This is a genomic window from Bacteriovorax sp. As-1 (assembly GCF_058446905.1).
The window spans coordinates 1,593,288-1,823,973 of record NZ_CP184341.1; the positions used below are offsets into that span (position 1 = coordinate 1,593,288).

The window sequence follows — 230,686 nt, forward strand, 5'->3', positions numbered from 1 at the left end:
CAACGTTTAACTGGTCTTGAGCGCGATAAGATCATCAAAGACTACAACGACATCATGAAAGAGATCGCTCGCTTAGAAGGAATTCTTGGAAGTGAAGCTCAAATTACGGATATCATCCGCACAGAATTCAGAGAAGTTCTTGAAAACTACGGTGATAAGAGAAGAACTGAAATCATCGCGAAAGCTGATGAAATTCAGATGGAAGACCTGGTTAAAAACGAAGACGTTATCGTAACAATTACTCACAAAGGTTACGTGAAACGTATGGCGATGGACACTTACCGCACACAAAAACGTGGAGGTACAGGAGTAAAAGGTGCTGATGGAGCGGACGACGACTTCTACACATCTATCTTCATCGCTAACACTCACTCGACTCTATTTGTCTTCACAGATAAAGGACAAGTGTTCTCGATTAAGGTTTACAACATCCCAGAAGGAAACCGTACAACGAAAGGACGCAACATTGTTAACTTAATTCAATTACCACCAGGTGAGACAGTTAAGAACATCATGATTGCTCCAAGTGACGTTGAAGGAAAATTCCTAATGATCGCTACAGAGCGCGGTATTGTTAAGAAGTCAGAGCTTTCTGAGTACAAAAACATCCGTCAGTCTGGATTAACGGCAATTAAGATCGTAGACGGCGACAACCTTCTATCTGTAAAAATCACAGATGGGAAAAAAGACGTTCTTCTATGTTCTTCTTCAGGAAAAATCATTCGTTTTGCTGAAACAGACGCTCGTCCACTAGGGCGCGTTTCTCAAGGGGTAAAAGGGATTGAACTTAACGATGACGAGAAAATCATCGGTATGGAAATCATCGATGACTCTGTAGAAATCCTATCTGTTACATCTCAAGGTTACGGAAAACGTACTTCAGTATCTGAGTACAGAAAACAATCTCGCGGTGGTAAAGGTATCCTGGCGATGAGACTCAACGAAAAGAACGGTGACATCATCGACATTAAACCAGTTACAGATAAAGACGATCTAATGATCATCTCTGATAAAGGACAGGTAATCAGAACGAAAATTTCTGGTATCTCTCTAATGGGTAGAACAACTCAAGGTGTGCGTCTGATTAAACTTAAAGAAGGTGAATCAGTTGTAGCTGTAGAGAAAATCGTTGATCCAGATGATGATATCGAAGTAGTTGAAGGAGCAGCATCATCTGAAGCTCCAGCGGCAGCTTCTACACCTGCTGAAACTCCAGATTCTAACGAGTCTGGCGAAGAGTAAGATGTTTATTATTGAACTGACTTATAAAAAAGACATGAGCTTCGTGGAAAAACACCTCGAAGCTCATCGTGCTTTCTTAGATGAGTATTATGCCAAAGGTGTTCTTGTGGCCTCTGGCCCAAAGAATCCAAGAGATGGCGGCGTAATTATGGCCCGTGAAATGGATAGAAGCGAGCTAGAAAAAATCCTGGCCCTCGATCCATTCTGGAAAGAAGAAATCGCCAGTTTCAGAATTACTGAATTCGCCGTGACTAAAAGATCAGCAAACTTTAATTACTAGGAGTTCTTCATGAAGAAGATCTTTCCAAGTTTCTTATTCAAAGTTGTTACTGTCGCCACATTTGTGGTTTTCACCTCGTGCGACTTCACTCCCCCAATTAACCGCAAAATTATCGATGCCCAAAACTATATTACTGAGCAAGAGTACGCCAAAGCAGCTTATCTCTACGAAGACATTCTAAAGAGCAACCCTGCTCAGGATTTAAGGCTAAAAATCTGTTATCAGCTGGGTGAACTCTACTCTATTTACTTGGGCCAGTATAAAAAGTCGGTTTATTACTACAATGAAGTTAAAGAGCTGACAGAAGATCCACTTTGGTTGATTAAAACTGAAGAAAAACTGGCTGACGTAAACTTCAATTACTTAAAGAACTATAAAGATGCGATTAAAAACTACACTCGCCTTTCACAGTTTACCCCGAAACTAAAAAACTTCGATTTCTTTCAGCTGCAAATCGCTCTTTCATATTTTTATCTTAACGATAAAGAAGCCGCTCTTTCTCAGCTGACAAAAATTCAGTCTGACCCGAACCATGAGTACTTTATTCGTTCTTTTTATTACGTCGGACTCATCTACTTTGAGCAGAAAGATTTCAATAAGGCCCTCTATGTGTGGCTTGAGTACTTAAAGCGTGAAACGAAAAAAGAATATATTGTTCAGGCGAAGTTCATGGTCGCCAATGCTTATGAATCGACTGAAAACTTAAAGATGGCCTACGATATTTATTATTCTATCGCCAACGATTACCCGAATCCGGATGTTATTCAGAATAGATTGAACTCGCTTTATCAAAGAAGAGTTTCTAGAAGGCGCTAATACTTTATAAGTATTTTAAAAAACCGTAAGAAAGAATAAGAATTAATTATAGTTAAAACAGCATTTAAGTTCTTAATTTTGAAACAGAGATTGAATAAAACACAAAGGTATATAAGGGCGAGTAATGAATAAAAAGTGGATCCAAATCATGGGCTTGGCCATGAGTCTTCCATCGACAATTTTTATTGCGGCCTGGGGGGCTTTCCAACTCGTCAAACTCGGGATAATAAGCAAAGTCGTAGCAGTTTTAATCTTCCTGGCGATTGTAGGAAACATTTTGTTCCTCATGGTTTATTATGCATATAAGCGCAAAAATTGATTTCAAAAAATATGTACTCTTTTCAAGCATTTTGCTAATTATTTCCTATTTTTTATCCAGAAATTTCGAAGAACTTAAAGTCATGCTGACCATCTTTTTAGCGGCGTGCCTAAATCAATATATGTTGGTTAAAGGCGTTGAGAAGGTCACGAATCAGGCCGCAGGTAATGGAGAGGCGGACAAATCAGGGCTTATTGGACTTTTCATTGGAAAAGCAATTGTGCTCATCGTCGCGCTAACTTTAGGTGTACAAATCATGGGGAAAAGGATAATAATTCCAGTGCTAATTTATGTATTACAAATAGTTGTCCTCTACCTCAGTATGAAAAAACCTGAGGCAGAACAAGGGTCTAATAAATGAGAAAAATTTCACTCGTATCACTTCTTGCACTTCTTTCATCGAATGCACATGCATCTGGTGGTTTCACTTGGGTAACTCAGTTTGGTCACGCGACTGGATTAGATCATTTCTTTGAGCACCTGACTGGTGTTCATCACTACGATCACATTTTAACTTTCATTCTAGTTCTTCTAGCTCTAGTTCTAACTGGTGTTTACTACCGTGCTAAAACTAAAAACCTAGATGCAGCAGTTGTTCCTGATAAAGGAATCACATACAGAAACATCGTTGAACTTTACGGTTCATTTATCTACACACAAGCTCGCGCAGTTCTTGGAGAAAAAGATGCTCCTAAGTACTACTCATTTGTTGCGACAATGTTCCTTGTTATCTTCGTTTCAAACATGGTTGGATTAATCCCAGGATTCCTTCCACCAACAGAATCAATCAACACAACTCTTGCAGTTGGTGTCTTCTCGTTCATCTACTTCAACTTCAAAGGTTGTAAAGAATTAGGAACAATCAATTACCTTAAGCACTTTGCTGGACCACTATGGTACATGGCGATCTTAATCTTCCCGATCGAGATCATCTCAACATGTATTCGTCCAATCTCTCTGGCTCTTCGTCTTTACGGAAACATGTACGGGGACCACATGGTTCTTGGAACATTCTCAAATCTAGCACCACTATTAGTACCAATCGTATTCATGGTTCTAGGAATCCTGGTTTCATTCATCCAGGCTTATGTATTTACAATGCTATCAATGGTTTATATTAGTTTAGCGACTGCTCACCACGATCATGGTGATCACCACGCTCATCACTAAGAAAAAACCGAACTATTAACTTTTTTGTCTAAGGAGACAAACAAATGAAAAAGCTACCTTTAATTTTCTCTTTCCTAGTTCTAGTTGGTCTTGTTGCTCAACAAGCATACGCTCAAGGTGCAGAAGGCGCAGCAGCTGCTGGTCTTAACACTGTAGCAATCAAGTACATCGCTTACTTCTTCGCTCTAGGGATCGCTGTTTTCGGTGGTACACAAGCTCAATCTAAAGCTGCTTCAGTAGCTCTAGAAGGAATCGCTCGTAACCCAGCTGCAGCTGACAAAATCCAAACTCCAATGATTCTTGGTCTAGCACTTATGGAATCACTTGTAATTTTCGCTCTTATCTCTACTTTCCTTGTGTAATTTTTTTATTCGCAAGAATTCAAGATAAAAAAAGAGGGAGCTTTCGGGCTCCCTTTTTTTATGCCTAAAAGTGTTTCCATAGTATTAGAAATTTTTGTTGAAGTACAAAGGTGCACTTCTCTCCACGATGGTGGATTCATAAGGCGAATGCCTTTTGTATAAAGACGGGCCAACAAAAAAAAGATGGCCTAAAGAACGTATACAAAACTCACTCAGGCATAACAACATCCAGTTCAATTTCAAAAAACTCTTTAAAGCTTTCGTGAAATAGAAACTGAATTCTTTAAATTCTAAAAAACAGGCAAAACAATTCCTGTGAAACAAATGTTCCATATAAAGCTCCAATAAAATTAAAAATACTAAAAATTAAAACAACAAAACTAAAAACTACATTTGAGTTGATCCAAATTAATGACAATGAATGTGCTGAGAATAGTAGTGTGCTTTAGAGCTGGACGGGTTGAGACACACGACGATCAGTACAAATCATTTTGTTAATTGAAATCATAAATGTACCTCCTTCGTGTAAAAGTAATAACCTTTGTCAGAATAAACGTAGTTTAAATTTTTGTCAACATGGGGAAATAAATAAAAAAAGGGGCGCAAAGCCCCCGTATTTAATTACCACATGACTTAAGAACGTTGATGAGTTCGTCGCGAGAGTCGCATTGATACGATGAAAGTTTATCACAAGTGAAGACTGCACAGTCGACAACATCATAAGAAGCATTTTTACATTGGCCTAAAACTTCGAAGACTTCATCTCTATTGTCTAGTTGATACGCAGGAAGTTTGCTAGCAAAAAAATCAAAACATCTTGAACCAACAACACCACTACATTGATTAGCGATATCTTTCATTTCATCTAATGAATCACTTTGATATGAAGGAAGTTGCTTGATCACTCTCGCTACACAATCACCGCCATAATTTCCTCTACACATAGTTGTGACTTGTTTGATTTCATTAGGGCTATCACACATGTAGGAAGGAAGTTTTTCGCAAATAACTTTTGCACACGAGCTTGAATCAGGACGCGGGTAACATTGGTCTTCACCTTCGATAGATTTTTCAAAATCACTTAGCTTATTTTTATAATAAAGAAAAGAAAGTTGATCGACTTCAGAAGAAGCAAAGAGAGCTTGCGATGAAAGGACCAGGGATAAAATTAACCACTTCATAAAAACTCCTATTTAAAAAAACAATGAAGTTAGGTTAATGAATGAGATAATAAACAGCAAGGCGCTGACAGAGCATGAAAGCATTAAGAAATAAGTAGTGTCAGAAAGACTCTAGAATTTTGATTCACCAGAGAAGATCTTTTCTCCATTGAGAAGAACGTCATATGTGATTGGACAGACTTTGCTTAGCATGAGACTCACGCCGCAATACTTTGTCATAGAAGCTTCGCACGCTTTGATTGCCATATCTTTGTTAACTTCCCCACCGATCTTATAGATCAAGTGAATGTCGGAAAAGTATGAAGGCGTTGTTTTGGTCATGTTGGCCTTAGCATTAATGTCGAGAGTAAGAAGAGGCTCTTTTTTATTTTCTAAGATTGAAGCGATATCCATTCCGGCACAGGCACTGATGGCATTAAGAAGCATTTCTTTTGGACTCGGCCCGCGGTTTAAGCTTCCATTGGCAAGAGTTGTATCGAGTTGAGTTTCATGACCTCTAACATTTCCAGTAAAACTTAGTTTGGTATTCCATTTAACGTTAGCTTCCATGAAAACTCCTTCTTATAATGTGCTCATCTTGGATAAAAAGATGGCAGCGGCATTAGCAGCATTTAGGTGTGCTACTTGCGGATCAATTTTGATTTTTAATACAGTGTCTGAAAGATTGAGAATGTCTTGGTCAATTCCATGGCCTTCACTGCCAATGATAAGAATGCACTTCTCAGGGAATTTATAATCAGCAACATCAACTGAGCCTGGGATATTGGCCGTTGATAAAATAGTGTACCCCAGCTCTTTAAGTTTTTTTAGATCGCCTCTGAAATTAACAGCATGGTGTGTTTTCATGGCGAAGATATTTCCCATAGAAACACGGATACAGCGTCTTAGATAAGGAGAGCAGGTTTTTTCATCCATCAGTATGGATTTAATTCCAAAGGCAGCACTTGAGCGGACAATGCTCCCTACATTTTCAGGAGAAGTGAGTCCATTAAGGGCAATGATTCTGTTATCGAGTTGATCGAGGGCAAAATCTTTTGGTTTTTCGGCCAAGGTTAGAACTTCAAACTCAATTTTAAATCCGGCGACAGACTCGAGTACCTTTTTTTCGGCGGAAAAGATGTTTTCACCAGAAAGCTTATGCTTTTCGATAAAGGCCGGCGTTGCCAGGACTTTATGAATCGGTTTATTGCTCGCTATTAATTGCAAGAAAAGCTTTTCTGCTTCAGCAATGATGAGGTCTTTTGAATTGAGTACATGATCACGGATTGAGATAAACTCTGCAATCCGTGGATCGTTGGCGTCTGTAATATGAATCATGCTTTTAGAACTTTCTTTAAATATTTACCAGTAATTGATTTCGGGTTTTTGGCCACTTCTTCCGGAGTTCCCGTTGCCACCACTTCTCCTCCACCTGCTCCACCTTCAGGTCCTAGGTCAATCACGTGGTCGGCCGTTTTAATAACATCGAGGTTGTGTTCGATAATTAAAAGAGTGTGACCTTGATCAACTAACTGCTGAAGGGCCGAAAGAAGGATTTTAATATCCTGGAAGTGAAGACCTGTTGTTGGCTCATCAAGAACATAGAGACAGTGCCCTTTCGTTCTTTTTGAAAGTTCGCGAGAGAGTTTTAATCTTTGAGCTTCACCGCCCGAAAGAGTTGTCGCTGGCTGCCCTAGTTTCATATAACCTAGACCAACTGAGCGAAGTGTTTCTAAGACGCGAGAGATTTTAGTGTGGTTTTTAAAGAACTCACAGCCTTCTTCTATCGACATCTCTAGAACTTCAGCGATGTTTTTTCCTTTATACAGAACAGAAAGAGTCTCAGCATTGTAACGAGTACCCTTACATTCCGTACAAGTGATATAAACATCTGGAAGGAAGTGCATTTCAATTTTCTTTACACCGTTACCTTCACACTCTTCACAGCGGCCACCTTTAACGTTGAAGCTAAAGCGTCCTGTTTTATATCCTCTGACTTGCGATTCATTTGTTGAAGCAAAAATGTCGCGGATATCATCAAAGAGTCCGGTATAAGTTGCCGGGTTTGAGTGTGGAGTTCTTCCGATTGGAGACTGGTCAAGTTCGATAACCGTCTTGATTTCATCTACGCCGGCAAGAGCATTATAGTTAGCCTTTGAATAAAGAGTTTTATGAGTATTAGTTAAGTGTGTTTTTAAAGCAGGAACTAAAACCTTGTGAACAAGAGTCGATTTCCCTGAACCACTCACCCCTGTCACACACACTAATCCCCCAAGTGGGAAATTAACATCGAGTTTTTTTAGGTTGTGCTCAGTCGCTCCAGTTAACTTTAAAAACTTAGTCGCTTTCTTTCTGGTTTGAGGAACTGGAATGCGGTCAACACCAGAGAGAAATCTGGCCGTTAATGATTTTTTATCATTTAAAAGTTTTGGAAGTGGTCCATGAGAAACAATGGTTCCTCCGTGAATTCCCGCTCCAGGCCCCATATCGATAATGTAATCACTTTCATTCATTGTATCTTCGTCGTGTTCAACAACTAAAACAGTGTTTCCCAGGTCGCGAAGAGTTTTTAGTGTTTTAATTAGGCGGTCGTTGTCTCTTTGGTGAAGACCAATACTTGGCTCATCTAAAACATAAAGAACGCCAGAAAGAGCGGAACCGATTTGAGTTGCCAGTCTGATACGCTGAGACTCACCACCGGAAAGAGTCATGGCTCCTCGATTTAACGTCAGGTAGCTTAGACCGACATCATTTAAGAAGCGCAAGCGTGAAATGATCTCTTTAAGTAGCTTTTCCGCGATGATTTTCTTTTCACCATCTAATTTGATGGTATTTAGGTATTCAAAACAATCAAAGATTGAAAGTGTACATAGATCCATGATGTTCTTGTCGCCGATCTTTGTGGAAAGAGCGATGCGATTTAAGCGCAGCCCCTTACAAGACGGACAACATTTAATGTTCATGTATTTTTCTAGTTCGATGCGGACTTTATCCGATCCACTTTCTAGGTATTTTTTCTCCAGCCATGCCGAAAGGCCTGGGAAAGCTTTTGAGAATTCGAAGTGTGAATTTTCTGAAGTAAATGAGTAACGGTAAACTTTATCTGAACCGTTAAAAAGAATATCTTTAAACTTCTTTGGAAGTTTTCTAAAAGGCAGGCTTACGTCTGCACCCTCTTCTTCGGCAATGGTTTCGACCATCTTATAAAGGAATGAACTTTTCTTAGAAATAGGAGTGATGGCCCCTTCCAGAAGTGGAAGGCTTTCATCAAAGATCATCAGGTCAATATCAAAAATCTTTGTTTCCCCTAACCCATTACAAACTTCGCACGCACCGATTGGTGAGTTGAAAGAAAACAGACGTGGCTCAAGCTCAGGATAGATTTTATCGCCGTTTGTTGATTTATTATGCTCAGAAAAATTCAGGACTTTATTGTCGTTAACCAGGATTTGAACGTTTCCTTCTGCAAGCTTTAAGGCGTATTCAATAGAGTCGGCCAGGCGCTTTTCGACATCGTCTTTAAGCACGATACGATCGACAACGATATCTAATTGGTACTTTCCTTTAGGAGCTTTGATATCTTCATCAAGCTGGATCATCTCGCCATTTAAACGAGCGCGGGTAAATCCCATCGTCTGGAACTTGCTTGAGATTTCTTTGAACTTAATTTTATCGTTATAAGGAATAGGTGCAAGGATTTGTAGCTTGGCCTTATCCCCTGATTTTAAAACTTCTCTTGTGATCTGGCTTGGCGTGTATCTTCTGACTTCAACACCTGTGTCTGGATCATAAAGAGTTCCGATACGAGCATAAAGAACGCGCAGGTAATCGTAGATTTCAGTTGTCGTTCCAACAGTTGATCTTGGGTTTTTACTAGATGTCTTTTGGTCAATGGCAATCGCCGGGCTTAGGCCCGTGATTGATTCAACTTCTGGTGGCTGGTATTGACCTAAGAATTGTCTGGCATAACTTGAAAGAGATTCAATATAACGTCTTTGCCCTTCCACATAAATAGTGTCGAAAGCCAAAGAGGATTTACCTGAACCTGATGGCCCAGTGATAACAGTAAGAGTGTTTTTTGGGATGCTGATGGTGACATCCTTCAAATTATGAACCGCTGCTTTTACAACGTTAATTTCGTTTATCGACATACTTCATAACCTCGAAAGCTTGTTTAAAGAGAAAAATCAGGCCGGTTGGGTTAGCTTTATTTTTACCATATAAATCGAAAGCTGTGCCGTGATCAACGCTTAGACGCAAAAATGGAAGTCCCATGGAGATGTTTAATCCGATGAGTCCGTGCATCGCTTTGAATTGGGCAAGACCTTGATCGTGAAACATATAAACAAATAACTGCTTCTTTGTTTCATCATGGTGCATGTGAAGTGTATCACCAGAATACGGGCCTTTGAATTCTAATTTGTGTTTCTTTTTTAATTGGTCAATGGCAGTGGTGATAATTTTATCTTCGCTTCCTAAGATTCCGTTTTCACCAACGTGTGGATTGATTCCAGAGAAGATCACTTGTTCATAATCAAAGAAATATTTTTTATAAAACTCAATCGTCGTATTGGTTTTCTCAACAATCAGATCGGTGGTGATAACTTTTGTCACATCTTTGAGCGCCACATGATCGGTGATTAAAAGAACATTTTGTGAAGTTCCTTTAAATGTCATAGAGATGTTTTTGTTATTGAAGTATTCACGGAAAAACTCTGTGTAACCGGCTAGGCTTTTCCCATTATGGATCAATTGATTTTTTGAGGTGGGAAGAGTCACTAAAATATCTTCAGGCTTAATCACGTTTAAAACATGAACCAGTGAAGATGTTGAAGAAGGAATTCCTTTTTCTAGTTTTGGATGAATGAGATTAAGATCATTGAAGTTTTCTTTTCTAAAACCCAGGTCCTTAAAATTAGTATTTAGGTCCTGCTCATTAACTACGAGTGCAACGTCTTTCTTCTCTTCTTTAGAGAGAAGTAAAAAGGCCTTAAGAAAGATCTCGAGACCAATGCCCCTTTCGTGTCCTTGAGTTACATAGATCATCTCTTAATTCCATTAGAGAGAAATTTTGATGTAGTGCTTGTTTCTTTCTCTTTCAAACCACACAGCCGTTTCAGACTTTACGGCCTTTTCAAAAAGTTGATCTTTAATCTTATCTTTTTGAGAAGCGAAAGCTTCAGTTTCTACCAGGTCTTTTTTCCCAAGATAGAAAACGTGGTACTGGTTATTGATAACGATTGGAGTCGTTAGTGCGCCTTCGTCAGTTTCCTTTAGAAGGTTTTTAAGTTCAGTTGTCACCCCTTCTTCACTGATGTCTTCAAGATTTGTCACTGTTAGTGTTGAGTAAGCTTCAGGTAAAACGCCATTAATACGGTATTGTTTTACGATTTCTTCCATCTGGCCTTTTGTTGGTTTAGAAACAACATCTTTTCCAACAGCATAGTCGATTAAAGAGTATTTGAAGTTAAGGCGCGAGTCCTTAATGTTGTTTTTGTAATAAGTGTTTTTTACATCTTGTTCAGAGATAGCGATAAGTGGAGAGACAACGCGGTTAACGAAGTAGCTGTACTCGATAGCTTCTCTTAATGTTTCAAAGTACTCATCAAATGAAGTTCCTTGCTGCTTTAAAAATCCCATTAAAGATTTTCTATCAACGCCCAGGCGTTCCTGGTTTGATTTAATCTGAGCTTCGACCTGGTCATCAGTAATAGTGTATCCAAGTTCAGAGAGCTTAGCGCGGATTAAGTATTTGTTGATTGCAATCTGCAGAAGTTCGTCATTTGAGTATGCGTTTTTGTCATAGATCATCGGAGCAACGTTCTTTTTGATAGCTAGGTTGCTGTTGGTTCTATTGATTTGTGAAAGAGTGATGATGTTGTCGTCTACGATGGCCGCGATTTTATCGAGAAGTTTAGCTTCGGCGGAAAGAGAGATCAGAAGAGTTGCGAGAAAAAAAAGCGACTTGCGAGTTTCATTTTAACCTACTAAAACTTAAAACCTTATAGGGTTATTAGAGTAAGTTATCTGATATTACTACGCAAGTCGCAAGGCTATTGTAAGCTGTCTATTTTAACCATTCTTTATTAACAGTAATTTTTGCACCTTTACGTGCGTCAGCAAAGTATTCTTCAAGGATCTTGTCACGTTTTTGGTCGTAAACAATCTTCTTGTATAGTGCTGGGTCAACTTCTTTCCACTCCTTAACCCCTAGAACTTTAATGATGTGATACCCGAACTGAGTTCTTGTTGGAGGTGAAATGTATCCGTTAGCTTTTCCGTTGATTGCTCTGAAGTATTCTGGAGCGTATTTAATTGCTGGCAGGTAACCAAGATCCCCTGCTGCTGGAGCAGTTGAGCTTTGAGAGTACTTGTTAGCAAGTTCCGGCCATTGTTGTGGTTTTGATTGAAGTTGTTTGTAAACTTCCAGAGACTTTTTCATTGCTTCTTCAACTTCGGCCTTGTCTGGAGCGACTCTTACGCGGAAAAGAATATGAGCTGTGCGGTATTCTTTGTTTTTAGCGTAGTAATCTTGTGCTTCTTTGTCTGAAACCTGGATGCCTTGAAGTTTCTTTTCTAAATCTTTTGAGATTTGAGCATGGTAGAGAACGTCTTCCATTTTTGACTTAACAATTGGGTCATCTTGAAGTTTCGCTTCTTTTGCTTTTTTGATCCCGATTTCGCGGTTGATAATGTCATTGAGAACTTTTTCTTTTGTAACGATTTTGTCCGAAACAAACATCAGGTTTTGTTCGAAGGCCTGATCAAGTTGTCCTTTCTTAATTTCCACACCGTTTACTGTCGCAACAATAGCTTCAGGGTTAGTGTTTCTTGGGTTCGTTGCTGGCTGCTCCTTATCTTGAGCGTAAGCCGACACTGAAAATGCCAGGGCAAGAATCGATAAGTAATTTGATGTCTTCATCACTATTATCCTCAGAAAAGTTAATTCTTTAACACGCAATAATGTATGTACTTTTAATGATAGCAGAAAATAAAAAAAGGAAGTGTAAATTCCTGAAAAAATGCTCCAGTGGAGCATTTTACCGGTTTTAGTCTATTAATAAGATCAGATATTTTTAAGAGTTTTAGGAATGCTAAGATGGAATTAAATGTTCACTAATCGACTTAGAAAACTTGAGTAAGTCATTCTGAGTGACCGCTGTTTTTTGGTTATAGATAACTCGATAATCTGGAGTAAATTGATAGATTTTTGGTCTTGAGATAAAGAAGTTCACTACGCGATCACGCAGATCTGGGTTGGCTTCAAGAAACTGCTTATCAAACTTTAATGTAATGGCCGTTCCACCAACCTGAACAGATTTTAGTCCAAGTGTTTGCAGGAAAATTCTCGTTTCTAAAACCATAAATAGATTTGAAAGCTCTTCGCTGAAAAGTCCGTAAACATCCTGGAATTCTTCTCTGATATTTTCCAGAAGTTGATGAGTTTCACAGTTTGAAAGACGTTTGTACTGCTTCAGGCGCTCGCTTGCATCACTGATATAGTGATTTGGAATGAAGGCCGGAAATGGAGTGAGAATTTCGATGTCCTTTTTAAGAATTTTTCTTTCTCCACGCAGCTCATGGATGGCATCTTTTAGAAGTTCCATATAAAGCTCAAGCCCAACTGCTTCTACGTGCCCGGATTGTGTCGCTCCTAAAATATCGCCTGCCCCGCGGATTTCTAAGTCGACAGAAGCAATGTTAAATCCAGCACCCATATCAGCGTAAGTTTGCAGAGCGTGTAGCCTCTTTTGGGCGATTGTCGAAATTTCGCGCATGCGCGGGACAACAAAGTAAGCGTAGGCTTTTTTATCTGAGCGTCCGATTCTTCCTCGTAGCTGATGCAGTTGTGCCAGACCGTAAGTGTCGGCGCGGTCGATGATCATCGTATTGGCATTGGGAATATCAATCCCCGATTCAATAATTGTAGTGGCGATAAGGACCTGGTATTGACCATTGTAAAAAGAGTTAATGCGATCTTCGAGTTCTTTTTCACCCATTTGCCCGTGAGCAAAAGTGATTTTTGCTTCGGGAACAAGTTCTCTGATTGAAGCTGCGTACTGTTCAATGTCGCTTACTTTATTGTGAACAACAAAGACTTGTCCCCCACGTTGAAGCTCTTTTTGAAGAGCATTCTGAATAGTGAGTTCGTCTTCTTTAATAACGTAACTTTTAATTGACTGACGTCTTGGAGGTGCTGTTTTAATCAGTGATAAATCGCGCAGACCAAGGAAGGCCATTTGCAATGTGCGAGGAATCGGAGTTGCTGTTAAAGTCAGGAAATCAACCGAAGCTTTCATGAGTTTTAGCTTCTCTTTATGCCCAACTCCAAAGCGCTGCTCTTCATCGACAATAACTAATCCAAGATCAGAGAATTTTAATTGATTTGAAAGAAGTTTGTGAGTCCCGATTAAGATATCGATCTCCCCTTTTTCTGCTTTCTCTAAGATTTCCTTAGATTCTTTCGCTGATTTAAAGCGCGAGATAAACTCGATGCGAACTGGGAATTCTTTAAAGCGCTTTGAAAAAGAGTTGTAGTGTTGAAGCGCCAGAATGGTTGTTGGTACCAGGACTGCAACTTGCTTTCTGTCTTCAACAGCTTTGAAAGCGGCACGCATGGCCACTTCAGTTTTACCAAAACCAACGTCGCCACAAACCAGATAATCCATTGGCACAGGTTTTTGCATAGCCTCGAGCACTTCCTGAATAGCTCGTGCCTGATCTGGTGTCTCTTCAAATGGGAAGGCCAGTTCAAATTCTTTATATAAATGATCGGGAGGAGAAAAAGCGTAAGCAGAAGAAGACTGTCTTTCGGCCTGTAGCTTTAAAAGATCAAAGGCCAGGGCCTTGGCCGATGTACGTGCTTTAGCTTTTAGAACCTGAAACTTATTAGTGCGAAGGCTGTCCGATTTTAAAGAGGCAGCAGCATCAGCATGTTTTTGAATCAGGTTTAATTTATAAACCGGAACGTAAACTTTATCGTTGTCGGCATATTTTAAAACGAGGAAATCACTCTTATCACCGGCGATATCCAACGCTTCAAGACCGAGGTATTCACCGACTCCATATTCACTGTGAATAACATAGTCACCGCTTTTAAGTGTCGCCAGTTGTTCAGCGAAAAGATCGAGGTCAACTTTTTTGTATTTCTGAGCTTTTGTTTTTTTAGCAGCAAACAAGTCTCCGTCACTGATGATCAGAAACTTCTCGCCATCATAGTAAAAACCCTCAGAAACCCTGAACGGTAAAAATTCTATTCTCTTTTTCAAATCACCAGAAAAACCCTGAAGGTCAATCAAGTGCTGAATCTCACCTTTTGATGAATCACTATAAGAAGAAAAATAAATTTTCCCCTGATACTCAAAGTGCTTCTTGATAAAATCGAGTGCAGCCTTAATGTATTCAGGTTTTGAAAGGGCCGGGTTGATGTGTTCGTTTAAAAACGTTTTTGTTTTAATTAAACGCAGGTCAACGGAATCGGCAATATCACCAAAAGTCATATTGAGGTTGAGTTGATCAACCAAAATAACTTTGCTGTTCTTCATGTTGTCGATGAAAGAAAAATCATAAATTTTATTGTAAATCGGAAGAATGTTTTCGCTGTTGATATTTTCTTCAGCATTATCAAACTCAAAACGCATTCCCTCTGCATATTCAAGATAAGCTCTTTCCGTTTCATTAGCGTTTAAGATGCTAACTTGAGTTTGCGCGAGATCGAAATAATGAAAAATTGTTTCCGGGTCTTTGAAAAATAATGGCACGTAGACCGGATAATTTTCAAAAAGAAGTCCGTCACTCAGGCGTGCAAAGAGCGCTTTTCTAAATTCGAATTTATTTTTAAACGCTGGTCCTGGTTGTGGAAGATTTTCTCTTAAAGTCACAGGAAAATCATGATGTGCCAGGATTCCTGCGGCAGGTGTGATACAAACAGTATTTATCGAATGATCACGCAGTGTTTTTTGCGTATCTAAGTCGATGGCAAAAATACTTTCGATTAAATCATCGAAGTACGACAGTCTCACGGGGTTGCCACCAACTGGGTAGATGTCGAAGATCTGCCCTTTTTGAATAAATGTTCCCGGTTCTTCGACAGATGTGGCCGAAGAATACCCCATGCTCACCAATTTTTTTGCAAGGTCAATTGGTGCGATGATGTCATCTGGCCTGATGATAAAACTAAATTCATTGAAGAACTGTCTCGGAGGTGTTCTGAGTGAGAGTGCTTCAAAGCTTGTGATAAGAATAAATTTTGTTTTCGTTTGATCGAGTCTCGTGAGTTTGCTCAACACTTCAAGTCGATCATAAAAGTTTTTCTCAGAGGAAATCACTCCGGAATACGGCGATGCTTCAAGTCCCGGGTAAAACATTAATTCTATGTTGTTTTCGCTCTGGGCCAATTGAAGAGAGTTGAAAAAGTCTTCGGCTTCGTCGTTCGTAGGAGCAATAATCAGCTGCGATTTTTTGAGAAATAATTTCGTATTTTCTCGCAAAAATGTGTTGAGAATGAACGACCACTGCTCCGTGGTTGCACCGTATAAATTTAGTGGAGATGAAGCATGTTCATCCCATTCTAAGATCTTTTGAAGCAGGGAATTAAAGTGACTCATATGACTATCATTTCAACTAATAAAACATTTCCAAGATATTATATTTTCGTGTAATCTAAGGAAACTAAAAAAATAGGATTTTTTTCTCGGAGATCAAGATGTCGACATTTAATCTAGACGTCTACATGCCCGTCGTAATTTTAATTGCGCTCGCACTACTTGTGGCAGGTGGATCACTCTTTTTGGGGAGCTTAATTCGCCCTCACAACCCAAACAAACTGAAGGAAACTGCATACGAGTGTGGTGAAGAGCCTGTTGGTACTGCTTGGGCGAACTTTAACATCCGTTTCTACGTTATCGCGCTTATCTTCATCATTTTCGATGTTGAAAGTGCTTTGATGTTTCCTGTAGCGGCTGTGTTCAAAAAATTCAATGAAATCGGAATGGGTGGGACGCTTCTTATGTCGATCCTTACTTTCGTTCTTGTTCTTGTAGCTGGGATTGTATACTGCTGGAAAAAAGGCGACCTTGACTGGGTTAAAAGCTTTCAGCACGTCAATCAGGATGCTCCTACTTTCGGGAAAAAGGACTAGGCATGAATTCAACTGTAGTATCTTATTTTGCACAATCGAATGAATTTCAAAACGTCGTTGGATGGCTTTCAAAAGTTTTAGGCTTTGATGCTTCTTCACTCGTTGCTTTTATTATCTTCGCAATCTTCGCGCTGATCATCGTTGGAGCTATGGCAACAATCGGTGGTCTTGGTACATACGCTGAAAGAAAGATCTCAGCCGATCTTCAAGCTCGTATGGGTCCAAACCGCGTTGGTCCATTTGGTCTTCTTCAATTCCTGGCCGACGGGGTGAAGATGATCATGAAAGAAGACATCGTAACAACAAACGCAGACAGGTTTACATTCAACCTTGCTCCTGTTCTTTGTATGGTTGGTGTTTTTGCAACTCTAGCTGTTGTTCCTTATTCAAGTGGTTTCATGCTGGCGGATCTTAACGTTGGTATTTTCTATCTTGTTGGTATGGCCTCTCTTGTGGGTGTTGGGGTATTCCTTGGTGGATACGCTTCAAACTCAAAGTGGTCTATGCTTGGTGGTATGAGAGGTGCTTCACAAATCATCTCTTACGAAATCCCAGCTACAATCACAATCATTTCTATCGTTCTTCTTGCTGGTGGATTATCAATGAAAACATTGATCAACGGCCAAGGTGGAGCACCACACGAGTGGTTCCTTCTTCATAACCCGTTTGCTTTCATCGGTTTCTTTGTTTACTTCATTTCAGCTCTTGCTGAAACAAACCGTGCACCATTTGACTTACCTGAAGCTGAATCTGAACTAGTTTCTGGTTACCACACTGAATATTCTGGTATGAAGTTCGGTCTATTCGCTCTTGCTGAATACATCGAAGTTTTCGTTGTTTGTGGTGTAGCTGTTGCCCTATTTCTTGGTGGATACAAAGTTCCTTTCGACCTAGGGACTGGAGCGATCCTTGTTGAGAAGCTTGGCCTAGATGCAATGCTTGCTCAAAACGTTGGACAGCTTCTTGAACTTGGAGCTTTCTTCACAAAAACTCTGGCTCTTTACTATGTAGTTATCTGGGTACGTTGGACGCTTCCACGTCTTCGCGTTGACCAACTGATGACACTTTGTTGGAAATACTTAACTCCAATCGCAATTTTCAACCTATTAGGTTGCGCGATCTGGATGTATGCATTTGATGGAAAATCAATTTTTACTTTAATTATGGCAGCTGCTTCTGGCGGCGGTGCTCATCACTAATTAAAGGATAGGGAGAATACTGTGTTTTCAAATACACTCTTTTTAGTTTCTGCATTACTCACTATTGGTGGGGCAGTGGCAGTTGTTGTGAGTAAAAACCTGATGCACGCTTGTATCTACCTTCTTGCTTCATTATTTGGAGTGGCTGGTCTTTACGCTTGTATTGGAGCTGACTTCCTGGCGGCAACTCAGTTAGTTGTTTACGCTGGTGGGGTTATCATTCTAATGCTTTTCGCGATCATGCTTACAGGTGGTTCTGGAAACCGCGTAAACAAATATGGTCTTGAGAAAATCCCGGCAATGGGTAACCCAAAGACTTACTTCTTTGCTGGTTTCGCGGCCCTTGTTTCAGCGGCAGTCCTTATTAAGGTACTGGTTCCTGTTTTTAGAAACAGCGGGACTTTAGTTGCGACAGACAATGCTCCGACTGTTGAAAGAATTGGAACACTTTTAGCGACAGATCACATCTTAGCTTTTGAAATTTCATCGGTTCTACTACTGGGCGCTCTTATTGGTGCAGCAGTAATTTCTAGACCAAGGAAAGAAATCCATGATTAGTTTAGGCGCCTACTTAGGCATTTCATTCATTCTATTTCTTTGCGGCGTTATGGTTATGGTCGCAAGAAAAAATATTATCGCAATGTTATTAGGGATCGAGCTTATCCTTAACGCTTCGGCGCTTAACTTCGCGGCTTATACAAAATTCGCTAACGGCAATCTTGAAGGACATATTATGAGTCTTTTCATTATTGTTATCGCTGCTGCTGAAGCTGCGGTTGGATTAGGGATCGTTATCAGATTCTTCCAGTTAAGAGAAAGCATCCATATTGATGATGCAGCAACACTTCAGAACTAATATAAAGGTAAGGATATAGAGACTATGGATTACACAATCTCAACCGTTGCACCTATTGTACTACTACCGTTCTTTGCTTTCGTGATTAACGTTTTCCTGGCAAAACGCGTTCCGATCGCAGCAGTAGCACTAAGTACATTGGCAATTTTCGGTTCATTTATTTACGCTTTAAGAATCTTCTTAGATTTTCAAAACGTATATGCTGTTAACTACCACATCCACAAAGTTTTCACCTGGTTTGACTTAAGTGCCGGTGAACACCTGTTTAAAGTAAACATGGGTATCTATATAGATAACATGACAGCAACTATGCTTTTAATGGTTACGGCCGTTGCGACCCTGATCCATGTTTTCTCAACTTGGTACATGCACGATGATGCGCGCTTTGCCCGCTTCTTCGTTTATATGTCTCTCTTTACTTCAGCGATGCTTGGACTTGTTGTTTCAGACAACCTGCTTTCAGTATTCATCTTCTGGGAGTTAATGGGATTCTGTTCTTACTCTCTAATTGGTTTCTACTACGAGAAAGAAGGTGCCGGAAACGCTTCAATGAAAGCTTTCATGACTACAAGAGTTGGAGACGTTTTCTTCTTAATGGGTATCCTTATTATTTGGGTTATCGTTGGAAACACAACTTTCGTAGACCTTTACGCAGCTATTGGAGCTGGTAAATTCGGTGGAACTTTTGACGTATTTGGCCTGTCTCTTCCAATCGCTACAATTGGTGCTCTATGTATCTTCGCAGGTACAATGGGTAAATCAGCTCAGTTCCCAATCCACGTTTGGCTACCAGATGCGATGTTTGGACCGACTCCATGTTCGGCCCTAATCCACGCTGCAACAATGGTTGCCGCTGGGGTTTACCTTTCACTTAGAGTTTTCCCACTTATGGAAGTTGGACATATCACTATGTTCATCGCTTACATCGGTGCAATCACAGCTTTCGGAGCTGCTACAATCGCCCTGATCCAGACGGATCTAAAAGCGGTTCTTGCCTACTCAACAATTTCTCAGCTTGGTTACATGGTTATTGGTATCGGTGTTGGTTCATACAACGCTGCTTTCATGCACTTAATTACTCACGCTGTTTTCAAAGCGTGTCTATTCCTTTCAGCTGGTTCAGTTATCCACTCAATCCACTGCCAGGAAATGCCACAAATGGGTGGTCTTCGTAAGAAGCTTCCATACACATTCTTTGCAATGTTACTGTGCTGTTTTGCTATTGCCGGAGTTCCGTTCTTCTCAGGATTTGTTTCTAAAGATAGAATCCTTGGTGACGCTCTTGTAATGGCCCTTGATAACAAAGCCTATATCCCGGTAGCTCTACTTGGATTTGGTGGTGCTCTTCTAACAGCTTTCTACATGTTCAGAATGCTGTTTTTAACTTTCTTCGGAGAGCCACGCGATCACCACATTTACGATCATGCTCATGATGAACACATTGGATGGAACTCAAACGTTCCTCTATTGATCCTTTCTGTGTTCACACTTGGTCTATTCTACTCTGGCTCTTTCACAGGTCAGGGAGAAGTTAACGTTTTCGGATCAAAATACGAATGGTTCCAAACTTTAATTCATAAACCAGAAGTCGCTCACCTGGAGCACTTTGCTCACTATGAAAAAGAAGATTTCGGAACAACAGATACTCGTGACAAAGTTGAGCTTCCAAAAGCAGCTTACGATGCTAATCACGGAATGGATGAGCACAGAGCTCACCACGTTCACCTGGTTCACAAAATCGGTGCGGTTATGTCGATCATCATCGCTTTCGCGGGGATCTTCATCGCTTACTCAATGTACGTGAAGAAAACTCTTAACCCTGGATGGTGGGCAGAAACTTTTGCTGGATGGAGAAGAGCTCTTCAAGGCAAGTACTACTTCGACGACCTTTATATCGGAAAAATCATTCAAAAAGGACTGGTTCCATTCAATGCGCTTCTGGCGAAGTTTGACTGGGATTTCTACGATGCAATGGTTATCGATGGAACTGCGGTTCTTAACCGTTGGGCCTATAACATTTCTCGTTGGATCGACAACAATATCGTCGACAGCGGAATGGTTGATGGAACAGGGGCAAGTGTTCGTTTAATGAACGTTCTACTTCGCACACTTCAATCAGGGCGAGTGCAATTGTACTTTGTAGTCCTGGTTGTTGTATTAGCTAGCTACGTTTTAACATTAAGATTTTAGTTTTTTTTATATAGTAACTTTTCTCAGGGAGATAACCGGTGGCCGGTTCAAATTTATTAAGTTGGATTCTGTGGATGCCTATGTTGGGAGTTCTTGGTGTATTACTTATGCCAAAGGACAAAACTACTTGGATTAAGAGTTGGGCACTTATCAACACTGTAATTACGTTTGCTCTTACTTTAGTACTATACTGTAAGTTCGATCAGACTCAGGCAGGAATGCAAAATGCATTTAATATTGCGATCCCATGGATTTCGCAATTTAACATTTTCTACCGCCTTGGTGTAGATGGTATCTCACTGCCGATGGTTCTCCTTACTGGATTACTATTCATGCTTTGTATCCTTTCATCTTGGACGCAGATCAAGAAATCAATCAAAGCTTACTTCGCTCTACTTCTACTTCTTCAGTCGACAGTATTCGGGGTATTCTTCGCACTAGATTTCTTCCTGTTCTACGTTTACTGGGAAGTAATGCTAATTCCTATGTTCTTCCTTATCGGGGTATGGGGTGGAGAAAACAGAGAATACGCAGCTGTTAAATTCTTCCTTTATACATTCTTTGGATCGATCTTAATGCTTGTTGGTATCGTTGCTCTTTACTTTGCAACTAACCAATCAGTTGATTCATTCAATATCCTTGCTCTTTCAGGCGGGAAGTTCTCTCAACTTACAGTTACAATTTTCGGCCAGACATTATCGTTTGCTAAACTTTTCTTCATCTTCATGTTTGTTGGGTTTGCAATCAAAGTTCCGGTTTTCCCATTCCACACTTGGTTACCACACGCTCACGTACAGGCACCTACAGCGATCTCAGTTATCCTGGCCGGGGTTCTACTAAAGATGGGTACATACGGATTCCTAAGAATCGCGTTCCCAATTTTCCCAGAAGCAGCTAAATATTTCTCTACTGCAATCGCATGGCTTGGATTAATTAACGTTATCTACGGTGCTCTATGTGCGATGGCCCAGAACGATGTGAAGAAACTTATCGCTTACTCTTCAGTATCTCACATGGGATTCGTAATGCTTGGACTTGCAGCAATGACTGTTCAAGGTGTTAACGGTGCGGTTCTTCAAATGTTCAACCACGGTACATCAACAGCTATGATGTTCTTCATGATCGGTCTTCTATACGAAAGATCTCACCACAGATGGATTGTTAAGCCAGATGGATCACGTGGATACGGCGGACTTTACACTCAACTTCCAGTTTATTCGATCATCTTCATCATCGGTATGTTCGCATCTATGGGACTTCCAGGTCTTTCAGGGTTTATCTCTGAAGCCCTTATCTTCCTAGGAATTTACCAACGTTTCACAACGATCACGGTTCTTGCACTGTTTGGTCTTCTTATCGGTGCTGCTTACCTTCTATGGATGTTCAAGAGAATGTTCTTTGGAGAAGTTAACCCTGAAGTTAAAGAATACGAAGATATGACTAAGCTTGAAGTGTTTTACATGCTTCCACTTTGTGTTGCTGTAATCCTGTTTGGTATCTGGCCTTCGCCAATCCTGAACATTATGAAAGCTTCAGTAGGACAACTTGTTTCGTTACTAGCAACTTTCTAGTTAAAGATTAGATTAGGATAAAGAGATGCATTTAAATTATTTGGCAAATATCGGTCGTTATGTTCCAGAAGTTATTCTGGTGCTTTTAATGGTTGGCCTTATTATTCTTGAAACGACTTATAAGGAAGATGAAAAGAATAGAAGATATATCTTCATCACGAGCATGATCGGACTTGTGGCGACTTTCGCTGCACTTCTGGCAAACCTTGGTGGAAAAGCAGAAGCAATCTTTAGCAACGCAGTTGTAATTGATGACTTCTCTACTCTTCTAAAGATGGTGATGGTTCTTGGAACAATCGCAGCTATCTACCTTAGCCGTTTTTCAAGAGACATTTACGAAACTCTTAAAACAGAGTTTGCGATCATGGCAGTTGGTATCCTTATCGGGGGATTCCTTCTAGCTTCAGCAAACAACATGCTGACTCTTTATATCGGTATCGAAACACTTTCGATCCTTTCATACGTAATGGCCTCTTTCAAAAAGAACGACGAGAGATCAAGCGAAGCTGGTCTTAAGTACGCTCTTTATGGTGGGGTTTCAGCGGGTATCATGCTTTTTGGTCTGTCACATATCTTCGGTGTTCTTGGAACAATCCAGTTTGCTGGTGTTGCAAAAATGATCCCGACGTTAACGACAGCTCAACTTGCGATCATCATGCCTTCATTCGTTCTTTTCTTCGCAGGTATCGGATACAAGATTGCATCTGTTCCTTTCCATATGTGGTCACCAGATGTTTACGAAGGATCACCGACTCCGGTTACAACGTTCTTTGCCATCGTTCCAAAACTGGCAGGGATGGCAGTTCTAATCAGAATCTCGGCTACTTTCTTCACAGTGGATTCAACTCTTAAAATTGGATGGGTTGGATTAATGCTGGTGATTTCAGCACTTACTATGACTGTTGGTAACGTGACAGCTATCGGGCAAAAATCAGTTAAGAGAATGCTGGCCTATTCTTCAATTTCTCACGCTGGTGTAATGCTTGCGGGTCTGGTTGTTATTAATGACGTTGGTGTTCGTTCAGTAGTTTTCTACGGAATCACATACCTTTTCATGACTCTTGTTGCTTTCTACATCACAAGCATCGTTCAGGATAAATACGGCAACGACAACTTCGAGCGTTTCTCTGGCCTTGCTTTCAGATACCCATTCATGGCAGTGATGATGGCCGTAACTATGTTCTCACTAACTGGTCTTCCGCCATTAGCTGGGTTCGTAGCGAAGTACAACATCCTGGCTTCACTGGTTGCAACTAAGAACTACACACTGGCAATCATCCTGGGATTAAACTCAGTTGTGTCAGCTTACTACTATCTGAAGATCGTTCGTCTAATGACTCTTAAACCTCAGGAGTCTGATGAACAAATCGAAGGTTTCGGATTCTTAAACCAGATGATTATTGTTTCAATGACTCTGCCAATTTTCACACTAGGGATTTTCTGGGAAAGCATTATGTCTCTAGCTGGCAACGCAAAGTTATTCATTCAGTAATTAAAGAGTGGGATTAACTAATGGAATTTTTATCTTTTACAATTTTCTTAATCATCTGCACGGCCCTGGGGCTCGTGCTGATGTTTATTTCAAACTTCCTTGGCCAAAAAGCTAAACAAGTAAGAACCAACGACATTTACGAATCAGGGGTAAACCCGGTTGGAAGTGCTACAAGACAGTACGATATTAAGTTCTATCTTACGGCGATCATGTTCCTTCTTTTCGACGTGGAAATTGTGTTCCTTCTTCCATGGGCCTTGGCTTACAACAATGCAACTAATCTTGGTTTCATGGTTGCTGGGTTTATCTTCTTCATGGCCGTCTTACTAGTTGGATACATCTTTGTTATCAATTCAAAAGCGCTAGAGTGGGAAAAATAAGATGTTAGAAACGATTCTTGAAATATTAGTCAAAACTGTAATCATCCTGGGACTTCCTCTGGGTGCACTACCGCTTATTATTCACGTAGAAAGAAGAGGCGCGGCTTTCATCCAAAGAAGACTTGGACCTAACCGTGTTGGACCGTTCGGACTTCTTCAGCCACTTGCTGACGTTGCGAAGTTCATGTTCAAAGAAGAAGTTTATCCTTCTCACGTTCGTCCGTTCTTCTACCCGGCAGCTCCACTAGTTGCTCTGGTTGTAGCTCTACTTCCTCTTGCTTGTATTCCTGTTGCCGCTCCTTTTGAAGCTTTTGGGATTACAATCTTCCCTGAAGTTTTTAGAAGTGACATGGGGATCTTCTTTGCTTTTGCTGTTTCAGCTTTAGGATCTTACGGGATTCTTCTTGCTGGATGGGCATCAAATAACAAATACTCAATGCTTGGTGCACTTCGTGCCTGTGCTCAGATGGTTTCATACGAACTTTCACTTTCAGCAGCTCTTGTTGCGATGATTTTCGTTTACGGAACTAACGACATCCACGTGATGGTTGAAGCTCAAACTGGTTACTGGTTTGGATTCCTGCCAAAATGGGGTGTGTTCATGCAACCTCTTGCATGTCTTCTATTCCTTGTTGGTATCTTTGCTGAATCAAACCGTCTTCCATTCGACCTTGCAGAAGGTGAATCGGAGATCGTTGCTGGTTTCCACTTAGAATACTCTTCAATGAAATTTGCGATCTTCTTCATGGCTGAATATATCCATATGATCGCGCTTTCGATGATCTTCATTATTCTTTTCTTCGGTGGATACAGTCTACTTCCAGGTATGGATTTAATCCCGACTTCATCACCGTTTGTCCTTCCAATTCTTCAGATGGTTTCTTTAGTTATTAAAGTTGCTCTGATGATCTGGTTCTTCGTATGGGTTCGTTGGACATTCCCAAGATTCCGTTACGATCAATTAATGCACTTAGGATGGGAGCGTTTATTACCATTAGGGCTTGTTAACCTTATTGTAACTGTTCTCTTTGTATATTTTAGGAATCAATAATTATGGCAACTGATATTCTACTGACCATCGTTACGATGGTGTTTGCTCTTTTAGTAGTTTTTTCAAAAAGAACGGTTGTGGCCGCTCTTTCACTCCTGATGACATTAGTTTGTATCGGGATGATCTACTTCCAGTTAGGAACTGTGTTTCTTGCAGCTATCCAGGTTCTGGTTAACGCTGGTGCGATCGCGATCCTTTTCGTATTCGTTATGATGTTAATTAACCTTGAGCAATTCCAAAACAACCGCGAAAGAGGAAAAGTGAAGCTGATTGCAGCTGGTGTCACTGTCTTGGTTATCCTTGGAGTGTTCGCACTTATCGTAAACAACAATATTGAGGTTCTAACGACAGTTAACCTTGCTGATAATTCAATGAAGTCACTGTTTGATAAACTTTTCTCAGTTTATTACCTGCCGTTTGAAATGGCGACAGTTCTTCTTTTAGCCGCTCTGGTTGCGTGTGTAGTGATCACTGGTCACGACAAAGCTGTTAAGCACGAGCAGGAGGAAGCAAATGAGTAGTATTTATTATTACCTGGCCGGGTTTTTATTCACTCTTGGCCTTTTAGGTACAATCTTTAAAAAAGACCTGATCTCTATCCTTCTGTGTCTTGAACTAATGATGGGAGCTGTTGGTCTTTTAACTATTCTATTCTCGCGTTCGACTGGATTACTAGAATCTCAAATCCTGGTTTTCTTCATGATCATCGTGTCGGCGTGTGAAGTTGCGATCGGATTAAGCTTAATCATCGCGCTTTATAGAAAGAAACAAACAATTTATACAGACGATATTAAAATCATAACCGAGTAAGAGTTCTTATGTACGAAAACTATCTGGCGCTGATTCCTTTCTTCCCTTTACTGGCATTCTTACTTAACTCTGCTTTGATTAGAAATAAGTTAAATAATGTCCAGGCCGGTATCATTACTTTCCTATCACTGTTTATTTCGTTCATCTTAGTTGTCATGACTTCGCTTCATGTCCTAAAGAACGGACCGGTGACGGTTCACCTTTGGCAGTGGATGCAATATGGAGATATCAAATTTGATATCGCATTCGTCATGGACGAACTTGCTGTTATCCTGAGCTTAATGGTTACAGGGATCGGTAGTGCGATTGCTTTCTTCTCGATTGGTTATATGGACCACGAGGAAAAAGTTGGAAAGTTCTTTGCGTTTTTTGCACTGTTTGCTTTCTCAATGCTTCTTCTTGTTCACGGAGAGAACTTCCTTGTTCTTTTCATGGGATGGGAAGGTGTAGGTCTATCTTCTTATCTTCTAATCGGTTTCTGGTATGAACATACTAAAAACGGTAACGCTGCTAAAAAAGCTTTCCTTGCTAACCGCGTGGGAGACTTTGGTTTAGTTCTAGGGATGATCGGGTTTGCACTTGTGTTCAACACTCTATCTTTCAAAGATCTTCAGCACCCAGATATGGCCATCATCCTGGCCAACAAAGAAATCCTAATCGCTTCAAGTTTGCTTCTGGTTCTTGGTGCTTGTGGTAAGTCTGCTCAGATCCCTCTTTTCATCTGGCTTCCAGATGCGATGATGGGTCCAACTCCAGTATCTGCCCTAATGCACGCGGCGACGATGGTTACGGCCGGTATCTTTATGCTTTGCCGTGTTTCAAACGTTATTGTTCACTTCCCGGTTGTTTTAGATGTAATCGCATGGATTGGAGCTCTAACAGCTCTACTTGCTTCACTGATTGCAATCACTCAAACAGATATTAAGAAGATCCTTGCTTACTCAACTGTTTCTCAGCTTGGGTACATGATCTTAGCCTGTGGTGTTGGTGCATTCTCAACGGGAATGTTTCATGTTTTCACACACGCATTCTTTAAAGCTCTTTTATTCCTTTGTGCTGCTTCTGTTATTTACGGATGTCACCACGAGCAAAACATCTTTAAGATGGGTGGACTTAAAAAGAAAATGCCGATCACTTTCTGGACGTTCACTGTTGGATTCCTTGCTATCGCAGGTATCCCAGGTTTCTCTGGATTCTTCTCTAAAGATGAAATCCTAGCAATGGCCCTAACTAACCCTGGAAACGGTGTTTGGTTATACTCTGTTGCACTAATCACAGCACTTCTAACTGCATTCTATATGATGAGAATGTTAGTTCTTGTCTTCATCGTTGAACCAGCTAAACATGACGATCACCATGATCACCACGCTCACGCTAAACACGATGACCATGGACATGACGATCACGGACACCATGAAATCCATGAGTCTCCAAGTGTAATGACTATTCCACTTATCATCCTTGCAATCTGTTCATTCGCAGCTGGATATGTTGGTCTTCCACACGCCCTAAGCCATGAACACGCTCGTCTGTTCCAGGAATTTCTGGAAAGATTCGTAGCTAAAACAGAAGGACACGCCCACCTTTCAGCTCAAACTGAATTTATTATGATGGGTGTAACAACTGTTTTAATCCTATGTTCAATGGGTCTGGCTTATTACATCTACGTGAAAAACGATCACAACAAGATGAGAGACAGCCTGAAAGCTAAGTTCCTTACTCTTTGGACAATCAGCTCAACGAAATTCAAAGTTGATGAGTTCTATGAACTAGCGATCATCAAGCCTCTTTACCAAATCGGGCACTTCCTGGTTGATGTAATTGAAGCTCACGTGATCAATGGAATTGTAAAACTAGTGACAAAAGCAACAACTGAAGGTGGACATCTTTTAGATGACAACAAACCAGAAAAACTGGAAATGGGAATTCTATACATCGTTATCGGATTAGCAGTTGTTCTTACAGTAATTTTTAACGCATTTATTTTTAGATAAAAGTTGGATTTAAAATGGATCAATTATTTCTTATTAAATTTTTAATTCCTCTCATTTGGGCGATCGGTTTCATGTTCGCGCCTAAAAACAATGAGAAGTCTGTAAAACTTCTGGCCTTGATCGGCTCACTTGTAACTCTTGCTTACTCAGTTAAGATGTTCATCGATCTTCCGGACTCAGGTGTTCTTACAACTCTATTCAAGTTTGATATGCCACTGTTCTTTAACATGTCATATACGTTTGCAATGGACGGGTTAAGTGGACTACTGCTTCTTCTGAATGCTTTCCTTTTACTGATTGTTGTTATTACAACTTGGGACATCAAAACAGATAAGCTTCGTCTTTACTACTTCCTTCTGTTCCTTCTAACTTGGGCAGTTAACGGATCACTTCTTTCAACATCATTATATGGCTTCTACATTTTCTGGGAAGTTATGTTAATTCCACTATTCATCTTAGTAGGAGTTTTTGGTGGAGAGAATCGTCGTTACGCTTCTTTCAAGTTCTTCATGATGACAGCTGCAGGATCTATCCTAATGCTAGCTTCAATGTGTTACATGTCAGCTCTTGCTTATAAGTTCAACGGTTCATACGACCTGAACTACGAAATCATTAAGTCACTTGGACTGAAGTACGATGGTTTCCTATCCCCTCAGTCACTAATCTTCTGGTCGTTTTCGATTGCATTCTTCCTGAAGGTTCCAGTATTCCCATTCCACTCATGGTTACCTGATGCCCACGTTGAAGCTCCGACAGCTGGTTCAATTATCCTTGCCGGTATACTTCTAAAACTTGGTATCTATGGTTTCCTTCGTTTCGTAATTCCTTTATTCCCGGAAGCAGTAGATGCTAACCGTGACATCGTTCTTTACTTAGGGGCGATCGGGGTTATCTACGGAGCGCTGACGGCTTGGGTACAAAAAGATATTAAGAAGCTGGTTGCTTTCTCTTCTATCTCGCACATGGGTTACATTATTATGGGTGTTTTCTCACAAAACCCATTCGCAGTTAAAGGAGCTATTTTCCAGATGATCGCTCACGGTATCTCGACACCGGGCCTCTTCATCGGAGTTCACTACCTTTATACAAGAACGCACACTAAAAAAATGGACATGTACGGAGGGATTGCTTCTGTCATGCCAAAGTTTGCCATTTTATTCTTCATCATCACGGCAGGTTCAATGGCCGTTCCAATGACTTGTGGATTCGTAGGTGAATTCATGGTGATCATGGGAACTTACCAGGTGAACAAAGTGGTAGCGGTTTTAGCTGCAACAGGGATTATGTTGTCGCCAATCTATCTTCTAAAGATGTACCACCTGACAGCTCTTGGTGAAATGAAGCACGAAGAAAACAAGTCGCTTAAAGATATCTCTCTTCTTGAAGCAACTCCACTACTAGTGCTTTCGATCCTGACAATCGTTTTTGGTTTATACCCACAAGCGATCATGTCACTTTTTGACGGGACAATTAATTTCTTTGTAAATAAAGGTTTATAAGATGGAAAACTTAACATTCGTTCAAAACGTTTTAATCTTCCTTGCTCTCAATGCGGTAGCTCTTCTGTGTTTGAATGTTAAAAACAACGGAAAATATATTTCATTCGGGGCGACGCTGATTTCGGCGATCACTTTCTTCGCGATGCTTTTTAGCTCAAGCTCTTTTACTCTGAGCGAGCTTTTTAGCCTTGAAGGAAACAAGATTCTGCTTCTAAAGATCGTTTCAGTTCTAAACGTTCTGATGATCCTGATCAACGGTTACCACTCACTAGAAAAAGTTAAAAACTCAGTTCTAATGAGCTTCATGTTCCTTGGAGGGGTTTTCCTTCTAGGTGCAAACGACCTGATGACTTTTTACGTGGCCCTAGAGACGATTGCTCTTGTTGGTTACGCTCTGGTTGCAACTTCTGATTTAGAAAACTCTCGAGAAGCTGCAGTAAAGTATCTTATCCAAGGTGCGGTTGTTTCAGTTATCTTCTTATTAGGTGTCGCTTTCTACTTAGGTGCAACAAACGGTCTGAGCCTTGTTGGTGTGACTGTTGTGAACCAGGAATTCTACGCAATCGCTATCGGGATCTTCATCCTGACAGCATGTTTTAAACTTGGTGCTTTCCCGTTCCACGCTTGGATTGCTGATGTTTACTCAAACGTAACACTTGGTAACCTTGCAACGAACTTTTTTATCTCAAAAATCATTATCGGATTTAAGTTCATTACAATGCTTCAAATCCTTCTTCTTGATAGCGAGCCAGGATTCAACGATTACCTAGTTCGTATTGTTCAGGTGATCGCGGTTGCTTCTGCTTTCTACGGAAACATCATCGCTGTAGTTCAAGGCCAGTTTAAAAGAATTATCGCTTATTCATCAGTAGCTCATACGGGTTACATGTTAATGATGATTTGTTTAAACCCAGATGAAGCTCTGGAAATCCAACTAATCAGCTACCTTGTTATTTACTCTCTAACAGCAACTGGAGTGATCCTAATACTGAACCAATTTGCTGGATTAAATAAGAACAGAGATGGCCGCGAGATCCTGAAATCAGGTTTCTACCGCAATAAAGCCCTAGCAATCATGTTGGTTGTTTTTGTTCTGAGCCTTGGGGGGATCCCGCTGACTTCAGGTTTTGCCATGAAGTACATGTTATTTACTAACTATTTCAGAGAAGGCTTCACTCTTGAGGCAACTTCTATCTTCATTAGCTCGATTGTCGGTCTTGCCTACTACATCCGCTTCGTAAGTGATCTGTTCACTGAAGATGAGGAAAAGAAAGGTCTGCCTGCAATAAAAACCAGATTCAGCGAATCGCTGGTTCATGTTATCATTTTAGTGTCTATCTTCACGATCGGAATTGCTCCGTCACTCTTTTTAGGGTTGAAGTAGACAGGATGTAATGAGCGTAAAGTACAGGATCCGCCTAAAAAACGAGCGGGTTATTGGACCTTTTTCAACTGAAGAAATCGGTGAATTATTTTTAAAGGGTCATATTGCTGGCACAGAGCTGTGCCAGCTGTTTCCTATTGGCGACTGGAAACCGCTTTCAAATTTCCAGGACCTTCATACTCTAATCAAAAAACTTGATGCAAAAAATCTTAAGGTCAACGATGAAGCGACATCGTCTGTTCCAGAAAATGCAAAAAAAGAACTGACTAAAACAGGTCTTCCTTTAAAAAAAGAAACAACTCAGGCCCAGCAAACGTTTAACGAATTTAAATTCGGCAAAGACGTAAAGATCGACGTTAACTACGCAGAGCTTGAAAGAAAATACCAGGCCATGAATCCGGACGCACCGTATGAAGACGGAATGGAAAAGACTGTTGTCATTAACAGAAAGGCCCTAGCTCCAAAAAACCAGGAACTGGAAAAGACAGTCGTTGTTCAAAGATTTGAGCCGCCAAAACCGGAAGTTAAAAAAGAAGAACCGAAAGAAAAAGTTAAACCAGTAGTTGAATTAAAAGAAGTTGTCCCAGAGCCTTCTCATAAAGAACTAGTTAACGAGAAAACGGAATTCATTAACCTGGCCCACGCTCTTCCAACAATCAATGCCCAACTTTCAGTTTCAGAAGTTGAACTTGAGAAGCAGGCAAAGATTGAAGAGAACCTTGAAAAGAAAAGACTTCGCGACCTTCAAGAGATCATGCTTCGTGAGCAGGCGGAGCAAGAAGGACTTGAAGACGATGAGGTTGAAATCGTTGAAGAGTTCTCACGAGATAAAAAAGAATTCGAGCAGCGGATTGTTGTTAAGAAAAAGAAAAGAGGACTCTCGATTGTTGCAATGCTCGCGCTCCTTGGAGTGTTTTATTTCTTTTTCATTCAGGAAGAAGAGAAACCTAAATTTACAGGACCTCTGTATTTAGAAATTAAATTCCCTATTCCTGCTCCAGTCGAAAATGTTCCGGCCGCCAATAAAGCGTTGGCACAAGCTAGGAATCTTTATTCACAAAACACTTATAAGAATCGTGCACTGGCCACCCAGTTTTACTTAAGTTCTCTGCAAAACCGCTTTAGCGGAAATGAGGCGATGGGTGAAATCATCATGACCTATGCTGAGCTTTTAGATAACACCAAAGAGAGACACTTATCTGCCAATACACTTTATAAATACATTCAGCTCTCAGAAAGAAAACTGCTGATTGATTTAAGTGCAGCAACTGGAACCGCGCTTTTTTATGGAAAGATCGGCAAGTATCAAACAGGTGTCGATATTATTAAAAACTATCTGCGTGCTAAAAGTAAGCCATCACCAAAGATGCTAGCTTATTATCTTCACCTGCTTACGAATGCGGGAGAATTAGTTGAAGCAAGACAGGCCTATGAAAGTTTAAAGAACATTCCTAAAAAGCCCTTTGAAGCTTACTACTATCTGGCGCAGTTTGATTTAAATGACGATAAGATTGGAAGTGCAAAGACAATTATTGAAGAAGGATTAAAGTTTTATCCAAACAGCGTTCTGCTTCTTCTTCAGTACGCTGATATTTTAATTAAAGAGCAATCGATTAAGAAATTTGAAGAAGTGCTGACGAAGATTAAAACTCTTGATTCGGAAAATTCGCCAGAGTTTATGGCAAGTTACTTTAAAGATATGGGTTATCTTGCTGCCTTTAAAAATCAAAACAAAGAGGCCAGCCTTTTCTTTAAAAAGTCTCTCGAGTTAAAAGAATCAGATGAGCTGCGCGCGACTTTATCTAAGCTTGAAATTGGTGGGGACTCGTTATCCCAATCGTTGATTTTAGAAAGTAAGGTGATTGGCCTTCTTAAAAAAGCAAAAGAAGAATACCGCTTAAAAAACATTGATACGGCTTTCCAGTTTACGATTGAAGCCGTTGATGCAAACCCGGATTACATTCCGGCGGTTTTATTTCAGGCAGAGCTAAATACTTATAGAGGCTTTTTTGATTCAGCGATCTTTGCCCTTCAGCGCTTGATTGGTGTTCATCATCAAAACAATCAGCTGAAAAAAGCACTGGTTGAAACTTTTATCAAGGCCTACAAGTTTGAAGATGCTGACAGCTTACTAAAAGAAATGGCCCAGACAAAATACGCACAGACAGCAGACTACGCTAATTTAATGGGGCAATACTCAGAAGCTAAACGCAATCCAATTGTTGCCATCAAATGGTATGATAAAGCTCTTTCTCACGACCCATTAAGTGATGCCAACATGTATAGAATCGCTAAGATTCTTCTTCGCAATAAGCGCTTTCCAGAAGCGAGATCGAGAATCACACGCGCCCTTCAGCTTGATCCAAAAAATGTTTATTACCATGCTTTATACGCTGAAGTTCTTTATGAGCAGGATGGAACGGATACAGCGATTGGATACTTGCGCGATATTATCGCCGAACAAGGTGAAGACCCGGTTTTAGTTGCTGCGATTACCACTGCGTACTTTAGAAGTGGTCAGTTAAAAGAGTTTCAGGCCTATTACAAAAAAGTTCAAAATATGCCAAAAAAAGATGAGGCCTTTTACGAAGTCCTTATCGCTGCCGCTAAACTTGAAGGCAGAAAAGATGAATACATCACTCACAGCCGCGATCTTCTCAAACTTAATCCAGGAAACTTAAAAGTCCGCATGGATTTAGGCGATTTGTTATTTGATGAGAAACGCTATGATGAGGCGATTTCGGAATTCAGCGAGGTCAAAGACAAGCTTGAGTCTTACCCGCGCGTTCACTATCAACTAGCGAGAGTTTATTTAGCTAAAAATGATGTGAAGAAGGCCCGCGAGATGGCGGAAAAAGAATTGGAACTCAATCCTAACCTAGATGCCGCTCATTTTATTATGGGTGAGGTCTTCCGAATCGAGAAAGACTACCGCGAGGCCATTACGAAGTACGAAAAGGCCATCAGTTTAAACCCAAAGTCAGTAGACGCTCTGGTTTCTATGGCCTCAATCAGACTGGGTCAGAACTATGCTAACGAGGCCCTGGAGCTCCTAAACCGTGCTTTGAAAGAAGATGTGAGCAATCCGGCGATCCATAAATTAATGGGTGATGCTTATCGTGCAGCGGGACAAAGAGCGTTGGCCAAAGAAAAATACGAGGATTACCTCAAATTGAACCCTGGTGCCCAAGATAAAGACCTCATTGAGTCATTAATTAGAAATCTAAGATAGATTCCCTCTTGTCTTTTTTGCACATTTCCCTTACTATAGCTTTCTAAATAAGCGGAGGATTGGCAGAGTGGTCGATTGCGGCGGTTTTGAAAACCGTTGAACCGAAAGGTTCCGCAGGTTCGAATCCTGTGTCCTCCGCCACTTTAGTTCTACGATCCCCCGAAAAATTTAGATGATACTTTTGATGGAGACGTGGGAGAGTGGTCTAATCCAGCGCCTTGCTAAGGCGTCGTACCCCGCAAGGGGTACCGTGAGTTCGAATCTCACCGTCTCCGCCACTTTGATCTTTAAAATATTTTTCCTATGCGCAGTCGTAGCTCAGCTGGATAGAGTACTTGACTACGAATCAAGTGGTCGCAGGTTCGACTCCTGCCGATTGCGCCATTTTCTAGATAACTTCTAAAATATTTTCAGCCTTACATTTTTAAAAAATCCTGTGAAGGAGTCGAACCTACGAGTTCGCTTGCCCGATCTCTTGAATTCCGTGTTTCATCTTTTTGATTGCTTCGCTTGCGGGGTAAAAATGCTGGCGCATTTTTTCGGGCAAGTGCCGATTGCGCTCATTCAAAAGAGAGGCTTTTTAGAGAGGAGCGCGCCTGGGGGGCGCGGCTCGAGGGAGAGGATTAGTCGATTGCACTGACTGGGGGGTGGCAGGGGCCTTGGAAGTGGATGGTGATTGAGGCCATCTGGGAGTTGTTACAAGAAGTTTAGCATCTGGGCTTGTTAGCTAAGTCAGGCCGAGGTCAAGAATTGTAAACTTTTTCCCAATAGTTCTGTAAATGTGGAATAATTTTTCTACTACTGGAGGGAATATGAAAGTTTTGGGATTAACTTTTCTGTTGATCATCAATTCGGCAATGGCATCAACTCATTACGATCTGAAGTTTGACCTTTTTCTTAATGGAAAACATGTAGCCTCTCCAAGAGTGATGACTAAGGAGGGAGAAATAGCCTCTATTATTCAAAAAACAAATGAAACAGAAACTTTTATTGATGTTGTGGCGACAAAAGCTACGAATATGAAAAATGCGGTGTTGATGAATTTTACCATCGGAACGATCGGCAAGAGTGGAGAAAGAACTACCCTATCAAAAGCACAAATCATTTCTAAAGAAAATAAAACAGCGACAATTACTCAGCACGAGAGTGATGGAAGAGAAAATCTATCTTTAACAGTTATAGCGAAAACAACACTTTAATTTGATGTACGCGGACAGTGTCCGCTTCTTTTACTGGCAGCTTTGTTTAAGTTGAAAGGGCCGATAATATACAAGCATGAAAACATTATTTATCTTAAGCTCTCTCCTATTTTTTACCTCATGCTCGACTTATGTTCCTGTTAAATACCGTTCAGCCGGGGAATTTGCACTAGCAAAAAACACACTCGTTAAAATCATCTATCCGGAAAAAAACAGCTTTGTTACAGGCTTAGAAAAAAGCATTGCAGAAGATGGATGGCTTAAATTGGCGAGTGCTGGCGATAAGAAATTCTATGAGCTTTCTTTTGAGGGGATTAAAAGAGATGCGAGAGAAAGTTATTCATCTACTTCTGAAAGAGATGGGAAAAAATACAGAAGTGTTTCTATGATTGTGGAAGGCTCGGGAGTATTGACTGTTAGAAGCAGTGATAAAAAAGTTGAAAGGACATTTAGCTTCTCTGGGAGTGGAGATGCTTCTTCGGAAAAAGAGATGCCTAAAGACCCGAGCTCTAAAAGTTTAAGACCAGTTTTTAATTTTATTCTAGGTCATGATGAGAAGGCCGAAGCAATAAGTTTGCAGGACACTTATGTAACCGCGGACGCGATGGAAAAATTGAACCTTAATATGGCCCGGGAAGTATTGAAGAAAATAACTCCTGAACTAAAATACGTTTCACTTAAGATTGAAGACGATGAAGATGATATGGATGCCCTTGAGAAATTTGTTGATAACAAAGAGTACGACAGCGCTTTTCATTATTTGTCGGGACTTTTAGAAAAAGGTCCACGAAGTGACATCTATTACAACCTGGGGATCATCCAGGAAGCCAGACAAAATTACACAGATAGTTGTTCGAATTATCAAAAGGCCTATGATCTTTCGCCTAAACCATCTTACTTGCAACAGAAGGCCAGCTGCTTATCCCGCCAGGGAGAATTGGCTAAAATCCAGTTACTGAATTAACGGTATCGGCTGCTGGAAAAATACCGGGAAAAAAATCCAGTATTAGTTAAGTCAAAACCTCGACAACCATAATTTAATATTAAGAATGGAATTTCTCTCATTTCTCCTTTAGTGGGGCCCGAACAGTTGGGGGTAACAAGGATGTGAGAATGAACATTTTATTAGTGGATGACGACCAGGATATTGTAGACCATATCGTGCTGGGTTTGAATGGTTTTGGATACAATGTTGACCACGTCCTTAGCGGCGAAAAAGTTCTTGAATTGATTAAAAAGAATACTTACGATCTAGTTCTTTTAGACTGGAATATGCCGGGCATGACTGGTTTAGATGTATTGGTGGAAATAAGAGAGTTATACTTGCCCTCTGAGCTTCCGGTGATTATGGTTACATCAATGAACGAAACCGAAAAAATCGTTTATGCCTTAGATCAGGGGTGCAATGATTATATTACTAAACCGATTACGATTGAAACAGTTGCAGCCAGAGTAAAAACACAAATCACTCTTAAAAGACTTCATGAACAGCAGAAAGCGAAAAACAAATTGGAAGTTATTAATGAAGTCATCACCACACTTAATCATGAAATTAATAATCCTCTATTTATCGCCTTAAATCATATTCGCAAGGCAAATAGACGTGCGGATTATACACAACTCGAAAAAGCAGAGAATGCTTTAGTGAGAATCACTAATATCGTAAAGCAGATTAGTGACTTGAATACACAGAGTAAGAAAATTTTAAAGAAAGACAAGGTCGTTCATTTTAATAAAGCGGCATAAGAAGCATAGCAATTGTCTTTTTTACTTCAGCTTTAATCGGTCTGGTTTTTATAGGCTTTAAATTTGCATTTATTTCCTCAGAGTGACTACTACCAAGGAGGAAGTATATGGTGGCAATTGCGGGCGATAGCCTATTAAATGTCTCTCAGAGTTTTTTCTCCCCAGATATTCTTCAAAAAATCAGCAAAGAAATTAATCAGCCGGTAGAACAGACACGTGTCGGGTTAAAGTCGGCCATTCCAACTCTCTTAATGGGAATCATCAACAAAGGTTCAACTAAAGAAGGAGCAGAGACTTTAGTCGATATGGCCAATCATCAGACGGCTGTTGCCGATGTCGCGACAGACCCCACAGAGATCCGCGAAGGCAACGAAGTCGTGAATAAAATTTTTGGCAATAATCTCAATGGCGTCTTGATCAAATTGGGAACGACGACGGGAATGAATGCCGCTAGTTTAAGTAAAATGCTTGGCATGGCAGCGCCAATGGTTATGGGAGCGATTAGTTCAAAAATTAAAACTGATCATATGACACCAACTGCTTTAATGAATTTTTTAGGTCAGCAGAAAAACTCGCTCATTAATTTGATTCCAGCAGGGCTTCCTGGCCTCTCTGCCTTCTCCTCTGCCCAGGTCTTACCCAAATCATCAGATAAAGATAATGTGTGGTCAAAAATCGTTTTAGGGGTCTTGCTGATTGTAGGACTTTTTTGGTGGTATAGTTCGACTCGAACTTCTACTGAGCAGACAGTGAGCGCGTCAATGCCAGCGATGCCCGCCATTGCCAGTCGTGAAAATATTCAACCCATTAACACCCTTTCAACTTTTATGAACGGAGCTTCGCCCGGTGTGGTGAAACGTTTCAAGTTTGAGAACCTAACTTTTAAAACGGGAACAATTTCCGTAAGTGCAGGGGCCAATAAGGAACTTGATCAGATTGTGACCGTTATGAAAAATCACCCTAAAGCTACTGCGCGTTTGGAAGGCTACACCGACAATGTTGGTCTACCAGCTAATAACATTGCCTTATCAAGTAAACGCGCGATGGCGGTGAGAGATGAGTTGGTCTTTAGAGGTGTGCGTTCAAGTCGAATTGAAACTGTCGGCCGTGGTGAAAGCGATCCAGTGGCAAGCAATAACTCAGCAGAAGGACGTGCAGCCAATCGCCGTATAGAATTTGTTATTCAGCTTTAAATTTACTAACCGGTTTGCATGTGTGACCCGGTTAGTGCTCTTGCAAGCAGTCGCGTATTATTCAAGATTGCTGCCCGCATTTCTTCACGCAACTTTAATTTTAAAATAATTACACAATCGCAACTTGAAATGATGAAACAAGGGCCTTAGAGTCGACTTGAGTCTTTTTGAACTTCTTGGTTTTTTGAAAACACGGGAGCATTTTATGTCACAAAAGATTTATGTCGGAAATTTACCAAATAATATTGGCAATGAAGTCCTGACTGAAAAATTTTCTAAATATGGACATGTCTGTTCTGCCAAAATCATCAAGGATAGAGAAACAAATTTATCAATGGGATTTGGCTTTGTTGAAATGGAATCGCCCGAGGAGGCAGAGAAGGCCATTATTAATTTGAATGGATCTTTTTTTAATGGACACTCAATCAGCGTTGTAGAAGCGAAAAAATCTCTTCTGCATTAATCAGCCAGCGTCGACTTCAAAGTCAAAATCTTCTTCCTCTTCATTCCATTCAGCAGTGATATGTAATGGGTGACAACAGACTTCGCAATCTACAATAAAGTCTTGTTTGTCGCCTTCTTCGCGGTAAATTTCTAAGGGGATTGTTTCAAAACAAAAGTGGCATTTTATTTCCATGCCCAAGATCGTAATCAGAAAATCAGACAAAAAAAAGGGCCATCTTTCGATGACCCTACATTTTTTTGGAATTAGTAACGGTTGTTTCTTCCGCCGCCACCGAAACCACCACGTGATCCACCACGGTTCTCGTTTGGAGTCATTGGCTTAGCTTCGCTAACAGTCATTGGACGACCTTCAAATTCTTTCCCGTGGAATTTGTTGATTGCCTCTTCAGCTTCTTCATCTGAAGACATCTCGATGAATCCGAAACCTTTGCTTCTTCCAGTTTCACGGTCTGTGATTACTTTTGAAGAATCAACTGTTCCAACTTCTTCGAACTTTTGTCTAAGAATGGCATCGTTTGTTGTGTACGGAAGATTTCCGACGTAAAGTTTTCTACCCATTATAAACCTCCTTAAGGTTGGGAGCCGCTAAAGAGAGGGCGATAAACACTGACCACTAATCTAAATGCGACGAACATTATTCTGATAGCACCCTAGCAGAGCACTTTTAATAAATCTATTACAAATCATATTACCATATAAAAATTAAGGTAATCGTGAGGATCTTAAGTTCTAAGTTTTACTTCCTTGTTTGTGTCCATGTTCCTTTTTGGGTGCAGAGTTTCTTCCTCCCCTATGGAAACGGCCGCCTTTATGTCGAGAACGATCAGGTTTTAGCGTATTTTCTGCATCGATTAATGCTTTCGCCTTACCGTGAGAAAGAAGCTTGGCACTGACAACGTTGTCCGAATGGAAAGGTTGCTCTGCGACCACCTCAATAGTCTTGCCAATAAGTTTTTCAATGGATTTTAGGAAGGCCTTTTCATCGGCATCGCAAAATGAAATAGCTTCACCACTAGCGCCAGCGCGAGCAGTTCTTCCAATTCTATGGACATAGTCTTCACTGACGTTTGGCAAATCAAAATTGATGACATGAGTGATCTCATCGATATCAATTCCGCGAGCGGCAATGTCTGTGGCAATGAGTACGCGGATTTTTCCAGTGCGGAAATTTTCAAGCGCTTTTTGTCTGGCCGTTTGTGATTTGTTTCCATGAATGGCTTCACTCAGGATGCCATTTTTGGCCAGGTATTCTGAAATTCTATTCGCGCCATGTTTGGTGCGAGAGAAAACGATTACTCGCTTCAGAGCTTTATCATCCAAGATATGTTTTAGAAGTGGGCGCTTATTTTCGCGGTCAACGTACATAACTTTTTGAGCAATAAGTTCAGCTGTTGATGAAACTGGTGTGACTTCAACCCTTGTTGGATTAACCAAGATAGAGTTAGCAAGTTTTTCAATCTCAGGCGGCATTGTTGCTGAGAAAAATAAGTTATGTCTTTTTGGTGGAAGAATTTTCAGGACTTTTTTAATGTCATGAATGAATCCCATATCAAGCATGCGATCCGCTTCATCCAAAACAAAAACTTCCAGGGCATTAAGCTTTAAAAAACCTTGGTTAATTAAATCTAATAAGCGACCTGGAGTGGCCACCAGGACATCAACCCCGTGAGCAAGTGACTTGACTTGAGGTTGTTGGCCAACACCACCAAAGATGACGGCATATTTTAATTTGAGATTTTTTCCATAAGTCACAAAACTTTCGTGAACTTGAATCGCCAACTCTCTTGTTGGAGTCAACACTAAAACTCTAGCGTGACGTGGAGTTGGTTTTTTATTGGATTCAACCAAGCGGTGAAGGATGGGAAGAGCAAAGGCAGCAGTTTTACCAGTTCCTGTCTGAGCACAACCTAACAGGTCTTTTCCCTGCAGAAGCGATGGAATTGCTTGTGCTTGTATCGGTGTCGGGGTGTTGTATCCGGCTTCACTTAAGGCTTGTTTTAAAGGGTCAATAAGATTTAGTTCTGAAAATGTCTTAGGTAGGTCTTGATTCATCTGGGGGCAACTTACATTTATTAAGTGAAAGAAGCAAACTATTTATAAAAGGCTGTAATGTATAGGTTTACTTCATCGCTAATGAACTGAGATTGCTCAGGAATATGGGCCAGGCACCTTTCCTTGAACATAGAAATAGTTTCACACTCATCTTTATGGAGTCCATAAGATTGCATCTTTCTCAGAAACCTCAGGTAGCGCTTTTGGGCCGGATGAAGCCTTTTCTTTCCATATAAATAAAAAATCAGCCAGAAAATGAGCAGGAAAAGAATCAATGTAAATGCAAAGATAAACCCAACAGGAAGATTGCCCGGAGTGAGGGCGCGAAGGACGGCCAGCTGTGTGTCGCGGTCAAAATTAAAAATCTTTGTATTAAAGCGCGAGTTCAAAGAATCAAGCCAAAGGGCCAAGTTGTTCATAGTTGCAGAATCAAAAAGGCTGCGGTCAATTTTTATATTAAAGATCGTAATGTACGGATTGAGTTTTTTATTAAACTCTTCAGTGCTCATAGTGATTCTTTCTGGGGCCACAAGCGATGTGGGGTCAACTTTCACCCAGCCTTTTTCTGCCAAATAAACTTCTACCCACGCATGGGCATCGAGCTCTTTAACGATAACGGAGTTGTCGTAGGGATTAAATTCTCCACCGAGATATCCGGTGACGATTCGAGCTGGAAGTTCTCTTAGCCGGGCAAGGTAAACAAAGGCTGCAGAAAAGTGGCTGCAATACCCATTTGATCCTTTCAGTAGGAAGTCTTCAACAGATGAGTAACTTTCGGGTGTCGTGCTGTATTGAAACCCGCGGTTCTTAAAAATGCTAATTAGCTCTTTAAGTTTTTCTTCATCAGTTGGTTGTTTTTCCTCTTCCTTGAAATAACTTTTGTAAACTTCATCTTTTCTTGGGGATTTTAGGCGCAGGCCCTTTCTCAACATAAGTGGCGAGGCATCCTGAATTCTTGTTTGGTAGTTTCCGGTTGCGATGTAAGTAAGCTCACCTCTGGAAATGGTTCTCAGCTTAAAACTTCCATCACTGTAAGAAACAAAAGGAAGATTAGCGCTTTCAACATTTGCCGTGCCATCTAGAACCGGGAGGTATTCTTTAAATCGATCAAAGACTTCCACTCGGTACTTCAGTGGAGCATTTATTAAAGTCTGTTCTGGTTTTTTAAGGTTGCTGTTGGCCGCACTCCACTCCTGCCCTGAAAGCTGCCAAAGGACGGCTGTTCTCCAGTAAAGAATTTTAAAGGGAAGCTTACTGTCTTCAAGGCCATAGGCCTTAAAGGCCTGCTCTGAAGAAAGGCTGATTGGACCGAGCTGTTTGAAATCAAAGCGAGAGCTGGCGCCAGAGATAATATATTGCATATCACTGGTGTTAATGAACCCTTGAGTGAAACGAGGAAATGTATAAAAAAACAGCAGTGAAAGAGCAATAGAAGGTGCTGCCAGAAGGATGAGTCTCTTTGGATTTAAAAGAGAGATATCGTAGTTTCTCATTTTCAAAATGTAATAGAAATAGAACATCATCTTCACAATGCCAAAAGCAAATACCAGGAAGGTTGGATTTAAAAGAAAGACCGAGCATTCGGCCAGGCAGAGAATAAGAAACATGTTGAAGTGATCGCGTTCTTCATTGAGTTCCCAAAACTTCAGTGCAGACAAAATAAGTACAAAAGAAACCCCACACTCGGTCACGAGCAATGTTTTAAAGTGCAACCTTAAAAGAAGCATTGAAAGAGCAAGCAGTATGATCTTAATCGTCGTGCGGACTGTTTGATGAGTGATAAACAGGGAAAGAATCAAACTCGCAAAAGTTATGCCCATGATATTTACGGGAACATCATCATTGAGCAGAAGCATGTTGGTGATAATAATGCCGATGGTAATGAACTTAAGCATGGTATCTCGCCAGTTCACGCAGGCATTGAGTTAAGTGTCTTGGTGAATTCTCAGGAGCAATAAGAACACTATCCCCTAGTTTCAATCCATATTTGATATTTTGTTGATGAAGATTATGAATGGAAAAACTAATAGACTTAAGAGTGTCTTCTACCGGGGTTTTATCCAGAATTAGCATGATAGGGCTAGGTATGTGCGCTTGAAATTGTCTAGTGTACCACTTATTAGTTTGGGCCAGCTTTTTCCAATCGACTCTTTTTAAAGAATCTCCAAGCACATAATCTCTTAGATAAAAATCATCACCATCTTCTTTCTTTGAATCTGTGACTTCAAGTTCCTCGTGGATGCGAAGATTGGCCCTTTCGGGAAAAATGAAAAGATCTTGATTGATATTAAAAAAGGTAAAACAACGAAAAAAGTTAAAAGGAAACAATGTTTCGATGTAAATGGACTTAATCGTATCTTGTCCTCTTTTTACACCTCTTAAAGAAGTTTTAACAACCGTTGTTTCGTTTGCTTTTATGGGGAATGTTTCTTTGAAATTATTTAATTTTACCAATGAACTTTTAAAATAGGGACGGATAAAATAATGCCCTTGAGCATTGCTCGAAGAGAAATGAAGAATGGCGTTGTTGTCTTCCCCGACATGGAAAGAAGGAAGTTGAACTGATTCGAGCTTAATTCCGGAAAGATTGAAGTGAGTGTAAAACATCGAGCCGAGAAATAAACAAAAGAGAACAAAGTTAAAGAGAAGAACATAGTTATTGGCGTAAACCAGACCAATAACTAGCAAGGTAATATTTAAAGCAATGACTTTGAGTCCATCAAAAGTTGGAATAATGTAAAGTGGATGCTTGCGACCTGAATTCGCTGCTCGGTTGTAAAAAAAGCTTCGCAGGGAACGAAACATTTTTTAGTCCACCTTGGTTGCTTTAATCAACATTTGAGCAAGCTCCAAGTCTTGATCAAAGGATTGATTTTGAAAAGGAGCAAGCCTATGAGACACAACAGATGGAAGGACGATCTGCACATCATCGGGAAGAACATAGTCTCTGCCATTAATAAGTGCCCAGGCCTTAGCCGCTTTAATGATGTCTTTTCCGGCCCTCGGGCTTAATCCCTGAAATGAATTGCTATTTCGTGATTGATCCAGAAGTCTTAGAACATAATCTAAAAGTTTGTCGCTTACTTTAACGTTTTTTACAGCCTCGTAGAGATCAGCCAAAGCAGATGAATTAATCGCGGGCTTCAGCTTGTGATAGCTTTCAGTGTGAGTATCGCTGGAAATAATCTGCTTTTCTGATTTTGCATCCGGATAACCAATTTTGATTTTCATCATAAAACGATCCAGCTGCGATTCCGGAAGATGATGAGTTCCAATTTGCGAGCGTGGGTTTTGAGTTGCGACTACAAAAAATGGATGAGGGAGATTGATGGTGTCGCCATCAAGAGTGACTTGTCTTTCTTCCATGGCCTCTAGTAAAGCACTTTGAGTTTTTGGAGTTCCACGGTTGAGTTCATCGGCGAGGATGAACTGATGAAATATCGGTCCGTGAATGAGGTTGAACTTCCCTTCTTTGGCATCAAAAATCTGAATGCCGACTAAATCAGAGGGCATAAGATCATTAGTAAACTGAATGCGGGCAAAAGAGAGATCGAGGAGTTTTGCCAGCGTTTTGGCAAATGTGGTCTTCCCCATTCCCGGAACGTCTTCAATCAGAAGGTGTCCATGTGATAGAAAACAACAAAGAGCGAGCTTCGTTTCTGTTTGTTTTCCTAAAATAGAGTGTTCGGCCGAAGCCAGGAAATCTTGGATAGCATTATTCATGTGATACTCGATTTTTTTTGAGGGCCAACTATAATGCTAATTGAAAAATAGAATTTATCAATTTAGATTGAGCAGATGGAAAACTATTTATTACCTCTGATGGGGCTTCTTACTGGATTAATTGACTCGGTCGTTGGTGGAGGTGGGCTGATTTCACTTCCGACGCTTTCAATTGCGATTTCGCCAGGCCCTCATGCTATCGGAACAAATAAAATACTTGGTACTGTTGGTGCTGCTGTTGCGCTTTTTGTCTACGCACGCAAAGGTCACTTAAAATGGAAGGAAGGGCTCGCCTTTTGTTTGGTCTGTGCCTTTGGTTCATTTTTAGGAAGTTCTCTTGCGCCGTATGCTTCAAAAGAGTTTTTCCGTTTCCTGATGATCTTTATGTGTCCGGTTATTCTTTGGATCGTGTACAACAAAGAAAAGTTTTTTAAAGAGCGTGAGAATTTTACCAAGCCTCATCCGGGTTTGTTTTTTTTTAGTGCGATTGCCAGTGGTTTTTATGACGGTTTCTTTGGGCCAGGTGGTGGAACGTTTATGTTTCTAAGCTTGTTTCTTGGAACAGGTTATCCAATGCTGACGGCGATTGCGATTTCAAAACTTGCCAATACTTTTTCTGCTGGAACAGCATTAGTGACTTATTCAATGAATGGTTTTGTTCATTGGAAAGAAGGACTCATTATGGCCACAGGAATGTCTTTTGGATCTTATATTGGAGCTAGCTATGCCACGAAGGCCGCTTCAAAGATCGTTCGTCCCATGCTCTTTTTTATTGTTGTCTTGTTAATGGTGAAATTGATTTGGTTTGAAGGCTAAAAAAACCTGCCCGAGAGAAGCCGGGCAGGTATGAAGTCAGATTACTTAAGAGATTTAAGAAGTGACTCGCTCATTTTCTTTGGAAGTGGAGCATAGTGAAGTTCGCTTGCGAACTTTTGTCCGTCTTTCAGTGCCCAACCAAGGAAAGCTCTCACTGCTTTTACTGGAGCAGAAGCAGCGTTTTCTGGAAGAAGGATGTATGTGAAAGAAGAAATTGGGTAAGCCCCTTTAGCGTCAGCATTGATGATTGACATTCTAAGGTCACCATCAAACTTCTTAACAGAAGAAGCTGCATCTGTGATTGAAGCAACAGATGGAACAATGAATTCCCCTTTTGCGTTTTTCATAGAAGCTGTGTTTAGTTGAGTGTTGATAGCGTAAGCTAATTCAGTGTATCCGATAGCTCCGTCAGTTTGAGAAACCATTGCGCTCACACCTTCGTTACCTTTCGCTCCGATACCAGCTGGCCAGTTAACGTTTTTACCAGCACCAACTTTAGTTTTAAAATCAGCTGATACTGCAGCAAGATATTCTGTGAATACAGCCGTTGTTCCTGATCCATCTGATCTTCTCACAACTAGAATGTCTGTTGCTGGAAGTTTAGCTTTTGGGTTTAGTTTTACGATAGCAGCATCGTTCCACTTAGTGATTTCACCAAGGAAGATTTTTGCCAGTGTCTCACCATCAAGGCGAAGACCAGCTTGAACGCCCTTAACATTGTAAGCAACAACAACAGCACCAAGTACAGTTGGGATATGTCTGATTGGCATTTTTGCTGATTTTAGTTCTTCGTCAGTCATTGGAGCATCAGTTGCACCGAAATCTACAGTCTGCGCCAGGACTTGTTTAATTCCTCCTCCGCTTCCGATTGATTGGTAATTGAACTCAACATCTTTGTTGATTTTTTGGTACTCAGAGAACCATTTTGAGTAAATTGGATAAGGGAATGTAGCACCCGCACCGTTAACCTTCTGAGCAGCAGAAACGTTAAGAGAAATAGTAAGCGCAAGAAACATAAGCAAATTTTTTAACACAAAAACCTCACTCGTTTTGTTAGAAACAACATTATGAGTATTTTATATGGGAATTTTGAGATTTTGTATTGTTAGGATTTGGTTAGGTGAAAATAAAAAGGGCCCGTTTCCGGGCCCCGTATGTAAGCGAAACTTAGTTAGAGACTATAGGTCAGCTTTGATACCGAAAGTAATGATGTTGTCTTTTACTTTTCCGTTAGCAGCTACATCAAACTTCTTGTTAGCGTTTGTGTAAGCTAGGTGGTAACGGAAGTTAGTGTCTGCGAATGGTTTCCACATAACACCACCAGCAATTGAGTTTTTCTTGTACTCAGAGTTTGCAGCACCTTTTACTTTATCGTTGATGTACTGAACGAATGGAGACCACTCATTGATGTTGTAAGCAACGTTAGCGAAGATTGAAGAAGTTTTTGTATCAACTCCACCATTTGTTTGTGATTCTGCTTTGAACTGCTTCCAGTCAGCATCAACGATTAGGTTCGCGATAGCTTCAGTTCTGAAACCAGCTGCCATCATTGTGTTTTTTGCAGATTTTACATCGTTATCTTGCTTAGCAGTTGTGTAAGAAAGAGTTGGTTGGAAAGCTTTGTCGAAAAGAACTGAAGAGTAGTGAATAGCGTAAGCTAGAGATGTGTTCTTCTTTTCGTTAGTTGCTGTAGCTGCAGCTGTATCTGTTAACTCAGGGTTTGGGTTAGAGATAGCAAGTGTGATTTTGTTTGTATCTAGGAAAGTGTATGTTCCAGAAACACCAAAACGGTATGTACCAATGTTTGTGTTGTATTGGTCATAAGCTGCAGAAGTGATTAATAGATCAGTTGAAGAAAGGAAAGACTCACGTCCGTAAGCTTCAGCCCAGTTTGTTTTACCAAAACGAGTTGTGAAAAGTGAGTTCTTGTGGTCTACGTAAAGGTGATCAAGACTCTTTGTAGAGTTGTCTCTTGTTGTGTTCGTAGCTTCAGTTTTGTTGAATCTGTAACGGAACTTATAAGTTAGGTTCTCGTTGATGTTACCAGTTAAGCTTAAACGGATAAGGTTTGACTGGAAGCCCATGTACTTAGTCTTTGTAGTAGTAGCACCTACTTCTGTTTTTGAAGTTGAGCTAATGAAGTCCGAACGTCCTTCAAGACCAAATTTGTAATCAAACGCGTGTGCGCTTGTTGATACTGCAGCGATTGCAGCAAGAGTTAGCATTTTTTTCATTGTTCATCCTTGTATGAGTTGTTGATAAGAAAAAATGTATGGAAGCAGTTTACTCAGACTTTATCTGCTTTGTGTATCAATTTTTTGTTAAGATTCTTTAAAAAAGTTGGAAATCACTACATAATAAAGATGTAAGAATGTTTCTTAATTTAAAGAAGAATAGAAAGTAAATGGAATCAATCGAACTTAATTTTAGATATGAAACTAAAACAATCAAGTTTTTGATGCGGTCATTTTTCTTTCTTATTCACTTGGCCATAATGACAGAAATCGTGGCCACTCCAAAATTTCGTCTCTTCATTAGATTGCTTTTTTTCTTATGGCTCGCTAAGCCTTACTACAGCACAATCAAGCATCGTTATTATACCTATTGGTCATTTTCCGCTCTGCTCTTTTTTTATCTGCTCTATAAAATCTATGAGCAGTTTTTCATTTTAGACAATGAACACATTGGTATTCTTTATCTTATTTCGACACTGATTCTTGTCTTTAAGATGTATCTTCTTTCCTCTCCTATTTACTACCCTGTTGTGAGTTGGTGGGAATATGACTTTAGATACAGAGACGATTTAAAGATCTCTATTAAGTCAGGTGAAAATGAATTTGCAGCTCGCTTAACGGATCTACGACGCCAGGCCGGATGTGTGGCCAGTTTCTCTGAGTTGAAACTTGGTGAAGAAATTGTTATCAATGCAGCACCTGATGAGGATAACGTATTACTTCGCGGAGTCGTGATGAGTAAAAGGCGTGATGTAATCGGGCGCCCTATCATCTATGGTGTTCAATTCAAGTTTGATAGTAAGAGTAATAAGAAACGCTACATTCACCTGGAACGTTTGTGGAAAAAGCAGAAAAATAATAAGCGTAAGATGAAGTTTGCTCATGTCTAAGAATACTAATGATCATTTATGGCTAATGGATGAAGCTTTGAAAGAAGCTCATAAAGCTTATCGTGAAGACGAAGTCCCTATAGGGGCAGTGATTGTTGATTCAGAGGGCACGATCATTTCGCGAGCTCACAACCAAAAAGAGAAAGTGAATAATCCATGCGGGCACGCAGAGATCCTGGCGATTACAGAAGCTGCAAAAAAATTAAACAATTGGCGTTTATTAAACTGCTCGATTTATGTCACACTTGAACCTTGTCCTATGTGCTTGAGTGCCCTTGTTCAAGCGCGTATCAGTCATCTCTATTTTGGAGCCTATGATACAAAAGGTGGGGCCTTGAGTTTGAATTATAACTTTTATAAAGATCAAAAACTTAATCACAGCTTTCCGGTGATGGGTGGTCTTCGTCATTTCGAGTGCTCAAAACTTCTTTCGACTTTTTTTAAAGAGAAGCGCACTAGTTACAAATTTTAGAATTATTTTCCAAACAACATTGTCAGTCCGCTAATCAGGATGAAAAAGCTCACAATTTTTTCAAATTGCTTCTGATTGATTTTTGAGAGGATTCTTTTTCCAATAAAAGACCCTAAAAAAGCTGCGATCATCATCAGGGGAATGTAGAACCATTGTGACCAATCCATAAAACCATTGCTGATATATAAAATTGCTCTAAGTAAATCACCACCGAAATCAATAAAGGCAGACAAGGCAACGAAGGTGTCTTTGGAAATGGCCATGTTACTTAAAACAATTCCTCGAATCGCCCCCCCTGTGCCGATGAGGCCGGTTAAAAATCCCGAAAGCCCTAAAAGTGAGAAGGATGTTTTTGTAGAAAATGGTTTGGTGATTTCTTTTGAAAAGAATTTAAAGGTAGCAAAAATAACGAGAAATAGACCGAGGGCCTTTTCCAACCATGAGCTGGAGAAATAGATGGCCATTGTCGCACCAATTCCAGTCAACGCAATAGATGGAAGAGCGTAGCGGATAAAACTTTTTAAGTTGATCTCCCTCTTAAAAAGATAAAGTTTAGAGATGTTTCCAAAGCAGTGGAGTATTGATGTGATGGCCAGAACTAGTTTTAAACTTTCAAAAAAAGTGGCAAGCGGAACAAAAAATGTCGATGAACCAAAACCACTTATAGTGCCAAGAATTTCCGAGACAAAAGCACTAAAAGCAATAATCCAGTCGTGTGTTTCCATATTAACTTAGTATTTTTTTAACTTGTGCTAATGAGTGGGCTTCGAATGTTGGCTTTAAGTCAGATATATTTGGTTCTTTATGTTGGTTAAACCAAAGTGAATCAATCCCAAAATTGATAGCGCCAACGATATCTGCATCAAAACGATCGCCGATAATAATTGTTGAATCCTTGGCAAAATTCTTAGACCTGTTGGCCGCAAATTCAAAAAAACGAACATCTGGTTTTGCAAATCCGCACTCTTCAGACACGGCAATAAAGTCGATGTAGTCTTTTAAATCAGAGTTTTTAATTCTCTCTCTTTGAGTGTACTCAATGCCATTGGTGATGATTCCTACTTCACCGAATTGTTTAACATGCTTTAAAACGTCGACGGCACCATCGATTAAAACAACGTGCTTGGGAAGTTGTTCAAGGTAAAACTCCGACATGTCATGTGGAGGAATTTTAATTTTATGAATATCAAGAGTTCTTTTGAAGCGTTCAACCTTTAAGAAATCTTTATCAACTTCACCTCTTTCAAGTTGTTTCCACAAAAGATTGTTTTCTGTTTTGTACGTTTTATGAGTCTCTTCCAAAAGATCTTTTACTCCGAAGTGAATAAATGTCTGAGTAAAACACAATTTTTCTGAAGCTTGAAAATCAAGAAGTGTGTCGTCGAGATCAAAGAGAAAAAGATTGTATTTCATGAGAGAAAACTCCAACTACAAAAAAGTGCCTAATGGCATGAACATCATATTTCATTGACAGGAAAATGTCTGCCCTCATAATGATTATGCCATAAAAACTTAACCCTGAGGAGTTTATGAAGAAGATTATTTGTTTATTATCTCTTGCTCTACTTGCATCGTGTGCAACGAAAAAAGTTGTGACTGCAGAAAAATCACTAACAGGCTTCGATGCTGTTTTAAGTGGGTATAACTACCCTTTTCCTGTAAGTTCTTATGCCTTAGAAACACAAGGACAGAAATTACAGATGAGTTATATGGATATCAAACCGGGCACTGAGGTGAAAAAAACCGTGGTGATGTTTCATGGGAAAAACTTCGGTGGGTTTTACTTTGAGCCAATCGTAAAGGAACTGGTTAGTAAGGGATTTCGCGTTATCGTTCCTGATCAAATCGGTTTTGGAAAATCATCAAAGCCAGAACATTTTCAGTATTCCTTCCAATTGCTAGCACGCTTAACAGATGATCTCTTAAAACAATTAGGCGCGCAGGAATTCACTCTTGTTGGTCACTCAATGGGGGGAATGCTGGCGACAAGATACGCTCTGATGTATCCAGAAAAAGTGAAAAAACTTGTGCTCGTTAACCCAATTGGACTTGAAGATTACAAATTGCTAGCTCCATACAAGACAGTGGATGAACTTTATGCTGGCGAACTAAAAAATAACGAAGACAAGATCCGCGATTATCAAAAAGCAGCCTACTACGATGGAAACTGGAAAACGGAATATGAACCGATGATTGTTCCGGCGGTTGGTTGGACCAAGGGACCAGACCATGCACTTGTGGCAAGAAATGCGGCCCTGACTGCAGAATTAATTTATACACAGCCCGTAGTATATGAATTCAAAAAACTGAAGATGAAAACGACTTTAATCAATGGCGATAGAGATAAAACGGCCATTGGGAAAGCATGGGCGTCACCAGAAATCCAGAAAATTATGGGTAACTATCCGAAGCTTGGGCCAGAAGTGGCTAAAATGATTCCACAAGGAAAGCTCATTTCGATGAAAGGCCTTGGACATGTGCCATTCGTCGAGGATTTTTCTGGCTTCATGAAACTCTTTGTTCCGGAGTTATAGCCTTGACACAAGGCCCGTTAATTTACTAAGATGCCCTCGGTAGTTAGGGGGCAGCAAAGGTACGATCGGTCAACCCCGCCAGGCCCGGAAGGGAGCAACGGTAGCTGTTTCTGCTTTGTGCTGTTTTCCTAGCTACTTCTTGTAATTCCATTTACTAATTCCGCTAAATTTAATACCTTTTAATCTGGAAAAAATTCTTTCGATTTCCAAGCAATTTTAAGGAATAAAATGTCATACCAAGTTTTGGCCAGGAAATGGCGTCCTAAAAAATTTCAAGATGTGATCGGACAATCGCACGTTACCCGCTCGCTTCAAAACGCTATTGCTAAAAATAAAATCGGCCATGCTTACATGATGGTTGGAACTCGGGGTGTTGGTAAAACATCTGTGGCGAGAATTTTTGCTAAAGCAATCCGTTGTGAAACTATCACGGCCGACATCAATGCCTGCGGGACTTGCCCTGCTTGTTTAGATTTTGATACAGAAACATCGATGAACGTGATTGAAATCGATGGAGCTTCAAATAACAGTGTTGATAATATCCGCGATCTGATCAGCAACGTTCACTATCTTCCGACTTCAGGTCGTTTTAAAGTTTACATCATCGATGAAGTGCATATGCTTTCGACAAATGCCTTCAATGCTCTTTTAAAAACCCTGGAAGAACCACCGGCCCATGTTGTGTTTATTTTTGCCACAACTGAAGCGCAGAAACTTTTAGGGACTGTTCTTTCTCGCTGTCAGCGTTTTGATTTTAGAAATGTTTCAGTTGAGACCTTGGCAAATCACGTAAAAGAAATTTCTAAGATTGAAGGAATTAAGTTTGAACAAGAAGAACTCATTCAGCAATTAGCCGTTCTTGGTAGAGGGTCTGTGCGCGACACACTTTCTCTTTTGGATCAGGTGCTGACGTTCTCAGAAGACAATTTTATTAAAGAAGAAACACTGACAACATCTCTTGGTGTGGCCGGCCCAAAAGCCATCAGTGGAATTATTGAAGCGATTTATACAGGAAACACGGAAGAGTTGAGCGGCGTGTATGGAAGACTGTTAAACGAAAACGTTCCGGCCAAAAATATTGCCAGCTCACTTTTAGATGAACTCTTTATCAATTTAAAAAAGAAAGGCTCATTAAGCGAAGCAGAGTTAATCTGGATTTACGAAACAGTCGCCAGAGAGACAACGTGGATTTTCAATTCTATTTCTCCGGAAAAAGCATTTGAAGTTTTAATGTACAAAGTGGCCTTGAGAAGAAGCTTCTTTAACCAAAAGATTGCCGGTTCTCAAAATGCAGCAACGACAACTCAATCAGCACCAGCTCAAACAATAAAAACAGAATCTGCTCCAGCGCCAGTAGCACCGGTTCAAGAAGAAGCACCAAAAGAAATGAGTGTCGCTCAAAAACTTGAAAACTTGATGTCGGAAATCGCTAGCGAAAGAGATGCTGTGATTGCTCCAGCTAATGTTGAACCAAAAAAAGAAACTCCAGTAGCAGCACCTGTTCAGGAAGCAAAAGCTGTTGGGAAAAAAGATTTAACGTGGGAAGGATTTTTAAATGATCTTTCTTCGCGCTCACCTGCTTCAGCTTCAAACCTGGAGCAAGGAAATACTCTAAACCCTCTTCGCCTGGAAAATGGTTATTTAAATATCGAACTTGGTTTTGGTTTTTCCGGCCAGGTGTTTATGGATTATTTGAATGAGCCGGAAGTGTTCCAGAAAGTATTAAACTACTTAAGTGAATACTTTGAAGTGGATAAAAACAATATCAAGCTTGAGCTGGTACAAGTGACTCAAAAAGAGGACTTCGTCACTCAGGCAGAAATCAGAGAACAAAAAGCACAAATGACAATGCAGGATCGCGTGGAAGAGTTTAAGAACAATCCGCTTTTAAAAGAAGCAGAGAAAATCTTCAATGCGAAAGTTGATAAAGTCGTTTTGGATAATTCAAAGAAGTAATTTTTTCAAGGAGTCGAATATGAAAGGAATGCAAAACTTAATGAAACAAGCTCAACAAATGCAGCAAAAAATGGCTACATTACAAAAAGAGCTTGAGTCTCGCGAACTAGAAACTTCTTCTGGAGGTGGGATGATTAAAATCAAAATCACAGGTAAACAACAAATCGTTTCTATTTCAATCAACAAAGAATGCGTAGACCCTAACGATGTCGCTGGTCTTGAAGAACTGGTAAAAACAGCTGTTAACCAGTCAATCAAAGAATCACAAGACATGGTATCGGCAGCAATGTCAAAAGTTACTGGTGGAATCAATATCCCAGGAATGTTCTAATCTATGGAATTACCAGAAAAACTTTTAAAGGTTGTAAGACAGTTTTCTCGCCTTCCAGGTGTTGGCGAGAAGACGGCCCTGCGCCAGTCGCTGATAATGACAAAATGGAACAAGGAAGACCTGGTTCATTTTGCTGAGGCGGTAAAAGCACTTGCTGAACTAAACCATTGTGAAAAGTGCGGGATGTTCTGTGATGATAAGCTTTGCAAGATCTGTCTGGATTATGGCAGAAGCCATTCAAAAACACTTTGTGTTGTTGAGTCGGTGACTGACTGTCTGGCCATTGAGCGAAGCGGGCACTTTAAAGGTAAATTTCATATTCTCTTTGGTGTCTTAAACCCACTTCTGGGTATTGGACCTGATGAGCTTAAGCTGGATCAATTCATCGAGCGCGTGAAAAACGAAGAAATCGAAGAAGTGATTTTAGCAGTGAACCCTTCGGTTGAAGGGGATGCAACTTGTGCTTACATTAAACAAATGCTGCCGGATAGTGTTCGTGTTGATCGTATTGGCTTTGGGATTCCAATGGGCGGAAGCCTGGAGTTCGTCGATGCCCTGACGATTACTAAAGCGCTTGAAAACCGCAGGCATTTATAAGTTGGATGATGATGACAAATAGAACGAGCAAAATTCCAAAGTATGTACAGGCTTTTTTTGAATCGTGCGAGATCGATGAAAAGATCAATCGCTTTTCATTTTTTATGATTAGAGCTGATGGTGTGGTCCTTTATCACAACAACAATCTGGCCAACTCACTTTCAAAGTCTTCTATTGGAGCTTTGTTAAGTGGTGTGTGGCAGGCCTCAAAGGCACTGTCAGAATTCATTCCTAAAGAAGAAGCAAAAGAAGGATACAGACTGAGTTTTGATACATCTTCACAGGGTATCTATATCGTACCAATTTCTACTGATATGGAAGAGCTGTATTTAGGTCTGATTTATCACGATGAAGTGAACCCAGGTTTCATTAAAAATAAAATGAGAGAGATGGCGGCAAGTTTCAGTGAATTCTTAAACCAAGAGTTGAAAGATCACCGTGCTACTCAAGAAAAAACAAACAAAGCATTTGATAAGAGCGAGTACCTGTTTGGCGATATTTCCGATGCGGAAATGGACAGATTATTTGCGTTCATTAAAAATTAAGGTAAGGCCATGTCTTTTGTAAATTATGTAAACAAAGAAGTTAACTGCAAGATTGTCTATTACGGGCCGGGGCTTGGTGGAAAGACGACAAACATCCAGTATGTTTATCAAAAAACCAGCGGCGATAGTAAGGGCAATATCATTTCACTTAATACAGAAAACGAAAGAACGCTTTTCTTTGATTTCCTTCCCCTGGATTTAGGCGAGATTCGCGGTTTTAAAACGCGCTTTCACCTTTACACTGTTCCGGGACAGGTTTTCTATGAGGCCTCAAGAAAGTTGATTTTAAGAGGTGTAGACGGAGTTGTTTTCGTGGCCGACTCACAAGTTGAGCGCATGGAAGCCAACATTGAATCACTTAAATCCCTGGAAAAAAACCTGACAGATCAAGGTTACGATATCACTAAAATCCCATTGGTCATGCAGTGGAATAAAAGAGACCTTCCGAATACTACAGCGATTAAAGACCTGCACAATGCTCTTAATAAATGGGGCGTGCCAGAGTTTGAAGCTGTTGCAGTTAAAGGAAATGGCGTCTTTGATACACTGAAGATGATTTCGAAATTAGTTCTAATGAATCTTAAAGGTGGATTAGAGTAAGTTTTTATAATCGAGGTATATCAGGTGAGCTTTCATCAGCGCTTCCTGGTCGTAAAAGCTTGAACGGCTTCCCACTAAGTGGTGGCCTTCAAGAACTCCAAGATTGTGTCCGTTGAAGTAAAACGGGAACTGAGCATTTTCTACATCAACAATTCCATCATTTGATTTTTGGCTTCTAAAAATGGCCTTTGTTAGCATCATCCACACATGGCTTTGATGCCACTTCGACTCGAAGGCAATGGCCGTATAAAAGAGTCTTGAAGGCAGCTGTTTGTGATTTTTCTTAAACCAGCTTTCTCTGAAATTTTTTGAAAGCGATTTTTGAAGTTCGCTGGCAATCAGGTTGACGTCTTTACCTAAAACTTTCTTGGAAACATTCTCAGGGACTTTTCCGATTGTATTGGCAAGCTTTAGCAGTTTGTTATTAATGTGATCGCTTCCCATAATCGGAGTGGCGATAAAAGAAACACCAATGATGTTTTCTGAAAGTTTGTCGCCTTTTGATCTTAGATAATGAAGAGTGTCTACACCACCCTTTGAAAAACAAAAGAACCATAAACGCTCATTTGGATTGGTCTCAATGTATTCTTCGATTTGTTTTTTTAGGGCAAGAGAGTTCTCACGAGCACCTTTTCTTCCATCGACAACCGGAGCGATATGTTTAATGTCGTATTGATCTAAAAGAGTTTCAGCTCCACGTTTGAAAGCAGGAGTTGAAAAGATTTCATTGAAAACACCTGAGACCAACACAATGGTGACTTTCACTTCAGGCACCTTAAGTGAAGTGCGGTAATCGTTAACCAAATGGGAGTGGGCCAGTTCATGGTAGATCGTCTGGAAAACTTCACTGTCTGTTGCATCGACCGAGCGCTTGTTGGTTACACAAGAGATGATCTCCTGGGCCCTCTCGCTATTGAGGTTGAGGTTTTCCATAGAGCTGATATCGAAATAAGACTTTAAAACAGTGAAGGCCGAACGAGACAGCCAGATGCTGGAATTTGTAATCGAAAGAAGCGTTTTAAGGACGTCTTTTTTGTCCTTAAGCTTAACCAATCTCTGAAGGTTAAAGATAATTTCTTCAGTGCTGGTGTGCTTAGCGTAGCTAAGAATGTCCTTTCTCTTCTTGATGCGAGATCTATAGTGAGAAAAAGACTTTGATAATACGTGAATGGCACTCATTTCTTTTTACATTTCCTAGGGGAAAATAACAGTGTAAGATCATCCCATAAAAATTTAAAAATCGTCAAATTTGAAGAGGTATAAGATGGGCGGAATTAAGATCGGCATCATTGGTGGAAGCGGCGTATATAAGATTGAAGGTGTTGAAGTTATTAAAGAACACAAAGTGTCTACTCCCTTTGGAGCGCCTAGTTCTGAAGTGATTGAGGCTAATCTTCACGGTACACCTTTTTTCTTTATACCTAGACATGGAAAACACCACAACTTCACTCCCTCTGAAGTAAATTACAGAGCGAATATTTTTGCTCTGAAAGAACTTGGTGTTGAGTATATTATTTCAGTTTCAGCAGTAGGATCTCTAAAAGAAGAATTCCCTCCGGCAAGTTTTGTTATCCCTGACCAATTCATCGATTGGACAAAAGGTAAGCGCGAAAGAACTTTCTTTGGAAACGGAATCGTGGGCCACGTCTCAGTTGCAGAACCTGTTGATACTCAACTTCAAAAGATGATTGTTGAAACTTGCAAAGAAGCGGGTGTTAAACACGGATCTGGCGGATCGTACATCTGTATCGAAGGGCCTCAGTTCTCAACAAAAGCAGAATCAAATATCTACAGAAGTTTCGGTGCAAGTGTTATCGGTATGACAAACGTACCGGAGTCTTACCTGGCAAAAGAAGCGGGAATTGCTTATGCAACAATCGCCATGGTTACAGATTATGACTGCTGGAAAGAAGAGCACTGTACACTTGAAGAAATCATGAAAGTTATGTCAGCAAACAATCAATCAGCACATGCGGTTTTAAAGAAGCTTCTTCCAAAGCTTCACGCGAACCCATTTGCGATTAAAAAAGAAAACACGTTTGCTGTTATGTCGAAACCTGAAAAGCTCTCAGCAGAGCAAACTCACATTCTTGAAGTACTTCTAAAGTAATGAGCTACACAGGTCACTATACAGTTTTAAAGCATGAGTGCGTCGATTCATTAACTGAAAAGGCGCCTCTGGATAAGAAGTCTTACTTCGCCGATCTTACGTTTGGCGGAGGCGGTCACACGTTTGAATTTTTATACAGGAATCCCCTTTTTAATGTCAGGTCAACTGACCAGGACCCGGACGCCTTAAAAAATGGAAATGAGAGAATCCAGAAAGAACAAATGGGTGATCGAATTAAACTTATCGATACAAACTTTGTCCATTTTTCTTCAATGATCAGAGAGCATTCTCCAGAAGTTTTTGCGGACGGTGGATTCCAGGGAATTCTTCTGGACTTAGGAGTGTCTTCACATCACTTCGATGAGGCCGGCAGAGGTTTCTCATTCCGCTTTGACGGGCCACTTGATATGCGTATGGATTACGAGTCGGATGAATTTCAAACGGCCGAAGAAATCGTCAACACATACAGTGAAGAAGAACTAAGAAGAATTTTTGAAGAGTACGGTGAAGAAAAAAACGCCAGAAAGATCGCTGCGAAGATCGTGACTGAAAGAAAAGAGAAACGAATATCGACGACCAAAGAATTGGAAAACATCGTTTTCCATTGTTATCCAAAAGAGCATCGTTACGGAAAGACCAACCCTTCTACTCGAGTATTTCAGGCCCTAAGACTTGAAGTAAACCGGGAACTTGAAGTTTTATCCAACACAATTGATCAACTAATTCCGCTTCTAAAAGTAGGCGGCCGACTCGCTATCATCAGCTTTCACTCTCTCGAAGATCGCATTGTGAAGAATGTTTTCAGGGACGCCTCTCAAAAAACCGAGCTTCCCGTAGAGGTTTTAACAAAAAAGCCAATTCTTCCATCTGAGCAAGAAATTTTAGACAATTCTCGCTCAAGAAGTGCTAAACTAAGAATATTAGAAAGAGTAGAAACTAAAAAAGACAAGAATAAATATAAGCAATGATATTTGGCATTTAATCAAGGAGTGATTATGGCCGCATCAAAGAAATCTTCTGAAAAATTTCAGTTGGGCGCGAAAGTAAAAGAGATTATTTTCAGCTCACAGGGTTTTCCCATTTTCTTATCATTCACCACACTCGCCATTTTGTTTGTTCTATTTCGCATGAAAAATGTTGAGATGGATTACACCATCACAAAAACAAACCGCGAAATCGAAAAAGTTATTCTGGATAACAAAGAATTAAAAGCTAAGAAGGCAAGAATGCTCTCAGCTGAAAAGTTAAGAAAATTAGCGGCAGTACATAACCTGGATCAACCAAAACAGGATCAAATTATTGTCATTCCATAGGATTTGGAAATTGAATTATGAATAGAGTTGAAAAAAATAGGATCATCTTTGTTTTTACCTGTTTCTGTTTGTTTTTCCTTCTTGTTTTAGGGAAAGCATTTAAGGTTCAGCTAGTCGATGCTGGAGATCTCATTGTTCGCGCCAATTCACAATTCTTAAGACAGGCAACTGTTTATCCAAAACGCGGAAACATCTACGACCGTTCAGGTCACCCACTCGCTCTTAACGTTCAAACGTACAGTATTTTCACAATCCCAAAATCAACTGACGGGAAAAATGATGTTTATAAGAAGCTAGCTAAGATCGTTCCAGAGCTTTCGTACAAAGAAATGATCACGACGATCAAAAAGAGAAAGAGATTTACCTGGCTTGGCAGAAAACTTCGTCTTTCAAAAGACCAGGTTGAAGATATCAAGGAACTAAAAGGAATCTTCATTGAAGGAACTCCAGAGAGAACTTATCCAAACCACGAGCTTCTGTCTCAGGTTATCGGGTTTGTTGGTCTTGATAACTCAGGTCTATCCGGCCTTGAGTATATGTACAATAAAGAGTTAAGAGGAAATCCGGTCACTCTAAAATACACGATCGACAACAAAGGTCGCGCAATCAAGTTCGAAAGCCATCAGGATGTAACAGCACAAGCAAAAGACATTTACCTGACGATTGATAAAGACATCCAGGGAATGGCCGAAAAGTATTTAAAAGAAGCTGTTCTAAAACATAATGCAGATAAAGGTGGGATCGGTGTTATTGATGCTTCGACAGGTGAGATCCTGGCGATTGCCAACTACCCTACTTTTGACCCGAACAATGTGAAGGGGTCAGCACCGGAATCAAGAAAGTTAAGTTTTGCGATTGATCCGTTTGAGCCAGGTTCAACATTTAAGATTTTCACAGCGGCTTCGGCCCTTGAGCACAAAACGGCCACTATCAACTCTACTTACTATGCTGAACAAGGAAGAATGAGAGTTGATAATCATTGGATTAAAGAAGCTGAAAGCCATGAAAAATTTGAATGGATTTCAGTTGCAGATATTATCCGTTACTCTTCAAACGTCGGGACGACAAAACTTGCTTTTGACCTGACTTTCCCGAAATTAAAAGAAACATTAAAAGAACTGAATTTTGGAAATAAGACAGGTATTGAAGTACCGGGAGAGTCTCGCGGGATTTTTACGGAAGCAGATAATGTCACTCCTCTTTCTTTAAGTAACATCAGTTTCGGTCAAGGTATTGCTGTAACAGGTGTTCAGATGATGGCCGCCTATGCAGCGATTGCCAATGGTGGTGAGTACATTAAGCCAACACTTATTAAGCGCGATCCAAACCAAGTGACGGTTTCAGAATTAGAACCTGAAAATGCGAATCAACTGGAAAAAAGAAGAAGAGTTCTGTCGCAGAAAAACACAGAAGACCTGACAAAAGCGCTAGTGTTAGCAGTTGAAAAAGGTACTGGTGGAAATGCTAAGATCCCTCACTTCCAGATTGCGGGTAAAACGGCGACTGCTCAACGTGTAGATAAAAATGGTGGATATAAGGGTTATGTATCTGGGTTCATCGGGTACCCGGTTAACGTAGATAGAAAATTTGTTATTGCCGTTTATATTGATAACCCAAAAACAGGTGGATATTACGGTGGAGCGGTTGCGGGTCCAGTGTTTAAGAATCTAGCGGAGTATATGCTTTATAAAAATAAAGACATCAGTAGACTCGCAGAACACGAAGACAATGATTACGATCTGAAAAAAGTTAAGACCAATATCGACATGGTTCAGGTTAAAGAAGCGGCTTCAAGAAGCTTGACTCCTGGGATTGTGCCGAACATGATGGGGCTGGATAAGATTACAACGACCAACATCTCGTTGAAGTTAAACCTTCAAGTTGTTCATAAAGGTATGGGAGTGGTTTCATCACAATACCCACCAGCAGGAACACCGATTGGCGATGATACTGTTGTAAAATTAGAATATTCACCTCCAACATACGAATAGGTCATGAACAAAAAAGAACTTGTCGACGTTTTAAATGCAGACATTGCCTCTAGAAACACCCTGACTCAACTTGATGATGTTGTAAGTAACATTACAACCAATCTGCAGACGGCTACTGCGGCCGATGTTGTTTTCTATAAAGTTCATAACAATGAAAAATCAATTGAAGATTTTAATAAGCGCCTTAAAGGAAAAAATCCAGGGTTGATTGTTTTAAATCATGGGGCCGAATCATTGGTGAAGGCCGATAATTGTATCTTTGTTGATGCGGCTAAATTTCTTATTCTACAAAAGAAAGTTTTAGATATCATGTTTCCAAATAAAGGGCAGATGAAAATCATCGGCGTCACTGGGACTAACGGGAAAACGACAACTGTTAACCTGGCGATGCAAATTAGCACTCAGCTTGGTCACCCGGCGATTTCAGTAGGAACAATCGGTGTTCAGGATGCAAATGGTGCATTGATTGAAGATTTAGAATCAACAACGCCTTCATATGTTGAATTCAGAAAGATCATTCACCGCTTTCAGGAAAAATACCAGGCATGTTTTGTGGAAGTGAGCTCTCATGCTCTTGTTCAAGACAGAATTTATGACATTGCTTTAGATGCAGCTGCGTGGACAAGTTTTTCTCAAGATCACCTCGACTATCACAAAACAATGGAAGAGTATTTTGATGCCAAGATGCTGATTGAAAAGAAATACCTGAAAGAAGGAAAGAGTCTTATTGTTCCTTCTTTTGAAAAAGACCTTTACCAAAACATCTTGAAGAAAAATCCGAATGCACGTGTAAAGGTAGCGAGAACACTTGATGAAAGAAAGATGACGGAGAGACCGCTTTTTTATCATTCATCATACAATCAAAGTAATGCTGAAGTGGCCCTGCAATTAAATTCAGACCTTTGGGGAGAAGATAAGATCAATTCCTTGAGTCTAAAAAATATTAAAACTCCACTCGGAAGATTTTCAGTAATCGAATTGGACAACGAAGGCATGGCCATCGTGGATTACGCTCATACTCCGGATGCCTTGATTAATATCGGAGAGGCCATCAGAAAAGCTTTCCCGAATCATTCACTTACCGTGGTTTTTGGTTGTGGTGGAAACCGCGATAAAACCAAAAGACCCCTGATGGGAAAGGCGGTAGCTGGATTTGCAGATAAAGTTGTCGTGACATCAGACAACCCTCGCGACGAAGCACCGGAAGATATTATTATCGACATCATCGCCGGCATTACTACCGGTTACGAGGCAGTCGTCGACCGTAAAAAAGCTATTCTTTTTGCACTTGAGGCCATGAAGAAAAAAGAAATCGTTCTTATCGCTGGAAAAGGGCATGAAGAGTATCAGGAAATTAAGGGTGTGAAGCACCCATTTAGTGACTTCAATATCGTTTCTCAATTTAAACGCGGATAAATTTAATGGTTTCTTCAAAACTTCTTTTTAAACTTAAATCAGTTAAGACGATGACGAGCGCTTTTGATCATAAAGGCCGCGAGTTCGAATTAAAAATCAATACAGATTCACGCAGTTTTCAGGCAGGTGAGACTTTTGTCGCCCTAGTTGGAGAAAACTTCGATGCTTTTAATTATCTTGAAGGTGTTTTAAATCTTGAGGCCAAGGTTGTGGTTTTTAACTCGACTAAAGAGCGCGATGAACTAGTGCCAATGCTGGCAGCTTTTTATCCTAAAACACTTTTTATTACTGTCACAGACACGCTTCTTTTTATTCAAGAGCTTGCTCGTTTGCATATCGAGGGTTGGAGAAAAGCAGATAAAGACAGAAAGATTATTGGAGTGACGGGATCAAACGGTAAAACCACTCATAAAGAAATGATCTATTTTCTTTTAAATTCTATTCTCCCGGGAAAAGTCCTGGCGACAAAAGGGAACTTAAATAACCACATAGGAGTTCCATTAACAGTTTTTAGACTGAATAAAAAACATAAAGTGGCAATTATCGAAATGGGGATGAATCACGCCGGTGAAATTAAGGTTCTTTGCGACATCGCTAAACCAGAGCACGGGATGATCACTAATATTGGAGCAGCCCACATTGAATTTTTAAAAACGATGGAAGCAATCTTCAAAGAAAAAGGAACCCTTTACGATTCAGTTGTAAAAAATGCCAAAGGCAAGGGATCGTTCGTGGTGAATGCAGATGATCCTTACCTGGCGAAACTTAAAAAATCAAAAGGCCTAGTAACTTATGGTGAAAAGAACGGTGATGTAAAAATTAATATCGATGGAGATGAGATTTCTTTTAACATCGATAAGAAAAATGTGTGGATAAATAATAAAAATATCTTTGAGCACCACAACCTGAAAAACTTGGCAGGGACAACGATCTTTGCGATGAGCTTATTCCCAAAAAAGATTAAAGAATTAACAGAGGCAGCTTCAAATTATGAGCAGCCTAATATGAATAGGTCCCAATGGGTAGACAACATCTTCCTTGATGCCTATAACGCCAACCCAAGTTCAATGCGCGTTTCACTGGATTCATTTGTAACAGTCATGAAAAATAAAGGTGTCTCACTTGATGACTGCTACTTTGTTTTGGGTGACATGAACGAGCTGGGAGATCATGCCCCGCAGATGCATAAAGAGATTGCAGAGCACGTAATGTCTCTAGGAATTAAGAATGTCACTTTTATTGGAAGATACCGCGAGTTTTATCTTAACGGTTACCCAAATCCAGTAAGTCATTATCACACTAAAGAAGAGTTCTTTTCTGAATGGAAAGACGTCAGAAAAAAATACAAGTTTGTCTTCGTGAAAGCGAGCCGCTCTTTACAACTAGAAACCCTGATGGGTATAGTTTAATATTGGTTAAAACTTAAAAAAATAGGAAAGTAAGGATGCTTTACCATTTACTCTACCCACACCACCACCTGTTTAACATCTTCAAGTACATTACTTTTAGAACCGGGATTGCTTTTCTAATAGCAACAGTACTTTCGATTATCTGGGGACATTACTTCATCGACTTTATGAAGAAGAAGCAATTCGGACAGATCATCAGAAATGATGGCCCTGAGTCTCACTTTAAGAAAAAAGGGACTCCGACTATGGGCGGTGTGTTCATGTTGGGGAGTATTTTTGTTACGACTCTGATCTGCGGAAACTTTTTTTCTATGCCGCTTAAGATCACTTTAGGGGTCACTTTTTCTTATTTCCTACTTGGTTTTTATGACGACTATCTGAAAGTTTTAAAGAAAGACACGAAAGGTGTTTCGGCCAAGGGTAAACTTGTTTGGCAATTCGGAACGGCCCTTGTCGCTATGTATATTATGGTGAGTCAAAATATCATCAATACTGATGTGTACTTTCCTTTCTTTAAGGCCCCGATTATTGATCTTGGTTACTGGTATATCCTGTTTGGATCAATCGTTATTGTTGGATTCAGTAACGCAGTTAACCTAACAGACGGTCTTGATGGTCTGGCGATTGGGCCAATCATGGTGAGTGCGGCGACGATGGGTCTTCTTACTTACGTCACTGGTCACAAAGAAATCTCTCAGTATTTATACATCCCATACTTCGAAGGCATGGGAGAGATCACAGTCCTAACTGCGGCTATTATTGGTGCAGGAATCGGCTTTTTGTGGTATAACTCATACCCAGCTCAAATTTTTATGGGCGATGTTGGATCCCTGTCTTTGGGAGGAACATTGGGTACGATTGCAGTGCTTGCGAAGTCGGAATTCTTGTTCGTAGTTATCGGCGGAATTTTCGTTATCGAAGCTCTTTCAGTTATTATCCAGGTTGCTTCATTTAAAACCCGCGGAGTACGCGTTTTTAAAATGGCACCTATCCACCATCACTTCGAAAAACTTGGCTGGCCGGAGACGAAGGTAACAGTTCGCTTCTGGATTATCAGTGTGTGTCTGGCAATCATGGCACTCTCGACATTAAAGACTAGATAGTCGTCGAGTTAGTCTAAGAGGAAAGTTGAATGGAAATGGAAAGATTTAAAGGTAAGAAAGTTCTTATCGTAGGTATTGGCAAGACTGGTTTTTCTCTGATCAATTTCTTCAACAAATTAGAATGCGAAATCAGAGTAACGGATATCAAGCCAATCTTCGACCTTAACAAGTCAGTTAAGAAGCTTAAGAAAATCGAACCACCTCTAGAGATGACTTTTGGTGAACACAAAGACGAAGACTTCCTGGAAGCAGACGTTATTGTTTACTCAGCGGCAGTAAATCCAAATCTTCCTCAATTAGAATTAGCACGCAAAAACGGGAAAGAAGTTTATTCTGACTTCGCCCTTGCTTATAAACTTTGTAAAAAACCAGTTATCGCTGTTTGTGGATCTTTCGGTCGTACAACAATTGCAGCGATGATCGGCTTCACACTTAAAGTTGATGGGAAAAACGTATTCGTTGGTGGAACTTCAGAAATGCCATTCATCGAGTACTGCCTTCTTCCAAACATGAACGAAATTGATTACGTAGTGGTGGAAGTTTCAGCAATCCAAATGAAGTCACTTCAGGATTTCCATCCAAAGCTAGTTGTTTTCCCGAACATCGGAGAGAACTTCTCAAAAGCAAACTTCTCTTCAGTTTCTGAATACATTGAAACTAAACTTTCAATCATTAAAAAACTATCTCCAGAAGATACACTGGTAGCAAACTACGATTCACTTGCTAACAATGCATTCTTTAGAAACGCGAACTGCCAGGTTTACTGGTACTCTCGCCGCTCATACTTAACTCTTGGAGTAATGAACGAGATCCAGGGAACTCACTTCCACGACAGAAGAATCCACTCGAACATCAATTACCACTCAGAGTTTAAAGTTTCTAAAATGAGAATCGTGGGACAAAATAACCGCGAAAACCTAATGGCAGCAGTGACTGCTTGTAAGGCCCTTGATGTAAGTGACGATGCAATCCAAACTTGTATTGAGAAATTCCCAGGGATTCCAAATCGTATGGAATTCATCATGGAGAAAAACGGAGTAAGCTTCTACAACGATTCAAAAGCTGAAACGATGCCAGAAATGCTGGCTTCACTTAAATCATTCAAAGAACCAGTCATTCTGATTGCTGGTGGTAAAGACAATGAAGATCTTAACTTCGATCCATTTGCTAAGGACATGATCGGAAACGCTCGCGTTTTAGTTTTGGTTGGAGAGTGTAAAGAAAGATTAAATAGAGCTCTTGGTGATCATAACCAGACTTACATTGTCGGTTCATTTGAAGAGTCAGTTCTGTTTGCTTACCAAAAATCGAGAACAGGAGATGTTATTCTTCTGTCTCCAGGAAACCCGGCTTCGGATTTCTTCCGCGACTACGAAGAGCGCGGGAACTATTTCAAGAAACTCGTTTATCAATTATAAAAAAGGCCTCCTTCGGGAGGCTTTTTTGTATACCCGACCACTCCACTTTTTTTCTACAAATTTTCTCCATCCATTTAAATCTTTGTTATTCTAATACATATGGATGAACAACTTCATGATGTAGACAGGCTGATCAAAGCGTTTCTTTCAACGCTGGCGATTATTATTACGATTGGACTTATTATGGTCTGGTCTTCCAGTTATATCCTGGCCAATGAAAATTTCGGCAGTCCTTATCATTATATTATCCGCCAACTCGTCTATCTTTTCCTGGCCATTGGTGTGGCCTTTGGTGTTTCAAAAACAAAATACACTTTCTGGTTAAAGTACGGTTACATCGTTAACATCGCCGCTTCTGCTATTGTGGCGCTGACTATTGTTAAAGGGATTGGAGCTTCGGCTAAAGGTGCAAGCCGTTGGCTAACAATGGGAGGCATGAGTCTTCAGCCGGGTGAGATTGTAAAGTTCACGGTTATCCTTTCAGCGCTTTCGTTTTTTGAAAACTGGAACAAGATGGATAATAAAGAGCGTATGAAACATGGGGGAACTCTGTTTCTTCCATTAGCTCTTTTAATTAAACAGCCGGACTTCGGGACATTCTTTATTTGTTTTGTCGTGATCTCGTTTGTTTGTTTTATGAGTTCATTTCCAAGAAAGTATTTCTACTACTCACTGATTGCCGGTGGAGTTGGTGGAATTTTTGTTCTCTTCTCTCAAGCGTACCGTGTAAAACGTATGTTAACTTACCTTGACCCATGGAAGAATCCACAAGGTTCAGGTTTCCAGATCATCCAATCTTATATGGCCTTCGCCAACGGATCGGCTTTTGGCCAGGGTCTTGGTAATAGTAACGAAAAACTTTTCTATCTTCCGGAAGCTCACAACGACTTCATCTTCTCGGTTATCGGGGAAGAGCTTGGGTTTATCGGGGTCTTTTTCCTGATCTGCCTTTTTGTCGCTTTCATCTATTTTGGCTTCAAGCTAGCCCTTCAGGTAAGGGACCGCATCGGTGTGATTATGGCGTCGGCCATTGTTTTCGTTTTAGGTCTTCAGGCCCTGCTTAACATGGGGGTCGTTCTAGGTCTTCTTCCTACAAAAGGATTGAACCTTCCGTTCGTTAGTTATGGTGGGTCATCGCTCCTTTGTAACTTTTTTGGAATAGGACTCTTACTCTCAGTAATAAAAGGTTACCGCAATGAACTTATGGGCGTTGAAAACAATTTCAGGCCAAAAAGAGAATCATTTGGTAGAAGAAAAGCTACCGGAGATGAGAGCGGGCACGAAGAAGCTTACGTCTAAGTCTCCCTGTTTTGATCATATACATTTTAGGAGTTCGTTATGTTCCGCAATCACTCGGCACTAAAACCAAACCATGTAAAAATTCACTTCGTTGGAATTGGTGGAATCGGTATGAGTGGAATCGCTGAGGTTCTTTTGTCTTTAGGATATAGAGTTTCAGGATCGGACGTAGCTGAGTCAGCAAACGTAAAAAAATTAAAAAAAATGGGAGCGGAAGTTCACATCGGCCATAAAGCAGAAAACCTAAATGACGTCACTGTTGTGGTTCACACTTCTGCAGTTAATGAAACAAACCCGGAAATGCTTCGAGCGAGAAAAGAAGGAATTCCGATTATCAGAAGAGCTGAAATGCTTGCTGAGCTTATGCGCTTAAAGTACGGTCTCGCTGTTGCCGGAACTCATGGAAAAACAACTACGACTTCTTTTCTGGCGACAATTCTTCAAGAATGTAAATTGGACCCGACATACATCATCGGTGGAATTGTAAAAAACCTGGATGGTCACGCCAAAGTTGGACAAAGTGATTACCTGGTAGCTGAAGCAGATGAATCAGATGGATCTTTCCTTCTTTTGTCTCCAGTGATGTCAGTTATTACAAATATCGATAACGATCACATGGATCATTACGGTACGGAAGAAAACTTATTCCGTGCTTTCGTAGAGTTTGCCAATAAGATTCCATTCTACGGAGTGGTGGCCCTCAATGCTCACGATGAAAAACTCATGAAGCTTAAAGCAGAAATGAAGCGTCCAACAGTAACGTTTGGAATTGAAACAGCGGCAGATTACGAAGCCCGCAATATTGAGTTTGGTCACTTTGAAACAAGTTTCGATGTTTATTATAAAGGCGAAAAAATGGAGAGATTTAAAATCAATCTTCCAGGGCGCCATAATATCCTAAACAGCCTTGGAGCGACAGCTTTGGCAATCCATATGGGATTGAGTTTTAAAGATGTAGCAAAAGCAGTTGGAAAACTTGAAGGTGTTGGAAGACGCTTTCAGCTTCTGCATAAAGCAGGATCATTTGAAGTGGTAGATGATTACGGTCACCACCCGACAGAGATTGCTTCAACTCTAAGAATCGTCAAAGACACCCGTCCTGATTATAAAAAGATCGTGATCTTTGAACCTCACCGTTACACTCGCACGCGCGATTGTTGGGATCAGTTCCTTCATTGCTTTAACGATGCCGATCAACTTTATTTACTTCCAATCTACGCTGCCAGCGAGAACCCACTTGATGGAATTTCAACAGAGCGCCTGATTGAAGACATTAACCGCCTTCACCCGAGCTTTGCTAAGAAGATTGAAAATATCGAAAAACTTCCTGAGGTGATTGAATCGCATAAGGGAGATAAAACGATCGTTGTCACTTTAGGTGCAGGGTCAATCGGTAAAGTCGCCAGAAAATGGGCGGGCGTTGAATAGCAAGATTCAGCTTTTAGTTGTGGCCTTGGTTTCCTTTGGATTGGGGGCCACAACGACCTATCTCTTGTCTTCCAAAGATCAACTCAAAGAATCAAACTCTCAATCTTTCCAGTCAGAACGAAGAATCACAGAAACTCCTATAGAGGAAGGCCGTAAGCCTTTTTTTATTAAACCAGAGTCTCACCAAGAATCAGAAAGTTTAAGGACTGAAACTGTGCCTACAGAAGAATCAGATAAAAGTTCTACTGATAAAAAACCGGTTGATTATTTCAACCTGGCAAAAAACATCAGAGATTTTCAGGATAAAGTTTCGGCCGAAATCAAAAGGACTTTTAAAAGCATTTCTTTGAAGGATGAAAAGCATAGTGCAAAAAAAGACCGTCTCAACGGTAAGTACGAGATGTTTTTTGAAGAAAACAGGCTTTGGTATAAAGCAGAAGTCGAGAGCTTTACCGGAGAAAAACTTCATCTTTTTTTTAATTACTACAACTGCGACGTAGACCGCGGAGGGAAAAAGAAATCTGAGCCTCGCGATGTACAAGAGCGCTGTTTTGTCATGTGGGGATTTCTTTATTATAAACAAAATTGGGAGCAGTATTCGATCTCTTCAAATTCAGAATACTATTTGTGGAAGGATGACATGCCTTATGCTGCCCTCGAAATTGAAAATCTTGGGGATTATGCTAAGGAAAATGGACTCTTGAAAATGATGGTTCCAATCCCGGATAATAATGATCCAATGTATGCCTTAAGTTATAAAGAAGGAAAGTTTCAATGGTCAAAAGGGCAAAATGTAAACTGGCAGCCAATCAACCAAAAGGTCATGATGAAATTTCAGGATGCCGTTAATAAGCATCAATCCGGCTGGCCCAAGCCGTAGACAATCCCACCGAAAATTCGGTAGCATGAATCCATGCTGGAAAAAATATTAAACCACCCGGACATCGTTGTTGAGATCGATAAAGATCTTAAGAAGTACTCGACTATGAGATTAGATGCTCGTGGAGATTTAATTACGGTAAAGTCGGTTGAAGGGTTAAAGTTTGCAACTAAGACCCTGACTCAAAATAAAATCGACTACCGCGTCCTTGGTTGGGGAGCTAACATTCTTCTTCCAGCTAAAGCAGAGCTTCCTTATATACAGCTAGATTTTGATTTCGACCGCGGAGTTTTTGAAGCTCCTCGCGATGAATATATTCTTCCAGCATCTGTGAGCCTGGCGACTCTAACCAGCCATGCAAATAAATTTGGCCTTAAAGGATGGGAAGTTTTCACGGGAATCCCGGCCAGCCTAGGTGGCGCGATTTTTATGAATGCCGGAACAAATCTGGGTGAAATCGGAACCATTATAAAGGAAGTAAAACTCATTACGAAAAACGGAGAGGAAAAGTCGGTTATTATCGAGAAAGGCTCTTTCTCATACAGACACAATCACTTTGTTGATAAAGGTGATGTGATCTATCAAGCCCGACTGATTCACTTTGGTATTGATGCTGCTATTTCTAAAAAAATTAAAGAGTATTTAGATATGAGAACTCGCACTCAACCATTAAAAGAATGGACGTGCGGATGTATCTTTCAAAACCATCACGACAATCTCCGCGACGTGACTTGTCGGGCTGGTCTTTTTATAGATATAATGGGCCTCAAGGGTCTAACCATAAAGAATTTGCAGATTAGCCCGAAACACGCCAACTTCATGGAAAACAGAGGCGAAAGCTCTTATGAAGACGTGATGGAAATGATCACAGTTCTTCAAAAGGAACTTAAACTTCAGTTCGGTGTTTCGTTTGAAACCGAAGTTGAGTATTAGCAGTAGCTAGGAATATTGTCAGGATGGCATTTTTTAAGTCGAAAAAATTTATTATCGCACTGGTTGTGATTGCCGTATTGGTATTCACCAATATCGTTATTTCATCTCTCGGCCCGACAGAACAATTCAACGCCGAACTTTCATACAGATCAAATCTTGGAAAATGCCCAACTCGCCCAGCGGGAACGATGGCCCTTCAAGTAGTAAAAACATTTGAGCAGTCGCACTCACTTCGCGATGTGAAGATGAAGATCGTGAATGAAAAATGGAGCGATAAGTATTTCGTTTCTGATTACAAAATCCAATACGATCCATTCAGCAAAGTTTTAGATTTAAACTTCAACTGTCCTGAGCCTTTAATGAAAGTTCAGATTTACAGAAAAGACAGCGCTGAATCTTATGAAGCTATCCTTGTGGATAACGGGCAATTATATGACCCGACTTACGAGGCCCTGCTTCGCTCTGAAAAGAAGTTAACTCAAGATCTTCCTTACTTATCGATGCCGGTTGGAGAAATGGAAGACAAGGTCCAGGCAGATGTTACCGGCCTGGTAAAAGAAATGAGACCTGCCTTGAGATCAAAACTTTCGGAAGTCATCCTTAATGAAAATAAGGAGCTAACGATAATTCTTTCAATAAACGGGCATCCATCTAGTGTCTTTATGGGACTAGATGAGTGGAACGACAAGCTGGTAAAGCTGGATAAGATTGTGAATTATATGGAATTGAAGGAGAAAATCCCTGCCATTATCAATCTTACAAACAGCAAAAAAGTTGTTGTCAAGTTTAAGGATAAATTCTAGGATTTTTGTAGGACAGAATGACTCTGTCGTAAAATATCGCTTCTATATAGAGAAAGGATTCTCACTATGAACGACAAAAACATCATCGTAGGCCTCGATGTCGGAACAACGAAAGTTTGTACAATCGTTGGACTTCAACATCCAAATCAAGAATTAGAAATTATCGGTATTGGTACACACCCTTCTTACGGTTTAAAGAAAGGGTCGGTTGTTAATATTGATAAAACAGTACGCTCGATTCAAAACTCACTTGAAGAAGCGCGCCTGATGGCCGGAGTGAATATTGGAAGTGCGACGATCGGTATTGCCGGAAGCCACATCTACAGTTTCAACTCTTCTGGTGTTGTTGCTATTAAAGGAAAAGAAATCACTCAAGACGATGTTGACCGCGTTCTTGAAGCTGCTAAGGCGGTAGTGATTCCTTCAGACAGAGACATCCTTCACGTGATTCCTCAGGAATTCCGCGTAGACAATACAACAGGGATTAAAAACCCAATCGGTATGTGTGGTGTGAGACTAGAAGCTCATGTTCACATCGTTACTGGATCTATTCCTCTTATTCAAAACCTAGTGAAGTGTGTTGAGCAGACTGGTATTGATGCTGAACATATTACTCTTCAACCACTAGCTTCTTCAGAAGCAGTCCTTTCTTACGAAGAAAAAGAACTTGGTGTTGTTCTTATCGACATCGGTGGTGGAACGACAGACATTGCGGTTTGGAAAGACGGAAGCCTTATCCACTCTCAAATCATTCCAATCGGTGGAAACCATTTTACAAATGATTTGGCAGTAGCGCTTAAGATTCCTCACAATGAAGCAGAAAGAATTAAAATTAATCACGGAAGTGTTCTAGCTGAGCAGCTTAACCAATCAGCACATATCACAGTTCAAGGTATGTCTGGGACTAAGCCTCGCGAGGTTCAACTAAGTGTGATCGCAGAAGTTCTTGGCGCACGCGCTGAAGAGTTATTCGAAGTGATCCGCGCAATGATTGACGATAAAAAACTAAGTGAAGAAATCGCAGGTGGATTCGTTCTAACTGGTGGTGGTGCTCTTATTAAGGGTATGCCGGAGTTGGGAGAGTACATTCTTATGAGATCGTGCAAAATTGGTTTCCCAATTCCATTTGGTGGGATGACTAATATTATGCAAAACCCAAAATACTCTACAGTTCTTGGACTTCTTCTGGAAGCTGCTAAGAGAAAGCCTTACGTTCACGTTCAAGGCCAGGCATCAGCTAATAACCACAGAGTGACATTTAAAGAAAATGAAGCTCAAGGTTCTAATAGCGACCTGATTGGGAAATTAAGCGAGTCATTAAAATCAGTTTTCAAAGAAATTTTTTAAAGATTAAATTTATATAGGTCCCGTAGGAGGAATATATGTTCGAAATGACAGGTACAGATAACAGAATTAACGGTGCAAAGATTAAGGTTGTTGGAGTTGGTGGTGGTGGATGTAATGCCGTTAACACTATGATCCGCTCAGGTCTTTCGGGCGTTGAATATATTGTTGCTAACACTGATGCTCAAGCTCTTAGCATTTCACTTGCTGAAACAAAAATTCAGCTTGGTGGAACTGTAACTAAAGGTCTTGGAGCTGGAGCAAACCCAGAAATCGGGAAAAAATCTGCTCTAGAAGATTATGAAAAAATTTCTGAAGTCCTAAAAGGTGCAGATATGGTTTTCATCACTGCAGGTATGGGTGGTGGAACCGGAACTGGAGCTGCTCCAGTAATCGCAAAACTAGCAAAAGAGCTTGGTGCCCTTACTGTTGGTGTTGTGACAAAACCATTCGTATTCGAAGGGAAAAAGAGATTCAAGCAAGCTGAAGAAGGGATTAGAAACCTTGAAGAAAGCGTAGACTCTCTAATCACAATTCCTAACCAAAGACTTCTATACCTTGCTGGAGAAAACCTTTCTCTAGTAGATACATTCAAAAAAGCAGACGAAGTTCTTCTAAATGCTGTTCGCGGTATTTCTGATCTGATCAATAACACTGGTCACATCAATGCTGACTTCGCTGACGTTTCAACTGTAATGGCAAACAAAGGTCTTGCTCTTATGGGAACTGGGGTTGCTACTGGTGCTGGACGCGCGATTAAAGCTGCGACTGAAGCTATCAGCTCACCTCTTCTTGAAGACATCTCAATCAATGGTGCAACTGGTATCATCATCAACATCACAGGAAGTGACTCACTTTCTATGCATGAAACAAATGAAGCCGTTACACTTATTATGGAAGCAGCTGATGAAAATGCTGAAATCATTTTCGGAACTGTTATAGATAACAACGCTGGTGACGATATTAAAGTTACAGTTATTGCGACTGGACTTGGTGGACAAATCAGAGCTCACGCTGGAATGACTTCTTCTCAATCTCTAGGGTCATCTCAGGCAGCTCAATCAACAGCATCTTTTGTAACTCAAAACGTTCAAACATCTGCTCCGGTTTCTCAACCAGTAGCAGCTGCTGAACCACAATATGCAGCTCCTCAAAGAGAGTTCGTAGCTCCAAGAGAGTTTTCGGCTCCAGTAAGAGAGCAAGCTCCAGTTGCTCAACCAGTAGCTCCAGTTATGGAAGCTCCGGTTTCTCAACCAGCAGCGACTCCTTCATACTCATCTCAGTCATCAACAAGAGAAGAGTCTTCGTCTTACCAAACTGAAGATCGTTCAGACTTTGACCGCTTTATGAGTGACAGAGCTGCTTACCACAATTCATCAGCTCAGGAAGAAGAAGGTGGATTCTCAGCAAGAGCTGAGCAGCAACAAGCATCTTCTCAACAACAGCCACCATCGAGATTGATCCAATCAATCAGAGATGCAGCTAACCGTTACGAAAATACAGGTTCACGTCCTCAGTCTCCTGTAACTTCAGGATCTCAGGCTTCTGAATCAGGTGTTGGCGGAACAAATACAAGAGCTAAGTCAATTGCAGAAAAACTTGGATTCATTAACTTCGACGAAGATGAATTCGACACTCCTTCTTACCTAAGAAAAGAAGAGAAAACTGAGCAAAGACCATCTTCAAGAGATTTCAACAAGAACATCGATCTTTAATTAGAAAACGTTCAGGGCCAGAACTAGTGACTGGCCCTGAATCTCTCAATATCTTCCGACAATTGATCCGCATCTGATTCCAAAACATTCAACTGCACAAACGATTCGATAAAATCTTCTTCAATATTGATCTTGTAATGAGTAAGAACAAAACTTGGTGTTTGTTTGTCTTTCCATAGGTGGCGTTTAAAGTGATAAACAAAGAGTCCATCTTCTGGTGTGTGGGGAGTCGTTTTTACATCTGTAATCTGCTTCCACTTATTATTGGCAAACGTTTTAAAATGCTCTTTGCAAAAATACATATTCTCATGCTCAATCAGACACTTTTCACAAAAAACATCTTCGCAAATCAGGCATGAGCCAACAGAAGCAACATCAGGGTGATTTTCACAGAAGAATTTTTCACTGACGTGCTCTTCTGAAAGTTTTCTAAATTTAGTGAGAGGTGACTCAACTGTTGGAGTCAAAACAATGCGTTCAGGCTGTTGTGTTTGAGGTGTGGGAGCCTGTGCGTGAAGCGTTTTAGATAAAAGAAGTTTCACCACGACAAAAGCAATGATCCCGATTAAAAGCAGGATGATCAAAAGCAGGAACAAAATAATGGCAAAGAGATTCTCTTGTAAAAAATTGTTCATAGGATGTGAATAGTGGTTGTAGGTTTGTAGCCCAGAATTTGGTCAAAGTATCTTCTAACGGCCACTCTGAGTTCTTCGTTAGTCTTTTCTTCATCTTTAAAGTTAATCTGAATAAAGTAGTTTTCTAAAAAGCGCTTAAACTTTTCTTCATTGGCCGTCACCAGGGTTGGGAGACCTAAGAAATTAAAAGAGAACTTCTCTACTTTTGCCCTGGTTGAAGTGAGTTTCAGTGAAATAAAGACTGAGCCAGTTGTGGCGAGCTTGCGTCTTTCACTGATTTTTTCTCTCTCCAGGACAATTCCCTTTCCGTGGATAATGACCGGCTCGATTGTTTCTCCATCAAAGACACTGATTTTTAAGTCGTCGCTGACTAAGAGTTCATCGTTGTTTAAGAAGTAATGAGGAGTCGCTTTTGGGTAAGCTTCCTTGATGAAATCAATGTGCTCGCGGATGAAATAACTTTCTCCGTGAATCGGAACAATATCTGTCGGATCATATTTCTCATAAAGCATTTTCAGGTCTGTGCGTCCCGGGTGTCCGGAAACGTGGATTAATTTATCCTGAGGAGTGATTACATGACAGCCGACTTCTGAAAGTTTGTTAACCAGCAATGTAATCTTTTTTTCATTACCAGGAATGGCCTTTGAACTTAAGACAACTGTATCTTCCGGGCGAGGTTTATATTGAGAGTCTTCTCCAATTGAAAAGCGTCTGAACGTTCCGCGAAAATCTCCCTGGCATCCCGAGAGAAGAACAACAATATTTTCTTCATTAGGAGTCACGCTTTCAGTCATCTTAACGACTGATTGAAAATCGGGAATCATTCCTAATTCATTGGCGGTATTGAGATAACTAATCATTGAGCGCCCATGTGGAACCAGTTTACGTCCATGCTTTTTGGCCATGGAAATAAAAGTCATCAAGCGGTGAATGTTTGAAGAAAAACAAGTAATGAAAAGTCTTCCTTTTGTTTCAGCAAAGATTCCGTCGATAACAGGAATTAAATCTTGTTCAGAAGGTGTTTCTTTGGTTGAACTGGTAATGTTTGTACTGTCACAAAGAAGAACGCGCTTTTTTAGCATCTTTGAGTGCTTGATCAGTTTATCAAAATCAAAAGGGCGCTCGTAGATTGTTTTAAAATCAATCTTGAAGTCTGAAATAAAGAAGAAACCAATTTCTTCTTTGATATCTTTAATCAAAAGCCCCACTGTTTCTGGTATTGAGTGATTGACGTGAATCGGGTCAATAGTGAAGTCGTTAAACCCAAGTTGATCAAAGTGACGATATTCAGTAATCGGATGTGGGTGGCGATTAAACTCAAGCTTTTTTCTAATAAGCCCGGCCGTAAACGGAGAGGCCAGGACTTTAATCTTAGGAAACTTTTTTACAACATGGAGAACAGCTCCAATATGGTCTTCGTGTCCGTGAGTTATCACGAGGTGACTTGGTTCAGGAATATTGTCCAGGTTGGGGATAAGATAATCAATGTCGAAAAAATCTTCGTAGGGAAAGAGAATACCGGCATCAATAATAATGGTGTCTTGTTTACCTTGAATCAGAGTCATATTCGAACCGATTTGTCCGACTCCTCCGACTGGCTTTATTTTGATGCGAGGTTGTTTCATCTTTTTCCTTTGCTCTTTTTCTTTTCTACAACTTTAACTTCCTTAGCGTGGAAGAGTTGGTTAACTTTAGCTGCCAGAATACTTGCGGCGATGTCTGTTTCTTCACCAACGATGAAGTCAGCGTATTGTCTTTGAGGATCGAGGTACTTCTGATACATCGGTCTTACTGTTTCATAGTATTGAGTGATGACTGAATCCAGAGATCTTCCTCTTTCTTCAACGTCGCGGTGAAGGCGGCGGATGAATCTGATGTCAGCTTCAACATGCAGGAATGTGGTGATGTCACACATTTTGCGGATGTCTTCCTGATAGAGAGTAAAAATTCCTTCAAAGAGCACAACCTTAGTCGGCTTGATGATGCTTGAAGTTTTAAGTCGAGCATTCTTCTTAAAATCATAGTGAGGGCTTTTGACCGTTTTTCCTGCTTTCAGCATTTCCAGGTGCTCTTTTAAAAGATCCCAGTCAAAAGCATCAGGATGATCGAAATTCGGCCTTCCTGTAGACGTACTAAGCTCCTTAGGAAGCTTGGGAAGATAATATGAATCCATGTGCAGGACTGAAACTTCCTGATCGACGTTTTTAATGACCTTATCAGCAAAAGTTGTCTTTCCTGATCCCGATCCTCCACAAATAGAAATGATATGCACGAGAGCGCTCCTCAATTGGTTTTTTCTGTATAAAATGATAAATTAAAGGTGTTACAAAAGAAAGAAGGAAGAGGATTAATGAAGTTGATTCAAGCGCTAATTGTCGTATTCGTGACTGTGTTATTTCAAAGTGCAATGGGCGCAGAAAGAATTAACATCGCTATTTCGGCCAGCCCGAACAATCTGGCACCATTTTATTCAACTGATGCTAATTCACAGAACATTAACCGCCTGGTTCATGCCTCTTTAGTGGATTTCAATGAGAAAATGCAATTTATTTGTGTTGCCTGCGAAAAATACGAAGAAAAGATGAATGGGCCAAAACATGTCTTCACTTTCACTCTTCGCCCCGGACTGACATTTTCAGATAATACAGCCGTAACAGCTGAGGACGTAAAGAAGTCGTATGAATACTTTGCTAAAAATGAAAAGATCAAATCAACTTTTATGGGAGCTTACGAATCAATCGAAGCAGTAAATGTAAAAGATGAAAAAACAGTAGAGATTGTTTTTAAGAATTTCTCTCTGGAAAACCTTTCAAACCTTTCACTTCTAAAAATTGTTAAAATTAACGATTTAAATAAAGAAACGTTTGAACCATTAGATATCATCGGGTGCGGTGATTATGTTTTAAAAGATATTCAGCCTCTGGAAATTGTGGTTGAACCAAGAAATAAAGAAAAACCAGTCCTGGTTTTTAAAGTTGTAAAAGATGAAACAACTCTCGCTTTAAAACTCATCAATAAAGAAATCGATCTGACAGTGGCCAATATGTCTCCACGAAAAGTTTTCTGGCTTAAGTCTCAGCCGGGAATCAAGGTTTGGGAAATGGCGAGCGGGAATTTCCAGTTTATGGGGCTTAACCATAAGCGCGACTTGTTTAAGGATATCAGAGTGAGAAAGGCCTTTTCACTTCTTATTCCAAGAAAAGAAATTTTAGAGTACAAATTAAAAAACACAGCGGTTCTCTCAATTGGTATGTTCTCCCCTGCTTTTGGCGATATGTATGAGCCAGCAGATGTGGAAAGAAATGATATCAATTTAGCTCGACAGCTTTTAAAGGAAGCTGGTTGGAAGAAAAATAAAAATGGTATTCTGGAAAAAGATGGAAAGCTTTTAGAAGTTGACTGGAAAGTTAATAACAATAAAGCAAGTATCGAGATTGCAGAAGTTCTTCAGCATTACCTGGAAAAAGAAGGAATGATTGTGAATATCTCTATTCAGGAATGGGGAACATACATGAGTGCGTTTAAGGCCGGAAAGTTTGATATCGTTGTCGGACAATGGGTAGGGTTCACTGGGCCGGATATGCTGAAATTTGTTTTTCACTCCGGGAACACTCCCCCGAAGGGCGGGAATCGTGTCGGTTATAACAACCCACAAGTAGATGCAGTTTTAGACCAAGCGACGGTCGAAACTAACGCCCAAAAGCGCACGGCCCTTTACAAACAAGCACTAAAAATGATTAACGAAGACTACGCCAACATTAACCTGTGGCACTTGAATATTATCTGGATTGGAAGAAGTTGTTTATCCGACATTAAGCTGGAATCAACTGGAAGCTTCTACCCTTTAAAAACGCTTGAGAAAAACTGTGAAAAATAAAAAATTTAATTTCGTTCTCCTTGGATATAACCGCGCGACTATTGAGTCGGCGCCATCAATCAATGCTTATGCGCTCGAAGATTTTGATTGTGATGGCGTAGAAGAGTTTTCGCTAGAAGAAGCTCGCGTTGATGAAATCTTAGGCGAGCGCGCTTATTCGGGCGGAGATATCCCAGAGACGCTGATTGATGAAGTTCAAGAAGCGACGATTAATCAGGATAATGTGACTTACAAATATTTCTTTTACGAAGGTGATTTCGAGCAAAACGCCGCAGACTTCATTTCATTTATTAAAGAGAATTATCCGGAGCTTTCACTTTACTCCGCTCAAAGGGACTTTGAAGACTGGAACGCAGAGTGGAAGAAGTTTTATAATCCAATTCACGTTTCAGACAATATCGAAATCATCCCAGAATGGATGGCAGACACTCATGTAAAAAAAGCTCGCCATCAAGTTTATATCTATCCGGGTATGGGCTTTGGAACGGGAACACATGAGACGACTTTTCTTTGCATGGTGCTTTTTGACCAGGTAATGAATGATTTTAACAATAAGAGCACTTGTCTTGATTTTGGTTGTGGCTCAGGGATCCTGGGAATTGCAGCGATGAAAACAAAACAGATGCAAACTCATTTTGTAGATATTGATAGAAGTGCATTGGAAAACTGCACTCAAAATTTAGTACTAAACTTTGCCGGAGAGAATCTGCAAGGGACAGAGCTGGTTATTAGAGAGCGATACAATCCTAAAAAATACGATTTGGTTTTTGCCAATATTCTTGAGCACGTCCTCATCAGCGAAAAGCCGACGATTGATGCTTCCGTAAAGAGCGGAGGTTACCTGATTGTTTCAGGCATCCTGAATCATCAAGTTGAAACGATCGCAAACGCGTACTCACATATGGAGAAAGTATCAGTTGTTTCTAAAGGCGACTGGAGTGCCATTTTATTCAAGGATAAAGCTTGAGAGCTGTTTTTCATTCCTTTGATAATGTCTCAGACAATGAAACCATCGTAGTGACAGGCGATGCCGCTCATCACTTAAATGTTGTGCGCATTAGGGCCAATGAAGACCTTCTACTTTTAAACGGCAAAGGTTCAATTCTGACCTGCAAGGTTTTATCAGTAGCTAAAAATACGATTGAGATCAAAGTTCTTAAAAGCGAAACATTTATACCAAAACATCAATTGTCACTGGCCGTGGCCATGCCAAAAAAAGATGCTTTTGAAGATATTTTAAAAATGGCAGTCGAGTTAGGGATTAATGAGATCCACCCTCTTGTTTCAGAATACTCTCAGTATGAATATGCTCCAAGTGAGCGCGTGCAGAGAATTTTGGAAAGTGCTTTGATTCAATCTAACAATCCTTTTTTCCCAATCATTCATGAACAAAGAGAGTTGGGAGCTTTTTTAAAAGAACACCAGGAAACCATTGTCTTTTTTAATTCGCGTCCAAGAGAAGCCAAAAAAGAGCAGATGCAGGGCCCAAAAAAGACAATTCTCATTGGACCAGAAGGTGGATTTTCGCCTGAAGAAGTGTCGGCCATTGGTGCCTACAACAGTGTTCTTGAGATTCATTTGGCCACTCCAATTCTAAGAGCGCCAACAGCGGTCGCATCTTCGGTAGGTTATTTGCTCGCGACCCAAAACGGCCCTAAATAAGAATCAAAAAATCCATTGATGCTTTGTATTGTTTGTGGGATTCTAATTTTAGAAACACACAACTGATCAAGGTAGAATATGAATCAAGAATCTCATTCATTTTCGTCTTCAAAAGATGCAAAACAAATTCAAATTGACCTCGATGAATTCCAAATTAGTGAAGATTCATTTAAGCCGATGACTAAAGGTCTTGGTTTCCACCATGACGTCAAACGTCCATCGTTTAAACCTGCGCCAAAAGAAGTGAAGCCATTTGCTCCTACAAAAACGCCAATGTCTTCTCTAAGCTCAATGCCAAGTGTGTCTCAACCAAAAACAACAGTGGGAAGTCATCTTCCTTCTGGACTTGAAGCTTTCTACGGGACAACTAAACCTGCTCCGACAATGGAAGTTCCAAACCTATTTGAACAACCAATTAAAAAAGAAGAAGTGAAAGCTGAAAAAGCTGCATCAAAAAAGACAGCAGCACAAACCTCACAATTTTTTGCCTGGATTGTTGATGTGCTAGTGATCGCGAGCTTTGTGGCCCTAACTGGAGCCTTGTTAGTTTTTGCTTCAGGAATTGAATTTCACATGTACTCTCGCCTGATTTCAACTCAGGATCTAGCAGCCTTTGGTGCAGCCATCTTCTCTATTTATTACCTTTTGTATTTTACAATATTAGATTTAAGCTCAACTCCGGGGAAAACGATCTTTGGAATCAGATTGGTAAAAGCTGATGGATCTGAAGTGTCTGTAAAGCACACTTTCACTCGTGCACTTATCTCTCTGCTTTCTGGCGTGGCGCTGTTTCTGCCAATGCTTCTGGATTTCCAAGGGCGTTTATCAGATACAAAAGTGGTAAAATAAAATTATGGAACAGCTCTCACCTGCCACATTAAAATTCATTGAAGAAAACAAAGGTAAAAAAATTGTTTTTACCAATGGATGCTTCGACATTCTTCATTTAGGGCACGTAGAGTATCTCAACGAAGCTAAGGCCCAGGGAGATTTACTTATTGTGGCCATCAATTCTGATGAGAGCGTAAGAAAACTTAAAGGCCCGGATCGTCCGATCAACAATGAAAAAGACCGTGGTAGCATGCTTTTAAATCTTAAATCTGTTGATTGTGTTCAGATCTTCACAGAAGAGACACCGCTAGAGATCATCAAGCTTATTAAGCCTGATGTGTTGGTTAAAGGTGGAGACTGGAAACCAGATCAAATAGTAGGATCAGAATTTGTTCTTTCTCGTGGGGGCGAAGTTAAGAGCCTCATGTTTAAAAACGGATATTCTACGAGCAACCTCATCAAGGCCGTCCAAGGCAAGCATTAGTCTAGTAAAATCATCAAGTTAGACATTTGCTAACCTCATGAAATCACACAAAATTTTTTAATACCCGAGCAAATCAGTTTTATCAAGTAATGGAAATTATTGCCTTTTTTTTAAAAAAAGTACTTTAGTTCGTTTTTTTTTACTCCGATATTTACATCAAGCAAGCTGATGGGACAGCGAGCTTAAATTAACAAGGATTCATACAAGGTTGTTTGAATCTTAAATTTTAAGGAGGAAGGCATGATTCTAGGAGATTAGTATGGGATTAAGAATTAACACAAACACGCAATCATTAAGAGCACAGAGTTCACTAGCACAAGTTGAAGCAAAAAAAGCTGATACACTTGCAAAGTTGTCTTCTGGTTCAAGAATTAACAAAGCTGGTGACGATGCAGCAGGTTTAGCAATCTCGGAAAAGTTAAAAGCTAACATCCGTGGTTCTCAACAGGCTACAAGAAACGCTGGAGATGGTATCTCAATGATCCAGACAGCTGAAGGTGGATTAAACGAAGTATCTAACGTTCTAATCAGACTTAGAGAACTTTCTGTTCAAGCTGCTTCTGATACTGTTGGTGATACTGAAAGAAAGTTTGCAGACCTTGAATTTCAACATCTATCTCAAGAGGTAGAGAGAATTGCAAGCTCAACTCAGTTTAACGGGAAACAACTGTTAACTGGTGAAGGTGAAACAATGGAATTCCAGGTTGGTATTATGAACGACGCTAAAAACGATCGTCTTTCATATAAGCCACAAGAGTCAAGCGCGAGAATCGCTGACCTTGGAATTGAAGGACTAGGAGTACAGACTAAGGTTAATGCGCAAGAGAACCTTGAAAAGATCGATAGCGCAATTAACGCTGTTAACGGTAACCGCGCTTCTCTAGGTGCTTTACAAAACAGACTACAGTCTACTATTTCTAACCTTGAAACTAGAACTGAGAACCTAGCTGCTGCTAACTCTCGTATTAGAGATGCAGATATCGCAGCTGAGTCTGCTGAAATGGCAAAATCGAACATCCTTTCTGCCGCTTCAACTTCAGTTCTATCGCAAGCTAACAACTCTGGTTCAGCTGCACTAAAACTGATTGGCTAATTAGAAAAACATTCTTAAAACAAAGTAGGGCCCTCGAAAGAGGGCCTTTTTTATTTCTACCGGCCTATTAAGACCTCATTCAATCCTTCTTTTAAAGCATAAACAGTGCCAATTCGTTTTCTTTTATCATCTCTAACTCATTAATTAAAAAAAGAACTCTGATAATTCTTAGGATTAACCGAGCAAAGGACTTAAGTTTTTAACCGACTAATCCGATCTAGTTTTTGTCTGATAAAAAACATCAGATATTAACAAAAGAGGGCGGGGGCCCTCGAAAAAATGGAGAATATCATGGGTTTAAGAATTGCAACCAACATTGCCTCTCAGAACGTTCAAAAGAACTTGAAGGAAGTTTCAAACGCGGGGAACTCGGCGCTTGAAAAACTTTCATCTGGTAAAAGAATTACAAAGGCATCTGACGATGCTGCGGGATTAGCGATCTCGACTAACTTGGAAGCTCAGACTAAAGGTCTAAGACAAGCGACAAGAAACGCTAACGACGGTATCTCACTTGTTCAGACTGCTGAAGGGGGATTAAACGAAACGACTAACATTCTTACTCGTCTTCGTGAGTTAACAATCCAAGCCTCTTCAGACACTGTAGGAGAGCAAGAAAGAGGATTCCTTGATAAAGAATACCAACAGCTAACAAAAGAAATTGACCGTATCTCTGAGTCTACAGTGTTCAACGGAACACAACTTCTAAACGGTGAAGGAAAAGGCTCAATGGATTTCCAGGTTGGTGCTTTTGCCGGTGAACAAAATAGAATTACATTTGATTCTGGAGAGTCTGATTCATCAGCATCTTCAATCGGTGTAGCAGGAACTTCGATCTCTGAAAAAGATGGTGCTCTTGATGCGATTTCAAACATCGATAAAGCGATTGAGAAAGTATCAGGACAAAGAGCTAACCTTGGATCTATCCAGTCAAGACTACAGTCTACTGTGAAGAACCTAGAAGTTCAGACAATTAACCAAGATAGTGCTCGCTCAGTTATTCAGGATGTGGATGTTGCTGAAGCTACTGCAAACCTTGCTTCTAACCAAGTTGTTAAGAACGCTGCGGTTTCAACTCTAGCTCAGGCAAACGGTATCCCGAACTCTGCTCTTAGATTGATTGGGTAAGCTTGACTAAGAAGAGCGCTCCTCCTGTGGGTTGTTACACAGTCTGAGTCGATGCGCTCTCTTTCTCAAAAAAAGCTAACTCACTCTGAATAGAGTAACTAGTGAAGTAAGTAGAATTTGAATTTAAGTAGTCTCCATAGGACATAATGATTACGCAATGGTTGTTATGTTCTAATACTTAAGCCCAACCCTCCCGCTTCCCCGCAAATATAGGCGGGAGGGTTTTTTTGGGCTTGATTTTTAGCATTGCGAGTACTTGATTAGAGCATTTTTATCAAATTATTTTCTTATCTAACCCATCAATTTTTCAGCCAATATTCATTTTATTTTATCCGATCAAAGCAATTTGCTTAAGTATTTGCCCGAACGTTTCGATAGGTTGTTTGACTGACAAAAGCAGTCAATAACAAAAAAGAGGGTGGGGACCTTCTTTAAAACAGGAGACTATCATGGGTTTAAGAATTGCTACAAACATTGCATCTCAAAACGTTCAAAAGAACTTAAAGGAAGTATCTAACGCTGGTAACGGCCAGTTAGAAAAACTTTCTTCAGGTAAGAGAATCACAAAAGCATCTGACGATGCTGCCGGACTTGCGATCGCGACTAACTTAGAAGCTCAGACTAAAGGTCTAAGACAAGCTTCAAGAAACGCGAACGACGGTGTGTCATTAGTTCAAACTGCAGAAGGGGGACTAAACGAAACATCAAACATCCTTATCCGTCTTCGCGAGCTAACGATCCAAGCTGCTTCAGATACAGTTGGTGATCAGGAAAGAGGATTCCTTGATAAAGAATATCAACAGCTTTCAAAAGAAATTGACCGTATTTCTGAATCAACAGTGTTCAACGGAACACAACTTCTAAACGGTAAAGGTAAAGGCTCGATGGATTTCCAGGTTGGAGCATTTGCTGGTGAACAAAACAGAATTACTTTCGATTCAAGTGAATCTGATTCTTCAGCTTCATCAATTGGAATCGCAAGCACAAATATTGCAAATAAAGATGATGCTTTAAGTTCAATCGGATCAATCGATAAAGCGATTGAAAAAGTATCGGGACAAAGAGCTAACCTTGGATCGATTCAGTCAAGACTTCAATCGACTATCAAGAACCTTGAAGTTCAGACAATCAACCAGGACTCTGCAAGATCAGTTATCCAGGACGTAGACGTAGCAGAAGCAACAGCTGCACTTTCTTCGAACCAGGTAGTAAAGAACGCAGCGGTGTCTACACTAGCGCAAGCTAACGGGATTCCAAACTCTGCACTAAGACTGATTGGTTAATTAAAAAATAAATTCCGGGAGAGCGATCTCCCGGTTTGATAAAAATGAGAATCTTCTGTTAAATCCCCAAACCTCTCCTGTGAGGGAGAGGTTTTTAGGAACTAACAGAATAAAAAGAGAGCTTTTATGAAAGAGCAAAAAAGAGGAAAAGATTTTGACCGAATGATTGTAGAAGCAGTCCAGGGGAATTTTTCTTTTTTTGCGTGGCAATCTCTCGGCGGAGTTGTAGAAAAATGCGAACTCAAGGTGAAAGCCTTTAGAAAAGACTACAACGAAATTGAATTAGAAGTGAAAGCAGAGCAGGTTGAAATACTTGCTAAAGTTATTTCCGGTGACCGCATGATGAACATTTATGTACCGGAGCTCTCTGTTTCTTTCTCTACAGAATTAAAAAGTGTCTCTGGTGGAAAAGTCGTTAAACTTTATCCTCCAAAAGATTATTCGTTTTACGAAAGAAGAAAGCACGAAAGGCTTCAGCCGACAAAAACGTGTTATGTGAATTTCGAACTCAATAAACTTCCTATTAAGAAATCCATCTTCGATATCAGCATTGGTGGATTTGCCATTATCCTTCCCAAAACAGATAAGGTTGTTGTCACTCGTGGAAGAGAGTTTCCACTAATGACTCTGGACGTATTTGGCAGAAAACTAAAAGTTAAGGCCGAATGTGTAAATGCAATAACAATTGATCGTTTTAAGCTGGATACACTTCCTTACGGCGGTTACAAAATCGCTTTCCGTTTTATGGAAATGACCAAAGAAGACAAAGAATACCTGGTAGAATTCATTACTCACCAGTCTTTGCTTCAGGCCCATGTTAAAAAAGCTAACTAGTGCCAATTTACAGAAGTCGTAAAACATTCGATAATGGCTTATGAAATTTTCTGCCATATCAGATGTTCACATTAAAAGGGCCGGAGACCAGGCCGAAGATCTGCTTTTGACATTTTTAAGAAATCCTGACGTTCAATCGAGCGATGTTGTCTTTTTGTTAGGTGATATTTTTGACCTGATGATTGGGCCACTTACGCAGTACTTTGTTCGTTACCAGGCCTACTTTGATGAAATTAAAAAGCTGATGAAAAATGGGACGCATATCTGTTACGTAGAAGGAAATCACGACTTTCATATTAAACTTCTTTATAGAAAGTTTTTTATGGTCCACGCAGACCTCGACCCTGCCCTTTTTTCTATGGCCCCATTCTTTGAATTTATGAATGGCGGGAAAAAGATTTACCTCGCCCACGGGGATGATATCGAGCTTAATAATCCAAGCTATAAACTCTTTAAGGCCGTAGTAACATCACCTCCTCTGCGCTACTACGCTAATTATCTAATGCCGCATTTTTTAATCAAAGGAATCGGTGAGTACTCGGCCGAAAAATCACGTAAGAGAAACAATAAGCGCTACTCAACTGAAGCAGACCTTGCTCCGGTTAAAGATAATTTTAGATTGTCAGTGGAAGTCTTTCACAAGAAGCGTACTTTTGATGTAATTGTTTTAGGCCATAGTCATGTAAAAGATCATTATGTTTCACCGTCTGGATTTGAATACATCAATAACGGCTACGCTCAACATACAAAAACCTATATCTCCATCGAAGATGGAGATATAAGCTTTAAATCAATTTTTTAAACTTCAGGATTCATGGCGCGAATGAAACCCTCTCTTTGAGCGCCCATTGCAAGTTCGATAATCGAGACAGTTCTTGGTTGGTCTTCGATCACTTTTGTTGTCTTAGAGACATTGATGATTTGAGTAGCGAAACTAGCGATCTGAGGAAGGTGAGTGATCGCCAGGACCTGAGAGTATTCAGCTACTGATTGAAGTGATTTTCCGATTGAGATAGCCGTTTCACCGCCGATACCAGTATCGATTTCATCAAAAAGGAACACAGAAATTGTATCGTTGCTTGAAAGAATTTGTCTTACAGCTAGAAGAATTCTTGAAAGCTCTCCACCTGAGGCGATTTCTTTAACTTTAAAGAATCCTTCTCCCGGGTTTGTTTCAGCGATAAAGTCAATTTTAGAGAACCCTTTAGCGCCTAGAGCTTCATTCTTATTAACGTTGATTTTTAAAGTAGCTCCATTCATTTTCAGGTCGCGAACTTTATTTGTGAGTTCTTGAGAAAGAGCTTCAGCCCTCGCCTTTCTGATATTGTGAAGTTCTTCAGCAAAAGTCTGGCAACGGTTTTCAAGGTCACTGATCTTCTTTGAGATCAGGGCGATCTTGTCATCAACCTGGAAGAATGAATCAAGTTCAGCACGGAATTCCGCAAAGGCCTTAATCATTTCTTCAGTCGATCCACCGAACTTTCTCTTTAGTTTTTGGTAAGTATCAAGACGATCCATGATCTCTTCGATGTTTTCATCCTCAGGAGTCGCGTTTAGGTCTTTAGACAGGTCGTATGAAACGTCTTCTAAAAGCGCCTTCACTTCGTAAAGTTTCGCAGTGATTTCTTCTGAAACGACCCCACCACTCTTATCCGCTTTACTTAAACAAGTTTTTAAAAGGTCTAGTAAGTTGATCTCGTCTTCAGAAATGGCACTTGCTAGAGACCCAAGAACTTGTTGTCTCTTTTCTACGTTTAAGATCAGGTCTTTTTTCTTAAGCAGCTCAGCTTCATCTTCAAGGCTTGGAGTTAGTCTCTCTAGTTCTTCAAGCTGGAAGCGAACGTAATCTTCTCTTTGCGCTCTAAGATTCTTTTCCTGGATCAGGTCATTGAAGTCTTTTCTAAACGCACTTAATTGCGAGAATAGGTTCTGGTAATCTTTAATGTCGCCTTCAAGGCCCGCGTATGAGTCAAGTAGAACCAGTTGATAGTCTTCACTTAGAAGTTTCTGGTTTTCAAATTGCCCTACAAGGTCTACAAAACGTTTTGCAAATGAGCTTAATAGGGACGCTGAACAAGACTGGAAGTTAAGATATGACTTAGAGCTTTCATTTGCGAAAATGATTCTTTTAACCACGATTTCGTTTCCATCAAATGGGTGACCGATATCGTGGAAGTATGTTTTAATTGTCTGATCGTTTGTCGAAAACACCGCTTCAATCGTGGCAAACTCAGCATTCTTTCTGATGAGTTTTTTATCAGCGCGAGCGCCGAAGATAATCTGAAGAGCATCCAGGATTAAACTTTTTCCTGAACCAGTCTCACCTACGATGGCGTTGAATTTAATATCAAACTGGATTTCTTGATTTTCAAAAGTAGCGAAGTTCTGCAAGTTTAATGATTTCAAATAAAGTGTTTCATTTGTTTTCATTTAGTATCCCTCATTCCGTGTGTGAATTTCTCTTTGAGCGTTCTAAAGTATGTGCGGTCGGTATTTTTAATCAGGCGGACATTCAGCGATTTCTTCTTGGTCACGCGGACTGTTTCCTGAGAACTGATGACAAAGGCCTGCTGGCCATCAAGTGTGAGTTTTATCATTTCATCTGGCTTAGCAGCTTTGATCGTGACACTTGTGTTATCAGGGATAACAAGCGGTCTGTGAGTTAAGCTGTGGGCGCAGATTGGAGTCATGGTAATAGCATTAACTTTAGGGTTAATGATCGGCCCACCTGCTGCCAGAGAGTAAGCCGTTGAACCAATCGGAGAGCTGATAATTAAACCATCTCCAGAAAGGTTATAAATATGCTCTCCTTCTGATTCAACAGAAAGAGTGAGCATCCTTGAGATCTGATTGTTGTTAATAACCAGGTCATTCAAAAAGTTTCCTTTGAAAATCACTTTGCCCTTTTTAAACACTTCAACTTGATACAGTGAAAGTGTCGTGAGCTTATAGTTTCCACGAAGGGTTTCTTCAAGCTGGTCAAAGAACTCAACTTTAGAAAATTCAGTAATGAAACCAAGGTGACCCATGTTCACTCCGAAAATCGGAGGAGAAGATTTTTTTACATTTCTGCTGACACCAATAAGAGTCCCGTCACCACCCATCGTGATGATCAGGTCAGTATTGTCGTGCAGGTTTTTTTCTTCAACGAAGTTTAGGTTTTTAAGATCGCCTTTAAAAAGTTTTGTCAGTCGGTCTTTTTCTTTTGAAAGAAAGAAGACGGTTTTCTTTCTTCTGTGTAGCCACGAAGCCAGGTTGGGAAGAATACTTTCAAATTCTGAAGTGACCTTTGGTTTTAGTACGATAGTGATATTTTTAACTTGGGCCACCAGTGCCTCCCGAAGACATGAAAATATTGAGGGCCTCATCAATGTTCTCAAATGGCTTCGATAAAAGCATGCACCCGTACTGAGTGGCTTTCTCAATAACGTGTGGAGAACTGTAGGCAGTAATGATAATAAAAAGTTTGCTAATTTCAGACATTGTGTAGCGACCCTTAGCCTCTTCGATGACGTCGAAGCCAGAGATGTCTTGAAGCATAAGATCACAGATGATTCTGTCGAATTGCTGGTTAAGAATCAGTCCGATCGCGTCGCGACCGCGGCTTTCCACAGTAACTTCAGCACCACGTTTTTCTAAAAGCTTTTTCAGCGATTTTTGAATCAGTGGCTCATCTTCGATGAGTAGAATTCTCTTCAAGATATAACTCCTTGGGCTAACCAGGTAAGTTTATCGAGAAAGTTGCACCTAATAAAGGGGAATTGTTTTTAAATTCGATTTTAGTTCCTAGCTGGTGGGCCAGGTTTTGGCAGATAGAAAGCCCAAGTCCGGTTCCGGAATCTTTGGTAGTAAAAAACGGCTGAAAAATCGTCGAAATGTGTTCGGCCTTGACACCTGGCCCATCGTCAATCACAGAAATCTCAAGGTTTCCTTCGCTCTTAACCAGTTTGATGGTGATATTATTTTTGCGATAGTCACTGTTGTGTTCTTTAATCGCTTGGGCCGCATTGATAATCAGGTTAAAGATGATTTGCGTCAGAATCGTCGGGTTGGTGATGATCTCAAGGTTTTGCTCAAAACCAATACATTGAATTGATTTAGCAATTTCTTTGGTTTCACTTTTTGTCAGCGTAATAACTTCTTCCATAAAACGATACAGGTTCACTTTTTTAAATTCCTGTTGATCGTTGTAAAGGTTGGAGAAGTTTTTAATAATGGTCTGTGAACGGTTCGCATTTTGCGAGATTTCATTCAAGACACTCTCTGTCTCCGGGTTAGTGGCTTCACTTTCTAAAATAGAACTTGTGAGATTGAGACCAAAAAGCGGATTGGAAAGTTCATGTTGAAGCGTGTTGAGTAGCTCTCCTAAAAGAGAAACGCGCTGAGAGTGATAGAGCTCGGTAGAGATCTGGTCTTTACTAATATTTGAAAGCTCCATACTCATGGGCTCTTCGCCTTCAATCGGGAAGATCATCAGGTTAGAATTTTCATAAGCTGTTTCATCTGTTTTGTTGGTAAAAACAGTATGGTTATTTTTTTTGACAGCGATCTTTTCAGGGAAGTTTTCTAATGATTTCCTTAGGACTTCTTTTTTTAAATCATTTTTTTCTTTATCCAGAATCTTTAGAAGAAGCGGGTGTAAAAAGGCCGAGAGCGCCTGGAATTCATCTTGTTCCTCCATGCTTGGAGGAAGAAAAGAGTTGCGGGAAATGAGGTAAATAACAGAGTAGTTTTTTAAATCAATTTCGCGCGCCAGGAAGTTTCCAACAACGGATAAGTCATCTTTTAAACTCAATGATTGATTAAAGATTTTGTTTTTACTTTTTTTAACCAGGTTAAATAGCGAGTTAAAATTCTGAACGGCAATCAGCTTGGTTTCCTGATTTTCTCCGTGATAAGCGTAATAGTTTTGTCCTACAGGTTTTCCTTTCTCATGAACGAGCACGTGGCAGGATTCAAAAGAAGACAGCGATGGAAGGCGCAGGATTTCTGCCGGAAGTTCTTTAACTTCACCGATAGAAAAAAGCAGCTTTCTCAACTCTTCTTTATGTAAGTATTTTCTTTCTAAGTCGTGGGCCTTGCCAGACTTAATAGAGTTCAGCACCTTTTTTTCAAAGCTGCTGCGGGTGAAGCGGATAGGTTTTGATTTGAATTCAAGAGAATTAAGCTCGAGGTTACCCGAGCTTAGTAATTTTTTAATTTCTTTAATTCTGGTAAAACTTTGATCTTCCACTGAGTAAGGTTATCGACCAGTTCATACTCTAGCAAGTCACAAAGCATGATCGTGTCATTTTTTTCTTTCGCCTGAAGAAGGGCCTTCATTACTGAAAGAAGGTGGATTTCAAGTTTTTGGATGCTCTCATCTTTGAAATTCATTTGCTCAAGGTCTGTTCTTAAGACGTGGTATACGCGTGAGACCAGTTGGATATAAAGATCCATAAGATCGATGACTTCAACAAATGACTGGTGAGCCGTGTCGACTTCACCTGAGTTGTATTGAGTAATAAGTTTTTGAATTTGAGCGGTAATGTAGTCTACGTATCCAAAACATGAATCAATTGATTCAAAGGCAAGATCCAGCGATGTTTGTTTCGTTTCTTTGTTTAAAGACGTCATAAGCTTCCTACTTGTTTAGATCCGAGCGGGTCTTTGTTTTACTGCCAATAATCTTATATTCGGCAATCGTATTTTGAATTAGTTCGTACATCACGCTTGAGAGATGTGCGTTTTCTTCAAAACAGTAATATGAACTCTCAGTTAGTTTAACCACGTTTTCACCAAAAAGATTACCTTTTCTTACAGTGAAGTAATCAATGATTGGCGCCAGGTAGGGAGAGGTTTTTTGAACCATTCTCTGAAGGTGGTCGATCTCATCAATCTTCTTAGAGTATTCCTTGATTTTGGAAATGCTAGGTGTTGATGATGAGATTTCTTCCAGGATATAGCGAGAATACTTTTGCCCGAACTCAGAGAGTTCAAACAAGTGCTGAAGACCTGTCATGGCATCCAGAAGATCGCGGTGGGTGGAAGGAGAAAGTTTTGGGAATGGATGGCTGTCTTCCACATCAGAAAGCACAAATGACCAGGTAACTTTATAAAGTGTCCTGAAAATGTCATTAATATCCAGTTGTGTATCAATTAAATTATCAAGGGTGAAATATCCATTTTGGAAACGCGAACGATAGAAATTCACCGAGCTTAAATGGAAACTTGAGTTCGCCGATTTCATCCACTCAGCATCAATTGGAGCACCATTGACCAGTTGCTTGATGATGTTGCTCACTAATTGATAAGGGATATCGTGATGGCACTGAGTATAGGCACAGTCATCACTTGGAAAACAAGGAAAACACTTCGTTCTCGGCGCGATATTGTAGGCGTTTGCCTGGTATGGAGTTGTCTCATGAGGACGAACATTTCCAAGAGAAATTGTTAGTGAAGGTGTGTTGTGAATTGCGGCCAGGTGGCCTACCATTGAATCGTGGCCAACAAATAATTTAGCACTGGCAACAACTTGAGAAAGTTCTTCTAGTGAAGTTTTTCCAGTCACGTTCAAAAGTCTTGAAGAAAACTGCTTAAGTAGAGGGCTTTCAGTAATGACTTGGGCCTTTAAGATTTCATTCTTTGCCCCAACGATCGTCACTGTTTGTTTGTCATTTTCTTTAAGAGTTTTATAAATGACTTCAACCCATTTCTCAGCTTTCCATGCTTTTCTTTCACTTGAAGCAAACGGGTGGATAACAATGATGTTGGCGCGAGGAGTGTTCGCTTTTGGTGAGCGAGCTGGTTCATGGGCCTTGATTCCAATGATGTTTTTAAATAGGTCTACCAGTGAATAAGGGTTAAGTGCCCCTCTCATTACAGTAGAATAAAGCATTTGCGACCATTTATCGTTCATCACTACTTTGTTGTTGTGATCGTGGTATGAACCAACTTTATGAACGGCCGGGATTAAAGAGGCCAGGTGAGATGAAGATTTTGAGAATGAAAGATTGACAAGCACATCGATCTTTTCAGACTTCACTTCATTTAAAAAGGCATTGAGCCCATTTAATGGTTTGCTTAACCCTGCTGTTTCGCTGTCGTGAAACATGGAAGCAGTGTCTAGCGTATAGATATGGTCGAAGTAGTTATTTAATAAAAAACCCAGTGGCTTTGCAAACTGCGTTCTTGCAATCAAAACCACGCGGTAATGTGGGTGAGTTGCTTTTAGCGTCTCAATCGCTTGAGCTGTCTGGATAAGGTCTCCCAGACGAGTCATTTGCATAATGGCGATCGTGGGCCTTGCTACTGGTGCGCTTGCTTCCTTATTGCTTGCTTTCATGAAGATCCTCCTCATTAAGCTCTGCCAGAAGAATGATCTTTAGATCTTCGTCTGTTAAAGGCTGCCCATTTTCCAGCATAAGTTTTATGCGGTTGAATTCTCTATGTAGATCATCCTGAAGTAAATTCATAACCAATCCTGGTTGTTAAGAGAATGTCTTAGCCTACAGTCTTTGTAGACTCTAAATTTCTCGTTATCATGTCTTCCATCTTGCTTGCATTGATTTGGATCTCAAGCTCTTTTAGACATTGAAGAATTTTTTGCATATCTGACTTTAGTTCATAAAGAAGGACTTCAACTTCTTTGGCGTTTTCTTCAAACGTTTTGACGTTGATTGATTCAATCTTGCTCTTAAACATTGAGACTGGGATTTGCACTAATGATTCACTCTCAAGGTGCGTAATAAGTTTCCCAAGGTTCATGACGAAATCGCGTGAACTCTTGCGGTTTTCAGCACACTGAAGAAGAGAACGTAGTGTTCCCAGAATATCTTTCATGACGTTCGTCACGATTCCTTTCTCATGGTTAGTCCACTCAGTGGCCATGTTGAGGTCTAGGTTACAGACGTCGCGGTAGATGTTATTATCAGGATTTTGCTCAAACATCGTATTGATTAATTGTCTCGACATCAATCTGTGGATTTCAATCTGAGTGTCAATTGTTCCGGCAATCGGCGAGTAGCGGATTCCCATTTGATCAAATGATGATTGGTACAAAGTCACACCTGGAGACAGGCGGGGCTTGATTGTTTTTGATTTTGTCAGTGAGTAAAGAACTGAGGCCATGATGTCATGGGCAGAGATATTAGTTCTATGAGGAGCGTTGTTTTTAGTGAATTCTCTCGTTGAAATAACGTCTGTTAAAATAAGAGCGTTTTGAGAGTAACTTCCTTGTTTTAAGAATGGAGCATGTCCCAATGAGACTTCTAAAACAGGGGTATTAGTCAGGTCTGCAATATGTTTGACAGCAGTATCTGGAGTGATCAGGAGATCAACATTCATTAAGACAGAAGTCACTGCTAATAAATCAGCTTCAACAACCACAAGTTCGCCATTGTGAGCTTCATTGAAGCTTGCGGCTAACTTTCTTTCGTCATTTGTTGGAGCGATTAAAACGAATGGGATAAGTTCAGAATTTTGCCTGATAAGTGAAATAAGCTCATGCAGGGTCTGTTCTGGGATATCCTTAGAAGCATCAGCAGTCTTAAGCTGGATACCAATAACCTTAGCATTGTCTCCGGCTTCACTTGCTTTTTTAACAGCACTGATATTGTTGTAGGCCGACTCATTGTATTTTGGGTTGGTAGTGATTTTTGTTCCGTCTTTAACCAGGTTTGTGCCGGCCATTTTATGATAGCAGTCAACAAAGTGAACAGGAGCGTACTTAACCACAGGGAGAACGTCATTAAATAACAGTTCCCAGTCGTTTTGAGTCACAACATTTCTTTGAGAGTTGTAGTGAACACCAATAACTTGTTTTGTAGAGTCTTTTAAATAAGAACACAGGTATGCTCCAACGACGTCGTTAGAGTAGTTGATGATCTGATCCCATTCCTGAGACTTGATAGCACTCATTTGATTAAAGAGCTGCTCAAACGCAAACCCATCAGAGAAAAGCTTATTTGTCTTAAGGGTGATTAGCTCTTTGCGGTCAATCTCGAAAAAGTTTGAAACATTTTTAAGGTTTTCAGCGGCTTTTGAGCTTTCTTTGTATGTCAGTAGAGAGACTTGGTTCCCACTGTTTGCGGTTAATGAATTGATCAGGTGAGCCGTTGAGAACACATCGCCGAGTCTTCTAAGATTAATGATTAGAATCTTTTTCATCTTAAGCGTCTCCCGTTGTCTCGCGGCTGCCTTTTGTCATCTCCACTAAGGCCATAGCTAGAAAGTCCATTGAATTAAACTGCTCTTTTTTCGGTAGTTCATTATAAAGCGCTTCTTCAAAAGTAGAGTCGCCGGCAAAAAGCTTAAGATAGCTTTTGACTTCTCTTACTTCTGTGAACTTTTGAATTTCTTCCAATTGAGTTGGAGCTTCGAAAGTCAGGATGGTTTTAAAGTACATTTGATATAGGTTAAAAGAGGCCGGGTGCGCAAGCATCGCAGGCTTTCTTAAAAGGAAGTGGATTAAATCCAGGTCGCGGTAAAGTTCATTGGCCGTGAAGCCTGAATAAACCAGGACGTTTTTCTTATTTAAAAGATCAAAGTCCAGGCAGTCCTGGTGAACCTGGTGATTAGGTTCAATGACGATGATTTTAAAATTGTTGCCGTGAAACTCTGTTAGTTTTTCAATGGCGTAATTGACGTGGTAACCAAATCCCAAACCAAGAATAAGAACTTCGTTTTTATTTTTTAGTGATTCAAGATTGCTGTTGATTAAATTCTCTGCTTCCTTGAATGGATTGTATATTGAATGAAGATGAACCCCATTAACCACAGGAACTTTCTGTTCAGTTCTTGATGTTTTAATCTCGTAAGAAGAAATAATTGGTAGGTGATTCATGGTACCCCTGTTCCTCATCCTGAAGGTTCAAAAAGGTCAAAATTAATAGCAGATCTAATCATTAGATCTGTGCCTCTATTACCTCACGGGCCTGGACCTTTGTCAATGTAGGAAGATCCAGGCTTGCGAGTGAAAATTACTTTTTTGATGTGTGATTGTAGCCTTTAAACATTTCTTTATTTTTGAAAATGTGGGCGATTTCTTTTGTGGTGTTTTCTTTTTGTTGACTTAAAATCTCAACCGTTTCTTTATCAAGTTCAATCATCTTCTCAGACCAGATGCTAAGATCTTGAAACCATGACTTTAGGATGACGATATCATCGCCACTAACTTCGGATGCATTTAGTTGATTGATTTGCTCTTCGATTGAATGCTGAAGTTTAGCGATAATGTTGACCAATCTTTCGCGATTGTCAGTTTCACTAACCACTCCATCTAAATCTTCTGTCCTGGCCATGCTGGCAATTCTTTGCGAGCTTGAAAGGGCCAAATCGAGCATAGAAAGGTGTTGCTGAATATTTTCAAATAGTGCATTGATCATTTTATACCCTCGTTAATTACTTCTTAACTTCTTCCGTAGTTCCACCAGGAGCGGCCTTTAAGCTCTTAATTGCTTCACTCCATCCTTCGTAAAGGGTGTTAAGGACGTTTAAGCATCCGTGTAGTGGTTCAGCATCGATTTTCATATTGGCCTGTGAGCTTGAAAATAGGATGTAGTCGTAAAGAGAAGAAAGCTCTTTTGCGATATCTCCACCTACTTCAAAATCCAAGCTGTTGTTAAGTTCGATGACGATATCCTGAAGCTTTCCAATATATTCACCTTTTTTGGCGATTTGTTTTGCTTCAATCGCTTCGATTGCTTTTTTACAGTTCTTAATTGCCGCTTGGTATAGCATCAGGAGAATTTGTTCTTTGCTCGCTGTGCTTACCGCTGTCTTTTTATAAGCTCCATAACCATAACTCATATATTTCCTCCTAAATTCCTAATTAGCCTAATTGTTGAACGGGATCAGCGCCACCGCCAAGCGAAGCAACTCCAGCACCTTGTCCTTTGATGCGAGAGATAGTTCCCTCCAGACGTGAAAACTTATCTTTTAAGTTTTTTTCTTTCTCTTCAATAAACTTTTGTTTCTGAGAAATTCTTCTATCGATCTGTTCGATGTTGCTTTGAAGAGTTTTCTTTCTACTTTGCACAAGTCCGTCTGGCATACGAAGAGCTGTGTTTACCATTGAATTCAAGTTATCCATGAAACCTTCACTTTTTCCTCCTTCAGGAGTAAAAGTCCCGGTTAAAACCTGAGCTACAGTGTTGTAGTCTTCCGTTAGTTTTGCCTCAAATTTTTTATCATCAAATTGCAGTAGACCTTCGCGGGTGAAACTTAGCCCAATATCACCTGCTCTCATGTATCCTTTGTCAGTTAAAACATCTTTAAAGACTGCACTGTGGATACGTCCTTCAAGTGATTGAAGCATGATGTCCCCACCTAGTGTTCTAGATGTATCTGTCTTTTCATCCATCGTGTTTTGCTGCTTAATGAAGGTTAAAACTCCATTGAGTTTAGCCACGAGGTCGCTAACCTTGGCCCCTACGGCCTGGATATCTTCAGAAACTTTCAGGGTGAATTCTTCACCTGGTTTTGCTTTTTTTAAATCGAGAGTTACGCCAGGAATTAGATCGGCGATTCTGTTTTCAGGGGCTTCAATTTCAAAGCCGTCGAGCTTAATTTTAGCGTCGTGAGCCTCGCGTTGGAACTCCAGCTGAAAGTCTTCATCACCATCAACGAAGTAAAAGTAAGGGAAATCCACAGCGGCATCATCACCGGTTTTATTTAAGCTTAAAATAAGTCTCCACGGTGTATCGGAGCCTGAGCCGTCGTTGATAACGTTGGCAGTAACCCCTAGAGCGCTGTCTTTGTTGATGAGTTTTGCAATCTTCGTTAAAGAAGAGTTGTCTGAATCAACATAAATATCTTTGGTTTCACCATTGGGAAGTGTGTACTGGATAAACCCTACACCAACATAACTTTCATCTTTGTCTTCAAAACCAGTCGACATTGCCGATGATTTTTGGGCCAGAGAAACAACTTCTATTTGGTATGAGCCTGGAAGAGCTCTGGTTTTATCGGTGCTCACTCCAACAATGTCTGTGTTTGTATCGACTTTAAATTCGCGAAGAGATCGGGCATTGGCATTTAAAGCAAGGTTTCCGCGCACGTCTTCAACCAGCTTGACCAGCTGATCAACAAGACCTTTTTTGTCCTGGATTTTGCTTTTTTGCTTTTCCATGTTCTGAACAGGAACTTGTTCAGCAGCAATGATCTGCTTAACAATATCCTTGGGAAGTCCAGTAGCAATGGATCCAAACGAAATACCCAAAAAATCCTCCTGATTCTTTCGAGGTCGCTACGAGTAAGAATAACATATTCGATAGGACCAATCAGAATGAGGCAGGTTTTGCTCTAGCGTGTTTTAGTAGTGAAAACCGAGTGAGGGGATACAGTATTAATTCCTGTGAATTTTCTTCGGGATGCCCTAAAATAAAAAAGACCGGGATGGGGCCCGGTCTTTAATTCTAGGATAATTTTGAAGCCCAGTATGGGATGAACTTCATACTCAATTAATCGGTTATTATGGAAAATACTTTAGCAAATGGTTCAAACATTTTTAAATTAAAGTGGAAGTTCTTCACTTTCCGCATAGTTAGCTATTTCTCATTCTTACTGATCCCCGTTTATATACAAAAAGGGCTTGAGTTAAAGCCTCTGGCACTCGCCTTTTTGATGAGTCTCTATATTCTCTTCATTGTAAGCCAGTGGTTTTTACTCGGAAAAGAAATCGATCATAGACTTAAAATTTATTTCCGAGTGAATTCGTCAATCGACAGGGTTGTGTACCGCTTATTTTTAGGAATGTTCTTTTTTATCCTGCTTTTTAACCTGGTTAGTTTTTTAGGCTCTAAGTGGGTTTACAACAGTTACTGGATAACCTGGGCGGTGCTCGGGCTCTTTTACTCCTGGCCGACACGAGGAAAGATCATTCAGGAGTCAGTTTCATCTAACTTCGGTGAATTTAAATTTCTCGATCGTTTTGAAAAAACACTTGTGGCCCTTATTTTACTTATGTTCGTTTTTTCTGTGCCGGAACTTCCACCACAGGCCAACGTCGATTTGTTAAAACTTTATTTTGACCCGTTAGAAAAGATTGGAAATCCGTTTTGGAACTTCATGATCGTCAACTACTACCCGTTTAAAACGTATCCGGGACTTTTTCGTTTAGCCTGGAGTTTGCACTTTTATATTGTTGGGCTTGGGCTTTTTTTGCTCGTCTTTTATGCTTTCCTTCGCTTCTTCGTTTCACGCAGGCTCTCGCTCCTTGGAGTCTTTGCTCTCGTGTCGTCGTGGTCATTTAGTAAAACACTCACTCACAACATTGAGTTTTCGTTTTTAACAACTTATTCACTCATCTGGATCTGGACTCTTTTATGGGTAACTAAAAGTTCCACTTACCGCGCAGGACTTTTCCTGGGGTTGGTGAGTTATTGGGGAGCGCTGATCAATCAAAGTTACGCCGTCCTGGTGTTCTTTCAAATTGGTCTTCTGTATTTCTTTTTCTTAAAAGACAGGACTAGCTGGTATAAGCGCCAGCTTCTAAGATACGCCTTGTTTGGAATTATCTTAACTCTGCTTCATTTGTTCTCTCATTCGGATCTACTGCAGCCATTGCACTTTCTGGACTTCTCTTTTATTACCAATGCTGGCAGAGAGATCGATCGCAAAGGATTTTTTGTCCTGGGAATTCTTGGAATTGTGATCGCCATCCTTCGCACTTACTTTAAAAAGCCGGCCATCATGAAAGATTTTCAGATGGAGAAACACAGCCTCAACATAGTCATTCTTTCCTACCTCATTTTTATAGGGTTCTCGCTTATCTGGGATAACTCGCTGGTAAATGGTTTTGGGACAATGTGGGCCCTGGCCTTTTTAAGTCTTCTTCCATTAGAACTTATCTTCCAGTCAATTGCTCGTCTGCGCTCTAAACGCAACATGATTTACGTGGTTTACATCTTAATTTGTTTGCTTGATTCTCACTTTGAAGGGAGAGTGAAGCTGTTTATTAAGATATTTAATAGCTAACTGAAACATTTTTACGTTTTTGTTAAGAGTTCAGCCAACTGTTTTGCTTTTTTAAAAATGTGCTACACTTATATATAAGCAAGAACAATGAAGTGATTGCTTACCATGGAGTCGTATGTTTAGATCAGGACTGACTAAAGGGATTTACGAAAACTTTCTCCGCTCTCACAACCTGAACCGCTCTGAACTTGAAACCTCTCCTTTTATCTTTGTCGACCCAGCTTCCGGGCACATGAAACTTCTCACAAATCTAATGAGCTCTAACGAGTACGATAGAGAGATTTTCGCTGTTGCTGTTGCTGAAGGCGGCGGGGATGTTGAAGTTCTCTCGACAGCAGAGAACAATTAAGACTTAAACCAGATTTGGTTTATGAATTATTAGCGTTACATAAAGCCATTTAGTGCTTATGGTGTGCTTTTCACTAAGAATTAGCTTTCTTACAAAACCTCTCTCGAAATAATACCTGAGTGACAATTTTTTGACTTATTGTGAATAACTACGGTGTTTCAGTGGCAAAACTACCCCAGTAGATTGGCAAGTGAAAAATGCATGTGAATATCGCTCCTAACTATTTAAAATAATGAAATAGGAAAATGGACTAAAATGTACTGAAATCCCCAGCGAATATATAAAAATGTGGATAACTTTGTTCATTTTGTTGATAAAATAATCAAGTCAACTAAATTAGATTAAAAATTGTAAGAAATTTTCATTGTGCATGGTGTAATATTATGAAAAACGCTCAGACTGAAGTTATTCTTGAGTTGACAAAAAAAATGAATTTTTTGTTTGGCCCAAATGCAGTTAAAACTCTCGATGTGAATTTAAAAAGCGACAACAGCGCTGTCACTGAAATCGATTTGTTTGTTTCAAATCTCATCAAAGAAAAAATTCTGAATCATTCTGTTTATAAAAGTTATTCTTTTTTTAGCGAAGAAGAATACGAACAACTTACTTTTCCCAGCGCGATTCTTGATCCGATTGATGGAACGAGGGAGTTAATTAAGGGAAGACCTGAGTGTGCTGTGTCGTTGGCATTAATGAAGACGCCGGAGATTGCTCATCCGGAGAACTACGCCTGGATTTATAACCCATTTAGTGGCTTTAGCCTCGATAGCAGCATCCCTTTTGTCCCTTCATCAAATAAATCCCAGCAAAAAATCCTGGGAATGGTGTCGCGCTCAGAATTCGAAAAAGGGTATTTTAATTTTCTACTTGATATTGACCCTAAAATTGAAATCACCCCGCGCGGAAGTATCGCTTTTAAACTGGCCTTGCTTGCCAGTGGTGCGTGCGATTTTGTTTTAAGTTTAAGCCCAAAAAACATCTGGGACATTGCCGCTGGAAGCGTACTTTGCTCCGCCCGTGGAATTAAGCTTTACCAAAACGGTGTTGAAATAAAAAATCTCAATGAGGTCAACATGAAAGGGATGCTGTTGTGGGCCCCCGATCAGTTTGCCGAAGACTTGTGGATTAAATTCAAAAACGAAAAAGAAAAAAGGATGAGCGAATCCCGCTAATCTTTTGTTAGTCATTATTGTATGACTTTCTCTGGTTGTTAACTGGAGAGACGATGAATATACTTCTGCGCAAAAAATGCATAAATTTAAAGGCACCTCTCTTAATTACTGGCGAAACAGGAACCGGGAAGTCTCACCTTGCCCGCGATATTTACCGCCAATCATCTATTCATCAAGAAAAATTTCTCACTGTTCATCTGGCCACTTTAAAAGAAGATCTTTTAGAGAGTGAGCTCTTTGGTCACAAAAAAGGGTCCTTCACCGGGGCCTTGGAAAATAAGAGTGGTTATTTCCAAGATGTAGGGACAGGAACTTTGTTTTTAGATGAAATCGGCGAGCTTTCCCTGGAAGCACAAAAGAAACTGCTCTATGTAATGGAAGAAAGAAAGTTCACTCCAGTTGGTGGCAGCGCTTCGTTGGATTTTCGCGGAAGAATCATTATGGCGACCAATCGCAATTTAAAAAAAATGGTGGAGAGTGGTTTGTTTCGTGAAGACCTTTACTATCGCATTAAAGTTTTTCACCTGGAATTATCTCCATTACGTGAAGATAAAAAGCAGTTGCGAGAAATCATTCATACACTTTTTAATGAACTCAAAGAAAGGCACTCCAGCCCTTATGCCAGGCTTTCAAATGAAGCAATGGAATTGTTAATGAGCAGAAACTGGAAGGGAAATATCCGCGAGATAAAAAATACACTGGAGTTTGCCTTGGTCATGTCACCAAAGAATGTTATTGAAAGTGCGGATTTCCCCCATGATCAAAACGAGGTGATTTTACCGGAAGAGGCCAATGCGCTGGCCGGATTTCCAGAAGATTTTCATCAAAGCCAGGAGCTTTTTGAGAAGGTCTTTTTAGAGTCGATGTTGGCCAAGAATGGCGGCAAAATAAACGAGACGGCACGCCGTTTGGGAATCAGCAAAACAACCCTTATTCAGAAGGCGCGCAAATACGGCATCAACACTCTGAAAATGCGCGCAGAAGCCTTCGATTTTGTTGCGTAAAAAATACAGATCCCCAGGGAGTTTCATTGACAATTGCTTGAAATAAGAGCAAAAGCTACCAATCAAATTATCTTGGTTTCCTTGGGGAGTTTATGAGAAACGCAATGATCGCTTTAAGCGGGCTGCTTTTGTCTTTTCAGGTGATGGCATCTGGTTCTGTTTTAATTAATGGTAAAGAAATTAAGTCACAAGACCATCTTCATACGACGCTGGCAAAGGAATTAAACTTTCCTCGCCACTACGGAAAAACTCTCGACGCTCTTTACGATACTTTGAGTTCTGATTATTCAGGACAGACCATTATTAAAATTAAATTTGTGAGCATTTTAAAAAGCAAATTAGGCGCAGATTACACTGATGCTTTAATTCAAGCGATCATGGATGCTTCTGACGACAACCCGAAAGTTGTTTTAGTTTTAGAGTAATCAATGACGTTTAAAGTAAAAGATCACTATTTTCACAAAGCAAAGAAAGATAACTTTCTTGCAAGAAGCGTTTATAAGCTAGAAGAGATCGACGAGCGCTTTAAAATTTTGAAAAAAAATGATCAAGTCATCGACTTCGGTTACCACCCAGGATCATGGGTTCAGTACACGTCTGAAAAAGTTGGTGTCAATGGACTGGTAATTGGTGCCGATGTAAGAGACATAAATAAGAAACTTCTAGGTGTCCCAAACGTCCGCTTATTCCAAAGAGACATTCTCACTATTGAAACGATGGAAGAGCTTGGTGTATCGGACCAGTTCGATGTGGTCCTATCAGATATGGCCCCTAATACCACAGGGATTATGTCGGTTGATCAGGCCAGGTCCCTAAATTTAGTAGAGATGGTTTTCTTTTTAATGCCAAAATTTTTAAAACCAGGTGGAAACACCGTCATCAAAGTTTTCGAATCCAACGATGCTCAAGTATTTCTGAAGGAGCAAAAGAAGCTCTTTTCCGAGTTCCATTATCTGAGACCAAAATCTACCCGCTCAGTTAGTAAAGAATATTTTGTCATTGGGAAGGATTTTAGGCCATAATAGTAGCTCATGCGTAAGTAAATTGCATGGTAACTAAAACATGGATAAGTTTAGTGAAAAAGACGAACAGTAAGTTTGCCTTAGTTGTTACCACAGCGTTCCTCACTCTTTTTGTTGGTGGAACTGCTTTCAACATTTTTCAAGGTAAGTTTGGACAAAAACTCAATGCCGCTGAAGTGGAAAAGGAAGCCAAAGCTCCTGGTTTAACCCCACTCCCAGACGATTTAAGACTCTCAATCGATAGGACCTTTAAACAGGTTGGTAATGATTGGCCTCAAACTCTTGATGTAGGCAAAAAGAAAGTAAAAATTGAATATGCATTCAATCCTCAGCTTGATGCGTATATTAAGAAGCTTTTAAAATCATACCGTTCAGACTATGCGACAGTTGCCGTTATTGATAACGAAACTGGTGAAGTCCTGGCCGCTGTAGGTGTTGAAGGAAAAACAAACAACATCGACAATAACCTGGTTTTAGCGAGCACTCACCCATCTGCCAGTTTAATTAAAATGGTTACGGCAGCTGAGCTTCTTCAAAATACAAAGGTTACAAGAGAGACATCTTTTGATTTCCGCGGAAGAAGCACTACCCTTTTTAAATACCAATTAGATGAATCTAAAAGCAACCGTTGGGATAAATCTCAAACGTTTGAGACGGCTTTTGCTAAATCAAACAACGTTATCTTCGGTAAAGCTGCAATCCAAAATATCAGCAGCGATAAGCTGGTGAGAATGGCGGAGAACTTTGGATTCAATCAACAGTTCCTCCCGGAATTTGATTTCGTTCAATCACACATTGGAACAGCTGATGATGATTATCACTTGGCTGAACTTGCTTCTGGTTTTAACGACCAGACGGTTATCTCTCCTATTCACGGAGCGATGATGGCCTCAATCATTGCCAACAACGGGATGATGAGATCACCAAAGATGATTACGAAGTTAGTGGATGCTTCTGGTGAGACTCTTTGGGAAAACAATTCGACAGAAAAACGCGTTCTATCAGCAGAGACTGCAAGACAAATGCAGGAGATGATGGGAATGACGATTGACGGTGGAACGGCGAGAAAGTCATTCCGCAAAATGAATAATGGTTATAAAAACGCACTTGATATCGGTGGGAAAACAGGAAGTATTACGGGTGGTAAACCATTTGGTAAGAGAGACTGGTTCTCAGCGTTCGCGATTCCTCGTGACCAAGAGCGTGGCAAAGGTATTTCGATTAGTGTCATGAACGTTAACGTTAAAAGATGGCACGTAAAATCGACAATGCTTGCTAAAAACATCATTGAGTATTATTACAATAACGTGAAGCCAGTTCCTATCACGATGGTAAAAATGCCAAGAATGATTTCTGAAAATAAAAGGCGTAAGGCAAAAGTCTATAAAAGGAGTATTGCCAGTAGACCCTCAAAAAAGAAAATCGTCTCAGGAAAAAAAAGAAGCGCAATTAAAAAAGAAATAGGTAAACGCAATGAACGAAAATCAAACACCACAATCTAATGATCAGCTAGATCCACATGCTGATTTGATGAAAAGTGTAGAGGCAGACCTCACAAAAAAACAAAAGCTCATCAAAGAAATCAAATCGATCGCTATCATTATTGTAGCTGTACTGACTTTCCGTTCGATGTTTTTTGAGCCTTTCAGGATTCCATCAGGCTCAATGATCCCAACTCTAATGATTGGGGACTTTATCCTGGTTAATAAATTTGCTTATGGCCTTAAAGTTCCTTTTACCGATATGGTATTCGGAGAGACAAGCTTTAACCCGATTTATATCGCTGGAAAAAGCGAACCAAAAAGAGGAGACGTCATCGTCTTCAAATACCCAAAAGATCTTTCAGTGAACTACATTAAGCGCGTTGTTGGTCTTCCAGGTGACACGCTGGAAATCAGAAACAAAGTGGTTTACATCAACGACAAGCCGATTGAGCCAAAAGAATTTGACGGAAAAGACATCATGGCCGATATGGACGACAAGTTCAAAGGCTACAATCTGAAGTTTTACCACGTAAAAACTGGTGATGTTGAACACGTTATCCAGCAAGACAACGACAACTACTATAAAGTCGACTACGACAAAGTAACGATTCCAAAAGACAGCTACTTTGTTATGGGTGATAACCGCGACTTCTCATACGATGCCCGTTACTGGGGATTTGTGACTCATGAGCAAATCAAAGGTAAGGCAATGTTTGTATGGTTCTCACTAATTTTCCCATTCGGGGAAAACCCAGCTAAGTTCCGTCCTTGGCGAATCGGCACACCAATTAACTAAGAATAAATTTTCGTACACCCGTCGTTACCTTCGATGTTTTCCCATCGAAGGTCGCGGTGTTCTTTTCTTAAATAACTTCTCAGCCAATTTTTAAGCACACCATCGCCGTGTCCATGAATGATAGTCACAAAGGGGATTTCTCCGGTGATAACTTCATCAATAGACTGCTCTGCGATTTTTTGAAACTCTTCTAAGCGCATTCCACGGCAGTCGACTTCAATCTCTCCACGAACTGATTTTTGGATGTTGATGCTGACTTTGGGCGCCGGTGGTTTTGAACCTGATGGATAGCGCAGAGTCGAGGGAGAAACCCAGACAGAAAGGGCCCCGTGTTGGATTTGGATTTCTTTTTTGCGTGGGTTGGTATTGAGGACCTTCACATTTTTTCTGATGACGACAGAAAAAACGGTATCGTTAGTTTTAATTTCTTCAAACTCAATAGGGCGCATATGCGCGTAGATATTTTCCGGGTCTTCTTTGTTTTTCTTTTCCGGAGCTTCTTTAATGAGTGCAGATTGAATGCCACCAATTTCATTGTTGAGTGTACGGCGATTGGCCGTTTTTCCGCTCTTAACATCACTTAGGAGAGTCTCCGCCTGATCAAAGAGAGATTTAATTTTCTTTGTGTAGTCCGTGATAATGCGTTCGCGCTCAAGGTAAAGTGTCCCTTCCATTGAAGATTTTTGATTTTTTAATTCAATGTTAAGCGTGCGGTTTTGGGCCAGTAACTTATCCAGGTCAATTTTCTTCTGCGAAAGCTCTTGTAGGAGAGTTTCATAGGTTACTTGTTTTTTATCTAAAAGATCTTTGGCCCTCTCGCTGATGCCAGTTTTTAAACCGAATTTCTCAGAGAGATTTTCAAAAATTTTAAAAGCAAGGGAACTTCCTGGCTCACCTAGAATTAATTTATAAGTAGGGCGGTTGAGATCAAAATCATAACCCACATGGGCTGAGACATAATCACCGCGAGAGTGCATAAATGTTTTTAAAACCTGATGGTGAGTCGAAAGAACCACCTTTGAATTTGAACGGCGGTGAACTTCATCAAGGAAGGCGATTGCCAGCGCTGAGGCTTCTTCAGAAGATGTTGAATTGAAGATCTCATCGATAATAATCAGGTTAAGTGGGCCCAGAGACTGCAAAAGTTCTAAATAGTATTTTGATTCCGAAGCAAATGAGCTCAATCCCTCAGAAAGATTTTGATGGTCGTGGCTGAAATAAAATAAATCGCTCACCGGGTGTAGGTCGGCATGAACGGCGGGAACATATAGTCCCAGATGAACCATTAAAAGAGAAAGTGTAATGGATTTTAAAGCAACGGTTTTTCCCCCGGTATTTGGACCAGAGATGATAAGACCTTTGTGCCCAGAATCCAGAAGAACATTGTTTTTAATCGGCGCTTTTAAAAGCGGGTGATAAAGTCCGTTGAACTCAAAATAGAATTTTTCATTGAGTGTCGGCTTTGAAAGACCAAGCTTTTGAGTGTATGTCGCTTTGGTGTTGAGCCAATCAAGGGCCAGGCACCATTCGCTCATCAGTTTAAGTTCGTCAGAATACCCGTGAACAACTTTACTTAATTCAATTGTCAGCTTCAAGATCGTTGACTCAATTTCAGAGAGCAGGTGAATGCGCTTGTTACCTTTTTCTCTTACTTCGTAAGGCTCAACAAAAAGAGTCATCCCAGATTGAGAGCGGGCGACAATGGGACCCAGGTCAGAATTATAAGAGTCAGATCTCACAGCTAAAACGTATCGGTCGTTGATAATATCGAAGTTATCAAGCTGAAGTTTTGATGAGTACAGATCACTTTTAGCGGCCTTTTGAACCGTGATTCTTAGGTCGTTTTCAAGGGCCAGGACTTCAGCGTAAAGTTTCTTTAAAACAGGATGTCTTTCGTAAGAGACATTTCCGCTATGGTCTACAAAATCTCGCAAAGGATTAGTAAAGTAACGTTTGATCTTTGAAAGTTTATCTCTTTCAATGATGTAGTTTGCTTCAAAGGTAAGGCTTGAAAAAAGTGAAAGGCACTCGATATAACATTCAGCAATTTGTGCTAAAAAGTGCAACTCACGTGCTTCGAAAAATTTCTCGCGCTTGATATCCGGAATAAGTTTAAAAAATGATTCGCTCTCAGGAAGAAGGCGAAGTTTGCTGTTGAATGACAGACTATAATCATCGTAATTGGCCAGGTAACTCTCAAGTAAGTTGAGGTCACTTTGAATCGTTGCAATGCTTCTTGCTGCAGGTGGAGCTTCTAATTTTGTTTTGGTTAATTCAAAATGTGATAAACTTGAGATGCTTGAGACAAGCATCGACCAGTCGAGGAGCTCGAGAGCTTCAGAATTACCATTGAGAAGATTAAGGGCCATGATACAGACTCACCAACAATTAAAACAAACTTCTCTCGAATATAACACTCTCTTCTCGAAAAATGAATTCTATCCGGTTCAAAAGGCCTACACTACACCTCATTTTCTGGTTTTGGGGCTGAGATTTCCAGGGCAAAACGTAGCTCTCTATATAGGGAGAGGAAACCAGTATGAAGGAATCTTCTTTTCCAATAAATTCCCCCCGTCTTACTTGAGAATTCAGGATCGCCTTTTAGACTATGTGAGAAAATATTTAGTAGGTGCTCGCCTGGGAAAAATGGAAGTCGATGACAATCATTTTTTATCGCTCTTCCATTTTAAGAATGAACACACCGATAATTCTTTTGCATTTGGCTACAAAGACCGTGGCCTGTTTTTTATCAAACAGTCCAAAGAAGAGATATACACCAGCTGGAATGGAGAAATCTCAAAAGGAAAAAACATTACTGATTTGATTGACCAGTTCCTGGGGAAGACTTCCACAGTGGATAATGCAAAACCTTCGAACTGGACGCTCTTGAATTATTTTCAAGATGAAGAGAAGAAGGTAAGCGGTAAGCCTTTACAAAAGAAAAAGGAAAAATTTTTAGAAAAGAAATTAGGTAATATCACTCATGACCTGCACGATGTAGAAAAGTGGAAACTGATTGAGGAAGAGCTTCTTTCTGAAGAGGGACTTGATCTTGCTGATCACCAGTCAGTTCTTCACGGACATAAAATTAAATTCTCCTCAAACTTAAATCAGTGGCAAAAACGGGATGTCGTTTTTACTAAGGTTAAAAAACTAAAGAAAGCGGAGGAGATTCTTAAGGGAAGACTTAAGGAAACTGATGAAGAGCTCTTCAAAGTTAAGCAAGGCGATTTTGAATTTGAAGTAACCAAAGAAAAGGCCATCGCACCATTGTGGCAGACAGCTTCTTTGCAAAAGAAAAAAGAAGAAAGCGAACACAACGTAAAACATTTTAAATTAAAAAATTTCAGCGGAACAATTGCTCTGGATGCTGCCAGCAACGACTGGCTTCGTTCCCAGGGGGCAAAAGAGCATTATTGGTTTCATATTGAAAACTACACCGGGGCTCACTGTCTGGTGAAAACAGATGACATTTCCAAGCTTAGTGGAGAGGATTTGTCAGCTATTGCTTCAATGCTAAGAGACTATTCAAAGCTTTCCATCAATGAGATACCCGTCATGTATAGTCAACTACAACACGTAAAAGGTTTGAAAGGCGTGCAGGGTAAAGTTATCATTAAGAAGCCGAAATATTTGAGATGCAGTTATATTGATTGGACAGAAATAATTACCATGCTCTAGGCCTGATTGCAGGCGGCGTCAGCACTCTATAGAATAGATATTATATTTAGGGGTAAAGTCAAAATGAAAACTTTCTTTTTACTAACAGCTTCAATCTTCACCATATTTAACACGGTGGCGTGGTCACAGACTAAGATTGAAGAAATTGAACAATATGAAATTAGAAATTATGATCCACAAAAAAGCGGCCTGAACGATCTAGTTTTCGAGGCCCGCATTGAAAAGTTGGTCGATATTCTGAATAAGGCAGGGAACTTCGGAAAGTTAACTGATGTTTATTTTAAAATTTATTGGCTTTCTCCTTCTCAGTACAAAATTGAAGTACTGGGTCTACCAAAAGGATTTCAGGAAGTGCGCGATGATTTAGCGGCACTCATTAAAGGAAAACTGGAATTCATCATCCCTGAGAGATTCTCTGAGAAGTTTAAAGGTTATACGCTTAAAGCAGCACCAATTGCCGATGGTAAACTCATTAAGGCCATCGATGATACATATACTATGGCCGTACCGGAAGTGGATATTACTTTCGATAAAACAGGCCGCTTGAAAACAGTTGAAACCAATGTTGCTTATTCGCAAGTTAAGACAGAGTTTTTCCAGACGCCAAAGTCGTGGAGTAATAACAAACTTGTTATGGATAAAATCGTAACAACGACGAAACAAGGAACTGCTGTCGCAACGACAACAAACACTGTAGAGTATGCTACTTTCCAAGGAATGGGTTTTCCTTCAAAGGTTACAGTTAAAAACGTAACTGAAGCAGTGATCCCGGCACATGGAAAAGAAAAAGAGAAGAAAGTTAAGAGTGAATCTGGTTCAGTGATTCGCTTTTCAAATTATGAAGTTAATACAGGAAAAGCACAGCGCTTTATGACTGAAGGCTTAAGAAGATAGGTTAATTTGAAGTTAAAGATAAAACACCTCACGACAAGCTTGTTAGCAGCTTTAGTACTGCTAAACTTCTCTTGCTCTAAGCAAGAGTCGCCAAGCATTGATGGAGGTGAAGTGGCCACTCAGCAGGAGATCGAAAGACTCGAAGCTTGTAGCCAGGTTAATTTCAATAAAGGAGTTCTGCTTCACCAGAACGTTCTGATGCTCTTTAAATGTACCAAGTGGTCAGACGAATTTCCGTCAATGTATCAGTCCATTAAAAGAGTTCAAGGTTCTTCATGGAACCATTTCATGGCCCCGATCGATAAAGAGTTTGTTGAAAATCTAGCACGTCGAGATAAGGTTTTTAAAAATATCAGAGAGCTTGATTCTAAAAAGGGCCTGGATGACTTAAGTCGTGTTTTAGTTGCTCTTAACGAAACAAACTTTTTTGACTCTGTTAAGACCATGCTCAAGTGTGTGGACAATCCTTCAGATGAGGTTTGTCAGGATCGCCTGGCCAATATTCCGACAAAACGCTCATTAAAAAATATTATCAGGTTGGTTGATACACCTCCTGAAACGATTGATCGTGCCTCAATGGTGGTTAAGAGTCTTACTCAGGCCATTAGTGCATCAGATGAAGAAAAGCTTAGAGGTGAAGTTAATAAGTTTAAAACTGATGCGCTTTTTATTGCTCTTCGTTTGAAGTTAGTTGATGCCATGGCAGACAAAGTGAAAAAGGGACTGGGGCAAGAAGACCGCGAGTTTTTACCTAAAGTTCTTTTGACTGGGAATAAAAATGGACATCCGTGGATTTATGGTTGGCTTAATGATGTCAAAATGTCTCGTGAGAAATTCAGAGACTTAGTTGAATACCCAATCCTGGCCAATCCGATTTTTGTCGGAGAGATCAAAGGATTAAAACAGGCCTACGATGAAGGTTTTAATTGTACGATTAAAAACACAATGGACCCAAATGAGTTGGTCGAATTCAACTTCAAAACTCACCTGGCCGATTACGTAACAGTTCTAAAAATAAGAGATTATAAAGGATATTACGATTACTCAGCCTCGACAATTGTTGGTCTTAAAATGTCGACAGAGATCTGCCGCGAGCTTCTGACAAACAAGTACGATGTTAATTTCATCAGAATGATGACTAATCTTTCAACTTTCCTTGGTGAAAAGAAGTTCTATGATCTAATTAAATTCCTGGCCGCAAATACAACAGCGAAAGGGGATTTAGATAAAACTTTCGCAGAAAATCTCTATCTATTCGACATTATCGCCAGTGATTTATTTTCAAATGCCAACACACTAAATGAACAAATCATCAAGCGTACTCGCGATTTTTATCCGGTGCTTTTTGATGTCCTACAAAAGCTTCCACCGGAAGCTTACATTAATCTCGGCGAGCTTTCTCAAGAGTTCTTGAAGGAAGAGTATGATCCAAAATTTAAAGGCGTTGCCGATTTCTGGAGTTTCTTTAATTCAACAGAGAAGAACTTCGTTTTTAACTTTGTTGATCGTCACTTTGATAATGATACACAGTTCGTTCTTCTTTTTGATTTTTATACAAAGTTCATGGATGACATCAGAGATGTCCAGCCTGTTTTCAAAGATAAGTGGATGGGCTCTGAAGCTGATGAAGAAATGTCTTACCTTTCTCTGCAGGACATGTTTAACCAGTTTGCCGGAAAAGAAACACTGGCTGACTTTAAGCGTTTTTTTGGAAGAGACCAGATCTTAAAGGTGCTTGAAGTTATTTCTAACGGATCAAATATCAATGCCTCAGCAAAAGAGGAGTTGGCCTATAGAAAAGCTGATGAGTATGTCACTCGCTCTCGTATGGAGCGCTATAAGTTTAAAGTTGTGTATGATCCAGGAAGTGATCCAGACTATGACACCAAAGCTGTCGTTGAATGTATGCAAAAATTCAGCGAGCTTGAGAATGGATTTTATCAACTAGTAAGAAGACTTCCAGTGGCTTGTACAAAGGTTACCAGCGAAAACATTGCCTTTAGAATGTTTGGCTGGATGAACTCAATTGAAGAGACTTATAAAGAGTTTAATCCTGGTTCGGGAAGCGAAGACACTATTTTAAGTGAAAAAGGTCTAATGAGCCCTTATATGCTCAACACGACTCTCGGAACTGCAAATATTCTAAATACACTTCTTGGAGATATTGATTCTCAATTGCCAACGAAAGATGGTGTTCGTTATTTAATGACGGCAAGCCGTTATCATCTTGAAGATAAAAAAGCGGCCGCTTTAATCGAAAAGAATTTGGATTGGCTGACAAAATGGCTAAGTGTGAAACCAGAAGAAAACCTGATTCACAGAAATGCAATGCTTAAAACATTCACTCGCGAGCAGAATTTTGCTTACGCCAATACTGTTTCAAAAAATGCTGCCACATTAATGAATAATTACTCTGATTGGGTAAAAAGTGGAAAATTGGCAAAAGCTCAAACATCTCTTTCTGGTAGTTACGACCCGGCCTTTGAATGTGAAAAAGTCATCAATCAGTTTGTTGCTCCCAATCCATGTCCATCTAAGGAAGTGGTTAAAAAACACACGAACAATATTGCCAAATACCTGGCGACTGTTTGGGAAAAAGAGCAAGGGACAGCTGTTAACCAATTGTTAGTCGCGCTTAAGCCAGGTGAAGGATTAAATATTCCTCTTAATGGCAAAAAGACGAAAAAGTACCGCATGACTTTAAAAGAAACGATGAAGTATATGTACGATACTTCTGATAAAGATCTTTCGGTTAACCGTATTAAAAACACTTATGTTAACCCGGCCGGAAAATCGTCAAATGAAGTTCTGACAGTTCTGGAAAGAGTAGAAGTCGTTATCCGCGATGTGCGTTTTGGAAACAACTATCTTGGTGTTGCTTTCCTGAATGCCGTTACTCAGGCCGACGATTACAATGATGAAGTCGATAAAAGAAAAGGGCTTCTTGCAAAATGTCTTAAAATTCCTGGAATTCGTTGTGGACGCTCAATGAGTGACAGCGATCTTCGCGAAGGAAGAAATGCGCTTGAAACTTTTGATTCTCTTCTTGATGTTAATAACGGCCGCGGGTTAGAAAAGAAACTGACTTACGGAAATTTTTTGAAGACATTTGAACAAACTCTTGTTGCTTCTTCAGCGAAGAAGGCGCAGGAAGTTCAACTCTTCCCATTAAAAGATGAATACCTGGTTCAACATAATGGCCGAGTTTTAGGCGAAATGACTGCGATGAATATGTGGTCTAACGTGGCCCGAGTTATCCGCGATAGAGTTGGTAGAACGAGAGCTGAGTTTGATAAGTTTATTGAAAGCGATCGAGTGAATCGTGTCAATGATGCCCTTCTTTATGGTTTCGACCTACCTCAGGCTGTCCCTTCTGCTGAAAGACTCCTGAGAAAAGTCATTGCAGTCCCATCTGGTGAAAATCAAAATATGATCAATCAGACAATCGATTGGGCCGCTTCTCTTAACTACAATGAAACACGCTTAGTAGAAGATACAATTGCCAGAGTGTTATTAATTGGGTCTTATCTTGGGACTCCAGATGTAGTCTTTGGAGTGACGCCAAAAGATGAATCGCAATACAGTCGTTACAAAAACAATAATTTGCTACAAATGTTTTTGGCGCTTGAAAGAGTAGTCGATTACTATCCGACGCTTAAAAATTTCATGCCGACAGATATGAAAGTGATCGATGCTTTCAGGCCACTTAATACCGCCCTGACTTTCTTTATTGAGTCTCTTGAATCCACTAAGGTTCCGGAAAAGAACACAGCTTATTTAGTGTTAAATGATGTCTTCAATGTTCTTCAGACAGTACTTTTTGATGACCAGGCCGACCCAAGGCTTGCCGGCAACACTGGCAAAACTGTAAAGGGATTAGATTTACTACTTGGTTCTATGGAGAACCCAAAATTTGTTGCTCAGACGTATTTCCTAATCCGTGATGATTACCGTTACCTGGATGTTTTACATGAGAACCAGGCTTCATGGTTTAAGGCCGTAGGACAAAACCTGTCACGCGTGGCAAATGCTGAAAGAGTAGACCTGACTCCAATCAGAGATTATATGAACTTTACGACAAAAAACGTGGTTTGCAGTGGAAGAACTACAGATTGTCCGGCCAATTATCACTTTGATGAAATGGCCAATGTTGTTAAATACCTTAATAAGAAATCATCTAGCGGTGAAACTTACTTCAAAGTGGCCACGCGCAAGCTATTAGTCGAAAACTTTGATCAACTAACCCGCATGATCGATGACCTGCTCCCAGCGCTTAAGATCAAAGAAGTGAAGCCTCCTTTTAAACTTAACTGATTCAATCAATTAAAACATTTCCCTTCCTTGTTGAAGAAAAATAAACTCCTTCTATACTATAGAGATAACAGTATTTTATCTTCTCTCGAGGCCAGCTCTGAAAGCACTAATTCTCCAAAACAAGTCTTCTCTGAAAGTCGCTCGTGGTGAGCGCGAACTCTCTGAAAAAGATCTTTTTGAAATGCCAAAAGGTCTGCGTCCAGGTGAGTGGGTGATCATTGAAGATCAACAAGCCAAAAAAAATTATATCGCATACATCAATCCGTATGCTGAGAGCTTTTATAAAATTAAAATTTTAAAAGAAGATGTTCAGAAGAAAGTGAACATAAAAACTGATGAAGAAACTCTTGCTAAAGAAATCATCGTTGAACATTTACAGACTGCTTTCAGAAAAAGAGAATTTTTTCTCGACTATAATCATGGTGCAAGACTCGTTTATGGAATGAATGATGCCCTTCCGGGAATCATTGTGGATAAGTATCAAAAATATATTTTTGCTCAAATAAATACAGCAGGAATGGATAGATTTCGCGACTTGATTAAGGCCGAAATTGTAAAACGCTACCCAGATCAAAAAGTTCTTTTCTTTGATAACCCAGAGTACCGCAAGGCTGAAGTTCTACCGATTCATGAGCCGGAAAAAATCAGTGAAGACCTGGATGTTTTAGAGAATGGTCTGAAATATAAAATCACTCAGCAAGTTATGCAAAAAATTGGTTATTACTATGACCATCGTGAAAACAGAAGCAAACTGGCAAATCTTTTAAAGCGCACATCGTTTGTGAAAAAAGCAGGCCTTGATTTATTTTCTTACGTGGGAAGCTGGGGACTGCATATGCTTTCAGCTGGCGTTGAACATGTTGAATTCGTCGATCAAGGAAACATGGAAGAAGTCACCGTTAGTCATTTAAAGATGAATGGCTTTGAAGGGCGAGGGAAATTTACACGCTCGGATGTTTTTAAATTTATTGATTCTTCGATTGCAGCAGGAAAGAAGTACGATGTCATTGTTAGTGATCCTCCAGCTTTTACGAAGTCAGAGAAAAATAAAATAACAGCACTCCAGGGTTATGAAAAGCTTCACTTAAAGACGATGAAACTTCTTAATGACGAGGCTGTAATGGTAGTGGCGTCTTGCACTCACCATGTGAATTATGAAGAGCTAGATAAGACAGTTCAAGATGCGGCCATTAAAAATTCACAGAAGGTTCATTTGCTAGATTTGGGGGCACAAGGTTTCGATCATCCATTTAGTGGATTTAACGATAAAAGTTTTTACATTAAATATTTAGTTTATTTTGTTAGTAGAGGGTAATTTATGAGCACGGAAGTTCGCGCACGCATTAATGAAGCACTTAAAGAAGCCAAGGGAATTATCTTTGGACAGGATAATTTGCTGGATGCGATTATGGCCTCACTTATTTGCGAAGGTCACTTACTGATTGAAGGGATGCCTGGTCTAGGTAAGACGCTTTCAGTTTCAACCATCAGTAAACTTTGTGATCTTTCTTTTAAAAGAATCCAGTTTACCCCCGATCTTTTGCCATCAGATCTTATCGGGACGATGATTTATAGCCAGAAGAACGAAGAGTTTAGTACCAAATTCGGGCCGATTTTTACGCAGCTTCTGCTTGCCGATGAGATCAACCGTGCGCCAGCAAAAGTTCAGGCCGCTTTACTTGAAGCGATGGCCGAAAAACAAGTGACTATTGGGGATGAAACACACAGGCTTTCTTCTCCTTTCGTCGTACTGGCGACTCAAAACCCAATTGAGCAGGAAGGAACATATCAACTTCCGGAAGCTCAGCTTGACCGTTTTATGATGAAGATCAATGTTGATTACCCTTCATTTAAAGCAGAAAAGAACATCCTGGATTTAAAGAAGAGTGCTCTTAATAAACTTGAAGCTGTTCTTTCGACGGATGATCTGATTACAGCTCAAGAGATTGTTGAAAATATATATGTTGACGACAAAATCAAAGACCTGATTGTTAAAATCGTCCATGCCACAAGACCTGGTTCAGAGTTTTTCCCGAAAGAGTATAACGGGGTGATTATTTCAGGGGCTTCACCAAGGGCAGTTATCTGGCTTTATAAAGTTTCTAAGTTCATGGCCTTCATGGATGGAAAAGACTTTGTAACACCAGACCATATCTTAAAAATTGTCCCAAGTATTCTTGGACACAGATTGATTCTTTCTTACGAAGCTTCAATTGATAATTTTAAGGGAGCTGATGTAGCTCTAAAGATTGCTAAGTCACTAGTGTAAATTATGAATATTAACGAAGTCAGAAAAGTTGTCGGTAAACTTCGCGCCAATCTGTTTAGAAGGGCGAATTCCCATTCTATTGGGATGTTGAAGACTAACATCAAAGGAACCGGACTTCAGTTTAAAGAACACCAGGTTTATACCTTCGGCGATGACATCAGATTTATCGACTGGAAAATTCTCGCCAAAACCAGCAATCCTTACGTTAAAACATTCAACGAAGAAAGAAATGTTGAGATCGTTGTAGTGATTGATGCTTCATCGACAATGATGACGGGCTTTAATGGAGTCTCAAAACTCCAGGCTGCCATTGAAATCTGTTGCTTGCTTTATCTTTTGGCCAAAGAAACGAATGATTTTGTTCACGCACTTATTGTAACAGATGAAGTGATTAATGTGCCAAAGCTCTCTGGCGACCAGGGGATTACTCATCTGATATCAACATTGGAAGAAAAGAAGATCCTGACGAGTAAGGGAAAAATCAATACTGAAAGATATGTTGAAGAAAATGTGAATAGCAAACAAAAATATATCTCGATTATGAAGCATCTAAGTAGAAAAAGGGAAATCATTCTCCTTTCCGACTTTAACGATTTTGTAGACAGCGATATTTTAAAAAAGCTGCTTGTCCGCTCAAATGTCCACTGCTTCCAGCTTCTGTCGCCTTTGGATGAAGCTAAGACATTGCCTTATTCTCTTCACGCTTCTTCTGGGCCAAATACCAGATCGACAGTGGGGAAGTATGATTTCTCTGGGAAAAAAGATTTAAATAATGAGTTTGGAAAACGCTTTAGACGGCTGAGAATCCAGGAAAAGTACCTGGAAAATTTTGTAAAGGAGATGAGATGAAAACGATCTACTCCTTTGTGTTTTGTCTACTTTTGACCATCAATATTGTTTGGGCACAAACGATCAATAGCGAATTTCTTCCAGCACAAAATATCAGTCAGTTTAAAGAGGGAGATATTATTGAAGCCACAATTCGCGTGTGGCCGATTGAGAATGCCGACCTTACGCAGTTTAAAAAATTAGAAAAGGACACATTATTTAATGCTTTTTACCTGGCGCAGATCACAAGTCTTGCACCTTCTCCAAATAATGCCGATGTCGTTGAGCTTAAAGGACTTTTTATTATAAAGTCGACAAAGGTAGAACCTATCTATGTTTTTAAGTATAACCAAGCAATAATTGAGCTTCGCTCTGGCGATGTTAAAGTCACTCCTCTTGGAGATAAAAGCCAGGAATTTTATATTTTAGACCAATCACTTGATTCCTCAAGACTTTGGATGATCCTTACCGGGGCGGGAATTATTCTTATGATTTTAGGATTTGTTAAAAGGCAAAAGATCAAAGAACATTTGATTAACCTAAGACCGGATCAAGCAAAAAAAGACAGAAAAAAATACGACGAACTTTTTAGAGTCGCCAGCAAACGTGAAGATTTTGAAAAGTTATATAAAGAAAAAAACCAGTGGCTGGCATTGCTTACAGATAAAGCTCCGGCACACTTAGAGTTTTTAAAAACTCTTAATCAGTATCAATTTAAAAAAGACTGGAACAACGAAGAGTTAAATGAAGTGAGGGCTTCTTTTGATATTATCAGAAGGAGCTTTGAAAAATGAGTTTGAATTACGAATTTCAACATATTCATTACGCTATCTGGGGCGCCGTTGGCCTGATCTTTTGGATCATTAGTTTCTTTTATATTTTTAAGAAGCCTCAGCTTTTTATCCCTAAAAAATATAAAAAGAAGGGATTTCCTTTGTTACGTTCGATTTTCTTTATTGTTGGAGTGGCCGGATGGTTATATATCGCCTTCGCTCTTGCCGGGCCAAGACGTCCGATGGGAATGGATAAAAATACTATTGAAGTTAATGATATTTTTGTCGTTTTGGATCTTTCGCGCTCAATGCTGGCCGAAGACTTAAAACCAAACCGTTTTGAAGCAGCTAAGCAAAAGATTCAAGAGTTCGTTTCTCTGTTTCCACAGGATAGAATTGGGATTGTCATTTTTGCAGAGAAAGTTTTCACGCTACTTCCACTTTCAACAGACTTAAATTTAATTAACAAAATGGTCGCTCAAATTAAGCTGGGTGCTCTCGGAGATGGAACCAATATCGGTGATGCTCTCGCTTTAGGCGTAGGGCGACTTCTTCAATCACTGGCTAAAAACAAAGTCATTATTCTGCTTACGGACGGGGTGAGTAACGTAGGGACGTTAACGCCGCTGCAAGCTGCAGAGATGGCAGCTGAACAAAAAATTAAAATCTACACGATTGGTATCGGTGGGGCCCGCGATGCCAGAATCCCAGTTGGGCCAAATATGTTTGGTGTTCAACGCTACCAAATGATTCCAGGAGGAAGTGTTGATGAAAAGGGTCTTCAGGAAATCGCCAAATTAACTGGCGGGAAGTTTTACATGGCCCGAGATAACCGCGCTTTGGAAAACGTACTTAAAGACATCAATAAACTGGAAAGAACACAAATTGAGCAAAGTGGAAAAATTATTTACGAAGAGCTATTTTTTAGATTTCTTCTAAACGGTGTTCTTCTTCTTATTGCCGCTGAACTTGGTCGCCGCCTATTGTTAAGGGAGGGACCATGAATTTTGTTAACACTCAATATCTTCCCCACATTGTTGCTGGAGCATTGGCCTTTGCATTTGTGCTGGCGTTTCTTAACCGCAAGTATTTTAACTGGGTAAAAACCTACTGGTTTTTTGAAAGAAGCTGGATGAGCAGATTCTCAGCTTTCTTTTACATTGTGAGTATCTTTTTAATGCTGGCCTCTCTTTTAGACTTAAGAGGTCCTGAAGAAAGAGTAAAGTCAGTCCTGCCAGACCAGAGAACAATTATTATCCTGGACAGTTCTGCGAGTATGCTGGCCGAAGATGTGCGCCCAAGCCGTTTTGGAAAAGCGATTCAGCTTGCTCGTCACTTTGTAAAAAATGCGGCCGGACACCAGATTTCAGTGGTTCTTTTCTCCGATATTCAAAAACGACTTATTCCTTTTACGGATGATGTGGACCTATTAGATTCAAGACTGGCGGCAATGGAAAAGACCAACTCTGTTTCTGGTGGATCAAATATCTCTCAGGCCATTGCTGAGGCCGTTGGCTATTTTGATTTTGAAGGAGATAAAAAATCAGCGGTGGGAAATATTCTAGTTTTTACTGATGCTGAAGAAAGTGAAGATGGAATGGATGTTGAACTTGGAAATAATATCAACCTGGCCGTCGTAGGTATTGGTACTGCAAAAGGGGGAAATATCCCACTTCGCTGGGATGATGGAAGTTTTAGAGGTTATAAAACTCAAAAAGGTGAGCCGGTCATAACAAGGCTTGATGAAAACTACATCAAAAAAATTGGAAAAAATGTTAAAAACTATAAATATTGGATCGCTAACTCATACTCTCTTCCAACTGAGGATATTCTAAACTTTTTCCGCGGAACCTATAACAAGGCCCATGGAAAAGGTGATATGAGGATTCGCCCAGTTTTCTCGCATCTGATTTTAATTCCGGCCATCATTGTTTACTGTGTATCGGTCATCTTCGGTCGCTTTGGTAGTTTTAAAAAAATTGTCAGTATTGCTCTTCTTCTTTTCTCTTTCCTTGGAGGTAGCTCAGCTCATGCTCAGGATGAAGAGCAAAAACCAACAAAACAACTTCCAGCGGCTCTTTTAAGAGATATGGATAAGATGAAGAAAGGGAAGGCCAATCGTAAAGAAGTATTAAAAATTGCTGAGAACCTCATGAAAAATAATGAGGATCAAAGGGCCAATGAACTTTATAAAGAGTACGCCAAAGATGGTGATGAGCAAGAAGTGCTCTTCAACCGTGCAACTGCACTTTTAAAGACAAACCAACTTGATGCGGCCCTGCCTTTGATTCAGGATATTTTTAAAAATGCAAAAAATGAAGAAATTAAAAACCGAATGCGCCATAACATTCTTCTGACTATGAATCAGGGCGGAGGAAAGAGTAAGGACAAAAACGATAAACAAGACAAGAAAGACAAGGAAGATAACAAAGACGACAAGGGCAAAGAAGGAAAAGAAGGTCAGGAAAAAGACGATCAGAATAAAAAAGACGATAAAGGCAAAGAAGGCAAAAACGGCAAGGAAAATAAAGACAATAAAGATGGCAAAGGAAGCCAGGATCAAAATAAAAAGAAAGATGAGAGTGAAGGCAAGGATAAAGACGACAAAGATAAAAAAGATCCTAAAGATCTCGATAAACCAGATCGCCCGGAGCCGACAAAACCTCAATCGCTAGAAGAAAAAGAAAAAATGATTGAGCAGAAACGCCGAATGGTAAAAACTCCAGCGATGGTAAAACAGATAATGAGTGATGACCGCGAACTGCAAAAGAAGATGATGGATACCTCTACTAATGAAAGAGGCTCATCTAAACCAAAGAGAGATTGGTAATGAAAGTTATAATGTTATTAATGTTCCTTTTATTTTCCTTTGCATTAAGAGCAGAGGATGTTGAAGTCGAAGTTGAACCTAAAGAAGGTGTCATCAATGAGAGCTTTTTTGTTACATTCAAAATCAAAGCCTCTGGGAGTGAAGAACCTTACATTTCATTCACGCCATACGGAGCTTCTGTATTAGGAAAAAGATCACAAGGTCTTTCTATTTCAACAGTTGTTATCAATGGAAAATTTACGACGACAAAAGAACAAGCAGTCGTTTATGAACTTCAAGCTGAAAGATCAGGGCAAGTTTATTTAAGAAACATTAAGGTCGAAATGAATGGTAAGACCATTCCTGTTAAAGAAGTGCGCATTAATGTCTTAAGCGAACCAAGAAGAATCCCGGATGCTTTCATCGAAGCAGAAGCTTCTAAAACCAAGGTTTATCTTGGTGAAGGATTGGATGTTAATTACTACCTTTACTTTAAGAGCTCAATTGCCGCTAATGATGTTAAAGAGTTTCCTAAGTTAAATAAATTCATTAAAAGATTTCATCATATCAACTCCCCAGTGGAAACAGTTCAGTATAAAGGGCAAGTGTTAAAAAGAATCCTGGCCTATTCGGCCCGCTTGTATCCGGAAAAAACGGGAACTGCTGTCCTTGATCCAATGAAGATTTCGGTTCAGGTCTATGAAAATGACTATAGCGGTTTTGGTTTCAACCAGCGTGCGAGAAATAAAGATCTTTCAAGCTCTCGCGTAGAAATTGAAGTTCTTCCTTTGCCAACAGAGGGCGTGCCCGCAAGTTTTACCGGGCTAGTAGGGGAGCATGAGTTCTCTTTAAGCATCCCAAAGTCGAAATACCTGGTTAATGAGCCAATCGAAATCAAGCTGGAAGCAAAAGGTAAGGGAGCTCTGGAAAATCTGGATGCACCTGTTATTTATGCTGACAATAACTTAGAGCAATTTGATACAAAATCTGAAGTTACCGAGATCGGAACACAAGCAGCTAAAAAACTTTTTGAATACACTCTGCTCGCCAGAGGCCCGGTAAACATCGCGGCCAGAGACCTCGCGCTGTCTTACTTCGATCCTTCATCTGGAAGGTACATTGAAAAGAAGGTGTCTATCCCTGCTTTAGAAGTCAGTGGAACGGCCATGGCCAATTCTGGCAGTGGTGGAAATAAACAAGAAGCAGCTCAAAATCCTCAGGCACAAGGTTCTGATGATAACAATTTTTTGAACAACCTTTTTGCTAAAAATACGAAAACAATTGAGAAAAATGCCATTGGTTTAGTGGCCCCAAGCTTTAAGTCTCAAGGGCGCTGGTTTGACCGTGGCTTTATGGTATTAAATACCATCCTAGGTTTTACCTTAGTGATCATCGGTGTTCAGTGGGGGCTTTCTGGCATGAAGTCAGCAGGTCCTTCTGATCTTCACAGCTTGATTAAGCGCGACGTGAAGATGTTAAAGAAAAAAGGCCTTAACTACTCTGAGCTTTATAGGGTATTAGCGGCCCTGGATAAAACAAATAAGATGTCGTCGGGTGGTATTTCAATTATAAATGTTATAAATGAAAGTAACCTTAAACCGGAATCAAAAGAGTATTTTAGAAATGCTCTAAGCTTCACGGAAGGTGGAACCTACGCCCAATCGAGAAATTCTAACGGGCGCAACATTGTGTTTGAGAAAAAGCACTTTGATGAACTGATGAAGAATATATGATTGTAGTAAAAGACCTTAAAGAACTTAAAAGCATTTATAACGAAAATAAAATCAATGTGACGATTGGAAACTTTGACGGTGTTCATTTGGGGCACAGAGAGTTTCTTGCTCACATCAAAAAAGATAGTGTTCAGGATCACGCAAAATTCGTGGTTGTGACTTTTGTTCCTCACCCACTACAGATTCTCAAGTCTCATACAGGTTTTTTAATTAACACTTATGCAGAAAGAAGAGAACTGCTGGCAGAGTGCGGAGTGGATTACCTTTTGGAAATTGATTTCACGAGAGATTTCAGTACACTTTCACCAGAAGCCTTCTTAGATAAATTTATTTTTTCTTTTGATGGAATCGCCAAAATTTATCTAGGTCACGATTTTGCTTTTGGGGCCAACAAGTCGGGCGACTTTCACGTGGCCAAAACTTTTTGCGATTCAAGAAAGACTTCGCTTATCCTGCAACAAGAATTTAAAGTGAAAAGCTCTCCAGTTTCATCAACAGAAGTAAGAACAGCTATTCAGTCGGGAAGCATCGAGAAGGCCAGTGAACTTTTAGGAAGAAATTATTTTCTCTCTGGAAGAGTAATCAAAGGTGAAGGGCGCGGAAAAAAAATTGGTTTCCCTACTGCCAACTTAGGTTATGACAAAGAGCTGATCATCCCTGCCAAGGGTGTTTATATCACACAAGTTAAAATTAAAGACATGGTGTATAATTCAGTCACTAATATTGGAGTCAATCCAACATTCAATACAGGGTATGATGTCCATGTTGAAAGCCATCTTTTAGATTTTACTCATGACATTTACGGTGAAGAAATTCGTGTAAGCTTCATTAAAAAGCTTCGCGACGAAAAAAAATTCCCAAGCGTTAATGACCTGGTTGTACAGATTAAAACTGATGCAGACTTGGCAAGAGATTACTTTAAACATGAATAAGTATGCCCTGGTAGGAAAAGATATTGCTCATTCCCGCTCGCCGGAAATGTACAGAAAGCTTATCTCTCCTGATGTTCACTACGACTTGCTCGATTACAAAGATGAAAATGACATTCCAGAAGCCCGCGATCTGCTATCAAGATACGATGGAATTAACATTACTTCTCCTTATAAAAAACATTTCCTCTCACAGGTAGAACTGACAGATTCAGCAAAGAGCTTGGGAGCGATTAATTGTCTCAAGAAAGGGAAAGATAAAATCTGGGGAGAAAATACTGACTACCTGGCGATTGTTGATATCTTAAAGGATTTGCAGATCAAATACGGGCAACTTGAAGTCGTTATTCTTGGCGACGGAGTCATGTCAGTTGTCGCTCAACAAGCGCTCAAGAATCTGCAATTACCATTTCATTTGCTATCGAGAAAATTAACAAAGGATTTTAATCAACTTAATTTAAATGATTATTTTCATGAAAAAAACGCGAGGCCTTTGGTCATTAACACCTGTGCTCGAGAATTTGTTTTTAGTGGAAATCTTCCAATAACAGCTCTTTTTTGGGATTTTAATTACAATTTCACCCCTCATTCGTCACAATTGCCTGCTAAAACTCATCAATACACAGATGGACTCGAAATGCTTGAGCGACAAGCTTTTTATGCTGTAGCATTTTGGTCTGATCGTAAGTTCTCCTAATCTCGCAGAATGATTTAAGATCACTTCAACTTCATCCGATAAGTTATTCAAATATCGTAAAACTGAAATCAAAGAAGAAAACAACTTTATGTTCAGAAAAGAGTTTGTTGATGTAATAACTAAGACGGGGATGGTTCCTATCAAGGACTTGCGCCCTCTTATTATCGACAAAGATCAAATGATTATTTCTGAGCTTGGTTTACTTCAGTTCAAATTTTTTGATGACGTCAGATTCGCTAAGCAAATTGCAGATAATTACAATCTTACATACATTGATCTTTCAAAAGCTAAAATCCCTGAGAGAATTTTAAAGATTGTTAAGAAGAGTGACATTATTAAGTACCGCGTGTTGCCGATTCAAAAAAATGCTAAAGCGGTCAGCGTTGCGATCTACGATCCATCGTTAATTAAGTTGCAAGCAGAATTGCAAACACTTTTTCAGTATCCAATTGAATTTATCTTAACCAGTCTTTCATCGTGGGCGGATATCTTTACCCGTGTTCCAGAAAATATTGAAGATGTTCTGGAAACGATCAGGGAAATTAAACCTGATGCTATGAAGAAAGAGGAAAACATCAACGAAGATGATATCGGTGATGACGTTATCAGGTATGTAAATAAGATTCTGGCAGAAGCTTTCGTTATGAAGTGCTCTGATATTCATATTGAACCTTATGAGAACAATTTCCGTATTCGCTATCGTCAGGATGGAAGTTTAGTAGAGTCAGCAAAACCTCCGCGCACATTAATGCTTCCGATTATCTCGAGAGTTAAGATTCTTGCCCAGATGGACATCTCAGAAAGACGTAAACCGCAGGACGGGCGTATTAAACTTGAAATCGGTGGTAAACCAATCGATTACCGTGTGTCTTCATTGCCAACACTCTTTGGTGAGAAAATTGTACTTCGACTTTTAGATTCATCTAACCTGCAGCTTGATATGACCAAGCTTGGTTTTGAGCCAAAACAAATCGATGTATTTAAAGAAGGTATTTATAAGCCTTATGGGATGTGTCTGGTTACCGGGCCTACAGGTTCAGGGAAGACGACGACACTTTATTCTGCACTAGCAGAGCTTAATCAAATTGATACAAATATTTCTACAGCGGAAGACCCGGTTGAATTTAACCTTGAAGGGATTAACCAGGTTAACGTTAAAAAAGATATTGGTTTAACTTTTGCGGCCTGTTTGAAGTCTTTTCTTCGTCAGGACCCGGATATTATCATGGTTGGAGAGATTAGAGATCACGAGGTTGGTGAGATCGCTATTGAAGCGGCCCTTACTGGTCACTTGGTTTTATCTACTCTGCACACAAACGATGCGCCAAGTACGATCACTCGTTTGATCAATATGGGTATTGAACCATTCCTGGTGGCCGCAGCTCTAAACGTTGTTGTTGCTCAACGACTTTGCCGTAAAATTTGCAAAGACTGCAAAGACGTGGATCCAAACGTCACGAAAGAAGGACTGGTTTCACTTGGTATTTCTCCAGCATCAGCGGAGAAAATTACAGTGTACAAAGGGAAAGGTTGCTCAACTTGTAACAATACAGGGTACAAGGGACGTGTGGCCATTTATGAAGTTTTAGAGATGACTCCTTCGATAAAGGAAATCTTATTAAGAAATGGATCGGCAGATGAGATTAAACGTCAGGCGATCAAAGACGGAATGAAAACATTAAGAATGTCGGCCCTCACTAAGGTTGCCCAGGGGTTAACGACGGTGGATGAAGCAGTATCAAACTCAGCTTCGGATAAAATGTAGGGATGTTATGGAAGGCAAAACGCAAACAAAAGCAAATTCAACCAGACTGACGCAAACTGGGACTAATCAGGGGGCCGGAAATGAAAACCTGAAAATCCAGCAGCTCTTCAAGCTCATGGTTGATAGTGGTGCATCTGACTTGCACATCACTTCGGGAACTTCACCGGGACTTCGTGTTCACGGAGAGGTTATTAAAGTTAAAACATCGGCCCTTACAGGTGAGGATACAAAAAGATTAATTTATCAGATTCTTACTGAAGACCAAAAAAACGAATTTGAGAAAAAACTCGAACTCGATTTTTCTTTCGGGATTAAGGGACTTGCTCGTTTTCGTGCCAACGTCTTTAACTCAAAAGGTGCTGTTGCAGCCGTTTTTCGTATCATTCCAAGTATTATTCCGGATTTTAAATCACTGAACTTACCAAACGTTCTTTTAAAAATGTGTGACGTAAGTAACGGATTGATTCTGGTAACAGGACCTACGGGTTCTGGTAAGTCGACAACACTTGCGGCCCTAATCGATTACCTGAACCAACATGAAGCCGGTCATATCATCACTCTTGAGGATCCGGTCGAGTTCGTTCATGCTCACAAGTCGTGTTTAGTTAACCAACGTGAGATTGGAAGTGACTCACTTTCATTTAGTAACGCTCTAAAAAGTTTACTCCGTCAGGATCCGGACATCGTTCTAGTAGGAGAGCTTCGTGATATGGAAACAATTGAAGCTGCTCTAACAATTGCGGAAACAGGTCACTTGGTTTTTGGAACTCTTCACACCAACTCGTGTGTTCAGACCATCAACCGTGTAATTAACGTTTTTCCGGCCCACCAACAGATTCAAGTAAGAACACTTCTATCCTTCGTATTACAGGGAGTTGTTTCCCAGCAGCTGATTGCCAAGTCTTTTGAAAAGGGACGTGTGGCCGCGATGGAGATCCTGGTTCCAACTGCTGGTATTAGAAACCTGATTCGTGAGGACAAACTTCACCAAGTTTATTCACAAATGCAAATTGGTCAGGATAAAACTGGAATGGTGACCATGAACCAAAGCTTAAAAAAGCACGTTGAAACAGGAGCTATTTCTGTCGAAGTGGCGATGGGATACTCTAATGCCCCTGATGAGCTTGCATCACAACTGGGTGTGAAGGTAAAATAAAGTTAAATGGGAATTTATAAATACGAAGGCTTTGATGCCAACGGGAAAAAAGTTTTAGGTCAGGTTGAAGCCGCTTCTGAAAAAGAAGTGAGAAAAGTCCTGCGCGCACAAAGTGTGCGTGTGAAAAAAATCATTCCACCGACGATCCTTGAGTTTGATCTTGGGGCGTGGATGGTTGAGAAGGGGTTTGGGTCTTCGGTTAAGCCTAAAGAACTTGCTTCATTTACAAAGCAGTTATCGATCATGATTAGTGCTGGTGTACCTATTCTTCAGGCACTGGAGATTTTATACCGCTCGGAAAAAAATCCAACTCTAAAACTTGCAGTTAAAAAAATCGCAGCAGATGTTGGGGAAGGTAAAACGATTGCAGAAGCAATGCAGGCTCAAAAACCGTTTGATAAATTGTATTGCAATCTGGTTCGCGCCGGTGAAGCCGGGGGTATTTTAGATCAAATTTTAAAAAAGCTCTCAGTCCATATGGAGAAACAAGAGAAGACCAAAGCTCAAATTAAGTCAGCAATGATGTATCCGTCTATTGTCGTGAGTGTCGGTGCCATAGTTATTTGGGGGATGATGGTTTTTGTTGTTCCGCAGTTTACTGGAATGTTAAAAGAGACAGGTCAGGAAGTTCCGTGGATCACTCAGTTTGTTATCGACACATCAAATTTTATGGGAACCTATACACCGATTATGGTCCCTGGTGCGATCATTGGTATCGTTTTGTTTCTTTCTTATATTAAGACTCCGACTGGAAAAGTAATGTGGGATAACTTTAGTATGCGCATTCCTTTATTTGGGGCAGTTATTATTAAAGGAAATTTAAGTTCATTTGCAAATACCCTGGCCACTCTTCTTGGTGCGGGGGTTGCGTTGATTGATGCTCTCGACATTTGTATCGAGACTCTTGATAGCACGGTCATTGCTCAAGACATTCGCGAGGTAAAAAAGAAAGTTATTGAAGGTAAAACTTTGACTGAACCACTGAGCAAAATTGAGTATTTTCCCGAGCTCGTTACTCAAATGATTCGTGTAGGTGAACAAACGGGTCAGATTGATCAGATGCTTGCTCGAGTTGCAGAGGTCTTCGAAGATGAGGTAGACCAACTAGTTGGGAGCATGACTAAAATGATTGAACCCCTTATTATCGTTGTCTTGGGGGGGATCATTGCGACCATTTTAGTTGCCATGTATCTGCCAATGTTCATGTCTGCCGGTGGAGCGGAGTAGGAAAAATAACCACTTAAAATAAGTGTTTATTTTTTCACAGATGCTTTTATAATTAAGGCTAAGGATAATTTTGTTTAGGTTTAAAAGAGGACTCTTAATGTGCTTTGTTTAAATCAGAGGCAAAATTCTTAAAAATACCAAATCTTAATTTTGGTAAAATAAGGAGTGTAGGTTTATGAAAAAGTTTATGCAGAATCCAAGTGGATTCACTCTCGTTGAGCTAATGGTAGTAGTTGCAATTATTGGTATTCTCTCTGCGATTGCAGTACCAAATTTTAAAAAGTATCAAGCTAAGTCAAAACAATCAGAAGCAAAGATTCAGTTAGCAGCAGTTTATTCTACTGAAGTAGGTGCAAACGCGGATTACGATACTTATGCTACTTGTATTACAGATCTGGGATATGAAGTACCGCCAAAAGGATATTACATTGTAGGTTTCTCAGGTCATGATTCTACGACTGCTGGTTATATTACAGCTCGTGGAGGTACATGCGCTTCAACTGGTTCATTTGCAATTCTTCCAACTCAGTTACTTGAAGCAGCGGCTGCCAATACAAACGCTGCAGCAGGTGATATCCCTTCTACAGCACCAACAACATCTTCATTTACAGCGGCTGCAGCAGGAAACATTTCAACTGCAGTTGCCTTTGATAAATGGACAATTAACGCGTCTAAAAGCTTAGTTAATTCTGTAGTAGGTTACTAATTTATATGCCAGGAGGATTCTCTCCTCCTGGCTTCTTTTTAATTCTAAAAGGTTCCCAAGCATTTTGAGCTCTGTATTTACCATCTTTTAAAAGAAGATAGCGATTACCTTCATTGTCAAAATGAGAGCATTTGGCATGTCTTTCATTGAGACAGGTTAGGTCAATTTCAGCTTTAATTGAATAGAGTTGCAATTTGATTTTATGGGCCAAGAACCCATTCTGATCTTTTAATGAATTATAAGCCCCTGCCAAGAGATCATAAGCGTCTTGAAGATTCCCATTTTGAGATTCGATTCTTGCCAAAGAATTAAGCAGGACTGGATTGACGTTGGGAAGTTCTTTTAGGCGGCTCAGGATTTTATAAGCTTGATCATAATCTTGGACTTCGAAGTAAAAATGGAAAGAGGCATTTTTAAGTAAGTTAAAATCTTTTGGATAAAAATTTAAGCCCTTGTTATAAAGGAAAGTGGCTCCTTCAAGGTCATCTTTAATAATTGACAGGTAAAGCCCTCCAAAATTATATGTCTCATAAAACTTAGGCTCCAGTAATGAGATAGTCTGAAATCTTAGAAACATCCATGAATTAAGATTTCTGCTTTTGTAATGATCTTGGTCGCTTTCTAAGATAGTAGCTATCCACAACACTGAAGAAATAAGTCTTTTTTGTCCCAAATGGAAAATATCCCAAAACTTATTATCGAGATTAAAACTGCTTTCCTGTTTGGAAATAAAGATGAGGGGCTTCTCACTTCCTTTAGAAAAAAAATGAGAGATTGATAAAGATGCTAGGATAATGATCATCAATATGAGAGAGCTAATATGTTTACTAATCTGCATATGTTTCTATAATATAATAAAATGATTGAATTTGTGAAAGTAACTAAAAAATTTAAAAACAATTTTTGGGAAAAAGATTTTTTTGCTTTGAATGAAGTTTCTTTTGCCGTAGGTAAAGGAAATTTAGTAGGTTTTCTTGGGGCCAACGGGGCGGGGAAAACAACTTTAATTAAATGTCTTATGGATTTCAGTCAACAGGATTCAGGAGAAATAATTTTTGATCCTTCATTAGGCAAAACACCTCTAGAAATACGCTCCAGTATTGGCTACCTTCCTGAGAGGGCCTACCTTTATCAGCATTTAACCGGAAGAGAATTTTTAGAATATGTTGGGAGTTTAAACTCTCTGCCAAGACTTCGTTTAAAGGAATTAATTGAGATATGGTCAGAAAAAATTCAAATAGACCATGCGCTCGACAGGTACATTAGAGGATATTCAAAAGGCATGCAGCAGCGTTTGGGATTTATCAGTGCTCTTATGCATGAGCCTAAATTTCTAGTACTCGATGAGCCGTTATCGGGGCTTGATCCTTTAGGACGACGCGATTTTAAAAAAATTATGCGAGAACTTAACGATTCAGGAACAACAATTTTTTTTAGCAGTCATATCGTGTCTGATGTAGAAGAACTATGTAATGATGTTGTTTTTATAGAGAAAGGTAAGCTGATCTATAACGGAAGCATTAATGACTTGTTTTTATCGAACGCTTCCGATCTATATACAATTCGCTATATAGATAATGGGAGCTTAAGAAATCAAACTGTTAATGAATTGGAAAAGAATCAAGTTTTGAAGAAACTCTTGGCAGAGGGGAAAAACATTCTTGAATTGGAAAAAGAGAAAATTACCCTTGAAGAAATTATTTATAAAATAAAAAAATGAAAAAGCTCTTAGTCGTTTCAAAATTTACTATACTTGAAGTCTATAGGAGTAAGTTGATGCTCAGCTTGCTTTTTTTGGCAGCTTTCTTGTTGATCATAAGCTATGTGGCTTCCGAGTTTGCATACGGAGCACCTGCCAAGGTCACTCTAGATGTTGGAATAGGCATTATGTCGTTATCGAATTTGATCGTTGCTATTTTTATCGGAGCAACGCTTCTGAGTAGAGAAATTGAACAGCGAACTCTCTATATGATTATCTCTAGACCTATTTCAAGAGCTTCTTTTATCGTTGGAAAGATTTTAGGTCTTTCAACTGTCCTATTGATTAATTCCTTGGTTCTAGGAGCATTGAGTATAATTCTTTTTCAATATCATGGAGGAGAAGTTCAACCTTTATTTGGATGGGCACTTCTCTTTTCGTTTTTTGAAGCATTTATTATACTGCTGTTTGCAGTTTTGTTTTCACTGATTACGAATATAACATTATCGGTTGTATATACGATAGGAATTTTCATTACTGGGCATGCACTAAACGAGACATCAAAATTGTTATTTACTAAAATGTCTTCATTGTTTAGCAATATCGTGGACATTTGTTTTTTGCTTCTGCCAAATCTTTACAGGTTAAATCTAAAGGACTTTTTGCTATATCAGCAGAATGTTTCTATGGAATACATTTCAGCAACTTTGTTGTATACAGTTTTCTATATGACGGCTCTGTTAGCATTAGTTGTGCTGATATTTAAAAATAAAAAGCTGGATTAGAGATTGGAAAACCTACTTCATATATTAGCAACAATTTTCGGAGTTTTGATTGGAAGCTTTCTGAATGCTTTGATTTATCGTTTACCGAGATCAATCAATATAGCATTTCCAAGATCCTCGTGCCCAAGCTGTCAAAAAGTCATAAACTGGTATGAAAATATCCCGATTTTTAGTTTTCTCATATTGAAAGGGCGTTGTTCTGCATGTGGAACAAAGATATCATGGCAATATCCTGTTGTTGAGATTTTAGCAGGAATTGTGGCTTTTATGTTGGCCCCCAAAGTAATTGATCCCCAGGAATTGCTAAATTTCTTTTTCTTTTTTAGTGTATTTTGTGTGTTCCTAGTACATTTCATTGTTGATCTAAAACATCAAATTTTGCCAGACTCTCTTAATATTTATTTAGCAGTTTTGTTTCTCATGATTACAATATTTAATTATCCCTGGTCACATTGGCTCGTTGGCGGAGCTTTAGGCTTTGGTTTCCCTCTGATTGTGAGTTGGGTCTTCTATCAATTGAAAGGGCAGATCGGTCTCGGAGGGGGAGATATCAAATTATATGGAGCTCTTGGAATTTATCTTGGTCCTATAGGAATTATGCAAAACCTCTTCCTTAGTTGTTTTTTAGGAGCAATTGTAGGACTCACCTTGATTGGCACAAAAGTTATTAAAAGAGAAAATCCCATACCTTTTGGTCCGTTTATTCTTGTCGTAGGGGCAGTTCAAATTTTTGCCAGTGATTGGTTTGAGCATCTAATCTCATATATTCCTTGATCAGAGTTATTTATTAAATGTATAATTTCATTAATAATTAACTATCGCAGGGTATGTCTTGGACCTTAAAAATATTATCGATAATATTAAAGATAAAATTGGGGAAACATTTTATGTGGGCCCGAAAGGTGTTATCGGTATAGATATTGGCTTGAGTGCTATTAAGCTTGCCGAAATAGTTCATGTCTCAGAAGGTAATTATAAAATCAATCGTTATGCTTCAATTGATCTTCCAGAAGGGACAATTATTGAAGATGAAATCCAGAAAGAAGATGAAATTCTTCAAGCCTTGCAAAAAGGAATTAGGGAATTAGGTTCAGCAAATAAGTATGTCTGTCTTGGCCTGTCTGGGCCCAATACGCTTATTAAGCGTCTTCAATTGGCCGGTGGGTCTACAGAAGAAATTGAAGATCAAGTGACTTGGGAGACTGAACAATATCTTCCTTTTCCGGTTGATGAGGGAAATATCAGCTTTAGTATTGTTGGTGAAAACCAAGGAGGGGGGGTTGATGTCATTATCGGTGCAGCCAAAAAAACAGTTATTGCTTCATTTAAAGAAATTGTAGAAAGAACAAATTTAAAAGTTAAGATTATCGATCTCAATGCAGCTGCAACAATTAACGTTTTTGAGAACGTGATGGGAGCTGAAATCAAACAAAAAGGGAAAACCTGGATTTTGATGGATCTTGGTGCTCAGAAAACCCATTTCATGATTTATAAAAACGGAATTTTAGTATTTTTTAAAGAAATTAATATTGGTGGATTGACCATTACAGAAGAAATTCAGAGACAGATGGGAGTCAACTATAATGAAGCTGAAAGTTTAAAAATTCATGGTGATGGAAATGGCAATATCCCTGAAGAAATAGTCGATCTGATTAACCAAGTATTAGATACATTTTTTACTGAATTAAAGAAGACTATTGATTTTTGGGTGAACTCAACATCTGAAGAAAGTTTTGATGGATGTGTCTTGACCGGCGGTAGTGCTCTTATTCCAGGGTTTCCTGAAGCCCTCCAAGAGCTTTTAGAAACAGAAGTTCAAATTCTCAATCCATTTACGACAATGAGCTACAATCAAAATAATATTCCTGAAGAAATGATTAACGAGATTGCTTTCAAGGGAGTTTGTGCTATCGGTTTGGCCATGAGGAGTTTGCCAAAATGATTGAGTTAAACCTCCTCGAGAAAAAGCAGCCTCTTGTTTTACCTACCGTACTGGGAGTTGATCTTAATAATTTAAACTTAAAAATGCTGGGAGTCGCATTAGTACTTTATTATATGCCAGGTGTAGTGGTTTCTCAATTGTTTGATGAGAAAATCGCCGAGACGAATGCTGTCTTGTCAGGATTAAATGCACAAAATGCCAAACTTCAATCTGCTATTAACAAAGATGCAGATATTAAGAATCAAGTAGACGCCTATAAAGAACAAGTGGGAAGACTACAAAAAAGATCGAATCAGGTTGATGAAATTCTAAAGACCAGAACTAATCCAAAGAAAATTTTGGAAAAAATTGCTCGTAGTATTCCGGAAGATGTCTGGTTTGATTCAATGAGTATTAGTGATAGCAATGAAGTGATCATTTCAGGTGGTTCATATTCTCCTAGAGGAATAGGGGAGTTTATCACGGCCATAAATGACTCACCATACTTTGGAGGAACGATTACTCCCTCTAAGCAAGAAAATAAAAGAGAAAGTTTAGATGGCATTACGACAAACTTCGAGGCATTCGAGTTAAAAGGTAAAATTATTAATTACGACATGAGGTCAAGATAACTCATGGAAAAATTATTAAAAAATTTACACTGGTTCATTATTGCTTATGCTCTTTTTGATTTTTATACGTTGTATGAAGCTAAAAATGAGGAAGTCGTAAATCTTGATGGGCAAATCGAAATTCAACGAAATATGCTTGCAAAGAATAAGAAGACTCAGAAAGAGATTCAAAACTATTATTCTAATATTAAAGAAGAAAAAGATAAAATTGAAAAAGTAGCTCGCGAAATTGAGAAGATGCAGCAATTGTTACCAAGTGAGATTTCGGACACTGAAAATATCCATCTTTTAAGATCAATGGCCGAAGATGTAAATGTTAAAGATATTAGTATTGCTCCAGAGCAGGAAGTTGATCGTGGTTTCTTTTTTGCTCGTAGGTATAGAATCAAGGCTAAGGCTACATTTTTACAGTTTCTGATTTTGTTTGAAAAAATTGGAGAAAATAAGAGAATTTTAAACGTTGGAGAGGCGGTATTTAAAAAATTAGAAGAGCCTCAGCGTGGAAAGTTTCAAATTATTTCTGGGGATTTTATTATTGAAGCCTATCGCTATAACTCTCAATTTAAAGAGGATAGAGGAATTGATGCTATTGAGAAGAAATTCCAAGATCAACCAAAGGGGCCAGCACCAAGAAGAAAAGCGCCGAAGGAAGAGGTCTAGAATGAAAATGCTAATAGCTTTGTTCGGATGTTTATTTTTATTTTCGGATCTGTATGCTCAGGAATCTGGTGGGCAATACAGTTTATTTAAAAGTAAAACATATGTAAAAAATCCTCTTGATCTACGCGATCCTTTTAAGAGAAGAATCAATAAAAAGAAAAGTAATCAAACGAAAATGAAAGAAAGGTTGAATGGTATTTATACAAATTACAATAATTCTTTGGATTCAAGACCAATTGAAAGTCTTCATGTTATTGGTGTCGTTATTGGTGCAGAGAGAAGGGCAATGGTTCGTATTGGTGATGAAAAATCAGCCGACAGTTCAATTTATTACCTAAAAGAAGGTATGAAGGTCGGAGAGAATGGAGCGGAAGTAAAGGCTATCTTGCCTGGTGGTATTGTTTTAGTAGAAAAAATTCGCAACGTTTATGATCAAGATGAGTATCTGGAAACCGTTATCCCTGTATCAAACGATTAAAAAAGTCAGTTATTAAAAAAACGCTACAAAATTCAAATTGATGCTATAATGAATTAAGTCTTCAATTATAGAGGATATAACATGATAACTTAGGGATGAGTTGCATGAAAAAAGGATTTTTTCTTAGTGTTTTATTTTATCTATTTTTCCTTCTGCCTTCGCGTGTAAGCGCAAGCGAAATGAAGGCCATTAATTTCACTCAAAAAGGTGAAATTAGTGAGCTCGAATTTATATTCGATAATAACGATGTTCAGGCAAGTAAATTTCAAGTTAAAGAAGATAAGCAAATTATTGTAGATTTAACTGAAGTTGCAGCTACTGATCGAGTAATGCGTGCATTCGACACATCTGAATTCTCGGGTGGTGTCGTATTTGTAAAAGCGTATAAAAAACCTAAGTCAGATAAAGATATTAGAATCGCAGTTCAATTAAGAGATAATGTTCGTTCCACTCTTGTTCGCAAGCCAAATAAAGTTATCTTACAAATTGAAAATCGTTATGGTGTTTTCTCGCAAAAGAAAGCAGAGGAAGGTCAAAACTATAAAGAGAAAATCGCAGATATTTCAAAAGAAGAAGCAAATAGATTAAATATTCCTAAGTCTGATTCTATTGAAGATATTCTAGACAATTTAACAATGTCGGGTCGTAAAAAATACATCGGTAAAAAAATTACCATGAACCTAAAAAACGTTAAGCCAGAAGAAATTGTACGCATTATTGCAGAAACATCTGGTTTTAATATTATTCTCACGGAAGATGCTAAAGCCCTTCCTCCAATTTCTTTAAGCTTGGTGGATGTTCCTTGGGATCAAGCTTTAGATACAGTTTTGGAAATGAGCAAGCTTGTTGCAAAAAAGAATGGAATGATTCTTATTGTTAATACACTTGATAATGCTATCAAGGAACAAGAAGAAATTAAAAAAGCCAAAATTACAACTTTAGAGCAGGAGCCTTTATTAACAAAAGTTTTTCCGATTAGTTTTGCAAGTATTGATGAATTGCAAAAAATTCTTGCGGAGTATTCTACAGAAAAGCGTGGGAAAATCTCTAAAGACTCAAGAACGAATTCTTTGATCGTTAAAGACACTTCTGATGTTATTGAAAAAGTAAAAAAAATTGTTGAACTTCTCGATACTCAAACACCACAGGTTTTAATTGAATCAAAGATTGTTGAAGTGTCTGAAAGATACACGAAAGAAATTGGTTTAGATCAGGGGTTAACATTTGGCTATGACCCGCTAGGTGTTGGTGGTTCTTCTGGAAATAACGGATCGTTTGCTTTTAGTACGGCTCCAGCTGCAGGGAGGAATGTTTTTGGTTTAACAATTGGAAAGTTTAATCGTTTAATTGATCTAAATTTCCGTTTAAATTTAATGGAAAGTGAAGCAAAAGCAAAAATTATTTCTAGTCCAAAAGTTATTACAAAAAACAATGTTAAAGCAGAAATTGTCCAAGATGAAAATTCTTACTATCAAGTACAAACATTGGCAGAAAATGGTAGAACGACTAATACATGGACTCAGCAGAACGCAAAACTGAGATTAGAAGTAACTCCGCAAATTACAAATGAAGGAGCAATTTCTCTTGATGTGTCGATGCAAAAAGACTCTCTTGAGCCTGCATCGGATGTTACAACACCACGTAACGAAACAAAACGCACAGTCAAAACCCAAGTCCTAGTAGACAACGGAGCGACAGTCGTCGTCGGTGGTATCTACACATACACAACTGATGAAAGCCACTCGGGTGTACCTTTCTTAAAAGACATTCCACTTGTTGGATGGCTTTTTAGAACAAAATACAATCCAAGAAACGAAAAGAAAGAGTTAATTATCTTCTTAACTCCAAGAATTATTAACCAAGAAGAAGCTGGTTTAGTTGACAGAGGCTAAGCTTACCAATGAGTAAAGATAAACTACAGCTTCTATCACCACTGTTTCTAAAGTATCAGGCGGATTACGAAAAAAATCCGCGATCGAGAGTCTTTGCGCCTCTTGCTGAAACTTATAGAAAACTTGGTATGACAGACAAGGCGATGGAAATTCTCGCTCAGGGGATTCGTTTCCATCCAACTTATGTCATGGGTTATCTAGGGCTGGCATTCTGCTACTCAGACTTAAAACAATATAATCTTGCATACAATACTCTAAGACCTTTAGTTGAAAACAACCGCGATAACATTCGTCTGCAAAAGCTTTTTGCCGATGTTTGTCTGGAGCTTGGTTATAAAGAAGAAGCACTTGATACTTACAAATATCTCTTGTTCATTAATCCTCGCGATAAAGAAGTGGCCCTTCAGGTTTCAACACTTGAGCGCTCAATAGAAGAGCAATATAGGCCAGTTCATCAGCCAATTTACATTCCAGAATCTGAATTTAGAAATGACAGTAAGAAAGTTGAAGTTGAAGAACACCAATTATTCGACATTGATAAATTACAGAGTAAACCAACAAGTTCAAAAGCAGATTTCGATGATTGGATGGCCTTAGATTTAAGCCGTGAACAAAAAGCGCCATCAGCGGTAGAAGATCCATACGAATTTTGGAACCTAAAAAAAGGTGACATGCCATTAGACCTGGGAGCTTCTGCGGAAGAAGAAATTCCGGTTGAAGAAAAACCAGAAATCACAAAACCTACGTTGTTGGAAAAATTTGAGCAAGTTGAAATTAAAACTACTCCAGATTTATATGTTGCTTTAGATTTAGACAGTGAAGAAGAGGAAGAGAGCGAGCAAGAAGATGCGAGCGAAGTTCCACTTGTCACTCACACTCTTGTCGATCTTTACTGTGGGCAAGGTCACATTGAAAAGGCCCTGGAAGTTTTAGAGAAGATTTTAATTCTCAATCCAAAAGACGAAAAAACGATTCAAAAAATTAGAGAGATCAAATCACTGATGGGACCTTATGAGGCTGAGCCAGTTTCAACTCCAGCCCCAGTGAAAAAGGCTCCTGAAATTAAAATCGAAATCCCTATCGCCAACAAGCCTCACCTCGAAGCCTTGAAAGAAATTTCAGAGGAAGACGGACGTAGAAACCTGATGGATATTCTGGATCAGCAGCTTGGTCATGAAGAGGTGATTGAGGCTGAAATAGTTGCAAGTGATCCGATTCCAGATGAAATCGACCAGAAAATTGCCCAATCCGAAGAGCAAAAGCGCAAAATCGAAGAAAAATTAGGCCTATTCTTAAAGAAAATTCAAAAAAGAGCACTAGATTATCAATCGCGCGTTTGATAGGTTGTCCGTGAATGAATCAAACGAAAAATAGCGAATTTCTCATCATCAATGGGCCGAATCTCAATATGCTCGGCACTCGCGAACCCGAAATTTACGGGTCGTTAACTCTCGCAGAAATCAAAAATTATACAGAAAAATCGCTGGAACAGGACAATGTAAAACTCGAGTGGTACCAATCCAACATCGAGGGTGAGATTGTCACTAAGATCCAGGAAGCTTCACAAAAAAATTATAAGGCCTTAATTATTAATCCCGGAGCTTACTCTCACACGAGCGTAGCCATCTTTGATGCGCTTTGCCTTATGAAATGCCCGGTGATTGAAGTTCATATTTCTAACACTCACAGACGTGAGGAGTTCAGGCAAACGAAGTTGACTGCAAAAGCTTCAACAATCATAATGGAAGGCCTAGGAAAAATCGCATATCTTACAGCTGTTAAGTCTCAGCTTTTTTAAAAAGGAATATATTTATGTACGACACTACCGAGATCAAAAAAGGTTTAAAAATTGAAGTTGAAGGGAAACCTTACGTCGTTTTGAAATCTGATTTTACTAACCCTGGTAAAGGTTCTGCTTTCGTAACAGCTAGAATTAAAAACCTTGAAACTGGACAAGTTATCGAAAGAACTTGGAAGTCAGGAGTTTCAACTAACGTTACAGCTCCAGACCTAGAAGAAAAAGAAGTAGAATACACATATTCAGACGCTGATGGATTCAACTTCCTTGATCAATCAAACTTCGAAACAATCCACCTGACAAATGAGCAGGTTGGAGATGATAAATATTATTTAATGGAAGGATCTAAGTTAGTAGTACTTTACTATAAAGGTCGTCCAATCTCGATTGAGCACCCTCACTTCATCTTCATCAAAGTTGCTGAGACAGATCCAGGACTAAAAGGTGATACAGCTTCAGGTGCAACGAAGAGAGCTGTTATGGAAACAGGTCTTCAAGTTAAAGTTCCACTTTTCATCAAAGAAGGTGAGCTTCTAAAAATCGATACGCGTACAGGTGAATACATCGAACGCGCTAACGCAAAATAAGACTATTCATAAAGGCCCCATTTTGGGGCCTTTTTTATTTGTGCCCGCTTCAAAATATCTCCACCCAAAACTCTCAACTAAAAAAATTTGGCAGGCATATATTTACCCTCATTCTTCAGCCATTTTCGGGTTAAAATAAAAATAATCTCAATAACTTAACTTAATTTTAAGTGAGGGAAAATTTTTGGAATTTGAACAACTTCATCGTTTGATTGATGAAAAGAAATGGACATTAATTTTGCGCGAACTTGATCTTTTGATTTCAAAAAAAGATGCGGGCAACGACGAGCTCATTTTATCTGCATTTGAAAAAATGGATCGCGACTTTCGTGAAAGAAAAGCTCAAAGGTTATACTTCGAGATGTGGAAGATTGCGTATCGATCAGGAAAAATTAAGCTCGCAAAAAACTATGCTGAGTTCATTCTGGATTACCTGGTAGAACTTAAACGCGTTCCTGCCATCAAGCAAATCCTGGCGGAGTTTGCTGCTTACGGGATGTTGAAAAATCATAAAAATATTCATGCGGCAGAATACATTCTCGGGAAAAAAGATGTTTCTTCATTGGAAGAAGCAGAAGCTTTTGAATTTCATCCAGAGATGTGGAAAAACTCAAAAGAGTCATTGAAATACTTCCTGCTTCTCGAGGAGAATTGGCAGCTTCAACATTGGAAGCTTGCATATGAATTCATTCTCAAATTCTATTACGATAAAGATTTGATGCTGGCCTTGACTGAAAAAACATTTCAGCTCAATAAGCCGAATCATCAAAAAAAGTTCATGGCCTTTTTACAAGAGAAGAAGGTTAACACTAAACGCTTTGAAGAGAAGAAGCCAAAAGCAAGCACTGTTGAAAAATCAGATAAGCTTCATGCTGATTATGATCAATTGGCAATGGACGTGATGTCTGGTGCCGTTGAACCAAGCATTACTGAACAAAGAAAAATCCTTCTTTCAATTGAAGATTTACATGATGATGAATTGCTTTCAAAAGGCAAAGACATGATCGTGGCCTTTGGTCTTTTGGGGATGGATAAAGTTGTCGTTCGACTAAGCGAAAGAGTTATTCCTTTGATGACGAATGTGAAAGAAAGAATTAGCATCCAGTTCATGATGGCTCAGGCCCTTTTTAATCACGCAGAATACTACAAAGTTTCAGACATGGTGGATGACATTACAGGAAGCGAGCCGCTTCTTAATGATGAGATTCTGGCCTTCTATTATCTAAAGGCCGAAAGTTTACTTAAGTTAAAAAAGCATAAAGCAGCGAAAGATATTTTTATCAAAATTAAACAACAGAATCCGCACTATCGTTTGGTGGGAGAAAGGTTAAGAAGTCTTGAAGAGAATAAATAAAATTCTTCTTGTATTTTTAGTTATCACTTTTCTCACCCTATACGGTGGGTGGAGGTTCATTCACTCTGAAAGATTCTCACACGAAGCTTCGATGAAAGTTTCAAAAATTCTGACTCAAAAGTTTGGTGCTCAATTAAGTTTCTCAGGTGTTGATTTCAGCCTTGTTCCTTTATCGACAACTTTTAAAAATGTTCACGTTGTTAAAAAAGATCCGAATTTGCTTGATGTTGAAGTTGTGGCCAAAGAGCTTGAAGTGGCCTTCACTTACGCGAGTTTCATTTCCAGCGAACTAGAAATTGATGAAGTCAGCGTTCGCGACGGATCGGTTGATTTAGATATCTATAAAAAAAGCGAAGAAGACACGATTGTCAGAGAACTGAAAACCAGGGAGATCTTTGCCAAGTATACAGAAGTTCTTACTTCATTGCCTGTGCGATTGAATATTCTTGATCTCGAAAAAATTAAACTGGATATTGATTCAACATCACTCTACGTGAATAAAATTTTAGTTTCGCCATCACGCAAAGGTGTCCGTGTCAAAGGTGATGTCTCTGAACTTTCGATTCAACATGACAGCCCTGACCTTGCTCCAGTTAATATCACCAAGATTCAACTCCTGGGAGCGATGGAAAAAGAAGAGTGGAGAATTGATGAGCTTAAAGTTGAAAAAGACCAGAATATTGTTGAACTTAAGGGTGCCGCCTTTAACGAAGGAAGTTTGCTGCATTTAAAAACTACAGGCTCTTTAACGGCCAATGCTGAGAGTGTCCTCAGTAATTTTAAGACGCTTCCATCAGACATCAAAGCGATCAAGGGTGACTTGAAAGGAGAGTTTGAAACATCTGGAGTGATTGATAACCCGGATGTCACATTAACTTTTCATGCAACTAACGCCGATACTCCTTGGATCAAACTTCAGGCCGTCGAAGGAACAGTGGCAAAAAAGAAGAATTTCTTGATTGCCCAAAAGCTCCAGGCAAAAAATGGAATTGAAGAGTACTTGCTTAGAAAGCCTCAGGCATTCTTAGATCTGAATACCGGTAAGTTCACTGATTTTAATTTCAGCCTTAGGTTAAAAAATGCTTTCACTAATACCTTTTTATTAGCAGCCAAGGACTCACTTGAAACATTAAAAGGCTCAGTGAGTGGAGATGTGGAAGCGGCACTTTTTAGTAATAGAGCAGTCTTTACGATTAAAGAGAAAGCGAGTGTTCAGAATTTCAGGCTCACGACCCCTAATGGTAAAAGCGATATTCTAAAAAATAATGGTTTTAATTTAGAAAATACGACTGTTACGATTAACGAAGATTATTCAGTCAATCTTGCTGCTAAATTGTCGATGCCCAATACACTTTTAAGTGCGGTCGGGAAAATTTCTGAAAAAGGAATTAATGTAGATGTCACAAATTCAAAAATTGATCTTCAGGCATTGGGGCCGATTGCCGGCGTAAAACTCACTGGGTCTGGACCGGCCACTCTTAAAGTTTCCGGGCCGCTTGATGATGTTATGTTTGATTTCAATGTTGAATGGAATAACTTCAGTGTTGTTGAGTTGAATTTTGGTAAAGTAAAAGCCGATTTTTCTCTGGCCTTAAATGAACTCGAAATGGATATCAGGAATCTGGATGGTGTCTTTAATAAATCGAACTTCAATGCTAAAGGGCGTTTAGGGTTTGATGATAAGAACGAAGGGATGGACCTTAAGATTGATTTCCCTAATACGACTTTCTCTGATGCCAGAAAAATGTATCAGCTGGTTTTTAAAAATTTTAAGCTTCCGGTGGATCCAGAGTTTAATTTTGAAGCCAATTATGCAGTCAAAGGGGGCTTTGATCTCGATACTTTAAAAATTGACGGGCAAATTAAAGGGACCGATCTAAAAATTGCGGGGGAAGAGGCGGAGAAAATTTCGCTTAAGTTCTCTCTGGCCAATAGCTTGTTAAACTTCAAGCAAATTAAAATTAATAAATCACGTGGTGAACTTAATGCGAATGTAAATGTTAATTTAAAAAATGATTACATTGATCTCACCGGAGCGACGCAGTCTCTGCGTTTAAGAGATTTTAATTTTTATCGCCTCTTAAATTTGGAGTACGATGGAGACTTGTTCTTAGACTTTGACGGAAATGGAACAACGAAAGATTTCAGCTCACGTTTTAAAACCAGAGTGGCCAACGCTTTTATCGGAAATGCGCCGGCATCATCATCAACGGCAATTTTTTATATTAACACTAACGATATCGTAACCAACGCCAGCCTTTTGGGTGGAAAGATCAAAGTCGATTCACTGGTCAGTTTTAAAACCGATATTGCGGCCATTAAATCAAGCATTGAGACTGGTGACTTAAGAGAGTTTTTGGGAGTTTTCTCTGCTCACAATATGATCGATCGTGGGATTACTGGAAAAATTAAAGCGAAACTTAACACCCAGATCAGCTTAGGATCACTGGGAGTAAGACGTTTTTTCTTGGATGTTGAAGACCTGACTGTAAAAAAAGGCGATATCACTCTGCAGATTGATCCAAAATATAATGTGATTCAAGTTGATGAAGGGATTGTTAAAAGCTGGGACCTTCGTTTACATGATGGGAAAGATTTCTTTTTCAGTAGAGGACGCAATCTTTCTAATGGAGTCATTGAAGTCGATCATCGCTTTGCTCTTAAAGCGAGCCTTTTTGAAATGGCCACCAATTACATTGAGCGCGCCGTCGGTGTAATTAAAGGGCAGTCTAAGGTCGTTTTAAATAAAAACATTACCGTTAAAGATCTAAATATTTCAGGAGACAATCACTCATTAAAGATCAAAGGCCTTCCAGGTTACATCACTTCATTTGATTACACGCTTATTAAAAACGGTGAATCTTTCGAGATTACCAGAATGCGTGGGAATTATGGGGAGGGGGAATTTAAAATCGGCGGGAAGATTTTCTTTGATGACATGTATCCGCAAGTTAACCTCAATTACCAGATTGACCGCGCGACGGTGCCACTTTTTAAACGTTCGAATGTTATTGTTAGCAGCACTGGAACAGTTACGGGAACGGATCTTCCTTATAAACTCAATGGTAAAGTGACTTTCCTTCATGGAGAAATCCTGGAGGACCCGGCTGATCTAATGAAAGAAAACAAAGTCAGTATTGATGAATATAAAAAGTATCTTCCAGAAAAAGATGTTCTGGGAAATAAGGGCTTTATTGACCTGAACCTTTCATTTGAAACGGCTAGCCCGGTTTTAATTAAAAATAACATGGTGGAAGTCTACTTCCGTGGAAACGGCCAAGTGACTGGCGATGTGCTTTCCCCAGAATTTAACACCAGGTTAGAGACGGTTCCAAATATTAGTAAGTTTAAATTCAAAGGTCACGACTTTGCTTTAAGTCAGGGCTATGTAGAAATCAGGGACCGCGGTAAGAACCGTATATCTGATTTGAAGTTTGCTGGTGCTGCTAAAATTAATGACTACGATATGCGCCTGGATCTTTCCGGGACCATCAGCAACGTTAACGTTGAACTTTCATCAGAGCCTGCACTTTCAAAAGAAGATTTACTATCGCTTCTGACTTTAGGGGTTACCTCAGATATGTCAAAAAACCTGGAAGCTGGTGAGCGCAGGTTTGTTACGACTGTAGGGATCGGAACACTTTTAGTGGATCAGCTTAAGATCAATGAAGACTTAAATTCAACTCTGGGGTTAAAGCTCAGTGTGCAGCCGGAATTTAAGGAAGACGAAACAACTCTTATTTCTGGGAAGTCTGCTGTTAGTGATGGAAGCACCAGCAGGCTAAAGTCTGCGACAAAAGTTAAGATTAATAAGCAAATTAACAATCGCGTAGATGTATCGCTTTCAAGTACAATTGGTGGATCATTGGAACAAAAGCAGGAAATGAACATCAATTTTAATATCAATAAGAACTTTTCATTAGAAGGAGTTTACGAAGTTAAACCGACGGAAGATGAAAACACAAATACGCCAAACTCACTTGGTGCCGACTTAAAGTGGAGGAAATCATTTTAATGAAAAGCCTCCTTCTTCTTTTAATTCTTTTAAGCACTATGATGGTTAATCCGGCCATGGCCCAGGAGTCATCTGCTCCGAAAGGGGCAGTGTTAAAAGCAGTCGAGTTAAATAGCCCGGCGATGAAGAAGCGTTTTGGGACTTACTTTAAAGCGATTACTGGAAAAACGTACGATAACCTGACTTTAAAAATTCAAATTGATCAGATCACTAAAGACTTATTTAATAGTGGGTATTTCAATGCCGTTGTTAAACACGAGCTTCAGGTGGAAGGCGGAAATGTTTACGCCAAGATTATCGTAGAACCCAGAGAAAGAGTGAACTTTGAATTCAGAGGAAATAGTGTTTTTAGCCATCAAGAGTTAAGAACTAAGCTTTTGGAAAAAATTAAAAATGAATTTGGAAAATTTGATATCGCGGGTCTTGCTACTTATATTGCTGATCAATATGAGGAGACGGGTTATTATCAGACAGGTGTGAAGTTTTACCAAAATGAAGGCCAGGACCTGGAAAAAGGAAAAGTCATCAATTACTTCTTTGTCATTGATGAGGGCTTTAAAGTCATCGTTAAAGAGATAGTTTATAGAGGGAATTCTTATCTAAAAGCAAAAGAGATTGAAGAGATTTTTAAAAAGAATGGAACGCCTCTGGCCCAAGGTGGCTTTTACGATAAAAAATTCTTTGATGAGTTTTCTGATATTCTGAAAAAAGAATACTTAAGCCGTGGGTTTGTTTTTGTTGAAGTTTCAAAACCGAGAGTTGTGACTAATGACGAAGACGACACAGTCAGTATTGAGTACGGGATTGCAGAAAAACAACAAGTCACTTTAAGAAACATCACTTTTCAGAAAGTTCCGCAAGAGCTGGCAACAGGGGTAAAGAGCGCGCTGGTTAATAAAGAAGGAGCGCCGATCAATATTGTTGAAATTGAAAGTGATCTTCGCAAGATGATTATTCATTTTCAAAACGAAGGGTATTATTTTGCGACGATCTCTAATTTAAACCGCAATGACTTAATGGTTTATGACCGCGCCTATACTTATGTGGATTTAAAACCAGAAATTGCCCTTGATCGCCAGATTTGTTTTAACGAGGCCATTATTAATGGAAATGCGAAAACTAGATCTACTGTCATTAATCGTGAAATTGATATTAAGCCAGGGGAGCTGATCACTCCGGGGAAGCTGGAGATCCTAAGACAGAAACTCTCGGGGCTAAACCTATTCTCTTCACTGCGAATCACTCCTTATATGATGTATGAATCTGAACCAACTGGGTGTGCAAAAACCAATTTGGTAATTCAGGTTAAAGAAAAGGACTTCGGTCTGATTGAGGTGGCGCCAGGGTTTCGTACTGATCTGGGGGCTAAGCTCTCTACTGGTGTTTCATGGAACAACCTTGGTGGAATGAACCGCTCACTGAGTTTAAGGCTTCAAGGAAACGAACGTTTTAACTTAGATGGATTTGATGAGAGAAGAAGAAAAGATGACAAGGACTTATTTGAGTACTCGTCACGGCTGACTTTCACCGAGCCTTATCTTTTTCATGAATATATAAAGACCCAGGTAGAGTTTGAAACATCGGCCTCTTATCAGCGCATTCGCTTTTATGGATTCGATGCGGATATTTTAAGAATTTCACCACAGCTTTCTAAGAACTTTAATAGGTGGTTTTCAACATCTTTACGCTACCAGTTCGAGCGCATTGTTCAATTTGATGCCACGGAAGAAAAAGATAATGATAACTTCTCGATCGGAGGTCTTACTCCGACGCTTACTTTTGATTTTAGAGATGATGTGATTAACCCGAGAAAAGGGGCCTTTTTTACATTATCTTCTGAATGGGCCAACAAATACTTCGGATCGATGCATGAAAAAGACCTGGAAGTGAACTTTGTTAAAGTGATCAGCCGCAATCGCTTCTACTACCCGGTAGGGGATTTTACACTGGCGCTTTCAATCGCGGCCGGATATCAGAAAAACTTTGCTGAAGATGTCCTAAAAGACGCCAATGGAAATGTTCTCCTCAATGCTAACGGGCAGCCACGCACACGCGGTTATATTCCGAGTATTAAGGTGTTCAGGCTGGATGGCTATGATGAGATCCGCGGATACGACCAGGGAGAGATCAATAGGCTTATGGATGGAACTCCGATCGGGGAAGTCATTGTCCAAAAGGAAGCTTATTTTACGGCCCTTAAATTTGAGCCTCGTTATAACCTGACCGACAACTTAAGATTGGGGGTCTTTTTTGACGCTGGGCGGGTATTTGTCAGTGATTTTCAACCCACAAAACTGCGAACTTCCGTTGGAGCTGGACTTAAGTACTTGACCCCGGTAGGGTCTCTGGACTTCGATTATGGGTTTAAGTTGCAGCGCAAGACATATGCAGACAAGCAACGCGACTCGGTAGGTCGTTTCCACCTCTCAATAGGATTCTTTTAGTTTCCAGATTCTCTCCAAGAAGTGCTTGACGGAGGGCCGTAAAACTCGCTATAAGGGACAACACTTGCATTTTTCTGCATTTTATATTTGAATAAATACTTCGTAATTTTTCGTTCGCGAAAAACAATAATGAAGGGATCACTTTAAGGGAAAGCGTTTATGTATACTCAAAAATCGTTCGTTCTAAAGCCAGCTGAAGCAGACAAAAAATGGTTCGTAGTCGATGCTCAAGACCAAATCGTAGGAAGACTAGCAACTCAAATTGCTGACATCCTAAGAGGGAAACTGAACCCAAAATTTACTTACAACACTGATTCTGGTGACTACGTAGTAGTTATCAACGCAGATAAGGTAAAATTCACTGGTGATAAGTGGAATGCTAAGGAATATAACTGGCACACAAACTTCACAGGCGGGATCAAAACTAGATCTGCTAAAGAGCAACTTGAAAAGCACCCAGAACTAATCGTTATGGAAGCTGTAAAAGGTATGCTGCCAAAAAATACTCTTGGTAGAAAACAATTAACAAAGCTTAAGGTTTTTGCAGGCGCAACTCATGATCACGCTGCTCAGAACCCAGTTGAATATAAATTAAAATAATAAAAGGATCATAAGATGGCTGCAAAAGGTAAAACATACGACACACACGCAATCGGTAGAAGAAAAACTGCTGTTGCAAGAGTTTACATGGCTAACGGGTCAGGTAAAATCACAATCAATAAAAGAGACGTAAGAAACTTCTTTAAACAAGAAACTAACCTATACGTTGTTAACCAACCATTAAACCTAGTAAAACTTGCTGAGAAGTTCGACTTCGTAATCAACGTTGCTGGTGGTGGGATTTCTGGACAAGCTGGAGCTATCCGCTTAGCTATTTCTAGAGCACTTATTAAAGTTCAACCAGGTCTTCGTTCTGAACTAAAAGCTGCTGGATTCCTAACAAGAGATCCAAGAGCTGTAGAAAGAAAGAAAGCTGGACGCGCTGGTGCTAGAAAGAGATACCAATTCTCGAAAAGATAATATTTGTCTATATATTGTCCTCGCAAAAAGCCCACAGAAATGTGGGCTTTTTTATTTTCTGGGCCTAGAATTCAATCATGCAGAACTTTAATGTCATCAAGGTTCGCGGCGCACGAACTCACAATTTAAAAAATATCAATATTGATATCGCTCAAGGAAAGATCACTTGTATCGCAGGTCCTTCGGGATCGGGAAAGAGTTCATTGGCGTTTCATACTCTGTTAACAGAGTCAAAGAGGCGCTTTATCAATTCGCTTCCGACCGATATGAAATTTTTTTGGGAAATCCCGCATACAGTTGATGTCGATAGCATTTATCCCGTATTGCCGGCCTGGGGACTTCCGCAGCACAATCCGGTTATCAACTCCAGACCAGTGGCCTTGGATGTTTTAGGGGGCCATGAGAGGCTTCAGCGCCTTTTTATGGAGCTGGGCTCGTTTGTTTGCCCTGATCATCATATTCCCTATGAAAAATTCCTAGCGATGGAAAGTGAAATACTGAAACTGAAAAAAGATAAGGCCTCCGATGAAGAGGTGTATCACGTCTTTGCTAAGGCAGATGATTACCGCCGCACAGTTTCGAGTGAGATGAACCCGTCAAGGTCATTTGGTAAAACGCTCAATGAGTTTAATGAGGAAGACCCTTGGTATGAACTCTTTCGAGTGAAAAGAAAAAATATTGATCAGATTCTTCCAAAACTTAAGGAAGCGAAGCTGCACGAAAGTGCAGACATTTTACTTTATGTATTAGGGGCGAAGAAAAAGATTCAATTAAAAAATGCTTATGAATACCGTTGCCCGATTTGCAATCGTCATTCAGAGGCGCAAAAAGTCACCAATGTAGAGTCGCTTTCACCGCTTAATGCTCTTGGTGCTTGTCCGGCCTGTGAGGGACATGGAGCGATTTTAACTTATGATAGAGAGAAGTTAGTTAAGGACCCGACGAAGACGATTCGTGAAGGGGCGATTAACTTTCTTAACTTCTCCCATTTTCAGCATTTGTTTCCGACCTTTTTAAAAGAAGCAAAAAAAGCTGGTTACGACGTTGATGTTCCTTTTAAGGATCAGCCGCAAAGTATCTGGAAGTTCCTTTATGATGGTGCCGGAAAATACGAAGGCTTTAATGAGTATTTTGAGTATTTAAAAACCCAGCGCTATAAAAAGAACATTCGCATTTATATGAGAAGCATGCAGACCGAAGTTCTGTGTGAATCTTGTGAAGGGACGCGTGTTTCTGAGAGAGCAGGAAGTATGTCATTGGCTCTGAAAGACAGAGTCGTGACTTACAAAGATTTCTTAAAGAACAATTTTGTTGATTCAAGTGCCTGCTTGAAAAAAATCAAAGAAGACTTAAAGTCAGTGCTTCTTCATGAGAAGTTGATGACGACTTTTGAAAAGCTCGAGCGTCTTTATCTGGTCGGCGTGGATTTGGGATTGGGGCATTTACAAAATACCAGGAAGGTTCGCTCGATGAGTTCGAGTGAATACCAGAGACTCCTTTTATCAAAGTATCTTTCTTATGAAGGATCGCAGTCATTGTTTGTTTTGGATGAGCCAAGTTTAGGGCTTTCGCTTTCGACACAGAAAAAATTGATTCAGTACCTGCGCTCACTTCGCGATCAGGGGAATACGATCATTATGGTGGAGCACTCGGAGTATTTAAAATCGACTTCGGATGAACTCATTTTGATGGGGCCTTTTGCCGGCGGGCGTGGGGGAGAGGTTCTTTATCAGGGACCGTACAAAGAGGATAAAAGTAAACTGCCTAAGTTCGATTACAACTTAAATGGGCCGAAACATTTTATTGAGCTGGAAGAGGCCAATATCAGAGGGCTTAATAAAAAGAAAATTGAAATTCAAAAAGATGCGATCAACTGGGTTCACGGAGAGTCTGGGACCGGCAAGACTTCATTTGTGGTGAATATTATTGCCAATGAAATTCATAAAACTGTCTATGGAACCAGGCTGTCATTTGAGGACTACACGTTTAAAAAATTAAAAGGGATCAAAGACGTTTCTGACGTGATTGTGATTAACAGCAGTCTGGATAAAATCAGTTCACGCTCGACAGTGGCCACTTACACTGATCTTGGTGGATTTGTGCGCAAGTATTTTGCAGGACTGGAAGTTTCAAAAAAATTGGGTCTTAAAGAAGGTCATTTTTCTTCCAATTCAGAACTTGGACAATGCTTGAGTTGTGAAGGACGTGGAGTAAAAATTGTAGAAATGCAATTTATGGAAGACGTGGAATTTGTCTGTGAAGACTGCCAAGGGAAAAAGCTAAAACCTTATTACGCCAATATTTCAGATGGAACGATGACGGCCTATGAGGCTTTCAATCTTCCACTTTCCGAAGTCCTTGGACATATTAAACTTACGCCAAAAGGAAAGAGAATCTGGGAGTACTTTAAAATTCTCAAACTGGATTATCTTTCGCTCGATAGAACGCTCATTTCTCTATCTGGTGGAGAAAGACAAAGGCTGCAACTTCTTACTCTTTTGGATAAAAAAATCCAGGGGGCAATGATCATTTTTGAGAACCTTACGAGTGGCCTTTCTCATCATGAGTACGCTCCACTTGCCGAGCTTTTGCACCAATTATCTGGCAGTGGCAACACCGTGGTTGTAATTGACCAAAATACTTTTTTTGCTCAAATCTCCCATCATCAGATCGAGTTTTAAAAATCAGCAGCTTTGCAGGCATTTCTAGAGGGAAAAGTGTCTATTTTTTAGTCATAAAATCACTGTTTTTTTATCAATTTCCAAGAATGAAAAGCCGATAAAATAGTACTTAATTCCAGGGGGAAGACAGTGCTAAAGAAAGGCTTATTCATTTTAATTCTTTTAGTGAATTCATTGAGTGCATTGGCCACGACTTTCCAAATCATGCCTTTGGAGAAGTTAGTCGACGAATCAAACAGCGCTGCCGAGGTGGAGCTTAAATCTAAAAAATCATTCATGAATAAAATGGGACTTATTTTTACTGAGTACACATTTGCGATTAGTGAATCTTACAATGTAGACAATAGCGACCTGGATGGAGAGTTTTTAAAAATTACCATGACTGGGGGAACGGTAAATGGGGTGACTTCATTTATCGATGGAGCTCCAGAGTTTGCAGTTGGAGAGAAATCATTTCTTCTGCTTAAGAAAATTGAATCAAAAATTTACCTGAGCAATTTCACGATGGGGAAATATAAAATCGAAAATCGCGACGGGCAGATTTATTATATTTCGAGTGTATTCCCGTACGACGCCGATATTGGGCAGGTAAAAAAAGAGCGCATGATCGACATGATCAAAACGAAATTTAAAACAACTCGTGCGCCTGAGGTTGATAGTGCTTCTCCAGCAGAAGAATCAAAAAAACAGGGCGTTTTTGCAAAAAACGTAACTTTTGAAAAACGTGCTCCGGCGCAAGTTAATGAGCAAGGACACAATGACGGTATTGTGGCCATGTGGTCCTTTTTTGGTTTGATGGTTATTAGTGCCCTGACAATGTGGTGGAAGTTGAAAAAAGGAACGAGAACTTAAGTTGAAAAAAACAGTTGTTGCGATTCTATTTTCACTTACTATAGGTCTGTTTTTAACAGAAGCTAAGGCTTATGTGCAAAACCGTACGACCGGCGATTCTTTAGTTCACTGGACGAATGGCATTACGTTATTAGATATTTTTGTTAATAGCACTAACACTCAGTCTCTTTCTTCGGCGACGGTTCAGTCGATTGCAGCCAGCTCGATTGCTCAATGGGATGGGAAATCTAAAATCAGTTTGCGCAAAAACCAGACGGCCGGAAGCGGACAGACGGGATTAAATGAAATTTACTTTTCAACAGACCCTTCGGTTTTTAACGGGACGGGCGTTGTTGGTGTCACTCAGGTTTATTATAAAAATAACACTGGAGAAATCATTGAAGCGGATATTTTGATCAATGATAATTTTACCTTTTCTACAACAGTGACAGAGGTGAATTATCTAGGGAACGTTCTTACTCATGAGATGGGACATTTTCTTGGTTTAGGGCACAGTCAGGTTAATGGCTCGAGTATGTTTTATGCCTTAAGTAGAGGACAAAACCAAATATCGAGTGATGATAAGGCCGGAGTTTATTCTATTTACCCAAACGGTGATTCAACTAAAGGGTCATTGAGTGGAAAAGTTGTTGGTGGGCGTTCACTAATTAGTGTTTTTGGAGTTCATGTCCAGGCGATATCACTTAAAACCGGGCAAGTGGCCGGGTCTAATATCAGTGATTATGACGGAACTTTTGTTATTGATGGCCTGGATAAAAATGATAAGTATTACTTGTACACGTCACCAATTGTACTGGTAGGTCTTCCTAATAAATACTCCAATGCGCATTACGATTATTGTGATAACTCGAAAAAGTACCGTGGTAGTTTCTTTCAGAAATGTGGCTCTGCCGGAGAAGGTTTTCCTCAGGCCGTGAGTCTTAATTCTTCAAGTGTGAATGTGGGGAATGTAACGATTCGTTGTGGCCTTGATGTTCCGGTCGAGTACATGCAAAATAAAAACATCACTCCGGCGGGTTTTGATATTCAAAGCAGTGTGATGAGTGGGCTGGGTAACGCTTTCGTTGGTTTTTTTTCTGCTCAAGAAATGGGGCAATCGGGAAGTGCTGATTATTTCCGCATGGACCTCTCTGGCGTTTCAGATTGGGATGCAGTGGGGGCCGGGAACCTTTATGCTGAGTTCAGGATTTTAAATCAAAGTTTCTATTCTCCTTTCAAGGCCAATATTTCAGTTAAAAGAGATTCCGGAACAACTAGTGTCACGCCAAAATACATTCAGGAATCAGATGGCTGGTTTAATCTTGAAACGGTTGTGCGCGTTCCGATTAACAGATCATTTTTGTCGGATAATAACTTCGAAATTACCGTGACGCCTGAATCAATGGAATTTCCTAACTTCCCAAATGGCCTTCCGTACACTAAAACAGATTATTTCCCATCGTCGGGATACTTTGAAGATTCTCTATACTTCTATTTAGTCAGTGCATCTATTGTAAGAGACAATGGGAATTCGACTTTTTCATTGGTGTCTTCGAAGGAACAAGTGCTCACTGACAACTCTCAATGTACCGATGCAAACAACACTTACGCGTTAACGGATTTCACAACTAAGGGCACGACATCAATTGGGGCGCGCAAGAAAGACGACGGTATCGCTTGTGGAACGGTGGACCTTAACGGTGGATCTGGCAATGGGCCGGGTGGATTTTTTATTGGTCTGATTTTGAGTCTAATTCTTTGCCATCTAACCTCTTCAATCATTAAGCAGAATAAGCCAAAACATATAGCAAGATAACCCAAGCTGATTTATACTTTTTATGAGTATAATTAGCCGGGGCTTATATGAAACTTGCCGCTCTTTCTCTCTCTCTGTTTTGCTTAACATCGATCTTTACAGGATCAGCGCTAGGTCAGGATCTTTTAAAAGAAAGAATCAGAAAACTAAGCAATAACAAAACTTCAATCTACGTTGAAAAAGGAATCTTTCACAACGGCGGAGTTAAGCTTCAATCGACGCTTAAATCTCTACGCCAGTCGTATAATCCAAAACAAGGTTTTGAAAGAATCGTTATCGACTTCTCGACAAACCAGGTTCCTAAAATCTACGGACACATTTCTTCAGATGATAAAAAAATGTACCTGGATATTTTTGAAACAAGCCTAGCTAAAGACTTTAAAACCGTGGCCAACACTCGTTTTATTAACAAGATCAATTTTTTCCCAATCGAATCAAATCATTTGTCTATTGATATGCAATTAAAAGGCAAAGTGATCGCTGATATTTTTTACCTGGAAAACCCAGGCCGTCTCGTTATTGATTTGAAAAATTAATTTCCTGGAGTTTAATAATGTCTGATTTAGAAAGTGATTTCCAAGTAAAACTAAAGCCGTCGACAGGCAAGGAAGAGCTTCCAAAGCTTCCTGAAGTCGTTGTTATTATCCCTATCATGAACAGCCCGATTTTCCCGGGAATGATCGCACCTATTATCCTGAGCGAAGAAAAATTCACACCAGAACTGGATGAGTCTCTTTTAAAAACAGGTTATGTTGCTCTTAACTTGGTTAAAAACGACCTGAAGAATGATGAAGGCGAAGTGATCCCTGAGGAAGAAATTGATTTCGATAAAAAAGAAATCAAATCAGGCGATATCTACAAAGTTGGAGTTCTTTGTAAAGTTGTAAAAAAACTTAAACTTCCAGATGGATCAGTGAACGTTCTCGTTCACGGGATGAAGAGATACAGAGCTTCAGAAATTCTTTCTGAGTCTCCAATCTTAAAAACAAAAATTGAAGTTTTTGATGACATCCTTGAAACTGATGAAGAACTTGATGCTTACACAAGATCAGTTATCAATCAGGTAAAGAAACTTTCAGAAATTAACCCATACTTCAACGAAGAGATGAAGCTGGCGATGTTAAACTCGCCGTCTCCAGGGTCACTGGCCGACCTAGTGGCATTTGCTATCTCTCTTGATATCCCAGAAGCGCAGGACTTCCTTGAAACACTCGTTGTTAAAAAGAGATTTGCGAAACTTCTTGTTTATTTAAAGCGTGAAAAAGATGTAGCTGATATCCAGAAGAAAATCTCTGATGAAGTTAACGATAAAGTTAACAAATACCAGAGAGAGTACTTCCTTCGTGAACAGCTAAAAGTTATTCGTTCTGAACTTGGTATGGAAGAAGATGAAAAGTCTCGCGATATCAAGAGAATCAAAGAAGAAATCGAAAAAGTTGGAATGCCTGAGGATGTTTTAAAAACAGCTAAGGAAGAACTGGAAAGACTGGAACTGATTCCAGATTCATCTCCAGAGTACAACGTAGCGAGAACTTACCTAACATGGTTAATTGAACTTCCATGGAAGAAGTCGACAGATGACAACATCGATATCGCTGCTTCTAAAAAGATCCTTGAAAAAGACCACTACGGTCTTGAGAAGGCCAAAGAAAGAATTCTTGAATTCCTTGCCGTTAGAAAGCTTAAGCCTTCTTATGACGGAACGATCCTGTGTTTAGCAGGTCCTCCGGGAGTAGGTAAGACATCTCTTGGTAAATCAATCGCCGCCTCTCTAGGAAGAACGTTTTACCGTTTCTCTCTAGGGGGAATGAGAGATGAAGCTGAGATTAAAGGACACAGAAGAACTTACGTGGGAGCAATGCCAGGTAAAATCATTCAGGCCCTAAAGAGAGTAGAAGTGAACAATCCAGTTATCATGCTGGATGAGATTGATAAAATCGGGAAGTCGTTCCAAGGTGACCCGGCATCAGCTCTACTTGAGGTTCTTGATCCAGAACAGAACTCGACATTCATCGATAACTACCTGGACATTCCTTTTGATTTATCAAAAGTACTTTTCATTGCGACAGCTAACTACATCAACGATATCCCAGAAGCACTTCTAGACCGTATGGAAGTTATCGAGCTTTCTGGTTACACGCTGGAAGAAAAAGTGGCGATCACAACGAAATGGATTATTCCTCGTCAGCTTAAGAAGCACGGTCTGACAAAATCAGATTTCTCTCTAAGCTTAAATGTTATCAAAAAAATTATTGCAGACTACGCTCGCGAGCCAGGTGTACGTGTTCTTGAGCAACATATCGCTAAACTTTGTAGACGTGCAGCTCTTGAAAAAGTGTCTCGCCCGAAAAACAAAGCTAAGAAATTTGTTCCAGCTACAACGAGCCTGGAAGAAATGCTGGGAACTCCACGTTTCCACTCTGACTCAGCAGAAAAGAAAAACAAACCAGGTGTTGTTACAGGTCTTGCTTGGACAGCGTACGGTGGGGAAATTCTTTTCATTGAAACTCTTCCTTTAAAAGGAAAAGGATTCAAGCTTACAGGTCAGCTTGGTGGCGTAATGAACGAATCAGCCACACTAGCTTACTCATACGTTAAAAAACTTCTTCAAAACCAGATGGACGAGAAGAAGCCTGCTCCAGCTAAGAAGAAAGTGACTAAAGCTCCGGCAACTCCAGTTGTGAAAAAAGATGAGCATGAGAACGAAGATTACCTGGCAGCACACGAAGTTCACCTTCACCTTCCAGCGGGAGCAACTCCTAAGGATGGACCTTCTGCTGGTATTACAATGGCGCTTGCTCTCTACAGCTTGGCGACTAACAAAGCGGTTGATTCTGATATCGCTATGACAGGTGAGTTGAGCTTAACTGGTAAGGTTCTTCCGGTTGGTGGGATTAAGGAAAAAGTTCTGGCGGCAAAACGCGCTGGGATTAAAAACATCATCCTTCCAAAACAAAATGAGAAAGACCTAAAAGAAGTTCCAGTCCTACATAGAAAAGGAATGAAGTTCTACCCGGTTTCGCATTTTGATGAAGTTCTGAAAATTGCTTTAAAAAAGTAATAGATCTAAAAATAGAAAGGCCGGTCTCCACCGGCCTTTTTTATAAACACTCTTGATAAACACAATTCCCCGTTTCTTGTGCAAACATGAGATGTTTACACTTCTCATATCGGGCATTGATATTTATCTCTAAATGAAATTAACCTTAAGATTTGGGCATAAAAAAACCGCCTAAATTAGGCGGTTTTTTATATAAGAAATAAATGAAGAATAAGATCTTAGAATTCGTCTGAGTCGTATTCGCTGATTGGAGCGTGCTTGATTTTACCAGCAGCGATCTCTCTTAGAGCCGTTACAACTTCTTTGTTTTTAGACTTAACTAGAGGCTCAGCTCCTTCTCTTAGTTGCTTTACTCTCTTAGTAGCTAGGTGAACTAGCTCATATCTGTTTTCTACTTTTTCTAAGCAGTCTTCGATAGTAATTCTTGCCATTGGATTGTCTCCTAAAGCCGATTGGGGCTAAAAATAGATTTACGAACTTTAAGTTATAGTCTTAATGCCCATTTTTGTCAATTCAGCGAAGAAATGCTCCAGTGGAGCATTTCTACTACTTTTGAATAAATGAAAAGACTTGCGTCGTTTTTAAGAGCTCGCTGAATAAAGTAACTCTAAGATTCCAGCTTTTTATACAAAGCATCAATCTCTTTAGCGTAAGTTTTCAGGATAACCTTCTTCTTAAGCTTCAGGGAAGGTGTAATCTGGCCGTTTTCGACCGTAAAATCACTCGGTGCAATAAAAAACCCTTTAATACTCTCAAAGCTGGCCAGCTCTTTGTTTACGGTATGGATCTCCTGGTCGACGATCTCATAAACTTTCGAGTCCTCAGCGAGCTCTTCATAGGTTCTGCCGCTCACGCCGTCATCGCGGAAGGCTTCGTGATCGATACTGATAATCGCGACCAAGAACTTTCTCTGGTCTCCGACAACCATGGCATTAGAAATATGTTTTTGCAGTTTAAGCGTGTTCTCAATTTTTTGAGGGGCCACGTTTTTCCCTGCGCTGGTAATGATGATGTCTTTTTTTCTGTCGGTGATTTTAACGTAGCCTTCAACAGTAAGTTCACCGATATCGCCAGTGTAAAGCCAGCCGTCTTTAATAGCCTCTTTTGTGGCTTCTTTATTTTTGTAGTATTCCGTTAGCATCGCCTCGGTCTTCACCATGATCTCGCCGTCTTCAGCAAACTTCACTTGTACATCACCGAGAGGAAGACCAATCGTTCCCGGAATCTGTCTCACTGGAGGATTTAGGATACAAGGCGCAACTGTCTCAGTCAGACCGTAGCCTTCAAGAATCGTAAGATTCGCGTTTTGCATGAAACGGATAATTTCTGGAGAAATGGGAGCACCTCCAGAAACCAGGAAGCGAATACGTCCACCTAAGCGGTTGTAGATTTTTTCAAAGACCAGTTTATAAGCAAGATTCTTTTGTAAAATCTCATAGGTGCTTGGTGATTTATCCTGATTAATTTTTTCAAAATAATCGTTCGAAGCTTTAAGGGCCCAATCGAAGACTTTCTTTTTAAGGTCGTTTTCTTTCTGGATGTTCTCCAGAACCTTCGAGTAAACCTTTTCAAAGATTCTTGGCACAGCAAGAAGCAGAGTAGGTTTTGCAATTTGAAGGTTGTCGACAACTTTATCAAGGGATTCAGCGAAGACACATTCAAATTCAAAAACTAAGTTTAAGAGAGAGTCACAACGGCCAAAAACGTGTGAGAGAGGAAGGAATGTCAGCGTTCGGTCAGTTGGAAGAATGTTGGTTTTAAGAGAGGTGTACACGTTGTTTAACATAACTACAAAAGCGCGTTGAGAAATCACTGCTCCTTTTGGTTCACCTGTTGTTCCTGACGTGTAAATGATTGAGGCAATATCTTGTGGTTCACTAGCCTCAATTGTTGCTTCAAAAAGCTTGGGAGAGTTTTGCGACTCAGCTGTCCCATTGTCGAGGAATTGTTGAAAACTCTGAAAAATAATTTTATCTGAGAGTTTTTTTACTGAGTATTCAGTGACTTCTTTTAAAGCGACAATATATTTCAAATGCGTAAGGCTGTGCTGGATCTCAAGGATCTTTTGCATTTGAGCTTCATTTTCCAAGATGAGAATTTTTGTTTCACTATGGTTGAGAATGTATTCAACTTCGTGAGCAAGATAAGTCGGGTAGACGGGAGTCACCACCGCACGTGCACACATTGTTGCAAGATCAAAAAAGTGCCACTCTTTAGAAGTCTGTGCCAGGATAGCGACGCGGTCTTGAGGCTGAGTATCTAATTTAATCAGTCCGTAAAAAAACTGACGAACTTTTTGTTGGTATTCATCGTTGTTGTAGAAGTTAAGGTCGTTTCCATCAACCCATCCGATAGCTTTTCTGTGAGGTGATTTCGAAGTCTTTCTAAAAAAGAGTTTTGAAATTGTTGAATCTTTCATCATAAATTGAACCTTTAAATAATTTGCTTAACTTAATTTCGGCATCTTAGTTAAAAAACTTATGCTCGATTTCTGCAGTATCAAGGCATTTGATACTGGAGTATTTTATGCAAGATATGATCTTAATTCTCTCACGTTGTCAGGCCAAGAGAATCTCACCACGCAATAAAAAAACCTTCTTCAGGTTTCACTTCCGCGGTTTTTATAGTGGACTAAAAATTAAGGAAATTCATGTCTACCCTCATCAATCGGTGGCCTTGGATAAGGGTGAGGATTACCTGCTATGGGTTACTTTGAAATGCGTGCGAGAATCTGTGCTGGAAGTGACGTTACTTAAGTATAAAAAAATTGAGTAAATAAAAAACGTGATATACTTTCGAAAAAGAGGACAGACTATGAGTGATGAAACATCGAAAGAAACAACGGCTGAAGAAAGAAAGTTTCTTCATGATATTGCAAATAACATAGTCGTGGCCCATGGAATGACGACATTTGTTCTTCGTACATTACGAGATAACCCGAATGTAGATGCGCGCGAGATTGAGCGCCTGGAAAAAGCGCTCACGGCGATTAATAAAATGACGGAATCAATTCAGGAAAGAAGGGCAGTGCTTCACGCCAATAGCTAAGGCTTACTTAACTTTTACCGTTACGATATCCCCAATCATTAGTTTTCCAACTTCAAAGACTGGTGTTTCTTCGCCTTCTTCAAGCTTATTTAAAACGCCAATGGCAGAAGAGTCCTCGGCATGAAGAACCTTTACCTCACCGATTTTCACACGGTGGTTGAAGCGTTTTTTGCTTTCATACGGATCAAGAACAGAGACTACTCGGTAAACATCAAGGACGCTTCCTTTTTTCACGCCTTGGTTTTTACCCATGTCTACATAGAAGTTCTTTCTGATAATTTCATCTTTATTGCCCATAGGGATGTCTTGAGAAATGCTGTAAATGACGTAGTCTTTAGCAATGGCCATTGAAGCCGTGAATGTCAAAGCAATCATAAAGAGAACTGGTAGCTCAAAAAACTTTTTCATGACTAAACTCGCCGTTATTCAAAGTGCAGTCTTTGAATCTTAGTTTTTTATCGGCGCCAATGCTCACCGAGATAAGAAAGCGCAACGGAGGGAGAGTCAGAGAGGAAAAAGTTGCCTGAAAGGGTGATCAAATGAAAATGATCGGGTATCAGCGTGCTAAACTAAAAATGATGAAAACACTGGTTTTTCTTCTATTCCTTATGTCTGTGGCCATCGCTCATGAAGGTCACGAATCTAATGTTCCCTGCCAGGAACGGATGGCGGTTGTTTTAAATAAAAACGCCGAGACTTTAGATGACAGCGTGAAAAAGGCAGTAAGTTCATTGTCGGCCAAGGATTTCTACAAAAAATTTAAACTTACTAATGGACTGGGCATTAAGGGATCGAGCGCTATAGAAGATGAATCGCTGGATAAAGCGGCGGCCATTATTGAGAAGATGATTTCTAAGAGACCGGATATTAGAAAGAAATTGATTGAACTAAATGCAGAAGTGGTGGTGATCGCTAAAAGTGAGAACTACTGTGATATGCCAGAGGCGCGCGACTTAAAAGACAAGCGCACTTTTGATGGTAGAAGTTTTTGCGATATCTGCGGTGGTGGCGGTGTGATTGGAAGACCAATTACAACGGTGTGTGAAGATAATCTGCTTAAAACCCCAAACGATCCATATCATGGAACAGAAGATATCCTCACGCATGAATTCGCTCACACGATGCACGTCATGGGAATGAATGAAGGTGATCAAAAGAAGTTAACAAAGCTCTATGAAGAAGCAAAAAACAAAAAAATCTTTGAAAAGAACGCTGATAATGAGCTAACTTATATGATGGCCAATGAGCAGGAGTTTTTTGCGTGTTTAAGTGCTGCTTGGTTTGGCGTTCACAATCCAAAGAGCCCTTCAATTTCGCCAGAATTAGTCGACCGAAGCTCCATTAAAGAGAAGCTTCCGGCCGTTTATGAATTTATGAAATCAATATATCCAGAATAGTAATTACTTAACTCGTAAGTACTTTGGGTAGCTCCAGATTAAGTCTGAAGGGCGGTAGTTCTTTACGTAGTCGTGGTAAAGAATGAAGTTTCTTGAGTAGTATTGCATAATCCATGGAAGATCGTCGTTGACGGCTTTTTCCATTTTTTTAATCAATGCTTTCTTTTCTTCACCATCAGGAAGCTTGCTCATCTTCTCGTACATCGCATCGACTTGCGGATTAGAGTAGAAAGAAGCGTTCGGTCCCGGAGGATGATTAGAAGATGTCAGGAGCTGGAAAATGTTTTCAGCATCCGGGTAATCAAGAGTCCAGCCATCCTGGAAGAATTGTAGGTGTCCTGTTCTTGATTTCTCTAAGTATTGTTTAAAGTTGTTTTGAACAATCTTAATTTTAATTCCGATCATGGCCAGCTGAGTTTTGTAATATTCGGCCTGAGCATTACTGATTTTTGATTCTGCTCTCGTATCATAGATCAATTCCGGAAGACCTTTTCCTCCAGGATACCCTGCTTTGGCCAGGTATTCTTTGGCCTTTTCCAGATTGTACTCGTAAGGAAGAGTTGCAGAAGTGTCGTAACCTAAAATTCCTGGGGGAAGAATTGAGTTTGCTCTTTGCCCGGTATTGTTAGTGAAGAGCTGGATATATTTATCCATATCGGCCGCGTAAGCAATTGCCTTTCGAAGGTTCAGGTTCTTTCCTAATAGAGGGTCTTTCATGTTGAAGGCCAGCCACCAGTAAGTCAGAGTGGGCATAGTCTGTAGACGAATGTTTTTTGCTTTAATGTCTTCTCTTAGATTTCCGACATCATCAAAAACTTGAGTGTAGAAATCTTGGGGAAGAACAATGAAGTCTAACTTGTACTGGTTGAATAATTCCCAGCGAGTTTTATTGTCGTTAACCACAACGAACTTAATTCCATCAATAAATGGGATTTTCTCACCACTGTCTTTAAGAAGCCCGCGGCTATTAGCATAGCGGTCTCCTTCAGAAGGGTAGAAGCTTTCGTGGTAGTGTGGGAATTTTGCCAACGTGATTTCTTTGGCCGCATCCATCTTTGTCAGATAGAAAGGCCCGGTTCCAATCGGGTTGTGGCTTAAATCATTTTTATCATGCTCGATAACTTCCAGTGGTACTGGAGAAATAAAACTCATCGACAATTTATAAATGAACTGAGGAGAGGGTTGGGTAAGCTCAATAATTAATGTGTGATCATCTGGAGCTTTGATACCAGAGATTGATGTCGACTTAAATTTCTCGAAGTCATCGCCAACAGTCTTTTTAAACTCATTGACTCCTTTAATGGCCCCATCAACAACCCACCATCCAGTAGAGTTGAGTGGATTATAAGAAAGGCGCTTAAACTGAGTAATGAAGTCCTGAGCTGTTACGAAACGAGGCTGGCCTTTGAAGGCCGGGTGGTCGTGATAGCGAATATTTTTCTTAATCTTGATCACGTAGCGCTGGCCATTGTTTTCAATAACCGGCATTCCTTCAGCGAGCAGAGGCTTTAATTCATAAGGGCGGTTTAAGTAATGGTAGTCGTATAACTGCTCACAGATGTTGTAGATAACCATTCCCGAAACGTTATCGTATGAGTTGACCGGATCGAGGGTTGAGATCTCACTGGTCAGTGCCATATTCAAAATCTTGTCATTCTTAACGGCTTCTTTTTTATTACAACCGTAGAAAAAGGCCAGAACGAGAAAGAGACTATAGACTGCCAGTGATTTTTTCATCTATTACCCTAGTTTAGATTTAAGCACCGTTTTTGCTTGTGGAGCGATCTTCGCTAGAAGGCTAGCATCCCCAGAACCCTGGGCCATGTCTGGCTTTCCACCGCCTCGTCCGTTAACGACTGAAAGAATTTCTTTCAGAGCGTCTCCAGCGTTTAGTTTAGATACGCCTTTTGTTGCGCGAACAAGTACTGTCGCTTTGTCACCGCTAGTGTTGTAAAGAACAACAGCACCGTTTTGGAACTTGCTCACAAACATATCCGAAAGCTTTCTTAAATCGCTGTCTGCTGGAGCTTCAACAATGGCCACATCCACACCGCCGATATTTTCAACGTTGCTGAAGAGGTCTTTAGATTCGCTCGCCATGATTTTGTCTTTAAGGGCTTCGATTTCTTTTTGCTTATCCTTTAAATCTTTAAATAGATTTTCAAGTTTTGCCAGGGCACGCTCCTCTTTATCCATGAACATCCCTTCAACTTTCTTAAGAAGGTTTGATCTATGGCTTAAGTAATTAACCGCTGTCTCAGACGTTGTCGCTTCGATACGACGAACTCCAGTCGCCAGAGATGATTCACTTAAAATTGTGATTAATCCAATGTCCCCAGTGTTTCTTACGTGTGTTCCTCCACAAAGTTCTGTCGAGAAATCACCCATTGTTAAAACGCGGACAACATTTCCGTATTTCTCACCAAAAAGGGCCATTGCTCCTTTTTTCTGAGCTTCATCCATGCTCATATGATCAGCGCTTACGTTGTGAGCTTTTTGGATTTCCTGGTTCACTAAGTCTTCTACTTTCTGGATTTCTTCTTTTGTCATCGCTTGAAGATGAGTGAAGTCGAAACGAAGTTTTTCAGCAGTTACAACAGATCCAGCTTGTTTTACGTGTGCACCTAAAACTTTAATTAAAGCAGACTGAAGTAAGTGAGTCGCTGAGTGGTTTCTCATTGTTAAGGCTCTCGTGTGAGCATCAACTGAAAGTGTATATGACTTTCCAACTTCAAGAGCGTCTGCATCCTTTGAGATGTGAACGTGAAGTCCATCAACTGGTTTTTGAGTGTCATCAATATGAGCTAGAGTATTTTTTCCAGCTTTAACCACACCGATATCACCAACCTGTCCTCCGGACTCGCCGTAGAAGCTGGTTGTATCAAAAACTAGTCCTTTCGCTTCACCCATGTCGATAACGTCCACAAGTTTTGCTTCAACTTCTAATTTGTCGTAGCCTACGAAATTCGTTGCACCATTTTTTTCTTTAACAGCGTGGAAAACTTTATCAGAGTTATCAAGACCTCCTTTCCAAGATTTCTTAGAAAGTTCTTTTTGCTCTTTCATGGCCATTTCAAAGCCTTCATGGTCAAGAGCGATTCCTTGATCAGCAAGATACATTTCTGTTAAGTCGACCGGGAATCCGAATGTATCGTATAGTCTGAAAGCTGCTTTACCAGAGAAAACTTTGTTCGTTACTTCTTTAGCAAGAGCTTCGTTAAGATACTTCAGACCATTTTCCAGGGTCTCTCTGAATTTTCTTTCTTCAAGCTCAAGAAGTTTAACAGCTAGTTCAGCATTCGCCGCATTTTGCGGGTACTCAGCACCAAGTGCTTCAAAAACAGCTGGAACAAGTTTGTAGAAAGAAACTTCTTTTACTCCAAGCTCGTTTAAGTATTTTACTGCGCGACGGATAATTCTTCTTAGAACGTATCCACGTCCTTCGTTAGAAGGAATTGCACCGTCAGTAATAAGCATAGTAGATGAGCGGATGTGGTCGGCCACAACGCGGAAAGCCGCTTTTGTTTTTTCATCTTTTGAGTTTGGCTCATATTTTTTGCCAGAAACTTCTTCGATCTTTCTCATGATGGGAGCAAAAATATCGGTATTGTAGTTGTTATAAACACCTTGAAGAGCAGCAGCTACGCGCTCAAGACCAGCACCGGTATCAATAGATGGTTTTGGAAGAGAGAACTTTCCTTCTGGAGTTTTTTCAAATTGCATGAAAACTAGGTTCCAGATTTCTACATATCTTTTTTCATCTTCAAGAAGATCATTTGGATCTTTTCTCACTAGATCGTGATCCGTGTGTTCTTCACCGTGGTCAAAGAAGATTTCAGAACAAGGACCGCATGGACCAAATTCTCCCATCTCCCAGAAGTTATCTTTATCGCCTTTGTTAAAAATGCGCTCATCTGTAAGACCAGCAACTTTTTTCCAAAGTCCACGAGCTTCATCATCAGAGTAGTGAACAGTGACATAAAGTTTTTCTTTCGGGATTTTTAATTCTTCAGTTAAAAATTCCCAAGCAAACTTAATAGCGTCTTCTTTAAAGTAATCACCAAAAGAAAAGTTACCAAGCATTTCAAAGAAAGTGTGGTGACGAGCTGTGTGTCCTACGTTTTCAAGATCGTTGTGTTTACCACCAGCGCGCACACATTTCTGAATGCTCACGGCACGCTTGTTAGTCGCAACTGCTTTACCAGTAAAATAATCTTTAAACTGGTTCATTCCGGCATTACAGAAGAGAAGAGTTTTATCGTTATGAGGGATTAAAGAACTCGAGGCCACCTTCTCATGCGATTTTTTCGCAAAGTAGGTTGCAAATTTTTCTCTAATTTGTTGTCCAGTCAGTTTTGTTTCCATGTGCCTAATATCCTGTCAAAAGTACACTAAATTGAAGACTTAAGAGTACCATAGAACTTTATAAAACGGGAATGGATTCTCCAATGATAGGACCATGTTTTCAATAGGTTGAAGGCTCGCTGCATTGTTTTTTCACCACTTTTTTACAAAGGACTTCACGGCCGGTGAAAACAAATGTATTTGTTTTGTGAAAAATAATTGTGAAAGGGTTCCGGAGTTAATAAAACTCACTCATCGAAATAACAGTGAACTTATTAATTACAACTGGAGAAAAAAATGAAAACTATCGTACTTGCAATCTCTCTTCTAAGCCTTTCAAACGTATTTGCAGCTTCTGTAAATGACTCTTGGTCATCTCTTAACAAAGACCGCTCTCTTCAAATCGAGTGGCCATCTGCTCAAATGACTCATGGAGTTTGGACTGGTGTTGATTTCCTTTGTCTTGATGGAAATACAATCAGAACTAAAAAAGTTATCGAAAAATGTACAAAATACGCTGTAAAGCCAGGTAAAAACGGTGGAATTTACTGTGCAGCTACTTCAAAAGCTTTCGGTATCGTAAGCAACGAAGTAACTGGAACAAGATGTGTTGAATACAGACACTCAAAAGAGCAAGACGTATGTGTTAAGTACGAAGACTACTCATACGCTCAACCAACTTCTTTTGACGTAGACGTTCTAAAAATCGTTTCTCCAAAAGAAGGAACAACTCGTCACCTTTTCACAAAAGAATACTCAATCTCAGCTTGTGAGTAATCGTTTAAATACTGAAGTGCCCGCGCCCCTCGTGGGCACTTCTTTTAAAATTTAAGGGTAAGAATGGAAACGACAGAACTGCCACTTAGTCTATTTGATTTCACGGATTTTAAGGCTTTCATGTTAAAGAAAGGCCTTCCTTCCGGAATGTATTCGCACGACCATCACAATCTACAGAATTGGTCGAAGCGCTTAGGCTACAAGTCGGCCAGCTCTCTTTCTATGGTTCTTACAGGGGAACGTCTTCCGTCGGAAGATATGATTGACCGTCTGGTTAAAGATTTTAAAATGAGCGGAAGAGAAGAGCGCTACTTTAAGCTCCTTGTCGACCTGGAAAGAAAAAAGACAAAAAACCAAGACGTTAACGAGCACCTCAAACAAATTCAGAAATTAAGTACAGAGAAAAACTCTTACTCAATCGATCTTCAACAGTTCTCAGCTATCAGTGAATGGTATTACATTGCGCTCAAGCAGCTCATTTCTACCGATTCTTTCATTGAAGATGAGAACTGGATTCATAAACGTTTAAGAAAAAAAGTCAGTGTCGGACAAATCAAAAAAGCTCTTAAAGACCTTGAAGATCTTGAAATCATCAAGCGCGATGAAACAAATCGTCTGCGTGTTGTGAAACCAGGTCTTATCACTTCAAATGACATTCCTTCATCAGCTATTAAAAAGCACCACTACGGGATGATGGAGCTTGCTCAGGAAGCTCTTATGGAGCAGGAAGTGGAGCAAAGACAAATCAATAGTACGACAATGAGAATTAAAAAAGAAAACCTTCCAGAAGCAAAGAAATTTATATTTGATTTCATTAAGGAGTTTTCGAGTCGTTTTTCAGAGTTAGAGTCGGAAGATGTCTACCAGATGAACGTACAGTTTTTCGAATTAACAAAACAGTTGAAGCACTAGGGAAGTGAATATGAAAAATATTAAATCGGCCTTGTTACTGATTGCACTTTTTGTTTCTAAAAGCTTAAGCGCCAGTGTTTATCTTCCAGATGAAGATAGAGCTGAACTTAATCAGAAGTTTTTAAAAATCAGCCTTCAAGCAATGAAAGCTTCTGGTGGAGCAGATATTGTTGGAAATGGGGGAGGCGCTGTTGAGCAGGCTTCACTTTATATTTACCGCAGTTTGGATCGCTATATTTCTCAATGTCTTAACAATAAAGATTGTTATCAGAATAGTGAAAGGCGTGAAGTTCTTAAAAAAATCAGAGAAGTTGTTCTTAAAAATAGAGAAGAAAAAAATCGCTTAGTTTTCCTTTCTGGAGAAAACTTCGAAAAATATATGCAAGATGAATTAGACCCGGAAATCCGCGTGGCCAAAACTGGCTTTAGTGATGAGTTCCCGATCTTCATCAACCTGACAGAAGCTCATAATTATCCTAAAGATGCTATTTACTCTTCAATGGTGGCCTTACTTGTTCATGAAATTGGACACCAGGTTGGTGTCGCTTCTCATTCTTTCCTGGATGACCTGGCCTTAAGTGTACGCGCAATGATGGAAGCCAATACTAAGGAGCTTACTTATGATGTTCTTGGCGGCCAATTTATCTTCACTCTTTTTGCCAGCAGCAACCAATACGATTTTGCTCAATACGTACTAGAATATAACGGCGACAAATATGAAGTCCCTTCAATGATGACTGCTTATAAATGCACTAACGGTGACAAACTAGTTGGAGCAAACCTTGATAATATTTATTGGGAAAAAGGAAGAACGGTTAACTATCACTATATCCTCTCTCTTAATGGATGGGGCGAGTTTGCTTGCGAAAGAAAAAATAAGACGGTTTATTTTGAACAGGTCAATGTTCGCTTAACATGGGATTTCACACTGGAGAGGCTTCCAGGTGAAAAATATGTTTTCCTTCTAAATGACATGGGAATTTCTTTAAAATAATTCAGGTTCTATTTCGATTCCGGCGCTGTTGAAATTGCTTTTTAGGATTTTAAAAACAGCTCCGGGACTGTGTCCCTTGCTTAAAGCAAAACGAATCGCTTTTTGGCGTTCTTTGTGAGCTTCTTCTTTATCTTCTGAAAGGCCTTTTAATTTCTTAGCTAGGAGTTTTTTAATCTGTTCAGCTTCACTGACTCTGTGTTCATCAAAGATTTCATAAATATGATCTTCAGAAACATCGAGTTTTTCTTGTTGAAGCTTTTGCTTGATATAACTGGCCGAGTATCCTTTACTCATGAAACCTTTGATTCGTGCTTCTGAGTAAGCTTCTTCACGTAGAAAACCGCGTTCTTTAATCTCGTTAAGCGCAGCTTCGATATCGTTTGCAGGAAACTTTTTCTCACGGAGTTTTTCGCGAAGCTTGTGCTCAGAATAATCTCTCGATGAAAGAAGTTTTACGAGGTAGCTATACGCTTGTTTTGACATTTGTTTGGTTTAAAAACTTTGAAAGTCCCATGGCCTCAAATTCTCGAGGAGAGTGGGACTTCAAAGTCAGTATTTAATTATTGAATGTTCTTTTTAGATTTCTTTGGAGCTTTTTCAGTTTCTTCTTCAAGGATCTCACCAGTTGTTGTGTCAACTTGTGGAGCCGGGAAACCTTCTGCTAGACCAAATTTCACTAGAATCTTTTGTTTGATTTCTTCTAGCATTTCTGGGTTTTGCTCTAGGAAAGTCTTAGAGTTTTCTCTCCCTTGACCGATCTTAGAGTTGTTGTATGAGAACCATGCTCCAGCTTTTTCTACGATACCGTTGTTTGAAGCTAGATCAAGGATGTCTCCAACTTTAGAAATACCTTGTCCGTACATAATGTCGAATTCAGCTTCTTTGAATGGAGGAGCAACTTTGTTCTTAACGATTTTAACTTTTGTTCTGTTACCGATATGAGATTCACCATCTTTAATCGCAGCAGTTCTTCTGATGTCCAGACGTACTGAAGCGTAGAATTTAAGAGCGTTACCACCAGTTGTTGTTTCTGGGTTACCGAACATAACACCAATTTTCATACGAAGTTGGTTGATGAAGATAACTGTACAGTTCGAGCGAGAGATTGATCCCGTAAGTTTTCTTAAAGCTTGAGACATAAGTCTTGCTTGAAGACCCATGTGTGAATCACCCATTTCACCTTCAAGTTCTGCTTTTGGAGTAAGAGCAGCTACCGAGTCAACGATAAGAAGGTTAACAGCACCAGAGCGAACGAGCATATCAGCAATCTCTAGAGCTTGTTCTCCAGAGTCTGGTTGAGAGATAAGAGTGTTTGGGATATCTACGCCAAGTTTTGCAGCGTACGTTGTATCAAGAGCGTGTTCAGCATCTACGAAAGCAACTGTTCCACCTTGCTTTTGGCATTCAGCCGCAATGTGAAGAGTAAGAGTTGTTTTACCTGAAGATTCTGGTCCGTAGATTTCAATGATTCTACCTTGAGGAATACCGCCAACTCCAAGCGCTAGGTCTAGACTTAAACATCCTGTTGGGATGACTGCTAATTTTTCAGTTGCAGTTTTGTTATCTAGTTTCATGATCGCGCCTTTTCCGAATTGTTTTTCAATTGCAGATAGAGCTAGATCAAGGGCTTTTAATTTTTCTGGTGATGGAGCAGCAGATGTTTTCTGTAGTGACATTATTCCTCCGGAGGATCTCAATATGTGTGCTTTAACGCTAACACTCTTGTGGTTATTCGATAACTTAAAACTTATGCAAATTGATCAACTTATAACATAATCAAGTGTTTGTAATTATTAGACTAATGGGGTCAAAACATCACAAATTGATGGCTAAAGAATCAATTTTTTTCTTATATTCAGTTTGTGCGTAAACTTTGCGCAAGTCAAGCGTAAATTTAGCGTAAGTTAGATAAAGTTTAAATATTGGCCGAAAAGGTAGTTAATGCCCAAGTAGACAACTCCGGCATACACACCGCTGACGATATCATCGAGAATAGTTCCCGCACCATGATGCACTTCTTGATCGAAATACGACGCTGGCCAGATCTTCTTAATATCGAATGCGCGAAAGAGAATAAAGAGGACAAAGAGGTGAGCGAGGTTATGTTTTTGAATGAATAACCACGCAGTGGTCATTCCTAAAACTTCGTCGATCACGATAAACTGTGGATCGTGCAGATTGAATTTTTTTTGCACGCTATCTGTGACAAATGAAGAAATCAGGGTCACGATAATAATGAATGGAATGAATAGAAAAAACGGAGGATTAAATCTTCCGATGAAGTAGAGAAATGGAAGCGTAGCAAGAGTTCCCCACGTTCCAGGTGCTTTAGGCAAAAAACCTACACCAAAGAAAGAGAGGAAAAGAATATCTGGTCTTGTTCGTTCTGGTCGATTAGCATCATTCATTACATAATAGTCTAGCTCGATTATTGGATCTTAAAAAGGCTTTAAATGGAAAGACCGAGTTATCTTCATAAATATATGTTCGATTGGGAAATCTTCGACGTCGTTATTGGCGGAAAGTCGGCCCTCGATACAAAGAATTTTCTCGGACCTATGTCTACTATTGAAGAAGTTAACCAGTTTCTTAAAGGCTATGGCCTTGATCCCAACGACCGCGTAGCTAAATCAGAACTCTTTGGAAATTTCCAGGAGGCCATGCAGTTTATTCGCAGGTACTTCTTAAAAGAAGGAAACCCGGATGGGCTGGATCTTAAAGTTCCCAATTCACTTTTGATGATTTCGGATATCAGCCAGCTTTTTTTGATGGCGACAGACGACAACATCGTTAAGAAAGAAGATAAGCTTTGGGCGGAAGTTGTTTTAAAAGTTATGCATACAATTATGCACGCTGATAAAGATCTTCGTTCGAATTACTTTAATATCGTTCAGACTCAGATCTTTGATCGTTTCTATAAATATGTTTTTAGAAGTGATGATGACAAACTCTTTATTGGAGTCAGAGGAACTGATGACCGCGTGCCTTTAGTTGATTTTGAAACAAAATCTAAAAAGACCCGTGAGAGTGTTATCATTAAACTTCTGCATAAAGCTGAAAACGTAGCTGAAGAACTCTTTGATAGAGTTGGTGTGCGTTTTATTACTCACACTCGTTTTGATTCTCTTAGGTTGATTCGTTTCCTGATGGAAAAGAACATCGTTATTCCTCATAACAATAAACCAAGCCGTGCGATCAATACCATGATCAATATGCCGAAGTTTAAAGAGTCTCACCAATCACTTTTAAAAATGGCCATCAGAAACAATCTTTCTGAAGAGCGTTTTTTAGCTGCGATGGAAAGAGCGGCAGTAGAAGCACAGCTTGAGCCTTCAGAGAATGAGAGAAACAAACATACCTCTAAAGCTTATCAGTCAATTCAATTTACTTGTCGTCAGTTAATTGAATACAAGAATCCCTTCCTTCAGGAATTTAATGACCTAAGAAGAATTGCTAAAAATTCTCATCCGGAAGAAAACGAGCTAGCCCGTAGAGTTCTCAATATGGACATCTCGCTGGTGGCCAGAGATATTCGTTTCTTCTATCCATACGAAATTCAAGTTGTAGATCAGGAAGCTTTCAAGGCGAACTCACAAGGGGAGGCTTCTCACCAAGAGTACAAACGCCAGCAGGTGAGATCAGCAATGAAGCGCGTCTTCAAATCTATTATCGAGTACAAACAAATCGAAATCTAAGCTTTCAGTGATTTTTTAGTGAACTGATTGATCCTGTAGTTGATCATGTCGGGGAAATCCGCCTGAGGCACGTGCGAGCCATTTTTAACGATGTAAAGCTGGCTATTAGGCAGATGCTTCGTCAGGATATTCTGAAGATAATTGGGAATGATTTTATCTTTGTCACCGCCAATAACTAATGTCGGAGTCTGGATAGATTCCAGATGATTGATAACATCGTGGTCATGCATTAGTTTTAAAAGGTGAAAGAAGAGTGTTTCTGGAAGTTCGCTGATCTTTTTCATGTAGAGCTGAACGAATTCCATCTCAACTTGTTTTTTGTTGAATCCACCATCAAAGATAGCGTACTGAGCGATCGGGTTTTTAAAAGAGTGCTTCCACACTGACTTGTAAAGTTCCGGGTACTTTTTAGTGAAAGCTTCAATATAAGGCATAGTGATGTCGACAATGTTTGAGTCGAACATAATGTCCTGTGGAGGAAAGACTGTGCCGGAGATAAGCACCTGAGCGCTCACATCTTCAGGATAGCGGCGGGCATGCTCAAGACAGATATTCACTCCCATGCTGTGGCCAACAAACAGAGTTTTTTTGATATTGAGTTCAGCTAAAAGTTCATGAAGATCTTTAGCGATGTTGGGGAAGTTGCAGGTTTCCAGATCGCCGTCACCAGATGAGGCAAAGTGGAAGCGGTAATCGTGTAAAAGAATCTGGTAGCCTTGTTCTTCAAAAAATGGAATCTGGTATTTGAAGTGATTATTGCTGCAAAGTAGACCGTAGATAAACACTACCACCGGTTTTTCCGGATTGAATTCCTGCAGAGTGAAGTTCGTGTTGTAAAAGAGACGAATTCCATCGCTGGTATAAAAATAGCTAGGGTGGTTTTTCTTAAACATTTTGGTTTTTCTCTTCTACTTCAATCAACACTTCTTCAATGAAGTCCAGGGCAAATCTCAGCTCGCTGGCATTGGCGGCAAATCCTTTAAAGGCTTCGTTCAGGTCTGTTTCGTCATTGGTCTGGGCAAAGACGTGGATCTTAATTTTGTTTTCACCAAAGGCGATCACATCATTAGGACGGATTTTTAAAACACCGCTGATTTTCTTTCCGTTTACAAAAAAGAAAGGGGCGCGGGTTAAACTCTTCACGATAAGCCCTGGTCCATTTTTATCCTGAATAATCTGAATAGTCATGTACTGAAGCGGAAGTTCTCTATCCAAAAAAATGAGGTCATTTTTTTTTGATCGGCCAATATGTATATGATTAAACTCAAACTCGTAGAGTCCGACAGCAAGGGGATCGCTAGAAGTCAATATTTCAAGATGTATCATGACTTTGATTATAGCAAATCACAGGATTTTTACAGCCGGCATTTTTATTTGATGGTGTACATTGCTCGGGTATTTTTGAGACTCAATCAAGGTTTGTCCGGCGAAACCTGGACACAAAAAGGCCTGTCTCTAAAGATGTCCATAAGAGTGAAGCTGAATGATTAGGATTGATTGACGACAAAAAAAAGAAACGACTAGGATGGCGTCTCATTAATAACTTGTCACAGGAGACACACATGTTAAAAGCTGTATTACTTGCTACTCTAGTTCTTGGTTCAACTCTATCTTTCGCTAACGAAGCAGACGTTAATGACGTAGCTTTCGAAGCTGTAGAAACTCTAGCTGTTGACTGTCCAGCTAACTACGAATCTCAACCATACTACGTTTGGAGCAAAGAGCTTCGTAAGTTCGTATTCGCAGGATACAAATGCGTAAAAGTTATCGATCACAAGAACTAATTAATTCCCCCCTTGCGAATTAACTAGTTGCCGGCAGAGATAGATTGTTTCTATCTCTGCCTTTTGCTATTTTTACTCCAGAGCTTCGCCTTCTCTGTTACATTCAGGAATAATATAATCTTTTGAGAAGAGCTTGTAGCTGCGGTCTTTTGATTTCGCCATAACATCAATTTCATATCTCAGAGGGATTTCTGCTTTTACGCTGATTTCTTCTGCATTTCTTTTCTTTGAAGGGATTTTAGCCATGTAATTGCGGCTTCTTTCAAGAACTTCATAACTGTCTTTTTTATCGTCGCCAGTATAAATACTGCGGGCATTGATAGTTCGAAGAGTATCTCCATTCACACAAACTTCCATCACATCTACGGCAACCGTAATTTTCTCCTGAGAAACGAAGTGAATTTGAGGAGAGGCTATTTCCAGTCTCGGCGAGCGTTTGATTTCGCTCCATGAAGCACTAAGTGTACTTCCACCATGGCTTCCTCCAACACCTGGAAAGGCAGATGAAGTAAAACCTAGTACAAGAGTCATAAGAATCAATGATATTTTCATTTTTCGACCTCAATATTGAGAGAGTCTGTGGTCATAAAGGTAAATGCCCTTATTGACCCAAGATTATTTTTATTTGAAGAGAGTGCAACCTTTTTCCTAAAGGCTTCCTGATCTATTTTAAGCCATTGTTTATAAGCTTCATCCGAAAGACCTTCGGCATATAAACCCATAAAGTTCTGATCAAGCAGGTCGCCATTGATTTTTTTGACGTGATTTAAGGCAAGATGAGTTCCTAAATTGATAATGCTTTCGGGCCCAAAATTGGCCTGATTTTTACCTAATTCATAGACCTCAAACCCACTTTCTTTTAAGACCTGCTGTTTAAGCATTTTTTCTAAGATACTTAAACCGTAATGGCCAAAGCGAGTGAGCAGTTCTTTTTTGCTAAGTGGACCTGTTCCACAGAGTATATAGATTTCCCCGAAGACTGGATTTTTTGCCAGTTCCTGGTCGATGCCAGAGCTGAATGTAATTTGCTCTGTCAGGAGTTGGGGATTAGATTGCACGAGATAATTTTTAATTACTTCTGGAGCGAGGTCCAGGATTTTTGCATCATCATTTTCATCCAAGATGTAGCGGTAAAGCTTGAAGATTGTCATGTAGCTGGCACGATTTTCTTCGTTGAGAAGCCTATTGAGAGTTTTTTCGTGAATGGATGTTTTAACCGAGATGATTTTGAGACCTTTTTTAGGGTCTTTAAACTGGGCCAGAAGGTCTTTTAAGTCGGCAGCAACTTGCGAGACGACGGGGTCTTTTTTTGAGAGAGCTGGAAGAGGCTTGGCCCCAAGAGATGTTTCAATCACTATTTCCATGGGATTGGGTATAGCAGATTTTTGCGGTTCAGAGTTGGGTCTTATAAAAATTACTTATTAAACTGTTGTAAAAATTCGTGAATCAGATGAAAACTTCTCCAGAAGCCTGTTGATATCCGGGTCCTGGGCCTTAATTAACTCGAAGGCATCTTCGCGTGCCTGATAAAGAATATCGGCATGTAAAACAATATTGGCCAGGCGCTTTTGAGATAAACTTCCGGATTGATCTGTTCCAAAAAGATCACCTTCTCCACGCAGTTTTAAGTCTTCTTCAGCGATTTTAAATCCGTCAGTATTGTTCTCAATAACCTTGAGCCTTTCCATTGAAAGGGTAGAGATCTTTTTGTCATTAACTAAGAAACAAAAACCTGGTTTATCTCCACGGCCTACGCGTCCGCGCAGCTGGTGAAGAGAAGAGAGTCCAAAGCGCTCAGGGTTAATGATGGCCATAATGGTGGCATTTAAAACGTTGATCCCAACTTCAATAACGCTGGTTGAAACCAGGATATCGATGTAGTGGGCCTTAAAGTCGGTGAACATTTTTGCTTTTTCATCCGGCTTCATCTGACCGTGCAGCCCCTCTACGCGGTATTGTGGGAAATACTTGCGGTATCTCTCCAGGGTGTCCGTCAGGTTGTGAAAGTCCTGTTCCGCACTTTCATTAATGGCCGGAACAACGACATAAACTTGCTCTCCTAATGACAATCTTGTCATCAGGAAGTTTAAGTATTGCTGGTAGGTCTCTTCAGTCACGATTCTGGTTTTGTGGCCTTTGCGTCCACTTGGCATGGTTTTAATAGAAGAGATATCCAAGTCTCCATATTGTGTTAAGCTCAATGATCTTGGAATAGGAGTCGCAGACATAATCAGGCAGTGAGTGCCTTGGCCTTTGCTCGTCAGTTTTATTCTTTGATCCACACCAAACTTATGTTGTTCATCAATGATCGCAAGGCCCAGTTCTTTAAACTGGATAGTTTCTTGAATCAGCGAGTGTGTCCCAATGATAAAGTCGATGTCTCCGCTTAATAAATCAGCCTGGATTTGCTTTTTTTCCTTTGCAGGGGTTGAGCCCAGGATCAGACGGAACTTCACCGTGTCGTCGCCAAAAAGCTCTCTGGCAGAAGCAAAGTGTTGCATGGCCAGGGCCTCTGTTGGACACATAAGTGCAGTCTGGCCGCCATTTTCTATAACTATCATGGCAGCAATCATAGCGACAGTTGTTTTACCACATCCAACATCACCTTGAACCAGTCTCATCATCGGGTGCTCACTTTTTAAATCGCGGCGGACGTCGTGAAGAGTTTTGGCCTGATCAACTGTCAGTTCATAAGGATAGAGTTTGGCGAATGAAGAATAGACTTCTTCGTTCACTTCATATTTTTTAGCTTTTGGTTTTTTTAAGTATTTTCTTCTGAGATAAATCTTTAGTTGGTCTTCAAAGAATTCCTCATAGATCAGACGGCCTTCAGCCCGCTTTTCTAAATCCGCATTAGGTTTGATTTTAGCGTGGATGACCTTGAATGAGTCTCCAAGCGAGAGGAAATTGTTTTTTGATATCAAACTCTTTGGCAGAGTCTCTGGAATATTGTCCCAAAGATGCTTAGGGATTTTATCAATGAATTTTTTAACCTGCACTCCGGGAACAGTGTTAACTGTCGGGTACTGGATTTTAAGTTCGTTAGAAACAGTGACAAAAGGAGAAGGATCATCCGGAGTTTCCAATGGGAAAAAATCCGGGTTGGCGAATTGGTGTTGGCCGTTAAAAACAGAAGCTTCACCCATGAATTCGATATATGTGCATTTAGAAATTTTTGAAGTGACTGAGCCGTATGAGTTAAACCATTTCAGAGTCAGGATTTTATCTGAGAGTAAATCCTGGACGTGCACCATGATGTTATAGAGCATGGCCTTGCCGCGCCCACGGATGCGGAAGTTGGGTTTTGCCTGGACATTTAAAACCTTAGCGCGTCCGATGAAAATGCGCCCTTCTTCGATGTATTCAAAACTGCGAAGGGGAGGTAGTTCGACAACTCTTAAGGGGAAAACCCAAAGGAAGTCAGAAATTTCAGTGATGCCAGCGAGAACGAGTTTTTCGTAGGATTTTTTGGAAGCTTTACCCAGCAGGTCTTCAAGACTTGAAGACCATGCCAGTTCTTTCTTTGATGATTTTTTCTCAGTCAACGAATTCAAATGATTCAATCTCGTATTCTACGTCACCCTTTGGTGCTTTAACGATAACTGTATCGCCTTCTTCTTTTCCGATAAGCGCTTTACCCAATGGGCTGTTGTATGAAATTTTATTGTCGCGGATATCTGATTCATCTTCGCCAACAATTTTATAAGTGATATTAACGTTTTTTTCTACATCTAAAAGAGAAACAGTTGCACCAAAAACAACTTTTGTACTTTTGATTTTGCTGACTTCAACAACGCGCGAGCGCGCCAGGATACCTTGAAGTTGAGCGATTCGCCCTTCAATGATTCCTTGTTTTTCTTTGGCTGCATGGTATTCGGCGTTTTCTTTTAAGTCACCCAGTTCACGGGCTTCGGCAATCGCCACTTTAAGCTCTTCGCGCTCAACTTTAACAAGTTGGTTAAGCTCAGCCTCTAGCTTGTTTTTACCAGCTAATGTGATTGGCAATTCATCCATGGTCGTAATCCTATTTTTTAAAAAGTGAAGCTGCGTTGTTAATTAAGTCTTCCTTTGATGTCCCAGCTTGAGATCCATCTGAAAGATTGAAGTAGTCACAAAAGTTGGCCTTTTCTTTATCGACGATTCTATCGGCGTTTGATTCGCGGCACTCGTTGTAAACCTTCGGGTCATAGAAAGTACACATTCTACAACAATGCAGGCTCGTAGAGCAATAGGGGCACTCCTCAGTTCTGACGATCTTAAAAGCACCTAAAATGGGAATGGTTTTATGACAGTGATAACAGGTAATATTATTCATTTACTCAACCATTATGATTAAAAGGTCCATTGCTGCACAAGACCTAATTTAATATCCGAAAAATTGATCTGACTTTGCGATGCTTCCGGGCTGAAATAAATCTTTGGAAGATTGCGCTTGTTGTACTCTTCAATCGCTTTGTTCAAGTTGGCCTCGTTAGAAACTTCCAGTGTTCGTGCCACAAGAAAGTTCACCAGGATAGTTGTTGTCCCGGCAATGATAAAAAGCCTGCGGTCTTCAGAATTAGAATTAAAGAAACCGTAGAGCAAAAGCCCTGTTCCCGCCGTTCCTAATACAGCTGAAGGCCAGCGGATGCCTGAATTTTTTTGGTAAGTGTTGAGGTACTGTAAAGCAATTGGATCTTTTTGCAAATGGTAGCGAAGACCTTCGCCTTTTTCAGAAGTGTTTGAATCAATCAGGACTTCCTGATAGTTGATAATGGCCACGCGCGAGCATGTTTCAACCGCGTGAGCACTGATCGAACTAAAAATAAGCAAGAAAATCAAAAAAACGCGCAAAATCACCTCAATTGTTATTATTTTCGATTATAATATAGGCACATCTCATTCAAAAGGTTTTTTCATGGATTTGATTAAGGCTGGTATTGGAATTTCAAAAACAATCAGGAACGTCGGTAGACTTCAGGAAATCGTCATGGTTTTTGCCAGACACGGTTTTGATGAATTCATCACGAAAAATACTACTAATAAAATACCAAATTTTGTTTTACCTAAATCTAAAAAAACGATCACAGAGGAACTTGCGGATAAGTCGGAAAAAGATTGGAACCAGGTGTTGGGATTTCGCCTGCGCAAATGTTTCGAAGAGCTGGGGCCGGCCTTTATTAAGTTCGGTCAGTTACTAAGTTCCCGCGACGACCTTTTCCATCCATCTTTTCTCGAAGAAATGAGGATGCTCAGAGACAAAGTTAAGCCGGTCGAATTTGAAGATGTAAGATCCAGCATTGAAAGAGCTGTTGGTAAAAAAGTTGAAGATGCATTTAGTTCATTCAAAAAAGAAGCGATTGGCACGGCTTCAATCGGCGTTGTGTATAAAGCAGTGTTGCACGATGGAACTCCGGTGGTTATTAAAGTTAGACGCCCGGGAATTGAAAAAGAAATTGAAACAGATTTCTCTATCCTGATGTTTCTTGCTATTCAGGCAGAGAGAGTCAGCAAAGAGCTTAAGTATCTGGGGATCTCTCGTGTTGTAAATGACTTTGCCCTGACACTTCACCGTGAATTAAACTTTCATGTTGAGGCCCTTAACTGTGAGCGCTTAAGAAAGAATATTGAAAAACATGATGATCAGAAGATGTATTACATCCCAAAGGTTTTCAAAGAGTATTCGACTGAAGACGTCTTGGTTATTGAAGAGCTCATCGGTATTCCTTTCTCAGACAACGAAGCGATTCTTTCAAGAAAGAGCGAAGTGATTCCTAAAATGGAGTACGGAGTAAGGCTTTTTTTAAAGACGTTTTTAAAAGATGGCTTCTTTCACGCCGATCTTCATGGGGGTAATTTCTTTTATCTTGAAGATGGAAAAATTGGTCTGATCGATTTTGGTTTGATGGGAAGTTTAAGTAAGAGTGGACGTCATCATTTTATTGCCATCATTTATGCAATTCTTTCATACAACTACGAAAACCTGGTTTATGAATTTTTAGATGTCGCAGAATACGAGACAATCCCGGACACAGACGCTCTTATCCGCGACGTACGCGAATCATTAAGTCCGTTTGTTGGGCTTTCGGTAAAGCAGACAAATTTCTCTGATCTTTTAGCCGTTGTTTTAAGCACGCTCAAAAAACACCAGATATATCTTCCTCGCGAATGGTACATCATCTTTAGAGCTCTGATCACTCTTGATGGCGTAGGAAAACAATTGGGTATTGACCTGAATATTTTCGGAATCCTTGAAGGAGATATCGAAGAAATCATCGAGAGCACTTTTAGCAAAGATGAGCTTTTAGAAGAAGCTGCCTGGGCCGCGAGAGATTTAACCTCTACAATGCGTGTTCTTCCACGCCATATAAAGTGGTTCCTGCGCGATTTCGCTAAAAAGGGCTATGCTATTGAAGTCAAAAATACCGGATACGAAAGAGAGTTCAATGCTGCTGTTGGGGCCATCACTTTTATGGGGTTTGCTCTCGTAGCTTCAGTCATGTTCTTTTCTGGTATCTTTATAATAGGAGCAAAAGACATCTCTCACTGGAGCCAGATTCCGACAGGAAGCTGGATTATGTGGAGTCTGGGTATCCTATTGTTCTCTTCAGGTATTGCCAGCCTTCGCCGCTAGGGAAAGCTGGCCAAAATCTCCATTGCCAAGAAAAAGAGTCGTCTAAAAAACGGTCAAATTTCATCGGGCATTCATCGTTTCAACCGCTTAGGTAGGAAAAACATGGTTGTTGTTTACCCCAATCACATAAGCCCTTAAAATATAATTATAAATATTGATAACGAGGTACATATGCTAAAAATCTTAATTTTGTTTACCCTGACTTTGAATGTCGTCTTTGCAAAGGATCGATTTTCAAGTGACGACAGAAAAAAATTTTTAGATGAAGTGAAGCAAGAAATTGCAGAACATAAAGTTGAAAATAAAGGACGCGTTGATCTTCAGATTATTAAGCCAGGTCTTTATGCTGAGCTTGAGGAATATTTAAAACAAGAGAAGTTCACTCGTGATGAGATGCTTAAAATTAAGCAGAACTATGAAGCTTTCTCAAAAAATCCAGGTGTCTCACCAGATAGAGTAGAAGAAGCTTTTTATGCTTTCATCGAAAGAGAATTAGACGACATTAATAAGAAGGCACTCGCTAAAGTAGCAGAAGGAAATGTTTGTAATACCTGGAGCTGTGAAGACGGTCTTAAGTGTGCACCAGATCCAGTTCAAGTGGCCATTGGAAAAGGAAAGAAGGCCGGAGATAAATGTGCTGAAAGTTCAGAGTGTGCTTCTGGCGAGTGTGTTGAAGAAAAAGCAGGATCAAAAGTAAAAGTATGTGAAGAAGTCTTCCGTTGTTATAGACCACTGGACCTTGGTCAGTCATGTATGGCCAACCCTGTATGTGGTGTTGGTATTTGTCTTCCTTATAACTCACAAACTTCAGGTATTGGAGAGTGTGAAGTTCAAGGTAAGTCTTGTAAGAAAAATTCTGACTGTTGTTCAAATTCGTGTAATGGCGGTGTTTGTAAAGCAAACTTTATCTGTAAAGACTGTGTAAGCACAGGAGGTAAACCTCAAAGAGGACAGAAGTGTTGCGAGGGGCTTTATATGAATGGTAATGGCGTGTGTGTTCCAGACGTTCCACCTTCGGTTATCCCACAAGTTCGCGTTTCACCAATTAAGTCAATCTTCGTTGCTTTCGCGAGCTTCTTCATCTCAACGGCAGATGCAGAAGAACTTGAGGACGAAGAGAAGTTCCTTAAGAATGGCGCTAAAAATGATGGCCTGGACCTGAAGTCTGGGATCATGTTAGATAAAGAAAAGTATAAAAATTTCCGTGCAGAATCCAAACAGGGAAATGAGCTGGATATGGACGAAAACAAAGCGAAACTAGTCTTTGATAAGAAGTCTAATTTCATTACTTGTGATATCCGCTTCAGAGACGACTTTTATAATGGTCTAAAAGCAAACGGAACGATGGACCGTGAGATCGCAATGCTGGCCTTTGACTTCGTGATGTCAGGGGAAGCAGATGCTGACTACTGGACGACAAATGGAAATGCAGAGACTTCTATCTATAGACGTTTGAAGAAAGTAGCAAAAGCTCACAGGTTAGTCCGTGCAGATACGAATAAGAAAATCGAAAACATTAATAAGAAATTAACTTGTATGTGTATCGACGTTCAAGGATATAACAAACAAACTGATGAATCGAAAAAGACATTCTTTAAAGAAAACTGTGAAGAGTACGCTAAGTACACTGATCCATCAACAAACTTCGATGAGCTTGACGGTGATGCTTCAGGTATCAAAGCAAAACGCCTTTTAGCAGTATGGACATCAAACCTATCGTCTTTTTATGCTTCATTAACAATTGATAATAATGAAGCTTATAAAGCACTTAGCAAAGTTTCTAATTGGGCGAGTTCTGGAGCTAAGTGGAGAGATACAAAAACTAGAAAGTATGAACTCTTTAAATTCAATATCAAAAATCCAAGCGGAAGTGTGGCCGGACTAGGGGCCTTAATTGGTGCCTTACTAGCTGCCGGGGTTATTGCTATCCTGGGTGGTTTTGCGACTACTTCAATTCTTTCGACATGGATGACTGCTGGTATTATCACTGCTTCGGCTGCAACGGGTGCCGGAGGATTGTGGATGATTGCTTCCCTTAAAGGAGCATGGATCCAGGTAGGTCCACAGATCAACGACTATGACATCCCTCCAAGAAGTTATTCTTGCGGTAAGAAAGAAACATGTATGGAGTATACGAGAACTCTAGTTCAGCCATACAACGACATTTGTAAGATCCACGCTTCAGCGAGTGCGTGTTTAAAAGCTTTCACAGTTATTAGTGAAGATAATGAGTCTCGTTACATTGTTGACCCATGGATTCCAGCTGGGGTTTCTAGAAATGCCATCCTTTCAAATCAACCGGTTTATGCTGAGAAGATTGAAGAAGGATTCCAGGCCGCTAAAAATGCCATGATCATGAAAAACCCAGGTGCAACTGGTGGTGGCGGTAAAAAAGGTGGCGGTAACTTCGTGTCTGAACTTTACCTGTCAGAAGTTTTCATCGACGCTAACATTCTTGGAAGCTACCTTCCAAGATTAGGACAAGATTTAGAAAAAACTTATTTCATGAACCGCGATAAAGTGAAGCTGATTAAGGATGCTGCAAAAGCTTTTGCAATCAGTGAAGGGTTCTTGAAAAAAACTGAAACAGCAAACCTTGAAGCTTTTGCTAACTATGCTTACGAATACCACTTCCTATGGCCGAAGAAATCGAATCCAGAAGAAATCAGTTATCCAACAATTGGTCTTCTTGATTACCTTCGTTATATGGCGATAGATATTGCAGGGATGCTGACAACAGGGCTCGCAAAAGAGACAATCAGTTTAAATAAACTGAATGCTCAGTATCTAAAAGACTATCTGAATAACTTAAAGCTTTATGCGGAAAAACCAATCAATCAGACAGATGCTGTTAAAAAAGCTCTTCTAGGTAAAGAGATTGATAAAACGCAAAAGGCCCTGGATAACCTTCTGACGATGAATGCTCTTATTGATAACTCTGCTCTTGATGGCCAGCTATCGAATTTAAGCTCAACGACAGTTGCGGAGCAGTCAAAACTGGCCGGTGCTAACGGGTCAGCTAATTTTTCAACAGACCAGGCAAATTTCTTAAAAGCGGTTGGTAACTTGAGAGCATCAAGAAAAGAGCAGTTAAAGGCACTTGATACCTATAATAAGGCCATGGCCTCTAACGGAGACAAAGAGCGTACTGCTAAAATGGCAGCGACTTCTAAGAAATTCAGTAAGAGCTTTGCAACCGGAAGTTCTGCATTTGGAAGTGGAAGTTCATTATTTGCTAGCGACAACTCTTCTGGAGCTAATTCAGATGCAAATGCTGCGAAAAAAGATGAGAAGAATAGTTACGGAAGTGGATCGAACTCAGCTTATGGGACATCTGGAACAGGTGCTTTATTTGGTGGAGGTTCGGGTTCAAGTTCATCAAGCAGTTCTAGCAACAACACTGCAGACTCTGGATCGGGCTTTGGATCGGGCTTTGGATCGGGATCAAGTGCAGCATCGAGTGCAGACCAAGATAGATTAGCGGACGCAATCGATGCAAGAAATAAAAACAAAGATCAATATCAGTCCAAAGATGGGCAGAGTTTATTTGAACAAGTAACTAATGCTTATATCAGAAACTACGATAAAGTATTGATCAGAAAGAAAGACAAGGATGTCATTGAAGACAATCGATAATAATGAATTAAGCTCGAGAATTGTTAACTTAGATTTCTTACGCGGCTTTTTCATTCTCCTGGCATTACAACAACATTTCACGTACTACATTAACATGTGGTACGTGGATTATTTTCGCGACACCATGGCCTTAACTAGCACCTACAGTGTGCATTTTCCCATGATCGGAAAACAAATCTCCAGCGATACATTGAACTACTGGTTTGCCATGGTTTTTACTCCATGGGTAAGCCAGGTTTATCTCACCATGGCAGCTTTTAACCTGGCCAAAAAAGACCAGCTCTCTTTTGGAGAAAGCTTGGGGGCAAGGTTTAAAGTCTTCGGGCTTATCTTTCTCTACTTTGTTTTTGAGAACTTTATTGTGGCCCCGAATTTCGGGCAGGCGATTTCATTTTATCCAATTATGCTGTGGATGGTGGTCCTTGGGGCGCTGTCTTTAGTTTATAAGTTCCTGGGAATCAGGGGAGTGTTGGTTTTGACCCTGCTTTCTTGTCTGCGTTTTATTATCCCGGTAGAGCTTATCTCAGATTTCTTAGAATCAATGGTAAGAAGCACGATCCATCCAGGATATGAGTACGATGCGCGCCTGGAGTACTTCATTCTTTCAGGATGCCTGGGTTTTATCATGGGCTACGTCCATTATCATCTTCCGATGTATAAATATAAAAAAGACTTTTTGTTTGCCGGGATGGGGCTTCTCTTGGTTTTAATTTATGTTCTTATCGGCGATAAGTTTGTCATGTACCGCGATGATTTTTTCAGGACTGAGCACGACTTGGCCCGCACTTTTTCAGGGACAGCTTATGTCCTGGGTATTCAAGCAATCGTGATCTCAGCTTTCTTGTGGCTGGAAAGGAAAAAAATTATTTTCAACGTCCCACTGCTTAACTGGATGGGAGTTTATTCTTTAATGATCTTTGCTCTTCATCGCATTCTTTTTGTGAAGGTGATAGCTCCAACGAGTGTCATGTTTGGCAGCTTGTTTGGGAGAGTTTTAACTGCTTCTACGCTTGAAATTTATATCTACATTTTTATTACATTGGCCCTTTGTTATTTTGTTAGAGTGTCGCCATTAAGTGACATTATTCTGCAAAAAAGAAGATAGGTAACAGTATGGACACGAGGTCCCAGCATTTGTTATTTGATGCCGTCTGTGAACGCGATTTCACAGATGCGGACATCGAACACATAAAAGATGTCATTGAAAAAAATCTGACGGTGGTGAGTAAGATTGAACATAAGTTTACTCCTCATGGAGAAACAATTGTTTTTATCCTGGCGGAGTCGCATTTTTCACTGCACACATACCCGGAAAATCGTTTTATCTCGCTGGACATTTATGTCTGCAATATGGAAACGGACCTAAAGAAGATCGTAAACGAAATCTCAAAGGTCGTGCCTTTTGAAAAGGTTGACCAGCGTTTTCTTTCTCGCGGAAAAATCGGGACACCTGTTACTTCAAACAATTTAAACCTGATCTATCTTGTGACGGTTATCACTGCTTGCTGTAGTATTCTTTATGAACTTCTTTTAGCTCAAGCTCTTTCAACGACGATGGGGAATACGGCCCTTCGCTACAACACAACGATCGGTCTTTATATCGCAGCCATGGGATTTGGTGCTCTTCTTTATAAAAAGTTTGTGAAACGAGACGTCTTGGAAGAGTTTGTTAAGTACGAGCTTCTTCTTTCTTTGGTCGGTGGATCGGCCCCTGTCCTGGCCCTGGTTTTCGATTATGCTTTTAACAACATCGCTAAAAGTAGTGGAGTCCCGTATTTTTCAAACTGGATTCAAATGCCACTTTTTACTCTAAATCACGTTTTGATTGTGGTGATTGGTTTCCTATCAGGCCTGGAGCTTCCGCTTCTTATTGATATGGGGAAAAAATTTGATAAGAGAAAAGGAAGTTATGTTTTAGCTTACGATTATTTTGGAACACTCATTGGAGCGATTCTTTTTCCTATTATAATTCTTCCTCAGTTGCATATTTTCACCATCGGTTATGTCGTTTCAGCAATGAATATCCTGGTGGCGTTATTTGTGATGATTAAACTTAAAATTGACAATAATAAGTACAAACTCTTTATTGCTGTAATGCTCATTGGATGGGCACTCTTGATTTTCAATTCAGACACAGTCAATGAAATGATTATCCAGAAATTTTACTTTGGTGGTCAGCCATGAATAGCGTAAATAATAGAAAAGCTGTAAAAATTGAAATACTGGCCATTACTGTTATCCTGGCCTTTTGTAGTATCGTCTACGAATTGCTTTTGGCCAACACATTGGCCATCGTGACTGGTAACTATATTTGGTGGCAGTCGATGACAATCGGTATTTATATCGGAGGTTTGGGGCTTGGGGCCTATTACTCAGATCGCCTGCGCGACACTTATAAGAGCATTATAAACACTGAGATTATTCTTTCATTTTTTGGGATGATCAGCGTAGTGTATGTTTACCTGCTTCATGGTGGGTACAAATATATCGACAACCTTTTCTTTTACACCGGAAATTACCACTCGAGCATTTATCTACAGAATCTTTTTGCTTTAAAGATTGTCTTTTTTGTCATGGTTCAGGCCCTGACATTTTTAATTGGTCTTCTTTCAGGTTTTGAAATTCCGTTAATGGTGAGAATTGCGGAAGATAAGCTAGGTGAAGAGAACGATAACGAGTATCAGATTTTTGGGATTAACTACATTGGAACCCTGGTAGGGACGACCTTTTTCGCTTACCTGCTCCTACCTAAATTAGATGTCATTAAAACGTCAGTAACCGTGGCCCTGTTAAACCTTGCTGTTTGTATTTATTTTATCGTGAGGTATCTAAAGGTCAGCAAAAAAGTTTATTATGCTTTTTCATGTGCCATTTTAGTCTTAGGGATCTTGATTAGCAGTAGTGAGCATAAGATCACTCAGACTTATTTAAAGATTTTCTACTACATGCCTAAAATCTTAGGTGAGAGTAAGCAGGAAGTTGAGAATCTCTATCATAAACTGGATCGTTTACCAGAAGTAGAGCGTTCAAAGTCCCTTTATCAATACCTGGATATTTTTAGTTATCCATTTGTTTATAACGGCGAGGTTAAGGACTCGACGATTTTAACCTTGGATACAAACTTTCAGTTTAATACAGCGACAGAGTTCCTTTATCATCAGGCCTTTGCTCACGTCTCAATTGCAGTAAATAAGAAAGTGCCTAAAAAAGTTCTGCTGTTAGGTGGGGGAGATGGTCTTCTTTTACGCGAGCTTTTAAAATACGATGAAATTGAATCCATCGACTTTATTGAGCTGGATGAAAAGATGCTCGATTTGGCCAAAGGGCGTTTTGCTGAACTCAATCAGCATTCTGTTTCTAACCCTAAAGTTAAAGTTCATATCAATGATGGTTTTTACTTCTTAAGAAACACAAATGAGAAGTTTGATGCCATTTTTATCGACTTCCCTTATCCAAACTCATACGACCTCGCGAGACTTTATAGTGTAGAGTTTTACACTTATGTCAGAAAGGCCTTGAACCCAGATGGATTTGCTATTTTAGATGCTCCTTTTTTCGATAAGGAAAACGAGATCAAAGATAACATTCGCGGTCGAGTCATGGTGACGACGATTTTTAATGAAAGAAACCTTCTCAATAACAGTGTTCTGGCCAGTACATTTTACTACGCTGGTTTCAAGACATTCTTCCCTTATCGTATTGCTGATGAATCTTTTCTATTTGTAAAGCAGGATGCTGGGGCCATTGATTATGATTTTATGGAGAAGTCGGATCTGTCGCGTTTAAGCAAAGAGACGATTATTGAAATGAACAATATCAAAAATCAGAACTTCCCTTATGAGATTTCTTTGAAGCACATCAATTCGATCTTTAAACCGGCCGTGGTGAAGAGAAACGAATTCTAAATACTGTCTGTCCCTGTAATGTATGGGGACAACAGGAATTTTTCAAATTCCACAGATGGGCGAGGCCCAATTAAGTACTGCAAGAAATCCTGGTGGGTGGCCTGGTATTCTTTTTGTTCAAATTTAAATTTGATCTGATCGCCGGTCATATCATATAGCTCGAGAGCTCCATCGCTGGTTTTTTGCAGGAACTCTTTTAAGGCCTGATAGTTTCCAAGGCGCATGAAAGCAGTAAAAAAGATATCCTTGTTACTTGAAAGAGAAAGTTCACTTTCTGGGAGCCATGTTTTAAAGCGCTGAAGAGTCTTCATAAGAGATAGGTATTGATCAGGGAGGCAGCCAATTTCATGAATAATATTTGAAAGATCTCTTCCTTTGTTAACGCAGAAGTATTGTTCTAATACTCCATCTGGATTTTTTCTGATATAAAGATCAATCGAGGTCATCTCTTTAATGATGGACCATTCTTTTTCTTCTCTTATAACTGTAAAAAAATATTTTTCATTAAACTGCGAATACACACCTCTCAGGGAATCGAAATCCTTAGGAGAGAGGTCTTTAAAAGTTGTCTTTTGAAATCCGACGGGGCGGTCATTATTAGTGAAGACAGCGTGTCCTGTTTCAATCAGTCCACCACTTAAGTGAAATCCAAATTTTTCATAGAGGCCGGTGATCTCACTCCATAAAATAAAGAGTGCACTCTCTTTAGAGTGTTCATTTAAAGCATGATTCATTAGACCCTTAAAAAGATCTCTCCCTCTATACTCTTTCACTGTTGCGATACCACCAATAAAAGCAACTTTGATTTGGTGATTATTTTTTGTCATCACTCTAGGGCAAACTGCTAAATGTGAAACCACTTGATTGGTTGCTGTATCCACATAGAGATAACAATTTTCAAAATTAAGTGGATCCATCAGTAGAGCGAAGTCACGCGCGAAGGAAAGTTCGCTTGAGTAGTGGAACTCCCTCTCTATAAGAGCGATCACACTCTCAAAATATTCAGGGTTGGCAGATAAAGTGGTAAGGGAAAATGATGAATCATTCATATATGTCTATTTTAAAGGCAATTAACTTCAAAAATGACCAATTTTCTTTCATCTTTTTTGGGTGAGGCTTTTTATCAAGTACTAAGTTTTCAATAAAAACAAATGTTTACACCATGGAAAATGTCTAAAAAATAGTCATTTTTTTCTAAAGTTATTTTGGAATGGCGACGAATAGTTAAACATGAAGCCGTGGGATATTTCCCACCGAGAGACATGATGTTTCTCACACCAGAAATCAAGGAGGATGTATGGGACTTCGAATTAACACGAACGTTGCGTCGTTAAACGCACAAAGGAATCTAGGTTCAACTAGAATTTCTATGAACAAGTCTTTGGAGAAACTTTCTTCAGGGCAAAGAATCAACAGAGCTGGTGACGATGCTGCCGGTCTCGCAATCTCAGAAAACTTAAAAGCGCAAATTAAAGGTCTAGGACAAGCGGAAAGAAACGCTGAAGACGGTATCTCTCTAGTTCAAATCGCGGAAGGTGCATTAGGAGAAGTTTCAAACATCCTAATCAGACTTAGAGAACTAGGAGTACAAGCTGCTTCTGATACTATCGGAGCAACAGAAAGAAAGTTCCTTAACGTGGAATTTGAGCAGTTAACTTCGGAAGTTGACCGTATCGCAAACTCTACAGAATTTAACCGCGTGCCATTACTTAACGGAACTGGTGCAGTGTTTGATATTCAAATCGGAACAAGAAACGATCCTATCTCTGACCGTTTAACGTTTGACGCTTCATCGGCTGACGTTAACGTGGCAGCTCTAGGTCTAAACCTTGCTTCAGTATCTGACAAAATTTCAGCTCAAAACTCTCTGACGTCAATTGATCAAGCGATCATTTCAGTATCAGGGATCAGAGCAGACTTCGGTGCTCTTCAAAACAGACTTCAGTCGACAGTAAACAACATTCAAACAAGTGTTGAGAACCTGGCCGCTGCAAACTCTCGTGTAAGAGACACAGACATCGCTGCAGAAACTGCAGAATTAACAAAACAGAACATCTTAATGACTGCTGGTACATCAGTTTTAGCGCAAGCGAACTCAAGTACAAACAATGCATTGAGTTTGATCCAGGCTGCTTCTCAGAGGTAATAACCTCTGAGGCATCTTCCACGCCTGCAAGTGTGAGTTGAATGCAAACCAGTTACTAGGATGAGAATTAAACTTTTGAGTAGTTGCTAAGTTTAGTTAATGGATACGTGTGTACTTTAAAATTTAAAAACAAATAATAACAAATTTTCTGAACAAGATGTTCGGAGTATTACCAGGAGGGGTTGCGTGACAGGAGAATAACAATGGGATTAAGAATTAATACGAACGTGCCTTCGTTATCAGCGCAAAGATCTCTAGGGATCAATACAAGAAACCTTAACGATAACCTTAGAAAGTTATCTTCAGGGGAGCGTATTACTCGCTCAGGTGACGATGCAGCAGGTTTAGCAATTAGTGAAAACTTAAAAGCACAGATACGAGGAATGAGACAAGCTAAGCGTAACGCTGGCGACGCTGTTTCACTGTTACAAGTGGCAGAAGGTGGGATGAATGAGATTTCTAACATCATTATCAGACTTAGAGAACTTTCAGTCCAAGCCGCTTCTGATACAGTGGGACCTACAGAGAGAGGTTTCTCAGACATTGAATTCCAAAATCTCAAAGAAGAGATCGACAGAATTGCAAAGTCTACAGAATTCAACGGAATCAAGCTTCTCGATGGTTCAGGCGGAAAACTCGAATTCCAAGTTGGAACAAAAAATGATCCAGTCCTCGATAGACTTCACTACGATGGATCTGGAGCGGACGCAACCCTCAAATCACTTGGTTTGGAGATTGATGGGGTGTCTACGAAAGAAGGAGCACAGCAAGTGCTTAAGAAGCTTGACGATGCCTTGGTGCAAATCAACGGTACTCGTGCAAACTTCGGTGCCCTTCAGAACAGGTTGCAGTCAACTCAAAACAACCTTGAGATCAGCGATGAGAACTTATCAGCTGCCAACTCAAGAATTAGAGATGTTGATGTAGCTTCTGAAACTGCCGACATGACAAAGAATAACATTCTTCTGTCAGCAGGTATTTCGGTGCTATCGCAAGCGAATCAGGCTCCAAACACCGCTTTAAAACTACTCAATGGATAATTCTTAGGAAAGTTGCTCCGAATGGAGCAACTTTCCTTATTTTCGTTTATACTAAATCTAAGAGGAAGAAAGTCATGTTTGATTTAAACAGCAGTATGGATAAAAGAAAAACGGTTCTCATAATGGGAATTACTTCTTTTGTTGGATCAAACCTGTGTGAATTTTTCCGTAAAGATTATAGAGTCGTTGGAACTTACCACCGCAAAGGGCAACCAATTCCCGGCGTACTCGCACTTCCTTGCGATGTTTTGAACAAAGATGAAGTGCAGTTAGTCCTTTATGCTTTTAAACCGGACATTGTTATTTATTGTGTTGGTTTAACTAGTCTTAAAGAATGTGCCGATATGCCAAATGCTTCTGATGCTCTCAATTCGGCCGGACTTTTTAATGTGGCCGAGATTGCTCCTCGTTACGGAGCAAGAGTCATTTACCTTTCTTCACAATTTGTTTTTTCTGGTGCCAATAAAAACTACAATGAAATGGATAACGCTGATGTTATCACTCAATACGGAAAGTCCCAGGCATCTTCAGAATTCTATCTGCAGAAGTCATCGCTAAACTATCTCATTGTTCGCTGCTCTAAAGTGTACGGAAGGGGAGTGAGCGCGCTTCGCGAGTCTTGGTTTGAAAAACTACAAAGAAACCTGAAGGCCAATCAGGCGGCCATTTATGATGACTTTGTTCACCAAGGTTTTGTTGACATTTATTACCTGGGAATGATCTTAAAAATGTGTATTGATAAGAATGTGGCCAACAGGTTGATTCACTTCGCTTCTCAAGACAACATGACTTATTATGAGTTTGCTAAAACTTATTGTGAGATCTTTCACGAATCAGAAAGCTTAATCAACAAAGGTAAGTGGCACTTGCCGATCTTAAAGAGCACATCTGTAGAAAGAGTGGATGAGCACCTTCACTACAAACTTGATGTCTTGAACATTGAGGGTCTTTTAAAAATCAAAATGCCGACAATTCGCGAGTCGCTGGAGTTTACACTTAAGCGTTTAAATGGAAACCGCACACCTGCTAAAGGTGTTGTGAATAAAGGCGAAGGTCTATCGTTTATTTAATGTCGTTCTAACTAGCGAGCAGAGTTAACAATAAACTCTGTCAGGTAGTGGCGAACCATTGCATCCAGGTCGACAACTTCATTGTTAAATCGCCATGTGATCTTATTGAAAGGTCCCATGTGTGCTCTGATTTCGTGAATCGTTGTTGAGCCGAATTGGTCATTGAAAGAAAGACGAGCACCGTAGATGTCTTTTCCGTTTGCTAAAAATCCAATAGAGATACAGTCGTTAGCTTTTCTAGCGAAAATTAAACGAAGTGAATTTCTAAACAACATGAAGTCATTAACAGTATTTGAAATTTTAAAAAGTTTGATGGCCGCACTTGAATTGCTGCGTCCACGGTACTCATTAAATTTTGTCATGTAAGCTTCGAAGCGATCGCGAATATCATTCATCAATGCAATTGAAGACTCTTCAAGTAGCAGAGCAGGGTTTAAGTGCCCGTTGATGTTAACAATACCTGACTCGTCCATGTTGATTTCATCCATGGCTAAGTTTTCAATCCAAGAGTAGTTAAGTGGCTGGTATGTTTGATTATTTTCGATCATAGAAAAATGATCGGCGTATAGGGACATGCTGTCAAGAATTTAAAGGGGCCTAGTGGTGGACTTACTTATCAGGTTCCGCCCATTTTTGAATAGGTGGCTGCAGTTAGTAGTCTCTTTAGGCTTCTCACTGAAAAAACCCTGAGGGTTTAATATGAGCTTGCTCACCGTGACCAGGGACCGCTCCCGAATAAATCTTTATAGAGGAACCAGCTTAAATGCCAACTCCTAGACCCACTTTCATTATACACCTTTGGCAATTGACCCTCTAGGAAAGTTTTTTCCATGTAAGTATTTTTAATGGGTTAGATAAAAAATAGCTAAAAGATCGGGGATTCAGCAAAGAAATCCGACTCTAATGGTAAAATAATAGAGCAAAGAGCTAAAGATCCCGTGTGAAGAAACCGAGGAGTATCTTGCGTGAATTTCGTAAGTGCAGGAGACAGTAGTATGAAGAAGTTAATTGCATATTTGAAGGATGAAAGCGGACAAACATCTACAGAGTACATTCTACTCGTAGCTGTTGTTGCGATGATCATCTTTAAATTCAAGAAGACCGGGGGAGATGCCCTTGATGGTCTAACTACTAAAGTATTTGGTAAAGCAGAAACTATGGTTGATGGTATCGACGTAGGTAACTAGTCGAAGACTTTCGCTGCAATAGTTCTCTTTTGCCTTACTTTTCTACGATCATGTAGCAGTCGGCAACATATGCCTGCTGTTGTCTCTTTCTCCTCAATCTTTGATCCTTAAATCATGAAACTTAAAATCCGTATGAGGGCCTCTGGTCAGGCCCTCATCGAATATCTGCTCATATTTTGCTTTATGACGTTTATTTCTATCAGCATGGTAAAAGGGCTGAGTAAGACTATGTTTGCCTCTGTCGGGGCCATTGGTTATGAATTAACGGAGCAACTTACGGTAGGCGTCTGCAAGGAGCTTTGCTTCTTTAAAGGCTATGTTAATCAGGAAGAGTAAGCATGCTGCCAATTGTGGTCTATATTTTTATTTCGATCCAGCTGCTCTTTGTTGCTTATATCGATTTTAAATCCAAGAAAATTTCCAATATGTGGATGCTGATTAACTTTTTGTTTTTCTGCCTCCTGACTCTCATCTTCCCTCACGTTTACGTTTGGTCTGTACATACATTTATTTTCCCGCTGATTTTTTTACTGGTGGGTTTCATGCTCTTTATCATGAACATCATGGGGGGAGGAGATTCAAAATATCTTTCTTCGCTGTATCTTTTAGTGCCAGTTCAGTTCCAGGAAACGACCTTTACTTATCTTTTATATGCAACGGTTTTAGTAGGAAGCTCATTACTTTTATTTAATGTGCTTAAACACCTTGATATAATCATAGTTCATTTTAAAATGAGAGATATCGCCGGGATCAAGAAGATCTTTGGTAAGAAGTTTACTTATGCACCAGTAATCTTTATCGCTTGGATGTGGTTCGGATGGCAAAATTACAAAATTCTTTCTTTCTAAAAGACGAGAAAGGGCAATCCGTTGTCGAGTACATCCTGTTACTAGTCGTCGTTAGTGCTCTTTCAATCACAGTGCTTAATAATAAAAAATTCAAAGAGTTTGTCGGCGGAGAAACAGGTCTTTTTGTCGCCATTAGAAAAAGCATGGAGTACTCATACCGCTATGGAAGAGAACTCAATGCGGATGCAGATTACGATTCAGCGATGAGCTTTAATTATCAGTCTAATAAGCATGACACTTATTTTAATACCAAAGAAAATACTTCACGATTTTTTGGTGGGGCGGAGCCTTATGGGAAAAAATAAGTTCCGTCAAAATTCAGGTCAGTCGACGATAGAATTTCTCATGACCTTTACGGCGGCCGTAGGATTTATTTTCGTCTTTTTAAAAATGGCCTTGAACTACACTGACGGATACATGGTTCATCATGCTACTTTTCTTGCAGCTCGCAGTTACCTGGTTGCAGATGCTGACCGCGATGATATTGACGAAGGTGACCGCCTGGCAAAAACAACTGCAGAGAGAGTGTTTAATTCCTATCTGCCAGACGGGCTGATAAAGGGAGTCACCGGTGGTGATTTAAAAGAAAACAGTCCGAACCCGACAACAACTAAGTTTCGTGCTTTTGTTGGTCTTTACATTGAATACGCCCAAAGATTTTCGATCGGGTTTGTCGGTGGAAAATCCAATGTTAACTTCAGGTCGGAAGCTTTTTTAGGAAGAGAGCCAAGCAGGTCTGAATCAAAACAACAAGTCTGCGCGGCGATCAAGTCGCTGGGGTTAAGCCGCTGTGACGTTCATGTCACCCTGGAAGATAATGGGGGATGATATGAAGACTATTTTAAAAAACCAGAAAGGTCAGGCAATCTTTGAACTCATCATCTTTTTGCCGTTCCTGATTTTTCTCTACACGATTTATTCGACGACGGGAAATGCGATCAATGGTTCAATTAACCAGCAAAAAGCAGTACGCGGGTATTTTTATGGTCTGCTTAGGGGAAATTCTTATATCAACACCACAACTGATTTGGACGAATTTTCAGAAAAAGCTATTTCTGTAGTCGGTTTTTCAGCTCTGGGATGGAGAGAGAAATCGGCCTCTGGAGGTCAGCGCTCATTTGCTCCATGTTTTAGATTTTCTTCACTTTTAAAAAACGATTCGAGCGAAGAGTGTGATTCTAAAGAAAGAGATGAAGACAATGATGGACAGCCTATCAGCCGCTATGTCCGAGTGTTTACGTTTTATGGAATATGTGGTCCGGTTTACAACAAGATTTCCGATGGGGGAGCTGGTAACTACTACGACATCAATCCGGCCCAACAAAATAACCCCGGAAACTGCATCCTTTCCAACTAGGCCCTACTAGTCAAATTCTTCCCTTCCGCAAATTTTTTCCTAAATTTTGTTACTATTTAAAAAGCTAGTTATTTAAACAGGTTGGGAAAAAGTATGAACACACGCGCCCTCACTTTGGCCATTGCAATCGCAGCTTTTGCGATGATGATGGTTTGGACATATCTCGAAGATCAAAAAAGCGCGATGACAAAAGAATACGGTATTCCAATGTCTGTTGTTGTTGCAAAAAATGATATTCAAGAACTCGACCTGATCGATGACTCAAAAGTTGAAGTTAAAACTGTTCCTGCAAACTTCCTGGCACCAGGGCATTTCAAAACAATTAAAGAATTAGAAAACACAATTGCGACTGTTCCTATTATCAAAGGCGAGCAGATCACAAAACCACGTGTAACTTATCCCGGAATTAAAACAGGTCTTTCACGCCAGGTTTCTGTTGGTAAACGTGCTGTTGCGATCAACATCACTGAGAAAGATGCCGTGGGAAGATTGATTAAGCCAGGAGACCGCGTAGACGTTCTGGCGGCGATTGATATTTCTCAAGGGGCGAGAAAAGATTTACAAAAAACGAGAACATTTCTTCAGGACGTTCTGGTTCTTTCTACCGGGATGAGTATGACTAACTCAATCCCTATGTACGGGGTTGAAACACCTAAAGTTATCCGTACGATGAACTTAAATACATACACGACTTACAATACGATCACACTTGAACTTGATCCGTACGATGTGCAGAAGCTTGCTTTCATGCAGGCCTACGGTAGCGGTACTTTATCGCTGTCACTGAGAAACAATGCGGATAAAGAACCGGTGAGATTAAGAGCAACACAAATTTACGATGTACTTGGAGAGGATGCCTCTGAAGCCAAAGGTTTCTTCTCTGAGAAATATTTAAAAGAGTCTAAAAATGCTCAATAAATTTTTTATTATTCTTTTTTCATGGGTACTAATCGCACTTCCTGTGTTTTCTCAGGATGGGGATCCTAATGAGTCTTTGAAGGAAGTCGAAGTTATTGTTGGTTTGGAAAAAATCATCACGCTTGATTTCGTTCCAAACTCAGTTATTAAAATCGCTAACGAGAACTTAGTTTCATATCAGCTCGTTCCGCAAAAAAAGCAGATTCTTTTAACCGGGATTAAAGCAGGAGATACGACCCTAACAGTCCGTGACTTGGCCGGAGATATCAAGGCCCGTTATCTTTTAAAAGTAACGGCATCTGATCAGTCTAAAGTTGTTGTTCAGTTAAAAGAACTTTTAGGTGATGTTGAAGGTTTGGAAATTGGTATTAAAGGGGACGCCGTTTTTGTCGGCGGACAAATTGTTGTTCCAAGCGATATTGGTAAAGTTGTTGTTATCCTCGAAAAATATCCTGATGTTCTTCGTTTGGTTGAACTCTCTCCACAAACTCAGCTGGTTATTGCTAAGAAAATGCAGGATGAAATGCAAAAAAGTACACTTCGCGACGTTACTGTTCGAGTGGTAAATGGAACTTTTTGGATTGAAGGGGTTGTTAACTCACAGGAAGAAAGTAATAAGGCCGAGCAGATTGCCCGCGCTTATCTTCCAGATCAGATTCAGAACTTGGCAAGACGAACAGATACTGTTCAGACGACTAAAAAACCTCCATTTGAAAACTTGTTAACGATCAATACGAAACCAAAACCAGAACCTCTGGCGAAACTTTTTAAGATCACGGCCCAGTTCGTGGAATTAACAAAGGCCTACGATAAGACTTTTGGTTTTAGCTGGACTCCAACAATTGGTAGCGGTGGTGGATCAATCCAGGTTGGTAAAAACGGTAGTGGTGGAGTGGCCACTTCATCTCAAGGGACATTATCAGCGACGATCTCTAATCTTTTTCCGAAATTAAATTCGGCCAAGAGTGCGGGGCACGCTCGTGTTGTTCAGTCCGGGGTTATCATTGTTAAAGACAATGTTGAAGGTGCTATCAATAAAACTTCAAAAATCCCTTATGCCATCGGCACAGGAGACAACCTGAAGAGTGGTACGGCCGTATCAGGGTTTGAGTTGCGAATCACTCCCAATATGCTTCAGGAAGAAAAGATTAATTTAAAAATGGTTATCTCAGTTAAGGCAACAACGGGCGATTCCGTCCCCACAGAATTAGATAACACTGTTAACACGCAAATTATTGTGAAGTCACAGGAATCGGCAGTTGTCGGGGGTGTTGTACAGAATAAATTTACAACTGACTATGATAGAGACCCTCCTGTTCAGGAAACGATTGAAAATGGTTCAGCGCTGTTTTCATTCTTAAAGTCTAAAAAATACTCTACTAACCGCTCTCAGTTCGTCATTTTTGTGACTCCAGAAATTATCGAGTCAGCTTCTTCAGGAGCACAGGAAGTAGAAAGAAAGTTCAGGAAAAGGAGCAGATAGTGGCCGGACACATAATTTCAATCATCGGGGGTAAAGGAGGACTTGGTAAGTCGCAGGTTGCGGCGAACTTGGCCTTTGCTTACGCGATTGAAGGAAAAGTTAAAACGCTTCTTTTAGATTTCGATCAAAAAGCAAGCGGAGACCAGGACTTCATCACCGGGATGAAGGGGAAGAAGAATTTAAAAGAACTGGCGGATTTCAAAGGGGCCGTTGACCCGAATTCTATCCAGCAGTTCGTTAATATGAATCAAAACGTTTTCTACATCGGGATGCCTAACGACCCGACAGCTTCAGAAGGAATTGAAGTTGAAGCTTTAGGAAGAACTCTTAAGGCCGTAACTAATATTTATCCAATAACTATTATCGATGCAGGAAATGAGCTGACTCCGTTGGCGATAAAAGCACTAGAGTTCTCAACACTCATTTTTGTTGTGGTGACACCGGATATTCTTGCGCTTAACCAGACGAAGAGATTGTACTCTGACCTGGTGACGATGATGTTTCCTAAAGACATGATCCAATTTGTAATCAACCAGGCCCAGCAAGGCCACCCGGTTACAAACGATGTAATCGCCAAGACATTAGGAAAGCCTGCTTTTAGCGTTATCCCTCGCGATGATCAAAACTGTACGCTGGCCCTTAACCAGAAAAAACCGGTTATGCTGGTAGCGAGAAACAGTAACTTTGCTAAAGGTATCGTTGATACAGTCAGACGTCTCAATGAAAAAAGTATCCTAAGAGCACTTGAAAAGTTAAATAAACCTTCTGAAGTCGGTCAGAAGAAAGCTGATCCCGCAGCGGCTGCCGGAGCTGAAGGTGGACCGACTAAAGGTGGAAAGAGCCCTTGGACAGATTTAAAATCGCGCATTCACCGTGCTCTTGTTGAAGAGATGGATTTAAAGAAAGCAGACGATAACGATCCCAAGGCGCAGATCATTTTAAAAGAGCAGACAAAAAAAGTTGTCGTTGAACTCTTAGGAAAAGAAGACACGAAGGGGATTTTAAATACCCGCGAAGATATGAACCAGATCGTAAAAGAGATCCTGGATGAAGCTCTGGGGCTTGGGCCGCTGGAAGATCTTCTTCGTGATAAGAGTATTTCCGAGGTCATGGTTGTTGGGCCTTATAAGATTTATTACGAGCAGGGTGGAAAGCTTAAGCTTTCTGAAATTACTTTCACTAACGACCGCCAGGTTCTAAACGTTATTGAAAGAATTGTTGCTCCGATTGGTAGACGTATTGATGAAAAAACACCTTACGTTGATGCCCGCTTAAAAGACGGGTCCCGCGTTCACGCTATTATTCCTCCATCATCAATTGATGGATGTACGATTACTATTCGTAAATTCCCAGAGAAACGTCTGACGTACAAAGACCTGGTTAAATTCGGGTCAATGACAGAGAACATGGCCGATTTTCTTCGTATTGCGGTAGAGGCCCATAGAAATATCATCGTTTCTGGTGGTACTGGTTCCGGGAAGACGACGCTGATCAACGTTCTTGGTGGGTTCATTCAATCAAATGAACGTATTATTACATGCGAGGACTCGGCGGAATTGAACTTTCCGCAAGAGCATATTGTTCGACTTGAAACGCGTCCACCTTCATTGGAAGGTGATGGTGCAATTGATATTCGTTGTCTGGTAAAACAAACACTGCGTATGCGTCCAGATAGAATTGTTGTTGGTGAGTGTCGTGGTGGTGAAACTCTGGATATGTTACAAGCAATGGGTACAGGTCACGACGGCTCAATGACAACTGTCCACTCGAACAATCCACGTGAGTGTATCGGGCGTCTGGAAACACTTGTTCAATACGCCGGAACATCAATTTCTCCTCGTGCGATTAAAGAAATGATCGCCAATGCTGTTCATATGATTATTCAACAGTCACGTCTTGATGATGGATCGAGACGAGTTATGTATATAACTGAGATTGCGGGAATGCAGGGAGATACTGTTATCCTTCAGGATATATTCTTATTCATTCAAAAAGAAATTGATAAGAACGGAAAAATCCTTGGAGAGTTCCAGGCCACAGGATTTATTCCTAAGTTTATCGAAGTTCTGGAGAGAAAAGGTTACAACGTTCCAAGAGGGATCTTCAGCAACCGTCCACCACAAGGAGCGCCAGCAGCAGCTGCGCCTGCAGCGGCGGCACCGGCAACTGCTGGAGCACCGAAACCACCAGGGAGTGGAGGAGCAGCACCAACAGGTGCAGCAAAACCACCGGTGAAGAAATAGGTAGGGCATGAGTTTTTTCTTAGATTTGGTTGGCCGAAACGGACTCATCTTTGTGGTGGGAATGATGGTCTTCGCTCTAAGTTACAAGTATTCAATCAATATCTTCGACTGGATCGAGCGCCAGACCTATGGGACGCGCACGTATATTACAGAGAAACTTGAATTCCTTTTCATTGAAATCCCTCAAGACAGGCTAACGTATATGCTTTTGGCCTCTTCAGTGGGGCTTGGTTGTTTTATCTTTTTATTCATTGGTTTTTTTGCCAGCTGGATTTTAGGAGCTATTCTCGGTGGGATCATGGCCTTTATTGGCTTTAAGGCCCCGAGATGGATTATTGATTACATGGTGGAGAAAAGAATTAAGGCCTATTCACTGCAAATGGTGGACGCCCTTCAGCTTCTTTCCAATGGAATCCGCGCCGGTCTTTCGGTTCCTCAAGCCATCGGGATGATTGTTGAGGAAATGCCCGCCCCTATCTCTCAAGAGTTCAATGTGCTTCTTCAACAAAACAGAATCGGGATGCCGTTAGAAGAGTGTTTTGAAAACCTCGCGAAACGCGTGCCCCTGGAAGACAACGACATGTTCGTGTCTGCTGTGAATATTCTAAGGGAAACCGGGGGTAATCTTTCGGAGGTTTTTGATACGATCGTTGATGTAATCCGCGAAAGGGTAAGACTGCAACAAAAAGTTGACACTTACACTGCACAGGGGATGTTCCAGGGAATGACCATCGGGGCAATGCCGTACCTTCTGGGATTCGTCTATTTCCTACAAGATCCCAAGTCAATGACTCCGTTATTTACGACTCCGCTGGGTCTAGTATTTTTATTTGTAGCCTTAATCTTCGATATAGCAGGTATTTACGTTATAATGAAAATTGTAAAAATTAAGATCTAAAGAAATTGTTCAATTATACCGAATAATTAACTGTATTTTTCTAACAAGGAATGTGAATTATGAGTTTTAAAAAATCGCTGATAGCACTCTCTCTAATGCCGATGATGGCGTTTGGTGGTGTTAACTTAAAAAACGGAAACTTTTATATCACCTACACTGATATCATTGCTCCTGGTGGAGACCACGATTTAGAGGTGACGAGAACATATAACTCTAAGTCAACAGATAATGGCTGGTTTGGTTTCGGATGGGGATCTCTCTATGAAACAAAGCTAATGGTTTCTGCAGACGGATCAGTAGTGGTAATGGAAAACGGATCGGGAGCACAGACTCGTTTCGTTCCGAAAGAAGCAATCAACGTAGAGATTTCTTCTAAGAAAATTATCGAAGCTATGAAGAAAAAAGAACCGGTAAGTGACGTTATGGTTCAGTCGCTGATGAAGCGTTTGAACAGCGATGCTGAGCTTCGCCAGTTCTACTCGAAAAAATATAATATCGAGACAGTTTTAGCTGACGGAACAATGCTTTACTCAAATGACCGTGGAATCCAGACAATGGTGAAGGAGAAGACGGGATATAAGAGAACAGGTTCAGACGGGAAAGTTGATTACTTCGACAACGTAGGTAAATTGACAAAAATCTCGGATAAAAATGGATACAGTATTTCATTCGAATACAAGGGAGAGCAACTGTTTGCGATTAAAGACACGCAAGCAAAACAAATCCTTTTCGAGTGGTACCCGGATGGGAAAATTAAATCTGCAGCTTTCACTGGAGATAAAAAAGCGACTTACGCTTACGATACAAAAGGTAACCTTTCTACAAGTACAGACGTAGCAGGTAACACTTATAAGTATGACTATGACAGTAACCATAACCTAACAGGCATCACGTATATCGATACAACGAAGATGCAAGTGAAGTACGACAAGAACTCGTTTGCAACAGAAGTTATCGAAAGAAACGGGGAGTCTACTAAGTACAAGTACGAAAACAACCCGAAGAACCCGGATTTCCATTACTGGACAACTGTAACAAAGAAACCAGTAGATGGACCTGAGTCTTCAAGCCGTTACGAATACGAAATTAAGACAAAACCAGATGGTCAGCAATACACATACAGAATTGCGACTGATGTAGATGGAATCAAAACTGAGACGATTTACTCTGAGTGTTGTTCTCTTCCACTTAAAATCACTCGTGGAAAAGACGTAACAACTTTCGAATACAATGCGAAAGGACTTCTTACAAAGAAAACATCAACTCGTGGAGAGTATGTTGAACTTGCTTATGACGACAAGATCAACAAGATCACAAGAGTTGTAAACAATGACGGCTGGACGAACTTCCAGTACGACAAGATCGGAAACCTGGCAAAAGCTGTTAATAGCGCAGGGAAATCAGTTCTTCTGATTTACGATCGCTCTGGAAAGATCACAAAAATGATCGACCAGGAAAAAGATGATGCTAAGACGAGAAGAACACTTTCTTTTAAGTACAACTCACTTGGGAAACCAGTTGAGATTGAAATGGAGAATGTGGGAATCATCAACGTAGCATACGATAACTACGGTGAAATTAAGAAAGTTGAATCAAAAGCAGGCGCGAAAATGGCCCTACAAGTGACACAGGCATTCCAGTCACTTCTAAGCATTGTTAAACCTGCAGGTGTTAACTTAAATATGTAATGGACCTGGCCGGAGAAGGCCAATCGAAGGGAGAGAGTGTATGAAATTTTTATTAGTGATCGCGATGTCTACAGTACTTACAGGAACAGCTTTTGGTGCATGTTCATCATCATCACCAGCTGAGTGTAAGACAAAACAAGAGTGCGACGGAATTTCAAAAGAAGGACAGAAGTTTGTTTTCAATGAAAGTAGCAAAGTAAAATGTATGCTTCAAGAAACTTCAGTAGCAACAAACTGTCTTGAGAACAACAACTCAAGCCTGAATGTTTCTAAAACTGATGCTGCTTCAGGAAAAGACGGTACTACAGGAACGACTGGTACAACAAAATAGTCGCTGTTTTTCCTCTCTTCGACATACACTTAGATAATTTAAAAATGGACCGCCTGGTTAACAGGCGGTTTTCATAATCCGACCTGTCTCATAGAGACTTCCATTGTTAATCACTTCAGACACTTTCTAGGGGCACTTATAAGGCTTGTATGTGATACCCCATAATTTAGTGCTGATGACGAGGCAATACCTCTATAAAAGCCAAATAGCGTCTTTAATCAATATATGTATATATTTCACACAGTGCTGTTTAAAGTTTAAACACTTTTTCAGAGGGAAATTCCTAAGTTTTTAAAATTGCAGACACCAAATCTTGGCATGGAGCCTGCAACTTAAAATACAAACAAAACCAGGGGAATTTTATGAAAGCACTAATCATCCTATCTCTTACTATAGTTTCACTTAACGCTTTTTCAGCTGAAGTTGGAGAAGATAAAAAAGGTGAATGTATCTACTCTAACCAATCTAATAAGAGAGATGCAAAAGAAGTAGTGGCCACGTCTTCAGATGACAAGAAACCAGAATCAAAGGCCGTTTCAAAATAGATTTTAATATCCATTTCTGCATACATTATTCTCACACTCCTTTTAAGAACCCCGCGAATGCGGGGTTTTTTAATGCCCTGAAATAACAAAAAACTGTGTAAATATTTTTCATCCCTGTCTAAAGTTTGGACGAAAATAGCTGAGCAATTTCTTCTAACTCATCAAAAGATCAAGAACACGAAGTTGGCATTGTTAGTGCAACTACCAAAGCAAGAAAGCTTAAAAAACCAAAAAGGGGAATTATATGAAAGCACTAATTATCTCATCTCTACTTTTCTTTTCTTTAAGAGCAATGTCAGGTGAAGTTGGTGAAGACAAAAAAGGTGAATGTATCTACTCTAACCAATCTAATAAGAGAGATGCAAAAGTGGTAGTAGACACTTCTACTGAAGAAGCGAAGAAAGAAGCTATCAAGACAATTTCAAAATAAGTTTTAAAGACATTATTGATATTATAAAGAGGGGCCCACTGAATAGTGGGCCTTTCTTTTTTTATTCGTCGCTCAAAGCGCGTCTTAATCTTTCTTGTTCTTCATCACTGTAAGTATCATCGGCAGGTCCATTTTCCTTGATGATTGACTTCTTCTTTTTGACCGCGGCCATTTTAGATTTTACCTGGTCCTCTTCCAGTGAAGGTTCAGAGTTAGAGTAGAGTTTTTTTGAATATCTCTTGGTAGATGAAAACTTCTGTTTTGTGGCCTTGGCAGCATCGCGGGCATATGGGGTCACCATGCTGTAGAGCTTGTCGAAAACTTGTCTTCCTCCACCAATCGGAATGCACATGATGGCAAAACTTAGAGTGAAATAAAAAATAAAACGAATGATAAACATGATAGTCCCTTATCTATTATCTTTTTCAACCAGGCGTTCAACTTTTTCAACGGCCTTTATCAGGTCGTCTCTTTCAAATGGCTTTTGTAGGAAATCGCTGGCACCGTTTGAGATCGATTCAATAACAATGCTTTCAATATTCAGAGAAGACATCATAATAATGAATTTTTCTCCTGAGCTTTTTTCCTGAAGGTGTTTGGTGAGTTCAAGACCAGAGATTTCTGGCATAACGATATCGATAAAAATCAGGTTAGGTTTTGCAGAGTGGGCAATCTGAATGGCCTCTTCCGCAGATCCTGCCTGTCCGATAACGTTGAATCCTTCGTAAGTCAGAATATCAACCATGTTTTTGCGGTTGAAGTCTGAGTCATCCACAATAAGGATTTTGAGCTTGTCATGATTGCGAGGTGGTTTCATAGAATGATCCAAATTAAATGTTTCTTCTATGTTTATGATATCGCAAAAGAGGGATCTAAAAAAAGAAAAACCAACAATACTGTTGGTTTCTCTTTTTAGTCATACTAAATTTGTCGGAAACTAGGCTGCTGCAGGCGGCAGAGTTTCTTTTCTTGAATACACTTTCTTCTTTTTCTTTTCTTTCCATCCCACTAGAGCAACGTCCAGGACTTCATCAAACGATTTAACTGGGACGAAGTTTAGTTTTTCTCTGTATTCGGCCGGGATGTCTTCCAGGTCTTTTTTGTTTTTCCATGGAATAATGATCGTCTTAACGTTCATTCTCATTGCAGCTAGGGCCTTTTCTTTTAGACCACCGATTGGAAGAACTTTACCTGTCAGAGTAATTTCACCAGTCATTGCTACGTCTTTACTTACTGGTGTCCCAGTAAGAAGTGAAACGATAGCTGTTGCCAGCGTGATCCCTGCACTTGGACCATCCTTTGGAGTCGCTCCTGCCGGAAGGTGGATATGCAGTTCGTTCTTTTCGAAAACATCGTCTTCAATTCCCAGTTCCATTGACTGGCTTCTGATGTATCCGATAGCTGCCTGAGCAGATTCTTTCATTACGTCACCAAGCTGACCTGTCAGAGTTAGACCTCTTCCTTTCATCTTAGTTGTTTCGATGTAAAGAACTTCACCACCGTGAGCCGTCCAGGCAAGACCTGTCGACACTCCGATTTCATCTGTTTCTTTTTCATCGTCTTTTGTGAAAACTGGTGGTCCAAGAAGTTTGAAAACTGTCTCGCTCATGATGTGAGTCTGCTCAGCTTCACCTTTAGCTATTTTCATTGCTACTTTTCTACAGATAGCCCCGATTTTTCTCTCTAAGTTACGAAGACCAGCTTCAGAAGTGTATCCTTTGATAACACTTGCAACACCTTCATCAGTAAAGTTGATGTGTTTGTCGCTGATTCCGTTTTCATCCATTTGTTTAGGAATGATGTACTTTTTCGAGATCGCCACTTTTTCTTCCTGTGTATATCCAGAAAGATTGATGATTTCCATACGGTCTCTTAATGGAGCAGGGATCTGCTCTAAGAAGTTAGACGTGGCAATGAACATAACGTTTGAAAGATCAAAAGCTACGTTTAAGTAGTGATCGCGGAAGTTCATGTTTTGTTCCGGATCAAGAACTTCAAGAAGCGCCGCAGATGGATCACCTTTGAAATCTCCACCTAGTTTATCGATCTCATCAAGAAGGATAACCGGGTTGTTTGTTTTTGCTTGTTTCATGGCCTGAACGAAACGTCCTGGCATTGCGCCGACGTAAGTTCTTCTGTGTCCACGGATTTCGGCTTCATCTTTTACGCCACCAAGAGAGATGCGAACGAATTCGCGTCCACAAGCTTTAGCGATAGATTTACCAAGAGATGTTTTACCTACACCTGGAGGTCCAGAGAAACATAGGATTGGTCCTTTCATTCCTGGTCCCTTAAGCTGTCTTACAGCAAGGTATTCTAAAATTCTTTCTTTCACTTTAAATAGATCGAAGTGGTCTTCGTTTAAGATTTCCAGAGCTGCGTCCAGGTCAATCTTTTCTTCAGAAGTCTTAGACCATGGAAGATCGCACATCCACTCTAAGTAACTTCTAAGGATAGAAGCTTCTGATGAGTCAGGGTGCATTTTTTCCAGACGAGCAATCTGCTTAAGCGATTCTTTTTCTGCTTCTTCAGGCATTTTCGCTTTAGCGATCTTGTTTCTGATTTCAGCAAACTCATCATCTCCTTCTTTTTGACTTTCGTCTCCAAGTTCAGATTTGATAGCTTTAATTTGCTCTCTAAGGAAATACTCTTTCTGATTTTTTGTAATTTCTTCTTTTGCTGTCGACTTAATCTTGTTTTGCATCGCCAGGATTTCCAGCTCGCGTGCAAGGATGTCGTTAATTCTGTGCAGTCTCTCCATTGGATCAAGGATCTCAAGGATTGTCTGTGCTTCACCAACATGAAGATTCAGGTTAGAGGCCACCAGGTCAGCAAGTCTTCCCGGATCTTTGATATCTTCAAGGATCATCAGGATATCTGGAGAAAGCACTTTCCCCATATTGATAACTTTTTCAAGTTGCTCGCGGATGTTTCTCATTAGAGCGTTAGCAGCAACATTGTTCTCTTCAAGTTTTACATCTTCTACCTTCATCAATTTACACATGAAGTAAGGAGCTTCTTGAGTGAAAGCTGTAATGCGAGCTTTAGAAAGACCTTGAACCAGAATTTTGATTCTTCCGTCAGGAAGCTTTCTCATTCTCATGATCATGGCAATTGTACCTACTTCGTAAATTTCATCCGGAGCAGGTGCTTCAGCTTTCATGTCTTTTTGACTTGAAAGAAGAATCAATCGGTCAGTCTTTGTCAGCGCGTGGTCAACGGCCTGAATTGAAGATTCTCTTCCAACGAAAAACGGTAGTATCATAAATGGGTATACTACGATGTCTCTAATCGGCAGGAGAGGGAGATGATCTTTTAGTTCGATGTTGTCACCCTCATAATTAGTTACCATACATATCCTCCAAATTGGCCTATCTGCAAAATCATTTGCATTCAGTTATCCAAATCGGGTTATGGAATAAACTCTTTAAAATATTTTAAGATTTTGTGAATATTTATTCATTTTTTTTGGTTATACTTGAGGGCGATTATCACTGTATTAAATGAAAAATAGACGAAATACTTGAGCGGTTACATAGGGAGATACGAATGAAAATGACCATAGGGGCAGTTATTCTTGCAGCGGGCGAAGGAAAGCGTTTGAAATTAGATGCACCGAAGCCTTTAGCACCATGTTTAGATAAAAAACTCGTGGATTTTCCCATTCGCGAATTACAAAAGTTTTTTAGTCGGAATAATTTATCTGGTACTCAGACAGCTGTGATTGGTCACCAGAAAGAGTTAGTTCAAAGTTATATTTCTTCTCGCTACCCAGAGGTAAAATACGCTGTTCAAGAAAGACAATTGGGAACGGCCGATGCTCTTCGCGCGTACTTTAATTCTTCTCCTAATACACACGGATTCGACTACACGCTGGTTATCTGTGCAGACACTCCAGTTGTTTCTGAAAAAGAATTAACCCAAATGTTAGAGCTTTTAGAACATGAGAGCTGTGACGGTGTAGCGGCGACTTTTATCGAGTCAAATCCCAAGGGATACGGGCGTATCATTAGAGGGACAAAAGGCTTTCATATTGTAGAAGAAAAAGATGCCACAGATGAGCAAAGAAAGATCACTGAAGTGAACTCTGGTCTTTATCTTCTTAAGACATCATATGTCCTGGAACATTTAAAAAATGTAGATTCGAATAATAAGTCGGGTGAGTTCTACCTGACAGACGTTTTTAAAGACGGCTTTAATGTAAAGGCACTTTGTTTTCCAGAAGGGCACATCTTCTTAGGTGTAAATAACCTGGAGCAGTTGGAGTTTGTTGAGACAGTCTTAAGAAAACAAAAAATTGCTGATCTCCGCGAAGCGGGCGTGCGTTTTATTGATTCAGGCCATACCTATATTGATGACGAAGTTGAAATTGGGGCGGGAACCGTGGTGTACCCTAACACTTATATCACCGGCAAAACCAAAATCGGGAAAAATGTAGTGATTGAAATGGGGGCGCAAATTAAAGATTCTGAGGTCGCAGACAATGCTAAGGTTCTGGCTTACTCCATTCTTGAGGATGCCAAACTACATAAGAAGGCACACGCTGGTCCATTTGCCCGCCTAAGACCAGGCTCGGATATTGGGCCGGAAGCAAAAATCGGAAATTTCGTAGAAATTAAAAAAGCAGTACTTGATCGCGGTGTTAAGGTTTCCCACCTGAGTTACGTCGGGGATGCCTTCATCGGGGAAGAGACCAACATTGGATGTGGTTTTATTACCTGTAACTATGATGGTGCCAACAAACATATAACAAGAATCGGGAAAAACTGCTTCATTGGATCGGATTCACAGACGGTAGCTCCGGTTGAGATTGGGGATGAATGCTTCGTAGCTTCAGCGACAACTGTAACCAAGAATATGCCGGATGGATCTTTTGCGATTTCGCGCGGCCAGCAGACGACCAAAGAGGGCATGGCCAAAAGATTCATCAAAGTCAAAGAAAAGAAGTAGTGTGTAAAAAGGTAATACTGTAAAAACCTTAAACACAATTCAATGAATTAGTGCTATTCTTATCCAGCTTAAAAATCACTCTTAAGAGGTATACCTATGTGTGGAATTGTCGGTTATTTTGGACCTTCTCAAAAATCTGTTGAGATCGTTATCGAAGGATTAAAACGTCTCGAATATCGTGGATACGATTCAGCAGGTGTAAGCTTCATTGATCAAAACAATAAAATGCAATTTTATAAAAAAGCAGGAAAGCTTGATAACTTAAAAGCTGAACTGGTTGGAAAAGATACAATCGCACGCGCTTGTATCGGTCACACTCGTTGGGCCACTCACGGTGGTGTTACAGATGTAAACGCTCACCCACATAACAACGAAGTTCTTTCTATCATCCATAACGGTATCGTTGAAAACGCTAACGAAATTAAAAGAGAGCTAGCAGGACACGGAGTAAAGTTTAAATCTGAAACTGACTCTGAATCATTCCTTGAGCTAGTGACATATCACCTAAAACAAGACATGCCGATTAAAGAAGCGATTGCGACTTCTTTCAAACGCGTTGTGGGTAACTCGGCATTCGTAGTCCTTTACCCTAAAACGGGAGAGATCTTCGCTGTAAAAAGAGGAGCACCTCTAGTTTGCGGTGTAAATGAAGTGACATCTGAAGCTTTAGTTTCTTCAGATCCATACGCTCTTGCTGGAATGGTTCACTCGCTATACTTCCCGGAAGACGAAGTTCTAGTTCACCTTTCAGGCGAAAACAAAAACATCGCCAACTTCTATGAACTAGACCTGACAAAGACGACAAGATACCTTTCTAAGAAACAAGACATGTCAGTTGAAGTTTCTGAAAAAGGTGAATATGAACACTTCATGCTAAAAGAAATCCATGAGCAACCAGGTTTAATTAGAAACCTGACTCAGTATTACTTTGCTGGAGAGGGTAAAGAGTCATTAGAAAAAGTTGCGGCCTATAACCCTGAGAGAATTTATCTTTCTGCGTGTGGGACAGCAGCTTACGCAGGTCTTGTGGTTCGCGATTTCTTAGAAGGAATCAACAGAATTCCTGCAACTGTAGAACTTGCTTCAGAATTCCGTTACAAAAACCCAATCCTTAAAAAAGGTGACGTTGGTATCTTCGTTTCTCAATCAGGTGAAACAGCAGATACTCTTGCAGCTCAATCAATCTGTAAAAAGGCCGGTGTAAAAACCATGTCGATTGTTAACGTCGACGGTTCAACACTATACAGAGACTGCGATGACAACCTACTTATCCGTGCAGGAGTTGAAATTGGTGTAGCTTCAACAAAAGCTTTCACTCAACAAGCTCTTACTGGTCGTTTAATGTCAGCTGCAATGGCAGGGGACTTAAAAGACGAAGGAAAAAAAGTAAAATTAACTGGAAAGTTCGCGCTTCTTGCTGAAAGAATCGACAAACTTCTTTTAAAGTCAGATGAAATCAAATCAGTAGCAGAGTCAATCTATAACAAAAAAGGATTCTTCTATACTGGTCGTGGAGCTTACTTCCCAATTGCTCTTGAAGGTGCACTAAAGCTAAAAGAAATTGCTTACGTTCACGCTGAAGGATACGCAGCTGGAGAGTTAAAACACGGGCCAATCGCACTTATCGACGAAGAAATGGTTAACATCGCTCTTGTTGGACCTGAATTATTCGAGAAAACTGTTTCGAACGTTCACGAAATTAAGGCGAGAAAAGGGATCATCGTTGGAATTGGACCTCGTGGCAACGAAGAGCTAATGGGACTAAGCGATTTTTATATACCTCTAGATTTCGATGGTCTGGAAGAATTATCACCACTTTACGTAAACGTGGTGAACCAACTTCTTGCATACTACATGGCGAAATTCAAAGGAACGGATATTGATAAGCCAAGAAACCTGGCTAAGTCAGTGACGGTTGAATAATTCCTATGATACTTTTATGGGATGATAAAACTAGATAGTCTAAATCCCGTTCAAAAACAGGCCGTCTTAAACACTGACGGCCCGGTTATGATCCTGGCCGGTGCAGGTTCTGGTAAAACCAAAACTCTTGTCACCCGAATCTCATACTTATTAGAAGAAAAAAACGTAAGCGCGCACCAGTTGCTCGCGCTTACGTTTTCCAATAAAGCTGCCCGCGAAATGCGCGAGCGTATTGCCCATGAAGTTTCAATGGATGTCGGTGCTCTTCAGATCACTACCTTCCACGCTTTTTGTGCCAAGCTTTTAAGGTCTGAGGCCAATTACCTGGGCCTTTCCCGCAATTTTACGATCTATGACGAAGGTGAATCAAAGGCGATTGCAAAATCGCTTTTAGAGCGCCGTGGAATTTCAACGAAAGAGATCAATCCATACGACATTCTGACTTATATCGATTCGCTTAAAAACAATGGGTATTACCCTGGAAGAGTTATGCAGGATGGAGGCGGAGCTGATCCGTCTGATGAATTCTTTGGATATTTTGAAGAGTATGAATCAGAACTTCACCGCGCTAATGCTCTGGACTTCGGAGGACTAATCACGGCAGTGATTCAGCTCTTTGAAAAATTCCCGGATGTTTTAAACCGCTATCAAAACCGTTTCATCTACGTTTTAGTAGATGAGTATCAAGATACCAACCGCGCGCAGTTTGAGCTTATCAAAATGCTTTGTGGAAAACGCAGAAATATATGTGTGGTAGGAGATGAAGACCAGTCGATCTATTCTTGGCGTGGAGCTGATATCAGAAACATCCTGGACTTTGAAAAAGTATGGCCGGATGTAAAAGTTTTAAAACTAGAGCAAAACTACCGTTCGAGTAAAACGATCATTGAAGCTGCCTCATGTGTAATTGAAAAAAATACTATGAGAAAAGGCAAGCACATGTGGACGGACAATCCGGAAGGGGATGCCATTGAAATCGTCGAGTGCTTCAACGATAAAGATGAAGCTGAGTTTATTGCTAATGAATCAGCAAAACTTTACCGCGCAGGAGTGCCTTATAAGGAAATGGCGGTTTTTTACCGCTCAAATGCCCAGGCCCGCCAGATTGAAGATGCTCTAAGAAAATCAAAAATCAATTACCGCGTTGTCGGTGGTGTGAAGTTCTACGAAAGAAAAGAAATCAAGGATATGCTTTCTTATCTTCGTTTGATTATTAACTCAAAAGACTCTCTTGCCCTAAGCCGAATCATCAACGTTCCGGCCCGAGGAGTTGGTGCAACATCGCTTCGTAAGCTTGAAGTGGAAGCTGTTAATAATAACACTTCACTTTGGGATATTATTGAAAAGATCGTCGATCACTCTGGTGAATTCTCCCATATTAAACTCTCAGCAAAGATTAAGTCTTCGCTTTCAGAGTTTGTAACATTAATTAACGAACTTCGCGTTTTAGATCAGAATAAAGTGAAGCCTTCGACTATTTATGAGAAAGCTCTTCATGAGTCTGGCTATTATGCTTTCTTAAAGGCCAACAAGGATTATGAAACCCTGGCCCGTCTGGAAAACTTGGATGAATTACTAAATGCGATCACGCAGTTTGAAGATTCAGCAGAAGTGCCAACGCTTTCAGGTTTCTTAGAGACTATTACTCTGGATTCTAATACTGAATTTGATGAAGGAGCTAAGGCCGTTGATGGTGAAATCTCTTTAATGACTGTTCACGGAGCAAAGGGACTAGAGTTCACTCATGCCTTTGTTGTGGGAGCAGAAGAAAACGTTTTCCCGAGCTATAGAAGTGTCGATAGCGGCGAGATTGCCATGGAAGAGGAGCGCAGGCTTTTTTACGTAGCAATGACCCGTGCCATGATTAAGCTTTATATTACTTTTGCTCAAGGGCGTATGCTTTTTGGCCAGGTGAAGTTTAACGGGCCATCTCGTTTTATTGACGAGATTCCAGAGAAACTCTACAGCTGGAAAAAACTAAAAGGACATCAGGAAGACCGCTATGACAATTCATTCTCAAGTGGAAACTACGATCCTTACGATCAATCTCAAGAGTCGTATTACGATAGCGATGAAGTGGTTTATCAGGTTAAAGAAACGGCAGCTCAACCTCCAAAATCATATCACCAGCCAAAATTCCCAAAAGGGTCAAAAGTGGTTCACTCACTTTATGGTGCAGGATTAGTGGAGAGTTCGGAAGGAGCAGGGGCCGAAGAGAAAGTGCAGATTAAATTCACTGATGGAAATCGCAAGAAATTTATGGTGAAGTTTGCGCCGATTGTTTTAGCTTAATAACTCTGAACGCTTTTGGCAGGCTCGCTTCTAAGAAGAGCTGCCAGTAGTAGTAAAATCCCATTGGAAATAAAAAGAGCAGCATGATCACGCGGTCGATAAGGCTAGCGAGTAGTGCTGCTTCAAATTCAATCCCGTATTGTTTTCCAATATAAGCAGTCACGATCTCTTTAACGCCCATATTTCCAGGAAGAACCTGGAAAAGAGAGATGATTAAAAGAATCATACTGATTTCAAAACTATCAATGAAATTGATTTCAATCCCAATTGCAGTGAAGGCTAGGTAAACTTTCACTGGATAAAGAAGAAAAACACCAATCCATGCCAGAGTCGTAAGCGAAGTGAGCTTAAGATCTTTTAAATACAACTTAGGAGAGTAGCGGCGTTTGAATTTAAAAAGTTTTCCTGCTGTTTCTGTAAAAAAGAGCAAAGCTATCCCTGAGACAGCAAGGGCAAGAAAGACCGATTCTAAAAGGACCGACATCGCTTGATTCTTTTTTAGAAAAAAGTGACAGTATAAAAGCCCAACTGAACCCAAAAAAGTAAAGCCAATCATGATGACGGCAAAACTCATTGATAAAAACTCTCTAATGGCGAGCCCTTTATTATCTTTTAGGTAAAGCATGCGAATGCCCGTTCCTCCTTTGGCGGGAAGAAGCATGTTGAAGAGCTCTGCAGTCACACAAAGACCGTACCATTCTTTAAATTTTAACGAAATGTTGTGCTTAGAGAGTGGGAGTTTTTGAATGATCCCCACTAAGTAAAAATCCAGCGCATGCATTCCCAAGAGGAGAAGAATGTAATCAGGGCGCAGTGATTTTAGATAAACAAACACAGAGCTGTTTTTTTGTATATAAAGGCCCAGACCTAAAAGCAGGACTAACGATAAAAGCAGCAAAGAGGAATGATAGAGTTTTCTCGTTTGTTCACTCATTGCTGCACTATAGGAAAAAGCACTGAAATTGGCCCTGTTCGCTGTAAACTTTACACGAGAGACTTATGGGTTTAGTATGGCAACAATACGACTCATTCATCCAGTGAAATCAATAACATGAAAGATCTACCCCACCTAAAAAACCTGGAAGCTCTCGAACCCTCAATGTTAAAAAAAATGGTCGTTTGGTGCTCTCTAGGGACAGTCATTGGTGCTTTGGCAGGTGTCGCCTCAACACTTTTTCTTCACTCAATTGATTGGGCCATCACCTTTAGGCGCGCTCATTCATGGATTATCGTCTTCTTGCCATTGATTGGTTTTTTAGTGTCGTGGTTTTATAAAAAATACGGTCGCGAAGTTGAACGCGGTAATAATTTAATCATCGATGAAATTCACGAATCTAAAAAAACGATCCCGTTTAGAATGGTGCCGATGATTTTTGCAAGTGGTGTTATCTCGCATCTTTTCGGAGCGTCTGTCGGAAGGGAAGGGGCCGCAGTGCAAATGGGTGGCGGAATTAGTGACCAGTTTGCAAAATACCTGGATCGCTTTTTTAAAAACCGCAGACTCATTTTAATGATGGGGATGAGTGCTGGTTTTTCTTCTATTTTTGGAACACCTATTGCTGGTGCTATTTTTGGTTTTGAAGTCCTGTTCATTGGAACTATGATTTACGATGCTCTTCTTCCTTGTTTAATTGCGGCCATCTCTGGTTATTACACGGCCATATTATTGGGAGTCACTCATCCACACTACTTCTTTATGGATATTCCCCAGGTGTCTATCCCTGGAATTTTAAGCGCGGTAGTTGCCGGTGTTATTTTTGGTTATGCGGCCAAGTTTTTTAGCTGGATGCTTCACGCTGTTAAAGATTTATTAAAAGAAAAAATTTCTAATAGTCTTCTTCATCCAGTTGTCGGTGGGGTTATCCTGGTTATGGCTTATTTTGCGATTGGTTCAGATCGTTATCATAGCTTAGGTGAAGAAGTTATTCGCGCAAGTTTTACTCAGCATATGTATCCCTGGGACTTTTTAGGTAAAACATTTATGACGGCCGTGTCAGTAGGTTCGGGCTTTAAGGGAGGAGAGGTCATGTCTCTTTTTTACATTGGAGCGACGCTTGGAAACTCTCTCTCTTTTGTACTCCCATTGGAATACCCAATCCTCGCTGCACTTGGATTCGTTTCAGTCTTCGCAGGTGCTGCCAATACTCCAATCGCAGGGGTTATTTTAGCATTCGAACTCTTTGGCCCAGGCATTGGCGTCTACGCAGCTCTAGCTGTTGTTGCGAGTTATTTATTCTCAGGAAAAAGTGGCATTTATCATTCGCAGCGCGCACGCGTAGAGAAAAATATTTGAGCATTTGAGTTCAACTAAAATCTAGTTGATATAGACTTCTCTTTAGTCGATAATCGTCTGCATGATGTTGGAAGGATTACTCGGTAATAAATCAGCAGAAAAAGTTATGCTTGCGCTGTATGCAAACGAAGAGTTGCACGCGTCAGCTATCGCTCAAATGTATGAGACCGCTCTTGATCCGATCAAAAAACAATTAGAGAGATTTGAAGAAGCAGGCTTTTTACTTTCACGTGTAGTTGGGCGATCGAGACTCTATAGTTTCAATGAAGCTCACCCCATGATTGAACCGCTGAGAGAACTTCTGGCCATCGCTTACAAACTCGAAAAGAAACAAACAAAAAAGAATATTAAACGTGATTATAGACCAACGAGGGACCTGTGAACCGTAAATTAAAAATTATTGGAATTATCGTCGCTGTCTTTTTAGTTCTGGTTGGCGGAGTCGTGTATTACGCTTCGACAAAATTAAACCCGGAAGAAATTAGAAAGATTGCTATCGAACAAGCTGGGAAGGTTTTCCCGAACGCCACGACTTCCCTTGAAAGCGTGAAGATCGGTTGGGGTTTAAACTTTAAAGTTGAACTTCACAAGTTCGCTCTTAATACCAAGAACCCAGAAGGGGCAGCGGTAGAAATGATGGCGGTAGATGAACTGATTGTGAAAGTTCCCATCTGGGCCATTTTGACAAACGGTGGAGTGATTGAGATCCAAATGGATAAACCTTTGATGAACTATGCAGAGTTCCCGGTTGGAAACAACTGGACTTACGCAATGGGAGAAAAGAAGGAAGAAACAAAAGATCAAAAGACTCCTGAAGAGCAAGCGGCAGCACAAGAAAAAGCGATTGGTATTTTCGGAAAGAGCAAGATCAACGTTAAGTTAACTGATGTAGCTGTGAAGTACGCTTTAAGAAGCAACTCAAGTGGGCAAGTTGGGATCTCGCGTTTTTTAGTCAAAGGATTAAACTTTGAATCTTCAACTGCTTTTGAAATTGCTTCGGATGCAAAATTCGTTATGGCAGATCAGTCAGTGGTTTCATTTAGCACAATCGCGATTGGAGAAATCAACATTGCTGACCTGGTAAAAAACGGCTCAGTGAGCTCAATGGTTCTTGTTAAAGTCAATAACATCGCTAAAACCGGCCTTGAGTGGAAGTTCCCGGAAATTACAACGAACCTTAACCTGCTTCTAAAAAAAGATGGAGAGATTTCGGGTAATGTTCAAACATCTTTTGAAACACAAAATAAAATCGCAGCTGACTTTAAAATGACTAAGCAGATAGAGATTTCAAATATCAATGTTGACATCATTTTAAAAGATGTTGGTCTTATCATGGGCCTTGACCATGCAATCGACCTTTCAAAAGCTAAATTAACAGCGAAAGGTGGAGTCATTTATACAGAAGATAAGAAGATTGATGCCGACCTGGGATTCCAGATTTCACCGGGAATTGGTTACTCAAAAGAAGGAATTGTTGCAACAACAACTGTTAATGGGTCTTTCAAACAAAAAGACATCGCCATCAATGTAAAGACTGATGTGCTGAGTGGTTTGGTTGAAACAATCATCAACGGAGAGTTCGATCCTAACCAGAAGTTTGACCTAAAAGCGCTGAAGCCGTTTGATATTAAAGTAACGGCTTCGAGAATGAAGATTCCTGAAAAATTAATTCAGGCAAAACTGTGGAGTAAAAAAGATCCAGCTGAAGTGGCCAAAGCTGAAGCAGAAGCAGAAAAGGCACGTGCTAAAGCAGCAGCAGAAGGCAAACCTGCTCCAGGACTTCCACCGGCCAACGTAAACGTAGCATGGTCTAATATTAGCGTGGGTGGAGAGGATTTCTCTGGAAAAGGAAAGATTGTTGTAAGTTCACAAGCGATTGCGATTGATGGAATGACTTTCAAGTTCTCAAAAGGATCTGGAAAGCTGACTCAAACAATGAAGCTTGGAGTGAAATCTAGCGAGTCGACATTTGCTCTAGGGATTACAGATTTAAACCTGTCATCATTTAAGCCTTTCCTTCCTCCATTCATTGAAAACTTCTCTGGAACTTTCAGCGGGAGTGTAAATGGGAGCGCTACGATCTACAAAGCGGCCAAGGCCCCTACTTATGATGTCAATCTTGATGTAAACGCAAGAAATGGAGAAATTAAAAAGCTTAATATCTCTGAGTACATCAACCCAATCTTAGGAAGCATCCCGGTTGTTAAGGATCAGGTCCAAGACAAGCAAGTTAAGCTGGATGGGAACTTTGAGACGATGACAATGAAAGGTCGCTTCAAGCAAGACAACTACACAATCTCTTCATTCAACTTCATTGGATTGAACAAAAAAGTTGAACTCAAGGGAAGTGGATCCATTTATCCTCTGCCTGGCTCACAAAATTCAAGTATGGATGTTTACATGACAGAGAATGGAAAAATTGGTGAAGTTCTCCAAAAGAACCTGGGCTCAAAAGAACTTCCAGTTCGTGTAAGCGGACCGGGGTTTGCGATGAAACCGGAAATTCAATTTACAGTTTCTCGTGTTGCGAAGTCGGCCCTTAAAACAAAAGGGGTCGAAGCTGCTCAGAAAGTAATTGATAAGAATATTGATAAAGTTGTTCCAGAGAAAGCTCGTGAACAAGTAAAAGGACTATTAAACGGTCTGTTTAAGAAAAAATAAGAGAGAGAAATGAAAAACGTAGTAGAACCATTAAAATATGAAAACGGAGTCTTAAAACTCCTGGATCAAAGAGTTCTTCCTTTGGAAGAAGTCTATATGACAGCTAAAACAATTGAAGATTGCTTCCGCGCCATTCAGGACATGGTGGTCAGGGGAGCTCCTCTTATTGGTTTTACTGGAATTTGGGGATTGGCCCTGTTCTTAAAGAACAACCCGAAAGTTGTTCTCCCTCAATTTGAACAAGCGGCAGAGTACTTAAAGAGTGCACGTCCGACAGCTGTTAACTTAGCTTACGAAATCGATCGTTGTGTAGAAATGGCAAGAAGTGAAACTCATTTATCTGCTCTTTATCCAAAATTGGTTGATCATGCTTTAGCTGAAATGAATAACCTTTATGAAAAAAACCTGGCGATGGCCAAGTTTGCTGAAGTGGAGTTGCAAAAAATTTACGGTGATCGTCCAATTAACGTGATGACGATTTGTAATACTGGAACGCTGGCCTGTGGAGTTCTGGGAACAGCTTTAGGTGTCATTGTTCACCTTAACCAGCAAAAGAAAGTTAAACACGTTTTTGCTTCTGAAACGAGACCATATCTTCAAGGATCAAGACTTACGAGTTTTGAACTTATCAAAGAAGGCATCAATCACGAAATTGTAGTTGAAGGGGCCGCTTCGTACTTGATGAAAAATAAAATGGTAGACGCCATTTTCGCCGGCGCTGACCGCATCGTTGAAAATGGAGACACGGCCAATAAAGTAGGGACGTCGAGCCTAAGCATTATCGCTAAACACTACGGCATTCCATTTTTTATCGTGGCACCTGTAAGCTCATTTGATCTTGAGATGAAAACGGGAGATCAAATTGAAATCGAACTTCGCGACCCGAATGAGATTTTAAAATTTAAAGGCGCACATATCGCTCACCCGGAAGCCAAGGCACTAAATCCAAGCTTCGACGTGACTGATCACTCGTGCATTACTGCCATTCTTTGTGAAAATGGGGCCATCAATCCTGTGACTCCTGAAAACGTAAAGAAAGTAGCAGGCCAAAAATGATAAGAGCTAGTATTGATATCGGATCAAATTCTGTGCTGCTTTTAGCGGCAGAAATTGATGAAAGAAGCGGAACTATCACTCGCGAAATTTTAAATGAATCTTTTATCACATCACTTGGAAAAGATCTGGATGTGACAAAAAAGTTTCATCCCGATTCAATGAAAGCGACGTATGAAGCTTTAAGCGAGTATAAAAAACTCCTGGAGAAAATCAACTTCCCAGTGAAAGACACCATTATGACGGCAACTGAAGCCAGTCGTGTGGCGACAAACGCCAATGAGTTTTACCAGAAAATTAAAGATGAGTTGGGCTTTTCAGTGCAAATTATCAGTTCTGAAGGTGAGGCCTACTACACAGCTTTAGGCGTAGTCTCTTCTTTTAGTAATCAAAGAAACAACATCATTGTGATGGACGTCGGTGGAGCTTCAACAGAGCTGATTAAAATACAGTTAAACCCATTTAAAATTGCAGAGACTATTAGCCTTCCTGTTGGCTCAGTGAGGGCGACAGATTGGAAGAGTAAGGGCGAATTCGATCAACGAATGGGAGAGATCCTAAGCCCGGATTTAAGTCAATACCACACTGACACTTTGGTGTGTGTGGCCGGGAGTATGACGGCCCTGGCTTCAATGTACTTAGGTCAGCGCGTGTATGAAGACAAAAAGATTGAAGGCATGAGAATCGCTTTTAAGTCATTTCAAGATTTTTCACGCGATCTGCAGAATACGACAGTTGATAATCTTCTGCTTCTTTTCCCTTTCTTGGGCAAAAGAGCGCCGATGGTGGCCGGAGGATCAAAAGTCGTAGAGCTTATTGGCAAGAAATTAAATATAGATACAATGGAAGTATCGACACGTGGACTTCGTTACGGAACAGTGATTTCTGGAGGAATCGATGAGCAATTCATCAGCAGCAGGTAAGGGCACAGACGCGCCTATTCTATTTAAAGCAGGCACAGTGATTTTTGCTCAAGGAAAACCTTCAAAATATCTTTACTTGGTTAAAAGGGGCGAAGTGAGACTCATTAAGTTCAAAGGGCAGAACTTAAGCGCTATTCAACTCTGCGGGGAGCGTGAAATTCTAAATGAAGTGGCCATCCTGACTAATAAGCCAAATGAACTGACAGCGATTGCTAAAACAGACGTGGAGCTGGTTTTAGTCGATCAAAAAGATGTTCTCTCGGTAATCAACAGTTCACCGTCTTGGATTCCGGAAATTTTTGAGACCCTATGTGAGCGCTTAAAACACACACAGGACATGATCGAAGAGCACAATTTGGCGACGGAAAAAGACCCGCGCCTTATCATGTCTAAGGACGAAGAAAAGAAGTACATTCAAGCGCTAGCTGATTTTAATTCTCAGGGCTAGAACTGAACTTGTTTTCTCTTTTTAAGCGACACTAATACTTCAATAATTTTGTTTTGAGCTCTCTTGATGTCTCTTTTCTCAGTAGAGTAAGGAGTCTTCAATACGCGGAAAGCTTCTTCGGCATACTCGCGGTTTGCCAGAGAAAGGAGTCTTCTTTGGAATGAGCGTTCGATATTTTTCAGGGCCATCCCTAGAATAGGGGCGGTGATATAGTTAAAGATCATAGAAAGTTCTGTATCTGAAAGATTGTCCAGATCAGAGAATGTAAAGCATTGTTCAGTCAGCTCTTCGGCCAGTTGTGGGTTTCTGACTTTCAGGTTCTTTAGAAGTTTCGCACGCTCTTCTCTTGGCATATGTTGGAGCATCTCAATGATTTGAGCTTTTCCGTTAATAAATACACCACTAGCGCTGTTGTTATTGTTTTCCATTCTTTCTCCCACGATCTATCCTATGTTTTCCACTTTGAATTTTCTCTCATAAATTTTTCTCTGGCGTTATCCAGAGTGCGCTGATGAGATTCATTAATTTCTGTTAGTTCATTTTGCTGGCTGATTTTAATTTCTTCTACCTGGTCACCGTGAACCTTTTTAAGATTTTCCAGTTCCTGCTTCAGGCGAGTTTGCTCTTCTGCCATTCCTCTTGTGTGCTTTTGACGAATTTCTCCCAGCTTTCTTTCCTGTTCATTTTTCAGGTTGCTGATGCGAGTGTCATAGTCATCGCGCATCTTCTTAAGCTCCAGTTCTTTTTGTTTTGATTCTGAAGTGTAAGTGCGTTCATTTTCAGTCTTCATTTGCTTAAGCTCACTCTCGTAGCGCTTGCTTTCGGCCTCTACATATTTTTGAGCTTTAAGATCATTTATACTGGACATATGTTCCCTTCTTTTAATTCTTTGCTAAGAATTTAAGTACGTCTTAACATTATGATACGAAGACTAAATTCAGAAATGTAGGAGGCAAATATGTCCGTTCAGGAAAAGATCTACTTAGTTCAAGGGAAACGCACTCCTTTTGGCAAATTTGGTGGCTCTTTAAAGGACGTAACCCCTGTAGATCTGGCAGTGCATGCATCTAAAGCTCTGATTTCTGAAATCAAATTAGACCCGGCAAAAATTGATCAGGTTATTTTAGGAAGTGTTGTTTCTTCTTCAACGGACACGATGTATGGCGGTCGCCACCTGGCCCTGAAAATAGGTTGTAGGCAAGAAACTCCAGGTATTGTCGTCAATAGACTTTGTGGATCGGGTATCGAGGCCATTTTAAGTGCCGCTCGTCTTATCAAGTTGGGTGAAGCAAGTTGTGTACTCGCTGCCGGAACAGAAAATATGTCGATGGTTCCTCACCTTGTATACGGTTCTCGTTTTGGGACAAAATACGGATCACTAAAAACTGTCGATATGCTTTTAGATGCGCTGACTGATCAATACGCCCAGACACCAATGGGGATCACGGCCGAAAACCTGGCCGAAAAATTTCAAGTGACAAGAGAGCAGTGTGATACTTTCTCATACAATTCTCATGCGCGTGCAACACAAGCTTATAAAGATGGTCTTCTTCAAGGAGAGATCGCACCTTTTCCATTAAAAAAAGGTTCCTGTAATAGAGACGAACACCTAAGAGATGATGCTTCATTGGATGAAATGAAATCATTAAGACCAACATTTAAAACCGATGGAGTTGTCACTGCAGCTTCAGCTTCAGGAATTGTTGATGGTGCTGCGGCTGTAATTGTAGCCAGTGAATCTTTTGTTAAAAAAGAAGGACTCACTCCACTTGCAGAAATCATCGATGGATTTGTGATTGGTGTCGATCCAAAAATTATGGGGATTGGACCAAGTCCTGCGATTAAAGGTCTTTTAGCAAAAACAAATATGAAGCTTTCTGATATTGATCTTTTCGAAATCAACGAAGCTTTCGCCGGACAAGCACTTTCATGTATGAAAGATGTGGACATTCCGCACGAAAAAATTAATCTATGGGGTGGAGCTGTGGCCCTGGGCCACCCATTGGCGGCCTCTGGAGTGCGCATCACTCACACACTTGCTCGTCAATTAGCTCACTATAAAAAAACGTACGGTATCGCTTCGGCTTGTATCGGGGGCGGACAAGGGATTGCCGTCTTACTTAAGAGAGTTTAATGAACGAATTGGTTTTAACTCATAACGATTACCAGGAATTCAGAAAATGGTTGAACCTCAACCTTGATGGATTGACGTGGCAGGGAAGATTTAAAAAAGAATTTGAAGCTTTCTGGGACGTTTTCTTCGAAGAGAACCTGACGGTAAAAACTCTTATCGTGCGTTTTGATTATGCCTATTCACAAGTAAAAATCGGCTCACTTTCCTCTTGGTTTTTATGGCTAAGAGATAAATTTTTAAGTTACATTTTTCTTTTTAAAAATAAGACAGTGGGCGAGATTGCTCACGAGTCAGAACTAAGTCCATCTCTGGTTGCGACCATTCTTAGAAATTATCTTTTAGATGAGTACCCGCATCTCGATCAGTATTTCAGCGAAGTCTTTCAGGTGGGAAATGTCCTAAGTCCAAACCTGCACACTTCATTTGAAAAAATTAAAAAGGACATCAGCATTGATCGTCCGGAAAGTGGATCGCGCGAAGATGAGATCATGCCCTCAATGGAAGTCACCCTTTTTGATGAGTGGGGCGTTTTTCAAAAGCGCATGAAGGCTGACTTTGGGACTAAAGGTTTTGATCTTTCCAAAATTAAAGAGCGCTCGAGTTTCTTAAAACAAGTGCGAGTGGTTCAAGACATCAGCATTTTGCTTTTACTTTTTACACTGACAATTTATGGAGTTCGCCAGGGAAATATCTGGTATGAGAAACACCTCGCCAACCGAGTCAGCATTTATGAGCCGCAATTTACCTGGCTGAATAAGAGTGGTGTATTCAAAGGCCTTGAGAAAAAGCCAGTTAAAGAGTTTAAGTTAGACTTCGATGGCATTAAGGATATTTCAAAGAGTGATGACATCAACGAATTCTTCGACCCGGAAAAGTACGAAGAAGAATCGGAAGTAACGCTGACCTCGTTTGAAAATATTCCGCGTGATTTAAACAAAGCAGATAAAGAAGCTTCTCAATATGAAGGCGATGCTGAAAACCCGAACGGCTACCGTGAGACAACGGGTGGAACGACAAAGATTTATCGCTTGATGATGACGTCAACCAACACCTATGCGACTCGCGATCAGCTCAATGAACTGGTTAAAAAATACGAGGGGACTCCGGTTGGTGATTCGAATCCAGGTAACGATGTACCCGGTGGTGTCTATTACAATATCTACATTCCTCGCAATGGCTTCAAAGATTTTATGAGTGAAGCAATGAAAGTGAATCAATCAAAACTTTTTGAAAGCAACACTTCGAACGTAAAGAATGTGCCGGGGAAGACGCGAGTCTTCATCATGGTGAAAAGTATCTAACTTTTACATCTGGGCATCATTCATCATGTACAGGCCTTTGAGCTTGCGCAGAAGAATGTGTGATTTTCCAAGATAGTACCACTGTCTAAAAAAGCCGATCATCATGGCCACAAAGAATCCAAGGACAACACCAGAGTGAGTTGTCTTTTGTACTAGACCTGTGTCATGTGCACCGCCAAGCAAGAAAGCAATCATTCCCAAAATGAGCATTAGAATGGTCCATGGAATTGTTTGTCTCTTCGAACGGTCAGCCTCTTCAACAAATTTTTTTGTCTTTTCGATATACGGAGTAAGATCCGACGGCGGCTCATCAAAAAGCTCATTCAGGTTAATTCCACTTGAGACAATAGCGTAAACATTATTTGTTAGACGAGCTACGCCAATAAAGTAAAACATAACGAATGCTTGGGCGAAAATAGTGTAAATAAAGGCCGGAATTGCCAGTTGAATGTGCGAAAATTGCATATGGACAAGGCCTAACGCAAGTAGTGCTGTTAGGATAATACTGACGACCATCAGGATGATTAAAGTACGAAGTAGGTAGGCCATATTTTCTCGCTTATTTCTCTTTGAAAAGGCTCAAATAAATTGTCATGGTAATGTAGATTTGCTATTTATCATTAACAACGTTTTTAAGAAATAAAAAGTAACAAAAAAATAAGGCTTCGGCCTTTTGGTGCTAAACATGTCGACTGGATCTACTGATTCGAAAGCCCCTCAAACTCAAAAGAAAATTCTTGAGAATCCCTTTGTTGGAAGCCTTGTGGTTCCTATTGCCATCGTTCTTGTAGGCGCGCTTATCATTTTCGGTGTAACGAAAATGCTTTCAGCAGAAAGATCGTACAAAGATTTAGTAAACGAAATTCAATCAAAGACTTTTGGAAACAAGTGGGTCGCTGCTTACGAACTTTCAAAACAAATTAACAGTGCTCAGATTCCTGCGGAAGATTATCCTTGGTTAGTTGAGAATTTAACAGTCGCCTATAAAGATTCAGTGGACCCAAGAACAAGAGGGTTCATTATTGCTGCACTAGGTGCGTTAAGTACTGACCTTGCTTTACCGACATTGCAAATCGCATTAGACGATGTTGATACTGACGTTAAGTTTCATGCCGTGGTGGCCTTGGCCAACATGCCTAAAGGGATTTCCTTTGATTGGTCGAAGGTAACAGCAATGCTTAAATCTGAATTACCGATTTTAAGACAATCTGCAACATTGGCGCTTGCAACTCATCAGGTCCCAGAAGCACAAGAGGGAATCAGAGGTCTTCTTCGCGATGAGAGTCTAGTTGTTAGGTACGCTGCGGCGACAGCGTTGATTGCGTACAAAGATGAAATGGCAAAAGAGCATTTGGAAGAAATTTTAAAACTTCCTTATCCTCCAAAAGATGCACGCGTTTTGCCTCCGGCGTTGGATGTAAAACAAATTTCAGATTTAAAGTTGAGTGTTTTAATCACTCTACAAAAATATAATTGGAACATTTTAAACAATACTATTTTAGAGACGGCTGAAAAGGACGAGAATATTTCTGTCGCTACAAAAGCGAAAGAAGTATTAAATCTATTGAAAAAATAGACGATCCTTCGCATAATCTAAGTATTGAATTTTTTTAACAACTTTAGCTGAAACCAAGACAAAGAAAAAGTCTGATCGAGGTTTCGGCTTATTTGCGTCTATAACGAGGAATTTGGTCATGAGTGACACAAAACAGAGTTTAAATCGTCGTGAGTTTTTTAGTTATCTCACAGTTGGATGGGTCATGTTCACAGCTGCATGTGCTGGACTTGCAAGTATGGCATTCAGATTTTCATACCCGAACGTAAACTTCGATCCAGAAATGGAATTCTTAGCGGGAACCCCTGCTGAATACGCAAACGGCGTAGATGAAAGATACAAACAACTTTACGGTGTATGGATGGTTAAGCAGGAAGGAAGGCTTGTTGCTCTTTCAAACATCTGTACTCACTTAGGTTGTATTCCTAACTGGCTTCCAGCTGAATTAAAATTCAAGTGCCCATGTCACGGATCAGGTTACTACATGTCAGGTGTAAACTTCGAAGGGCCAGCTCCGCGTCCACTTGAAAGATATAAAATTTCTCTTCAACCAGACGGGAAAATCAAAGTTGATAAAACAAAAGTGTTCCGCGCTGAAAAAGGCGAGTGGGATAACCCGGATGCTTTCTTACCAGTGTAATTAGTAAAACAATAAAACTTAAAAAATATTTCGAACAAGGTTTTTAAAATGGCAGGAAATGGATTAGCAAAAAAAGTTCGCGACACGCAGGTTTGGAAATCAATTTTCAGACATGGCCCACCAGATAACGCTCGTAACAGAGCTGCTGTTATCGCTGGTAACGTGTTTCTTCACCTTCACCCGATTAAGCTTAAGAAGTCAGGGGTTCAACTTGGATACACATGGTGTATGGGTGGACTTACGTTCTTCATTTTCCTTGCACTAACAGTGACTGGTCTTCTTCTAATGTTCTACTACAGACCAACAGCTGAATACGCATTCAACGACATCATCGCTTTAAGAGAGCACGTACCTTTAGGGATCATGAGAGAGATTCACCGTTGGGGAGCTCACTCCATGGTTATTACCGTATGGATTCACATGTTCCGTGTATTCATGACTGGTTCATACAAACCACCTCGCGAATTCAACTGGGGGATTGGTGTTATCCTTTTAGTTTTAACTCTTCTTCTTTCATTCACTGGATATCTTCTTCCATGGGATCAGCTAGCTATTTGGGCGATTACAGTAGGATCGAACATGGCAAAAGCAACTCCATTCATGGGGAACGGTGGTCCGGGGGCAATGCTAGCTCGTATCGGAGACTTCGTAATGGTTTCTGATAAGAACGACGTTCGTTTCCAGTTACTTGGTGGACGTTTCGTAGGTGAGCCAGCTCTTCTTCGTTTTTACATTCTTCACTGTGTATTCATCCCGCTTGTTGTTGGGGTTTTAATTGCAGTTCACTTCTGGAGAGTTCGTAAAGACGGTGGGATCTCAGCTCCTCTTTAAGCTATACAAAAAACTATTAAGGAAAATAGAAAATGTTAAAAGAATTTATTAACCACTTAGCCGATCCGATTATCTCGTTTCCAATTACGACGGTATTGTTCTTCCTTATGGTGAAGTACTATCGTTTTGTTGGTTCGAAGAAATTCGCAATCTGGTCAACGATCATCGCGATTCCTGTTGTTGCATGGTTTTTCGCTGATCCAAACTTCTTTCTGATCATTAAGACTCCGGATAACATTCCTATCGGGATCCTGTTAATTCTGGTGTCTTTCACGACGTGGTTTTCACTGCACAAAGCAGCTGAAAACGATGTGAGAATTGAGCAGGGACTTGGACCGATTGAAGCTCTTCCTGAAAACAGAGAAAAAGTTTGGTCATGGCCTAACCTTGTATACACAGAATTATTCGCGATCATCGCGTGTACTGCTTTCCTGGTTATTTGGGCGATTATCTTTAAAGCTCCACTTGAAGAGCCTGCTAACCCGACTTGGGCACCAAACCCGGCGAAAGCTCCGTGGTACTTCCTTGGTCTTCAAGAAATGCTTGTATACTTTGACCCGTGGATGGCCGGGGTTGTTCTTCCAGGTCTAATCGTTGCTGGTCTAATCGCTATTCCTTATATTGATACAAACCCGAAAGGGAACGGATACTACACATTTATGGAAAGAAAATGGGCGATCATTTCTTTCTTATATGGATGGCTAGTTCTTTGGATCTACCTGATTATCGTAGGGGTATTCTTCCGCGGTCCGAACTGGACGTTCTATGGTCCATTCGAGTACTGGGACTTCCACAAAATCGTGGCCGAATACAACATCAACCTTTCTGAATTTATCTGGATTAAAGGTCTAGGAATTGGAATGCCGAAGAACCTGGTTGTCAGAGAAATCTTCGGGATCATTCTTACTCTTCTATACCTTACAGTTATCCCTGTTTGGTTTGCCCGCGCGACTAAATTTGGGCGCGACTTTTACGAAAACCTGGGATCAATCCGTTACTACATCTTCATGACTCTAGTTGTAGTAATGATGAGTTTACCGATTAAGATGGTTCTTCGCTGGTTATTTAGCTTGAAGTATATCGTTGCACTACCAGAGTGGGAGCTCAACCTGTAATAGGTTTAATGGCCGTAATTTAATTTTAAGATTTTTATATTATTAAGGATTATTGAAAATGAGTGAGAATAATAAGGAACCAGGAATGGCATACAGCATGCCAAAACTCCACAAGATCATGGCGATCTTGTCCTTTATATTTTTCGTAACAACTATCTGGGTTTTCTTAGATGACTACATGAGACCGTGGAAAGCGTATCAAGTAGAAGCGATGAAAATTCAAAGACGTCACTTAGATGCAAAAATTAAAGAAGCAGCTAAAAACATCGATGATAAGAAGCTTGCTGAATTAAATGCTCGTCTTGCTAAAGGAAACGAAATCGTTGCCAGCAGAAAAGAAGAGATCGCAAAAGCTGAGAAAGAACTAGCTAAAATTATCGCAAAAATCAAAGCTCAAACAATCATTAACGGGGTTTTAAACGGTAAAGTTGGTGCTAAAAACTTTAACTTTGAAACAGCTGAAGCTCACGAAGAATTCAAAAAAGTTGGTAAGTTCTATAAAGATCTTAAAGAACTTAAGGCCGATTTTGATAAAGGTAGAGATGACCTGAAAGCTTACCAAGCTCAAGAGAAAGAAGCTCACGCTAAAATCGCTACTTTAAATCAAGAAGTCACAGAAACTGAAAAAGAAATCAAAGATATCACAAACACTTTAGAGCTATTAAAGATGGCGAAGAAGTCGACAGATATCACGCCGGTTTTCGCTCTAAGAAACCTGCCGTTCATCGATTTCATGGACCCAACAATCAAGATTCACCAGATCGTTGTTAACAACGTAACTGATGACAGATATTTCCGCCAGGTTCCAAAAGTTGACCGTTGTATTACTTGTCACACTTTCATCGATCAACCTGGATTTGAAAAAGAAGCTAACCCTTTCAAGACTCACCCGAACTTAGATCAATACGTTGGTCTAGAGTCAAAACACCCAATGAAGCAAATTGGATGTACGGCTTGTCACGGTGGAGAAGGGCACAGAGTTAACGACTTCAACTCAGCGGCTCACATGCCTGATTCTGAAGCACAAGAAAAAGAATGGGTAAAGAAATACAACTGGCATGAACCACACAAGGTTCCTCAGCCAATGTTCACAAAATCTCAAACAGAAGCAAGCTGTGTTAAGTGTCACCAAGGTGTTGAACTTATCCCAGGTGCTACAGTTCTTAACGAAGGCCGTATGGCAATCGAGAAGTACGGATGTAATGCTTGTCACAAGATTGCTGGTTGGGAACATAAAAGAAAGATGGGACCATCACTTCTTAAGATCGCTGGAAAAGTTGATAAAGAATGGTTCAAGTCTTGGGTTTGGGAGCCAAAAGCTTTCAACAAACACACAAAAATGCCGGCGTTCTTTAGACAGTCAAATAATTCTAAACCAGAATTTGTTCGTCTAAACATTGCTGAAGTTAATGCTATGGCCGAGTACATTTGGGATAAGTCTAAGCCATACGAGCCGAACGAAAAATACCGCGGTGGAAACGCCGATAAGGGTAAGGAGCTTATTGCAAGTATCGGATGTATGGGATGTCACGGTGTAGATGGACTAGAAGATCA

212 protein-coding genes, 3 tRNA genes and 1 other RNA gene (2 of these 216 only partly in view) are annotated in these 230,686 nt (G+C 40.1%); 155 read left to right on the plus strand and 61 right to left on the minus strand.

From position 1 onward, the window contains the following. The 6 genes from gyrA to ACN20O_RS08160 all read left to right on the plus strand — a co-directional run. Nucleotides 1–1,242: the 3' end of a DNA gyrase subunit A gene (gyrA, locus tag ACN20O_RS08135; protein ID WP_491638884.1), read on the plus strand. Its footprint begins 1,308 nt before the window's first position; the window shows 1,242 of its 2,550 coding nt (coding positions 1,309–2,550); its start codon lies beyond the left edge, outside the window; the stop codon is at nucleotides 1,240–1,242. Nucleotide 1,243: 1 nt separating this feature from the next. Next, complete coding sequence (locus ACN20O_RS08140; RefSeq protein ID WP_491638886.1) at nucleotides 1,244–1,522, plus strand: YciI family protein; 279 nt, start codon at nucleotides 1,244–1,246, stop codon at nucleotides 1,520–1,522. 9 nt (nucleotides 1,523–1,531) lie between these two features. Beyond that, nucleotides 1,532–2,338, plus strand: coding sequence for a tetratricopeptide repeat protein (locus ACN20O_RS08145; RefSeq protein ID WP_491638888.1), 807 nt, complete (start codon nucleotides 1,532–1,534; stop codon nucleotides 2,336–2,338). Between the two features lie 296 nt (nucleotides 2,339–2,634). Next, nucleotides 2,635–3,018 carry a hypothetical protein gene (locus tag ACN20O_RS08150; RefSeq protein ID WP_142410278.1) on the plus strand — a complete coding sequence of 128 codons (384 nt, stop codon included), beginning with the start codon at nucleotides 2,635–2,637 and terminating at the stop codon, nucleotides 3,016–3,018. Continuing rightward, entirely contained in the window at nucleotides 3,015–3,827 is an 813-nt protein-coding gene (gene atpB, locus ACN20O_RS08155) for a F0F1 ATP synthase subunit A (RefSeq protein ID WP_491638890.1), read from the plus strand. The genes ACN20O_RS08150 and atpB overlap by 4 nt, the downstream gene beginning before the upstream one ends. A 44-nt stretch (nucleotides 3,828–3,871) precedes the next feature. Beyond that, nucleotides 3,872–4,189 (plus strand): ATP synthase F0 subunit C, encoded by a 318-nt coding sequence (locus tag ACN20O_RS08160; RefSeq protein ID WP_142410276.1) that lies wholly within the window; start codon nucleotides 3,872–3,874, stop codon nucleotides 4,187–4,189. Nucleotides 4,190–4,806: 617 nt separating this feature from the next. Here the strand turns inward: ACN20O_RS08160 and ACN20O_RS08165 are convergent. The 8 genes from ACN20O_RS08165 to mfd all read right to left on the minus strand — a co-directional run bounded on the left by ACN20O_RS08165 (nucleotide 4,807) and on the right by mfd (nucleotide 15,956). After that, the gene (locus ACN20O_RS08165; RefSeq protein ID WP_491638892.1) at nucleotides 4,807–5,370 is read right to left on the minus strand and encodes a hypothetical protein; all 564 of its coding nucleotides are present in this window, start codon (nucleotides 5,368–5,370) and stop codon (nucleotides 4,807–4,809) included. A 111-nt stretch (nucleotides 5,371–5,481) separates the two neighbouring features. Next, nucleotides 5,482–5,919: an OsmC family protein gene (locus ACN20O_RS08170; protein WP_491638894.1), complete on the minus strand. Its 438-nt coding sequence runs from the start codon at nucleotides 5,917–5,919 to the stop codon at nucleotides 5,482–5,484. A 12-nt stretch (nucleotides 5,920–5,931) separates the two neighbouring features. Then, entirely contained in the window at nucleotides 5,932–6,687 is a 756-nt protein-coding gene (locus ACN20O_RS08175; RefSeq protein WP_491638896.1) for a TrmH family RNA methyltransferase, read from the minus strand. Further along, nucleotides 6,684–9,500 (minus strand): excinuclease ABC subunit UvrA, encoded by a 2,817-nt coding sequence (uvrA, locus tag ACN20O_RS08180; RefSeq protein WP_491638898.1) that lies wholly within the window; start codon nucleotides 9,498–9,500, stop codon nucleotides 6,684–6,686. The genes ACN20O_RS08175 and uvrA overlap by 4 nt, the downstream gene beginning before the upstream one ends. Then, nucleotides 9,481–10,395: a 4-hydroxythreonine-4-phosphate dehydrogenase PdxA gene (locus ACN20O_RS08185; RefSeq protein WP_491638900.1), complete on the minus strand. Its 915-nt coding sequence runs from the start codon at nucleotides 10,393–10,395 to the stop codon at nucleotides 9,481–9,483. The genes uvrA and ACN20O_RS08185 overlap by 20 nt, the downstream gene beginning before the upstream one ends. A gap of 12 nt (nucleotides 10,396–10,407) precedes the next feature. Continuing rightward, entirely contained in the window at nucleotides 10,408–11,289 is an 882-nt protein-coding gene (locus ACN20O_RS08190; protein WP_491639274.1) for a peptidylprolyl isomerase, read from the minus strand. A gap of 127 nt (nucleotides 11,290–11,416) precedes the next feature. Next, entirely contained in the window at nucleotides 11,417–12,271 is an 855-nt protein-coding gene (locus ACN20O_RS08195; RefSeq protein WP_158649502.1) for a peptidylprolyl isomerase, read from the minus strand. A 172-nt stretch (nucleotides 12,272–12,443) separates the two neighbouring features. Next, on the minus strand, nucleotides 12,444–15,956 hold the full coding sequence (mfd, locus tag ACN20O_RS08200) for a transcription-repair coupling factor (protein ID WP_491638902.1): 3,513 nt from the start codon (nucleotides 15,954–15,956) through the stop codon (nucleotides 12,444–12,446). Between the two features lie 98 nt (nucleotides 15,957–16,054). On the opposite strand from mfd, the gene ACN20O_RS08205 reads away from it, so the two are divergent. The 23 genes from ACN20O_RS08205 to ACN20O_RS08315 all read left to right on the plus strand — a co-directional run bounded on the left by ACN20O_RS08205 (nucleotide 16,055) and on the right by ACN20O_RS08315 (nucleotide 38,748). Further along, a complete protein-coding gene (locus tag ACN20O_RS08205) occupies nucleotides 16,055–16,489 on the plus strand; it encodes an NADH-quinone oxidoreductase subunit A (RefSeq protein ID WP_102241830.1) in 435 nt (144 codons plus the stop codon). A 2-nt stretch (nucleotides 16,490–16,491) separates the two neighbouring features. Then, entirely contained in the window at nucleotides 16,492–17,688 is a 1,197-nt protein-coding gene (gene nuoH / locus ACN20O_RS08210) for an NADH-quinone oxidoreductase subunit NuoH (protein WP_491638904.1), read from the plus strand. Nucleotides 17,689–17,709: 21 nt separating this feature from the next. After that, complete coding sequence (locus ACN20O_RS08215; RefSeq protein WP_491638906.1) at nucleotides 17,710–18,246, plus strand: NADH-quinone oxidoreductase subunit J family protein; 537 nt, start codon at nucleotides 17,710–17,712, stop codon at nucleotides 18,244–18,246. After that, entirely contained in the window at nucleotides 18,239–18,544 is a 306-nt protein-coding gene (gene nuoK / locus ACN20O_RS08220; protein WP_102241833.1) for an NADH-quinone oxidoreductase subunit NuoK, read from the plus strand. The genes ACN20O_RS08215 and nuoK (ACN20O_RS08220) overlap by 8 nt, the downstream gene beginning before the upstream one ends. Nucleotides 18,545–18,568: 24 nt before the next feature. Further along, the gene (gene nuoL, locus ACN20O_RS08225) at nucleotides 18,569–20,734 is read left to right on the plus strand and encodes an NADH-quinone oxidoreductase subunit L (protein WP_491638909.1); all 2,166 of its coding nucleotides are present in this window, start codon (nucleotides 18,569–18,571) and stop codon (nucleotides 20,732–20,734) included. A gap of 38 nt (nucleotides 20,735–20,772) precedes the next feature. Beyond that, nucleotides 20,773–22,305 carry a complex I subunit 4 family protein gene (locus tag ACN20O_RS08230; protein ID WP_102241835.1) on the plus strand — a complete coding sequence of 511 codons (1,533 nt, stop codon included), beginning with the start codon at nucleotides 20,773–20,775 and terminating at the stop codon, nucleotides 22,303–22,305. A 25-nt stretch (nucleotides 22,306–22,330) separates the two neighbouring features. After that, on the plus strand, nucleotides 22,331–23,797 hold the full coding sequence (locus tag ACN20O_RS08235; protein WP_491638911.1) for an NADH-quinone oxidoreductase subunit N: 1,467 nt from the start codon (nucleotides 22,331–22,333) through the stop codon (nucleotides 23,795–23,797). A 20-nt stretch (nucleotides 23,798–23,817) separates the two neighbouring features. Further along, complete coding sequence (locus tag ACN20O_RS08240) at nucleotides 23,818–24,177, plus strand: NADH-quinone oxidoreductase subunit A (RefSeq protein WP_491638913.1); 360 nt, start codon at nucleotides 23,818–23,820, stop codon at nucleotides 24,175–24,177. A 1-nt stretch (nucleotide 24,178) separates the two neighbouring features. Next, a complete protein-coding gene (nuoH, locus tag ACN20O_RS08245) occupies nucleotides 24,179–25,228 on the plus strand; it encodes an NADH-quinone oxidoreductase subunit NuoH (RefSeq protein WP_491638915.1) in 1,050 nt (349 codons plus the stop codon). A 2-nt stretch (nucleotides 25,229–25,230) separates the two neighbouring features. Beyond that, nucleotides 25,231–25,749: an NADH-quinone oxidoreductase subunit J family protein gene (locus ACN20O_RS08250; RefSeq protein WP_491638916.1), complete on the plus strand. Its 519-nt coding sequence runs from the start codon at nucleotides 25,231–25,233 to the stop codon at nucleotides 25,747–25,749. Further along, a complete protein-coding gene (nuoK, locus tag ACN20O_RS08255; RefSeq protein WP_102241840.1) occupies nucleotides 25,742–26,038 on the plus strand; it encodes an NADH-quinone oxidoreductase subunit NuoK in 297 nt (98 codons plus the stop codon). Before ACN20O_RS08250 ends, nuoK (ACN20O_RS08255) begins: the two co-directional genes overlap by 8 nt. Before the next feature lie 8 nt (nucleotides 26,039–26,046). After that, nucleotides 26,047–28,032, plus strand: coding sequence for an NADH-quinone oxidoreductase subunit L (nuoL, locus tag ACN20O_RS08260; RefSeq protein WP_491638918.1), 1,986 nt, complete (start codon nucleotides 26,047–26,049; stop codon nucleotides 28,030–28,032). Between the two features lie 14 nt (nucleotides 28,033–28,046). Further along, complete coding sequence (locus ACN20O_RS08265) at nucleotides 28,047–29,531, plus strand: complex I subunit 4 family protein (protein ID WP_491638920.1); 1,485 nt, start codon at nucleotides 28,047–28,049, stop codon at nucleotides 29,529–29,531. Nucleotide 29,532: 1 nt separating this feature from the next. Further along, a complete protein-coding gene (locus tag ACN20O_RS08270) occupies nucleotides 29,533–30,915 on the plus strand; it encodes an NADH-quinone oxidoreductase subunit N (protein WP_491638922.1) in 1,383 nt (460 codons plus the stop codon). A 10-nt stretch (nucleotides 30,916–30,925) separates the two neighbouring features. Next, the gene (locus ACN20O_RS08275) at nucleotides 30,926–34,147 is read left to right on the plus strand and encodes a tetratricopeptide repeat protein (protein WP_491638924.1); all 3,222 of its coding nucleotides are present in this window, start codon (nucleotides 30,926–30,928) and stop codon (nucleotides 34,145–34,147) included. 53 nt (nucleotides 34,148–34,200) lie between these two features. Next, nucleotides 34,201–34,288, plus strand: a tRNA-Ser gene (locus tag ACN20O_RS08280). Nucleotides 34,289–34,333: 45 nt separating this feature from the next. Beyond that, nucleotides 34,334–34,425: transfer RNA gene (locus ACN20O_RS08285), tRNA-Ser, on the plus strand. 29 nt (nucleotides 34,426–34,454) lie between these two features. Beyond that, a tRNA-Arg gene (locus ACN20O_RS08290) sits at nucleotides 34,455–34,531 on the plus strand. A 428-nt stretch (nucleotides 34,532–34,959) separates the two neighbouring features. Further along, complete coding sequence (locus ACN20O_RS08295; protein ID WP_491638926.1) at nucleotides 34,960–35,346, plus strand: hypothetical protein; 387 nt, start codon at nucleotides 34,960–34,962, stop codon at nucleotides 35,344–35,346. Between the two features lie 76 nt (nucleotides 35,347–35,422). Then, a complete protein-coding gene (locus tag ACN20O_RS08300) occupies nucleotides 35,423–36,310 on the plus strand; it encodes a tetratricopeptide repeat protein (protein ID WP_491638928.1) in 888 nt (295 codons plus the stop codon). 149 nt (nucleotides 36,311–36,459) lie between these two features. Beyond that, nucleotides 36,460–37,092, plus strand: a complete 633-nt coding sequence (locus tag ACN20O_RS08305; RefSeq protein ID WP_491638930.1) for a response regulator transcription factor — start codon at nucleotides 36,460–36,462, stop codon at nucleotides 37,090–37,092. Between the two features lie 107 nt (nucleotides 37,093–37,199). Then, nucleotides 37,200–38,285 (plus strand): OmpA family protein, encoded by a 1,086-nt coding sequence (locus ACN20O_RS08310; protein ID WP_491638932.1) that lies wholly within the window; start codon nucleotides 37,200–37,202, stop codon nucleotides 38,283–38,285. Nucleotides 38,286–38,490: 205 nt separating this feature from the next. Continuing rightward, complete coding sequence (locus ACN20O_RS08315; protein ID WP_491638934.1) at nucleotides 38,491–38,748, plus strand: RNA recognition motif domain-containing protein; 258 nt, start codon at nucleotides 38,491–38,493, stop codon at nucleotides 38,746–38,748. Here the strand turns inward: ACN20O_RS08315 and ACN20O_RS08320 are convergent, their stop codons facing one another. The 6 genes from ACN20O_RS08320 to ACN20O_RS08345 form a co-directional block, all read right to left on the minus strand. Further along, nucleotides 38,749–38,922: a zinc ribbon domain-containing protein gene (locus tag ACN20O_RS08320; RefSeq protein WP_491638936.1), complete on the minus strand. Its 174-nt coding sequence runs from the start codon at nucleotides 38,920–38,922 to the stop codon at nucleotides 38,749–38,751. It lies immediately after the preceding gene. 71 nt (nucleotides 38,923–38,993) lie between these two features. Next, nucleotides 38,994–39,308 (minus strand): RNA-binding regulator, encoded by a 315-nt coding sequence (gene rbp / locus ACN20O_RS08325; RefSeq protein WP_102241852.1) that lies wholly within the window; start codon nucleotides 39,306–39,308, stop codon nucleotides 38,994–38,996. 171 nt (nucleotides 39,309–39,479) lie between these two features. Then, complete coding sequence (locus ACN20O_RS08330; RefSeq protein WP_491638938.1) at nucleotides 39,480–40,802, minus strand: DEAD/DEAH box helicase; 1,323 nt, start codon at nucleotides 40,800–40,802, stop codon at nucleotides 39,480–39,482. A 38-nt stretch (nucleotides 40,803–40,840) separates the two neighbouring features. Beyond that, nucleotides 40,841–42,697: a transglutaminase TgpA family protein gene (locus ACN20O_RS08335; RefSeq protein WP_491638940.1), complete on the minus strand. Its 1,857-nt coding sequence runs from the start codon at nucleotides 42,695–42,697 to the stop codon at nucleotides 40,841–40,843. Continuing rightward, on the minus strand, nucleotides 42,690–43,607 hold the full coding sequence (locus tag ACN20O_RS08340; RefSeq protein ID WP_491638942.1) for a DUF58 domain-containing protein: 918 nt from the start codon (nucleotides 43,605–43,607) through the stop codon (nucleotides 42,690–42,692). Before ACN20O_RS08340 ends, ACN20O_RS08335 begins: the two co-directional genes overlap by 8 nt. 3 nt (nucleotides 43,608–43,610) lie before the next feature. Further along, complete coding sequence (locus ACN20O_RS08345) at nucleotides 43,611–44,525, minus strand: AAA family ATPase (protein WP_491638944.1); 915 nt, start codon at nucleotides 44,523–44,525, stop codon at nucleotides 43,611–43,613. Nucleotides 44,526–44,600: 75 nt separating this feature from the next. On the opposite strand from ACN20O_RS08345, the gene ACN20O_RS08350 reads away from it, so the two are divergent. Further along, on the plus strand, nucleotides 44,601–45,341 hold the full coding sequence (locus tag ACN20O_RS08350) for a sulfite exporter TauE/SafE family protein (protein ID WP_491638946.1): 741 nt from the start codon (nucleotides 44,601–44,603) through the stop codon (nucleotides 45,339–45,341). A gap of 41 nt (nucleotides 45,342–45,382) precedes the next feature. On the opposite strand, the gene pstS is transcribed toward ACN20O_RS08350, so the two are convergent. After that, nucleotides 45,383–46,375 (minus strand): phosphate ABC transporter substrate-binding protein PstS, encoded by a 993-nt coding sequence (gene pstS, locus ACN20O_RS08355; protein ID WP_491638948.1) that lies wholly within the window; start codon nucleotides 46,373–46,375, stop codon nucleotides 45,383–45,385. 144 nt (nucleotides 46,376–46,519) lie between these two features. Next, on the minus strand, nucleotides 46,520–47,575 hold the full coding sequence (locus ACN20O_RS08360; protein WP_491638950.1) for a porin: 1,056 nt from the start codon (nucleotides 47,573–47,575) through the stop codon (nucleotides 46,520–46,522). Nucleotides 47,576–47,835: 260 nt separating this feature from the next. Here ACN20O_RS08360 and ACN20O_RS08365 point away from each other — a divergent pair, with 260 nt between their 5' ends. Continuing rightward, nucleotides 47,836–48,465 carry a hypothetical protein gene (locus ACN20O_RS08365; RefSeq protein WP_491638952.1) on the plus strand — a complete coding sequence of 210 codons (630 nt, stop codon included), beginning with the start codon at nucleotides 47,836–47,838 and terminating at the stop codon, nucleotides 48,463–48,465. Then, complete coding sequence (locus ACN20O_RS08370; protein WP_491638954.1) at nucleotides 48,458–48,937, plus strand: nucleoside deaminase; 480 nt, start codon at nucleotides 48,458–48,460, stop codon at nucleotides 48,935–48,937. The genes ACN20O_RS08365 and ACN20O_RS08370 overlap by 8 nt, the downstream gene beginning before the upstream one ends. Before the next feature lie 2 nt (nucleotides 48,938–48,939). Here ACN20O_RS08370 and ACN20O_RS08375 read toward each other — a convergent pair whose 3' ends face one another. Continuing rightward, entirely contained in the window at nucleotides 48,940–49,662 is a 723-nt protein-coding gene (locus ACN20O_RS08375; RefSeq protein ID WP_491638956.1) for a sulfite exporter TauE/SafE family protein, read from the minus strand. 1 nt (nucleotide 49,663) lies between these two features. Then, nucleotides 49,664–50,350 carry a YjjG family noncanonical pyrimidine nucleotidase gene (locus tag ACN20O_RS08380; RefSeq protein WP_491638958.1) on the minus strand — a complete coding sequence of 229 codons (687 nt, stop codon included), beginning with the start codon at nucleotides 50,348–50,350 and terminating at the stop codon, nucleotides 49,664–49,666. Nucleotides 50,351–50,466: 116 nt separating this feature from the next. On the opposite strand from ACN20O_RS08380, the gene ACN20O_RS08385 reads away from it, so the two are divergent. From ACN20O_RS08385 to ACN20O_RS08415, 7 genes are all read left to right on the plus strand, one after another. Then, nucleotides 50,467–51,471: an alpha/beta fold hydrolase gene (locus ACN20O_RS08385; protein WP_491638960.1), complete on the plus strand. Its 1,005-nt coding sequence runs from the start codon at nucleotides 50,467–50,469 to the stop codon at nucleotides 51,469–51,471. A gap of 41 nt (nucleotides 51,472–51,512) precedes the next feature. Then, nucleotides 51,513–51,608, plus strand: an RNA gene (gene ffs / locus ACN20O_RS08390) — signal recognition particle sRNA small type. Between the two features lie 91 nt (nucleotides 51,609–51,699). Further along, entirely contained in the window at nucleotides 51,700–53,427 is a 1,728-nt protein-coding gene (gene dnaX, locus ACN20O_RS08395) for a DNA polymerase III subunit gamma/tau (RefSeq protein ID WP_491638962.1), read from the plus strand. A 19-nt stretch (nucleotides 53,428–53,446) separates the two neighbouring features. Next, nucleotides 53,447–53,758, plus strand: coding sequence for a YbaB/EbfC family nucleoid-associated protein (locus tag ACN20O_RS08400; RefSeq protein WP_491638964.1), 312 nt, complete (start codon nucleotides 53,447–53,449; stop codon nucleotides 53,756–53,758). Nucleotides 53,759–53,761: 3 nt separating this feature from the next. Further along, a complete protein-coding gene (gene recR / locus ACN20O_RS08405; RefSeq protein WP_491638966.1) occupies nucleotides 53,762–54,355 on the plus strand; it encodes a recombination mediator RecR in 594 nt (197 codons plus the stop codon). Nucleotides 54,356–54,363: 8 nt separating this feature from the next. Then, nucleotides 54,364–54,900: a roadblock/LC7 domain-containing protein gene (locus ACN20O_RS08410; protein ID WP_185903069.1), complete on the plus strand. Its 537-nt coding sequence runs from the start codon at nucleotides 54,364–54,366 to the stop codon at nucleotides 54,898–54,900. A 9-nt stretch (nucleotides 54,901–54,909) separates the two neighbouring features. Then, nucleotides 54,910–55,500: a GTP-binding protein gene (locus ACN20O_RS08415; protein ID WP_102241869.1), complete on the plus strand. Its 591-nt coding sequence runs from the start codon at nucleotides 54,910–54,912 to the stop codon at nucleotides 55,498–55,500. Here ACN20O_RS08415 and ACN20O_RS08420 read toward each other — a convergent pair. After that, nucleotides 55,492–56,679, minus strand: coding sequence for a hypothetical protein (locus ACN20O_RS08420; protein WP_491638969.1), 1,188 nt, complete (start codon nucleotides 56,677–56,679; stop codon nucleotides 55,492–55,494). The two genes, ACN20O_RS08415 and ACN20O_RS08420, sit on opposite strands and share 9 nt — an antisense overlap. A gap of 85 nt (nucleotides 56,680–56,764) precedes the next feature. Here ACN20O_RS08420 and mtnP point away from each other — a divergent pair, with 85 nt between their 5' ends. The 15 genes from mtnP to ftsZ all read left to right on the plus strand — a co-directional run bounded on the left by mtnP (nucleotide 56,765) and on the right by ftsZ (nucleotide 74,662). Next, nucleotides 56,765–57,610: an S-methyl-5'-thioadenosine phosphorylase gene (gene mtnP / locus ACN20O_RS08425; RefSeq protein ID WP_491638971.1), complete on the plus strand. Its 846-nt coding sequence runs from the start codon at nucleotides 56,765–56,767 to the stop codon at nucleotides 57,608–57,610. Continuing rightward, nucleotides 57,610–58,578 (plus strand): 16S rRNA (cytosine(1402)-N(4))-methyltransferase RsmH, encoded by a 969-nt coding sequence (gene rsmH / locus ACN20O_RS08430; protein ID WP_491638973.1) that lies wholly within the window; start codon nucleotides 57,610–57,612, stop codon nucleotides 58,576–58,578. Before mtnP ends, rsmH begins: the two co-directional genes overlap by 1 nt. Before the next feature lie 27 nt (nucleotides 58,579–58,605). Next, nucleotides 58,606–58,923 carry a hypothetical protein gene (locus tag ACN20O_RS08435; protein ID WP_491638975.1) on the plus strand — a complete coding sequence of 106 codons (318 nt, stop codon included), beginning with the start codon at nucleotides 58,606–58,608 and terminating at the stop codon, nucleotides 58,921–58,923. Between the two features lie 17 nt (nucleotides 58,924–58,940). Continuing rightward, the gene (locus ACN20O_RS08440; protein ID WP_491638977.1) at nucleotides 58,941–60,914 is read left to right on the plus strand and encodes a penicillin-binding transpeptidase domain-containing protein; all 1,974 of its coding nucleotides are present in this window, start codon (nucleotides 58,941–58,943) and stop codon (nucleotides 60,912–60,914) included. A 3-nt stretch (nucleotides 60,915–60,917) separates the two neighbouring features. Beyond that, nucleotides 60,918–62,330 carry a Mur ligase family protein gene (locus ACN20O_RS08445; protein WP_491638979.1) on the plus strand — a complete coding sequence of 471 codons (1,413 nt, stop codon included), beginning with the start codon at nucleotides 60,918–60,920 and terminating at the stop codon, nucleotides 62,328–62,330. 5 nt (nucleotides 62,331–62,335) lie between these two features. After that, on the plus strand, nucleotides 62,336–63,739 hold the full coding sequence (locus ACN20O_RS08450; protein WP_491638981.1) for a UDP-N-acetylmuramoyl-tripeptide--D-alanyl-D-alanine ligase: 1,404 nt from the start codon (nucleotides 62,336–62,338) through the stop codon (nucleotides 63,737–63,739). 35 nt (nucleotides 63,740–63,774) lie between these two features. After that, nucleotides 63,775–64,842, plus strand: coding sequence for a phospho-N-acetylmuramoyl-pentapeptide-transferase (mraY, locus tag ACN20O_RS08455; protein WP_491638983.1), 1,068 nt, complete (start codon nucleotides 63,775–63,777; stop codon nucleotides 64,840–64,842). Between the two features lie 29 nt (nucleotides 64,843–64,871). Further along, nucleotides 64,872–66,260 (plus strand): UDP-N-acetylmuramoyl-L-alanine--D-glutamate ligase, encoded by a 1,389-nt coding sequence (gene murD / locus ACN20O_RS08460; RefSeq protein WP_491638985.1) that lies wholly within the window; start codon nucleotides 64,872–64,874, stop codon nucleotides 66,258–66,260. Between the two features lie 99 nt (nucleotides 66,261–66,359). Next, the gene (gene ftsW / locus ACN20O_RS08465; protein WP_491638987.1) at nucleotides 66,360–67,559 is read left to right on the plus strand and encodes a putative lipid II flippase FtsW; all 1,200 of its coding nucleotides are present in this window, start codon (nucleotides 66,360–66,362) and stop codon (nucleotides 67,557–67,559) included. Nucleotides 67,560–67,598: 39 nt separating this feature from the next. Next, complete coding sequence (gene murC / locus ACN20O_RS08470) at nucleotides 67,599–68,987, plus strand: UDP-N-acetylmuramate--L-alanine ligase (protein ID WP_491638989.1); 1,389 nt, start codon at nucleotides 67,599–67,601, stop codon at nucleotides 68,985–68,987. After that, entirely contained in the window at nucleotides 68,980–69,867 is an 888-nt protein-coding gene (locus ACN20O_RS08475; RefSeq protein ID WP_491638991.1) for a hypothetical protein, read from the plus strand. Before murC ends, ACN20O_RS08475 begins: the two co-directional genes overlap by 8 nt. A gap of 33 nt (nucleotides 69,868–69,900) precedes the next feature. Beyond that, nucleotides 69,901–70,800, plus strand: coding sequence for a UDP-N-acetylmuramate dehydrogenase (locus ACN20O_RS08480; protein WP_491638993.1), 900 nt, complete (start codon nucleotides 69,901–69,903; stop codon nucleotides 70,798–70,800). 23 nt (nucleotides 70,801–70,823) lie between these two features. Then, nucleotides 70,824–71,603, plus strand: a complete 780-nt coding sequence (locus tag ACN20O_RS08485; RefSeq protein ID WP_491638995.1) for a cell division protein FtsQ/DivIB — start codon at nucleotides 70,824–70,826, stop codon at nucleotides 71,601–71,603. Between the two features lie 66 nt (nucleotides 71,604–71,669). After that, nucleotides 71,670–72,950 carry a cell division protein FtsA gene (gene ftsA, locus ACN20O_RS08490; protein WP_102241884.1) on the plus strand — a complete coding sequence of 427 codons (1,281 nt, stop codon included), beginning with the start codon at nucleotides 71,670–71,672 and terminating at the stop codon, nucleotides 72,948–72,950. Nucleotides 72,951–72,985: 35 nt separating this feature from the next. After that, the gene (gene ftsZ / locus ACN20O_RS08495; RefSeq protein WP_491638997.1) at nucleotides 72,986–74,662 is read left to right on the plus strand and encodes a cell division protein FtsZ; all 1,677 of its coding nucleotides are present in this window, start codon (nucleotides 72,986–72,988) and stop codon (nucleotides 74,660–74,662) included. Nucleotides 74,663–74,685: 23 nt separating this feature from the next. Here ftsZ and ACN20O_RS08500 read toward each other — a convergent pair whose 3' ends face one another. Genes ACN20O_RS08500 through udk form a run of 3 tightly spaced genes read right to left on the minus strand, consistent with a single transcriptional unit; the run spans nucleotide 74,686 to nucleotide 77,569 of the window. Then, nucleotides 74,686–75,297: a hypothetical protein gene (locus ACN20O_RS08500; RefSeq protein ID WP_491638999.1), complete on the minus strand. Its 612-nt coding sequence runs from the start codon at nucleotides 75,295–75,297 to the stop codon at nucleotides 74,686–74,688. After that, nucleotides 75,294–76,922 carry a ribonuclease J gene (locus ACN20O_RS08505; protein WP_491639001.1) on the minus strand — a complete coding sequence of 543 codons (1,629 nt, stop codon included), beginning with the start codon at nucleotides 76,920–76,922 and terminating at the stop codon, nucleotides 75,294–75,296. Before ACN20O_RS08505 ends, ACN20O_RS08500 begins: the two co-directional genes overlap by 4 nt. Beyond that, entirely contained in the window at nucleotides 76,919–77,569 is a 651-nt protein-coding gene (gene udk / locus ACN20O_RS08510) for a uridine kinase (protein ID WP_491639003.1), read from the minus strand. Before udk ends, ACN20O_RS08505 begins: the two co-directional genes overlap by 4 nt. Nucleotides 77,570–77,647: 78 nt before the next feature. Here udk and ACN20O_RS08515 point away from each other — a divergent pair, with 78 nt between their 5' ends. From ACN20O_RS08515 to ACN20O_RS08560, 10 genes are all read left to right on the plus strand, one after another. Then, nucleotides 77,648–79,174: an ABC transporter substrate-binding protein gene (locus ACN20O_RS08515; RefSeq protein WP_491639005.1), complete on the plus strand. Its 1,527-nt coding sequence runs from the start codon at nucleotides 77,648–77,650 to the stop codon at nucleotides 79,172–79,174. After that, nucleotides 79,164–80,141 (plus strand): 50S ribosomal protein L11 methyltransferase, encoded by a 978-nt coding sequence (locus ACN20O_RS08520; protein ID WP_491639007.1) that lies wholly within the window; start codon nucleotides 79,164–79,166, stop codon nucleotides 80,139–80,141. Before ACN20O_RS08515 ends, ACN20O_RS08520 begins: the two co-directional genes overlap by 11 nt. Further along, nucleotides 80,138–80,836 carry a 16S rRNA (uracil(1498)-N(3))-methyltransferase gene (locus ACN20O_RS08525; protein ID WP_491639009.1) on the plus strand — a complete coding sequence of 233 codons (699 nt, stop codon included), beginning with the start codon at nucleotides 80,138–80,140 and terminating at the stop codon, nucleotides 80,834–80,836. Before ACN20O_RS08520 ends, ACN20O_RS08525 begins: the two co-directional genes overlap by 4 nt. A gap of 78 nt (nucleotides 80,837–80,914) precedes the next feature. After that, nucleotides 80,915–81,685, plus strand: coding sequence for an RDD family protein (locus ACN20O_RS08530; protein ID WP_491639011.1), 771 nt, complete (start codon nucleotides 80,915–80,917; stop codon nucleotides 81,683–81,685). A 4-nt stretch (nucleotides 81,686–81,689) separates the two neighbouring features. Next, the gene (gene rfaE2 / locus ACN20O_RS08535; RefSeq protein ID WP_491639013.1) at nucleotides 81,690–82,151 is read left to right on the plus strand and encodes a D-glycero-beta-D-manno-heptose 1-phosphate adenylyltransferase; all 462 of its coding nucleotides are present in this window, start codon (nucleotides 81,690–81,692) and stop codon (nucleotides 82,149–82,151) included. Nucleotides 82,152–82,410: 259 nt separating this feature from the next. Continuing rightward, nucleotides 82,411–83,244: a flagellin N-terminal helical domain-containing protein gene (locus ACN20O_RS08540; RefSeq protein ID WP_491639015.1), complete on the plus strand. Its 834-nt coding sequence runs from the start codon at nucleotides 82,411–82,413 to the stop codon at nucleotides 83,242–83,244. A 291-nt stretch (nucleotides 83,245–83,535) separates the two neighbouring features. After that, nucleotides 83,536–84,369, plus strand: coding sequence for a flagellin N-terminal helical domain-containing protein (locus ACN20O_RS08545; protein WP_491639017.1), 834 nt, complete (start codon nucleotides 83,536–83,538; stop codon nucleotides 84,367–84,369). A gap of 449 nt (nucleotides 84,370–84,818) precedes the next feature. Then, on the plus strand, nucleotides 84,819–85,652 hold the full coding sequence (locus ACN20O_RS08550) for a flagellin N-terminal helical domain-containing protein (protein ID WP_491639019.1): 834 nt from the start codon (nucleotides 84,819–84,821) through the stop codon (nucleotides 85,650–85,652). 126 nt (nucleotides 85,653–85,778) lie between these two features. After that, complete coding sequence (locus tag ACN20O_RS08555; RefSeq protein ID WP_491639021.1) at nucleotides 85,779–86,486, plus strand: PilZ domain-containing protein; 708 nt, start codon at nucleotides 85,779–85,781, stop codon at nucleotides 86,484–86,486. 40 nt (nucleotides 86,487–86,526) lie between these two features. Further along, nucleotides 86,527–87,288, plus strand: coding sequence for a UDP-2,3-diacylglucosamine diphosphatase (locus ACN20O_RS08560; RefSeq protein WP_491639023.1), 762 nt, complete (start codon nucleotides 86,527–86,529; stop codon nucleotides 87,286–87,288). On the opposite strand, the gene ACN20O_RS08565 is transcribed toward ACN20O_RS08560, so the two are convergent. The 12 genes from ACN20O_RS08565 to fliD form a co-directional block, all read right to left on the minus strand. Continuing rightward, on the minus strand, nucleotides 87,285–88,916 hold the full coding sequence (locus ACN20O_RS08565) for a DNA repair protein RecN (protein WP_491639025.1): 1,632 nt from the start codon (nucleotides 88,914–88,916) through the stop codon (nucleotides 87,285–87,287). The two genes, ACN20O_RS08560 and ACN20O_RS08565, sit on opposite strands and share 4 nt — an antisense overlap. Further along, nucleotides 88,913–89,815, minus strand: coding sequence for an NAD(+)/NADH kinase (locus ACN20O_RS08570; protein WP_491639027.1), 903 nt, complete (start codon nucleotides 89,813–89,815; stop codon nucleotides 88,913–88,915). The genes ACN20O_RS08565 and ACN20O_RS08570 overlap by 4 nt, the downstream gene beginning before the upstream one ends. Then, nucleotides 89,802–90,185 (minus strand): response regulator, encoded by a 384-nt coding sequence (locus ACN20O_RS08575; protein ID WP_158649506.1) that lies wholly within the window; start codon nucleotides 90,183–90,185, stop codon nucleotides 89,802–89,804. The genes ACN20O_RS08570 and ACN20O_RS08575 overlap by 14 nt, the downstream gene beginning before the upstream one ends. Nucleotides 90,186–90,201: 16 nt before the next feature. Continuing rightward, the gene (locus tag ACN20O_RS08580; protein WP_491639029.1) at nucleotides 90,202–91,719 is read right to left on the minus strand and encodes a sensor histidine kinase; all 1,518 of its coding nucleotides are present in this window, start codon (nucleotides 91,717–91,719) and stop codon (nucleotides 90,202–90,204) included. Continuing rightward, nucleotides 91,671–92,102, minus strand: coding sequence for a DUF8042 domain-containing protein (locus ACN20O_RS08585; RefSeq protein WP_491639031.1), 432 nt, complete (start codon nucleotides 92,100–92,102; stop codon nucleotides 91,671–91,673). The genes ACN20O_RS08580 and ACN20O_RS08585 overlap by 49 nt, the downstream gene beginning before the upstream one ends. Before the next feature lie 7 nt (nucleotides 92,103–92,109). After that, nucleotides 92,110–93,810 (minus strand): glycosyltransferase family 9 protein, encoded by a 1,701-nt coding sequence (locus tag ACN20O_RS08590; protein WP_491639033.1) that lies wholly within the window; start codon nucleotides 93,808–93,810, stop codon nucleotides 92,110–92,112. Beyond that, the gene (locus tag ACN20O_RS08595) at nucleotides 93,794–93,940 is read right to left on the minus strand and encodes a hypothetical protein (protein ID WP_158649508.1); all 147 of its coding nucleotides are present in this window, start codon (nucleotides 93,938–93,940) and stop codon (nucleotides 93,794–93,796) included. The genes ACN20O_RS08590 and ACN20O_RS08595 overlap by 17 nt, the downstream gene beginning before the upstream one ends. Before the next feature lie 28 nt (nucleotides 93,941–93,968). Further along, complete coding sequence (locus ACN20O_RS08600; protein WP_491639035.1) at nucleotides 93,969–95,633, minus strand: glycosyltransferase family 9 protein; 1,665 nt, start codon at nucleotides 95,631–95,633, stop codon at nucleotides 93,969–93,971. 1 nt (nucleotide 95,634) lies between these two features. Further along, the gene (locus ACN20O_RS08605) at nucleotides 95,635–96,309 is read right to left on the minus strand and encodes a hypothetical protein (RefSeq protein WP_491639037.1); all 675 of its coding nucleotides are present in this window, start codon (nucleotides 96,307–96,309) and stop codon (nucleotides 95,635–95,637) included. A gap of 136 nt (nucleotides 96,310–96,445) precedes the next feature. Further along, entirely contained in the window at nucleotides 96,446–96,850 is a 405-nt protein-coding gene (locus ACN20O_RS08610; RefSeq protein ID WP_491639039.1) for a hypothetical protein, read from the minus strand. Nucleotides 96,851–96,866: 16 nt separating this feature from the next. Continuing rightward, on the minus strand, nucleotides 96,867–97,274 hold the full coding sequence (gene fliS, locus ACN20O_RS08615; RefSeq protein ID WP_102241908.1) for a flagellar export chaperone FliS: 408 nt from the start codon (nucleotides 97,272–97,274) through the stop codon (nucleotides 96,867–96,869). Nucleotides 97,275–97,296: 22 nt separating this feature from the next. After that, a complete protein-coding gene (gene fliD / locus ACN20O_RS08620; RefSeq protein ID WP_491639042.1) occupies nucleotides 97,297–98,685 on the minus strand; it encodes a flagellar filament capping protein FliD in 1,389 nt (462 codons plus the stop codon). A gap of 254 nt (nucleotides 98,686–98,939) precedes the next feature. Here fliD and ACN20O_RS08625 point away from each other — a divergent pair, with 254 nt between their 5' ends. The 8 genes from ACN20O_RS08625 to lepB all read left to right on the plus strand — a co-directional run bounded on the left by ACN20O_RS08625 (nucleotide 98,940) and on the right by lepB (nucleotide 106,269). Next, nucleotides 98,940–100,442: a hypothetical protein gene (locus ACN20O_RS08625; RefSeq protein ID WP_491639044.1), complete on the plus strand. Its 1,503-nt coding sequence runs from the start codon at nucleotides 98,940–98,942 to the stop codon at nucleotides 100,440–100,442. A 115-nt stretch (nucleotides 100,443–100,557) separates the two neighbouring features. Beyond that, nucleotides 100,558–100,791 (plus strand): hypothetical protein, encoded by a 234-nt coding sequence (locus ACN20O_RS08630; RefSeq protein WP_102241911.1) that lies wholly within the window; start codon nucleotides 100,558–100,560, stop codon nucleotides 100,789–100,791. Nucleotides 100,792–101,174: 383 nt separating this feature from the next. Continuing rightward, a complete protein-coding gene (locus ACN20O_RS08635; RefSeq protein WP_491639046.1) occupies nucleotides 101,175–101,963 on the plus strand; it encodes an inositol monophosphatase family protein in 789 nt (262 codons plus the stop codon). 53 nt (nucleotides 101,964–102,016) lie between these two features. Beyond that, nucleotides 102,017–102,967: a sigma 54-interacting transcriptional regulator gene (locus tag ACN20O_RS08640; protein WP_491639048.1), complete on the plus strand. Its 951-nt coding sequence runs from the start codon at nucleotides 102,017–102,019 to the stop codon at nucleotides 102,965–102,967. 92 nt (nucleotides 102,968–103,059) lie between these two features. Continuing rightward, nucleotides 103,060–103,392 carry a barstar family protein gene (locus tag ACN20O_RS08645; RefSeq protein ID WP_102241914.1) on the plus strand — a complete coding sequence of 111 codons (333 nt, stop codon included), beginning with the start codon at nucleotides 103,060–103,062 and terminating at the stop codon, nucleotides 103,390–103,392. Between the two features lie 3 nt (nucleotides 103,393–103,395). Then, a complete protein-coding gene (locus ACN20O_RS08650) occupies nucleotides 103,396–103,989 on the plus strand; it encodes an RlmE family RNA methyltransferase (RefSeq protein ID WP_491639051.1) in 594 nt (197 codons plus the stop codon). A gap of 53 nt (nucleotides 103,990–104,042) precedes the next feature. Next, entirely contained in the window at nucleotides 104,043–105,491 is a 1,449-nt protein-coding gene (locus tag ACN20O_RS08655) for a penicillin-binding transpeptidase domain-containing protein (RefSeq protein WP_491639053.1), read from the plus strand. Then, the gene (gene lepB, locus ACN20O_RS08660) at nucleotides 105,463–106,269 is read left to right on the plus strand and encodes a signal peptidase I (protein WP_491639055.1); all 807 of its coding nucleotides are present in this window, start codon (nucleotides 105,463–105,465) and stop codon (nucleotides 106,267–106,269) included. The genes ACN20O_RS08655 and lepB overlap by 29 nt, the downstream gene beginning before the upstream one ends. Here the strand turns inward: lepB and ACN20O_RS08665 are convergent. Continuing rightward, nucleotides 106,266–108,638 carry an endonuclease MutS2 gene (locus tag ACN20O_RS08665; protein WP_491639057.1) on the minus strand — a complete coding sequence of 791 codons (2,373 nt, stop codon included), beginning with the start codon at nucleotides 108,636–108,638 and terminating at the stop codon, nucleotides 106,266–106,268. The genes lepB and ACN20O_RS08665 overlap by 4 nt on opposite strands. On the opposite strand from ACN20O_RS08665, the gene ACN20O_RS08670 reads away from it, so the two are divergent. The 16 genes from ACN20O_RS08670 to ACN20O_RS08745 all read left to right on the plus strand — a co-directional run bounded on the left by ACN20O_RS08670 (nucleotide 108,637) and on the right by ACN20O_RS08745 (nucleotide 130,050). Next, the gene (locus ACN20O_RS08670) at nucleotides 108,637–109,950 is read left to right on the plus strand and encodes a hypothetical protein (protein WP_491639059.1); all 1,314 of its coding nucleotides are present in this window, start codon (nucleotides 108,637–108,639) and stop codon (nucleotides 109,948–109,950) included. The two genes, ACN20O_RS08665 and ACN20O_RS08670, sit on opposite strands and share 2 nt — an antisense overlap. A 63-nt stretch (nucleotides 109,951–110,013) precedes the next feature. Next, a complete protein-coding gene (locus tag ACN20O_RS08675) occupies nucleotides 110,014–110,844 on the plus strand; it encodes a hypothetical protein (RefSeq protein WP_491639061.1) in 831 nt (276 codons plus the stop codon). 6 nt (nucleotides 110,845–110,850) lie between these two features. Further along, entirely contained in the window at nucleotides 110,851–115,158 is a 4,308-nt protein-coding gene (locus ACN20O_RS08680) for a hypothetical protein (RefSeq protein WP_491639063.1), read from the plus strand. Between the two features lie 181 nt (nucleotides 115,159–115,339). Beyond that, nucleotides 115,340–116,473, plus strand: coding sequence for a class I SAM-dependent rRNA methyltransferase (locus ACN20O_RS08685; protein WP_491639065.1), 1,134 nt, complete (start codon nucleotides 115,340–115,342; stop codon nucleotides 116,471–116,473). Between the two features lie 3 nt (nucleotides 116,474–116,476). Further along, nucleotides 116,477–117,427, plus strand: a complete 951-nt coding sequence (locus tag ACN20O_RS08690) for an AAA family ATPase (RefSeq protein ID WP_102241923.1) — start codon at nucleotides 116,477–116,479, stop codon at nucleotides 117,425–117,427. Between the two features lie 3 nt (nucleotides 117,428–117,430). Beyond that, nucleotides 117,431–118,276 carry a DUF58 domain-containing protein gene (locus ACN20O_RS08695; RefSeq protein ID WP_491639068.1) on the plus strand — a complete coding sequence of 282 codons (846 nt, stop codon included), beginning with the start codon at nucleotides 117,431–117,433 and terminating at the stop codon, nucleotides 118,274–118,276. Continuing rightward, nucleotides 118,273–119,049: a hypothetical protein gene (locus ACN20O_RS08700; protein WP_491639070.1), complete on the plus strand. Its 777-nt coding sequence runs from the start codon at nucleotides 118,273–118,275 to the stop codon at nucleotides 119,047–119,049. Before ACN20O_RS08695 ends, ACN20O_RS08700 begins: the two co-directional genes overlap by 4 nt. Then, complete coding sequence (locus ACN20O_RS08705) at nucleotides 119,046–120,032, plus strand: VWA domain-containing protein (RefSeq protein WP_491639072.1); 987 nt, start codon at nucleotides 119,046–119,048, stop codon at nucleotides 120,030–120,032. Before ACN20O_RS08700 ends, ACN20O_RS08705 begins: the two co-directional genes overlap by 4 nt. Beyond that, a complete protein-coding gene (locus tag ACN20O_RS08710) occupies nucleotides 120,029–121,858 on the plus strand; it encodes a vWA domain-containing protein (protein WP_491639074.1) in 1,830 nt (609 codons plus the stop codon). Before ACN20O_RS08705 ends, ACN20O_RS08710 begins: the two co-directional genes overlap by 4 nt. Beyond that, on the plus strand, nucleotides 121,858–123,570 hold the full coding sequence (locus ACN20O_RS08715; RefSeq protein WP_491639076.1) for a BatD family protein: 1,713 nt from the start codon (nucleotides 121,858–121,860) through the stop codon (nucleotides 123,568–123,570). The genes ACN20O_RS08710 and ACN20O_RS08715 overlap by 1 nt, the downstream gene beginning before the upstream one ends. Further along, entirely contained in the window at nucleotides 123,567–124,502 is a 936-nt protein-coding gene (locus ACN20O_RS08720; RefSeq protein ID WP_491639077.1) for a bifunctional riboflavin kinase/FAD synthetase, read from the plus strand. The genes ACN20O_RS08715 and ACN20O_RS08720 overlap by 4 nt, the downstream gene beginning before the upstream one ends. Next, the gene (locus tag ACN20O_RS08725) at nucleotides 124,495–125,196 is read left to right on the plus strand and encodes a shikimate dehydrogenase family protein (protein WP_491639079.1); all 702 of its coding nucleotides are present in this window, start codon (nucleotides 124,495–124,497) and stop codon (nucleotides 125,194–125,196) included. Before ACN20O_RS08720 ends, ACN20O_RS08725 begins: the two co-directional genes overlap by 8 nt. An 88-nt stretch (nucleotides 125,197–125,284) precedes the next feature. Continuing rightward, entirely contained in the window at nucleotides 125,285–126,961 is a 1,677-nt protein-coding gene (locus ACN20O_RS08730) for a GspE/PulE family protein (RefSeq protein ID WP_491639081.1), read from the plus strand. 115 nt (nucleotides 126,962–127,076) lie between these two features. Next, nucleotides 127,077–128,117, plus strand: coding sequence for a type IV pilus twitching motility protein PilT (locus tag ACN20O_RS08735; protein ID WP_491639276.1), 1,041 nt, complete (start codon nucleotides 127,077–127,079; stop codon nucleotides 128,115–128,117). Nucleotides 128,118–128,123: 6 nt separating this feature from the next. Then, nucleotides 128,124–129,344, plus strand: coding sequence for a type II secretion system F family protein (locus ACN20O_RS08740; RefSeq protein ID WP_491639083.1), 1,221 nt, complete (start codon nucleotides 128,124–128,126; stop codon nucleotides 129,342–129,344). A gap of 175 nt (nucleotides 129,345–129,519) precedes the next feature. Further along, nucleotides 129,520–130,050, plus strand: coding sequence for a type IV pilin protein (locus ACN20O_RS08745; RefSeq protein WP_491639085.1), 531 nt, complete (start codon nucleotides 129,520–129,522; stop codon nucleotides 130,048–130,050). Between the two features lies 1 nt (nucleotide 130,051). On the opposite strand, the gene ACN20O_RS08750 is transcribed toward ACN20O_RS08745, so the two are convergent. Then, the gene (locus tag ACN20O_RS08750; protein WP_491639087.1) at nucleotides 130,052–130,888 is read right to left on the minus strand and encodes a tetratricopeptide repeat protein; all 837 of its coding nucleotides are present in this window, start codon (nucleotides 130,886–130,888) and stop codon (nucleotides 130,052–130,054) included. Between the two features lie 21 nt (nucleotides 130,889–130,909). Between ACN20O_RS08750 and ACN20O_RS08755 the strand changes: the two genes are divergently transcribed. The 21 genes from ACN20O_RS08755 to lon (ACN20O_RS08855) all read left to right on the plus strand — a co-directional run bounded on the left by ACN20O_RS08755 (nucleotide 130,910) and on the right by lon (ACN20O_RS08855) (nucleotide 157,724). After that, entirely contained in the window at nucleotides 130,910–131,770 is an 861-nt protein-coding gene (locus tag ACN20O_RS08755; protein WP_491639089.1) for an ABC transporter ATP-binding protein, read from the plus strand. Beyond that, nucleotides 131,767–132,534 carry an ABC transporter permease gene (locus tag ACN20O_RS08760; protein ID WP_491639091.1) on the plus strand — a complete coding sequence of 256 codons (768 nt, stop codon included), beginning with the start codon at nucleotides 131,767–131,769 and terminating at the stop codon, nucleotides 132,532–132,534. The genes ACN20O_RS08755 and ACN20O_RS08760 overlap by 4 nt, the downstream gene beginning before the upstream one ends. 3 nt (nucleotides 132,535–132,537) lie before the next feature. Further along, nucleotides 132,538–133,308, plus strand: a complete 771-nt coding sequence (locus tag ACN20O_RS08765; protein WP_491639093.1) for a prepilin peptidase — start codon at nucleotides 132,538–132,540, stop codon at nucleotides 133,306–133,308. Between the two features lie 58 nt (nucleotides 133,309–133,366). Next, complete coding sequence (pilM, locus tag ACN20O_RS08770; protein ID WP_491639095.1) at nucleotides 133,367–134,476, plus strand: type IV pilus assembly protein PilM; 1,110 nt, start codon at nucleotides 133,367–133,369, stop codon at nucleotides 134,474–134,476. Continuing rightward, on the plus strand, nucleotides 134,473–135,087 hold the full coding sequence (locus ACN20O_RS08775; RefSeq protein WP_491639097.1) for a PilN domain-containing protein: 615 nt from the start codon (nucleotides 134,473–134,475) through the stop codon (nucleotides 135,085–135,087). The genes pilM and ACN20O_RS08775 overlap by 4 nt, the downstream gene beginning before the upstream one ends. Before the next feature lie 3 nt (nucleotides 135,088–135,090). Then, entirely contained in the window at nucleotides 135,091–135,747 is a 657-nt protein-coding gene (locus ACN20O_RS08780; protein WP_491639099.1) for a hypothetical protein, read from the plus strand. A 1-nt stretch (nucleotide 135,748) separates the two neighbouring features. Then, complete coding sequence (locus ACN20O_RS08785) at nucleotides 135,749–136,225, plus strand: pilus assembly protein PilP (RefSeq protein WP_491639101.1); 477 nt, start codon at nucleotides 135,749–135,751, stop codon at nucleotides 136,223–136,225. A gap of 104 nt (nucleotides 136,226–136,329) precedes the next feature. After that, nucleotides 136,330–138,117 carry a type IV pilus secretin PilQ gene (gene pilQ / locus ACN20O_RS08790; RefSeq protein ID WP_491639103.1) on the plus strand — a complete coding sequence of 596 codons (1,788 nt, stop codon included), beginning with the start codon at nucleotides 136,330–136,332 and terminating at the stop codon, nucleotides 138,115–138,117. An 8-nt stretch (nucleotides 138,118–138,125) separates the two neighbouring features. Continuing rightward, a complete protein-coding gene (locus ACN20O_RS08795) occupies nucleotides 138,126–139,457 on the plus strand; it encodes a tetratricopeptide repeat protein (RefSeq protein ID WP_491639105.1) in 1,332 nt (443 codons plus the stop codon). Nucleotides 139,458–139,471: 14 nt separating this feature from the next. Continuing rightward, the gene (locus ACN20O_RS08800) at nucleotides 139,472–139,915 is read left to right on the plus strand and encodes a type II 3-dehydroquinate dehydratase (RefSeq protein ID WP_102241945.1); all 444 of its coding nucleotides are present in this window, start codon (nucleotides 139,472–139,474) and stop codon (nucleotides 139,913–139,915) included. Nucleotides 139,916–139,929: 14 nt separating this feature from the next. Further along, nucleotides 139,930–140,502 carry an elongation factor P gene (gene efp, locus ACN20O_RS08805; protein WP_102241946.1) on the plus strand — a complete coding sequence of 191 codons (573 nt, stop codon included), beginning with the start codon at nucleotides 139,930–139,932 and terminating at the stop codon, nucleotides 140,500–140,502. Nucleotides 140,503–140,686: 184 nt separating this feature from the next. Next, the gene (locus tag ACN20O_RS08810) at nucleotides 140,687–141,856 is read left to right on the plus strand and encodes a hypothetical protein (protein WP_491639108.1); all 1,170 of its coding nucleotides are present in this window, start codon (nucleotides 140,687–140,689) and stop codon (nucleotides 141,854–141,856) included. Next, nucleotides 141,840–145,871 (plus strand): translocation/assembly module TamB domain-containing protein, encoded by a 4,032-nt coding sequence (locus ACN20O_RS08815; RefSeq protein WP_491639110.1) that lies wholly within the window; start codon nucleotides 141,840–141,842, stop codon nucleotides 145,869–145,871. Before ACN20O_RS08810 ends, ACN20O_RS08815 begins: the two co-directional genes overlap by 17 nt. Further along, on the plus strand, nucleotides 145,871–148,315 hold the full coding sequence (locus ACN20O_RS08820; protein WP_491639112.1) for a BamA/OMP85 family outer membrane protein: 2,445 nt from the start codon (nucleotides 145,871–145,873) through the stop codon (nucleotides 148,313–148,315). Before ACN20O_RS08815 ends, ACN20O_RS08820 begins: the two co-directional genes overlap by 1 nt. A 159-nt stretch (nucleotides 148,316–148,474) precedes the next feature. Continuing rightward, entirely contained in the window at nucleotides 148,475–148,915 is a 441-nt protein-coding gene (gene rplM, locus ACN20O_RS08825) for a 50S ribosomal protein L13 (protein WP_102241950.1), read from the plus strand. Between the two features lie 15 nt (nucleotides 148,916–148,930). Next, nucleotides 148,931–149,335 (plus strand): 30S ribosomal protein S9, encoded by a 405-nt coding sequence (gene rpsI, locus ACN20O_RS08830; RefSeq protein ID WP_102241951.1) that lies wholly within the window; start codon nucleotides 148,931–148,933, stop codon nucleotides 149,333–149,335. 77 nt (nucleotides 149,336–149,412) lie between these two features. Further along, nucleotides 149,413–152,016, plus strand: a complete 2,604-nt coding sequence (locus ACN20O_RS08835; protein ID WP_491639115.1) for an excinuclease ABC subunit UvrA — start codon at nucleotides 149,413–149,415, stop codon at nucleotides 152,014–152,016. A gap of 129 nt (nucleotides 152,017–152,145) precedes the next feature. Then, nucleotides 152,146–152,868, plus strand: coding sequence for a hypothetical protein (locus ACN20O_RS08840; protein ID WP_491639116.1), 723 nt, complete (start codon nucleotides 152,146–152,148; stop codon nucleotides 152,866–152,868). Between the two features lies 1 nt (nucleotide 152,869). Continuing rightward, entirely contained in the window at nucleotides 152,870–154,663 is a 1,794-nt protein-coding gene (locus ACN20O_RS08845) for a matrixin family metalloprotease (protein ID WP_491639118.1), read from the plus strand. Nucleotides 154,664–154,710: 47 nt separating this feature from the next. Further along, nucleotides 154,711–155,199 (plus strand): hypothetical protein, encoded by a 489-nt coding sequence (locus ACN20O_RS08850; RefSeq protein ID WP_491639120.1) that lies wholly within the window; start codon nucleotides 154,711–154,713, stop codon nucleotides 155,197–155,199. Nucleotides 155,200–155,216: 17 nt separating this feature from the next. After that, nucleotides 155,217–157,724 carry an endopeptidase La gene (lon, locus tag ACN20O_RS08855; protein ID WP_491639122.1) on the plus strand — a complete coding sequence of 836 codons (2,508 nt, stop codon included), beginning with the start codon at nucleotides 155,217–155,219 and terminating at the stop codon, nucleotides 157,722–157,724. Between the two features lie 218 nt (nucleotides 157,725–157,942). Here lon (ACN20O_RS08855) and rpoZ read toward each other — a convergent pair whose 3' ends face one another. Together rpoZ and ACN20O_RS08865 are read right to left on the minus strand one after the other, a co-directional pair. Beyond that, on the minus strand, nucleotides 157,943–158,155 hold the full coding sequence (gene rpoZ / locus ACN20O_RS08860) for a DNA-directed RNA polymerase subunit omega (protein WP_102241957.1): 213 nt from the start codon (nucleotides 158,153–158,155) through the stop codon (nucleotides 157,943–157,945). A 176-nt stretch (nucleotides 158,156–158,331) separates the two neighbouring features. Next, complete coding sequence (locus tag ACN20O_RS08865; RefSeq protein ID WP_491639124.1) at nucleotides 158,332–160,146, minus strand: AMP-dependent synthetase/ligase; 1,815 nt, start codon at nucleotides 160,144–160,146, stop codon at nucleotides 158,332–158,334. A 104-nt stretch (nucleotides 160,147–160,250) separates the two neighbouring features. On the opposite strand from ACN20O_RS08865, the gene ACN20O_RS08870 reads away from it, so the two are divergent. After that, complete coding sequence (locus ACN20O_RS08870) at nucleotides 160,251–160,499, plus strand: hypothetical protein (protein ID WP_491639126.1); 249 nt, start codon at nucleotides 160,251–160,253, stop codon at nucleotides 160,497–160,499. Nucleotides 160,500–160,538: 39 nt separating this feature from the next. Then, complete coding sequence (locus tag ACN20O_RS08875; RefSeq protein WP_491639128.1) at nucleotides 160,539–160,772, plus strand: hypothetical protein; 234 nt, start codon at nucleotides 160,539–160,541, stop codon at nucleotides 160,770–160,772. Between the two features lie 3 nt (nucleotides 160,773–160,775). Here the strand turns inward: ACN20O_RS08875 and ACN20O_RS08880 are convergent, their stop codons facing one another. Next, nucleotides 160,776–161,180 carry a hypothetical protein gene (locus ACN20O_RS08880; protein ID WP_491639130.1) on the minus strand — a complete coding sequence of 135 codons (405 nt, stop codon included), beginning with the start codon at nucleotides 161,178–161,180 and terminating at the stop codon, nucleotides 160,776–160,778. Between the two features lie 131 nt (nucleotides 161,181–161,311). On the opposite strand from ACN20O_RS08880, the gene ACN20O_RS08885 reads away from it, so the two are divergent. Further along, nucleotides 161,312–162,169 carry a hypothetical protein gene (locus ACN20O_RS08885; protein ID WP_491639132.1) on the plus strand — a complete coding sequence of 286 codons (858 nt, stop codon included), beginning with the start codon at nucleotides 161,312–161,314 and terminating at the stop codon, nucleotides 162,167–162,169. Nucleotides 162,170–162,172: 3 nt separating this feature from the next. Here ACN20O_RS08885 and ACN20O_RS08890 read toward each other — a convergent pair whose 3' ends face one another. Together ACN20O_RS08890 and alaS are read right to left on the minus strand one after the other, a co-directional pair. After that, nucleotides 162,173–163,906 carry an ABC transporter substrate-binding protein gene (locus tag ACN20O_RS08890; RefSeq protein ID WP_491639134.1) on the minus strand — a complete coding sequence of 578 codons (1,734 nt, stop codon included), beginning with the start codon at nucleotides 163,904–163,906 and terminating at the stop codon, nucleotides 162,173–162,175. Nucleotides 163,907–163,909: 3 nt separating this feature from the next. Then, complete coding sequence (alaS, locus tag ACN20O_RS08895) at nucleotides 163,910–166,534, minus strand: alanine--tRNA ligase (protein ID WP_491639136.1); 2,625 nt, start codon at nucleotides 166,532–166,534, stop codon at nucleotides 163,910–163,912. Between the two features lie 276 nt (nucleotides 166,535–166,810). On the opposite strand from alaS, the gene ACN20O_RS08900 reads away from it, so the two are divergent. From ACN20O_RS08900 to ACN20O_RS08910, 3 genes are all read left to right on the plus strand, one after another. Then, complete coding sequence (locus ACN20O_RS08900; protein WP_491639138.1) at nucleotides 166,811–167,290, plus strand: hypothetical protein; 480 nt, start codon at nucleotides 166,811–166,813, stop codon at nucleotides 167,288–167,290. A gap of 63 nt (nucleotides 167,291–167,353) precedes the next feature. Then, nucleotides 167,354–168,202, plus strand: a complete 849-nt coding sequence (locus ACN20O_RS08905) for a TIGR02147 family protein (protein ID WP_491639140.1) — start codon at nucleotides 167,354–167,356, stop codon at nucleotides 168,200–168,202. A 10-nt stretch (nucleotides 168,203–168,212) separates the two neighbouring features. Beyond that, on the plus strand, nucleotides 168,213–169,196 hold the full coding sequence (locus ACN20O_RS08910; RefSeq protein WP_491639142.1) for a hypothetical protein: 984 nt from the start codon (nucleotides 168,213–168,215) through the stop codon (nucleotides 169,194–169,196). Here ACN20O_RS08910 and ACN20O_RS08915 read toward each other — a convergent pair. The 3 genes from ACN20O_RS08915 to ACN20O_RS08925 all read right to left on the minus strand — a co-directional run bounded on the left by ACN20O_RS08915 (nucleotide 169,188) and on the right by ACN20O_RS08925 (nucleotide 171,604). Continuing rightward, nucleotides 169,188–169,679 carry a regulatory protein RecX gene (locus ACN20O_RS08915; protein ID WP_491639144.1) on the minus strand — a complete coding sequence of 164 codons (492 nt, stop codon included), beginning with the start codon at nucleotides 169,677–169,679 and terminating at the stop codon, nucleotides 169,188–169,190. The two genes, ACN20O_RS08910 and ACN20O_RS08915, sit on opposite strands and share 9 nt — an antisense overlap. A 77-nt stretch (nucleotides 169,680–169,756) precedes the next feature. Next, nucleotides 169,757–170,872, minus strand: coding sequence for a recombinase RecA (recA, locus tag ACN20O_RS08920; protein WP_102241969.1), 1,116 nt, complete (start codon nucleotides 170,870–170,872; stop codon nucleotides 169,757–169,759). A 228-nt stretch (nucleotides 170,873–171,100) separates the two neighbouring features. Then, a complete protein-coding gene (locus ACN20O_RS08925; RefSeq protein WP_491639146.1) occupies nucleotides 171,101–171,604 on the minus strand; it encodes a phosphatidylglycerophosphatase A family protein in 504 nt (167 codons plus the stop codon). Between the two features lie 75 nt (nucleotides 171,605–171,679). Between ACN20O_RS08925 and ACN20O_RS08930 the strand changes: the two genes are divergently transcribed. Then, entirely contained in the window at nucleotides 171,680–172,891 is a 1,212-nt protein-coding gene (locus ACN20O_RS08930; protein WP_491639148.1) for a TIGR04552 family protein, read from the plus strand. On the opposite strand, the gene ACN20O_RS08935 is transcribed toward ACN20O_RS08930, so the two are convergent. Further along, nucleotides 172,888–173,784, minus strand: a complete 897-nt coding sequence (locus tag ACN20O_RS08935; protein ID WP_491639150.1) for an alpha/beta fold hydrolase — start codon at nucleotides 173,782–173,784, stop codon at nucleotides 172,888–172,890. The genes ACN20O_RS08930 and ACN20O_RS08935 overlap by 4 nt on opposite strands. Next, nucleotides 173,777–174,106 carry a hypothetical protein gene (locus ACN20O_RS08940; RefSeq protein WP_491639152.1) on the minus strand — a complete coding sequence of 110 codons (330 nt, stop codon included), beginning with the start codon at nucleotides 174,104–174,106 and terminating at the stop codon, nucleotides 173,777–173,779. Before ACN20O_RS08940 ends, ACN20O_RS08935 begins: the two co-directional genes overlap by 8 nt. A 347-nt stretch (nucleotides 174,107–174,453) precedes the next feature. Here ACN20O_RS08940 and ACN20O_RS08945 point away from each other — a divergent pair, with 347 nt between their 5' ends. Continuing rightward, nucleotides 174,454–174,675 carry a hypothetical protein gene (locus ACN20O_RS08945; RefSeq protein WP_491639154.1) on the plus strand — a complete coding sequence of 74 codons (222 nt, stop codon included), beginning with the start codon at nucleotides 174,454–174,456 and terminating at the stop codon, nucleotides 174,673–174,675. A gap of 72 nt (nucleotides 174,676–174,747) precedes the next feature. On the opposite strand, the gene ACN20O_RS08950 is transcribed toward ACN20O_RS08945, so the two are convergent. The 6 genes from ACN20O_RS08950 to ACN20O_RS08975 are packed head-to-tail and all read right to left on the minus strand — an operon-like array spanning nucleotide 174,748 to nucleotide 179,508. Next, a complete protein-coding gene (locus ACN20O_RS08950; protein WP_491639156.1) occupies nucleotides 174,748–175,227 on the minus strand; it encodes a hypothetical protein in 480 nt (159 codons plus the stop codon). Then, entirely contained in the window at nucleotides 175,224–176,039 is an 816-nt protein-coding gene (locus ACN20O_RS08955; protein ID WP_491639158.1) for a hypothetical protein, read from the minus strand. The genes ACN20O_RS08950 and ACN20O_RS08955 overlap by 4 nt, the downstream gene beginning before the upstream one ends. Before the next feature lie 57 nt (nucleotides 176,040–176,096). Next, nucleotides 176,097–178,238, minus strand: a complete 2,142-nt coding sequence (locus ACN20O_RS08960) for an ATP-dependent DNA helicase RecG (protein WP_491639160.1) — start codon at nucleotides 178,236–178,238, stop codon at nucleotides 176,097–176,099. Further along, nucleotides 178,213–178,689, minus strand: coding sequence for a transcription elongation factor GreA (gene greA, locus ACN20O_RS08965; RefSeq protein ID WP_491639162.1), 477 nt, complete (start codon nucleotides 178,687–178,689; stop codon nucleotides 178,213–178,215). Before greA ends, ACN20O_RS08960 begins: the two co-directional genes overlap by 26 nt. 10 nt (nucleotides 178,690–178,699) lie before the next feature. Further along, a complete protein-coding gene (locus ACN20O_RS08970; protein WP_491639164.1) occupies nucleotides 178,700–178,990 on the minus strand; it encodes a hypothetical protein in 291 nt (96 codons plus the stop codon). A 17-nt stretch (nucleotides 178,991–179,007) separates the two neighbouring features. Beyond that, nucleotides 179,008–179,508 (minus strand): hypothetical protein, encoded by a 501-nt coding sequence (locus ACN20O_RS08975; RefSeq protein ID WP_491639166.1) that lies wholly within the window; start codon nucleotides 179,506–179,508, stop codon nucleotides 179,008–179,010. 64 nt (nucleotides 179,509–179,572) lie between these two features. On the opposite strand from ACN20O_RS08975, the gene ACN20O_RS08980 reads away from it, so the two are divergent. The 5 genes from ACN20O_RS08980 to ACN20O_RS09000 all read left to right on the plus strand — a co-directional run bounded on the left by ACN20O_RS08980 (nucleotide 179,573) and on the right by ACN20O_RS09000 (nucleotide 188,829). Next, nucleotides 179,573–181,288 carry an ABC1 kinase family protein gene (locus ACN20O_RS08980; protein WP_491639168.1) on the plus strand — a complete coding sequence of 572 codons (1,716 nt, stop codon included), beginning with the start codon at nucleotides 179,573–179,575 and terminating at the stop codon, nucleotides 181,286–181,288. Between the two features lie 171 nt (nucleotides 181,289–181,459). Continuing rightward, on the plus strand, nucleotides 181,460–184,924 hold the full coding sequence (locus ACN20O_RS08985; protein WP_491639170.1) for a hypothetical protein: 3,465 nt from the start codon (nucleotides 181,460–181,462) through the stop codon (nucleotides 184,922–184,924). After that, nucleotides 184,908–186,029 carry a hypothetical protein gene (locus ACN20O_RS08990; protein WP_491639172.1) on the plus strand — a complete coding sequence of 374 codons (1,122 nt, stop codon included), beginning with the start codon at nucleotides 184,908–184,910 and terminating at the stop codon, nucleotides 186,027–186,029. Before ACN20O_RS08985 ends, ACN20O_RS08990 begins: the two co-directional genes overlap by 17 nt. 8 nt (nucleotides 186,030–186,037) lie before the next feature. Then, on the plus strand, nucleotides 186,038–187,108 hold the full coding sequence (locus ACN20O_RS08995) for an S-adenosylmethionine decarboxylase (RefSeq protein WP_491639174.1): 1,071 nt from the start codon (nucleotides 186,038–186,040) through the stop codon (nucleotides 187,106–187,108). Continuing rightward, nucleotides 187,105–188,829, plus strand: coding sequence for a spermidine synthase (locus tag ACN20O_RS09000; RefSeq protein ID WP_491639176.1), 1,725 nt, complete (start codon nucleotides 187,105–187,107; stop codon nucleotides 188,827–188,829). Before ACN20O_RS08995 ends, ACN20O_RS09000 begins: the two co-directional genes overlap by 4 nt. Here the strand turns inward: ACN20O_RS09000 and ACN20O_RS09005 are convergent. Then, the gene (locus ACN20O_RS09005) at nucleotides 188,826–189,878 is read right to left on the minus strand and encodes a GNAT family N-acetyltransferase (RefSeq protein WP_491639178.1); all 1,053 of its coding nucleotides are present in this window, start codon (nucleotides 189,876–189,878) and stop codon (nucleotides 188,826–188,828) included. The genes ACN20O_RS09000 and ACN20O_RS09005 overlap by 4 nt on opposite strands. Before the next feature lie 248 nt (nucleotides 189,879–190,126). On the opposite strand from ACN20O_RS09005, the gene ACN20O_RS09010 reads away from it, so the two are divergent. The 3 genes from ACN20O_RS09010 to ACN20O_RS09020 all read left to right on the plus strand — a co-directional run bounded on the left by ACN20O_RS09010 (nucleotide 190,127) and on the right by ACN20O_RS09020 (nucleotide 193,085). Beyond that, entirely contained in the window at nucleotides 190,127–190,975 is an 849-nt protein-coding gene (locus ACN20O_RS09010; RefSeq protein ID WP_102241987.1) for a flagellin N-terminal helical domain-containing protein, read from the plus strand. Nucleotides 190,976–191,178: 203 nt separating this feature from the next. Continuing rightward, nucleotides 191,179–192,015: a flagellin N-terminal helical domain-containing protein gene (locus tag ACN20O_RS09015; protein ID WP_491639180.1), complete on the plus strand. Its 837-nt coding sequence runs from the start codon at nucleotides 191,179–191,181 to the stop codon at nucleotides 192,013–192,015. A 74-nt stretch (nucleotides 192,016–192,089) separates the two neighbouring features. Next, nucleotides 192,090–193,085, plus strand: coding sequence for an SDR family oxidoreductase (locus ACN20O_RS09020; protein WP_491639182.1), 996 nt, complete (start codon nucleotides 192,090–192,092; stop codon nucleotides 193,083–193,085). An 11-nt stretch (nucleotides 193,086–193,096) separates the two neighbouring features. On the opposite strand, the gene ACN20O_RS09025 is transcribed toward ACN20O_RS09020, so the two are convergent. After that, the gene (locus ACN20O_RS09025) at nucleotides 193,097–193,633 is read right to left on the minus strand and encodes a hypothetical protein (protein WP_102241990.1); all 537 of its coding nucleotides are present in this window, start codon (nucleotides 193,631–193,633) and stop codon (nucleotides 193,097–193,099) included. A gap of 417 nt (nucleotides 193,634–194,050) precedes the next feature. On the opposite strand from ACN20O_RS09025, the gene ACN20O_RS09030 reads away from it, so the two are divergent. The 14 genes from ACN20O_RS09030 to ACN20O_RS09095 all read left to right on the plus strand — a co-directional run bounded on the left by ACN20O_RS09030 (nucleotide 194,051) and on the right by ACN20O_RS09095 (nucleotide 205,013). Beyond that, nucleotides 194,051–194,272 carry a Flp family type IVb pilin gene (locus ACN20O_RS09030; protein WP_491639185.1) on the plus strand — a complete coding sequence of 74 codons (222 nt, stop codon included), beginning with the start codon at nucleotides 194,051–194,053 and terminating at the stop codon, nucleotides 194,270–194,272. A gap of 114 nt (nucleotides 194,273–194,386) precedes the next feature. Then, nucleotides 194,387–194,608 carry a hypothetical protein gene (locus ACN20O_RS09035; RefSeq protein ID WP_491639187.1) on the plus strand — a complete coding sequence of 74 codons (222 nt, stop codon included), beginning with the start codon at nucleotides 194,387–194,389 and terminating at the stop codon, nucleotides 194,606–194,608. Between the two features lie 2 nt (nucleotides 194,609–194,610). Next, nucleotides 194,611–195,120: an A24 family peptidase gene (locus ACN20O_RS09040; protein ID WP_491639189.1), complete on the plus strand. Its 510-nt coding sequence runs from the start codon at nucleotides 194,611–194,613 to the stop codon at nucleotides 195,118–195,120. Next, nucleotides 195,090–195,425, plus strand: a complete 336-nt coding sequence (locus ACN20O_RS09045; protein WP_102241994.1) for a Flp family type IVb pilin — start codon at nucleotides 195,090–195,092, stop codon at nucleotides 195,423–195,425. The genes ACN20O_RS09040 and ACN20O_RS09045 overlap by 31 nt, the downstream gene beginning before the upstream one ends. Further along, nucleotides 195,412–195,948: a hypothetical protein gene (locus tag ACN20O_RS09050; RefSeq protein WP_491639191.1), complete on the plus strand. Its 537-nt coding sequence runs from the start codon at nucleotides 195,412–195,414 to the stop codon at nucleotides 195,946–195,948. The genes ACN20O_RS09045 and ACN20O_RS09050 overlap by 14 nt, the downstream gene beginning before the upstream one ends. A 1-nt stretch (nucleotide 195,949) precedes the next feature. Then, a complete protein-coding gene (locus ACN20O_RS09055) occupies nucleotides 195,950–196,477 on the plus strand; it encodes a hypothetical protein (protein WP_491639193.1) in 528 nt (175 codons plus the stop codon). Between the two features lie 93 nt (nucleotides 196,478–196,570). Continuing rightward, on the plus strand, nucleotides 196,571–197,395 hold the full coding sequence (gene cpaB, locus ACN20O_RS09060) for a Flp pilus assembly protein CpaB (protein WP_491639195.1): 825 nt from the start codon (nucleotides 196,571–196,573) through the stop codon (nucleotides 197,393–197,395). Then, nucleotides 197,385–198,878, plus strand: a complete 1,494-nt coding sequence (locus ACN20O_RS09065) for a secretin GspD/PilQ domain-containing protein (RefSeq protein ID WP_491639197.1) — start codon at nucleotides 197,385–197,387, stop codon at nucleotides 198,876–198,878. Before cpaB ends, ACN20O_RS09065 begins: the two co-directional genes overlap by 11 nt. Then, entirely contained in the window at nucleotides 198,878–201,121 is a 2,244-nt protein-coding gene (locus ACN20O_RS09070) for an ATPase, T2SS/T4P/T4SS family (protein WP_491639199.1), read from the plus strand. Before ACN20O_RS09065 ends, ACN20O_RS09070 begins: the two co-directional genes overlap by 1 nt. Before the next feature lie 7 nt (nucleotides 201,122–201,128). Continuing rightward, a complete protein-coding gene (locus ACN20O_RS09075) occupies nucleotides 201,129–202,019 on the plus strand; it encodes a type II secretion system F family protein (RefSeq protein ID WP_491639201.1) in 891 nt (296 codons plus the stop codon). A 59-nt stretch (nucleotides 202,020–202,078) separates the two neighbouring features. Then, a complete protein-coding gene (locus ACN20O_RS09080) occupies nucleotides 202,079–203,707 on the plus strand; it encodes a DUF6531 domain-containing protein (protein WP_491639203.1) in 1,629 nt (542 codons plus the stop codon). A 40-nt stretch (nucleotides 203,708–203,747) separates the two neighbouring features. After that, complete coding sequence (locus ACN20O_RS09085; RefSeq protein ID WP_491639205.1) at nucleotides 203,748–204,038, plus strand: hypothetical protein; 291 nt, start codon at nucleotides 203,748–203,750, stop codon at nucleotides 204,036–204,038. Nucleotides 204,039–204,400: 362 nt separating this feature from the next. Continuing rightward, a complete protein-coding gene (locus ACN20O_RS09090; protein ID WP_491639207.1) occupies nucleotides 204,401–204,583 on the plus strand; it encodes a hypothetical protein in 183 nt (60 codons plus the stop codon). A 244-nt stretch (nucleotides 204,584–204,827) separates the two neighbouring features. Further along, the gene (locus ACN20O_RS09095; protein WP_102242004.1) at nucleotides 204,828–205,013 is read left to right on the plus strand and encodes a hypothetical protein; all 186 of its coding nucleotides are present in this window, start codon (nucleotides 204,828–204,830) and stop codon (nucleotides 205,011–205,013) included. A gap of 61 nt (nucleotides 205,014–205,074) precedes the next feature. Here ACN20O_RS09095 and ACN20O_RS09100 read toward each other — a convergent pair whose 3' ends face one another. The 3 genes from ACN20O_RS09100 to lon (ACN20O_RS09110) form a co-directional block, all read right to left on the minus strand. Then, nucleotides 205,075–205,413 (minus strand): hypothetical protein, encoded by a 339-nt coding sequence (locus ACN20O_RS09100; RefSeq protein ID WP_142410237.1) that lies wholly within the window; start codon nucleotides 205,411–205,413, stop codon nucleotides 205,075–205,077. Between the two features lie 9 nt (nucleotides 205,414–205,422). Further along, the gene (locus tag ACN20O_RS09105; RefSeq protein ID WP_491639210.1) at nucleotides 205,423–205,830 is read right to left on the minus strand and encodes a response regulator; all 408 of its coding nucleotides are present in this window, start codon (nucleotides 205,828–205,830) and stop codon (nucleotides 205,423–205,425) included. 120 nt (nucleotides 205,831–205,950) lie between these two features. Further along, nucleotides 205,951–208,365, minus strand: a complete 2,415-nt coding sequence (gene lon / locus ACN20O_RS09110; protein ID WP_491639212.1) for an endopeptidase La — start codon at nucleotides 208,363–208,365, stop codon at nucleotides 205,951–205,953. A 197-nt stretch (nucleotides 208,366–208,562) separates the two neighbouring features. On the opposite strand from lon (ACN20O_RS09110), the gene glmU reads away from it, so the two are divergent. The 3 genes from glmU (at nucleotide 208,563) to ACN20O_RS09125 (ending at nucleotide 214,178) form a co-directional block, all read left to right on the plus strand. After that, nucleotides 208,563–209,963, plus strand: a complete 1,401-nt coding sequence (glmU, locus tag ACN20O_RS09115) for a bifunctional UDP-N-acetylglucosamine diphosphorylase/glucosamine-1-phosphate N-acetyltransferase GlmU (RefSeq protein WP_491639214.1) — start codon at nucleotides 208,563–208,565, stop codon at nucleotides 209,961–209,963. A 96-nt stretch (nucleotides 209,964–210,059) separates the two neighbouring features. Next, nucleotides 210,060–211,886 (plus strand): glutamine--fructose-6-phosphate transaminase (isomerizing), encoded by a 1,827-nt coding sequence (gene glmS / locus ACN20O_RS09120; protein ID WP_491639216.1) that lies wholly within the window; start codon nucleotides 210,060–210,062, stop codon nucleotides 211,884–211,886. Between the two features lie 21 nt (nucleotides 211,887–211,907). Then, nucleotides 211,908–214,178, plus strand: a complete 2,271-nt coding sequence (locus ACN20O_RS09125) for an ATP-dependent helicase (protein WP_491639218.1) — start codon at nucleotides 211,908–211,910, stop codon at nucleotides 214,176–214,178. Here the strand turns inward: ACN20O_RS09125 and ACN20O_RS09130 are convergent. Continuing rightward, nucleotides 214,144–215,112 (minus strand): lysylphosphatidylglycerol synthase transmembrane domain-containing protein, encoded by a 969-nt coding sequence (locus ACN20O_RS09130; protein WP_491639220.1) that lies wholly within the window; start codon nucleotides 215,110–215,112, stop codon nucleotides 214,144–214,146. The genes ACN20O_RS09125 and ACN20O_RS09130 overlap by 35 nt on opposite strands. A 117-nt stretch (nucleotides 215,113–215,229) precedes the next feature. Between ACN20O_RS09130 and ACN20O_RS09135 the strand changes: the two genes are divergently transcribed. From ACN20O_RS09135 to ACN20O_RS09160, 6 genes are all read left to right on the plus strand, one after another. Next, nucleotides 215,230–216,471 carry a chloride channel protein gene (locus tag ACN20O_RS09135; RefSeq protein ID WP_491639222.1) on the plus strand — a complete coding sequence of 414 codons (1,242 nt, stop codon included), beginning with the start codon at nucleotides 215,230–215,232 and terminating at the stop codon, nucleotides 216,469–216,471. Between the two features lie 61 nt (nucleotides 216,472–216,532). Then, complete coding sequence (locus ACN20O_RS09140; protein WP_102242012.1) at nucleotides 216,533–216,853, plus strand: helix-turn-helix domain-containing protein; 321 nt, start codon at nucleotides 216,533–216,535, stop codon at nucleotides 216,851–216,853. Next, on the plus strand, nucleotides 216,850–219,132 hold the full coding sequence (locus ACN20O_RS09145; RefSeq protein ID WP_491639224.1) for a hypothetical protein: 2,283 nt from the start codon (nucleotides 216,850–216,852) through the stop codon (nucleotides 219,130–219,132). Before ACN20O_RS09140 ends, ACN20O_RS09145 begins: the two co-directional genes overlap by 4 nt. 9 nt (nucleotides 219,133–219,141) lie before the next feature. Beyond that, nucleotides 219,142–220,188: an S-methyl-5-thioribose-1-phosphate isomerase gene (gene mtnA, locus ACN20O_RS09150; protein WP_491639226.1), complete on the plus strand. Its 1,047-nt coding sequence runs from the start codon at nucleotides 219,142–219,144 to the stop codon at nucleotides 220,186–220,188. After that, on the plus strand, nucleotides 220,185–221,108 hold the full coding sequence (locus tag ACN20O_RS09155; protein WP_491639228.1) for a Ppx/GppA phosphatase family protein: 924 nt from the start codon (nucleotides 220,185–220,187) through the stop codon (nucleotides 221,106–221,108). The genes mtnA and ACN20O_RS09155 overlap by 4 nt, the downstream gene beginning before the upstream one ends. Next, a complete protein-coding gene (locus ACN20O_RS09160; protein WP_491639230.1) occupies nucleotides 221,083–221,556 on the plus strand; it encodes a Crp/Fnr family transcriptional regulator in 474 nt (157 codons plus the stop codon). The genes ACN20O_RS09155 and ACN20O_RS09160 overlap by 26 nt, the downstream gene beginning before the upstream one ends. Here the strand turns inward: ACN20O_RS09160 and ACN20O_RS09165 are convergent. Then, complete coding sequence (locus ACN20O_RS09165; RefSeq protein ID WP_491639231.1) at nucleotides 221,553–221,984, minus strand: FliG C-terminal domain-containing protein; 432 nt, start codon at nucleotides 221,982–221,984, stop codon at nucleotides 221,553–221,555. The genes ACN20O_RS09160 and ACN20O_RS09165 overlap by 4 nt on opposite strands. Nucleotides 221,985–222,004: 20 nt before the next feature. Beyond that, nucleotides 222,005–222,424, minus strand: coding sequence for a hypothetical protein (locus tag ACN20O_RS09170; protein ID WP_102242018.1), 420 nt, complete (start codon nucleotides 222,422–222,424; stop codon nucleotides 222,005–222,007). A gap of 90 nt (nucleotides 222,425–222,514) precedes the next feature. On the opposite strand from ACN20O_RS09170, the gene ACN20O_RS09175 reads away from it, so the two are divergent. Together ACN20O_RS09175 and ACN20O_RS09180 are read left to right on the plus strand one after the other, a co-directional pair. After that, the gene (locus ACN20O_RS09175) at nucleotides 222,515–223,690 is read left to right on the plus strand and encodes a thiolase family protein (protein ID WP_491639233.1); all 1,176 of its coding nucleotides are present in this window, start codon (nucleotides 222,515–222,517) and stop codon (nucleotides 223,688–223,690) included. After that, a complete protein-coding gene (locus tag ACN20O_RS09180) occupies nucleotides 223,690–224,991 on the plus strand; it encodes a hypothetical protein (RefSeq protein ID WP_491639235.1) in 1,302 nt (433 codons plus the stop codon). The genes ACN20O_RS09175 and ACN20O_RS09180 overlap by 1 nt, the downstream gene beginning before the upstream one ends. Nucleotides 224,992–224,994: 3 nt before the next feature. Here the strand turns inward: ACN20O_RS09180 and ACN20O_RS09185 are convergent, their stop codons facing one another. Next, on the minus strand, nucleotides 224,995–225,540 hold the full coding sequence (locus tag ACN20O_RS09185; RefSeq protein ID WP_491639237.1) for a hypothetical protein: 546 nt from the start codon (nucleotides 225,538–225,540) through the stop codon (nucleotides 224,995–224,997). A gap of 136 nt (nucleotides 225,541–225,676) precedes the next feature. On the opposite strand from ACN20O_RS09185, the gene ACN20O_RS09190 reads away from it, so the two are divergent. The 5 genes from ACN20O_RS09190 to ACN20O_RS09210 all read left to right on the plus strand — a co-directional run. Beyond that, nucleotides 225,677–226,567 (plus strand): HEAT repeat domain-containing protein, encoded by an 891-nt coding sequence (locus ACN20O_RS09190; RefSeq protein WP_491639239.1) that lies wholly within the window; start codon nucleotides 225,677–225,679, stop codon nucleotides 226,565–226,567. Nucleotides 226,568–226,685: 118 nt separating this feature from the next. Then, entirely contained in the window at nucleotides 226,686–227,186 is a 501-nt protein-coding gene (locus tag ACN20O_RS09195) for a QcrA and Rieske domain-containing protein (RefSeq protein WP_491639241.1), read from the plus strand. Nucleotides 227,187–227,234: 48 nt separating this feature from the next. Beyond that, nucleotides 227,235–228,017 carry a cytochrome b N-terminal domain-containing protein gene (locus ACN20O_RS09200; protein WP_491633677.1) on the plus strand — a complete coding sequence of 261 codons (783 nt, stop codon included), beginning with the start codon at nucleotides 227,235–227,237 and terminating at the stop codon, nucleotides 228,015–228,017. Between the two features lie 32 nt (nucleotides 228,018–228,049). Further along, complete coding sequence (locus ACN20O_RS09205) at nucleotides 228,050–229,132, plus strand: hypothetical protein (protein WP_491633678.1); 1,083 nt, start codon at nucleotides 228,050–228,052, stop codon at nucleotides 229,130–229,132. 58 nt (nucleotides 229,133–229,190) lie between these two features. Further along, nucleotides 229,191–230,686, plus strand: partial view of a c-type cytochrome gene (locus ACN20O_RS09210; RefSeq protein ID WP_491633679.1) — the 5' portion only. Its footprint extends 1,318 nt past the window's final position; only the first 1,496 of its 2,814 coding nucleotides appear in the window; it begins with the start codon at nucleotides 229,191–229,193; the stop codon falls past the right edge of the window.

Excerpts from the sequence above, each read along its gene's own strand:
- ACN20O_RS08140 (WP_491638886.1), top strand. The coding sequence starts at position 1,244 with ATGTTTATTATTGAACTGACTTATAAAAAAGACATGAGCTTCGTGGAA.
- ACN20O_RS08145 (WP_491638888.1), top strand. The coding sequence starts at position 1,532 with ATGAAGAAGATCTTTCCAAGTTTCTTATTCAAAGTTGTTACTGTCGCC.
- ACN20O_RS08150 (WP_142410278.1), top strand. The coding sequence starts at position 2,635 with ATGCATATAAGCGCAAAAATTGATTTCAAAAAATATGTACTCTTTTCA.
- atpB (WP_491638890.1), top strand. The coding sequence starts at position 3,015 with ATGAGAAAAATTTCACTCGTATCACTTCTTGCACTTCTTTCATCGAAT.
- ACN20O_RS08160 (WP_142410276.1), top strand. The coding sequence starts at position 3,872 with ATGAAAAAGCTACCTTTAATTTTCTCTTTCCTAGTTCTAGTTGGTCTT.
- ACN20O_RS08165 (WP_491638892.1), bottom strand. The coding sequence starts at position 5,370 with ATGAAGTGGTTAATTTTATCCCTGGTCCTTTCATCGCAAGCTCTCTTT.
- ACN20O_RS08170 (WP_491638894.1), bottom strand. The coding sequence starts at position 5,919 with ATGGAAGCTAACGTTAAATGGAATACCAAACTAAGTTTTACTGGAAAT.
- ACN20O_RS08175 (WP_491638896.1), bottom strand. The coding sequence starts at position 6,687 with ATGATTCATATTACAGACGCCAACGATCCACGGATTGCAGAGTTTATC.
- uvrA (WP_491638898.1), bottom strand. The coding sequence starts at position 9,500 with ATGTCGATAAACGAAATTAACGTTGTAAAAGCAGCGGTTCATAATTTG.
- ACN20O_RS08185 (WP_491638900.1), bottom strand. The coding sequence starts at position 10,395 with ATGATCTATGTAACTCAAGGACACGAAAGGGGCATTGGTCTCGAGATC.
- ACN20O_RS08195 (WP_158649502.1), bottom strand. The coding sequence starts at position 12,271 with ATGAAGACATCAAATTACTTATCGATTCTTGCCCTGGCATTTTCAGTG.
- mfd (WP_491638902.1), bottom strand. The coding sequence starts at position 15,956 with ATGAGTCACTTTAATTCCCTGCTTCAAAAGATCTTAGAATGGGATGAA.
- ACN20O_RS08205 (WP_102241830.1), top strand. The coding sequence starts at position 16,055 with ATGTCGACATTTAATCTAGACGTCTACATGCCCGTCGTAATTTTAATT.
- nuoH (WP_491638904.1), top strand. The coding sequence starts at position 16,492 with ATGAATTCAACTGTAGTATCTTATTTTGCACAATCGAATGAATTTCAA.
- nuoK (WP_102241833.1), top strand. The coding sequence starts at position 18,239 with ATGATTAGTTTAGGCGCCTACTTAGGCATTTCATTCATTCTATTTCTT.
- nuoL (WP_491638909.1), top strand. The coding sequence starts at position 18,569 with ATGGATTACACAATCTCAACCGTTGCACCTATTGTACTACTACCGTTC.
- ACN20O_RS08235 (WP_491638911.1), top strand. The coding sequence starts at position 22,331 with ATGCATTTAAATTATTTGGCAAATATCGGTCGTTATGTTCCAGAAGTT.
- ACN20O_RS08240 (WP_491638913.1), top strand. The coding sequence starts at position 23,818 with ATGGAATTTTTATCTTTTACAATTTTCTTAATCATCTGCACGGCCCTG.
- nuoH (WP_491638915.1), top strand. The coding sequence starts at position 24,179 with ATGTTAGAAACGATTCTTGAAATATTAGTCAAAACTGTAATCATCCTG.
- ACN20O_RS08250 (WP_491638916.1), top strand. The coding sequence starts at position 25,231 with ATGGCAACTGATATTCTACTGACCATCGTTACGATGGTGTTTGCTCTT.
- nuoK (WP_102241840.1), top strand. The coding sequence starts at position 25,742 with ATGAGTAGTATTTATTATTACCTGGCCGGGTTTTTATTCACTCTTGGC.
- nuoL (WP_491638918.1), top strand. The coding sequence starts at position 26,047 with ATGTACGAAAACTATCTGGCGCTGATTCCTTTCTTCCCTTTACTGGCA.
- ACN20O_RS08265 (WP_491638920.1), top strand. The coding sequence starts at position 28,047 with ATGGATCAATTATTTCTTATTAAATTTTTAATTCCTCTCATTTGGGCG.
- ACN20O_RS08270 (WP_491638922.1), top strand. The coding sequence starts at position 29,533 with ATGGAAAACTTAACATTCGTTCAAAACGTTTTAATCTTCCTTGCTCTC.
- ACN20O_RS08275 (WP_491638924.1), top strand. The coding sequence starts at position 30,926 with ATGAGCGTAAAGTACAGGATCCGCCTAAAAAACGAGCGGGTTATTGGA.
- ACN20O_RS08295 (WP_491638926.1), top strand. The coding sequence starts at position 34,960 with ATGAAAGTTTTGGGATTAACTTTTCTGTTGATCATCAATTCGGCAATG.
- ACN20O_RS08300 (WP_491638928.1), top strand. The coding sequence starts at position 35,423 with ATGAAAACATTATTTATCTTAAGCTCTCTCCTATTTTTTACCTCATGC.
- ACN20O_RS08305 (WP_491638930.1), top strand. The coding sequence starts at position 36,460 with ATGAACATTTTATTAGTGGATGACGACCAGGATATTGTAGACCATATC.
- ACN20O_RS08310 (WP_491638932.1), top strand. The coding sequence starts at position 37,200 with ATGGTGGCAATTGCGGGCGATAGCCTATTAAATGTCTCTCAGAGTTTT.
- ACN20O_RS08315 (WP_491638934.1), top strand. The coding sequence starts at position 38,491 with ATGTCACAAAAGATTTATGTCGGAAATTTACCAAATAATATTGGCAAT.
- ACN20O_RS08320 (WP_491638936.1), bottom strand. The coding sequence starts at position 38,922 with ATGGAAATAAAATGCCACTTTTGTTTTGAAACAATCCCCTTAGAAATT.
- rbp (WP_102241852.1), bottom strand. The coding sequence starts at position 39,308 with ATGGGTAGAAAACTTTACGTCGGAAATCTTCCGTACACAACAAACGAT.
- ACN20O_RS08330 (WP_491638938.1), bottom strand. The coding sequence starts at position 40,802 with ATGAATCAAGACCTACCTAAGACATTTTCAGAACTAAATCTTATTGAC.
- ACN20O_RS08335 (WP_491638940.1), bottom strand. The coding sequence starts at position 42,697 with ATGCTTAAGTTCATTACCATCGGCATTATTATCACCAACATGCTTCTG.
- ACN20O_RS08340 (WP_491638942.1), bottom strand. The coding sequence starts at position 43,607 with ATGTTTCGTTCCCTGCGAAGCTTTTTTTACAACCGAGCAGCGAATTCA.
- ACN20O_RS08345 (WP_491638944.1), bottom strand. The coding sequence starts at position 44,525 with ATGAATAATGCTATCCAAGATTTCCTGGCTTCGGCCGAACACTCTATT.
- ACN20O_RS08350 (WP_491638946.1), top strand. The coding sequence starts at position 44,601 with ATGGAAAACTATTTATTACCTCTGATGGGGCTTCTTACTGGATTAATT.
- ACN20O_RS08360 (WP_491638950.1), bottom strand. The coding sequence starts at position 47,575 with ATGAAAAAAATGCTAACTCTTGCTGCAATCGCTGCAGTATCAACAAGC.
- ACN20O_RS08365 (WP_491638952.1), top strand. The coding sequence starts at position 47,836 with ATGACAGAAATCGTGGCCACTCCAAAATTTCGTCTCTTCATTAGATTG.
- ACN20O_RS08370 (WP_491638954.1), top strand. The coding sequence starts at position 48,458 with ATGTCTAAGAATACTAATGATCATTTATGGCTAATGGATGAAGCTTTG.
- ACN20O_RS08375 (WP_491638956.1), bottom strand. The coding sequence starts at position 49,662 with ATGGAAACACACGACTGGATTATTGCTTTTAGTGCTTTTGTCTCGGAA.
- ACN20O_RS08380 (WP_491638958.1), bottom strand. The coding sequence starts at position 50,350 with ATGAAATACAATCTTTTTCTCTTTGATCTCGACGACACACTTCTTGAT.
- ACN20O_RS08385 (WP_491638960.1), top strand. The coding sequence starts at position 50,467 with ATGAAGAAGATTATTTGTTTATTATCTCTTGCTCTACTTGCATCGTGT.
- dnaX (WP_491638962.1), top strand. The coding sequence starts at position 51,700 with ATGTCATACCAAGTTTTGGCCAGGAAATGGCGTCCTAAAAAATTTCAA.
- ACN20O_RS08400 (WP_491638964.1), top strand. The coding sequence starts at position 53,447 with ATGAAAGGAATGCAAAACTTAATGAAACAAGCTCAACAAATGCAGCAA.
- recR (WP_491638966.1), top strand. The coding sequence starts at position 53,762 with ATGGAATTACCAGAAAAACTTTTAAAGGTTGTAAGACAGTTTTCTCGC.
- ACN20O_RS08410 (WP_185903069.1), top strand. The coding sequence starts at position 54,364 with ATGATGACAAATAGAACGAGCAAAATTCCAAAGTATGTACAGGCTTTT.
- ACN20O_RS08415 (WP_102241869.1), top strand. The coding sequence starts at position 54,910 with ATGTCTTTTGTAAATTATGTAAACAAAGAAGTTAACTGCAAGATTGTC.
- ACN20O_RS08420 (WP_491638969.1), bottom strand. The coding sequence starts at position 56,679 with ATGAGTGCCATTCACGTATTATCAAAGTCTTTTTCTCACTATAGATCT.
- mtnP (WP_491638971.1), top strand. The coding sequence starts at position 56,765 with ATGGGCGGAATTAAGATCGGCATCATTGGTGGAAGCGGCGTATATAAG.
- rsmH (WP_491638973.1), top strand. The coding sequence starts at position 57,610 with ATGAGCTACACAGGTCACTATACAGTTTTAAAGCATGAGTGCGTCGAT.
- ACN20O_RS08435 (WP_491638975.1), top strand. The coding sequence starts at position 58,606 with ATGGCCGCATCAAAGAAATCTTCTGAAAAATTTCAGTTGGGCGCGAAA.
- ACN20O_RS08440 (WP_491638977.1), top strand. The coding sequence starts at position 58,941 with ATGAATAGAGTTGAAAAAAATAGGATCATCTTTGTTTTTACCTGTTTC.
- ACN20O_RS08445 (WP_491638979.1), top strand. The coding sequence starts at position 60,918 with ATGAACAAAAAAGAACTTGTCGACGTTTTAAATGCAGACATTGCCTCT.
- ACN20O_RS08450 (WP_491638981.1), top strand. The coding sequence starts at position 62,336 with ATGGTTTCTTCAAAACTTCTTTTTAAACTTAAATCAGTTAAGACGATG.
- mraY (WP_491638983.1), top strand. The coding sequence starts at position 63,775 with ATGCTTTACCATTTACTCTACCCACACCACCACCTGTTTAACATCTTC.
- murD (WP_491638985.1), top strand. The coding sequence starts at position 64,872 with ATGGAAATGGAAAGATTTAAAGGTAAGAAAGTTCTTATCGTAGGTATT.
- ftsW (WP_491638987.1), top strand. The coding sequence starts at position 66,360 with ATGGATGAACAACTTCATGATGTAGACAGGCTGATCAAAGCGTTTCTT.
- murC (WP_491638989.1), top strand. The coding sequence starts at position 67,599 with ATGTTCCGCAATCACTCGGCACTAAAACCAAACCATGTAAAAATTCAC.
- ACN20O_RS08480 (WP_491638993.1), top strand. The coding sequence starts at position 69,901 with ATGCTGGAAAAAATATTAAACCACCCGGACATCGTTGTTGAGATCGAT.
- ACN20O_RS08485 (WP_491638995.1), top strand. The coding sequence starts at position 70,824 with ATGGCATTTTTTAAGTCGAAAAAATTTATTATCGCACTGGTTGTGATT.
- ftsA (WP_102241884.1), top strand. The coding sequence starts at position 71,670 with ATGAACGACAAAAACATCATCGTAGGCCTCGATGTCGGAACAACGAAA.
- ftsZ (WP_491638997.1), top strand. The coding sequence starts at position 72,986 with ATGTTCGAAATGACAGGTACAGATAACAGAATTAACGGTGCAAAGATT.
- ACN20O_RS08500 (WP_491638999.1), bottom strand. The coding sequence starts at position 75,297 with ATGAACAATTTTTTACAAGAGAATCTCTTTGCCATTATTTTGTTCCTG.
- ACN20O_RS08505 (WP_491639001.1), bottom strand. The coding sequence starts at position 76,922 with ATGAAACAACCTCGCATCAAAATAAAGCCAGTCGGAGGAGTCGGACAA.
- ACN20O_RS08515 (WP_491639005.1), top strand. The coding sequence starts at position 77,648 with ATGAAGTTGATTCAAGCGCTAATTGTCGTATTCGTGACTGTGTTATTT.
- ACN20O_RS08530 (WP_491639011.1), top strand. The coding sequence starts at position 80,915 with ATGAATCAAGAATCTCATTCATTTTCGTCTTCAAAAGATGCAAAACAA.
- rfaE2 (WP_491639013.1), top strand. The coding sequence starts at position 81,690 with ATGGAACAGCTCTCACCTGCCACATTAAAATTCATTGAAGAAAACAAA.
- ACN20O_RS08540 (WP_491639015.1), top strand. The coding sequence starts at position 82,411 with ATGGGATTAAGAATTAACACAAACACGCAATCATTAAGAGCACAGAGT.
- ACN20O_RS08545 (WP_491639017.1), top strand. The coding sequence starts at position 83,536 with ATGGGTTTAAGAATTGCAACCAACATTGCCTCTCAGAACGTTCAAAAG.
- ACN20O_RS08550 (WP_491639019.1), top strand. The coding sequence starts at position 84,819 with ATGGGTTTAAGAATTGCTACAAACATTGCATCTCAAAACGTTCAAAAG.
- ACN20O_RS08555 (WP_491639021.1), top strand. The coding sequence starts at position 85,779 with ATGAAAGAGCAAAAAAGAGGAAAAGATTTTGACCGAATGATTGTAGAA.
- ACN20O_RS08560 (WP_491639023.1), top strand. The coding sequence starts at position 86,527 with ATGAAATTTTCTGCCATATCAGATGTTCACATTAAAAGGGCCGGAGAC.
- ACN20O_RS08565 (WP_491639025.1), bottom strand. The coding sequence starts at position 88,916 with ATGAAAACAAATGAAACACTTTATTTGAAATCATTAAACTTGCAGAAC.
- ACN20O_RS08585 (WP_491639031.1), bottom strand. The coding sequence starts at position 92,102 with ATGACGTCTTTAAACAAAGAAACGAAACAAACATCGCTGGATCTTGCC.
- ACN20O_RS08590 (WP_491639033.1), bottom strand. The coding sequence starts at position 93,810 with ATGAAAGCAAGCAATAAGGAAGCAAGCGCACCAGTAGCAAGGCCCACG.
- ACN20O_RS08595 (WP_158649508.1), bottom strand. The coding sequence starts at position 93,940 with ATGAATTTACTTCAGGATGATCTACATAGAGAATTCAACCGCATAAAA.
- ACN20O_RS08600 (WP_491639035.1), bottom strand. The coding sequence starts at position 95,633 with ATGAAAAAGATTCTAATCATTAATCTTAGAAGACTCGGCGATGTGTTC.
- ACN20O_RS08605 (WP_491639037.1), bottom strand. The coding sequence starts at position 96,309 with ATGAATCACCTACCAATTATTTCTTCTTACGAGATTAAAACATCAAGA.
- ACN20O_RS08610 (WP_491639039.1), bottom strand. The coding sequence starts at position 96,850 with ATGATCAATGCACTATTTGAAAATATTCAGCAACACCTTTCTATGCTC.
- fliS (WP_102241908.1), bottom strand. The coding sequence starts at position 97,274 with ATGAGTTATGGTTATGGAGCTTATAAAAAGACAGCGGTAAGCACAGCG.
- ACN20O_RS08625 (WP_491639044.1), top strand. The coding sequence starts at position 98,940 with ATGGAAAATACTTTAGCAAATGGTTCAAACATTTTTAAATTAAAGTGG.
- ACN20O_RS08630 (WP_102241911.1), top strand. The coding sequence starts at position 100,558 with ATGTTTAGATCAGGACTGACTAAAGGGATTTACGAAAACTTTCTCCGC.
- ACN20O_RS08635 (WP_491639046.1), top strand. The coding sequence starts at position 101,175 with ATGAAAAACGCTCAGACTGAAGTTATTCTTGAGTTGACAAAAAAAATG.
- ACN20O_RS08640 (WP_491639048.1), top strand. The coding sequence starts at position 102,017 with ATGAATATACTTCTGCGCAAAAAATGCATAAATTTAAAGGCACCTCTC.
- ACN20O_RS08645 (WP_102241914.1), top strand. The coding sequence starts at position 103,060 with ATGAGAAACGCAATGATCGCTTTAAGCGGGCTGCTTTTGTCTTTTCAG.
- ACN20O_RS08650 (WP_491639051.1), top strand. The coding sequence starts at position 103,396 with ATGACGTTTAAAGTAAAAGATCACTATTTTCACAAAGCAAAGAAAGAT.
- lepB (WP_491639055.1), top strand. The coding sequence starts at position 105,463 with ATGAACGAAAATCAAACACCACAATCTAATGATCAGCTAGATCCACAT.
- ACN20O_RS08670 (WP_491639059.1), top strand. The coding sequence starts at position 108,637 with ATGATACAGACTCACCAACAATTAAAACAAACTTCTCTCGAATATAAC.
- ACN20O_RS08665 (WP_491639057.1), bottom strand. The coding sequence starts at position 108,638 with ATGGCCCTTAATCTTCTCAATGGTAATTCTGAAGCTCTCGAGCTCCTC.
- ACN20O_RS08675 (WP_491639061.1), top strand. The coding sequence starts at position 110,014 with ATGAAAACTTTCTTTTTACTAACAGCTTCAATCTTCACCATATTTAAC.
- ACN20O_RS08685 (WP_491639065.1), top strand. The coding sequence starts at position 115,340 with ATGCCAAAAGGTCTGCGTCCAGGTGAGTGGGTGATCATTGAAGATCAA.
- ACN20O_RS08690 (WP_102241923.1), top strand. The coding sequence starts at position 116,477 with ATGAGCACGGAAGTTCGCGCACGCATTAATGAAGCACTTAAAGAAGCC.
- ACN20O_RS08695 (WP_491639068.1), top strand. The coding sequence starts at position 117,431 with ATGAATATTAACGAAGTCAGAAAAGTTGTCGGTAAACTTCGCGCCAAT.
- ACN20O_RS08700 (WP_491639070.1), top strand. The coding sequence starts at position 118,273 with ATGAAAACGATCTACTCCTTTGTGTTTTGTCTACTTTTGACCATCAAT.
- ACN20O_RS08705 (WP_491639072.1), top strand. The coding sequence starts at position 119,046 with ATGAGTTTGAATTACGAATTTCAACATATTCATTACGCTATCTGGGGC.
- ACN20O_RS08710 (WP_491639074.1), top strand. The coding sequence starts at position 120,029 with ATGAATTTTGTTAACACTCAATATCTTCCCCACATTGTTGCTGGAGCA.
- ACN20O_RS08715 (WP_491639076.1), top strand. The coding sequence starts at position 121,858 with ATGAAAGTTATAATGTTATTAATGTTCCTTTTATTTTCCTTTGCATTA.
- ACN20O_RS08720 (WP_491639077.1), top strand. The coding sequence starts at position 123,567 with ATGATTGTAGTAAAAGACCTTAAAGAACTTAAAAGCATTTATAACGAA.
- ACN20O_RS08725 (WP_491639079.1), top strand. The coding sequence starts at position 124,495 with ATGAATAAGTATGCCCTGGTAGGAAAAGATATTGCTCATTCCCGCTCG.
- ACN20O_RS08730 (WP_491639081.1), top strand. The coding sequence starts at position 125,285 with ATGTTCAGAAAAGAGTTTGTTGATGTAATAACTAAGACGGGGATGGTT.
- ACN20O_RS08735 (WP_491639276.1), top strand. The coding sequence starts at position 127,077 with ATGGTTGATAGTGGTGCATCTGACTTGCACATCACTTCGGGAACTTCA.
- ACN20O_RS08740 (WP_491639083.1), top strand. The coding sequence starts at position 128,124 with ATGGGAATTTATAAATACGAAGGCTTTGATGCCAACGGGAAAAAAGTT.
- ACN20O_RS08745 (WP_491639085.1), top strand. The coding sequence starts at position 129,520 with ATGAAAAAGTTTATGCAGAATCCAAGTGGATTCACTCTCGTTGAGCTA.
- ACN20O_RS08750 (WP_491639087.1), bottom strand. The coding sequence starts at position 130,888 with ATGCAGATTAGTAAACATATTAGCTCTCTCATATTGATGATCATTATC.
- ACN20O_RS08755 (WP_491639089.1), top strand. The coding sequence starts at position 130,910 with ATGATTGAATTTGTGAAAGTAACTAAAAAATTTAAAAACAATTTTTGG.
- ACN20O_RS08760 (WP_491639091.1), top strand. The coding sequence starts at position 131,767 with ATGAAAAAGCTCTTAGTCGTTTCAAAATTTACTATACTTGAAGTCTAT.
- ACN20O_RS08775 (WP_491639097.1), top strand. The coding sequence starts at position 134,473 with ATGATTGAGTTAAACCTCCTCGAGAAAAAGCAGCCTCTTGTTTTACCT.
- ACN20O_RS08780 (WP_491639099.1), top strand. The coding sequence starts at position 135,091 with ATGGAAAAATTATTAAAAAATTTACACTGGTTCATTATTGCTTATGCT.
- ACN20O_RS08785 (WP_491639101.1), top strand. The coding sequence starts at position 135,749 with ATGAAAATGCTAATAGCTTTGTTCGGATGTTTATTTTTATTTTCGGAT.
- pilQ (WP_491639103.1), top strand. The coding sequence starts at position 136,330 with ATGAAAAAAGGATTTTTTCTTAGTGTTTTATTTTATCTATTTTTCCTT.
- ACN20O_RS08795 (WP_491639105.1), top strand. The coding sequence starts at position 138,126 with ATGAGTAAAGATAAACTACAGCTTCTATCACCACTGTTTCTAAAGTAT.
- ACN20O_RS08800 (WP_102241945.1), top strand. The coding sequence starts at position 139,472 with ATGAATCAAACGAAAAATAGCGAATTTCTCATCATCAATGGGCCGAAT.
- efp (WP_102241946.1), top strand. The coding sequence starts at position 139,930 with ATGTACGACACTACCGAGATCAAAAAAGGTTTAAAAATTGAAGTTGAA.
- ACN20O_RS08820 (WP_491639112.1), top strand. The coding sequence starts at position 145,871 with ATGAAAAGCCTCCTTCTTCTTTTAATTCTTTTAAGCACTATGATGGTT.
- rplM (WP_102241950.1), top strand. The coding sequence starts at position 148,475 with ATGTATACTCAAAAATCGTTCGTTCTAAAGCCAGCTGAAGCAGACAAA.
- rpsI (WP_102241951.1), top strand. The coding sequence starts at position 148,931 with ATGGCTGCAAAAGGTAAAACATACGACACACACGCAATCGGTAGAAGA.
- ACN20O_RS08835 (WP_491639115.1), top strand. The coding sequence starts at position 149,413 with ATGCAGAACTTTAATGTCATCAAGGTTCGCGGCGCACGAACTCACAAT.
- ACN20O_RS08850 (WP_491639120.1), top strand. The coding sequence starts at position 154,711 with ATGAAACTTGCCGCTCTTTCTCTCTCTCTGTTTTGCTTAACATCGATC.
- lon (WP_491639122.1), top strand. The coding sequence starts at position 155,217 with ATGTCTGATTTAGAAAGTGATTTCCAAGTAAAACTAAAGCCGTCGACA.
- rpoZ (WP_102241957.1), bottom strand. The coding sequence starts at position 158,155 with ATGGCAAGAATTACTATCGAAGACTGCTTAGAAAAAGTAGAAAACAGA.
- ACN20O_RS08865 (WP_491639124.1), bottom strand. The coding sequence starts at position 160,146 with ATGATGAAAGATTCAACAATTTCAAAACTCTTTTTTAGAAAGACTTCG.
- ACN20O_RS08870 (WP_491639126.1), top strand. The coding sequence starts at position 160,251 with ATGCAAGATATGATCTTAATTCTCTCACGTTGTCAGGCCAAGAGAATC.
- ACN20O_RS08875 (WP_491639128.1), top strand. The coding sequence starts at position 160,539 with ATGAGTGATGAAACATCGAAAGAAACAACGGCTGAAGAAAGAAAGTTT.
- ACN20O_RS08880 (WP_491639130.1), bottom strand. The coding sequence starts at position 161,180 with ATGAAAAAGTTTTTTGAGCTACCAGTTCTCTTTATGATTGCTTTGACA.
- ACN20O_RS08885 (WP_491639132.1), top strand. The coding sequence starts at position 161,312 with ATGAAAATGATCGGGTATCAGCGTGCTAAACTAAAAATGATGAAAACA.
- ACN20O_RS08890 (WP_491639134.1), bottom strand. The coding sequence starts at position 163,906 with ATGAAAAAATCACTGGCAGTCTATAGTCTCTTTCTCGTTCTGGCCTTT.
- alaS (WP_491639136.1), bottom strand. The coding sequence starts at position 166,534 with ATGGAAACAAAACTGACTGGACAACAAATTAGAGAAAAATTTGCAACC.
- ACN20O_RS08900 (WP_491639138.1), top strand. The coding sequence starts at position 166,811 with ATGAAAACTATCGTACTTGCAATCTCTCTTCTAAGCCTTTCAAACGTA.
- ACN20O_RS08905 (WP_491639140.1), top strand. The coding sequence starts at position 167,354 with ATGGAAACGACAGAACTGCCACTTAGTCTATTTGATTTCACGGATTTT.
- ACN20O_RS08910 (WP_491639142.1), top strand. The coding sequence starts at position 168,213 with ATGAAAAATATTAAATCGGCCTTGTTACTGATTGCACTTTTTGTTTCT.
- ACN20O_RS08915 (WP_491639144.1), bottom strand. The coding sequence starts at position 169,679 with ATGTCAAAACAAGCGTATAGCTACCTCGTAAAACTTCTTTCATCGAGA.
- recA (WP_102241969.1), bottom strand. The coding sequence starts at position 170,872 with ATGTCACTACAGAAAACATCTGCTGCTCCATCACCAGAAAAATTAAAA.
- ACN20O_RS08925 (WP_491639146.1), bottom strand. The coding sequence starts at position 171,604 with ATGAATGATGCTAATCGACCAGAACGAACAAGACCAGATATTCTTTTC.
- ACN20O_RS08930 (WP_491639148.1), top strand. The coding sequence starts at position 171,680 with ATGTTCGATTGGGAAATCTTCGACGTCGTTATTGGCGGAAAGTCGGCC.
- ACN20O_RS08935 (WP_491639150.1), bottom strand. The coding sequence starts at position 173,784 with ATGTTTAAGAAAAACCACCCTAGCTATTTTTATACCAGCGATGGAATT.
- ACN20O_RS08945 (WP_491639154.1), top strand. The coding sequence starts at position 174,454 with ATGTTAAAAGCTGTATTACTTGCTACTCTAGTTCTTGGTTCAACTCTA.
- ACN20O_RS08950 (WP_491639156.1), bottom strand. The coding sequence starts at position 175,227 with ATGAAAATATCATTGATTCTTATGACTCTTGTACTAGGTTTTACTTCA.
- ACN20O_RS08955 (WP_491639158.1), bottom strand. The coding sequence starts at position 176,039 with ATGGAAATAGTGATTGAAACATCTCTTGGGGCCAAGCCTCTTCCAGCT.
- greA (WP_491639162.1), bottom strand. The coding sequence starts at position 178,689 with ATGGATGAATTGCCAATCACATTAGCTGGTAAAAACAAGCTAGAGGCT.
- ACN20O_RS08970 (WP_491639164.1), bottom strand. The coding sequence starts at position 178,990 with ATGAATAATATTACCTGTTATCACTGTCATAAAACCATTCCCATTTTA.
- ACN20O_RS08980 (WP_491639168.1), top strand. The coding sequence starts at position 179,573 with ATGGATTTGATTAAGGCTGGTATTGGAATTTCAAAAACAATCAGGAAC.
- ACN20O_RS08985 (WP_491639170.1), top strand. The coding sequence starts at position 181,460 with ATGCTAAAAATCTTAATTTTGTTTACCCTGACTTTGAATGTCGTCTTT.
- ACN20O_RS08995 (WP_491639174.1), top strand. The coding sequence starts at position 186,038 with ATGGACACGAGGTCCCAGCATTTGTTATTTGATGCCGTCTGTGAACGC.
- ACN20O_RS09000 (WP_491639176.1), top strand. The coding sequence starts at position 187,105 with ATGAATAGCGTAAATAATAGAAAAGCTGTAAAAATTGAAATACTGGCC.
- ACN20O_RS09005 (WP_491639178.1), bottom strand. The coding sequence starts at position 189,878 with ATGAATGATTCATCATTTTCCCTTACCACTTTATCTGCCAACCCTGAA.
- ACN20O_RS09010 (WP_102241987.1), top strand. The coding sequence starts at position 190,127 with ATGGGACTTCGAATTAACACGAACGTTGCGTCGTTAAACGCACAAAGG.
- ACN20O_RS09015 (WP_491639180.1), top strand. The coding sequence starts at position 191,179 with ATGGGATTAAGAATTAATACGAACGTGCCTTCGTTATCAGCGCAAAGA.
- ACN20O_RS09020 (WP_491639182.1), top strand. The coding sequence starts at position 192,090 with ATGTTTGATTTAAACAGCAGTATGGATAAAAGAAAAACGGTTCTCATA.
- ACN20O_RS09025 (WP_102241990.1), bottom strand. The coding sequence starts at position 193,633 with ATGATCGAAAATAATCAAACATACCAGCCACTTAACTACTCTTGGATT.
- ACN20O_RS09035 (WP_491639187.1), top strand. The coding sequence starts at position 194,387 with ATGAAACTTAAAATCCGTATGAGGGCCTCTGGTCAGGCCCTCATCGAA.
- ACN20O_RS09040 (WP_491639189.1), top strand. The coding sequence starts at position 194,611 with ATGCTGCCAATTGTGGTCTATATTTTTATTTCGATCCAGCTGCTCTTT.
- ACN20O_RS09045 (WP_102241994.1), top strand. The coding sequence starts at position 195,090 with ATGGCAAAATTACAAAATTCTTTCTTTCTAAAAGACGAGAAAGGGCAA.
- ACN20O_RS09050 (WP_491639191.1), top strand. The coding sequence starts at position 195,412 with ATGGGAAAAAATAAGTTCCGTCAAAATTCAGGTCAGTCGACGATAGAA.
- ACN20O_RS09055 (WP_491639193.1), top strand. The coding sequence starts at position 195,950 with ATGAAGACTATTTTAAAAAACCAGAAAGGTCAGGCAATCTTTGAACTC.
- cpaB (WP_491639195.1), top strand. The coding sequence starts at position 196,571 with ATGAACACACGCGCCCTCACTTTGGCCATTGCAATCGCAGCTTTTGCG.
- ACN20O_RS09065 (WP_491639197.1), top strand. The coding sequence starts at position 197,385 with ATGCTCAATAAATTTTTTATTATTCTTTTTTCATGGGTACTAATCGCA.
- ACN20O_RS09075 (WP_491639201.1), top strand. The coding sequence starts at position 201,129 with ATGAGTTTTTTCTTAGATTTGGTTGGCCGAAACGGACTCATCTTTGTG.
- ACN20O_RS09080 (WP_491639203.1), top strand. The coding sequence starts at position 202,079 with ATGAGTTTTAAAAAATCGCTGATAGCACTCTCTCTAATGCCGATGATG.
- ACN20O_RS09085 (WP_491639205.1), top strand. The coding sequence starts at position 203,748 with ATGAAATTTTTATTAGTGATCGCGATGTCTACAGTACTTACAGGAACA.
- ACN20O_RS09090 (WP_491639207.1), top strand. The coding sequence starts at position 204,401 with ATGAAAGCACTAATCATCCTATCTCTTACTATAGTTTCACTTAACGCT.
- ACN20O_RS09095 (WP_102242004.1), top strand. The coding sequence starts at position 204,828 with ATGAAAGCACTAATTATCTCATCTCTACTTTTCTTTTCTTTAAGAGCA.
- ACN20O_RS09100 (WP_142410237.1), bottom strand. The coding sequence starts at position 205,413 with ATGTTTATCATTCGTTTTATTTTTTATTTCACTCTAAGTTTTGCCATC.
- ACN20O_RS09105 (WP_491639210.1), bottom strand. The coding sequence starts at position 205,830 with ATGAAACCACCTCGCAATCATGACAAGCTCAAAATCCTTATTGTGGAT.
- lon (WP_491639212.1), bottom strand. The coding sequence starts at position 208,365 with ATGGTAACTAATTATGAGGGTGACAACATCGAACTAAAAGATCATCTC.
- glmU (WP_491639214.1), top strand. The coding sequence starts at position 208,563 with ATGAAAATGACCATAGGGGCAGTTATTCTTGCAGCGGGCGAAGGAAAG.
- glmS (WP_491639216.1), top strand. The coding sequence starts at position 210,060 with ATGTGTGGAATTGTCGGTTATTTTGGACCTTCTCAAAAATCTGTTGAG.
- ACN20O_RS09125 (WP_491639218.1), top strand. The coding sequence starts at position 211,908 with ATGATAAAACTAGATAGTCTAAATCCCGTTCAAAAACAGGCCGTCTTA.
- ACN20O_RS09130 (WP_491639220.1), bottom strand. The coding sequence starts at position 215,112 with ATGAGTGAACAAACGAGAAAACTCTATCATTCCTCTTTGCTGCTTTTA.
- ACN20O_RS09135 (WP_491639222.1), top strand. The coding sequence starts at position 215,230 with ATGAAAGATCTACCCCACCTAAAAAACCTGGAAGCTCTCGAACCCTCA.
- ACN20O_RS09140 (WP_102242012.1), top strand. The coding sequence starts at position 216,533 with ATGATGTTGGAAGGATTACTCGGTAATAAATCAGCAGAAAAAGTTATG.
- mtnA (WP_491639226.1), top strand. The coding sequence starts at position 219,142 with ATGAAAAACGTAGTAGAACCATTAAAATATGAAAACGGAGTCTTAAAA.
- ACN20O_RS09155 (WP_491639228.1), top strand. The coding sequence starts at position 220,185 with ATGATAAGAGCTAGTATTGATATCGGATCAAATTCTGTGCTGCTTTTA.
- ACN20O_RS09160 (WP_491639230.1), top strand. The coding sequence starts at position 221,083 with ATGAGCAATTCATCAGCAGCAGGTAAGGGCACAGACGCGCCTATTCTA.
- ACN20O_RS09165 (WP_491639231.1), bottom strand. The coding sequence starts at position 221,984 with ATGGAAAACAATAACAACAGCGCTAGTGGTGTATTTATTAACGGAAAA.
- ACN20O_RS09170 (WP_102242018.1), bottom strand. The coding sequence starts at position 222,424 with ATGTCCAGTATAAATGATCTTAAAGCTCAAAAATATGTAGAGGCCGAA.
- ACN20O_RS09175 (WP_491639233.1), top strand. The coding sequence starts at position 222,515 with ATGTCCGTTCAGGAAAAGATCTACTTAGTTCAAGGGAAACGCACTCCT.
- ACN20O_RS09180 (WP_491639235.1), top strand. The coding sequence starts at position 223,690 with ATGAACGAATTGGTTTTAACTCATAACGATTACCAGGAATTCAGAAAA.
- ACN20O_RS09185 (WP_491639237.1), bottom strand. The coding sequence starts at position 225,540 with ATGGCCTACCTACTTCGTACTTTAATCATCCTGATGGTCGTCAGTATT.
- ACN20O_RS09190 (WP_491639239.1), top strand. The coding sequence starts at position 225,677 with ATGTCGACTGGATCTACTGATTCGAAAGCCCCTCAAACTCAAAAGAAA.
- ACN20O_RS09195 (WP_491639241.1), top strand. The coding sequence starts at position 226,686 with ATGAGTGACACAAAACAGAGTTTAAATCGTCGTGAGTTTTTTAGTTAT.
- ACN20O_RS09200 (WP_491633677.1), top strand. The coding sequence starts at position 227,235 with ATGGCAGGAAATGGATTAGCAAAAAAAGTTCGCGACACGCAGGTTTGG.
- ACN20O_RS09205 (WP_491633678.1), top strand. The coding sequence starts at position 228,050 with ATGTTAAAAGAATTTATTAACCACTTAGCCGATCCGATTATCTCGTTT.